This window comes from Klebsiella sp. P1CD1 (genome assembly GCF_003790505.1).
Taxonomy (GTDB): domain Bacteria; phylum Pseudomonadota; class Gammaproteobacteria; order Enterobacterales; family Enterobacteriaceae; genus Klebsiella; species Klebsiella variicola.
In genome coordinates this window covers 2,621,750-2,846,730 of record NZ_CP033631.1, presented here as the reverse complement: position 1 = coordinate 2,846,730, position 224,981 = coordinate 2,621,750, and the positions used below count along the sequence as shown (strand labels likewise).

The following is a 224,981-nucleotide window of genomic DNA, read 5'->3' as shown; positions in this document are numbered from 1 at the left end:
GGCCCGGGAGTACTCCCCTGGACGCATTAATGGGCAGGATGTGATTGTTGCGCAGGCTATCATATGGCCTGAGGTACAGCAGAATCAGGCTTCGTAGCAATGAGTCGGCTCACAGCGTCCGGAATCCACCCGGTGCCGTAAATCACCGTAAGGTCTGTCATAAGGTAATTTCATCACGCATCGCGACACCTTTTTTCTTCATGCAGGCCTTCTCTTTCACGGTTTGTCAGAACTGTGGACCGCAGTAATCTCCACTCCGTGCTTTAATCAATGAGAGTGTGTCGGGTGCAAATTAAACTACCTTTCTCAACAGCAAAGGCGGGATACCCCTACCCTCGCAGGGTTTCTGCGTCTGGTAATATGCCCATGACAGTCTCAAAGACCGCTTTGAGGGTTTCCCGGTTTAAGGCACAAAATCGCGTGGCGTTGCCCCCAGAATGCAGCGAAAAGCAGCGGTAAAGGCCGCCGGGCATGAGAAACCAAGCTGGTAAGCTACCTGTTTGATTGGAACGCCGTTCGCGAGAAGATCCAACGAAGCGCAAATTCTGGCTCTCTGCTTCCATGTTCTAAAACTAAAGCCTGTATCCTTCATAAACAAGCGGGAAAAGGTCCGTTCCGACATGGCCGACATAAAAGCCAGCTCGCTCAGCGATGCCTCCCAGCGCTGATTGACCAGTAGCGATCTGGCCGCGCTAAATAATCGCTCATCATTCGGCATGGGAAGCGCCATCGTTAAAGGTGGAGCCTCGCTGAGAATTTCCAGAAGCAACAAAGCTATCTTCCGTTGACTCGGTCTGGCGTAGTCCTCACTGAACAGCCCAGCGATAAGCTCTTTGACTAATGGCGTAGCCGTGATCACATGCACCTGTTGACTCTTCGTAAAGCTCGTACATTCTGCAATAAGGCTACTGCTGAAATAGATCGCCCTGAGATCGGTTTGTGAAAGCAGATGGTAACTATGGATATGCAAAGGCGGTAGCCATAATGCCCGCTGAGGAGGGATCACCCAACGGTCACTCTCTGTTTGCACCAACATAACCCCTCTGGTGGCGAAGAGTAGCTGCCCCTCAACATGATGATGGGGAGGATCTACCTCGCCGCGTTGATAGCTTATCGCAGTACTGGACCAGCCTGTGGCTTCATCATGTCTTGGCGCTTTATCTATACTACCTGGCATTTCAGATTTAGCCCCTGCCATTATCATATCGAAACTGGAACCACCCGGAGTAGAGCCTTAGGCAATGGGTGCGTGACTTATCATTCTGATCATCAAAGATATTACAGGAGCTTAACCTCATGCGTGTACACTTTATCGTACATGAAAGTTTTGAAGCCCCGGGCGCATATGAAACCTGGGCAATAAACCAGGGTCATGATGTAATTTACTCACGCGTCTATGCAGGCGATCGGCTACCTGCTGACGCCGAAGGCATCGATTTTCTTATCGTTATGGGCGGTCCGCAAGATCCGAACACCACGCTTGAAGCATGCCCGCACTTTAATGCTAAAGCGGAACAGACGCTGATTGCTTCCGCGGTTAAAACCGGTAAGGCGGTGATCGGTATCTGCCTGGGTTCACAGCTAATCGGTGAAGCGCTGGGCGCGCCCTTCTCTCATAGCCCGGAAAAAGAGATTGGTAAATTCCCGATCACATTGACCGAAGACGGCAGGAAGGATGAGATGTTCTCTCACTTTGGGAAAACACTGGCAGTGGGTCACTGGCATAACGACATGCCAGGTTTGACGCCAGAGGCCAAAATTATTGCTTACAGCGAAGGCTGTCCGCGGCAGATCGTTGCCTATTCAGACCGCGTCTTTGGTTTCCAGTGCCACATGGAGCTCACATTGGACGTTGTAGAACGGTTGATCGCTCATTCTGAGAAAGACCTGAGCCGTGCAGCAGAATATCGTTTCGTTGACACGCCTGAAGCGCTCCGGGCGCACGATTACAGTGAAATGAATCAAGTACTTTTTGGCTTTTTGGATAAGCTGGAAGTACGTTACAAAGCAGCGCAAGCATAATGTCATGCTCGGTGAGCTTGCCATCGGTTTTGATTTTAATGTCCGCTCCTGGCACAGAGCGGACAAGCTACCTGAGTTGAAGGTCCGCTATGAGCGAGGAGCGGACATTGCTAACAGCGTTCTAGGTGAACCCGCGAGGCACAGATTACGCAATGCCGGTTGGCCTACCATCAAACCGAAGGTCAGAATTTCGCTCATCACCTTAATCTCGATACAGTTTGGTGGTTATTGAGATACCATTGGGCATTGATGTGATGGACTAGCCTCTTTTCCAGTGCAAATCCATCAAAGCTCAATGAACCTATCTGTCTGAGCATACTGAACTTTTGATCTAGTCATTGACTAATAAAAGATCGAAGAATCGCTTCTTTATACTCAGCTGAGCCATCACCATTTTTTAAAAAATTGTCACTGTTACCCTCTAGGCTGAAATCTTTCGAGAACGAATCAATTCTTCACGTAAGTAATAAGCTCTAGCAGAGCCAGTTTCTACAATTCCTGTTAAGAGAAGCAGGCATATATCGTACATTTTTCTATTGAGAGTTCCGCGATTTTCTATCTGCAAAAATCTTCCAACAACCATTTCTATATAAAATGCTGTATTGACTTGCTTCCCGATAATATGTCGATTGGCACTATAATGCTCAGCTAAAATCAGAATGCCTTCTTCGAAGAATACGTTGTAGAAGTTATAAATCAATGAAGACAAGGCTTCAAACACATGGCTATTATGTGCAGATCGCCTAGCAAAATCGAGCAAATATTTAGCACCTCGCTTCATATCTTTCTCTTCATTCTCATGTCCTTGCCAAGGGCAATCCGCATACATCATTCCACGCAGGAGCTGATTTAGGTCATTCTGTAAACCGATATAACGATCATTAACATCATTCAAAGCTATCTTGTGTGCTTCTGGTGCTAACAGGCACCAAAGTGCCCATATAGCATCATAATCACCTTCTTTTTCTACAGCGACATGATAGGAGAGTGTTAAAGAATAAATGAAGCCGGGAGCTTTAGTACACCCTAACACCAATAGATCTTTAAAGGGCATGAAGTTATTTTTTCTTGAAGAAACAACATGTTCAGAGAGACAGTCTTGAATCTGCTTTTTAATTTCATGATTTATTTTTTCATCATCACTCGAACGATGGTTTTGATACTCCGTATCAAATACAAAACTCATTAACCTATTGACCAACAGAATTTGTATCTCATCCTTAGTACAGTAAGGAACCATTAGCATTGGTAAATGAATAAACCACGAACAGTGGCTTTCCAAAGATATATCGTTAACTGAAAGCTTAAACTTTCCCTCAATCAAGTCGTTACGAAAAGTTGTTAAAAGATCATTCCATTTTTCGAGTGCGGCTTGCAATTCAGCACCTTGTAAATGATAAAACCTACGTACCTCACTATCTTCCCTTCGTAATCTGGCATACTCAACTATTCCACCTATACAACGGGATGCTAATTCAGCGTCTCTAGACCAAAGAAACTCTCTTACTCCCTTAGCAGCACAAGCACTAACGTTCAGGTTCTCATGCGTTAATGCTGTAGCTAACGCAAACTTCAAATATTCTATTTGTTCTGAATCTAGATCTAAATCAAATAACTTAGGTAAGACAAATGCGCATGCTCCAGAGCCATAATAATCAGTCTTATCATGTGCAGCTGTCCCATTCATATTGTCTGCGTGCATGAATATTGATTCTAGGATGATTTCTAAGCACCACTTTTTATCTTCATAGCTCAATTCTAAAAGAACATCACGAACACAAACCGCTGCAACAGTTGTGATTGTGCCAACCGCCATATCAGCAAAGTTGTGTACTTCACCTTTTTGGAGGGCGCTGAGCAATCCCTTAGTAGCTATTAATGCATCCTGATATGAAGAGAAGTATTTTTCTTCTAGTAATTGCTCATCGAATAGTTTTTTACCCCATAAGTTTAAACTAGTTACGGTGTTATCCATTGCGTGCTTTTCATTAAATTCTTGTTGATCCAGCTTTAAATCTTCCGGAAGCTCTGATGAGCTTTGAAACAATACTCTGTCATTTTCTTTGTCTTCAACTACTTTCCAAGTCCTTGTATCGACTCTGTGCACCATATACCGAAGGCTTTTTTCATTACTTGCAGTAGCTTCATTTTTCAGTTCATCAACAATTTTTAAAATATCATCCCTTAACTCATTTACGAACTGAAGCCTTGTTAATAAGGTTTCTAATGACTCTTTTCTCCATGGTCGAAGTGCTGCTTCTCTTCTCTCTTCTAGGTATATTTTCGACAATGCATCCCTATTAAGACCAAAGAAATGCATCTCATTTCCACCCATTTCTTGTGTCATTCGAATCAAATCTAAATGGTATAAATCAGCAGTTTTAAGCAAAGGAAAGGCTGCTTTACCTACTTTATTAGGGAAGCCTGTGGCCACAGAAGATAAAACAGATGTAGGCATTACTGAATTACTAGAGCGAAGAACATAATCAAAAATCCAATCTATTTCATTATTCTTACCACAATTTTCAACGTACTCAACTAACCAGTTCTCCAATGCCATAAGAGCACTCTGTAATAAGTAGGGCAACGTAGACTTTCCTCTATATCCCTTCCAGAGGTGGGGAGATGCATACTGTTTAACTACTGTGCCATCATTCAAGGTTATATCGACTTGTTTAGCTACTGTTTCGAAGGCGTAAATAGTGTCTTCTTCATTGTCTTGAGTTTTAGAAAAATCCGATTCTGAGTATTTTTGTGCTGTCAAATTGCACAATCTAATAATGAAATCCAAGCCTAGCCTTGGCTTGAATTGAAGAAGATATTTGAAAGGGCCTTTGGCACCGCTTGCAGGGAAAAAATCTCGTTCTGTATCTAGCCCAAATGATTCCTCTACGTCTACTCGATATGACCCGTAGCCATAATCGTTCTCTTCGGATTCTTCCAACAGCCACTCATGCATTGAAAGTTTAACTACGAAGTCAGGATAAAACTTACACAACATAGGAACATTGAAGCCTATAAGTGCCAAACTACTCAGTTCATCAACATAACTTAATCGTCTAGGCTTTATCTTTGAGGTGAAAACGTCCTGTTTCATCAATTCATCAAAATCATCTTTAATAGCCGTTGAAACTTTTAATAAAGCATTTAATATTTTTTTTCTTTGCCCCTCACCACGATATGAATCTTTAACCTTTTCAAGGAGCCATAAACTTAAAAAACCAACCTTTTCAGACGCTTTTGGCAACTCATCATGTATATTAATGAGACCAGTCCATTCATCTATTAATTCAATAACTTGAGTGCGCACAGGACTACTCAAATTATCTCTTTCCTCATAAATAAAATGGAATAGTGCTTCCCAACCTTCTCCATATGGTTTCAGGAAAAGGGATTTGAGCAATCCCGATTTTTTATCTTTTATCAATAGTCCGTTGTGTAGAGAGATTGGTCTTTGACACGTTATTCTGAGAATAAAACAAAACCGTGTCAAAAGAGCACAATCATCTTTAAGAAGTTGGCGCTTGAGTGAATTAAGAAATATCCCGGGAGAGTCATGCTGCATGATTGCAGAAATTGCCTCGTCCTTCCAATAACTCTCTATCTCGTCCGAAGATAATAAACCTTCTACGAATTCATTAGTTGTATCATCAAATTTTAGCTTCCTATACAGCCATAACCTGAATGCCCTACTTATCGCAGGTTCATTTCCTATATTTAACAAAAAGCTTGCAACATTATGAGAATTATCAAAATGCTCTCTATCGATGAACTCCTCTAAAGCCCAATCTTCCAAAACATCATGCATAGGACTTACACAAGATGATTTTTGATCTCTGTAGATCAAATTGTCTTCTTCCAACTTTGCGATTACTTCCGGGTCAAAACCGCTTGCTCTGACACCAAAAAGCATCTTTTTAGCTCTCTCTATTGCTATTTTAATAAAGGTTGCTCTTCTTCTATCTGGCATCCCTGACTTTCTATCAGCTTCTTTTGCAACGACAGTCCGCCACACTGTATCCCTAAAGTCTTCTTCAGTATCTCCAATCCCAAATTGAGCGCCATTTTTTATAGCTCTTACAGCAATCTCAATAAAAAATGGTATTCTTAGTAGTTCTACTAATGAGTTATTAGATACTAAAGATTTTAGCTCTGGAATATGCTCGCAAACTTGCTCGACTTGACTATCTTCAAGCCCTTCAATATTCATGCTGCTAAAATTTATAGAGCAAGGCTGTAGGAAATTAAATAACAATTGTTGATAAGCATAGTCCCGGCCAGTTGCAATGATAGTCCAACCAGACTGTTTTCTAATGTATTGCAATAACTCAACAAAAGTATTTGGATAATTTAGCTCTAAAACTTTTTCTAGGGACTCTATTACGAGTACTTTTTCGTGAAGCAATGAGAAATGACTTTCAATTTCTCCCAAAGAAGATGTAATTCCCATGGAAGTGAAAACTTCATTTAAGTTACTTTTATCTAAATCTTCAGCTCTTAAGTAGAAGACTGGAATATCTAAATTTTTTGTTGTGATAAAATCTTTAACAACGCCTGACTTTCCAGCCCCTCTTGCACCGGTAACAAATACAAACTCACTATCTCTATAGCAGTTAGATAGTGCTGCTAGTTGTTCTGTCCTATCAACATGGAGTCCATTTATAGTTGTAGAAATACCTTCAAAAATATGCTGACTGCGCTCATAAAGCTTTATCAAGTCATTCTCGAAATATAAGTGGCTTGATTTATTAAATAATCCTTTAACGTCTTCTGGTATATTATTTTGAGTTAAAACCCCCGCATTCTGGTTGAAACTTTGAACGCAGGAAACAAGTCTAGCTAAGACTAGAGAAGGTAATACGTCTGAGTAACACTGAATCAATGAGCAAAGTAAGTTTGCTACGATTGAATGTTCTGCATCTAAGTCAAAAGGTAAAATCTGAAACGATTTTAAGAAAGACCACAATTCTTCTTCTGAGATAGCTACCCCGTTATTCGCATGAGTAAGCTGATCTCTAAATATCCCTAATCTTTCGAGCTTTGCTTCACTGGTAAATCCTTGGGTTTGAGATTTCTTTATAAAATCTTCTGAGTTCGATGAAAACTTAGCCCATTCAAGTAACGGCAAAGTATTATTTATGTCAGTTTTTGGTAAATTACCTGTTATTAACGCGATAGAATCTCTTTCTGACTTAAAGCCCACACTTTTAAAGTCCGCCCAAGCACTATTTATAACTTCTGCAAATACTGAGTTTGATGAGCCACTAATAGTTATTTCATGTTTAATCTGAGCAAAGATCTTACTTTCATTATTTGAGTTGTCTGTGGCAGTCAATACAAAATCATCAGTATTTACACCATCATATTTGTTCTGGAATTTTAACTCTTTAGCCCTCATGTAGTTACTCAAACAAGGAACACAAGATTTAGTCAATAAGGATAGTGCGAAAGCTGCTTGAACTCTTGTTTCAAAATTAACTCCCCCACCGCCAGTAGAAAACGGGTTACTTTGTTTTTTTATTTCTAGACTCATTTTATATTCTCCCTGAAGGTGGAATTTCTTTATCAAAAGGCCGGTGTGTCTGCGCGGTTTCAGTATTATAAGGCAGCTCAGCCCTTTGAGTAGAGGTTTTATCCACACTAGCCATCTGTATGCCTTTCTGCCGCACATGAAAGGCGATTTGCTGCCAGCGGCGTAGCCATTGTTCTTCCTTTCCCTTGTAGGCCTCTAGCTCGGCCTTGAGGCGATCTACCTCCACCTGAAGCTTTTCGGGCCTCTTTGTTCGTCTGTTCTTTGATTTTCACCAGTCCGCCCGACAGTGCTCGTTTGGTGTTGTCATAAGCGCTTTTGATCTCAGATTGCGGATGATGTGGCTGCAGGAAGGCTTGTTGTTGCGTTTCCACAGTACAAACTTAAGGCTGAGCCAGGATACGATTTAGTCTACCGTTCAGTATTTAAAATAAGCATTCTAAGACAATGGCTCTCTGAAGAATTGAGCTCTCTGAAAGATTGAATGACAGTCTAAAAAGGTCCGCTCCTGGCACAGAGCGGACATTCCCTTTGCCGACGTGAAAACCGCTATTGTCTGACCTCATTCTGGTTAGCCAGATCTTCTATCCCGTCCCTCTATCTCAGTAAAACCTGAATCAACTGCACGACGATATACACTCCCGCTACCACCTGTATGATCCGAAACCCCCATCTCAGATAGCGCCATTGATGGCGTTCGCTGGCATCAGCGGCTTCAATGGCGGGATCATAACGTTTTCTTTTCCTGGTTCTGAATGTATCGAATCCCCACAGGATGAGAAGAAAGATGATGATGATTTTTTCAACGATAAGATGGTTCACAAAGAGAGACTCCGGTCTTCTCACGGTTACAGGCAGAATAGATAAACCGCCTGGATGTAGCCACCACTAAATGTAGGGGTACCTGAAGACGCAAGCCAGGCATTCCCGGATTGTCTGTCTTATGACTACGTTAGCGCATAGCAACGCCATAAAAGCGACATTCATTTCCGACACATGCTGCCGGAGTCCCCTTCCCCGACGCATCAGGCTGGGTGATAAAACGATGGCGGCTGCCCGGTCACGCGGCGGAACATGGTGGCGAAAGAGGACGCATTATCGTATCCAAGAGATAATGCCACTTCGTTCACCGGTTTCCCTGCTATCAACCATGCCAGGGCGCTCACCACGCAGGCTCGCTGACGCCAGGCGGAAAATGACAGGCCCAACTGCTTCAGGAAATGGCGGCGAAAGGTACTAGGACTCATAAACAGCGCCCTGGCCCAGCGCGCCGCAGGATCATGGACAGAGGGGTTAAGCAAAAAAGCCTGACAAAGCGCCAGCAGCGCCGGATGCTGCGGCAACGGAATGTCAAATTCGCGGACCGGCATGGCGGCCAGTTCCAGCAACATCAACTGTATCAGCGTGCGATCGCGTGGGCTGTCGTACAACGGTGGTAAATCCACAGCCTCAAGCAGTAGCTGGCGCAACAGCGGCGAGACGCTGATCACTTCGCAACGACGGTGTTTAATGAAAGCGGCCACATAATCTGGCTCAATATATAAGCTACGTGTGGTCACCCCCACAAATCTGACGGCGTGCACGGTTTCAGGAGGGATCCAGACAGCATGTTGCGGAGGAACCACCCATTCTCCGTCCTGAGTGGTGACATACATCAGTCCGGTCGCGCCATACAGCAGCTGTGCGCGACGATGCTGGTGCGGTGGCAGAATATACCCTTGCGCATAGTCATTGCCTAACGCCACCACTTCGCGATCGAGCCGATCGACCTCGTCAATTTTTACGTTGCGCACACCTGCCCCCCTCTGACCGATTTACAAAGGTAATTGAGCGCTACGCAAATGGGAAGCCGTACGCGACCGGTATAAGCTGCTCGCTCATTTTCAGGGCGGGGATATTCTCTTGAATGATATCGTTATTATTGCGCTGGCAGGCTTTACGACCGGCATTACCACCGTGCTGTTCGGCTTCGGAGGGGGCTTTGTGGTGGTGCCCTTTGTCTATCAACTGATGCTTCGGCAGCCGGAACTCGCGGGAAACGCCATGCATGTCGCGGTGGCTACTTCAACGGCGGTGATGATATTTAACGCCGGCTGGGTCAGCTATCGAAACTGGCGGGCGGGCAGGCTTGCCGCGCAGACGCTGTTTCCGTTGTTATGGTTTATTGCTATTGGGGCGGTGGTCGGCTCCTGTCTGGCGGGGATATTGAGCGAGAAGATCGTTCGCGCGCTGTTTATTCTCTATATGCTGGCAACCATCAGCGATTGTTTGTTGCGCAAAGGTTTCTTCAGGGGCAGCGCTCGGCGTCGGCTGTCCCTGCCAGTGGTCACTGGCGGCGGTATGGTTATCGGTATGATTGCCGCATTGCTGGGCGTGGGTGGCAGCGTCATGACGGTGCCCCTGCTACGGCGACATGGGTATGAGATGCAGGAGTGCGTTAGCGCATCCAACCCGCTTTCTTTGCCCGTGGCGCTATGCGGGGCTGTGACCTATGCCGTCATTGGCTGGCACAGCATTCCGCTGAGCGGATTTGTTGGGTTTATCAGCCTGAAAATTTTAGGCCTGCTCGTCCTGACCGGCTGGGCCGGGATAGTGTTTAGCCGCCGGGCAATCCCTGCGGTATCTGATGTATGGTATGCACGCATCTATGTGCTGCTGCTGTGCCTGGTACTCCTCGCCATGCTCATTCAATAATCAAAATACATCCTGGTGAACCGGTTCAACAGACGCGACCGGGCGGTACCCTCTCCCTGTGGAGAGGGCCAGATGAGTGGCAGCAAGCTACCCGCGATACGGATGGGTTTCGCGCCAGTGGTCGGCAATTTGCTGCCGGGTGCAGACCCACACCTTGTCGTGCTGCTGGATATAGTCAAGGAAACGCTGCAGCGCGCGGAAACGGCCCGGACGCCCAAGCAGTCGGCAGTGCATCCCCACGGACATCATCTTCGGCGCGGTTTCACCCTCGGCGTACAGCACGTCAAAGCTGTCTTTCAGATAGGTATAAAACTGCTCCGCGGTGTTGAACCCCTGGGCGGTGGCGAAGCGCATGTCGTTGGCGTCGAGGGTATAAGGCACGATCAGGTGCGGCCGCTGGCTGCCGTCGCTGCAGGCCACTTCGCTCCAGAAAGGTAAATCATCGCCGTAATAATCGCTGTCGTAGTCAAAGCCGCCGTGCTCCACCACCAGCTGGCGGGTGTTGGGGCTGTCGCGGCCGGTATACCAGCCGGTGGGCGGTTTGCCGAACAGGTCGGTCAGTACCTGCACCGCTTTTTGCAGATGCGCGCGCTCCTCGGCAATATCCATGTGCTGATAGTGGATCCAGCGCCAGCCGTGGCTGACCACATCGTAATCCGCAGCCTTGATCGCCGCCACAATCTCCGGGTGCCGCGCCAGCGCCATCGCCACGCCGAAGACCGTCAACGGCAGCCCGCGCTGGCTGAACTCACGATGGATGCGCCAGAACCCGGCCCGGCTGCCGTACTCATAGAGTGAATCCATCGACATATGGCGTGCCGGGTAGCTGGCGGCGCCAATAATATCGGACAGGAACTGTTCCGACCCCGCATCGCCATGCAGGACGTGATTCTCCGCGCCTTCCTCGTAGTTGAGGACGAACTGCACCGCGATCCGCGCCCCGCCCGGCCAGCGCGCGTGCGGTGGCTGCCCTGCATAACCTCGCAGATCGCGAGGATAGTGCTCCTGGTTCTCTCCCATCTCCTGCCCCTTTTAAAATGGATTTAACGACTGAAACTGTCCGCTTAACGCTTTTTTCTCCGGGAACGCTAAGTCCCCGTGCTTGCTGGTCGCCAGGCCCAGCGCGACCAGTGACTCCACCATCTTCACCGCCGCGCTGACGCCATCGATCACTGGCACCCGCAGCTCGCGGGTCAGCTCCTGCGCCAGGGTCGCCATCCCACCGCAGCCAAGGACAATCGCCCCGCTACCATCCTCTTTCAGCGCGCGAATGCAGCGCTCACGCACTTTCTCCTGCGCCAGGCCGCTGCCGTCTTCCAGCGCCAGCACCGGCAAATCAATGGCGTGCAGCGCCGCGCAGTGTTGATGAAATCCGTACTGGTGCAGTAAATGACGGGCGATGATCAACGTGCGCGGCAGCGTAGTCACAATGGAGAAACGGGTGGCAACCATCGTCGCCATATGCATCGCCGCTTCCGCAATGCCGATCACCGGCCCCTGGGCCAGCTCCCGCGCCGCCAGCAGCCCCGGGTCGCCGAAGCAGGCGATCACATGCCCATCCACGCCCAGCTCGCGTCCGGCCTTGATCTGCTCCAGCACGCCGACCGCCGCGATGGCCTCATCAAAGTGGCCCTCAATTGACGGCACCCCGGCGCGGGGACAGACCGCAAGGATCTCGGTACCCGGCGCAGCGACCGCACGCGCGGCGGCGCCTATCGTTTCAGTCATCGCCAGGCTGGTATTGGGGTTGATCACTTGTATACATATGGCAGACATCACGGCTCCTTGTGGCCGGCGAACAGCCGGGAAAAATCAGGCAGGCTGACGCCATCGCGCTCGAAGCACAGGCTGGCGACAATATGATCAAAATGGTGCATCAGCGCCTCGCTGAGCGGCTGCAGGGCTTTATCCCGTAGCAAACCCACCAGCTGCTGGTGATCGTCGCAACGGCAGCCCTGTCGCCAGGGGGCGCCCCAGGCGGCAATCACTAAAGAGGAGCGCTGGCTGAGGCGGGTCACCATCTCAGTGAGCACCGGGTTGCCGGAGATAGCCTGCAGCTGAATATGAAAGTCAGCGGAGTGGCGGATCGCCGCCGGGCCGTCGTGCGCCTCATGGGCCTGCTGTTCACGCTGAATAATGTTCTCCAGCGCCGCCAGATGCGGCGGCTGGCAGCGCGCGATCACATCCGGCAGATTAGCGACCTCAAGTAGCGCCCGGGTACGAAAGATCGCCTGGGACTCTTCCACGCTCGGGCTGGTGACGTGTGCACCACGTTTGGGCGTTAACGTGACCAGTTGCACAGCGGCGAGTCGTTGCAGCACCTTTCTGATGCCGGTGCGACTCACGGCGAACACCTCCGCCAGCGCCTCTTCCGGTAGTTTGCTGCCCGGCGGCAACTGATGTTCGACGATGGCCGTCATCAGCGCCTGGTAAATGCTTTCGTCCTTGTCCTGCAGCGCTGGCGCGGCCTGGAGACGATGTTCATTATTCATTAACCCACTCCGGTTTCACTTATCGATAGCAGATCGTATACATAAAATTTATTTTTTGTATACAAGATTCATCATTCTGGCCTGGATCCTGCAATAGCCTCAGCAATCCATTTCACAGGGTTTTCATTCAGAGGAGCAGGTTTCATGCCACATTCATCCCACACGCAGCAGACGAAGACTCACGAGGCGGCCGCCAGCTACAGTCCGCGGCTATGTAATGAGGATCTGGCGCCCACCCGCGACCAGAACTGGAGCTGGTACAATATTTTTTCATTCTGGATGTCGGACGTGCACAGCATGGGCGGCTACGTAGTAGCGGCGAGCTTCTTTACGCTTGGACTGGCCAGCTGGCAGGTTCTGCTCTGCCTGCTGGTCGGCATCTGTATTGTGCAGCTGTGCGCTAACCTGGTGGCGAAGCCGAGCCAGATGGCCGGGGTGCCATACGCCGTTATCTGCCGTCAGGCGTTTGGCGTCTTCGGCGCCAATATCCCGGCGGTGATCCGCGGGCTGATCGCGTTCGCCTGGTACGGTATTCAGACCTATCTGGCGGCGAATGCCCTGATGCTGGTTCTGCTCAAGTTCTGGCCCTCCCTTGCCTCGCTGACCAGCAGCAGCTTTCTCGGGCTGTCAACGCTCGGCTGGCTGTGCTTCGCCACCATGTGGCTGCTGCAGGCGATGGTGTTCTGGCATGGCATGAACGCCATCAAACGCTTTATCGATATCGCCGGTCCGGCGGTTTATGTGGTGATGCTGGCGCTGGCCGGCTGGATTGTATACAAGACCGGTCTGGATGGGATCTCCTTTACCCTCGCCAGCAAATCCCTGAGCGCCGGCGAGCAGACCTGGCAGATGATCACCGCCACGGCGCTGGTCGTCTCCTACTTCTCCGGGCCGCTGCTTAACTTCGGTGACTTTTCCCGCTACGGCAAAAGCATGGGCGAGATCCGCCGCGGTAACCGCTGGGGTCTGCCGTTTAACTTCCTGCTGTTCTCGGTGGTCACCGTGGTGATTGTCTCCGGCACCCAGTCGCTGTTCGGCAAAATGATCACTGACCCGATCGAAACCGTCAGCCGCGTGGGTAACGATCTGGCGGTGGCCATTGGCCTGCTGACCATGATTACCGCCACCATCGGCATTAATATCGTGGCTAACTTCGTCTCTCCGGCCTTCGATTTTTCCAACTGCGCGCCACAGAAAATCAGCTTCCGTACCGGCGGGATGATTGCCGCGGTGGGATCGATACTTCTGACGCCGTGGAATCTGTTTAACTCGCCGGAGCTGATCCACTATACCCTCGACGTACTGGGCGCCTTTATTGGCCCGCTGTTTGGCATTCTGATCGCCGACTTCTACCTGATCAAACGCGGCCGGGTGTCGGTGGACGATCTGTTTGACGATACGCCGAAGGGCAAATACTGGTACCGCAACGGCTTTAACCCGAAAGCGATTGCCGCCCTGCTGCCGTCGGTGGGCCTGGGGCTGATCATCAGCTTTATTCCGGCCCTGCATGAAGTGGCGAACTTTAGCTGGTTTATCGGGGTCTTCCTCGGCGCCACCCTCTACCGCTGGTTGGCCCGCGACGAGCGTGAAGCACAGGCGACCGCAGCCTTTCATTCCGGCGCGGTAGCGCAAAAAGAGTAACCCTCCCCACCTGCCGCGGCGTCTGGCCGCGGCAGGCTGAAAACTGGCACCAATCTTGCTGTTTATCACTTTTCCCAGGCGTTAAGAGAAGGCAGGTTCGATGATGGATTACCAGACCGCGGTACGCGGTGCATTTTTTGATATCGCCGGCGTGGCAGAGACCCCGGATGAGGTGGCTGCTCAGGCCCGTTATCTCGATGATGGCCTGTTGTTCTTGCAGGACGGGAAAATTATCGCGCTGCTGCCATGGCAGGAGGGTGAAGCCTTTCTGCATCCGCTGAAGGGCTATGTCGACCAGCGAGGCAAGCTGCTGCTGCCCGGGTTTGTCGATACCCACATTCACTATCCGCAGACTGAAATGATCGGCGCCTTTGGTGAACAGCTGCTGGAGTGGCTCACCACCTACACCTTCCCGGTGGAGAGCCAGTTTGCCGATGCGGATTACGCGCAGGAGATAGCGCAGTTTTTTGTTAACCAGCTGATTAGCCATGGCACCACCACCGCGCTGGTGTTTTGTACCCTGCACCCGGCTTCGGCCGAGGCGCTGTTCAGCGAGGCGCTGCGTCTGAATATGCGGCTGATCGCCGGCAAAGTGATGATGGATCGCCATGTGCCGGATTATCTGTGCGAAACCGCCGGGGAGAGTTACGAGCAGACCCGTGAGTTGATCCTCCGCTGGCATCAGCGCGGGAGGCTGGGCTATGCCATCACCCCGCGCTTTGCCCCTACCTCGACACCGGCATTGCTGGAGGCCGTGCAGCGCCTGCGGACTGAGTTTCCCGACACCTGGCTGCAGACACATCTCAGTGAAAACCGCGAGGAGATCGCCTGGGTTAAACAGCTGTGGCCTGAGCATGCGCGCTATCTGGATGTCTATCATCACTATCAGCTCACCGGCGAACGCAGCGTATTTGCTCACGGGATCCATCTCGATGATGCCGAGTGGCAGTGCCTGCATGACACCGGGTCCGCCGTCGCCTTCTGTCCGACCTCGAATCTGTTTCTCGGCAGCGGGCTGTTCCGCCTGCCCGCCTGCTGGCAGCACCAGGTGCGGATGGGCATCGGCAGCGACGTCGGGGCCGGCACCACCTTCAGCATGTTGCGGACGCTGGGCGAGGCCTATAAGGTAGGACAACTGCAGAGCTATCGCCTGCGCGCCAGCGAGGCCTTCTATCACGCCACCCTCGGCGGGGCGCGCGCCCTGCGGCTGGAGGATAAAATTGGCAATTTTCAGCCGGGCAAAGAGGCAGATTTTGTGGTGATTGACCCGGCGGTCACCCCGCTGCAGCGTCTGCGCACAGGCCGCTGCCATGACATTTATGAGCAGTTGTTCGTGCTGATGACCCTGGGAGATGAACGCAATATCAGCGAGACGTGGGTGAATGGCGAGCGGGTGTGGTGTCAGGATTGACCCTCACCCTGGCCCTCTCCCAAAGGGAGAGGGAACCGTTCGGTCATCGTTGCGACGCTGGCACGCCTCCAGGCCCCCTCCCGGAGGGCCTGTGAATTGCCTGGCACCAGAATTTAGGTCATCAAAAACTCATTGCCAGGCCTACGCCATAGCCCGTGGTGTTATTGCCGAACATATAGCGCGCCACCAGTCGGGTGCGGGTGATAAAGACCGGGTATTTACTGCTGTCCAGCTCGAGGCCAACCCCCAGGGAGGTCAAACCGGTAAAGCCCAGCGCCCCTCGCTGCTCGCCGAGAAATTCAGTATGCGCCCCCTCCAGCACATAACGCAGCGGGTTGCCCAGCAGCGTCCAGTCGGCTATCGGCGCGCGGCGGCGCAGATACAGGCCGAGATTCTCCGCGCTGGCCTCGCCCTGCACCACCTCGGCGCTACTGCCGAAACTTTGCAGATGCATATAGGAGTAACGCAGTTCGGCATCAATATCCTGGGTGGCAGAGAAGCGTTCGTAATCCAGCATCAGTGCCCCGCCCAGCCCCCAGGCGTTGAACCGACCGCCGTCGAGAAATTGCAGATCGGCGTTGGTTTTTCGCTCAATTGCCCAGCTGCCAATACGCGCATCGCTGGCCAGGGTACCGAGCATCACATTGACGATCGGCCGCAGCACCAGGTTGCCTCCGAGGCTGTCCCGGTGCAGCGAAAAATCCCAACCGACGCCGCCGGTGGTGGTCAGACTGTTCCATTTGGTCGGCACATTCCGCGTCTGTTCGCCATTGCTGACCACAAAGCGCGGGTCGTAGCGGCTGTAACCCATCGTACCTTCAAGGTACAGAGGAAACGACTCGCTGAGGGTTGCCCCGCCGCCAAACTGGGTGATGGCCAGATTATGTTTGTCGTTGCTGCCGGAACCAATGTTGAGATCGCTGGCGGTCACGTCAGGGACGACGGTATAGCTCATCAGAGTCAATACGGCATCGGCACGCTGTTTGATGGCGTGGCCGTTCGCCGCCAGCGTCGCTGTCGCGGAAAGCGAAAGTACCGACAGGAGAACGAAAAGACGCACCATATGTCGTTTGCCACCTCAGCGACAGGCTAACAATATTGCCACCTAAATCAGCAGGCTGGCGTTCACTCAGTATAGTCGGTGAGTCAGCCTGCGCATCCGGCGGGGAGAAAAAGCATCGGGCTGGTCAGGCCGCGCCTCCGCGGCTATGCAGCAGTTCCACATTTTCAAACGGCAGGCGCGAAACCCGGTTGCGCCCACCATTTTTGGCCACATACAGCGCTTTATCGACGCGGGAAAAAAGCTGATCAATCGCTTCCCCGTCATGGTGTTCGGCCACGCCGATGCTCACCGTCACCGACAGCGTCTGATACTCGCTGACCGCCTGGCGGATCCCTTCCGCCAGTATCAGGGCGCGCGCTATCGGCGAATGAGGTAAAAAGAGCAGAAACTCTTCTCCCCCCCAGCGATAAATTTTATCTTCGCGATCCACCGACGTTTCCAGAATGCGGGAGATCACCAGCAGGACTTCATCCCCTTTTTGATGACCGTGAATATCATTAATGCTCTTGAAATGATCGATATCGATTAACAGCAGACAAAAGCCTTGCGCGATAAATGACGGCGCCTCGACGAGGCGATAAAATTCACGGCGATTAAGCAATCCGGTGAGCGGATCGTGGGCGGCAGAGAATTCCAGCTCTTTTTTCAGATGCACTTCCTCGGTGATATCGTGAATAATGCATAGCATCAGTCGAATATTATAAAGCACTACGGGCCCGGCATAGGTTTGGACATGGCGCAGCGTACCGTCGGCTAAAATATGCGTAAAATTAAGCGGTTTATGCCCGCCTGGCATATTAGCAATATTATTCATGATGGGGATCACGTCCCGACCAAGGGTATTAATTTGCCAGGTATGTTTATTGCGCATTTCCTCATCGGAATAATGATAAAAACGCAGCGCCGCAATATTGGCATCGACAATTCGACCATCCTTACTGGGATCGATCAATAGCATCGGCGCGGTATTGGTCATAAAAAAACGGGCAAAAAAACCATTGTTGCGTCGCTGATAGCGGCGGGAGCCGGTATGAATGGATTGATTTTGCGCCAGCAGCTTCACGGCTTCAAACAGCAATAAGGTACCGCTGTCGTCGGTGTCGACCAGGGTGGTTTTACAATATACCGACTGCAGGCCCTTGCCCGTCTGTAACGTCCAGACTTCAAATATCTCGGTCATCGTATCGAGATAGCGAAGATAATGTTGTAACTGCGTTTCAGGACAGGTCGAATAGATACCGTTACGCATCTCCTTCAGCGACATATCGCCGCTCAATGTCCGGGAAGCCGGATTGGCATAGACCACACTTTCAGTAAAAGGATGGACTACCCATATCGGGGTGCTTAATACATCAAAAACAGCCAGTTCTTTTAATAACATACAGGCCCCAAACCGACCAATTCCCGGCGCAGAAGCGACACATAACGATATGCGTCCCTGACGCTGGTATAAAGTGATAACAAAGAAACCGAATAGCCTTAATGACGCGCGTGCGCGGCAAGTATAGTCGGTTCTGCACGCAGCGACGCCCACCCGAGGCGACTTTGCGCGTGGTTTAACCGTCTGGATGCGATAATGTCTTTTTTATTAATTCTATTTCAACAGCATAGCAGCAATACCAGAACTGGTAGTCGCTTTTGATCACAGAGTGTGTCTATCGGTCTTTTCGCCCGTTGGCTGCGTATTGGCTTTGTCCAGGATGCCCGCATTGCGGCTTTTATGCCCAGACTAATCGTGATAGTTTCTATCATAACTCTCATCACAAACGGCCATCATAGTGAAAAAATCCGCTACTAAAATCACGCTTACCGATATCGCACGTGAAGCCAACGTCGGTATTGCCACCGTCGACCGGGTGCTCAACAAGCGTGCGGCGGTGAAGGAGTCCACGGCATTGAGCGTACTGGAGGCGGCACGACGACTGGGGTTTACCCTCGAGCAGCCCCACTATCGCCTGGCGGCGGGGAAAGCGCCGGTCGCGGTCAGAATGGGGTTTATTCTGCTGCAGGAGACCCACTCCTTCTACCTGCCGCTGGCCCAGGCGCTGACGCGAGAGGCCGCCCCATGGCTACCGGCGGGCCAGGTGCCGGTGATACTGCATTTTGCCATCGATGCGGTGGAAGCGATGGCTCAGGCCATTCACCGGCTAAGTGACGAAGTGGACGTGTTAGGCCTGGTGGCGCTGGACCACCCGCTGATTCGCCACGCGGTGGCCCGGGCTGCCGCCCGTGGCGTTCGCGTGTTCACCCTGCTTTCGGATCTGTCGGTCCCTCAGCGCAGCGGATATATCGGCCTCGATAATCAAAAAGCCGGGCGCACTGCGGCCTGGTTTATTGAGCGCTTATGTCGGGGTAATGGCGAAATTGGCATTATCATTGGCGACAATCGTTTTACCTGTCAGGAAAGCTGTGAGATCAGCTTCCGCTCCTGCCTGCGTGAACAAGGCATGGGGCAGCAGATCCTGGAGCCGGTTCGCAGCCATGAACGGGCGGATATCGCCAGGAGCGTGACGGAGCAGATGCTGAGTCAGTACCCGGCCCTGCAGGCGATCTATGCCCCCTGCGGCGGTGTCGAAGGCATTGTCGAGGCGCTGCGCGACAGCGGCCGTCAGCAGGCGATCACTCTCGTCTGTCACGGCCCGCTAAACGACAGTGAACTGGCCCTGATCGATGGCACCATCGACATCATGCTTAACCACCGGCTGGAGGCGTTTGCCGCCGCCACGCTACGCACCATAACGGACGCGGTTTCGCGCTCGCCGAGCGAGGTGATTTCTCTCCCTCAGCCTTTCGATATCATCACCAAAGAAAATATGTAAACTCCCGGCCCCGCCGCCGCCGGGGCCAGTTAACGGGCAGACCGCGCCCGCCCTCAATTTGATAAAAAACTATCAAAAACTCCATCAATACAAAGCATGATGGCCATCAAAAAATCATCATTCCATCATTGTTGAGAATGAAATATTTATTCAATACTCAGCGGCATCCCCTGTGTAAAAAGGAAGCCAACATGACACTCTCAATCGCCAATGCCCCCTGCAGCTGGGGCGTGGATGACCCGAAAAACCCTGACCTTCCCGCCTGGGCTACCGTGCTGAAGGAGGCGGCGCAGGCCGGCTATCGCAGCATTGAGCTGGGGCCCTGGGGCTACCTGCCCACCGACCCGGCCAGCCTGCGCGCGGCGCTGGAGCAGCATCAGTTGTCGCTGGTGGCCGGTACGATCTTTGACGATCTGGTCAGCGAGGCCCATTTCCCTACCCTGGTGGCGCTGACCCATCAGATCTGCCGCAATCTGTCGCAGGTTCCGGCCGCCGAACCCACGCCAGGGCATCCTGTTCAGCCGCCTTACCTGGTAATTATTGATTTCGGCAACCCTGAACGGGCGCGCTTTGCCGGGCGCGGCGCGCTCGCTCCACGTCTTGATGACAAAGACTGGCAGCGCATGATGGCGCACATTACCGCCCTCAGCACCCTCGCCTGGCAGGAGTACGGTGTGCGGGCGGTTATCCATCCCCACGCCGGGGGCTGCATCGAATTTGCGGATGAAATCGAGCGGCTGGCGAACGATATTCCACAAGACGTCGCGGGATTGTGTCTGGATACCGGGCATCTCTACTACGCCGGTATGGATCCGCTCGACTGGCTGGATCGCTATTACGCACGACTCGACTACCTGCACTTCAAGGATGTGGATCCGCAGGTTTACCAGCGCGCCATCGCCGAGGGCATCGACTTTTTCACCGCCTGCGCCGAAGGGGTAATGTGCCCGCTCGGCAGCGGCGCCATTGACTATCCGGCCATCAAAGACTTTCTCGCCCGCCGAGGATATCAGGGCTGGATAACCATTGAACAAGAGCGCGACCCGCGCCATGCCGCAGGCAGCCTGCAGGCGGTCACGGAAAGTCTGCGCTATCTGCGCGACGTGGGATTCTGACAGGAGACGCAACATGATTAACGGTTTAAAACCTCTCGATCGCACCCTGCGCTGGGGCATGGTCGGCGGCGGCGGCAGCAGCCAGATCGGCTATATTCACCGCTCAGCGGCGCTGCGTGATAACACCTTTACGCTGCTGGCCGGCGCCTTTGATATTGATGCCGAACGCGGACGCCAGTTCGGCCAACAGCTGGGGGTGGATCCCGACCGCTGTTACGCCGACTACCAGAGCCTGTTCCGCGGTGAAGCGGAGCGTCCGGACGGCATTCAGGCGGTGTCGATTGCTACACCAAATAACACCCATTATGCCATCTGCCGGGCGGCGCTGGAGTCCGGGCTGCACGTGGTGTGCGAAAAGCCGCTGTGCTTCAGCAGCGAGGAAGCTGACGAACTGGTGGCGCTCAGCCAGCGGCAGCAGAAGATCCTCGGGGTGACCTACGGCTATGCCGGCCACCAGCTGATCCTGCAGGCCCGGCAGATGATCGCCGACGGGCTGCTGGGCGACATCCGTATCGTCAATATGCAGTTTGCCCACGGTTTTCACGCCCAGCCCGTGGAGCTGGAAAACGCCAGTACGCGTTGGCGGGTCGATCCTCGCTTTGTCGGCCCCAGCTATGTTCTGGGCGACCTGGCCACTCATCCACTGTTTCTGGTTGAAACCATGGCTCCGCAGCTGAACATCACCCGGCTGATGTGCGCCAGACAAAGCTTCGTCAAAAGCCGCGCGCCGCTGGAAGATAACGCCCATGTGCTGATGGAGTATGACAACGGCGCCGTTGGCTCGCTGTGGAGCTCCGCCGTTAACTGCGGCTCCATGCACGGACAAAAGGTGCGTATCGTCGGTGAAAAAGCCAGTCTCGAATGGTGGGATGAACAGCCCAACCAGCTGCGCTATGAAATCCAGGGCGAGCCGGTGCGTATCCTCGAGCGCGGCATGGACTATCTCGATCCGCTGGCGCGTCAGGATGACCGCATCGGCGGCGGCCATCCGGAGGGACTGTTTGAGGCATGGTCGAATCTCTATCGCCGCTTCGCCATCGCCATGGATGCCGCCGACCGTCGCGACGAAGCGCTGCTGGCCGACTTCTGGTATCCGGACGCTCGCGCCGGCGCGTTCGGCGTGCGCTGGGTGGAAAACTGCGTACGGTCTGCCGACAACGGCGCCTGCTGGGTCGACTTCCGCTAACTCACTGGCTCAGGGCGCTCGCCCTGAGCATTTATGGCTATTTTTCAATTCGTGCCAGCTGGGTCTTATCCGCCTCACGTGCGCTATCCGCCAGCGCCTGGAACGCGCCGGCGCCATAGTATTGCGCGGGAACCGGCAGCGCCTGCATATCATGCCCTGGGTAGATCTGCAGTTCGCCGAGGTCGCGTAAGCGGAACCCCCCAACCTGCTCCGGCATGGTCAGGCGATACGGCGGCAGGGTTTCGAAAGGGACCGGCGTCGGCAGCCGATTTTCCTGCAGATCGTAGTTACGTTTCAGCACCAGAAACTTATCCGGCACCCGCCGGTGACTGTTCCACCAGTCGCCGTCGATCCGCTGAAACATCGCTTCCGTCTCCCCTCTCGTCGCCACCATCAGTCGGGTCAGCGCCTGTTTCAGCGCCGTATCCATGGCCTGGTTATAGTCTTCCAGCGAACCACCGTGGCTGCTGAGGATCACGTTAATCGCCAGCCTGGCGCCGAGTAAATTGGAGTAGAGATCCTCCGGCGAAAAAGCGGAGATCTCCTCAGAAAACCCGGGGACCGACTGGAAGCCATACCACTGGGCAATCTCATGCCATTGGGCAATTTCGAAGGCCAGATGACCCGCCAGCCAGGCGGCCAGCTGATAGCGCTGCCTGACGCCCGCCGGCGGCGTAAAGGCATTCAGCTGAACGCGGCGTACGCCCAGCTCTTCACTGTAGAAGATCCGCCCCGCCTGGCCCAGCGTCGGCGCAATACGATTGAACAGATAGAAGGTGTAGTCCGCCGTATCGCGCACATGGGCGATATCAATAAACCCGCCGCGACGGGTATAGATGAGCCCGTTCTGCTCCTCGCTGAGCCCCAGCAGGTTTTTCACCGCCCCGAACGCGCTATCGTTGTAATGGTGCTTGCCCAGCGTATCCAGGGTCAGCACATTGCCAATCTGGTATACCGGGATCGGGATGCCCACCGCGCGCACGTGCAGGTCGTAACCAAAAGCGCAGCACGGTCGCAGCGACTCCGGCGGCGGCAGCTCACCCAGGGTGGGCACCGGATGGATCGCCGTCACAGCGGGCAGCACCGGATCCTGCGCCAGCGCCGGCAGCGACAGTGCAAACAGCAGCCATAAGGCTTTACGCATCAACAGCCTCTCCACAACAACAAAAGAGCGCGCATCTTACCGGCAGATGGCGCCAGCAGTTTTAGTTAAAAACGGTATTCACCGGAGACAAAGAAGCTATTGCGCTCGTTAAAACCAAATTCAGTCAGCACGTTAAAGTTTTTGGTGACTTCATACTGGGCGCCAATCAGCATATTCCAGGGTGAGGTTAGCTTCTGCTTGACGTCGAATTTCCCCTCGCCGTCTTTATTGACTGCGGCAATCAGGGGCTGAAGCTCTGGCGGCATATGCAGGTCGGCCAGATCGCCTTTAAACTCCTGCTGCACGTCCTGATACATGCTCCCGACCCACAGGCTGAGGTGGGACGGCCCGTCGATCCCCTGAAAACTGAAGCGGTAGCCGACGCGCGGCGAGACGGTGACCGCCGAGATGCTGCCGTCGAGAATATCGAAATCGGTACGGGTGTAGTTAGTGTCTACTAACCCGAACCAGTTGCCGTATCCCCCGGCGAGCGTAAAGCCGGTTCCCCAGGTGGTTCCTTTGAAATCAAGCGTAAAATCAATATCCTGCAGTTTTCCGCTCTGATAAAGCTGGTGAACCGCGCCGGCGATCACCCGATCCAGACCGCGAAACTGCGAAGGATCCGAATCCACGGAGACCTGGGAGACAGACGACCCGCGGGTATGCCCCACCAGCCCGTAAACGTTGAGAAACGGAAAGACCCACATATCGAGGCGCAGGTTTTCGGTTTTGCTCTTCTCGCGGGTGTGCCCGGCATCGATGGCGAACATATCGCTGGGAATGGGATGGTTGCCCAGCTTAAGCCCGGAAAAGGTAATACTGTCGACCATGATATCCTGACGGATATTCATATAGCTCAGGTTGACGCCGTAGGGTAACGGGATCGAATACCCCCGGGCGCGTGCCTCATCTCCCCATATCGGAAAATAGCTGTCGCTCTCGCTCTGCTCCGCGGCCGACGCGCCACAGGCCGCCAACAGCAGCGTTAACCCCGTTCCGGATGCTCTCATTGTTATTCTCATGTGTAGTTATAAACCCGAACCGACATTGCAATAGACCGCCTGCTCATGCTCACTGAACGCCACGTCAATCCCGGTACGCAAACCGTACTGCCGTGCAATCAGGTAACGAAAACCGGCCCCCCATGCCACCTCTGACTGTTCCGCTGGCGTGCGCGCCGCGCACCCCGCGCCAACGAATCTCTGCAGGATCCAGCGCGGGGTGAAGGCCCAGGGAGGTTTGCGCCGTGACCACGTCGTCGCCCTGATAGCGGTAGCGCGAAATAGGGACATCAAAGGGTTATCATGGTGGATGAATGACTGATTAATGGCCCGCGACCGCCAGTGCGGACAACAGGAATTTCATGCTTACTCCGGGGCTTTGGGGACGCACGACACGCCTCACGAACAGTATTAACGCGACGGGGTAATGAAAATATAACGTATGAGGATAATGCTCACCAATGCGCAGCCGCCTGTTTTTCGGGTATTTTTAAACGAAAAAGTGCTGGCTATCACAGAAAAATGCCATCGCGATACAGGGCAGCGCGGTGATTGTATTCAAAAGGTGAATATCGTATAACATAGCGCTACCGAGGGGTGTCCCGTGAGGGCTGAGATGGCGCAAGCCGAACCCTTTGAACCTGATCTGGGTCATGCCAGCGAAGGGACGGGTCGGCAATTTTGCCTGCATTATCGCCATTGCCTGTTCACACCCCTGCACGCCCGGATCTCCCCTGAATAACTGGAGGTCCTGTGATAATTCCCGCGTTTAGCCATGGTCTTTACGGCCGTTTACGCCAGCTGGCCGCTGCTGACTGGCAGCACTATGTGGCGCATCCTTTCGTCCAGCAGCTTGCCGAGGGCACCCTGGCGGAAAGCGCGTTTCGTCGCTACCTGACCCAGGATTATCTGTTTCTGATCCACTTTGCCCGCAGCTACGCGCTGCTGGTGAGTAAACTGCGCACGCTGCCGGAGATGCGGGCTGCGGCCGCCTCAATGAACGCCATCCTCAACGAACTGCCGCTGCACGTCGGTTACTGCGCCCGGTGGGGCATTAGCGAGCAGGAGATGGCTACCCAGCCTGAAGCGCCGGAAACCATTAACTATACTCGCTACGTGCTGGACATTGGCCACTCGGGTGATGCGCTGGATCTGCTGGTCGCGCTGATGCCCTGCGTGGCCGGTTATGCGGAAATCGGTCTCGGCCTGCTGCAGCATCCCGCCACCCGACTGGACGATAACCCCTACGCCTCGTGGATCCGCAACTATGGCGATGAAGGCTATCTGCACGGCGTCAACGCCGCGCTGGCGCTGCTGGAAACGGTATGGCAGCAGCGCGGGAGCGAGGCCCGGATCACTGAGCTGAGCGAGATTTTCACCACCGCCACCCGCCTTGAGGCGCAGTTCTGGCAGATGGGCCTCAACGCGACGGCGGAGACCCGGGCGTGACGGCGCCTGGTATCGAGGTCCGTGGCTTGAGCCTGCATTTCGGCGACCGTCGGCTGTTCGACAACCTGTCGTTTACGGTCCCCGGCGGGCAGTGGGTGTCGCTCCTCGGCGCCAGCGGCGCCGGCAAAACCAGCCTGCTGCGGGTGATGGCCGGTCTGGCGCCCGCCACCCGGGGAGAAGTGGTCGCCAGCGATGGGCAACCGATTCAGGGCCGTCTGGCGTGGATGGGGCAGAAAGATCTGCTCTACCCCTGGCTGAGCGTCCGGGACAACGTCGCCCTCGGCGCGCGGCTGCGCGGTGAAAAAGTCGATCGTGCCCGGGTCGCCGCCCTGCTTGAGCAGGTGGAGCTCTCGTCCTGCGCCGACGCCCGGCCGGCAACCCTCTCCGGCGGCATGCGTCAGCGCGCCGCGCTGGCCCGCACCCTGTATGAGGATCGCCCCATCGTGCTGATGGATGAGCCTTTCTCGGCGCTGGATACCCTCACCCGCACGCGCATTCAAACTCTGGCAGCCACCCTGCTGGCTGGTCGCACGGTGGTGCTGATCACCCACGATCCGCAGGAGGCCTGCCGGCTGAGCCACCGCCTGCTGGTCCTCTCGGCGGCCGACGGCGACATCGATGACAGCCATCACCTCGCCGGCACACCTCCGCGCGCGCCGGACGCGCCCGATCTCTTGAACAGCCAGGCCGCCCTGCTGCAGCAACTGATGAGGGCTCATCCATGACCGGACGTCTCTGGCGGGGCAGCATGGTGTTCTGCGGGTTGATGATCCTCTGGGGTCTGGCCAGCCGCAGCGGCATTCCTCACTTTCTTTTACCCTCCCCGATGGCGGTCGCCGAGGCGCTGTGGGTTAATCGCGCCTATCTCGGCTGGAACACGCTTATCACGCTCAGTGAGATCCTGAGCGGCCTGGCGCTGGGCGTGACGCTCGGCGTCACCCTGGCGCTGGGTATGATCCTCTCTCCGCGTCTGCAGCGCTGGCTGATGCCGCTGGTCCTCACCAGTCAGGCGATCCCGGTCTTTGCCCTCGCCCCGCTGCTGGTGCTGTGGCTGGGCTTTGGCATGAGCGCCAAAGTGGCAATGGCCGTGCTGGTGATTTTCTTTCCGGTGACTTCCGCCTTCTTTGATGGCTTGCGACGGGTCAACCAGGAATATCTCGATCTGGCGCGCAGCATGAACGCCTCCTTCGGCGCTCAGCTGCGGCATGTCCGCCTGATGGCTGCCCTGCCTGCGCTGGGCTCGGGCCTGCGGATGGCGGCGGCGGTGGCGCCCATCGGCGCGATTATCGGCGAATGGGTCGGCTCCGCTGAGGGGCTGGGCTACGTCATGCTCAATGCCAATGCGCGGCTGCAAACCGATATCTGCTTCGCCGCGCTGTTTATTTTAGTGCTACTGACCCTCCTGCTGTGGCTGGCGGTAGATACCCTGCTACACCGGCTGATCGACTGGTCACCGGAATAAAGATGAAGTAATAAAGGAAAACAGATGAAAAAGTCGCTTTTCGCCGGGGCAACCCTGACGGCACTGGTCAGCGGCCACGCGCTGGCCAATGAACCGCTGACGCTGGTGCTGGACTGGTACATTAACCCCGACCATGCGCCGATTATGGTGGCCGAGCAGATCGGCGCCTTTAAGGCTCAGGGGCTGGACGTCAAGATTGTCCCTCCCTCCGATCCCGCGCTGCCTCCCCGCATGGTGGCCGCCCGTCAGGCGGATCTGGCCATCACCTACCAGCCGCAGGTGCACTTCTTCGCTGACGAAGGGTTACCGCTGGTGCGCGTCGGGACCCTGATTAACTCGCCGCTGAACACGGTGATCGCTCTCAATAAGCAGATCAAAACTCCGGCAGATCTGCAAGGTAAGAAGGTGGGCTATTCGGTCAGCGGCATTGAGCAGGCCACCCTGTCGACCATGGCGCAACACGCGGGTATCGATCCGGCCAGTATCAAACTGGTTAACGTCAATTTCCAACTGACCAGCGCCCTGCTGGCGGGCCAGGTGGACGCGGTCATCGGCGGCTACCGTAATATAGAAGCACAGGAGCTGAAGCTGCAGGGCAAAACGCCGGTAGTGATGAACGTCGAAGATTACGGCGTGCCGGCCTATGACGAGCTGGTGATTGTCGCCCATCGCGACGCGATTCATGAGGCCAAGATCCGTAAATTCCTCACCGCCCTGCAGGCCGGGGTGAGCTATCTGCGCGCCCATCCGCAGGAGAGCTGGGAGGCGTTTGCCGCCGCCCACCCGGAGCTGAAAACCGAACTCAACCACCAGGCGTGGCTGCAAACCGTGCCGCTGTTCGCCACCGATCCGGCGGCGCTGGATAAACCGCGCTACGAAGCTTATGAACAGTTTTTATATAACAATAAGTTGGTGAAAAAAGTCACACCTTTAACAAATTATGCGGTGGAACTGCATTGAGACTTGCTATCGCTGACGGAAGGCATTCCGTCAGCGTTTTAACGCAGCGGCAATAAAAATATAGAGACTTTCTCACTAATAATTACACTTTAAAGGGTTATCGTGACACGCAGTTGTTCTATTATAATTCAGCAGGTTACGTTAATTATTGCCCCGGTAAGAATAACGTCAAAATAACGCAATCAATAAAACGTTGAATGCGGATTTAAAAAGCCATATATTGTGCGCGCTTTATGAATGCCAATTCAATTCCTTAGACCAATTATTCAACCAGCGTTCAACCGCAATGCTGGTTGTGGGAGTGATATGATGACGGATAAAGTCCGTATTGATACTTTACGTGCCGATTTATTAGACGCAAACAACGAAACCTTTTTGGCCCGTCAGGCCGAATTCGAATCGAATGTCAGGAGTTACCCGCGTAAGTTACCGCTGGCTATCACTAAAGCTGAAGGCGTGTGGCTGACGGATGCGGATAACAAACAGTACCTGGACTGCCTCGCGGGCGCCGGTACTCTCGCTCTGGGCCACAACCACCCTGATGTATTGCAGAGCATCCAAAGTGTCATTACCAGCGGCTTGCCGTTACATACCCTCGATCTGACTACCCCGTTAAAAGATCGTTTCTCCGAATACCTGCTCTCTTGCCTGCCGGGCGAAGGGAAAGAGTATTGCCTGCAGTTCACCGGTCCTTCCGGCGCTGACGCCGTGGAAGCCGCGCTGAAACTGGCGAAAAAATACACTGGCCGTACGGCGGTGATCAGCTTCTCCGGCGGCTATCACGGGATGACCCATGGCGCGCTGTCCGTCACTGGCAACCTGTCGCCGAAAGCAGCGGTTAACGGCATGATGCCGGAAGTCCAGTTCATGCCTTACCCGCACCTGTATCGTTGCCCGCTGGGCATCGGCGGCGAAGCCGGCGTGAAAGCCCTGACCTACTACTTCGAAAACCTGATCAACGATGTGGAGAGCGGCGTCCGTAAACCGGCGGCGGTGATCCTCGAAGCTGTGCAGGGTGAAGGCGGCGTGAACCCGGCGCCGGTTGAGTGGCTGCAGCGCATCCGCAAAGTGACCGAAGAGCATGGCATTCTGCTGATCGTCGATGAAGTGCAGGCTGGCTTTGCCCGTACCGGTAAATTCTTCGCCTTCGAGCACGCCGGTATCCAGCCGGACATCATCGTGATGTCGAAAGCGGTCGGTGGCGGTCTGCCGCTGGCGGTGCTGGGCATCAAAAAACAGTTCGACGCCTGGGAACCGGGTCACCACACCGGCACCTTCCGCGGCAACCAGCTGGCGATGGCTACCGGCCTGACTACCCTGCGTCACCTGCGCGACAACAAGATTGCCGACAAAGTCGCTGCCCAGGGCGAGTGGCTGAAAGGCAAACTGGCCGAGCTGCAGAAGCGCTACCCGGTCATTGGCCACGTACGCGGTCTTGGTCTGATGATCGGTATCGAAATCGTCAAGCCGAACGAAGCGCAGGATCACATGGGCTGCTACCCGGCTGACGGCGAACTCTCTGCCCTGCTGCAGAAGAAATGCTTCGAAGCGGGCCTGATTCTGGAGCGCGGTGGTCGTCACGGCTGCGTGCTGCGTCTGCTGCCGTCCCTGCTGATCAGCAACGCGGAACTGGATGTGTTCCTCGACAAATTCGAACAGGCCCTGCTGGCCGCCGGCGTAAAGCCGGTCTGAGTGGAGTCAGTGACCACCATGTCCACATTGAATCCGATTCTTGCTGGTTCAGCGCAGAGCGTTGAAGCCTATCAGCAGGTTATCGAGCAGACCAGCCAGGCCGTTGTGCAGTGGCTGAAGCAACCTGAGATGTATCAGGGGAAAAGCGTTGACGAGCTGCGTGAGCGTATCTCCCTTGAATTTAACGAACAGGGTTTGGGTAACCAGGCGGCGATTGATCGTGCGATCGAGTACTTCCTGAAAGACAGCCTGTCGGTGCATCACCCGCAGTGCGTGGCGCACCTGCACTGCCCGAGCCTGGTAATTAGCCAGGCGGCGGAAGTGTTGATCAACGCCACCAACCAGAGCATGGACTCCTGGGACCAGAGCCCGTCAGCAACCATCATTGAGATGAAGCTGATCGAATGGCTGCGCGCCCGGGTCGGTTATCCGGCTGGCGACGCCGGCGTCTTCACCAGCGGCGGTACCCAGAGCAACCTGATGGGCCTGATGCTGGCGCGCGACGCCTTCTTCGCCCGTCAGGGGCACTCCATCCAGCAGGATGGGCTGCCGGGGGATATCCGCAAGTACAAAGTATTGTGCTCGGAAAACGCCCACTTCTCGGTGCAGAAGAACATGGCGCTGATGGGCCTCGGCTACCGCTCGGTCACGCTGGTGAAAACCGACGAATTCGCGCGGATGGACGTGTCCGATCTGAAAGCGAAGATTGCGCAAGCGCAGGCTAACGGCGAGCAGATCATGGCGATCGTCGCCACCGCCGGCACCACCGACGCGGGGGCTATCGACCCGCTGCGCGACATCGCCGGTATCGCCGCGGAACATCAGATCTGGCTGCACGTTGACGCAGCCTGGGGCGGCGCGCTGCTGCTGTCTGAGCAGTATCGTGACTACCTTGACGGTCTGGAGCTGGTGGATTCCGTTACCCTGGACTTCCACAAGCAGTTCTTCCAGACCATCAGCTGCGGCGCCTTCCTGCTGAAGGACGCGCGGCATTACGAGCTGATGCGTTATCAGGCGGCCTATCTGAACTCCGAGTTCGATGAAGAACACGGCGTACCGAACCTGGTGTCTAAGTCGCTGCAGACCACCCGTCGCTTCGATGCGCTGAAGCTGTGGATGGGTCTGGAAGCGCTGGGCCAGAAACAGTATGCGGCGATCATCGATCACGGCGTCACGATGGCGAAAAACGTGGCGGAGTACGTGAAGTCGCAGCCGACGCTGGAGCTGGTGATGCAGCCGCAGCTGGCGAGCGTGCTGTTCCGTTCCCGTCCGGCGCAGATGGCGCAGAGCGATGCGGCGGCTATCGCGCTGCTCAACCAGCGCGTCGGCGATGCCCTGCTGGCTTCCGGCCGCGCTAACGTTGGCGTGACCGAGCATAACGGTGTCACCTGCCTGAAGCTGACCCTGCTGAACCCGGTGGTGACGCTGGATGACGTGAAGGTTCTGCTTAACCTGGTGGAACGCACCGCTCAGGAGCTGCTGGCGCAATAACCTGCCCTAGCGGGCGGCGCCTGCCGCCCCGCTGTCAGCCTTACCTGCAATAAGCCGATAATCTCCTTATCGGCTTTTTTATTTCTTTCCGCGCCACTGACGTTCTCTGCTCCCTGGCTGGTCGCTGGGCCCGTTGACGCCTGCCTTTCGCGATGCCACAGTATTATCCCGAGAATAACGACGTTCAGGATAAACATCCTGAAAATAAGGATGATGATGGAGAAACGCTTACCGGGACTGGATCTCGACGCCCTGCGTAGCTTTGTGACCGGCATGGAGTGCGGCAGCTTCGCCCAGGCAGCGCTGCGCCTGTCGCGTTCCACTTCGGCCGTCAGCGCCCAGCTTAAAAAGCTGGAGAGCCAGTGCGGTACGGCGCTGGTGGCCAAACAGGGGCGGCATCTGGTGCTCACCGCGGAAGGCGAAAAGCTGATGAGCTACGCCAGACGACTGCTGGCGCTCAATGATGAAACCCTGCGCGCGCTGCAGGGCGAGCGGCTCACCGGCGAGATCCACCTTGGTATGCAGGAAGATTTTGGCGAATCGCTGATGCCGGGGATCCTGGGGCAATTTAAACGGCATCATCCGCAGGTGCGGATAGTCGCCAGGGTGGATCGCAATGGTCCGCTGCGCCAGGCGCTGGCGGAAGAGGCGCTGGATCTGGCGCTGTTGTGGCAAACCGAAGATCAGGGCCCCGGGATGGGCCGCTGCCCGCTGGCGTGGATTGCGCATCCTGACCTGGATATTGGTGCACTGCTGGCCTCCGGCGAGCCGCTGCCGCTGGTGATGTTCGACAGCCCGTGCCTGATGCGCTCCCGCGCTATTGCCTGTCTCGATGCCGCAGGGATCCCCTGGCAGGTGGTATTCGTCAGCCACAGCCTGAACGGCATCTGGGCGGCGGTACAGGCTGGCCTGGGGCTGACGATACGCACCCGCATCGGCATGCCCGGCAACCTGCGCACCGTCGCCGGGCTGCTGCCATCGCCAGGTAGCCTGGCCGTTAACCTGCAACAAACCCCGCGCGAGGGACAGCATTCCGCCGCCGTGGCGCTGCTAGGAGACCTGATGACCGAGGCCCTGCAGGGGTGGGTCGAGATGTGACGGTGTCACGCCACTTCCATTCACCCTCACCCTAACCCTCTCCCTGAAGGGAGAGGGAACCGTTCGGCAGTCACCGATAATGGGCATCCAGCGCCTCTCCCGCTTCAATGCCCGGTGGCGGCTGCGCCCTACCGGGCCTACATTCTCCCTGCGCGCTCCTGTAGGCCGGGCAAGCGCAGCGCCGCCCGGCATCAGGTATAAGGGCTGGAGGGATCCGTCCGCCAGACGCCTACGCCGCGGGTCAGGCTTTGCTCTCCTGCAGCAGCTGCTGGATCACCTGCTCCTGGCGGGCATAATCCCCTTCGCCGAAGGCGGTATAACGCAACTGTCCGCGAGCGTCGAAAATGTAATGCGCTGGCCAGTACTGATTGCCGAAGGCATTCCAGATGGCGTACTCATTATCCGCCACCACCGGGTAGGTTATCCGCCCGTCCTTCACCGCCTGGCGCAGCAGCGGCAGCGAACGCTCCCAGGGATATTCCGGGGTATGGACGCCAATCACCACCAGCCCGGCCGCGCGGTATTTGTTCGCCCAGTCGCGCACGTAAGGCAGGGTATGCTGACAGTTGATGCACTCCCGGGTCCAGAAATCCACCAGCACCACTTTGCCCTTCAGACGCTCCGGAGTTAACGCCGGGCTGTTGAGCCACGCGCTGCCTCCCGCCAGGGAGGGCATCGCGCTGCTGGGCTGCGGCGCGGCGATCGGCTGGAGGATGGTCTTTTGCTCCGGCTGCGGCAGACGGGCGGCCAGCCGCTGCTCCAGCGCCTGACTCCAGCCTCCCGCACTTTGCAGATAGCGATCGCCGCCGCTGGCGATCAGCGCCACCGAGGCCAGCATCGCCACCCCCGCCAGCCGGCGCAGCCGTTCGCCGAACGCCAGCCCACGACGCAGACGGGCAATCAACGCCGCGCCGCACCACCCCAGCAGGAATAACATCAGCGCCCCGCCGCTGCCGTAAGCCAGCAGCAACCCGCCAGTGGTCGCCTGGCCCGGATGCACAAAGCCCAGGCTCAGTATCGCCCCCAATACCGGCCCGGCGCACGGGGCCCACAGCAGACCCACCGCCAGCCCGGCCAGCAGCGAACCGATCCAGCCGCGCTGGCGTGAGCTGGCGTTGTTAAGCTGATTTCCCAGCGCCACCAGGGGTGAGGTCAGCCGCTGCGCGACGCGCTGCGAAAGCAGGCTCAGCCCGACCAGGGCGAAGAACGCCAGCGCCAGGCCGCGGCCTGCGAGGGTCAGATTCACCACCCAGCCGCTGGCGACCGTCACCAGCCACGAAACCGCGCCGAACATCAGCGCCATTCCAGCCAGCATAATTGCCAGCTGCCCCCGGCGGCCCCGGACGCTGGCGAACAGCAGCGGGATCACCGGCAGCGTACAGGGGCTCAGCAGGGTTAACATTCCGCCCAAAAATGCAATGAATATCGACATCGCCTTCTCCTCATTATGTCGTCGCTGCCGGGAGTGGCAGCCACGACATTACCGCAAGGCCATGTAAGGCGAATGTGTCGGGAAAGGGGGAGAATTGTCGGCTTAATTATCCGTCTGCGCCGGAGATACAGCAGGATACAATCCCGCCGCGGCAAGGCGAACGCTGGCGTCCAGGCCGCCCTGCGGGCGGTTGGCCAGGCGCAGTGCGCCGTTCATCTGGCTGACCAGCTGCGCAGCGATCGCCAGCCCCAGACCGGTGCCGCCGGTATCGCGATTGCGCGAGTCCTCCAGGCGATAAAACGGCTGCAGCACCGCCTGTAGCGCGGCCTCCGGGATCCCCGGCCCCTCATCCAGCACATGGAGAGTGATATCCCCGGCGGCGTCGCGGGTCAGGGTTACTGTGACCGTGGTGCCGAATTTCAACCCATTATCGATAAGGTTAGTCATCACCCGGCGCAGGGCCTGCGGTGGGATCGACACCACCCCGGCGGTCTCCTCCGGGCAAAAACGCACCGGCCGGCCGACATCGGCATAATCGCAGACGATGGTGTCGAGAAAGGCGTCAAGGTTCAGCCGCTGGCGCGCCTCCGCCAGTGGCTGCGAGGTGCGGGCGAAGGCGATGCCCTCCCGCACCAGGCGGGTCATATTGTCGAGATCCTGCAGCAGCTTATCGCGCAGTTCCGGCTGGTCGGCCATCTCCACCCGCAGCTTCATTCGGGTGATCGGGGTTTGCAGATCGTGGGAGATAGCGGCGAGGATCCGCGCCCGCTCCTGCAGATGGTCGTGGATGCGCGCCTGCATCGCGTTAAACGCGCGAGCGGCACGGCGGACCTCTTCCGGCCCCTGCTCGGCCATGGTTCCCGCCGTGTCGCTGGCCGGTTCAAGGGCGTCCACTGCGCGGGTAAAACGGGTGATGGGCAGCAACACCTGGCGAACGGCATACCAGGCGCAGGCCAGCAGGAGAACAAACTGAGCGATCAGCACCACCGGCAGCCAGCGGGCGATGGCCGGTAGCTTCGGCCACAGATCGAGAGTCAACGGGGCGCCGTCGTGGAGGGTAATATGGGCCTGAATATGCTGCCGCGGGCCGGGGATCGTCACAATACTTACCGGGTACTGCGCGCTCAGCGCCTCCTGCAGGGAGCGGGCTGCGTCCCGGGCGCGCCAGCTGTCCGGGTAGTCGCCGCGCTCGCCGGAGTCCAGCAGATAGCGATAATTGCCGCGCGCCAGCTTCGGCAGCCATTGCGGGCGCTCAGCAGCCGGCAGGCGGTCAAGGATCGCCACGCTGGTGGCGACATCGGAAGCCAGATTGCCCAGCATCACGCTGCGAGCGCTGCTCATACGCTCATAAAACAGCAGCGACAGAGTTAAAGTATTCGCCAGCAGCAGCGCCAGAAACAGCAGCGCTATCAGCCTCGACTGCAGCGAGGCGGGCCAGAACCTCATTCATGCCTCTCGCGGATGGAGACCGGCACCGACAGCACATAGCCTTCGCTGCGCACCGTTTTAATGTAGGCCGGCTCGCGGGCATCCTCCCGTAGCCGCTGGCGCAGTCGGCTCACCAGCAGGTCAATTGACCGCTCAAAAAGTTCCGCGTCGCGTCCCTGGGTCAGATTCAGCAGCTGATCGCGGTTCAGCACCCGCTGGGGGTGGTCGAGAAACACCCGCAGCAGCCGATACTCCGCCCCGCTGAGGGCGACGATGGCGCCGCTGTCATCCAGCAGGTGGCGGGCGGCAGTGTCGAGCAGCCAGTCGCCAAAGGCGATCAGTCTGCCCGCCTCGGTGATCTGCAGATTGGGCGGCAGCGCCCGGGTGCGGCGTAAAATGGCTTTGATGCGCGCCAGCAGTTCGCGGGCCACAAAGGGTTTAATCAGATAATCATCAGCTCCCATTTCCAGGCCGAGGATCCGGTCGCTGTCGTCGGTGCGGGCGGTGAGCATCAGCACCGGAATATCCTGCTGCGGGTTGGCGCGCAGCTGGCGGCAGAGCGTTAAGCCGTCCTCGCCCGGCATCATGATATCCAGCACAATCAGGTCAATTTGATGATTTTTGAGCACCGACCACATGGCTTTGCCGTTCGCCGCGCCGCTGGCGCGATATCCCGATTTTTCCAGATAGTCGACAATCAGTTCCCGAATATCGCGGTCGTCATCGACGACCAGGATGTGGTCAATACGCTCCAAAGGGTGCTCCTGCGGCAAAATAAACTCTTCACAAGCATAAGCCGTGTTGCCGGAAGCGCAACGTCGCGCCGCCGGCAAGGTGCGGGTTACAAACGATCGGCGTCCACCACCGCCTGGACAAAGTCTGCCGGGTCCTCCTGCGGCGGATTATGGCCCACCGCCCCCTGCAGATCCCGGTGTTCATATTTCCCGGTAAATTTAGCCCGGTAGCTGGCGGGAGCCGGATGCGGCGCGCCGTTATTCGCCCCTTCAAGGGTGATGGTGGGCACGGTTATCGGCGGTAGCGCCGCCAGCCGTTGTTCATAGCCGGCATACTTCGCTTCCCCCTTCTCCAGCCCCAGGCGCCAGCGGTAGTTGCTGATGGTGATCGCCACGTGGTCCGGGTTATCAAGCGCCCGGGCGGTTCTGGCAAAAGTCGCGTCGCTGAATTGCCACTGCGGCGACGCCTGATGCCAGATAAATTTCGCAAAGTCGTGGGTGTTCTGCCGGTAACCGGCTTCGCCGCGCGGGGTGGCAAAATAGAACTGATACCACCACGACAGCTCCGCCTGCGGCGGCAGCGGTTTTTCGCCAATCTGCTGACTGCTGATCAGATACCCGCTCACCGAGACCAGGGATTTCACCCGCTGCGGCCACAGCGCGGCGACGATATCCGCCGTGCGCGCGCCCCAGTCAAAGCCGGCCAGATCCGCCTGCCTGATGTTCAGGGCGTCCATCAGATGGACAATATCGGCCGCCATCGCCGACGGCTGACCGTTACGCGGCGTGCTGGCGGAGAGGAAACGGGTCGTGCCGTAGCCGCGCAGATACGGCACAATGACCCGGTAACCCTTCTGCGCTAAAGCCGGCGCCACCTGAGCATAGCTCTGAATATCGTAGGGCCAGCCGTGCAGCAGGATCACCGGCTGGCCGTCGCGCGGGCCGATATCCACGTAGCCTATATTCAGGTCGCCGGCGCGGATCTGGTGGATCTTGTCGAACGCCCCCGCGTCTTCCGCGGCGCAAACGGCAGCGGACCACAGGGTGGATAACCCCAGCGCCGCGGCGCTGGTATAGCGGATCAGGGATAATCTGTTCATCACTTTCTCACCTTTTATCATCATCAAGAGAGTACGTGACCAGTAAAGCGGAAATTTGTATCTGCCATGTGCCCGACCGGGGCCATTTTTATCTCTTAATGTCAGCGCTGCGCCGCGAGATACAGTGTGATACAGAGTCGAGGTTGGCAATTGTTGCGGGCATGTGAATTTATGCTTGCCCCAGGAGATAAATCCGTTACCGTGGCAGGCATTTTTCACCACTTAAGAACGCAGGAACCCGCTATGGCGATTTTTGATGGTCACAATGACCTGCTGCTGAATCTCTGGCTTCACCATCGTGAGGATCCGGTAAGCGCCTTCTTTGCCGGGATAGAAAACGGCCATCTCGACTATCCGCGTATCCGCCAGGGCGGGCTGGCCGGCGGCCTGTTCGCCCTCTTTGTGCCGCCGCAGGAGTATATCACCCGCGTGGCGCCGCAGTACGCCAGCCAGGCGTGGGATCCGCGGGCGATCCTCTGGCAGCAGTTGGCTATCCTCAAGACGATTTGCGCCCATGACGCCAGCCGCGCGCGGCTGTGCCTGAGCGCGGCGGATATCGAACGCTGTCGCCAGGATAACGCGCTGGCGATGGTGGCGCACATCGAAGGTGCTGGCGGGTTCGACGCGCAAGGCGAAGATCTGCAGGCCTTTTATCGCGCCGGGGTGCGCAGCATTGGTCCGTTCTGGAACATCGCCAATCGCTTCGGCTGCGGGGTCACCGGCGCCTTTCCCGGCAGCCCGGACAGCGGGCCGGGTCTCACTCGCGAGGGCATTGCGCTCATCGCTCAGGCCAACGCCCTGAAGATGCAGATCGATGTTTCGCACATGAATGAACAGGCCTTTTGGGATACCGCTCACCATTCCACCGCCCCACTGGTGGCCACCCACTCTAATGCCCACGCCCTGTGCCCACAGCCGCGCAATCTGACCGACCGGCAACTGCGGGCGATCCGCGACAGCGGCGGCGTAGTGGGGGTCAATTTCGGCAATGCTTTCCTGCGCGCCGACGGACGGCGCGACAGCGACACGCCCTTAACCACCATTGTCCGGCATATCGACTATCTTATTAACATAATGGGTGAGGATCATGTGGCTCTCGGCTCGGATTTTGACGGCATCACCCTGCCCGACGAGCTTGGCGATGTGGCCGGCTTACCGCGGCTTATCAATGCCTTGCGGGACAATGGCTATGATCAATTGGTGCTGGATAAGCTGCTGTGGAACAACTGGCTGCGGGTATTAAAAAAGGTTTGGCAACAATAGGTTATATTGTAAACATAAAGTTAATTCCTTACAGATTCCGGGTTGATCTCTCTCCCGGTGAAGCGCAATATGCGGCAGCCGTCACAGATCCAGCATTATCCGTGAGGCCTGTCGTCATTTTTAAGAGGAACACAACATGTGGAAGAAACCTGCTTTTATCGATTTACGTCTCGGTCTGGAAGTGACGCTGTACATTTCTAACCGTTAATCGCCCCGCCCGCCGTTCGCGCGGGCACCTTCATTCATTACCCGGTCCGTCTTCATGTTCATTAAAGTCCTCGGCTCCGCCGCCGGCGGCGGTTTCCCGCAATGGAACTGCAACTGCGCCAACTGTCAGGGTCTGCGCAACGGCACCATTCAGGCCAGTGCCCGCACCCAGTCGTCGATCATCGTCAGCGATAACGGCAAAGAGTGGGTGCTGTGCAATGCCTCGCCGGATATCAGCCAGCAGATTGCCCATACCCCCGAGTTAAATAAACCCGGCGTACTGCGCGGGACGTCTATCGGCGGCATTATTCTCACCGACAGCCAGATAGACCACACCACCGGGTTGCTGAGCCTGCGCGAAGGCTGCCCGCACCAGGTGTGGTGCACGCCGGAGGTTCATGAGGATCTCTCCACCGGCTTCCCGGTGTTTACCATGCTGCGACACTGGAACGGCGGCCTGGTGCATCATCCCATCGCGCCGCAGCAGCCTTTTACCGTTGACGCCTGCCCTGATTTGCAGTTTACCGCCGTGCCTATCGCCAGCAACGCGCCGCCCTATTCGCCGTATCGCGACCGGCCGCTGCCGGGCCATAACGTGGCGCTGTTTATCGAAAACCGCCGCAACGGGCAGACGCTGTTCTATGCCCCGGGGCTGGGTGAGCCGGATGAAGCCCTTCTGCCGTGGCTGCAAAAAGCGGACTGTCTGCTGATCGATGGCACCGTCTGGCAGGATGACGAGCTGCAGGCCGCCGGCGTCGGGCGCAATACCGGTCGCGATATGGGACACCTGGCGCTCAGCGATGAGCACGGGATGATGGCCTTGCTGGCCTCCCTGCCGGCAAAACGCAAAATTCTCATTCATATTAATAACACCAACCCGATCCTTAACGAACAGTCTCCCCAGCGCCAGGCGCTAACGCAACAGGGGATTGAAGTGAGCTGGGACGGGATGGCAATCACCCTTCAGGATACCGCATGCTGATCACCGACACGCTGTCGCCGCAGGCCTTTGAAGAGGCTCTGCGGGCTAAAGGCGCCTTCTACCATATTCACCACCCTTACCACATCGCCATGCATAACGGTGAAGCGACCCGCGAGCAAATTCAGGGTTGGGTGGCGAACCGGTTTTATTACCAGACCACCATTCCGCTGAAAGACGCGGCGATTATGGCCAACTGCCCGGATGCGCAGACCCGGCGCAAATGGGTGCAGCGGATCCTCGACCACGACGGTAGCCACGGCGAAGATGGCGGGATTGAAGCCTGGCTGCGGCTGGGGGAAGCGGTCGGTTTGAGCCGCGACGACCTGCTCAGCGAGCGTCACGTGCTGCCCGGCGTGCGCTTCGCGGTGGATGCCTATCTTAATTTCGCTCGTCGCGCCTGCTGGCAGGAGGCGGCCTGCAGCTCCCTGACCGAGCTGTTCGCCCCACAGATCCATCAGTCGCGCCTCGACAGCTGGCCGCAGCACTATCCGTGGATCAAAGAGGAAGGCTATTTTTACTTCCGCAGTCGTCTGAGCCAGGCTAACCGCGACGTTGAGCATGGTCTGGCGCTGGCGAAGACCTACTGTGACAGCGCTGAAAAACAGAACCGGATGCTGGAGATCCTGCAGTTTAAGCTCGACATCCTGTGGTCGATGCTCGATGCCATGACCATGGCCTACGCTCTGCAGCGCCCGCCCTATCACACGGTCACCGACAAGGCGGCCTGGCACACGACCCGACTGGTGTAATCATGCAAAAAACGTCCATCGTTGCCTTTCGTCGCGGCTACCGACTGCAGTGGGAAGCCGCCCAGGAGAGCCATGTGATCCTCTATCCGGAGGGAATGGCTAAACTCAATGAGACCGCCGCGGCGATCCTCGAGCTGGTCGATGGCCGGCGCGACGTCGCGGCGATTATCGCCATGCTTAACGAACGTTTCCCGGAAGCCGGCGGCGTCGATGACGACGTCGTCGAGTTCCTGCAGATCGCCTGTCAACAGAAGTGGATCACCTGCCGTGAGCCAGAATAAACCCGCCGTCAATCCGCCGCTGTGGCTGCTGGCGGAGCTGACCTACCGCTGCCCGCTGCAGTGTCCCTACTGTTCCAATCCGCTGGACTTCGCCCGGCAGGAAAAGGAGCTGACCACCGAACAATGGATCGAGGTCTTTCGCCAGGCGCGAGCGATGGGCAGCGTACAGCTGGGCTTTTCCGGCGGCGAGCCGCTGACCCGTAAAGATCTGCCGGAGCTGATCCGCGCCGCGCGCGACCTCGGGTTCTATACCAACCTGATCACCTCGGGAATTGGGCTAACCGAGAGCAAACTCGACGCCTTCAGCGAGGCCGGACTGGACCATATCCAGATTAGCTTCCAGGCCAGCGATGAGGTGCTCAACGCCGCTCTCGCCGGCAATAAAAAAGCCTTCCAGCAGAAGCTGGCGATGGCCAGAGCGGTAAAAGCGCGCGACTACCCGATGGTGCTGAACTTCGTCCTCCACCGGCACAACATCGACCAGCTCGATAAAATTATCGAGCTGTGCATTGAGCTGGAGGCCGATGACGTCGAGCTCGCCACCTGCCAGTTTTACGGCTGGGCGTTTCTTAATCGCGAGGGGTTACTGCCGACCCGGGAACAGATCGCCCGCGCCGAGCAGGTGGTCGCCGATTACCGGCAGAAAATGGCCGCCAGCGGCAACCTCACCAACCTGCTGTTCGTCACCCCGGACTATTACGAGGAACGCCCGAAAGGCTGTATGGGCGGCTGGGGATCGATTTTCCTCAGCGTCACTCCGGAAGGCACTGCGTTGCCGTGCCACAGCGCGCGCCAGCTGCCGGTGGCGTTCCCGTCGGTGCTGGAGCAGAGTCTGGAATCGATCTGGTATGACTCGTTCGGCTTCAACCGTTATCGCGGGTATGACTGGATGCCGGAGCCGTGCCGCTCCTGTGATGAAAAAGAGAAAGACTTCGGCGGCTGCCGCTGTCAGGCCTTTATGCTGACCGGCAGCGCCGATAACGCCGACCCGGTGTGCAGCAAATCCCCACATCATCACAAAATCCTTGAGGCCCGGCGCGAAGCGGCCTGCAGCGACATCAAAGTCAGCCAGCTGCAGTTCCGCAACCGTACCCGCTCGCAGCTGATCTACAAAACCCGGGAACTGTAATGACGCTGGCGACCCGCACTGTCACTCTGCCGGGCGGCCTGCAGGCTACCCTGGTTCATCAGCCGCAGGCCGATCGCGCGGCGGCCCTGGTGCGGGTTGCCGCCGGCAGCCACCATGAACCGTCGTGCTTCCCCGGTCTGGCGCACCTGCTGGAACACCTGCTGTTTTACGGCGGTGAGCGCTACCGCAATGATGAACGGCTGATGAGCTGGGTGCAGCGCCAGGCAGGGAATGTGAATGCCACCACCCTGTCCCGCCACAGCGCTTTCTTTTTCGAGGTCGCCGCCGAGGATCTGGCTGACGGCGTCGCGCGCCTGCAGGAGATGCTGCAGGCGCCGCTGCTGCTCAGGGACGATATTCAACGCGAAGTCGCGGTTATCGACGCCGAAAACCGCCTGATCCAACAGCATGAGTTGTCGCGACGGGAAGCCGCCGTGCGTCACGCCGCCATCGCGCCCGCGGCGTTTCGCCGCTTTCAGGTCGGCGACGCCGGGTCGCTGGGGGAGGATTTCCTCGCGCTACAGGCGGCCTTACGTGACTTTCACCGCAGCCACTACGTCGCCCGCCGGATGCAACTGTGGCTGCAGGGGCCGCAGTCGCTGGAGGTGCTCGGCGAACTGGCGACCCGTTTCGCCACCGGGCTTGCCCCGGGCGAGGCACCGCCGCCAGCGCCGCCGCTCACTCTGGGCGAGCCCCCTCAACTGCAGCTGGCCGTCTCCAGCCAGCCCGCACTGTGGCGCTGCCCGCTGATCGCCTTAAGTGACAATGTCACGTTACTGCGCGAGTTTTTGCTGGATGAAGCCCCCGGTAGCCTGATGGCCGGCCTGCGCCAGCGCGGGATGGCCGAGGACGTGGCGCTGAACTGGCTGTATCAGGATCAGCACTTCGGCTGGCTGGCGCTGATTTTCGCCAGCGACCGGCCGGAACAGGTCGACCGGCAGATAACCCACTGGTTGCAGGCGCTACAGCAGACGACGCCTGAGCAGCAGCAACACTACTATCAGCTGTCCCGGCGCCGTTTTCAGGCGCTATCGCCTCTCGATCAGCTGCGCCAGCGGGCATTCGGCTTTGCCCCCGGGGCGCCGCCCACCAGGTTCGCCGATTTTTGCGCCGCCCTGCTGGCCGCCCCCACGGTCAGCCTGGTCTGCCAGACGCAGCCCCCCGGAGCAACGGTAGCCACCCAGGGCTTTAGCCTGCCGCTCAGCCGCTGGTCGCCACGTCCGGTCTCTGACCCGGCGCTGGCATTCGCTTTTTATCCGCAGGCCGCTGGCGAGCTCGTGGCCGAAAGCCCGGCGGAAGCCGCGCCACTGCGTCACCTCCCGTCACCGGAAGAGCCGCCGACGCTCCTGCTGCGACCGCCCTTCTACTGCTCGCCCACGCCGGCCGAAGGGCTGGCGCGCAGGGAACAGCTGCGTCCATTGCTTGCCGCCCTGCGCCATGCCGGGGGACACGGCGAGTGGCATCTGTTCGACGGTAGCTGGCAGCTGATCCTGCAGTTGCCTGCGTCCGGCCAACGGCCGGAGGCGATTCTGCAGGCCATCGTGCGGCATCTCGCGCTCCCGGTCGCCCCGCTGCCCCCACCGCCGGAGAGTATTGCGATCCGTCATCTCATGGCCCAGCTCCCCGAACGGCTGGGTACGTCAGCGCACCAGGAAGGTTGGCTGGCGGCCCTGATTGGCGGCAGCGCGAAAGATGCGCAGTGGGTAGCGCGTCAGCTGAGCCGGCTTACCGTCCCGGTTAATCCGCCGATGCCCGCTCCGGCCCCCTGCCGCGGCGGCGTCGAGCGGCTGCCTTATCCCCGGGGCGACACGGCGCTACTGGTCTTTCTTCCGCTGCCGGAAGGCGCTTCGCTGGCGGCCCTGCGGGTGCTGGCGCAGTTCTGCGAGCCGCCGTTTTTCCAGCGCCTGCGGGTGGAGCAGCAGATAGGCTATGTGGTGAGCTGCCGCTATCAGCGCGTTGCCGATCGCGATGGGCTGCTGATGGCGCTCCAGTCCCCGGAACGCCGTCCCGGAGAACTCCTCCGCTGCTGTAAAACCTTTCTGCGCCAGCTGGACCCCATGGATGAGGCGACCTTCAGGTTGTTACAGCAGCGGCTGGCCGCTCAGGCCCGCTCCCGGGTACCGCCGAAGGTGCGCGCCCTGGACGCGCTGCGCCAGGAGTATAACTTGCCGGGGGTGACGCCGCAGGCGGCTGACGCGCTGCGCGTTGAAGAGGTGGTCGCCCTGTGGCGTGAGATGACCCGCCGGCGTCGTCGCTGGCGAGTGCTGTTCACGACAGGGAGTTAATGGCCGGGGGCATCCGGGGTCAGAAAGTCGCTGACGAAGCGGGTGAGGATCGCCGCGGCCTGCGGGCTCTCCTGGACCTCGTCGTGTAACTGTTGTGGGTCGATGCCTTCCGCCTGCAGCACCGCCTCCCGGTAGCGGATCAGCGAGCGGGCAATCGGCGCGGTGAATTCCGGGTGAAACTGCGTGGAGACCGCCTGCGGCCCGTAGCGCACAATCTGGTGGGGATCGTGGGAGGATGCGGCCAGCACGGTAGCCCCCTCCGGCAAACGGGTCACGGTTTGCAAATGGCTCAAATGCGCGGGGAATGTCGCTGGCAGGCCGCTCAGCAGCGGGTCATCGACACCCCACGGCGAAAGCGCAATCGTTTTGCTGCCGCTTTCCCGCCCGGCAGGATGGTAAGCCACCTCACCGCCCAGCGCATGGGCCATCAGTTGATGACCATAGCAGACGCCGAACAGCGGCATGCCGATAGCCACCGCCTGACGGATCCAGTCGGCGGTCCGTTCGCTCCATGCCAGGCGATCGGACACCATTGCCCACGAACCGGTGAGAACCGCCACGGTCTGGCGATCCGGCGCCGGCAGCGGTTCATCTTCAAACACCCGCACCGCGGTCAGCTGCGCCTGCCACGGCGCCAGCAGCGTACGGAACCAGTGCGGCAGATCGCCATGCTCCTCGCGGATGGCTGCCGGCGGCGTGCCGGTCTGAACCAGCAATAATCGGTTACGTGTCACCCTTCCTCCTCGCTCCGGGTCATGTTCCCTGCCATCACTATGCCGCCCGGAAAGCCGCGGGACAAATAACCAATATCTATGAACGATGCGCGTCCGGAATAAGTCCAGCCGCTTACTGGGCATCGGCGCTGTCACGCTGCGGCACGTCAGCCGCCGCGGATGACGCCTGCTGCGGAACAAAGATGTGGTCCAGAATGGCGCGCGCCGTCGGTCCGGCCACCACCCCATCCCCGCCGCCGTTCTCCAGGATCAGCGCCATCGCCACCTTCGGATGCTGATAAGGGGCAAACAGGGTATAGAAGATATGGTCGCGCAGACGCACCGGGATCATTTTGGCGTTGTAGGTCTGGTTTTGCTTCAGGCTGAACACCTGCGAGGTGCCGGACTTCGCCGCGATCTGGTACGGCGCGGTATGGAACAGCTTGTAGCCGGTGCCGTTGGGCAGATTCGCCATCCCATACATGCCGTTGCGCACAATGCCCCAGTACGGCGATTTCGGATCGCCCACCTGCGGCAGGTTCGCCGGCTGCTGATAACGTTCCACATGGTTGCCCTGCTTCATCGAATAGAGCAGATGCGGATCCTGCACCTTGCCATTGTTCAGCAGGGTGGTGAGCGCCTTCACCATCTGAATGGGCGTGGCGATCCAGTACCCCTGGCCGATGCCGACCGAGATGGTGTCCCCCTGATACCAGGGCTTTTTATGCACCCGCTGTTTCCACTCCCGGCTGGGCAGTACGCCGGCATACTCCTCATTAAGGTCGATGCCGGTGGACTGGCCGTAACCAAACTTGCTCAGCCACTCATGGATCCGGTCAATGCCCATCTCGAAAGCGACCTGATAGAAAAAGGTGTCAGCCGACTCTTCGATGGCTTTGGTCACGTTGAGCATCCCGTGGCCGGTCTTCAGCCAGTCGCGGTAGCGGCGTTGCGTGCCCGGCAGCGTCCACGTCGGCGCGCCGAAGAAGGTGGTGTTCGGGGTGATGACCCCTGCGGAGAGCGCCGACAGCGCCATATAGGGCTTCACCGTCGAGGCCGGGGGATACAGCCCCTGAGTAACACGGTTGATCAGCGGCCGGTCCGGATTATCGAGCAGCGATTTATAGGCCTGATAGCCGATGCCTTTGACGAACGGATTAGGATCGTAGCTGGGGCTGGAGACCATCGCCAGCACGCCGCCATCCCGGGGATCGACCACCACCACCGCCGCGCGCTGCCCCTTCAGCACCGACTCAATATACTGCTGCAGGTGCAGGTCGAGGGTCAGATAGAGGTTTTTCCCGGCCACCGGCGGTACCTCTTTCAGCAGACGCACCACCCGGCCGTGGTTATCGACCTCCACTTCCTGATAGCCAGTGGTGCCGTGGAGTGCTTTTTCGTAATAGCCCTCGATCCCCTGCTTGCCGATATTGTGGTCGGCAGCATAGTTCTCCTCTTCGCCGTCTTTCGCCAGCCGCTGCAGGTCGTTGTCGTTAATTTTCGACACATAGCCCACCACGTGCGCCAGCTCGTCGCCGTACGGGTATTCGCGCTGCTGATAGCTCTCCACCGTCACGCCGGGGAAACGGAATTCGTTAACCGCGAAGCGCGCCACCTCCACGTCGCTGAGGTCGGACTTCAGCGTCACCGCTTTATAGCGGCTGTTGTGGTGCATATCGTCGCGGAAGCTGGCGATGTCATCCGGCGTCAGGTCGACGATCGGCGTCAGGCTTTGCAGCAGCGCGGTCATATCGGGAATTTTGCTCGGGATCACCTGCAGGCGATACAGGGTAATGTTCTGCACCAGCGGAATGCCATTGCGATCGAATATCAGCCCGCGGCTGGGGGCAATGGGCAGCATCTTAATGTCGTTCTGGTTCGATCGGGTCTGGTAGAAATCATGCTGCTCCACCTGCAGATGGTAGAGGTTGGCGATCAGCACGCCAAAGCAGACCACCACCAGCAGAAAAGCAATTGCGGCCCGGCGGATAAACAGCATCTCTTCCGCGGAGTGGTCGCGAATTTCATCTCTCAAAAGGGGCATTAGCGGTACATCACCTGAATCACAAGAAAAGCCAACAGCGTAACGGCCGGGAAGCATAGCCTTATCGCGGCGCCAGCCCTACTGAAAGGTTGCTAATGATCTGGCAGAAATGTTTCAGCATGTTAGAGCGTGGGAAGCCTTTCTGTGCAGGAGAAAGGCATCAGAGTGCGAGGTTAGCCAGCAACGGGGACGGCTGGCATCTGTTTACACGATCAACCCGCTTATTTTCTGGCCTCAAAAGCGATCTTAACCGCCATTCCCGCCAGTACCGTCGCCATCAGCCAGCGTTGAAATTGTTGCCAGCCCGGCCGCCGACCAAGAAATAACGCCACCTGCCCGGCCAGCAAGATAATCATGCCGTTCACCGCCACGCTGATGATCACCTGGGTACAGCCTAATATTAACGACTGACTGAGCACGCTGCCGAGTCCAGGGGTGATAAACTGCGGCAGCAGGGACAGATACAGGATGGCAACTTTGGGGTTCGCCAGGCTGGTGAGGAATCCCATCAGAAACAGCTTACGCCCACTGTCCGCGGGTAAGTCGCGCACCGCAAATATCGGCCGCCCTCCCGGTTTGATCGCCTGCCACGCCAGATAGAGCAAATAAGCGACCCCGCATAAACGCAAGGCATCGTAGGCGTATGGAACCGCGAAAACCAACGCGGTGATGCCGAAAGCGGCACACAACATATAGAAGAAAAATCCCACGGCCACGCCGGCAAGGGAGATAAAGCCAGCGCGTTTTCCCTGGCAAATCGAACGCGAAGTGAGATACATCATGTTGGGGCCTGGGGTTAACACCAACCCCAGCGCCACCGCGGCAAAGGCCATTAATGAAGCGAATTCAGGCATAACTTATCTCCAGATATCGGTAATGCCCAGGCGCGCGGCGACGTCGACCATGCTCCCCGACAGTATTCTGTCTTCAGCGCCAGTCACATGGTGCCTAAGTATTAGCTTATTCTGTGTCCGCCAACAACCCCCGTACCGAACATTCGTTGCGCTCGCGCAACGGACAGCCCTCATCCTTTTCTCGCAGGAAAATTGTCATATCTCAAACAATTAGCATTCCGGCTCCCTGATTGACGCAGATCGTTTCCTTTGCCGTCTCGTTACGTCTATGGTTAATGGTGAGGTTTATACTAACCGCCAGGTCTCCCTGGTCATATAAGGGGATGTTTACCCTTCGTTGAACGGAATTAGCTATTAAATCTGTAGACTCATTCAAATATCGCTTATTGGTAGCAGTGTATATCGTAATGGCATTCACAAAAGCAAACGGAGCCTGATATGAGCACGTCAAACGACCCATCCAACAACGCATCCGCCGGAAAGTGCCCTTTCCACGCCGAGACGCCAAAACAGAGCGCCGGCAGCGGCACCGGCAACCGCGACTGGTGGCCTAACCAGCTGCGTGTCGATCTGCTGAACCAGCACTCCAGTCGTTCCAACCCGTTGGGTGAGGATTTTAACTACAGGGAAGAGTTTAAAAAGCTCGACTACTCCGCGCTGAAAGCTGACCTCAGAGCGTTGCTGACCGACTCGCAAGAGTGGTGGCCGGCAGACTGGGGTAGCTACATTGGCTTGTTTATTCGTATGGCCTGGCACGGCGCCGGCACCTACCGCACCGTTGACGGTCGCGGCGGCGCAGGCCGTGGGCAGCAGCGCTTTGCGCCGCTGAACTCCTGGCCAGACAACGTCAGTCTCGATAAAGCCCGTCGCCTGCTGTGGCCGGTAAAACAGAAATATGGACAGAAAATCTCCTGGGCCGACCTTTACATGCTGGCGGGTAACGTCGCTCTGGAAAACGCCGGCTTCCGCACCTTTGGCTTTGGCGCCGGTCGTGAAGATGTTTGGGAACCGGATCTGGACGTCGACTGGGGCGATGAGAAAGAGTGGCTGGCCCACCGTCACCCGGAAAGCCTGGCCAAACAGGCCATCGGCGCCACCGAAATGGGGCTAATCTACGTCAACCCTGAAGGACCGAACGCCAGCGGCGAGCCGTTGTCCGCCGCAGCGGCCATTCGCGCCACCTTCGGCAATATGGCGATGGACGATGAAGAGATTGTCGCCCTGATCGCCGGCGGCCATACGCTGGGCAAAACCCACGGCGCCGCCGAAACCAGCCACGTCGGCGCCGAGCCGGAAGCCGCCCCACTGGAAGCGCAAGGCCTGGGCTGGCACTCCAGCTACGGCAGCGGCGCAGGTGCGGATGCCATCACCTCCGGTCTGGAAGTGGTCTGGACGCAGACGCCCACCCAGTGGAGCAACTACTTCTTCGAGAACCTGTTTAAATATGAATGGGTGCAGACCCGCAGCCCGGCTGGCGCTATCCAGTTCGAAGCCAAAGATGCGCCGGAAATTATCCCGGATCCGTTTAATCCGGGGAAAAAGCGCAAACCGACCATGCTGGTCACCGACCTGACCCTGCGCTTCGACCCGGAGTTTGAAAAGATCTCCCGCCGCTTCCTCAACGACCCGCAGGCCTTTAACGAGGCGTTTGCCCGGGCGTGGTTCAAGCTGACCCATCGCGATATGGGGCCAAAATCCCGTTACCTCGGTCCGGAAGTGCCGAAAGAAGATCTGATTTGGCAGGATCCGCTGCCGGCAGCGACTCATCAGCCGAGCGCTGAGGATATCGCCAGCCTGAAAACCGCCATCGCCGGTGCCGGCCTGTCGGTGAGTGAGCTGGTCTCGGTCGCCTGGGCTTCCGCCTCCACCTTCCGCGGCGGCGATAAGCGCGGCGGCGCCAACGGCGCACGCCTGGCCCTCGCTCCGCAGAAAGACTGGCCGGTCAATGCTATCGCCAGCCGGGTGCTGCCGACTCTGCAGGCGATCCAGCGCGCCTCCGGCAAAGCGTCGTTAGCCGATATCATCGTGCTGGCTGGCGTGGTCGGCGTTGAGCAGGCGGCCGCTGCCGCCGGCGTCAGCGTTAACGTGCCGTTTACCCCAGGCCGCGTCGACGCCCTGCCTGAGCAGACCGACGTCGAGTCGTTTGACCTGCTGCAGCCGCTGGCGGATGGCTTCCGCAACTATCGCCGTATCGAAGGCGGTGTCTCGACGGAAACGCTGCTGATCGATAAAGCCCAGCAGCTCACGCTAACCGCCCCGGAAATGACAGTGCTGGTCGGTGGCTTGCGCGTACTGGGCGCGAACTACGACGGCAGCAAACACGGGGTGTTCACCGACCGCGTCGGCGTGCTCAGCAATGATTTCTTCGTCAACCTGCTGGATATGGCCACCGTCTGGAAAGCGGCCGATGACCACGCGGAGCTGTTTACCGGCAGCGACCGTAAAACCGGCGAGGCGAAGTACAGCGCCACCCACGTGGATCTGGTGTTTGGCTCCAACTCTGTACTGCGCGCGCTGGCGGAAGTGTATGCCTGCGCCGACGGGCAGCAGAAGCTGGTGCATGACTTCGTCGCCGCCTGGACTAAGGTGATGAATCTCGACCGTTTCGATCTGTAATCTCCCCGCCCCGGCACCCGCCGGGGCGTTTTGCTTATACCGCCCGCGGCAACTGTTGCAGGCGACTCCGCGTACGCTGAATATCCTCCAGTTCCACCCCGGCCACCAGCGTCTCCAGATCGCAGCAGGTTACCAGCAGCAGGCGGATCTGCTTTTCATACAGCACATCGATCACGTTGATAAAGCGCTGCTGGGCCGCCGGCCCCACCGTAGCCAGCGGCGGCACCTCATCCAGTAACCAGACCGTATAGCTTTCGCTGAGCGTCAGATAGTCCATCACCGCCGTGGCGGCCTGACAGAGCTGGGCAAAGGTGAAGTGGAGCAGAGTGGATGACGCCGTGGCAGCCAGCAGGGTGCGATAACCTACCGTCAGCGAAACCGGTTCGGCATGCAGCGACGGCAGATCATACAGCTGAAGCTGTTGTGCATTCGGATTAACCCACATCCGCCCGCTGCAGAAGGCATTATCGACGCTCAGATGACGCTGGCGATAATCCTCCTCACCGTTCAGCGCGACGACCGCCAGGTGGGCGCGGATCAGCGCGATCGACGGTAAAAAGCGATCGTGATACAGCGGATTGGGCAGCAGCATCTCCGGCGGATAGTTTGACGTCGCCAACAGCACAATACCGCGCTGAAAGAGATGCGCCAGTAAGACCTTGATCAGCATCGCGTCGCCAGGGTCGTGAAGATGAAATTCGTCGAAGCACAGCAGGCGACAGCCGGAAGTCATCTGCCTCATCACCGCCTGCAGGTCGGGCGCGCCGGGGGCATTCAGCCTCTGATGTAGCTCGCGGAAGAAGTGATGAAAATGGACCCGCCGCCGGGCGGCGAGCGGCAGGCTGGCAAAAAAGTGGTCGAGGATAAAACTTTTCCCCCGCCCGGTCCGCCCCCAGACGTACACCCCCTGCGGCGTACCCGCCGCGGACAACAGTTGCTGGCCCAAAGCATCCAGGCGAGCGATCAGCGACAGCTGATCGTCATCGAGCGTCAGACGCGCCCGCGCCGCCTGCTCGGCCATCACACGGGTAAAGCGAAACTCAGTCGCCATCTCTGGCTGATCTGAATACGACGCCATACATCCCTCTTTTAACATTCTTATAACCTCCTGCGAGGAGGCCATTCTAGCCGCTTTCCTGCGGGTTGGCGAATCGCACAACGGGAAATACCGTCCGCGGTGATTTACTTCAATTCTTCGCCTGGCATGCGGAGAAAACTAGCATGAATCTCATTTTTCATGGTGTACCGCGATATCTTGCGCTAAAGATTGCAGCTAACGCGTAGGATTAAAAATATAAAACTATTAACAATCAATTAACATTAGCAGGCAAACCATTCATCCTGAGGAATACAACACCATGTCTACCACCCAGGTTCTCGGCGGCGCGCCTTATGCCTCGCCAGGACAACCGCACGCCAGCTTAACCGGACGCATTGATGCGCTGCCCGCCTCCTTCGGTTTATGGTCGTTTATCACCCTGCTCTCCCTCGGTGGCTTCTTCGAGCTCTACGACCTGTTCCAGACCGGGTATATCAGCGCAGGGCTGCTGGCCGACGGGATTTTCCACACCGGGCAGGCGGGGATATTCGGGATTGCCGATCAGGCGGCTTTTGCCTCCGCCACCTTTATGGGGCTGTTTATTGGCGCCAGTCTGTTGGCGCCGCTGGCGGACAGGCTGGGGCGACGTCTGACGTTTATGGTGGCGCTCGCCTGGTACGGCCTCTTTTCGCTGCTGATGGCGACGCAGAGCAGCGCGGAAGGGGTGATCTTTTTCCGCTTTCTGGTGGGGATCGGCCTCGGTATTGAGCTGGTGACCATTGACACCTATCTCAGCGAATGGATGCCAACCCATCTGCGCAATAAAGCGTTTGCTTTCGCTTTCTTCATCCAGTTCCTGTCGGTTCCGGCGGTGGCGCTGATGTCCTGGATGCTGGTGCCAACCACCCTCTTCGGCCTCAGCGGCTGGCGCTGGGTGATCATCTTTGGCGCGCTGTTCTCGCTGGCGATCTGGTTTATCCGCAAAAAGCTGCCGGAGTCAGCGCGCTGGCTGGAAAGCAAAGGGCGGCATGATGACGCGCATGCGGTGATGAGTGAGATGGAAGCCCGCTGTGGCGTGACGCCGTCGCCGAAGCATGCGCATGCGGCACAGAGCGTCGTCAAACGCGGCACCTTCCGCGAAATCTGGGCGCCGCAGTATCGGCAGCGCACCCTGATGCTGATGGTGATGAACTTCTTCCAGTCGATCGGCTTCTTCGGCTTTGGCAACTGGCTGCCGGCGCTGCTCTCCGGTCAGGGGGCCAGCATCACTCACAGTCTGCTGTACGCCTTCTTTATCACCCTCGCCTATCCGCTGGGCTGCCTGTTCTGTACCCGCTTCGTGCATCGCTTTGAGAACAAATGGCAAATTGTCCTCTCCGCGCTGATGACTGTCATCTTCGGGACCCTGTTCGCCCTGCAAAACAGCCCGATTCTGCTGGTGATCTGCGGGTTTATGATCACCTGGTCCAACGCCTGGCTGACCATCAGCTACCACGCCTACCAGGCCGAGGTCTTCCCGACCCATATTCGCGCCCGCGCCGTCGGCTTCTGCTACTCGTTCAGCCGGCTCTCCACCGCGGTGACCAGCATCCTGATCGGCATTATTCTGCAATACGCCGGCACGCCGGGGGTGATTAGCTTTATCGTCGTCAGTATGCTGATGGTGATGCTGTCGGTAGGGATCTTCGGCCCCAGAACGCGGGGCATTCGACTGGAGAATATCTGAGGTTGTCGCAGGGACTGGCCTCAGCCAAAAATCCCCTGCGCCTCGGCGAAGCATTTTTCCGCCAGGGTTGATACCGGCTCCTGCTGGCGCATAATGAGCGCCAGCTGTGAATCGACCTGGGTTTCGGCGATCGGCAGAATTTCAAGATTATCGCTCAGCGCTTCGAGGCCGTTGTTGAGCGGCATAATCGCGCAGCAGATCCCCGCCTGCACCGCCTGGATAATCTGAAACGTCGAATCGCTTTCAAAAACATACTTCGGCGTTAGCCCTTTAGCCTTAAAGCTGATTTCAATGGATTCCCGGTAGTACATTCCCTTGGTCAGAAAACCGAGGGGCAACGTCGCCAGCGCCTCCCACCCCGGCGTCGCACCGCTGAAGTCGAAATGGCGTTTATCATGCAGGAGCCCCATCCGGGTTTGCGGCAACCGGGCGACCTTAAACAGGCGCTGGTCCAGATGCTGCAGATAGCAAATGCCCAGATCCAACTGGTTACGGCTGACGCCATCGATAATCTGCTCCGAGGTCATCGACAGCAGGCTGAACTGCAGCGCCGGGTATTTCTCCGCCAGCGGTTTAATCAGCTGCATCGGGTTCAGGCTCGCCAGCGGCACCATGCCGACCCGCAGCTGACCGACCATCTGCCCGCGACAGATCGCCGCCTCTGCCGCCAGACCATCATGGGCAGCCAGCACCGCCCGCGCCCAGGCCAGGATCCGCTCACCTTCCGGGGTAAACCCCTCAAAGCGCTGGCCGCGCTGAATAAGCGTCAGGTTCAGCTCCTCTTCCAAATTACGAATGCGCATGGAGAGGGTCGGCTGAGTAATATGGCAGGCCGCCGCCGCCTGGCCAAAATGGCGCGTCTGATCGAGCGCGATCAAATACTTGAGTTGCTTAATATCCATTCTCTTTCCCGTTTGAACCCCGCCGTTCACCCCCGGGGCCGCGCACAGGTTACCAGAATGTTAGTTTCAGTAGCGATAAATTCAAGCGAGGATATCACGAGGTGCTGTGGGGCGCAGGACGGCGCGATGCCGCCCTGCGCCCTGCTTTTTAGCGTACGCCGGCCAGCGGACGGATCTCTTTCGAGCGCAGCGTCAGACGAACGGGAACCGACTTATATGAAGGGGTGCCGCTCTCTTCATCCAGATAGTTCAGCGGCACCAGCACGTTGGCTTCCGGATAATAGGCCCCGACGGTACCGGGCGCGATGCCGTAGGCTACCACCGTGATATCTTCCAGCGTCAGCTCGCTGTCTGGCAGCGCGGTATGAATATCTACCCGATCGCCATGTTCCAGCCCCTGGGCAGCCATGTCCTGTTCATTCATAAACAGCACGTCGCGGCGGCCAAAAACGCCGCGGTAGCGGTCATTCATCGCGTAGATGGTGGTGTTGTACTGATCGTGACTGCGCAGCGTCACTAAGCGCATCACATCTTCGCCCTCCACCACCACGTTCTCATGCACCCCTTTGAAGACCGAGAACATCGCTTTACCGGTGGCCGTTGGCCAGATGCGCTCGGTCGGCGGTAGCGGCATGCGGAAGCCCCCGGGATGACGAATACGCTGGTTATACTCCTCGAACCCCGGAATGGTCTGTTCGATCAGATCGCGAATGCGGTCGTAATCTTCCACCAGATACAGCCAGTCCACTTTGCTGGCCGGCAGAGTGGCCTTCGCCAGACCAGCGACAATCGCCGGCTCCGAGCGCAACGTCGGCGAGGCGGGCTTAAGCTTGCCTGACGACGCATGCACCATCGACATCGAATCCTCGACAGTGATCGACTGCCGGCCGCTGGCCTGCAGGTCAAGCTCGGTGCGGCCCAGACACGGCAGAATAAAGGTCTCTTTCGCCGTCAGCAGGTGCGAGCGGTTGAGCTTGGTGCCGACGTGAACGCTGAGCTCAAGGCCGCGCATCGCCGGGAAGGCGCGTTCGTGATCCGGCATCGCCACAGCGAAGTTGCCCCCGAGGCAAATCAGGGCTTTGGCGTCGCCGGCGATCATGGCCTCCAGGGCCTTCACCGCATCGTGACCATGATGCCGCGGCGGCGTAATCCCCATCACCCGCTGCAGGCTGTCGAGGAAGGCCGCGGAGGGTTTTTCACTGATCCCGACGGTGCGGTTTCCCTGCACGTTTGAGTGGCCGCGCAGCGGACAGATGCCAGCGCCCGGCTTGCCGATGTTGCCGCGCATCAGCAGCAGGTCGGCAATCAGACGGACGTTGGAAGTGCCTTTATTATGCTGGGTAATACCCATGCCGTAGGTGACGATGGTGGCCCTGGATTTGGCGTAAGCCACGGCGACCTGGGTCAGGGATTCGCGCGTCAGGCCGGACTCCTGTTCGATATCCTGCCAGCGGGTGGCATGCAGATCCTCGGCGAAGGCGGAGAATCCCTGGGTATGCTGGGTAATAAACCCGTGGTCGAGCACATTGCCCTGCTCCTCCTCCAGCTGCAGCAGCGCTTTGGCGATCCCTTTCAGCGCCGCCGCGTCGCCGCCGGCCCGTACCTGGTAGTAGGTCGAGGCGATCGGCGTCGAGCGCCGGGTCGCCATCTCCATCACGTTCTGCGGATCGGCAAAACGCTCCAGCGCCCGCTCACGCAGCGGGTTAAAAACGATAATCGGCACGCCGCGGCGGGAAAGCTCATGCAGGGTGCCCATCATCCGCGGGTGGTTGGTGCCCGGATTATGGCCGATGGAGATCACCAGTTCGGTCTGGTCAAAATCGTCGAGGGAGACGGTGCCTTTGCCAATCCCGATCGACTGCGGCAGGCCCACGCTGGTGGATTCATGGCACATGTTGGAGCAGTCGGGGAAGTTGTTGGTGCCATATTCGCGGGCATACAGCTGAAACAGCCATGCCGCCTCATTTGACGCCCGGCCAGAGGTATAGAACTCGACCTCATCAGGCTGCAGGCCGCGAAGGATCTCGCCGATGCGGGCGAAGGCCTGCTCCCACGCCACCGGACGCAGGGTATCGCTGGCGCGGTCGTAGACTAAAGGATGGGTTAAGCGGCCGTAGCCTTCCAGTTCAAAATCGCTCTTCGCCAGCAGGGAGGTCACAGTGTTGGCTGCGAGGAACGCGGGCGTCACTCGTTTGGTGGTCGCCTCCCAGGTCACGGCTTTGGCGCCATTTTCGCAAAATTGAAAAGTGGATTTATGCTCTTTATCCGGCCAGGCGCAGCCCGGGCAGTCAAACCCATCCGGCTGGTTAGTGCGCAGCAGCGTGGCGGGCGCCTCGAAGGCATCCATCTGGGTACGCACAGCGATGGCCGTGGCCTTCAGGGCGCCCCACCCGCCTGCCGGGCCATCATAGGGGTGAACACCGGGCACCGCGCGTCTTTTATTGGTCATCTTTTAACTCCTGCTGCTCTGTTCTGGCCGCCGCAGCCTGAAAAAAGGCGTACGACGGCCCCGGGCGACGTGGCGTGGTTAGCACGGCGTCACCTGATTAGGATGCGGTTTCTCAAGGATAGTACGATGGGAAAGCGTAGGTACTGCGTTTGTTAACTGAATAATAACATACACAACAAATCTGTATAATTGATGTTATCTATCAGGTGTTCAATTTAACTTATTTGCAAATTTTCGCAGTTATCGTCGCTGTGCGCTGACGGATAAAAGACCCACGGGAAAGCGATGACCGGGCAGCGGAAACCGCCCGGTGGGTCTGATTCAGGTCAGATTGAAGTAACGGTCCGGACGCAGCGTCTCCGGCAGCGGATGCTGACCGGTCATGTCGAGCAGATTGCGCTCAATGGTATTGCACATGGCGTTCAGCGGCAGATCATTGGCGGCGGTACCGAAAGGATCTTCCAGCTCTTCCGCCAGCGAATCCCACGACAAAAAGGTGTAGGAGATAAACACCGAGACAAACGGCGTCATGTAGTGCAGATCGCCGACCAGCGCGAACGGCAGCAGCGTGCAGAACAGGTACACGGTGCGCTGCAGGATCAGGGTATAGGCGAATGGCACCGGGGTGGTCGCCAGCCTTTCACAACCGCCCAGCACGTGCGCCAGCTCATCGAGTTTGTTGTCCATCAGCCCGTAGGTGATGTCGCTGAGCTTGCCCGCCTCCCGCAGCTGGCCAATTTCGTTGCCGACCAGCAGCAGGATCCGGTTGGTGGGCATTGAGCTGGCGAGGATCTCCGCCACCTTGTCATCCGGCAGCAGCCGCCGCAGGTCAGCCGTCGGATCGGTTTTGCGCAGCTGGTGCTTCAGGCTCCAGCTAAAGGCCACCAGATAGCTGACGATGCGGCGATGGACATCGTGTTCGGCCGGCAGGATATTGCGCAACTGGCGTACCAGCGTACGTTCGGCGATAAGCACCGTCCCCCACAGATTGCGCGCTTCGACGAACCGGCTGTAGCTGGCGCTGTTGCGAAAGCCGAGAAAAATCGCAATCGCAATCCCCAGCAGGCTGAACGGCGCCACCGTTAAGTGGATCCCCAGCTGCTCGTACCATTGATAGCTGATAATGGCGATGATGGACATCAGCACATTAAGCAGCAGACGAAAGATGATTTTCGACAGCACGGAGCCGTGCCAGTCAAATAAGCGAAGAAACCAGTGTTGTTCTGGCCGAATGATCATTGTCTGACTTCCTGAATTACCGCTCTGGTCATTATCTCTGAATAAAGAATAGAGATTATCTATGAACCGATTGGTTTATTTTATCGTTAACTGCGATGGGCAGATCTTCGCCATTATTTAGCGATGGTAATGGCGTTTTTAGTATGTGCTTTTTTTATATTTCAGGCAATCGATGCGCCAGCAATTAAGGCTCAGGGAAAAAATAGCCGCTGAGCCAATAAAATTGTCGTCTTACGGCGCCGGGTGCGCCAGGCCGCTTTCACCGGCCCCGCATAGCGCGCTGGCCGCGTCGCTGGGATCAAGATGCACCATTACGTTAAGCACCGGATGCTGCGCCAGGACCCGCTCCCGCGCCTGACGGGCAATCTGATGTCCCTCGGCTACCGACATCTCTCCCGCCACCTCGAGATGGACATCCACCAGCACCAGATCCCCCGCCTTACGGGTTTTCAAATCGTGCAGACCCGCCACGCCCGGCGTGGCCTGCAGCGTGCCGGCGATCGCCCGCTGCGTCTCTTCATCGACCGCGCGGTCCATTAAATCGTGCAGCGCCGTGGCGGCGAAACGATAGCCCATGCGGGTGATTAGCAGTCCCACCGCCAGCGCGGCAAGCGGATCGAACCAGGCGAACCCGGCCAGGTTACCGATAATCCCCAGCGCCACCACCAGAGATGACGCGGCATCGGAGCGGGCATGCCAGGCGTTGGCGATGAGCAGCGATGAATTCAGCCGCGTGGCGACCGCCAGCATATAGCGAAACAGCCCCTCCTTAACGGCCAGCGCCACCAGCGCCATCCACAGCGCCACGCTGTGCACCGCCGGAATCGTCTGCGGCTGCGCCAGGTGACCTGCCGCGGACCACAGCATGCCGACCCCGACCAGCACCAGGATCGCGCCGAGGATCAGCGAGGCGCCATTCTCGTAGCGCCAGTGTCCATAGTGGTGATCGTGGTCTGAGGGTCGACGGCTCTTTTTATTCGCCACCAGCACCACCCCATCGGCGACCAGATCGGAAAAAGAGTGCATCCCATCAGCAATCAACCCCTGGGAGCCAGAGAATATTCCCACCACAACCTGAAACACGGAAAGGAAAATATTGACCACCACGCTAATAAGGGTACTCTTTCGCGCCTGCATCGAACGCTCATGATATTTATTATCATTTTCAAAATTATATTGTGTCATTATTTCTCTCCCTTTGTGAGCGGGAAGAATAAACTGACAAGCTGAGTTTATGCTTAACAATATAAAAGCCATTGCCTTTCCGTTTAACGATATTGGCGCTGTCGATTATTAATATATTCTGAAAGGGTGGCAGGACAGGTACAACCGCGCGCGGATGGGCTATCTTATGACTGGCCCGGCAGGTCGGGCCACTTTCTCTTCACCACCACAGGAGTCAGCGATGTCAGAGAACACCTCATCCCGGCTGCGTTTTGCCATTAACCTGGGCAACGCGGTCCTGGCCCATCTCGGGGAGACGGGGGAGCCCGCAGGTCTCACCGTCGAGCTTAGCCATCGGCTGGCGACGCGCTGGGGCGTCACCGCCGAGTTCGTCCCCTATCCTGCCGCCGGAAAAGTGGTGGCTGACGCCGGCGGTGATCACTGGGACATTGCGTTTCTGGCCATCGACCCGGCCCGGGAAGCGACCCTGCGTTTTACGCCTCCCTACATCACCATCCAGGGGACCGCGCTGGTGAGAGCCGGTTCGCCCTGCCAGAGCGTGGCCGACATGGATCGCCCGGCAACCACCATTAACGTCGGGCAAAACGCCGCTTACGATCTGTGGTTAACCCGTCATCTGCAGCACGCCAGCCTGAATCGCCTTCCCTCCTCGCAGGAGGCCATCGACGCCTTCCTCGCCGGTGAAGGAGATATGGTCGCCGGTATCCGACAGCCGCTGGAGGCGACAGCCCGTCAGCACGCTGGGGTGCGGGTACTGGCGGATAATTTTACTGAGATCCAGCAGGCCATCTGCGTCGCCCGGGCGGATGTCGCTGGCTTCAACGCGGTGAATGACGCGCTCAGCGAGTGGCGGGCGGATGGCAGCCTGGAGGCACTGATTGCCCGACAGCTGGGCAAGGCGGAGTGACCTTCACTCCACTTGCATCCGGCGCATGGCGCAATGCCAGGCGCCGTTGCGTACCGAAGCACGGAGCACGCGGGCCACGCCATGCACCAGCAGGCGCGTCGTGCGCCGCTGCAGCGGCGTGAGCGACAGCCCCAGCATCTCCTGCGCCCATTCCGGCAGCAGATCGATCCCGGCGCGCATCATGACCTGACCCACCGGCTGGCTCAGCCTACCCGGCAGACGAGTAGAGAGCAGCACCTCGGCTACCTCCCGGGTACGTTCGTCACAGCGCAACTGCGGGCGCATCGCCTCGAGATAGTCCGCCACTTCCTGCGGCGTCTGAGGGATGTCCTGGGCCCCCAGCCGACGGGCGATTTCCGCCGACTCGCGGAAATAGTCCTCCTGGCGCTCGGCGCTGACCACCGTCCGCTTGTAGCGCAGGTGGGAGGCCATAAAGCGGCTGCACTCGGCGACGTGCACCCAGGTCAACAGCGCCGGATCGCTGGCCTGATAAGGAGTGCCGTCCTTATCCACCCCGCCGATCCGCTGATGGATCCCCTGCACTTTGGCGATGAGCCGCTCGGCGTCGGGGGTAGTGGCAAAGGTGGTGGCGGAAATAAACTGGCTGGTGCGGCGCAGGCGGCCAAAGATGTCCTCACGGAAACGGGAGTGATCCCAGACGCCGGCCAGCGCCAGGGGATGCAGCATCTGCAGCAGCAGCGCGCTGATGCCGCCGCAGAGCATCGAGGTAAAATCGCCGTGTACCTGCCAGATGGCCGACTGCGGACCAAACAGCCCCGGCTCCCCTTTAGGCTGTTCAAAATCGATCTCTTTTAGCGCCATGCCGGTCAGGCCGAGCACCTGCGCCTCGATCATCCCGCGAATGCCGATCATGATGATGTCCCTTACGTGCAATTAAAGGACAAAAGATACCACTATTGGGCAGCGCAGGGAGAGATATTGGGAAAGGGTGCCCGCTGCGCGCGGGCACGACAGCTTACGGATTCAGCTGGTAGTCGAGAGTGATATTGGCTTTCAGCACCTGCGATACCGGGCAACCGGCCTTCGCTTTCTGAATGATCTCATCGAACGCCGCCGGCGCAACGTCCGGCAGAACAATCTGACTTTGCAGCGCGATGTCGGTTATCGCAAAGCCGCCGTCGGTTTTATTGAGGGTGACCACCGCCGTCGTGTCGATAGACGTTGCGGTATAGCCCTCTTCGCTGAGCATCAGCGACAGGGCCATTGAGAAACAGGCGGCATGCGCGGCGCCAATCAGCTCCTCAGGGTTAGTGCCTTTCACCCCTTCAAAACGGGTGTTAAAGCCGTAGGGCTGCTGGCTCAGCGCCCCGCTCTCTGTCGACACGGTGCCTTTGCCATGTTTCAGATCGCCTTCCCAGTGCGCCAGCCCTTTCTTATGAATCGCCATGTGACTCCTCCTGTGATGATGTCGAACAAAAAGTATAGTGCGTGATGCCGAACCTGCGCCTTTTCTGCGGCCTGGGCATCACTGTGCCCTTAAGGATCTCGTGGTCAGCCTCGCTAACGACCATCGTGTGGCTGATAAGGATCGGTTTTGTCGTCCTTGCTGTCGTCCCGTTTACGCGGCACTTCGCCATGCTCGGCAGGCGCCTCGCGCGCAGGATGCTTTCCGCCCTGCTCACCTTGCGGCTGAGATGTGTTACTCATATCGGCGTTCTCCGCTTACTTAGGCGACTGCTTGAGCAGACGATCGACACGCACCACCGGCGGCGTCATTTTGCGATCGAGGCTACCGTTGATGCTGACCAGATCGTCAGGCTCTACATGCTGTTCGTTAAACGCGGCGGCCGGAATGATGGCGGTGATGGTGCCGCTTTTATCGCGAAACTGATAACGGTCATTGTCCTGGCGGGTGAGCACATTACCGCGCAGTGAAATAGTCGCGCCATCGTGCATAGTTTTCGCCTGCTCAACGGTCATGATCCGGCCATCCTCGACGCCGCGATAGCCGTCATCCAGTTTGTGCGGCGGCGGCGGTGCGGCATCCTGACTAAAACCGCCCTTATCGTCCGCCTGTGCAATACCCACGGCGAGTACACAGGCCATAGCGAGCGCTAATTTTTTCATCATCCCTCCGTCATTTTACCGATGATTAGAATAAAGCCTGGCTGAGGCGATTCATTTTTACAAAGTCAATTGTTCTGATATCGACTAATATAAGAATGTCCTTATCGTTACGCTGTTGCCGAAACGAAACGCGGGGAAAATAATAATGATTAAGAATCAACAGGATTGTCCCATCGTTGACGAGAATGAACGAGCACTACGCTTCGAATATCGATTCCGGCGCTATGGGATAATTGTTCTGAGTCTCATCATTCTTACCGCGCTAAGCGGTCTGTGGTCCTCCGGTTATTTCAGTGAAGCGCACCGGGAAAGTGCCAAAGGTGAATTAAGCGTCGATTATCAGCGGTATGCCAGACTGATGAGTGAAACCGAAGTGAATATTCAGATTAAACCCGATGGAGGTAGTGAAAAAATTATCAGCTTCACCGCCCCGTTTTTATCGCGCTACCAGGTCGGTGATATCCGCCCGCAGCCGGATAAAATGTACAGTGCCGAGGGGAAATTATACCTCGTGTATCAGCAAGCGGCCAACCGCTCGCCGATGTCCGTGTGGTTATCCATTACCCCAAAAACAGCCGGCAATATTTCCCTGCAGGCGGCAGTGAACGATCGCGCGCCTGTCACCTGGAACCAGTTTGTCTATCCCTAGGAGTGGCTATGGAAATGGTCCTCAGAGCCGCAGCAATCTATTTTATCCTGTTGATTATTTTTAAGATTGCTGGCAGAAGAACGCTGATGCAGTTAACCAACTTTGATCTAATATTGCTGCTGATAATTAGCGAAGCCACCCAACAGGCGATGCTCAGCACAGACTATTCCGTCACCGGTTCGATGCTCACCATCGTCACTCTGGTGGGTGTTGATATTTTATTCGGCTATATTAAGAAACGCTTCTCGCAGGCGGAAAATTTCATTGATGGTAGCCCGGTTATTGTGGTGGAAGATGGTGCTGTCATCGACGAAAAGATAAAGCTCGTCAATATCTCTGTCGATGATATCCTGCTGGCAGCCAGGCAGCACCATGGGATCTATGAGCTCAAAGCGATCAAATTCGCTATCCTCGAGCGTAACGGCCAGATATCCATTATTCCTGAAAAGGAATAGTCTCAATTTTATTTATCGCGCTCCGGTTGTTTATCACCTGATTCGGGGGCGCGGGTGGCATCATCCTCTTCTTTTTCAACGCTAAGCATGTTTAATGTCACCATTTTTCCTCCTCGCGGGTTGACAGGGTTCTAACAGATTATAGAACGTCCTCGCCGATGCAGGCACGATCCAGCCAGCATCATCCGGATATGTCGTCTGATTCACACTGCGTATATTCCAGGATATTTCCCACCTCGTCATTGTCATTTGTGAGGAATAATTAACCGATCTGTGCAGTTAATATTGCGCTAGCCAAAAAAAATGAGGTCTCTATGTCTGTGATGGTAATTACCGGGGGAACCGCGGGGGCGGGCAAAGCCACCGCACTGCGTTTCGCTCGCGCAGGATACCACGTGGCGCTGATCGCCCGAGATGAGACGGGTCTGCAGGAAGCCCAGCAGGCCTGCGAACGGTTTGGCATTAAAACGCTGGCCATTAGCGCCGACGTCGCCGATGCCGGGGCGCTGCAGCGCGCCGCCGCCGAGGTGGAAGCCACACTTGGCGCGATAGACCTTTGGATCAACAACGCCATGACCACCGTGCTGGCCCCCTTTCGTCAGATGAGCGAGGAGGAATTTCGCCGGGTGACGGAGGTGACCTATCTCGGCTATGTCAATGGCACCCGCGCGGCGCTGGAGGTGATGGCGCCCCGGGATCGGGGAGTGATTATTCAGGCCGGCTCGGCGCTGGCCTGGCGGTCGATTCCCCTGCAATCGGCCTACTGTGGAGCCAAGGCGGCGATCCGCGGCTTTACCGATGCCGTGCGTACCGAACTGATGCACGAGAAAAGCCACATCCAGTTGACCATGGTCCAGCTGCCGGGGATGAACACCGCCCAGTTTGGCTGGGCGCGGAATAAAATGGATCAGGCCATGCAGCCGGTGCCGCCGGTCTATCAGCCGGAAGTGGCCGCCGAAGCTATCTACAGCGTCATCCAGCGTCCGGTCAACGAACTGTGGGTCGGGAAAAGCACCATCCAGTCGATCCTCGGTCAGGTCTTCTTTCCTCGCCTGCTCGATCGTCTGATGGTGAAAAAGGCGTGGGAGGGACAGTTTACCGGCCAGCCGAAGCTGGCAGAGCATCAGGACGACCTGTTCACGCCGGTACGCGGCAATCACCCCGGACACGGCCCCTTTAACGATGGCGCACGGCGTAAAGCGGTGACGATCAGCGCCGATCTCCCGGGAAAAGTGGCTGCCGGCGTCGGGGTAGCGGTGGCGACGATGGCTCTGCGGGCGTTGTTCCGTCGTTCCGGGAAACGGCGTTAATCCAGGCTCCGGCTGAACCAGCGGTACCCATACCCGGAAAGCGCCAGCCGCGCATCTTTCCCGCCGTGTAGCCCATCCTGATAGAGCTTATCTTCCAGAATTGGGCTCCAGTAGCCCTCGGCCAGCGGCGGGAGCAGGACCTCTACCGCCTGCTGGCTGCAGTTCGCCAGCATCAGCACTTCCCGCGATTCGCTGCGATAGCACAGGCCCAGCACCGCAGCAGGTTTCACCGCGAGGATGGCGAAAGCAATGGAGCCCGGCTCGGTATATTCCGCCCGCGCCAGCACCATGTTGCGCACCCGGTTCAGCAGCGATCGGGGGTGGCGCAGTGCCGTTTCGACATTGATCCGCTGGTAGCGCCACCGCCCGCTGGCTATCGGTTTTACCGGCAGATCGTCCCGCGCCGCCCGGGAGAAGCCGCCGTTGGGCGCCGCCGACCACTGCATCGGCGTTCTGACCGCGTAGCGCTCCGGTAAGCTCAGATCGTCTCCCATGCCAATCTCGTCGCCATAGCGCATCACCGGCACGCCGGGCAGCGCCAGCAGGATCGCATGGGCCAGCGCCATGCGCCGGGTATCGCCATCCAGCATCGGCGCCAGTCGCCGGCGTACGCCACGCTGGTAGACGGACATGGCTTTATCAGGGGCAAAGGTGCGGATAACCTGGCGTTTATTGCGTTCGCCGATCCCCTCGAGATCCAGTTCATCATGGTTACGCAGCCAGTTGACGAAGCAGCACCCGTCCGGCGGGGTCACCATCGCCTGCAGGGCTTTTACCACTTGGGCGGCGCGCTGCTGCGCCAGACTGAGGTAGAGATATTTGTTAAGCCAGAAATTGAGCACCATCTGCAGCCGATCGCCGTGACCGAAGTAATGGCGGTAATCTTCTACCGCAACGTCTACTTCACCCAGCAGTATCGCCTCGGGATTGAGACGCTGAACGACCTGCCGGAGATGGTTCAGCAGCGGGTAGCCGCGCGCCTCGTCGCCCTTCCCGGCCTGTTTCACCAGATGTGACGCGGCATCGAGGCGAAAACCTGACACGCCCGCCTGCAGCCAGAAGGTGATGATGTTTTCGATTTCAGCGATCACCGGCGGATGAGCAAGATTCAGATCCGGCTCATGACGATAAAACATGTGGCGATAGTATTGCCCGGCCTGTTCGTCCCAGCGCCAGACGCTCTCCTCGACGCCGGGAAACATGGGGGGATCGTCCTTCTCCGGCGGCCTGTCGGCCCAAAGATAGTATGGCCGCCACGGCGACCGGGGATCGCGTCGCGCCGCCTGAAACCACGGGTGCTGGGCGGAAGTGTGCTGGATAACCAGCTCAACAATCACCCGCAGCCCCAGCTCCCGGGCGCGGGCAATCAGCTCAATCACGTCGGCGATGGTGCCAAAGCGCGGATCGGGCTGCAGATGGTCGCTGATATCATAGCCATCATCCTGCAGAGGGGTGAGATAGAAAGGCGTCAGCCAGAGCACCGTCGCCCCGAGGCTGCGAATGTAATGTAGCTTTTGGCGAATACCGGCGAGATCGCCGTAGCCGTCACCGTTAGCGTCATAAAACAGTGAACTATCAACCTGATAAATGACCGCTCTGTGAAACCACTGTTCCCGTTGCATCACTATCACCTTGCTTATTCACCCTGACGGGTAGCCCGTCACTCGCCAGCAGATTCAGCGCGGTTTACGTCCGCCCCTCGCCGTCGGCCGGGGTTTGGCGACAGGCGATACGGTAGCGTGTTCCGCTGAAGGCGCCCGATTCGCCACCGCGTCCACCAGAGCCTGCTGTCTGGCGGTTAATTTCAGAGGAACCTGTTCCTCGACAGCATGGAGCGCGATCGTGTGGCGTTTAACCATAGTTTTTCTCCGGCGGCTTATTTTCCGGCCTCAACGCCAGGCAGATCGGCACGATGCAGAAATTGCCCGACGATCGTCGGCTGATGATGAAGCAGCCAGTCAGCCATGCCTCGCTCCTCCGCCAGCATCGCCTCCAGGGCGTGAATGGCATGGTGGTCGCCCACCCGTTTCGCCGCCGTCAATAAGGCGGTATAGCAGGCGACCTCGAATTGCGCAAAAAAATAGGCCGTGATAATGACCTTAATGACCTCATCGCCGGGCAGCATCATCCCAATGGACTGGCCCAACGCGGCAACCCGGCTCATCGCATCCTGCAGCGCGGAGCGGGAAATATGATTACGGGCAATGATATCCTGCAGAGACGATAATTGCCGGCGGGTTTCATAGAGATGTTGTTCAAGACGCGTGCGCAGTGGCGGATAGTTTTCACTCCTTCTGGTTGCCGTGATTAATATTACTTCGGCCTGTTTCTCCATCGCATGAGCATCGCGCAGCCAGTTATGATAATTTTCAATATCCGTCATAAATACCTCTGATAACCAATCCTTTATTTGGATGTGGGATCTTCATTCTCTTCCGCCGCCTGATCCGCTCGCGCTGCGCTATATCCGGATAAATGCCCAACGATATTCGCATAGATGCTAATGAGAATGACCCACAGGACGCTGTTTTTCCACCAGATTAACGAGGGTATTGCCAGAATGACCCACATCACGGCGGCCACAAGATGGCAACGTTTAATCAATGCCGGTGTCAGTTTCATTTTTATTACCTGCTATCTTATAAATACTTAACCGTTAACCAGCATGTTGCCGATTCATTTACTCTTCGCGTATTGCCGATAAATAAATACGAGTATTCGACCAGATTTATTATTATCAGCCCATATAAACAGAAACCTGCGGACCGGCAGGCCCACAGGTTTTTTTTTCGGCGCCCTTTTTAAAGCGCCTCAGGCTTCAGTCATTAACTGTCACCGGCTTTACGACCACCGCCATGACTGTTCTTACCACCCTTTTTACCGGCTTCGGATGCACGTTCAGGATCATTTTTAAAGTTCCCGCCGCTGTGCTGTCCGCCTTTACGCCCGGCTTCGGATGCTTTTTCACGATCTTCTGCAAAGTTACCTGAACCGCCTCTATGCTCTGCCATAATTTCACCTTTTAGGTTTACTCGATCTCGGTTGGTAAATGGAAAATGACCCTGTTACAAATCATCGCCCTCAATATCTAACACTAGAGGAATGCTCGCAGGAGTCAAATTAACGCCAGGCTTTTATCCACGCCAAATGGCAAATAAAAAATAAATAACGAAGCGGCAGTAAAAATAAATACATTGTAACTCACTTATTCGCCTTAGGTTATCACCATTTTCTATCGTGAAACTTTTCCCCTCGACGCTTTTGTAAAAAAATGAAAATGATAGATGTTATTTATTTTTTTCTTCAGCCAGACATCACCGTCATAAAAATACTCACAATGAAGTAGTTCATCAACCATCCATAGGTGCAAAAAACTATTTTTTTCACAATGCACCCCCCTTCGTCTATAAAAAAGCATACCGTCATTCAGCCCGCCCGGTAAAATAGCCCCGCATCGCAAATTAAGGATGGAATAATCCTAATTTAACACCACCAATAATAACGCAGCGACATACAACGAAATTCGCCAAGGATCAGCCGGTTAAAGTCAAATAAAGCCCCTATTTTGCCTGTTAAACAAGATAGATGATCCTCTCGCGCTGCCTGGCCTGGGGTGAAGCTGACCTATCCTTAGGTCTGGCCCGTTCTGTCTGAAGGAGATGACTATGCAAGATGAAAAACCGCCAATGAAAAAATTACCCACCTCCATGTTGCCAGAAGAGACGGCTCCCCGTCCGGAGTTCCCGGAGCAAGAACAAACCCCGCCGGGTCTGGATGCGGAGATGGAGCCGTCACCGGACCACGGGGAAACCAGCTACACCGGCACCGGGCGGCTGGCGGGTAAGAAAGCGTTAATTACCGGCGGCGACTCCGGCATTGGCCGCGCGGTGGCGATCGCCTTTGCCCGCGAAGGGGCCGATGTCGCCATAAGCTATCTGCCGGAGGAGCAAGAGGATGCCGATGAAGTCATCGCGCTGATCAAAGCCGAAGGTCGCACCGCGGTGGCCCTGCCGGGGGATATTCGCTCCGAGTCCTTCTGTCAGTCGCTGGTGGCCGACGCGGTGGAACAATTGGGAGGCCTGAGCATCCTGGTCAATAACGCCGGACGTCAGCAATACTGCGAGACGCTCGAGGAGCTCACCACCGAAGACTTTGACGCCACCTTTAAAACCAATGTCTACGCGCCGTTCTGGATCACTCGCGCGGCGCTGCCCCATCTCCAGGCCGGGAGCGCAATCATCAATACCACCTCGGTGCAGGCCTATAAACCCAGCCCAATCCTGCTCGATTATGCCCAGACCAAAGCCTGCCTGGCGATCTTCACCAAATCGCTGGCCAAGCAGGTGGCGAAACGAGGCATTCGCGTCAACGCCGTGGCGCCAGGCCCTTACTGGACGGTGCTGCAATCCAGCGGCGGCCAGCCGGACGAGAAAGTGAAACAGTTCGGCAAAGACACACCGATGGGCCGCCCGGGGCAGCCGGTCGAGATCGCCCCGCTGTACGTCACCCTGGCATCAGACGCCTGCTCCTATACCTCCGGTCAGGTGTGGTGTTCTGACGGCGGGGACGGCGTGGTCTAAATCCGTCGCCTCCGGGCCGATAAGCGGGCCGGCGTTATGCCGGTCCCTCCCCAACACGATCGCCGCGCAGCCCTGCGTGGCGATTTTTCCTCTCTCGCAGCGTGTTTAGCCGGCTGCATGCTATGATATCCGCCCGCCGCTGTGCGCTGACCCTGAGGACAACTGATGAGTAATGAGATCCCCCTGAAATTTTATGACATCGTGGACGAGTACGAGACCGAAGCGGCCTCCCCGGTTAAAGAGACGGAACGCGATGCGCTGGCGCGCTATTTTCAACTGCTGATTGAGCGGCTGATGAATAACGAAGAGATCGATGAAGAGGCGCAGCAGGAGATGGCCCGCGAAGCGGCCATTGATGAACGCCGAATTGACGATATCGCCAACTTCCTTAATCAATGGGGCAACGAGTAAGTCTCATCGTCAGCTCACCGGCAGGGCCACCGCCCGCCGGTGTTGCCGCTGAATGCAACGCCATGTTCATGCCCCGGCGGCAATCTCCCCCAGACGTCGCTGCAGCGCATCCAGAAACAGCGGTAGCCCATCGGGCTGATAGTCGCGGGAAAGATAGATGCCATAGACGCTCAGCGCCTTCGGCGTCCAGTCAGGGAGCACCACCTCCAGCGCCCCGCTGGCCAACGCGCTCCGCGCCTCCAGTTCGGGGAGCATCGCAATGCCGCACCCGGCGACCGCCGCCTCCAGCAGCAGAGAAGAGATCCCCGCGCTCAGATTGCCGCTCACCGCCACCGACGCCTCCTGCCCCTGCGCATCGCTGAACTGCCAACGCTGGCCGGCAAAGTGGCTGTATAACAGACAGTTATGCTGTTGCAGATCGTCAAGCGTCGCCAGCGGGCCATGCTGCTGGAGCCAGCGCGGTGCGGCACAGAGGAGCGAACGACACAGCCCGAGGCGGCGAGCGATCGCCCCGGGCTCGGGGTTGTCGGTAATGCGAATGGCCACGTCGATGCGCTCGCCGATCAGGCTGACCGGATGGTTATTGATATCCAGCTCCAGGCGCAACTGCGGATAGCGAGCGAGGAAGTCCGGCAGCAGCGGAGAGATCAGCTGCATTGCCGTGAAGTGCGCGCAGGCGACGCGCAGCGTGCCGCTGGGGTCGGCCCGCTGGCGCTCGCCGGCGATTTCATCGGCGATCCGCGTCAACCCGCGGGTCTTAAGCAACACTTTTTCCCCCGCCGGCGTCAGGGTCAGCCGGCGGGTGGAACGATGGATCAGCCGGGCGCCAGCCCAGTTCTCCATCTGCTCCAGATAGCGACTGACCATCGGACGCGACATCCCCAGCGCCCGCGCCGCGGCGCTGAGACTTCCCAGCTCGCAGATGCGCAGGTATACCTGAGCAGCAATCACCCTGTCCATCATGCCCCCTTCATCTGCACGATTTATGAAACTCAGCATCTCTTATTTCAGGAATTCTATCAAATAGCGAAATCCGTACAATGGAACGCATTCACCTGTTACTGAGAACACATCATGAAATTATCTGCTCTTGCTGTTGCCACCGCCCTGTTCAGCGGTTCGATCTTCGCGGCGCCTTTGACGCTGCAAACCTACAATCCGCAGGAAAAGGGCATCTTTGCCGTTAACTCCACTCTCGTTTCCGGCCCGCACGAAGCAGTGCTGTTTGACGCGCAGTTCAGCGTCAAAGACGGCGAAAAGCTGGTAGACATGATCAAGAAAAACGGCAAGCCGCTCACGCGGATTGTGATCACCTCTGGCGATCCGGATTTCTATTTTGGTCTTGAACCGCTGATGAAAGCCTTCCCGCAGGCGGAAGTGGTCGCCACGCCGGAGGTCGTCAAACATATTGAAGCCACCAAAGCGGCCAAACTGGCGTACTGGGGCCCGCAAATGAAAGATGGCGCGCCGACACAGGTGTACGTTCCGCAGGCGCTGAAGGCCAACAGCTTTACCATCGACGGTGAGAAAATAACGATCATGCAGCCGCATGACTACGCGGCGTTCGTCTGGATCCGGGCGAACAAAACGATCCTCGGCGGCACAGGCGTGGCGTGGGGCATGCATCTCTGGACCGCCGACACCCAGACATCGGCCAGTCGCCTGCAATGGCGCCACACGCTGGACCAGATGATCGCCCTGCACCCGCAGCGGGTGATCCCTGGTCATTACCTCGGCACCCCGCCGGAGGGAGACAGCGCGGTGCGCTTCACAAAAACGTATCTCCAGCAGTTTGAGCAGGCGCTGAAGACGCATCAGGATTCGGCCGGGGTGATCAAGGCCATGGAGACGCAGTGGCCGGGCCTGGCGGAGACCAGCTCGCTGGAGTTAAGCGCCAAAGTTAATACCGGCGAGATGAAGTGGTGATCCCGGCTGTGCGTGAGGGAGACTGTTCTTAATCTGACGCGCGAAGGTTGCTATTGCCCTGAAAATGGACCACCCTAGCTGAGGTCGCACAAAAAACGTGCGGCCGACTTTGGGTTACATTTCATCCGGTCACCACCGGGTTTGCCCTTGAAACCAGAACAGGATAAAGGAGTCAGAATGAAATCGAACCATCAGGCACGTCATCTTCTCGGTCTGAACTATAAGCTTTCCCAGCAGAAAAAAGTGGTGCTGGAAGGCGATGAAGAAACCACCCTCAACCACATCCATGCTACCGGCCGCAAACGCCGCGGTGGTTAATTTTCAGTCTGAGTGATGATAAACAACACCGTCCTGTTGCCAGGATGGTGTTTTTTTATGGCAATTGATTGCTTGTTTACCCGCTTGACGACCATCTGCTCTATACTCTGCCCGCTGCTTTCCACCCGCCCTCGCTTATCGCCGCGCCGGGACTGTGGTCATGATCAAGGAGTTAGTGCGATGCAATTTACTCATAAGAAAAACCGTTCCCTGTACATCCCTTACGCGGGTCCCGTTCTGCTTGAATTCCCCCTCCTCAACAAGGGCAGCGCCTTCAGTCTGGAAGAGCGCAGCAATTTCAACCTTCTTGGCCTGCTGCCGGAAGTGGTTGAAACCATCGAAGAGCAAGCGGAACGCGCCTGGATCCAGTATCAGGGATTCAAAACTGAAATCGACAAACACATCTACCTGCGTAACATCCAGGACACCAACGAAACCCTGTTTTATCGCCTGATCGGCAACCATCTCGAAGAGATGATGCCGGTTATCTATACCCCGACGGTGGGCGCCGCCTGCGAACGTTTCTCCGAGATTTACCGTCGCGCCCGCGGCGTCTTCATCTCTTACCAGAATCGCCATAACCTTGACGACATCCTGCAGAACGTCCCGAACCATAACGTGAAAGTGATTGTGGTCACCGATGGCGAGCGTATTCTCGGCCTCGGCGACCAGGGGATCGGCGGGATGGGGATCCCGATCGGCAAGCTGTCGCTGTACACCACCTGCGGCGGCATCAGCCCGGCTTATACCCTGCCCATCGTGCTGGACGTTGGAACAAACAACCAGCAGCTGCTCGACGATCCGCTGTATATGGGCTGGCGCCATCCGCGCATTACCGACGACGAGTATTATCAGTTCGTTGACGACGTGATCCAGGCAATTAAGGCCCGCTGGCCGGACGTCCTGCTGCAGTTTGAAGACTTTGCGCAGAAGAACGCCATGCCGCTGCTCAACCGCTATCGCAATGAAATCTGCTCGTTTAATGACGATATTCAGGGCACCGCGGCGGTCACCGTCGGGACGCTGATCGCCGCCAGCCGCGGCGCCGGTAGCCAGCTCAGCGAGCAGAAAATCGTCTTCCTCGGTGCGGGTTCCGCCGGCTGCGGTATCGCCGAGCAGATTATCGCCCAGATCGTCCGCGAAGGCGTTAGCGAAGAAGAGGCCCGCCAGCGCGTGTTCATGGTTGACCGCTTCGGCTTGTTAACCGACGGCATGCCTAACCTGCTGCCGTTCCAGAACAAGCTGGTGCAGAAGCGTGAGCATCTGCAGGGCTGGGATACCACTAACGATGTGCTGTCCCTGCTGGACGTGGTGCGTAACGTGAAGCCGAACATTCTGATCGGCGTCTCGGGTCAGCCGGGGCTGTTCACGGAAGAGATTATCCGCGAGATGCACAAGCACTGCCCGCGGCCAATCGTGATGCCGCTCTCAAACCCGACCTCACGGGTGGAAGCGACGCCGCAGAATATCCTGAGCTGGACCGATGGCGAGGCGCTGGTCGCCACTGGCAGCCCGTTTGCCCCGGTCACCCTGAAAGGCAAGCAGTACGCTATCGCGCAATGCAATAACTCCTATATCTTCCCGGGGATTGGTCTGGGGGTGATTGCTTCCGGCGCGTCGCGGGTCACCGACGAGATGCTGATGGCCGCCAGTGAAACCCTGGCGAAACACTCGCCGCTGGTGAACAACGGCGAAGGTCCGGTGCTGCCGGAGCTGAAGGATATCCAGACCGTCTCACGGGCAATTGCCTTCGCGGTCGGCAAGGTGGCGCAGGAGCAAGGCGTGGCGGTGAAAACTTCCGCTGAAGCGCTGCTGCAGGCCATTAGCGATAATTTCTGGCTGCCGGAATATCGCAATTATCGCCGCACCTCGATTTAATCACGCTCACCGGGTCGACATATCGGCCCGGTTTTTAATAACGTCAGAATAATATCTCCCGCCACAGAAACATCTTTTTCGCCCATATTCATTCATCGTAAAAATATAAAACGGATAGCATTTGCCGCACGCCCTCCGCTGTGCAAAATAGTTGTTTCTCACCCCCTCACAACGGAATGTGAAATGCTAAAATTAACCCCTGGCGCGAATAAAGCGAATGCGATTCTGATCCGTATTGTCTTGTTTCTTATCGGCGGTATCGCCATCATCACCGGAATGTGCCTCTTCAGCGGTGATATGTGGATGCTCACCCCGCGGGCTGAACAGTATCAGCCCGCCACCGGCGATCTGGTGGATGTCGTCATCTATGAACCGAGTAAATTTTTCTTCGCCCTGCTCTACGTGTTTATTATTACCCTGGTCTGGCTGCTGGCGGTACGTAAAATCCCCTGGCGGCCGATACAGCATCCTATATTACCGCTGATGGTACTGATTGCCGCCGGGATAGTTATTTTCCTCCATCCGGAGGTTACCCCCGGACGAGATGCCAGTATTCAGTACGGTAAACACAACGTTTATTACACTGCCATTTTCTGGAGCAAAACGAATTCAGATCGACATGTCACTCAACCCTCTAAATATGAAATTTTTGTTGAAGCGAAAGATTCCCGCTGGCTTATCGACAGAAACAATCTTGGCCGCGCCTGGCGCTGTGAAGTCAAGCGGCATACCCAGTTTTACACCCTGTCATTCAATGAGGGCTGGTTTCCGGACGGCGATCCGCAGGTCATGGCCCGCCAGTGTACTCAGGTAAGTGATCTGAATGCGCTCAGTGAAACGGCAATCATGATTGCCCGCCCGATCGCCACCGTCCCTGTGGAGGCACCGTAAATGAGCCAGCAAAAAAATGGTTCTGCAACCATGTTCTGGCAAACACATAAGCCCTCTGCGCCAATCCGGCGTCGTAGACAAAGGCGGCGCAGGTGAAAGCTGGCGGGGGCCCCCTGCCAGTTTTGTCACTGGCGTCGCTAGCCTTTCCCCACTACACTGCCACCACCCATCCACTGACTGAATAAAAAAGGAGGCCCCCCATGCTGTATTGTGAAATGTTTATTGTTTCACATGCATTAGGCAATTGCGCCAGCTCAAGCGTTATCGGTATCGTGCTGCGATAACTATGGCTTGAGCGAAGACACTTCACGCAATCCCTTCTCTCCGGCTTACCGGGTTATCGTCAGCGAGTTTTGACGAGGCATTTGCATGCCTGTAACTCTTGAGTAAGTTGACTATGAGTACATTACTAACTGCCCATGCGCTCCACGTGGAGACTGCCTTTGGGCCGCTGTTTAACACCCTCTCCTTCACCCTGAAGAAAGGCGACCGTATCGGTCTCATCGGCCATAACGGTTGCGGCAAAAGCACCCTGTTGCAGGTGCTGGACGGCACCCTCGCGCCCACCTCGGGCAGCGTCTCACTCGCCGGTCAGTGTCTGATGGCCCGCGTTGAACAGCATCTGCCGGAGGCGCTGCGTTCGCAGTCGCTGTTGCAGGCAGTACTGGCCCCGTTACCCGCTGATGTACGGGAAGCGCAGCGCTGGCTGGCCGAACGCCTGCTGGCGCAGATGGGCTTTACCCCGGCGGTGATGGAGCAGCAAACCACTACCCTGAGCGGCGGCCAGCACACGCGCCTGCTGCTGGCCCGGGCGCTGATCCGCCAACCTGACCTGCTGCTGTTGGATGAGCCCGGCAACCACCTCGATCTGCCGACCCTGCTGTGGCTGGAAAGCTTCCTGCAAACCTGGCAGGGGAGCTTCGTGCTGGTGTCACACGACAACACCTTACTGGATGCTGTAACTAATGCCAGCTGGATCCTCCGCGACCAGACGCTGCACAGCTTCGCCTTACCCTGCAGCGCTGCCCGTCAGGCACTGCAGGAACAGGATGAAAGCGCCGCGCTGCGCCATAAGGCCGAGCAAAAGGAGATCGACCGGGTCAGCGCCAGCGCCCGGCGGTTGGCCACCTGGGGTCGCATCTATGACAACGAAGACCTCGCCCGTAAAGCCAAACAGATGGAGAAGCAGGTCGCCCGCCTGAAAGACGAGCAAACCGAGCTCAGCGTCGGCCCGCCGTGGCGTCTGTCATTGCAGGGGGACGCCCTGCCGGCTGACCGCCTGCTGGAGATGGACACCCTGCCCGTCGCGCCCGCGCCGGGCCTGCCATCCCTCTTCACCACCGGCGTGGCGCGCCTGCGCAGCGGCGATCGCGTGGCCATCATGGGGCGCAACGGCGGCGGTAAATCGTCCCTGCTGCGCCTGCTGTGGCAGCAGATGAACGACGCATCGCCACTCCCGGGGCTGCGCCTGCATCCCCGGCTGCACCCCGGCTACTATGACCAGACGCTGGAGCAGTTACCGGACGATGCCAGCCTGCTCGACGCGCTGACGCCGTTCGCCCCGTCGGCCGACACCCGTAAACGGGCGCTGATCGCCGCCGGGTTTGGCTGGGCGAGACATAGCCAGAAGGTCAGCACCCTCAGCGGCGGCGAGCGGTCGCGACTACTGTTCGTTGGACTCTCGCTGGCGCGTTACAGTCTGCTGCTGCTGGATGAACCCACCAACCATCTTGATATGGAGGGTAAAGCGGCGCTGGCGCAGACGCTGCGCGATTACCCCGGCGGCGTGCTGCTGGTCAGTCATGACCGCCAGCTGATTAGCGAAAGCTGTAACCGCTTCTGGCTGATCGACAACGCCGGGTTAACGGAATGGCACAGCCTGGAGGAGGTCTATGCCCGTCTGCAGGCCGTGGCGCCCGCCCCGGACAGTCGACTCGCTTTGCAGAGTACGCCCGCCGGGGCTGACGATGATGAGGAGGCGCTGCTGGCGCGGCTGATTGACCTGGAGCAATGGCTGGCTGACGATATGGCCCGCAAGCCAAAACATCAAAAGCCGTCACTGCAGGCACAGTGGCAAGAGGAGATTGCCCGCCTGCTTAACCAGCTGGCGTAATCTTCATGTTCCCCCACCGGCTAAGGCGCAACGTGCTTAGCCGGTGTTTCCGGACCGGGTAAATTGCTGCTCGGTCATTACCTTTCCCCACTGCTCCCCCTGCCATTCGCGGGTTAACGTGAAGCCAAAGGATTCATACAGTTTGCGGGCCGCGTCCAGCCCTTTAAAGGTCCACAGCTGCACCGCGCTAAACTGGCGACTATCGCAGAAAGTCATCGCCTCGCTGAGCAGACGCCTGCCGATGCCGGTTCCCCGGCAGCTGTCGTCGAGAATAAACCAGCGCAGATGCGCCTCCTGCTGGCCGAGGTCCTCGCCATCAATAGCCAGCGAACCGACGATTTTCCCTTCGCGGATCGCCAGCCAGATCTGGTTGGCCGGGGAGGAAAGCCGGGTGGCAAATTCCGCTACGCCGCTGGCGACCTTGCCTTCAAAAAAAGCGCCAAAATCATGATGACGGGCGTAATACTCCCCGTGCATCTGGGCTATCCGGCCGATCATCCCCGGCTGGTAGCCGGTCATCAGCGAAATTTGCGGAGCCGTATCCGCGAGCGCGCTATCCCGACACTGCGCCAGCGCCCGGGCATAGGCCGCCAGTCCAGTGGCGACAGTGTGCTGCTGCGTCTCATCCAGATGGTCTAACGCCTCCACCACCTGACGGGTACCCCAGGCGTTAATTTTCGCCACCGTATCGTGCCCCTTTGCCGTCAGGGCGAGTGATTTCGCGCGCGCATCCTCCGCGCAAGGACGCTCCTCCAGCTCACCGGCCGCCAGCAGACGAGAGACCATCCGGCTGACGCTTGATTTTTCCAGTCCCAGCAACGTGACCAGCTGCGCGGCCGTCATCTCCCCCCTCATCGATACCTCAAGCAGGGTGTGCACCGCCGAAGGTGAATAATGGGTGGCGGCCAGCGTGGTGCTCATAAAGCCCAGCTCGCGCACCATTAACCGCGAGGCGGTACGAATCTGTTGGATTAAGGGGGTGTCAGGCATGGCAGCGGGTCCAGAAAATGAAATGGTTGTACAATACAACCATCAACTTCATCCTGCGTCAAGATGCAATATGGTGGGATAAGCGTTGCCGTGTGACCTGTGATTTCGCCGCCACAGGGATCATGAAAGCGAATGCCGCGGGCGCCGGACAGCGCCCGCGATGAATATTATTGCGGGTTCTTCGCTTTCCAGGCTTCCCAGGCCGATTTGATCTCCTGCTTCGCAGCGGCGGCATCGTTAAAACCGGCCAGCTCAACCTTTTTACGCCCCTCTGGCAGTTCTTTATAGACCCGGAAGAAGGCCTCCAGCCGCTGCTGCTCGATTTTTGGCAGATCGGTGATGGTCTTGATGTCGTCATAGGTTGGGTCAATTTTACTGGCCGGCACGGCGATGATTTTGTCGTCTTTCTCACCGCCGTCTATCATCTTAAGGACACCGATCGGCCGCAGCTTAATCAGTGTACCCGGCGCCATCGGCGCGCGAGTGTAAAACACCACGTCCAGCGGGTCGCCATCTCCGGCCAGCGACTGGGTCAGCGAGCCGTAGTTCGCCGGGTAAGCCACCGGCATCGACTGAAAGCGGTCGGCGATGATAAACCCCGTTTTGGCGTCGGTTTCATACTTAATGATGCCCCCTGCCGGGATCTCGGTGACGGCGTAAAATTCTTCCGGGTTGTTTTCCGGCTGGGGGAATTCCAGTACGTTCTGCGCCTGCGCGGCGGCGGACAGAAACAGACCGGCAGTGAGGATGGTTTTTACCAGATGCATTGTTGTATCACTCTGTTGTTATAAGAAATTGATGCGCAAAACGATAGAGTTGGGTGATGAAGAAAACATGACCATTCAGTGACGCTATTATTACCTACCAAAATTAGAGGTATTGCCTGAATTTTGTGCTACCGCTGTAGCAAAAAACCACATCCTGTACTAAAGCGCCTTGTATTTTTCTCCATCGCGTCTAATCCTTATTGGGTACTATTGCATTAATAAAATTAAACAATCCCCTCACAAGGAGACAGGCATGAAGGCTGCTGTTGTTACCCACGACCATCAGGTTAACGTCACGGAAAAAACGCTGCGCCCGCTGGAATACGGTGAAGCGTTGTTGAAAATGGAATGCTGCGGCGTGTGTCATACGGACCTGCACGTGAAAAACGGCGATTTTGGCGATAAAACCGGCGTCATTCTCGGCCATGAAGGGATCGGGGTGGTGCAAAAAGTCGGACCGGGCGTCACCTCCCTGAAGCCAGGCGATCGCGCCAGCGTAGCGTGGTTCTTCGAAGGCTGCGGCCACTGCGATTACTGTAACAGCGGCAATGAGACGCTGTGCCGCTCGGTGAAAAACGCCGGCTATACCGTCGACGGCGGCATGGCGGAAGAGTGCATCGTCACCGCCAACTACGCGGTAAAAGTCCCGGACGGCCTCGACTCCGCCGCCGCCAGCAGTATCACCTGCGCGGGCGTCACTACCTACAAAGCGGTCAAGGTCTCTCACATCAAACCGGGTCAGTGGATCGCTATCTACGGTCTCGGCGGGCTGGGCAACCTGGCGCTGCAGTATGCGAAGAATGTCTTTAACGCCAAAGTGATCGCTATCGACGTCAACGACGGGCAGCTGGAGCTGGCGGCCTCGATGGGCGCCGATCTGACCATCAACTCCCGTAATGAAGATGCGGCGAAAGTGATTCAGGAAAAAACCGGCGGCGCGCATGCTGCCGTAGTGACCGCGGTGGCCAAAGCGGCCTTTAACTCGGCGGTAGATGCCGTTCGTGCCGGTGGCCGCGTGGTCGCGGTGGGCCTGCCGCCGGAGGCGATGAGCCTCGATATTCCACGTCTGGTGCTCGACGGCATCGAGGTGGTCGGTTCGCTGGTCGGTACTCGTCAGGACCTGGTGGAAGCCTTCCAGTTTGCCGCCGAAGGTAAAGTGGTGCCGAAAGTTACCCTGCGCCCGCTGGAAGATATCAACGCCATCTTTAAAGAGATGGAGCAGGGTCAGATCCGCGGCCGTATGGTTATCGATCTGCGCAGCTAATCACCAACGCCTCTCCCGCCCGGGAGAGGCGCTTGCCCCACGCTTCCCACTCGCGAAGTAAATCCAATTTCCGCAAATGCTTAGCGCAATTCCTTGGTTCCTTTGTTTTTAGCCGCGCCCGATGATGGCAACACAATAGATAACAAAGGAATTCACCATGCATCGTCATTTTCGCCTGCCCGCGCTGGCCGCCCTGTTTCTTTCCGGCGCCTTTTCCGTCTGGGCCGCCGACACGCCGGTTAAAGGCGGCACCTTAATTTATCTGGAGCAGCAACCGCACACCAATCTCTATCCGCCCGCCGGCGGCTTTTATCCGAATGGCGGTATTCTCAATCAGATAACCGACAAGCTCACCTGGCAGAACCCGAAAACGCTGGAGATTGAGCCGTGGATTGCCGAGAGCTGGACCAGCAATGCCGATAAAACCGAGTACACTTTCCACCTGCGCAAAGGGGTCACCTTCTCGGACGGCACGCCGCTTGACGCCGCCGCCGTGGCTAAAAACTTCGACACCTATGGTCTGGGAGATAAAGCCCATCGCCTGCCCGTCTCGGAGGTCATCAATAACTACCAGCGCAGCGAAGTGATCGACCCGCTGACGGTGAAATTTTACTTCAACAAACCGTCGCCGGGCTTCCTGCAGGGAACCGCCACCATCGGCTCCGGTCTGGTATCACTCAGCACCCTGCAGCGCAATTTTGAAGAGCTGGGCGATGCCCGGCATATTATCGGCTCCGGGCCCTTTGTGGTGCAGGATGAAAAGCCAGGCCGCGAGCTGACGCTGGTGGCGCGCAAGGACTATCAGTGGGGGCCGAAAAACAGTGCCCAGCAGGGGCCCGCTAACCTCGACGGCATCACCTATATTGTGACCCCGGAAGACAGCGTGCGCATCGGCGCGCTGCTGGCGGGTCAGGCGGGCTTTATTCGCCAGGTGCAGGCCTACGATGAAAAGCAGGCGACCGATCAGGGATTTAAGGTCTACGCCGCCCCTACCCGCGGGGTCAACGACAGCCTGAGCTTCCGCCCGGATAACCCACTGGTCGCCGACCTGCGGGTGCGCCAGGCCCTGCTCCATGCCACCAACGCCAAACAGGTGGTGGAGACGCTATTCTCCGCTAACTACCCGCAAGCGACCTCCGTACTGGCCAGCTCCGCCGCCGGCTATGTCAATCTGAGCGATAAACTGACCTTCGACCAGGCCAAAGCCCGACAGTTGCTGGACGACGCCGGCTGGAAGCCCGACGCCGACGGTATTCGCAGTAAAGACGGCCAGCGGCTGGCGCTGACGGTATATGAATCGCTGCCGCAGCCGCAGAATAAGGAAGTGCTGCAGCTGATCGCCCAGCAGTGGCGCCAGGTAGGTGTGGCGTTGACCGTCAAAGCCGGGGATGCCGGTAGCCGTACGCTGGACAATCTTGACCCGCAGAAAACCCCGCTCACCGTCTCAGAAGTGGGCCGCGCCGACCCGGATGTGGTGAAAAGTATGTTCTTCCCCAACAACCGCGATGCGCTGCTGCAGAAAGGCGGCTCCAGCGATAAAGTGCAGCACTTCCGCGATGATAAGCTGAATGACCTGCTGACCGGCATCTCCGCGGCGGTAGAGCCGCAGCAGCGCTTGCAGTTAACCGGTGACGCCCAGCGCTATCTGATCGATAACGCCTATGTGATCCCCATTTTCGAAGAGCCGCAGGTGTTCGCCGGCGCGCCGTGGGTCAAAGGCGTCAGCTTCGAGGCCGTCGGTCGTCCGTCGTTCTACGGCGCGTGGCTGGACAAGCACTAAGAGGCCGGGTATGAGCGCTTATCTTCTGCGACGGTTCGGCCAGGGGCTGCTGGTCCTGTGGGCGGCATTTACCCTCACTTTTTTCCTGCTGCAGGTGCTGCCGGGAGATGCAGTGCTGATCAAATTTCAGAATCCGGATCTTGGCCTGAGCCCGGCGCAAATCGCCGACATGCGGCTGGCCTACGGCGCTGACAGCCCGCTGTGGCGCCAGTACCTGCACACGCTGCTGGCGATGCTGCACGGCGACTTCGGCTATTCCCTGCAGGCGGGGCTGGCGGTCAGTAGTCTGATTGCCAGCAACCTGCCGGATACCTTAAGCCTCGCGCTGCCGGCCTTTCTGCTGGCCGTGGCGCTGGCGTTCGCCCTCGCCTTCGCCTCGCGTCTGCCGGGGCTGCGCTGGCTGAGTAACCTTCTGCAGTCGCTGCCGGTGCTGTTTATCTCTCTGCCGACTTTTTGGCTGGGTATCGCCCTGATCCAGCTCTTCTCGTTTCAGCTGCGCTGGATCCCGGTGATCAACCCTGGGCCACTGGAAGGGCTGATTTTACCGGTTATCGCCGTCGCGCTGCCCATTTCGGCCCCGCTGGCGCAGATCCTGATGCGCAGCATGGATCAGGTGGCGGTTCAGCCCTTCGTCGCGGTCGCCCGCGCCAAGGGAATGAGCGAGACCGGCGTCCTCTGGCACCATGTGATGGGTAATGCCCTGCTGCCGGCGCTGAATATTGCCGGGCTGCTGCTGGGCGAGCTGATTGCCGGGGCGCTGATCACTGAGACCGTCTTCGGCCGCAGCGGCCTCGGCCAGCTGACCCAGCAGGCGGTCAATAACCAGGATATCGCCGTGCTGCAGGCAGTGGTGATGATCTCCGCCCTCGGTTTCGTCCTGATAAACCTGCTGGTCGACCTGGTCATGCCGCGACTGGATCCCCGACTCCATTTACAGACCGGAGGTGCGAAATGAGCCTGGTCGATTATGCCATCGCGGTTCGCCGCCGCCCGGAATGGCGCAGGGTGCGTCTGCAGCCTGGCCTGTGGCTGGCATGGGCGGTGATGATCACTGCGCTGTTAATGGCCCTCGCCCCGCAGTGGTTTACCGCCGCTAACCCGCTGGAAGGGATCCCCGGCGCTCAGCGCCTGGCGCCGCAAGCGCACTACTGGCTGGGTACCGACCAGCTGGGGCGCGACCTGTGGACGCGGGTGGTTTACGGCGCGGTACATTCCCTGTCGGCGGCGCTGATCGCCGTCGCCATCGGCCTGGTGGTGGGCACCGCCCTTGGTACGCTCGCCGGGGCGCTGACCGGACGCGTTGAATCCACGATCATGCGCCTGGTCGATGTCCTGCTGGCCATCCCCTCCCTGCTGCTGCAGCTCACGGTAATTATTCTGCTCGGTTTCGGCACGGTGAATGCGGCGGTGGCGGTTGGTGTGGCGGCTATCGCCAGCTTCGCGCGCCTGGCGCGGGCGGAGGTCGTGCGCGTGCGCCACAGCGATTACGTCGAGGCGGCCCGGGGCAGCGGCGGCACCTTTTTCGCCGTCTTCTGGCGCCATATTCTGCCCAACTCGCTCACTGCGGTGCTTGCTTTCGCGACGCTGCAGTTCGGACAGGCGATGTTGGCCCTGGCCACCCTCAGCTTCCTCGGCTACGGCACCCCGCCGCCGGTCCCGGAGTGGGGATTATTGATCGCCGAAGGTCGCAACTACCTGTCGACCGCCTGGTGGCTGACCACCTTCCCCGGCCTCGCCGTGGTCGCCGTGGTCCTTGCCGCCAATCGTCTTAGCCGCCAGTGGAGTGGAGTACGCCCATGAACGTTCTGTCCGTTGAAGATCTGCGCATCAGCTACCGCTCGCGGGGCGAATGGCGCGAGGTGGTGCACAACGTGAGTTTTTCCATCCAGCGTGGCGAAATGCTGGCCTTCGTCGGAGAATCCGGCTCGGGGAAAACCACCACCGCGCAGGCCATTATCGGCCTGCTGGCGGATAATGCCCGCCGGGATGCCGGGCGGATTGTCCTCAATGGCGAAGTGATTAGCGACTGGTCGGCAAAACGCCTTAACCGCCTGCGCGGAGTGAGCATCAGCCTGGTCCCGCAGGATCCCGGTAATTCGCTCAATCCGGTAAAAACCATTGGCCAGCAGGTGGAAGAGATCCTGCGCCTGCATCAGTCCCTCTCCGCCGCTGACCGCCGACAGCAGGTCCTTAACCTGCTCACTAAAGTCGGTCTCAGCCACCCGGAACAGCGTTTTGACCAGTATCCGCATCAGCTGTCTGGCGGGATGAAACAGCGGGTGCTGATCGCCATCGCCATTGCCCTGCAGCCGGATCTGATTATTGCCGACGAGCCCACCAGCGCTCTCGACGTCACGGTGCAGAAGCGCATTCTCGACCTGCTCGATATCCTGCGTCGCGAGTCGGGTACCGCCGTGCTGTTTGTCACCCACGATCTGGCGCTGGCCGCAGAACGCGCCGACCGGATCATGGTGTTTCGTCAGGGAGAGATTCAGGAACAGGGCGCCACCGAGACGATTGTCCAGCGTCCGCAACACCCTTACACCCGCCAGCTGCTCCACGACCTGCAGGATGCGCCGTTGGGGCTGACGGCGGCTCGTCACCGACTGCTGGCCACGCCGGCCATTCGCGTGGAGGGGATCAGCAAACGTTTCTCGCTGGGCAAACAGGCGCTGCAGGCGCTCGACAGCGTCAGTTTTGAGGTCAGACGCGGCACCACCCATGCGCTGGTGGGCGAATCCGGCTCCGGGAAAACTACCCTGGCGCGGATCCTGCTGGGCTTTGAGCGCGCCGATGCCGGACAGGTGACCATCGACGGTATCGACGCCGGGCATCTCAGCCGCGAGGCGCAGCGTCAGCTGCGGCGGAAAATCCAGTTTGTCTACCAGAACCCCTTCGCCTCGCTCGACCCGCGCCAGACGCTGTTTGCGATTATCGAAGAGCCGTTAAAGAACTTTGAGCGCCTCAGCGCGTCGGCGCGTCGCCTGCGCGTGGAGACCGTCGCCGCGCGGGTGGCGCTGGCCCCGGAGCTGCTGTCGCGTACGCCGCGGGAGCTCTCCGGCGGCCAGCGGCAGCGGGTGGCGATTGCCCGGGCGCTGATCCTCGAGCCGGCGATACTGGTCCTTGACGAAGCGACCTCGGCGCTCGACGTCACCGTTCAGGCGCAGATCCTCGCCCTGCTGCAGCAGTTACAGCAGCAGTTGGGTCTGAGCTACCTGTTCATTACCCACGATCTGGCGACGGTCAGGCGGATTGCCGATAGCGTCACGGTACTGCGCGCCGGCCAGGTGGTGGAGCATGGCGACGTTGACCGCCTGTTCGCCACTCCGCAGCAGGCCTACACTCGCGAACTGATCGCCGCCATTCCCCAGGTTTCACCCCGCTTAGCACAGGCCCACACGGAGAACGCATAATGCCTAAACGCCTCGGCTTTTTTACCCGTCTGCTCGATCAGGGCTCCGCGCAAACGCGCTACCGGCTGGCGGCCGAACAGATCCGCCACGCGGAGCGTTTGGGCTTCGACAGCGCATGGATTGCCCAGCACCATTTTCATGAACAGGAAGGCGGCCTGCCATCGCCGCTGGTGTTTCTCGCCCACGTGGCGGCACAGACCGACCGGATCCGTCTCGGCACGGCGATTATCACTCTGCCGATGGAAAATCCGCTGCGCGTCGCCGAAGACGCGGCGGTACTGGATTTACTCACCGACGGACGTCTGGAGGTGGGGTTTGGCTCCGGCGGCACGCCAACGTCATTTCTGCCCTTCGGCCTGACCAGCGAGCAGCGCGGGTCGGTGTTTGCCGACCATCTGCACCTGATCCATAGCGCCTGGCGGGGCGATACCCTGAGCCACCCGGACAACCGTCTCTATCCACCCGCACCGCAGTTGGCGGAGCGTATCTGGATCGCCACCTTCTCGGCGGAGGGCGCCATCCGCGCCGGTCAGGCGGGACACGGGCTGATGCTGTCGCGCACCCAGCCAAGGCCCCCCGGTGAGCCACGTCTGCCGCTGGACGCCATTCAGAACCCGATCATCGACGCCTACCTGGAGGCGCTGCCGGACGGCGTTGCACCGCGGATCCTCGCCTCGCGCACCGCCTTCGTCGCCGACAGTCACGCCCACGCCCTGCAGGTCGCCGAGCCCGGTCTGCGCAAGCAGGCGACACAGCACCGGGCGGCGGGTCATACGATAGAAGGTGACAGTGTCACCGACTATCTGCAACAACTGGATGCCCACGTTGGCGATCCTGAGCATGTTATTGCCTCCCTGGCGCAGGACAGCGTGCTGGCCCGCGCCACCGATATTTCGTTTCAGGTGCACTCGGTGGAGCCTTCGCACCGGGATACGCTGCGTTCCATTGAGCTGATCGCTCAGCATATTGCCCCCCACATCAGATAAGGAGTCACCATGACGCTGAGTCAGGATATTCTGGCCGAACTGGCGGAGATTGCCCCCGGTTCCCCGCTCGACCAAGCGCGCGCCGTACGCGACGCCAGCACCCGTCACGCCCAGGGAAGTTATGAAGTGCTGTTCCGCCAGCAGGACGCTGACTTTCCTCTTGATGAACGCTTCGCGGTGGCCGCGAAGGTGGCGAAACTGCACCAGGCGGACGCGCTGGCGGCGCACTATGCCGGTTTCGGGCTCGCCGATCCAACCACCGATCGTCTGGTCCCGGCGCTGGCCTTTGCCCGCCTGCTCACCTTCACCCCCGTCGAAGCCACCCCCGGCGCGCTGCACACCTTAACCGGCGCGGGCTGGAGCCTGCGGGGCATCGTCACTCTGGCGCAACTGGTGGCATTTGTCAGCTTCCAGAGCCGCCTGCTGCTGGGCCTGCGGGCGCTCAACCATAAACCGATCGTCAGCGCCGATACGCCGCAGGTTGCCGGATACTGGCATACCACACCGCATACCCAGAGCGGCAAAGCGGCCCCGGTTCGCTTCACCCGCGATGAGCTGCACTGGGAACCCTGGCTGGCCGATAAACCGCTGGCGGAATTCAACGCTGAAGAACAGGCGATTCTGGCCAAATATGGCCATAGCGACTCCCCCTACTTTCGCCTGCTGGCGCGCAATCAGCCGGTGCTGGAGCAGCGGACCCTGACCGATAAAGGCATTTTCTATACCCCCGGGGGATTGCCGCGCGCCGAACGCGAGCTGGCCGCCACGGTGACCAGCAAAATCAACGGCTGTATCTACTGCGCCTCGGTGCATGCCCGTAAAGCGGCGCAACTGGCGAAGGACGAGACCGCTGTCGACACGCTGCTGGCGGTGACGCCGGGGGAGAATTTGAGTGACGGCCAGTCGCCGCGCTGGCAGGCGGAAATCGACGCCGCCGCTGCGCTGTCGGTGACGCCGCCGGGGCTGAATGCCCGCCATCTGGCGGCGCTTGATGAGCAGGGTTTAGATACCCTGGCCCAGCTGGATCTGCTGCAGTCGGCAGCCTTTTTCGCCTGGGCCAACCGGCTGATGCTGACCCTTGGCGAACCCTGGCGTGAGTAAGCGTCGTTAGCAAGCTTGTCGGCGCTGATGGCAGCCATAGATGAGCAAGGCGCTCATCGCCAGAAACGACAGCGTGGCGGCAGGAAGCGCCACGCTGTTCCAGCCAAAGCCCTGGGCAATCATCATCCCGCCGCAGAAGGCGCCGATGGCGCTGCCGAGGTTGAAGGCAATCTGCCCTCCTGCCGCCCCCAGCATCTCGCCGCCTTTGGCGTTCTGCAGCAGCAGGATCTGCAGCGGCGCCGACAGGGCGAATAGTCCCGCGCAGCAGATAAACGCCAGAGTCAGCGAAGCGACTTTATGCTCACCGAAGGCAAAGATCAGCAGCAGCGTCACGGCAATGACCCCGTCGGTTATGGCCGCAATGCGCAGCGGGCTAAAGCGCCCGGAAATTTTGCCGCTGAACAGATTGCCGACCACCATTCCCAGCCCCGCCAGCATCATAATCAGCATCATCCTGCCTTCGGCAAAGCCGGAGACGTTGATCATAAAGGGCTTAATATAGCTGAACCAGGCAAACACACCCGCATTGCCAAACATGGTGGCGGCAAAAATCAGCCACGGCGCCGGGGAGGCCAGAAAACGGAACTGCTCGCGCAGCCGGGTGCTGGTGCGATCATAGAGGGTGGGCACCCAGCAGAAAATAGTCATCAACACGGCGACGTTAAACACGGCGATAAGGGCAAAGGTATAGCGCCAGCTGAAGTGATGCCCAAGCCAGGTGCCGCCGGGGACCCCCACCAGGTTAGCCACCGTCATCCCGCCGATCATCCCCGCCACCGCGGCGGTCACCTTCCCCGGCGGCGCGATTTTCGACAGGATAATCGCGCCGACGCCAAAGAACGCCCCGTGAGGAAAACCGGAAACCAGGCGGCCAAGCGCCAGCATGGCGTAGCTACTGGAGAGGGTAAACAGGGTATTGCCGAGAATACACAGGGCAGCGAGAAACAGCATCACCGATTTCAACGAAAACCGGCTGGAGAGCAGCGCCATGATCGGCGCGCCGATCACCACACCGAAGGCATACCAGGCAATCATATTGCCGGCGGCGGGGATCGACATCCCGACATCGTGCGCCATATCCGGCAGCACGCCCATAATGCCAAATTCCGCCATGCCGAGTCCGAAGGTGCCCAGCGCCAGTGAAAAAATCGTTTTTTTCATACATCTTATAGGGGTATTGAGAGACGGCCGGCATTATTGACCATCCCGCCCCGACACACCAGCTAAAAACGCCCGACGGCAGTTTCCTCCATACAACGGCCTGATTCGTTCATGCTCGCCGCCGCGCGGCCGGCCATCATCGAGCCGGCGACGGCGTGGCTTAGCAATGACCCTCCCCTATTAAAATCAGTGGGCTCAAAGCGATAAACGCCCAATTGATCTCAACTTAACTTGAGGTTGTAAAGTCTTCCCATCATTCACCTCTGGAGAATCATCGATGCAAACTGTTGATGTCGGTTTTACCCATGTCGCCTTTACCGTCCGCTGTCTGGCCAGCAGCATTGATTTTTATACCCGCTATACCGCGATGACCGTCATTCACCAGCGCGAGCCCGGCTTGCCCTCAGCGCGTAAGGTGGCGTGGCTCAGCGATCGCACCCGGCCCTTCGCTCTGGTGCTGGTGCAGAGTGACGATCCGGCCGACACGCCGCTGGGCCCGTTCGGCCATCTCGGCGTCGCCTGCGCCACCCAGGCGGAGATCGATGAGAAGGTCGCTCAGGCGCGGCGGGAAGGCGTTTTGCGGCGGGAACCGGAACAGCTGGGCGATCCGGTGGGATACTTCGCCTTCTTAGCCGACCCGGACGGTAACACCCTCGAGCTGTCATGGGGGCAGCGGGTGGGGCTGGAAGTCATTGCGGCGGGGAACGCCAGCTAGCCCGTCCCCTGCGCGAATATTTTCCACCGCCTCGCCGGCGAAGGATTACACTTCAAAGGGATACCTCGGCAACACGGAGCATGGCGATGGGTAATAAGAAAAACGGTAATCCGGTCGACGCGGCGGTGAAGACCGCCCCGCTCGACAATAAAGCGTATGAGAAGGCGTTGCGCAAACTCCATGTTGAGCTGGTGAAACTGCAGCGCTGGGTGGTGCATAAAGGGCTGAAGGTGTGCATCGTCTTTGAAGGGCGGGACGGCGCCAGCAAAGGCGGCACCATTAAGGCGATCACCGAGCGCGTCAGCCCGCGTATCTTCCGGGTCGTCGCCTTGCCCTCACCCACCGAGCGTGAGAAAAGCCAGCTCTATTTTCAGCGCTATATCAAGCACCTTCCGGCGGCTGGCGAGATTGTGATTTTCGATCGCAGCTGGTACAACCGCGCCGGCGTCGAACGGGTGATGGGCTTTTGCACCCCGGAGGAGGTGCAGAAGTTTCTCGACGGCGCGCCGATGGTGGAGCGCGGCATGGTCGAATCGGGCATTATTCTGCTCAAGTACTGGCTGGAGGTCTCTCCGCAGGAGCAGGAGCGCCGCCTGCGGGATCGCATCGACGATGGTCGTAAAATCTGGAAGCTCTCGCCGATGGACATAAAGTCTTTCAACCGCTGGGATGAATATACCGCCGCCCGCGACGCCATGTTCGCCGCCACCGATACCGCTTGGGCGCCGTGGTTCGTCGCCCGCTCGGAGGATAAAAAGCGCGTACGCCTGAATATCATCACCCATCTGCTGTCGCAGATCCCCTATGAAGCTTTACCGGTGGAGCATGTGACGCTGCCGAAGCGCAAAATTGGCAAAATGAAACAGACCAATTTCCCCTTCCGCTTTATTCCCGAGAAGTACTGATTATTCTTCGCCGCGCTGGTTAATACCAGCGCCAGGTTTATTACCACAACCATGAATATTTCAGGCTATTACTTTCCTCTGGAAGCGGCCTCGCAAAATAAACATTAAAGTTGCTGCTGGGATTTATTTTTTAGTGAGTAAAGTGAATAATCACAGAACCAACCGCAAGGAGCCGATGATGAAAAGTAATACGCTACGTAAAAGACCCACTGACGTACCCGTCCAGAAGGCGTCAGCACAGCCAGGTAAGGATTTACGAGAAGCAGATAAACAGCGACAGCACAAGGAATTCATTGCCGCAATGAATGAATTTATTGCAAAAGGAGGCACTCTTACTGATGATGAATTTTTCAGGGTACTATGATGCTTGAACAATTCAATGTTTATCGAAATTGTTCTGCTCAGACAAATAAAACCCTGCCGTATTATATGATCGTGCAGAATGATTATTATGCAGACCTGGCCACGAGAGTCATTATTCCTTTAATGCGAACACAACAGTTACCACGCTGGCATCAGCATGTCGTACCAAGGATAAATATAGAATTTGACAGCTTTTTACTTTGTACGCCAATGATCAGTAACTTAAATAATAAACGGATCCAGCCACAGGATTTCGTCTGCAATCTGAGTCATGCGCGCCAGGGCGTTATCGATTCAATCGATACACTTATCACGAACTGCTGACTGCCGGGAACCCGCTCCGACATCTCCGGAGCGGGTTTTGCGCCGTGAAGGCTTACTTCATCCCTTCACGACTCTCTTTCATCGCCTCCAGGCGTTCGACATCGCGATACCAGCGCGGGTGATGTTTCTTCGCCCAGCGGCGGCTCACCTTGCCTTCGATCATGCCTTTAATCGACCCTTTCACCCAGAATGCCATATACATATGGATGAGGATCGCGTGGATCAGGATAATCGCCGACGTCGCATGAATCAGCAGGCTATAGCGAATCACCTGAATCGGGAAATATGCCGCGAAATACGGCCGCCAGATAATCACCCCGGTCACCAACAGCACGAAAATCATGCTCATAATGGTCCAGAACATCATCTTCTGCCCGGCGTTATATTTCCCGACGCGCGCGACCTTATGTTCGTTGCCTTTCAGCACCTCCACGATACCTTTCAGCCAGGGGATATCCTGTTTATCAGGGATATTGTGGTGGACAAAACGCACAAACATAAACATCAGCGCGACAAAAATCAGCACCCCAAAGAACGGGTGCAGGATACGCCCCATCTGCGGCGTGCCGAAGGTTTCCGTTAGCCACTGCAGCGTCGGGAAGAAAAACGATATTCCCGACAGTGCCACGAGGAAGAAACAGATAACCACCGTCCAGTGACAGGCGCGATCGATAAACGTCGTGCGCACAATCATCTTCGATTTACTCATCATGCTCCTCCTCGTCGTCATCAACTTCCTTGTTCGGCCCGATACCGATGTAGTGGTAGATAAGCCCGGCGAAGGTGGCGATAAAGCCCGCCGCCGCCAGCGGTTTCAGCGCCCCCTTCCACAGACTGATACTGGTATCGATCTGCGGTTCCTTCGGCAGCTTGTGATACAGCTCCGGCTGGTCGGCATGATGCAGAACGTACATCACGTGGGTGCCGCCGACGCCCTGCGGGTTGTAAATCCCGGCGTTGGCATAACCGCGTTTTTTCAGCTTATCCACCCGCTCCTCGGCCACCTCCAGCATCTCTTTCTTCGTACCGAAGTGGATCGCGCCGGTAGGACAGGTTTTCACGCAGGCCGGCTCCTGACCGACGCTGACCCGGTCCACGCACAGGGTGCATTTATAGACCCGGTTATCCTCTTTATTGAGGCGCGGAATATTAAACGGACACCCGGCAATGCAGTAGCCGCAACCAATGCAGTTTTCCTGCTGGAAATCGACGATGCCGTTGGCGTACTGAATAATCGCCCCGGCGGAGGGGCAGGCTTTCAGGCAACCCGGCTCCTCGCAGTGCATACAGCCATCCTTGCGGATAAGCCACTCCAGCTTGCCGTTCTGTTCGGTCTCGCTAAAGCGCATTACCGTCCAGGATTTAGCGCTAAGATCCGCCGGGTTGTCATACACGCCGACGCAGTGCCCCACTTCATCGCGAATGTCATTCCACTCGGAACAGGCCACCTGGCAGGCTTTACAGCCTACGCAGGAGGAAACATCGATAAGCTTGGCGACTTCGGCCTTATAGTCCCGCGCGCGTGGCGCGGGAGTTATCGGGTTGGTCGCGGAGCGTTTAATAATGTCTTGTGTTTCCATCGCCATTGAATCGCTCCTTACGCTTTCTCAATGTTGACCAGAAACGCCTTATACTCCGGCGTTTGCGAGTTGGAATCGCCGACGTTAGGCGTCAGGGTGTTGGCGATATAACCCTTGCGGGCCACGCCTTCAAAGCCCCAGTGCAGCGGGATCCCGACGGTTTCGACCTGCTGGCCGTTGACGTTCAGCGTGCGCAGGCGCCGGGTCACCACGGCAACCGCGCGAATAAACCCGCGCTTACTGCTGACTTTCACCCAATCGCCGTTGGCGATACCTTTGCTTTTCGCCAGCCCTTCGCTGATTTCGACAAACTGTTCCGGCTGCGCGATGGAATTGAGCAGCGCATGCTTGGTCCAGGTGTGGAAATGCTCGGTCAGACGATAGGTGGTGCCGACATACGGGAACTTATCCTTCTTACCCAGGCGGATGGCGTCCTCTTCATACAGACGCACCACCGGGCTGGAAACCACCTTCGGGTGCAGTGGGTTGGTGCCCAGCGGGGTTTCCATCGGCTCGTAGTGCTCCGGGAACGGCCCTTCCGCCAGTTTATCGAGCGCAAACAGGCGGCCAAGTCCCTCCTGCTGCATGATAAACGGCCCGGTGTTGCTCCCCGGCGGCGCAGTATTGAAGTCCGGAATATCATTTCCGACCCACTTGCTGCCGTTCCACTGGATCAGCATCCGCTTCGCATCCCACGGCTTGCCGTTAATATCAGCCGAAGCGCGGTTATACAGCACCCGACGATTGAGCGGCCACGCCCAGGCCCATCCCAGCGTATTGCCCAGGCCCGAAGGATCGGCGTTATCACGATTCGCCATCTTGTTACCCTGCTCGGTCCAGCTGCCGGTATAGATCCAGCACGACGACGCGGTGCTGCCGTCATCGCGCAGCAGCGCGAAGCTATTGAGCAGTTGGCCTTTTTTCGCCAGCAGAGCGCCATTTTGATCGTAGAGATCCGCCAGCGCGTAGCCGTTGTTCTCTTTAGCCACTTCTGCCGATTCCGGGTGATCTGGCTGCTTATAGCGCCAGCTCATTTTCAGCAGCGGTTCCGCGCCCTTCCCGCCTTCGCGACGGTACAGCTCGCGCAGACGATGATAGATCCCAGCCAGGATTTCGCCATCGTTGCGCGCTTCCCCCGGTGCGTCCTGGCCTTTCCAGTGCCACTGCAGCCAGCGACCGGAGTTGGCGATCGAACCATCCTCTTCGGCAAAGCAGGTCGACGGCAGGCGGAAGACTTCGGTCTGAATCGCGGCCGGGTCGACATCATTAGACTCGCCGTGGTTCTGCCAGAAGGTCGAGGTTTCGGTCACCAGCGGATCGATAACCACCAGATACTTCAGCTTGCTGAGACTGCGGACCACTTTGTTTTTGTCCGGGAAGGACGCTACCGGGTTGAAGCCCTGACAGATATAGCCAGTGACGTTGCCGTTATCCATCATATTGAAGTACTTGATAACGTCGTAGGCCTGATCCCATTTCGGCAACCAGTTGAAGCCCCAGTCATTCTCTTTCTGCGCCGCCTCGCCATAGAACGATTTCATCAGGCTGACGAAGAATTTCGGGTAGTTGCTCCAGTAGTTCACCTGCCCGGGCAGCGTCGCTTTCGGCGTGTTGGCGCTAAGATAACTTTGCAGATCGCTCTGTTTATCGGATGGCAGCTTCAAATAACCCGGCAGACTGGTCGACAGCAGTCCCAAATCGGTCAGCCCCTGAATATTAGAGTGGCCGCGCAGCGCGTTGACGCCGCCGCCGGCCATGCCCATGTTGCCGAGCAGCAACTGGATCATCGCCATGGTACGGATGTTCTGCGCGCCGACGGTGTGCTGCGTCCAGCCCAGGGCATACAGGAAGGTGGTGGTGCGTTCCGCGGCGCTGGTTGACGCCAGCACCTCACACACTTTAAGGAAGTCCGCTTTCGGCGTACCGCAGATATTCTCCACCACTACCGGCGTGTAGCGGGAAACGTGCTGCTTCAGCAGATTCCACACGCAGCGCGGATGGCTGAGCGTTTCATCGCGTTTGGCGTAGCCGTTTTCATCGAACTGGTAGTTCCAGGACGATTTATCGTACTGACGTTTTTCGGCATCGTAGCCGCTGAACAGGCCCTCTTCGAAGGCAAAATCATCCCGCACCAGCAGACTGGCATTGGTGTAATGCTTCACGTACTCGGCATTGATCTTATTATTTTCGATCAGGTACAGCAGCACGCCCGACAGGAAGGTAATGTCGGTACCGGAACGAATCGGCGCATAGATATCGGCCACCGACGCGGTACGCGTAAAGCGCGGGTCGACGACGATAAGCGTGGCATCGTTATTGTTTTTCGCTTCCATCGCCCAGCGGAATCCCACCGGATGCGCTTCGGCGGCGTTGCCGCCCATCACCACCACGACGTTAGCGTTTTTGATATCAACCCAGTGGTTGGTCATCGCACCGCGACCAAATGTTGGAGCAAGACTTGCTACCGTTGGTCCGTGTCAGACACGTGCCTGGTTGTCTACCGCCAGCATGCCGAGCGAACGCACAAATTTTTGCGTCAGCATGCCAGTCTCATTGCTTGCCGCCGAGGCGCACAGCATGCCGGTGGAAAGCCAGCGGTTAACCGTCACGCCCTGCTCGTTCTTTTCAATAAAGTTGGCGTCGCGGTCGGCTTTCATCAGTCTGGCGATGCGGTTAAAAGCGTCATCCCAGGAGATGCGCTGCCATTTATCCGAGCCCGGGGCGCGGTATTGCGGATAACGCAGGCGGTTTTCACTGTGGACATAGTCCAGCAGGCCTGCGCCTTTCGGGCACAGCGCGCCGCGGCTCACCGGATGGTCCGGGTCCCCTTCAATATGGTAAATCGCTTCTTTGGCGTTTTTCGCGCCGTCGCCGAGGCTATACATTAATAGCCCACAGCCCACGGAGCAGTAAGTGCAGGTGTTGCGGATCTCTTTCGCACGCAGCAATTTGAAATTGCGTGCCTGAGCCAGCGCCATTTTAGGGGCAAAGCCCAGGGCGGCGGCTGTGGTTCCGGCCATACCGCCTGCGCAGATCTTAAAGAACTTTCTGCGGCTGACGTCCATTGCATTCCTCCATGCAGGATGTTGATTCATCGCGCGGAGGAAACTAACAGCAATACCTTTGTTTTATTTGCGTCAAATCAAGGTCGAAAACGCTCGCCCCCTTAATAGTCAGCGGCGACGAGTTTGACTAATACCAAAGAGTTAACGCCGGCGGGAAATATCGACCATCGACCGGCAAAAGATGTTATAAATTCCGGCTGCGTTTGCGTCACTATCAGGTTAAATATGCAAAAAAAGAGAGCGACATCAATCGGCTTCGCCGCCATTATCTTATGGAGCACGATGGTCGGATTGATTCGCGGCGTTAGCGAAGGGCTTGGCCCGGTTGGCGGCGCGGCGATGATTTATAGCCTCAGCGGCCTGCTGCTCATTTTTACCGTTGGCTTTCCCAACCTGCGCCAGATCCCGCGCCGCTATCTGCTGGCTGGCAGCGTGCTGTTTGTCAGCTATGAAATCTGCCTCGCCCTGTCGCTGGGGTTCGCCGCCACTCGCCAGCAGGCCATTGAAGTGGGGATGGTCAATTACCTGTGGCCCAGCCTGACGATTTTGTTCGCCATTCTCTTTAATGGCCAGAAAAGCAGCTGGCTGGTGATCCCCGGCTTATTGCTGGCGCTGTTCGGCGTGAGCTGGGTACTTGGCGGCGAGCACGGGCTCAATCTCGAGGAAATCATCAATAACGTGGTGTCCAGCCCGCTGAGCTACATTCTGGCATTTGTCGGGGCGTTTATCTGGGCGGCGTACTGCACGGTGACCGCGAAGTACGCCAAAGGTAAAAATGGCATTACCCTCTTTGTCCTGTTAACCGCCCTGACGCTATGGCTGAAATTTCTCGCCAGCGACCAGCCGCCGATGCTGTTTAGCTGGCCGGTAGTCATTAAGCTGATCACGGTCTCCGTGGCGCTGGGGCTGGCCTACGCGGCGTGGAACGTCGGGATCCTGCACGGCAACGTCAGCCTGCTGGCGGCGGCCTCGTACTTCACGCCGGTACTCTCTTCCGCGCTGGCGGCTGTCCTGCTTAGCGCCACACTGTCGTGGTCTTTCTGGCAGGGGGCCGGGATGGTGTGTCTCGGCTCCCTGCTCTGTTGGTACGCCACCCGCCGTTAGCCGAGATCGCCGCCCGCTACCGGTAGCGTCACGCCGGTGATATAGCTGGCTTCATCGCTGGCGAGAAAAAGGATCGAGTTCGCCTGTTCCGCCAGCGTGCCGTACCGGCGCATCAGACTGCTCGCCACCGTCTGATCGACCACCTCCTGATACCACGCCTTTTCCTGCTCGCTCGGCTGCTCATCGTTGCGCGGCGTCAGGCGCGGCGGCGCCTCCGTCCCGCCTGGCGCGACGGCGTTAATCCGAATGCCGCTGCCGCTGTACTCCATGGCAATCGACCGGGTCAGCGCATTCACGCCGCCTTTCGCCGCCGAATAAGGCACCCGGTTCACTCCTGCCGTCGCCACCGACGAGATATTGACGATGCTGCCTTTCCCCTGCTTCAGCATCCAGGGGAGCGCCGCGCGGCAGCCCCACAAGGTGGGGAACAGCGAGCGGCGGATCTCTTTCTCAATTTGTTCTGGCTGATATTCAGCGAAAGGTCGCGCCCAGATGGTGCCGCCGACGTTGTTGATGAGCACGTCGAGGCGGCCAAAATGAGCGACCCCGGTGGCAAACGCCTGTTCAGTACTCTGCCACTGCTCAAGGTCAGCCTCCAGCGCCAGTACCTGACTTCCGGCCTGGGCTAAAAAGGCAGCCAGTTCGTGTACGTAAGGCGAGCGGTCAATCAGCAACAGGGCGGCGCCTTCGGCTGCCGCCTGCTCCGCGGTCTGCCTGCCAATCCCCTGCGCCGCGCCGGTGATAGCGACGACTTTATCGGTAAAACGCATCATGCCTCCTTATGCCGCCGCGCTCTGGCTGGCGATAAATTTCTCATACCAGAACCCTGCCGGGGAAATGCCTCTGTCGCGCAGCGTCGTGGCGACTGCGTTGACCATCGGCGGCGGCCCACAAAGATAGATATCGACGTCGCCGTTATTCAGCATGGCGTCATCCAGATGGTCGGTGACAAAACCGCGCTGTGGGCAGGTACTGTTTTCATCCGCCACTACCGGCAGCCAGCGATATCCCGTCAGTTGTTGGTTAAACACATCCAGCGCGTCGGTTTTCACCAGATCGCAGTCACGGGTCACCCCGTACAGTAGCGTTACCGGGCGCTGACTGCCCTGTGTCTGCAGGGTGTGTAACATGGACAGCAGCGGCGCCAGCCCGGTGCCACCGGCCAGCATCAGCAGCGGGCGTTCGCCGCTGCGCAAGTAGAAACTGCCCATGGGGCCGCTGAGGGTCAGGCGATCGCCGGGCCGCGCCTGCTGGGTTAACCACTGGCTCATCATGCCGCCAGGCACGTTACGAATAAGAAAGCGCCCTTCGAGAGAACCCGGCAGCGAGCTAAATGAGTAGGCACGTACATGAGGCGTGCCCGGTACCTGAATGTTAATGTACTGTCCCGGCAGAAAAGCCAGCGGCTCATCCAGCACGACCACCAGTTCGATGGCGGTATCGGACAGACAATTCACCTGTCGTACCTGCGCCCCGGTGTTGGTCAGCGCGGTTTTGCACTGGGCGGCGGCCACCGGCACGTCGATCACACAGTCGCTGGTCGGGACCATCTGGCAGGTCAGCACCTGGCGATTCTGCGCTTCGTCGTCGCTTAACGCCTCGTCGAGATAATCCTCCCCCAGATCGTATTCACCGCTGGCGCAGTGACATTTGCAGGTACCGCAAACGCCGTCCGAACAGTCCATCGGCAGATTCACCTTCTGGCGATAGGCGGCATCCAGCACCTTCTCCCCGGCATGGCATTGAATAAAGCGGGTAATGCCGTCCTCAAAATTAAGAGCAATATTGAAGGTCATAAGCGCCTCTTAAATGTGGTAAACGTCAATCACCTGACGGATATAATCGTTATTCAGGCGCACGGTTTTGCGCACGATCTGCGGTCTGCCGTCCTGCTCAATTAGCGTGCAACAGGTAGAGCCGAAATAGGCATCCGTGTGTTGATAGCGGTGGCTCCAGGTGACCCAGTTGTAGCGCACCTCCAGCCCCTCGTCGCTTTCGCCCATCAGTTCAACATTGCTGATGATGTGGGTGGTGCGCGGCTCCGGCGTACTGGTGCCGGAACGTTCGGTTTTAATGCGATAGACGCGATCTTCCAGGCCTTCACGGTTGGGATAATAGATAAGGGAAATCTCTTTTTGCGGGTCGCGCGTCAGCTGGTCATCGTCGCCCCACGCCGGCATCCAGTAGACCACCTGCGGACTGTAACAGCTCAGCCATTCGTCCCACTGACGATCATCCAACAGGCGGGCTTCGTAATAGAGAAACTGGCGAACGTGTTCGAGATTCAACATCAGGCCACCTCCACGCGCTGGGTAATCGACTGGTCGTAACGCTGCTGTTCCTGTTCCAGCGCCGCCAGCATGACCGTTTGCCAGTGATGGTGATGGGCGATGTACAGCGCTTCATCTTCCGATTTCACCCCGCTGAGTCGTGGCGTGAAACCGGCATGTTTGGCGTGCTCATCCGGGCCGTCGACCCAGCGCAGCGCACCGCGGCTCAGATCGCTCCATGGCAGATTTTCGCCGAGATAGCCGCGCTGACAGGCGCTGAACTCTTCCAGATCGTCCGGCGTTCCCATCCCGCTAACGTTAAAGAAATCTTCATACTGGCGGATGCGTAGCGCCCGCGCCTGGTCTGATTCACCTTTTGGCGCAAAACACCAAATGGTGACTTCGGTTTTATCGACCGCAATCGGGCGGATCACGCGGATCTGGGTAGAAAACTGATCCATCAGATAGACGTTGGGGTACAGGCACAGGTTGCGGGTTTCATTGACCATCTGGTCGGCGCGTCGTTCGCCAAATTCCGCCTGTAGACGCTCGCGGTGGGCATACACCGGGCGCACTTCCGGGTTCAGCGCCCGGGTCCACAGCAGCATGTGGCCATTGTCAAAACCGTAGCCGCCGCCGACGCTCTTTGACCAGCCGTTGGCGTCAACCGCATGCGTCCCTTCCGCTTCATAGTTGCGGCGCGACATGGTTGAGGCGTAGTTCCAGTGGACCACGCTGACGTGATAGCCATCGGCGCCGTTCTCCGCGCCCAGCTTCCAGTTGCCTTCGTATACATAGCTCGACGAGCCCTTCAGCACTTCCAGCCCGTCCGGCGCCTGATCGACGATCAGATCGATGATTTTGCGGGTTTCGCCGAGATAGGCCTCCAGCGACTGCACGTCCGCATTGAGGCTACCGAATAAGAAACCGCGGTAAGACTGAAAGCGCGGCAGTTTTTGCAGATCGTGAGATCCTTCCTGTTTGAAGGTTTCAGGATAACCGCCGGTGCTCTCATCTTTGGCTTTTAATAATTTGCCATTATTGCTGAAGGTCCAGCCATGGAACGGACAGGTAAATGAGTTTTTATTTCCGGTTTTGCGTCGGCATAACATGGCCCCGCGGTGGGCACAGCTATTAATTAATGCATGCAATTCATTCTTTTTATCACGAGTGATAATAACCGGCTGCCGTCCCAGCGTCAGAGTATAATAATCTCCCGGCTCGGCAATCTGGCTTTCATGGGCGAGAAAAACCCAATTTCCTTCGAAGATATGTTTCATTTCAAAATCAAATAACTGCTGATCGGTAAATATAGAGCGGTGGCAACGGTAAATATGATTTTCACGGTCGACAATTAACGCGTTGTTAATTTTGTCTTTAAGCGCTGAGAGCGTTTTTTGCATGAGTTAACTCCTCCTGCAGGATTCAGGATGAAAGAAACAGGGTGAATTTGTCGTTTTCGGGTGCAATGTCTGGCCCGGGCAGCGGCGTGCCCGGGGCCGATAATGCCGGTTACTCTTTGGCGCGCAGGCGGGTGCCGCGGTGCTCTTCGTCGGCGTTCAGGGCTTTACACAGGGTGAAATCAAAACAGACCTCGGTGTGCTCTCCCTCAAGATCGCGCTGCGCGATGGTCTCGCGGTCGGTCACTTTTACCGGGTCGGCAATCAGACCGTCGCGGGTAGCAAAGGCAAAATCATCCCACAGATATTTATCGCCGCTGAGGTTAATCTGGCTGGTCAGATGCTTATGGCCCGGGGCGGAGACGAAGAAGTGAATGTGCGCCGGACGGTTGCCGTGGCGGCCTAACTGATCCAGCAACTTCTGCGTCGGACCATCCGGCGGGCAGCCGTAGCCGGACGGCATGATGCTGCGCACGCTGTAGCGGCCATCGGTGCCAGTGCGGATCCGGCGACGGAGGTTGTAGTCGCTCTGACTTTGATCGAAAAACGAGTAATTACCGAGGGTATTGGCGTGCCAGATATCAACAATGGCGTTAGCGATCGGCTGGCCCTGATTATCTTTAACCTGACCATGCAGCCACATCACTTCCCCGGCATCTGCGCCATCATCCATCCGGGCGTGGCTGTCGGCCAGCGGCGCATTGGCCACATACAGCGGCCCTTCGATGGTGCGCGGGGTGCCGGTTTCCCGGCGCGCCGCCGCATCAATGGCGTCCTGACGCAGGTCGAGGAAGTGCTCAAGACCCAGCCCGGCCGCCAGCAGCGCCGCTTCCTGACGCCCACCCAGCTCGTGCAGATAGTTCACCGCGTGCCAGAACTCTTCTTCTGTGACGTTATAGTCATCGATCAGCGTGCAGATATTCTCCAGCAAACGGTGGACAATGGCTTTAAAACGTTCATTACCGCCAGGGACATTTAACCCCGCGCCTTCACGTAATAATTTCTGCACGGCTTCTTGTTGTACGAAAGCATTACTCATAATTATTCTCTCTTATCGTTGTAGGATATTTGCCGGGTGTTCCCGGCATGAGGTCAGATGTTATTATTATTAGCTATCGTCTTCACGAACAGATGAGGGATGACGGCACAGCGCCTCGACGCGAATATCCATAAAAGGATACAGCGGCAATCCCATTAAAATTTGATGCAACTCTTCGGCATCTTTTACATCGAAAATACTGACATTGGCGTAAAGACCGGCGACGCGCCAGATATGTCGCCACTTGCCTTCACGTTGTAATTGTTGCGAATAGGCTTTTTCGCGTTGTTTAATTTCATCCGCTTCGGCGGCAGGAAAACCGAGCGGAATATTAACGGTCATCTCCACTTTAAATAGCATGATTTTCTCCAGTTATGCCTTACGGGAATAGAAGCGTAGCTTGTCTTCATCCAGCTCCACGCCGAGCCCTGGCGTCTGCGGGAGCGCTACCTGACCATCGGCAAAGGTGAGTGGCACGCTGACAATATCGTCTTTGAGGAGCAGCGGGCCGAACATCTCAGTGCCCCACTGCAGCGGCAGCGTCGACCAGGCGTGCAGCGACGCGACGGTACCGACGGTCCCTTCCAGCATGGTGCCGCCATACAGGCCAACCCCCGCCGCCTGGGCGACGCGGGCCAGCGCCAGCACGCTGTTCGGTCCCCCGGCTTTGGCGATTTTCAGGGCATAAGCGCCGGTAAATCCCTGCTGCGCCAGTTGATAACCCTCGTAGGCGGTCGCGACCGCTTCATCCGCGAGGATCGCGGTTTCAATATGCTGGCTCAGGCGCACCAGTGCAGCATTGTCGTGGGCGCTGACCGGCTGTTCGATAAGATCGACGCCCATCGCCGCCAGCTCGCGGCAGCCTTTCGCGCCGGTGGCGGCGTCCCAGGCCTGGTTAACGTCAACGCGGATGCTGGCGCGATCGCCTAATGCTTCCACAATGGCCCGGGTATGACGCAGGTCGGTGGCTAATTCCCGCGCGCCAATTTTCAACTTGAACGCCTGATGGCGGCGCCCGGCTAACAGTGTTTCCCCTTCGGCGATATCTTTCGCGGTATCGCCGCTGGCTAAGGTCCACAGCACCGGCAACGCCGTTTGCAGCGCCCCGCCGAGCAGCGCCGACACCGGCAGCCCTAAGGCTTTGCCCTGGGCATCCAGCAGCGCGGTTTCAATGGCGGACTTTGCAAAGGTGTTGCCTTTAATGGCGCTGTTCATACGCGCCGTCAGCGCATTCAGGTTATCGGCCGGCTGCCCTTTCAACAGCGGCGTCAGATAATGGGTTATCGCTGACGAGATGGCCTCCGGGCTCTCGACGCCATAGCTCAAACCACCGATGGTGGTGGCTTCGCCGATGCCGCAGATGCCGTCGGAGCGGGTAAGCCGCACGATCACCAGCGTCTGGCAGCCCATGGTGGTCATCGATAACTTGTGTGGCCGGATGGTCGGGACATCCACTATCCAGCTCTCAATACGTTCTACGGTGGCGGTCATTTTCGGTTCCTGATGAGATGTATAACTTTTTGTACCCACATCCATAACGGGGAGGTGTGTGCCATTGACAATAGGGTTCAGCCTGGCGGATGGTCAACGGCGATAATCGAAATGTTGTGCGATTATCGGCACGTTTGTTAAAAGGCAGTTAATAATGTGATCGCGGTGGTAAAACCGGCACAATTCAGGACGGTGCAGTTTGCGCACGGTATAGTGATGCCCCGTGAGCTTTGCATTGCAACGGAGAGGGAATCAATGCGTGACCATACCCCCACCACCTTGAGCGCCAGGCAGGCCGAGCACGACCCCAATTTTATGCTGTCTCTGGCCCGCGGGCTGGAGGTCCTTAACGCTTTTACTCCCCAGCGCCAGCGGCTGACCATTTCTCAGTTGAGCCAGAAAACCCAAATCTCCCGCGCGGCGGTACGCCGTTGCCTGTATACCCTCGCCGCGCTGGGCATGGTGCACAGTCCGGATGGCCGCAGCTATGAACTGCTGCCCCGGGTGCTGGCCGTCGGCCACGCCTATCTGGCCGGTACGCCGCTGGCCAAGGTGGCGCAGACGGCGCTGGATAGCCTCGGCAAAGCGCTCGGCGAATCCTGCTCAGCGGCGACGCTGGATGGCGATAACGTGCTCTATATCGCCCGCGCGGCAGTCAATAATTTACTGAGCGTCGACCTGGGGCGCGGCAGTCGCCTGCCGGCGTGGGCGACCTCTATGGGACGGGTGTTGTTGAGCGCGCTGCCGGAGGAACAGCTTGAGGTGACACTGTCACGAGCAGCGTTAATCCGCTACACCCCGCACACTCTGTGCGATATGGCCGGGCTACGCGCGGAGATTGCCCGGGTGCGCATGCAGGGCTATGCCCTCGCCGACCGGCAGATTGAGGTGGGGTTGTGTTCGCTGGCGGTGCCCGTGCTGTCACGCCATGGCCAGGTGGTGGCCGCCCTGAATGTCGGGGTCCCCGCCGCGACGACCAGCGCCGCGGCGTTAAAAGAGAAGGCCCTCGCCCCGCTTCGACGCGCGGCGATGGACCTGTCGCTACAGCTATAGCGCTGACTGCGGTTTCGCCACGCTCGCCAGGCTGCGCCAGATGCCGGCCGCCAGCAGCAGAAGCAGTACGCCCGCCGTCGCCAGCACCAGGCTGTGAGCCTGGGTAAAGGCCGCCTTCGCCGCCGCCATCAGCGCCTCAGCCATCCCGGCGGGCAGCGCCTGCGTCAGGCTGACCGCCTCGCCGATTGACGACGACGCCTGCTGCGCCATGGACTCACTCAGCCCGGACGGTAGCACAATGGTGGCGCTGTAGCTGCGGGTCAGGATCAGCCCGAACAGCGCAATGCCAAGACCGGCGCCAAGTTCATAGGCCATGGTTTCGATGGCCCCGGCTGCTGCCGCTTTCTCCTTCGGCGCCGCCGCCATAATCGCGGAGCTGGAGGCCAGCAGCGCGCTGGCGACGCTGAAGCCCAGCAGCGTCATCAGCCCCCACGCCTGCCACGGCTGACTGCTGAAATCGGTCAGCGCCAGGCCCAAAAAGCTGAAGGCGCTGAGCAACATTCCGCCCGTCGCGACCTGCCGCAGTCCCAGTTTCGACACCAGTATTCCGGCGATCGGGCCGCTGAAGCCGCTAGCGACCATCACTGGCAGCATAAACATCCCCGCCTCGAACGGCGTTTTCTGATGCACAAACTGCAGCTCCTGCGCCATCAGCAGTTCAAAACCGACCAGAGTAATCAGGGCCGTCATCGCCATCATCACCCCGCTTAAAATAATACGATGGGTGAAGAGCCGCATATCCACCATCGGGCGGGTCGCCGACAGCTGCTTGCGGATAAACCAGGTGAGCATCGCCGCCCCGCCGATCGCCACCAGTGCGGTGAGCCACAGCGCCAGCTGGCCCTTCAGCGCCGATTTCGCGCTAAACACCAGCATCAGGATCGACGCAATCAAAATAAGCGCCTGCAGCAGATTGAGCGGTTGTTCGCGGCGCGCGGGCTGACGCGGCACCACCTTCGCGTTAATCGCGATAACCACCAGCACGATCGGCACGTTGATCAGGAATACCGACCCCCAGTAGAAATGCTCCAGCAGCATGCCGCCCACCAGCGGGCCAAAGGCCGCGCCGCCGGAGCCCACCGCCGCCCACAGACCCAGCGCCATATTGCGCTGGCTGGCCTCGGCAAAGGTGCTGCGGATCCCGGCCAGCGTCGCCGGGACGATCATCGCCGCCCCCACCGCCAGCAAAGCGCGTGAGGCAATCAGCGTCAGGGCCGTCGGCGACAGCGCGGCGCACAGCGAGGCGACGCCAAAAATGGCGCTGCCGAGCAACAGCAGGCGCTTGAAGCCGATTTTATCGCCGAGGGCGCCCATCGGCAGTACCATTCCGGCCATCACTAATGAGTAGATATCAATGATCCACAGCAGCTCATTGCCGCTGCTACCCAGCGCGACGCTGAGCGTCGGCGCGGCCACATGTAACACCGTGGCGTCAATCGCCACCGGAATATAAACCAGCAAAATCGCCATCAGCGTCATCCATTGCCGTGACATAGCTTGTACCTCAATGTTGGAAATTGGACACACGTCCAGGATGGCGATCCTGCCGGATTGTTGAACGCATGTCCAACTTTTTGTTACACTCGGCCAAAGCCAGATGACAGCGGGGTTCTATGCACTATTTACAGCGGGATGCACGACGGGAAGGGATTATGCAGGCCGCCATGCGGCTGGCGCTGCGCGGCGGCTTTGCCGCCATGACCGTGCGGCAGATCGCCCGCGAAGCCGAGGTGGCCGCCGGGCAGTTGCACCACCACTTCTCCTCCATCGGCGAGCTGAAATCGCAGGTTTTCATCCGTCTGATCCGCGAGATGCTCGATATGCCGCTGGTGGCCGAAGACGCCAGCTGGCGCGAGCGGTTATTCTCGATGATCGGCAGCGAAGATGGCCGGCTGGAGCCCTATATCCGCCTGTGGCGCGAAGGCCAGGTGCTGGCCGACAGCGACCCGGACATCAAAGCGGCCTACCTGCTGACCATGAACATGTGGCATGAAGAGACCGTCGCCATCATCGAGCAGGGCCTCGCCTGCGGCGAATTTCGATCGGCTGAGCCTGCGGCGGATATCGCCTGGCGTTTTATCGCCCTGGTGTGCGGCCTCGACGGGATTTATGCCCTTGGTACCCAGGCCCTGGACGATGCAGCGTTTAGCCGTTATTTGAATAAGATGATTACCATGGAATTGTTTTAGCGGACGCTGCCAGAGCGTGGCAGGGATCCATCGCGGGCACTGACTGCTGGCGGAGGCCATTGACCCCGTTGCGCCGTTAGTTTGCCGGATGGCGGCTACGCCTTATCCGGCCTGCAAAACGCTTCTATCTTCATTCGATAGCTTTCCCCCAGGCCCGGTCAGCGCAGCGCCACCGGGCATGAGGAAATTTACTTCCCGGCTTCCGGATGGGTATCGAACGCCGCCATCACCGCCGCCAGCACCGCTTCACTAAAGCCATGTTTAGGATCGTCCACGCCCAGCCCGAAGCGGGTCTGCAGCCCTTCATATAGCGCGGAGACATCGGCAAAATCGACCTTCTCCACCACATGGTTATTCTCCCAGTGGGTAAAGTGGAAGTTGGTGAGGGTCATTTTGCCGCCGTCCGGCAGATGACGACACATCAGCAGATGGTGACGGAAGTGAGACTGCGGCCAGTGCGCCGACCAGAAGTTGCCCATCACATAATCAGACGCATACTGGCGGCCTAAATCGAAATGGTACATCGACTGCCAGTGCTCGTGATGGTTGAACTGCAGCGTCCACTCATCCCCTTCATGCACCAGACGATAGCTGCCATGCGGCGTTTGCTGGGGGATATCGGCCAGCAGTTTGATCGGCGCGGTCAGCGTCTGGCCGCCGAAGCCGACGTCGGCGATCCAGCGCTCGCCCGCCACTTCCACCAGCAATAAACGGTGAGTACGCGGCGGCATCTGCGGCGGATTGGCCAGCACTACGCGGCCAAGCAGGCTGCGGACGTTAAAGCCTATCTCGCGCAGCACGCGCTCAAGGAGACCATTTTGCTCAAAACAATACCCCCCGCGGCGGGCGGCGATCAGCTTCTCTTCCAGCGCCCGATCGTCAAGGTGGATCTCACGCGGCAGCAGGACGTCGAGGTTTTCAAAGGGGATGGCGCTGTTATGCTGCAGATGCAGTTCGCGCAGGGTATCAATGGATACATCAGGCCCACCCGTCCAGCCCAGACGGGAAAAATAGGCGCGTAAAAAGGGACTCATCAAGGCCTCCAGCTGTAGGTGTCCGACATTTATAGCCTATTTTTCCGCGCCGACCGTCTTTTTTGTGCGCTTGTCGTTAACCGCGCGTGCTGCGCTGCATCAGCGCCAGCGCCGTCAGCATCAGGACCAGACCGGTCAACAGCGTCAGGCTGGCCATCGCCATGCCCTGACCGACGGAGCCCTGTTCGAACTGGCGCCAGATAAACACCGCCACGGTTTGCGTACCGGCTGGAGAGAGCAGCAGCGAGGTCACCAGCTCCCGGGAGGCCACCGCGAACACCATCAGCATCGCCGCCAGCAGCGCCGGAAAGACCAGCGGCAGGACAATCAACCGCAGCGCCTGCAGTGGCGACGCCCCGTGCACCCGGGCGGCGGACTCAAGATTGGGGCCCAGCTGGCGCAGCGCGCTGCCGACATAGCGCACCGGCCAGGGCAACAGCAGGCAGCAATAGGAGAGCAGCAACATCCACAGCGTGTTATAGGGCGAGCGCGGCCAGAAAGGCTGATTCCACAGCAGGATCAAACCGACGCCTACCACCACGCCCGGCAGCGCCGCCGGCATCAGCGACAGCGCGTCCACCATCCCGCGCCCTTTAATCTTCTGCACCATCACCAGCCAGGCGGCCAGCAGGCCCAGCACGCCGACGATCAGCGCCGAGCCCAGGGCCAGCGACAGGCTGGTGCCGAGGGCCGACAGGGCATCCCCCTGCTGGTCAAACAGCGCCGCGAAGTGACGTAGCGTGACATTCTCAACACTCACGCCCCCTGAGAGCGTGCCCATCACGCTGGTGAGCATCATCGAGGCGGCAGGGACGCCGACCGCCAGGCCGCCGACGGCCGCCATCACCAGCACGGCGGGCAGCGTCATCCAGCCCAGCGATGCCCCGCGGTTTTCTCCCGGCTTGCCGGTGACGCTGGTGACCTCTTTCTCCCCCACCAGCCGCTTTTGCAGCCACCAGGCGAACAACGCCACCGCCATCAACAGCAGCGACAGCAGCGCGGCGCCGGTAAGGTCCACCGGCCAGTCGGCCAGCTTTTTCTCAATACCGACCGTCAGCATCACCACTCCCGCCCGGCTGCCCAGCGCCGCCGGTACACCAAACTCCTCGATAGCGAGGGTAAACGCCAACAGCGTGCCCGCCGCCAGCGCCGGGGAGAGCATCGGCAGTGTCACGTGCCAGAAGGCGCGCCAGGCGGTGGCGCCATGGACGCGGGCGACCACCGCCAGCCGGGTCCCGCTCGCCAGCAGGCTGCGGGAGACGGCAAAGTACACCACCGGGAAAATATTAAAGGTCATCACCAGCACGATACCGCTGCGGCTGAACAGCAGATCGTTCAATTGCCAGCCGGTCAGCTGCTGCAGATAGCCCTGGCTTTGCAGGGCCAGCATCCAGGAGAGCGCCGAGATATAGGGCGGCGTCAGAAAGGGGATCAAAAACAGGAGATCCCACAGTCGGGGCAGCGGCAGCGAAAACATACCGCGCAGGATGCCGAGCGGCAGGCCAATCATTACGCTGACCAGCGCCACGCCGGCGGCGATCCACAGCGTACCGCCGAGCATCGCCGGTAACTGGGGATCGGCCAGCAGCACTGAGACGCCGCCAAAGGCGTCCCCGAGCGAACCGGCGCTAAAATGGGGAAAAATCGCCTGCAGCAGAATAAATACTAACGGCAACGCGACCAGCATCACCAGGGCGGCGAGGGTCGCGCCGGAAAGGAATGTTTGTTTCACAACCGGTTCCTGAAGCTGAGGGGTCCCCCGGCGGCCAGCGCCGGAGGAACCGAGTCAATTACTGCGCGTACAGCTGACTGAAGCGGGCGAGCACGGCGCCCCGCTCGCTGCTGCCTTCGCTGGTGGTGGGCAGCACCTTCAGCGCGTCCAGTAGCGGACGTTTGGCCGCCACGTCGCGGCGGGCGGGCATCAGCCAGGCATCGGCAACCCTCGCCTGACCTTCCGGCGACAGCACATAATCGATAAAGGCTTTGGCATCGTCGGCATGCTGGCTGGTTTTGAGGATCATCATCGGGCGCGGGGCAATCACTGTTCCGCTGGCCGGGAAGATCACCTTCAGCGACTCGCCCTGCTGAATATTGCCGTAGGAGACATAATCCACCGCGCCAAATACCGCCGCTTTCGCCCCCTGCATCACCGGCGTCACCGCCTGGGCGTTGGGTCCGCTGACCACCATGCCGTTCTTTTTCAGATCGTCAAACAGTTGCCAGGCCTGGTCGCCCATGCTGTTTTGCAGCCCGATCAGCAAATCCAGCGACGCACCGGAGAGCGCCGGGTCGGGGGTTGTCACCTTGTCTTTAAACGCCGGCTGGGTGAGATCCCGCCACTCTTTCGGTTCCGGGGTACCGCTTTTACTGTTCCAGACAATGCCCAGGGCGGAGACGCCCTGGGCGATATAGTCCGCCGATTTCAGGTTCGCCGGTACCTGGTCGGCATTGGCGCTCGCAAAAGGCAGCAACCAGCCCCGCTGGTGCAGATCTTCGGCGGTATCCCACGAGGCGGAGATCAGCACATCCGCCTGCGGGTTGGCCTGCTCGGCCTCCAGTCGGGCCATTACTTTGCCGGTGGTGGCCTGGAAAACCGTCACCTTCACCCCGGTCTGTTGTTCAAAACCGCTGGCCAGGCTTTTCGCCAGCGAGCCGGGTCCGGCGGTGTAAACGGTCAGCGCATGGGCGCTGGAGAGCATCATGGCGGAAAGAGCCATCGCGAGTACCACTCCTTTCTTAACGGTCATAACGGTGTTCATGCAACTTCCCCTGAGGTTGGCGTAACGGCGCGGACAGCGGCCACGCGGCCCGCGGATAAATAGACAATCTGGTCAGCTAACAGCTCGGCTTCACGTCGATCATGGGTGACATACACGGCGGTGATGCCGAGCTGTCGCAACAGGCGGCTCATTTCGCCGCACAGCGATTCGCGCAGTTCGCTATCCAGGTTGGAGAGCGGTTCATCAAACAGCAGCACCCGCGGCGCGGCGACGATCGCCCGCGCCAGCGCCACCCGCTGCTGCTGACCGCCAGAAAGACCAGAGGGTTTACGTTCGGCGAAACCGTTGAGGCCTACCCGCGCCAGCGCCTCGCTAACCCGGCGCTCGCGTTCGCTACGGGAGACGCCGCGCATGCGCAGCGGAAAGGCGACGTTCTGCGCCACGCTCATATGCGGCCAGAGGGCGTAATCCTGAAAAACCATGCCGATATCGCGCTGCTCCGGGGGCAATCCCCATCCTGCGCGGGCGACCAGCCTGTCGCCAAAGCGGATTTCGCCGCTGGCCGGCACGCTCAGCCCGGCCAGCAGACGCAGCAAAGTGCTTTTGCCGCAGCCGGACGGACCCAGTAGCGCCACGATGCGGCCGGGTTCGATATGCAACGAGAAACGGTCAAGAACGGGAGTCTCTGCGAAGGCAAAAGAGACCTCCTGCAGGGTGATAGGGGTCAGCGTGCGCATCATCGCCCTCCCTTTCGGGACAGCGAGACCTGCCCGGCGGCCGACATCCGACGGGGCACGCTCACCTGGGATAACATCAGGGGAGCCAACATATTGTGATCCTCTTTGGGACTTAGTGCTGGCGACTATAGTCAGACGAGATGACGTATTGATTACATTTTCATTGCGGCTTAACGTGTTACCTGCCAACCGACCCATTATTCAAGGAACGCCTATGAGCCGCTTTCGCCACGTTGAACTGCAGTACGCCAGCCGCCTGCTCAACCACGGCCCGACCATTTTGATCACCAGCTACGATGCCCCGTCTGACCGGCGCAACGTCATGGCCGCCGCCTGGTCAATGCCGGTGGAATTCGCCCCGCCGCGGGTAGCTATCGTGGTGGATAAAAGTACCTGGACGCGGGAGATCATCGAGCGCAACGGCACCTTCGGCATTGTGGTCCCCGGCGTCGCCGCCGCCAGCTGGACCTACGCCGTCGGCAGCGTCAGCGGCCGCGATGAGGACAAATTCAATGCCTGGGGGATCCCGGTAGTGACCGGCCCGGAGCTGGGGTTGCCGCTGATCGAGGAGAAGTGTCTGGCATGGATGGAGTGCCGACTGCTGCCGGCGACGGCGGCCCAGACCCAGTACGACACCCTGTTCGGGGAGGTGGTGTCTGCCGCCGCCGATGAACGCGCGTTCGTCACCGGACGCTGGCAGTTCGACGACGATAAGCTCAATACCCTGCATCATCTTGGCACCGGCAATTTTGTCGCCAGCGGTCGTCATGTGCGGGCAAACTCCCTCGACGAGTAAGCGTGACTTGCCGCAGGCGGCAGGTTTTTCCCCTGCCCAGCCTGCGGCCCCCCTTTTAACCCGGTGGGCGGTGGCGATCGGCGCTGGGGGTCAGGCCAAATACTTTTTTATACAGGGTGGTAAAGTGGTTGCTGTTGGCAAAGCCGCACAGATAAGCCACTTCGGTAATGGTCATCTCCGTTTCACGTAATTTGACCCGCGCGGAGACCAGTCGCAGACGTTTCAGATAATTATCCGGCGTTAAGCCCGTGGCCTCTTTAATATGGCGAAACGCCGTGCGGGTGGTGAGATGAAATTGCTCCGCCAGTTGCTGCCAGTTATGTTCTTCGAAACAGTGCTCCTGCAGCCAGGTGAGTAATTTATGCAGTTTATAGCGGGTGCTGCTATATTCGGCTTCCGACTCGGCTGTGAGAATGGTGGTCACCAGCTGGAAAAAGAGAGACTCCCGTTGCGGGGTATTATCCGCCGCCCTCAGCGCCGGGGAAAATATCTTTTCCACCAGTTCCCGACAATAGCTGCGGGTCTCCGGCGCCAGCCAGCCATAGCAGGCGGCGCGCTGCGCCGATAATTGCTGCAGCAATCCCTCCATCTGCTGTAAATAGCGAAAGGACACCGCCGGATTAATTAAGACATTAATCAGCTTCAGCGTCCCCAGTTCATCATAATAGTGGACATCGCCAGGCTGGACGTAAAATACATCGCCCTGCTGGATATACAGCGGGCGGCCATTAATAACGTGTAATCCATGCCCCTCCTCGACGATCACCAGCTCGGCAAACTCGTGGCCATGTTCCTGGCTATTATCTTCCGGGTCGCTGGCGTACATGCCGAGCTTATCCTGGGGATGGGTGAAATAATACTCAACGGTCAGTGTCATCATTACAGCAAATCCTGAACAGCCTGGTGCGCAGGGGCACGATAATCTATTCCGACCTTCGCCACGCGCCCGATGTGCGGATTTGTGATCGCCAGCGCCCCCACCTCATTATTCCTGCCATTTTCACTGACGATTTGGCATTGCCAGAGTGGTGGCGCCGCCAGACGACGGCCTATGCTGCGCCTAACCTAATGGAGAGGACGCAGTATGTCACAGGCAATTCAATACAATTCCAGTGTGGCGATGACCCGCCATCCGCATTTATTACAGCGTGCGGCCGCCCTGACGCCCGCGCTACATCGTCAGCGCCAGGCGCCGCAGGCCATCGTCGAGGCCGTCGCCGATCCGGCGGCGCTGAACGGCTGGCGGGGACACACCGTCTGCACGCCTGAGCAGTTTTATCAGCAGCCGCTTCGCGTCGGCGACAGCATCATCATTGATTTTGGCAGCCATTTTGTTGGCTACCTGCAGTTCAGCTGCCGCAGCGTCGGCAGCCCGCCGGATGCCCCGGCCCATCTGCACTTCACCTTCGGCGAAACGCTGAGCGAAGTCTGCGAGCCGTTCAGCGAGTACCAGGGGTGGCTGAGCAGTAGCTGGTTGCAGCAACAGGATCTGTGGCTCGACGTCCTGCCCGCCCGGGTTGACCTGCCGCGTCGCTACTGCCTGCGCTACCTGAAGGTGGAGGTCAAAGCGCTGTCGCGCAAATTTCGTCTGCAGTTCGATGAGATAGCCCTGGAAACCGTTACCTCAGCCGGCAGCCCGCAGCCGGCGGTCATCGCCGATCCGCAGTTGAAAGCCATTGATAGCGTCGCGGTTCGCACCCTGCAAAACTGCATGCAGGAGGTATTTGAGGATGGGCCGAAACGCGACCGTCGGCTGTGGCTCGGCGACCTGCGCCTGCAGGCGTTGGTCAATGACGTGACCTTCGGCCACCACGATCTGGTCCGCCGCTGCCTGTACTTGTTTGCCGGCCATACCCGGGAAGACGGCATGGTCTCCGCCAATGTCTTTGTCCAGCCTGATGTGCGCGCCGATGACACCTTTCTCTTTGATTATTCATTATTTTTTATCGACGTACTTTATAACTACCTGAGAAGCACCGGCGACACGGAAACCGTCGGTGAGCTGTGGCCCACGGCGCGGCGGCAAATCGAGCTGGCGCTGACCCGCTGCGATCCCCACGGTCTGGTGCGCGACAGCGATGACTGGTGGGCATTTATCGACTGGCAGGCAGAGCTGAATAAACAGTCGTCGGCGCAGGGGGTGCTTATCTACTGCCTGCAGCGCGCCCTCTGGCTGGCGCAGCGTGTTGAACCGCAGCGGGTAGCCGACTACACCGCTACGCTCGCGCAGCTGAAAGAGGCCGCCCTCCGCCACCTGTGGGACAGCGAGCGGCAGGTGTTTATCAGCGGCGCCGCGCGCCAGGTCTCATGGGCGTCGCAGATCTGGCTGGTACTGGCGGAGGTTGGCACCGCCGGGCAGCGGCAAGCGCTGATGCGCCGCCTGCAGCAACAGCCGCCCGCCATTGCCATGAATACCCCGTACTTGCGCCATCATCACATTGTCGCCCTGCTGCAGTGCGGCCTGCGCGAGGAGGCGGTGGCGGAGATCAAAGCCTACTGGGGAGCGATGGTTGACTACGGCGCCGACACCTTCTGGGAAATTTTCGACCCACAGCATCCTGACTTTTCCCCGTATGGCAGTAAGCTCATTAACAGTTACTGCCATGCGTGGAGCTGTACCCCGGCCTGGTTTATTCGCCAGTACGGACTTTAACAACAACGATAAGCGAGTGATTTATGGCAGAAACAACGTTTACCCTGTGGCGGCAGCGCCTTGGCTATGGCATTGCCGATCTCTCCTGCAACCTTGTGTGGCAGATGATCTCTCTGTATCTGATGTTCTTTTACACCGACGTGATGGGCCTCCCGGCCTATTACGTTGGGCTGATGTTCCTGGTTACCCGGCTGGTGGATGGCGTGGCCGACGTGTTGATGGGGCTGGTGATCGACAATACCGCCACCCGCTGGGGGCGCTGCCGTCCCTGGCTGCTGATTGGTGCCCTGCCTTTTGGTCTGCTGTGTATTCTGGCCTTCTATGTGCCGGATTTCGGCACCACCGGCAAACTGCTGTACGCCTTTATCACCTATCTGTGTCTGTCGTTCCTCTACACCCTGGTGAACATTCCGTTCTGCGCCATGCTGCCGTTTTTAACCAGTGATTCCGCAGAGCGCACCACGCTGTCGGCGGTACGTATTCTGCTGGGATCCCTCGGGGCCACCATCGTCGCCGTGGCCACCCTGCCGCTGGTCGGCATGCTGGGCAAAGGCGACCAGCAGCAGGGGTTCCTCTATACCGCGGTGATTTTTGGCGTACTGGCGGCCTTTTTCCTGCTGGTGAGCTTTCGCAACGTCGAAGAAAAGATCATCCTCAGCGGGGAGCGCATGACCCTGAAACGCGCCTGGATTAGCCTGCGCGCCAATCGTCCGTGGTGGATCTTCGCCAGCAATATCTTTCTGATGTGGGGGGCATTCTTCTTTCAGACCGGAGCGCTGGTGTACTTCTTCCACTATTACATCGGGAATACCGAGCTGACGGCGGTTATCGCCGGGATCTCCACCTTCGTTCCCCTGCTCGGCACCCTCACCGTCCCGCTGCTGGCCCGACGCATGAAAAAACGTCATGTCTATCTGGTGGCCAGCGCGGTCAATCTGCTCGGGATGGGGATGATGATGCTGTCTGGCACCTACGCGCTGGGGCTGATCGTCGGGGCGGTGATCCTCTCCCTTGGCGCCGGTCAGCGCACGGCTATCTATTTCTCGATGCAGGCCGACCCGGTGGATTACGGCGTGTGGAAAACCGGCATTAATACCGCGGGTATCCTGACCTCGATAAACGGCTTTCTCGGCAAGGTGGCGATGGCCGGCGCCGGGGCGATCACCGGGGCACTGCTCTCCTCCGGCGGCTATATCGCCAACCAGGCGCAAAGCGACAGCGCCCTGTTGGCCATCAAGGCCTGCTATCTGTACATTCCGGCGCTGTTGATCCTCGCCTCGATGCTGTGGATGGGCCGCTTCTACCGCCTCGACGATCACTATGAGCAGATCCGTGCCGACCTCGATGCCGGACGCGGCGCCTCGCCAGCCCCGACCCCGACCACCGGAGAATCCCCCGCCATGTAAGGCGCCCCGCTGCTTTAACCTCTGGATAAATTAAGGACTTTTATGCGTATCTCTGTGATTAGCGCAGCGGTTTGCTGCGCCCTTTTTCCACTCACCAGCGCCGCCGGGTTGAGCGTCGAACAACGGCTGGCGCAACTTGAAGCGCGCCTCAATCTCGCCGAACAGCAGGCCAGCGAAGCCAGCCGCCGCGCGCAGCGGGCAGAACAGCAAACCGCCGCCGCCGAACAGCGCGCGGCGGCAGCGGAGCAGCAGGTGCAGGCGCTCAGCCAACAGACCACGGCTCGCGAACAAAAACAGCAGGCTACCAATCAGCAACTGAGCGAACAGCTGGCGAAGCGCGCCCCGGACGATGGCTTTACCTTTAACGCCTACGCCCGTTCCGGAATGTTAGTCAACAGCCACGGCAAAGGCGCCCGCGGCGGGCCAGGCATCTCCCCGGCCAGTTCGCTCAACGGCGATGCCCACGTCGGTCGTCTCGGCAACGAAAAAGATAATTATGCTGAGCTGAGCTTTGGCAAAAAGCTCACCTTCAACGATGGCTCATGGGCGCGCTTTAAGACCATGCTCGCCGACGGGGCCACCAACCCGGATCCGTGGGTTCAGGACAACGACAGCCACCATCTGAACATTCGTCAGCTGTACGTCGAGATGGGCGACTTCGCCGAGTTCACCGGGCCGTTAAAACGCGCCTCGATCTGGGCTGGCAAACGCTTCGATCGGGATAACTTCGATATCCACTTTACCGATAGCGACATCATGTTCCTCGGTGGCACCGGCGGCGGGATCAATGATGTCGACTGGGGAAGCGGCCTGCGCGGCGATTATTCGGTGTATGCGCGTAACTTCGGCGACCTTGGCAGTGATAATTACGCGGATAATGACATCCAGAATCTGCTGTTCACCGCCAACCATTTTTACGGCAACTGGCAGCTGATGACCACGGTGATGACCGCCCAGGGTAACGATGACCTGAAAGATAATACCTCGACCACCGGGAGCTATGCCCTGCGCAGCGATAACACCGCCAAAAACGGCTACTACGCGATGCTGGCCCTGCACGACAAACAGCAGTTCTACGGCCTGGCGCCAGGGGTGTCGGAAAGCGCCCTGCAGTACGGCGTCGGGCTGGGCGCCGAAGCGCGTCAGCCGGGGAGCGATGGCGACCTGACCGAGAACGCGGCCTCCCTGCGCTTTGCGTCGTACGGGATCCTGCCGCTGGGGAAAAACTGGCAGCTGGCGCCGTCGGTGATAGCCCAGCACAGCGAAGACCGCTATCGCGACGGCGACCGCTACGACTGGGCGACATTTAACCTGCGGGTATCGCAAGGGATCTCCGCTCACTTCGCCCTGCTGTATGAGGCCTCGTGGCAGTATATGGATCTCAATCCGAACGGGCGCAGCTATCGCTATAATGACAACGTTTATCAGTATCAGGCGGTCCGCGGTGATTTCTACAAGCTGACCTTCGCCCCCACCTTTAAAGTGGGCGATGTGTTTGATATCAAAGCGCGGCCGGAGATACGTTTCTTTGTCACGTGGATGAACTGGGATAAAGACCTGGATCGTTATGCGATCAACGATGATTTCGGCAGCAAAGGCTTTACCGCTGGCGGGACATGGAACTTCGGCGTGCAGACGGAGATTTGGTTCTGACCGGTCGTCACTGGCGGACATCATGCCCGCCAGTGGCAACTACATGCTATAACCCGGCTTCTTAATCAACTGCGCCATCTGCGGGGCGATCTCACTGTCCCACACCGCCTGCCACGCGTCCGGCTCAACCTGAGTCAGCGCGACGCTGACGGCGCTCTCTTTGCTGTTCAGATGGCGGATCAGCACCTCTGTGATGTCGGCGGCCAGCGCGGTTTTTTGTTCGTCAGTCAGTTCACGGGGAAAACATTTAATATCTACATGCGGCATAGCAAAGACTCCTTGTGGTCAGAGCCATAACGCTACCACAGAATGGCCGTTCTGGTTGCCATCGCGTGCGTTAAATCAGCTTGTTACGGCGTAGCGCCGCGGCCAGTTCCGGTCGCTGACAGACCGCCCGGGCGATGGCGGCGAATTTTGGCGCGTGGTCGTCAAACCACGCCTGTCGCGGCCCCCAGCTGTACATCGCCGCGATATAGCAATCCAGCAACGTTACCGACGCGCCCAGCGCCCACGGCCCGGCAGCCAGCTGCTGTTCGAACCAGAGATAGAGATTTTTCCGGTACTGGCGACAATTCTCCACCAGTTGCTCTGCGGCGGCGGGCGCCCAGCGTTCCGGGTAATCGGCATAGGTAAAGGTGGGATAGATGTTGGCCACCAGCCAGACCAGCAGACGCTGGAACTGTTGACGCTGCGGCGTCCCCGGCGCGGGGGCCAGATCGGGACGCTGATCGAGGATCATCAGCGCGATGGCGGCGGTTTCGGTCATGATGCTCCCATCGGCCAGCCTCAGGGTGGGCACCTGGCACAGCGGATTAATCTGCCGCAGACGCTCGCGCGCCGGACCGGGCTGGTCAAAGCCCTCCACGTCAACCACCTCGTAGGGAATATCGGCCAGGGAGAGCATCAGCTCGCTAATCGTCGAGCCCCATCCCGGCACGCCATAAACGGTAATCATGGTCTGCCTCCAGGGTAAAGCCTAAGTGTAGGCAGAAATTCGCCGCTCACCCACCCGGCACACCATGCCCTGAAAAGGCAGGCCTACGCCGATTCTCGTGCCACCAGCTGAAAGCCGATATCTATAATCACCCCGCTGTCTTCTCCTCCTTCGATGCGGTCAGCCAGCAGCGTAGCGGCCCGTTCACCGATGGCATGACGGTCGACGCTGACGGTAGTGATAGCCGGACGATTGCTGGCGGCGAAATCCAGATCGCCAAAACCGATCACCGCCAGATCCTGCGGTACGCGTAGCCCCCGGCTTTCGGCTTCCATAATCGCCCCCTGGGCGAGGGTGTCTGAGCTGCAGATGATCACATCAAACTCGCTGGCGGCGAGCAGCTCCGCCAGACCGCGCCGCCCCAGCGCCAGCGACGCCGGGAGCGGCACTTCAACCTGAGGCGCATCGTCCAGCCCTTTTTTAGCCAGTCGGGCACAGAGCCCCTGCTTACGCAACATCGCGCGCGCATCGCCCGCCCACAGCAGGCCTGGTCGCTGGTAGCCTTTCTCCAGTACATACTCGCCAATGGTTTCGCCAACTTTTTCATGGGAAAAACCGACCAGCATATCCAGCGGCGTCGGGGTGAGATCCCAGATTTCCACCACCGGCGTGGCGGCGTTAAGAATCGTTTTCTTTAACAGCGGCGCATGCTGGATGCCGGTTAACACCACGCCATCAGGGCGCCGCGAAAGCAAGGTAGAGACCAGCTCGGCCTCGGTCTGCCGGTCATAGCCCGCCACGCACAGCAGCATATGGTAGCCGCGCGCCGCCAGGGTATCGCTCAGCGCCTGGATGGTATCGACAAACATATTGTTATTGATTTGCGGTACCACGACCGCCACCAGCTTGCTGCGCCTGGAGGCGAGGCCGCCGGCCAGCGCATTGGGGATATAGCCCGTCGCCTGCACAGCCTGCATCACTTTCTCTACCGTTTTTGGCCTGACCAGCTGGGGCGTATTCAGCGCCCGACTGACCGTCATCGGCGACAACCCGGCGCTGCGAGCCACATCCTCCAGCGTCGGCGCCCGCGTCGGTTTTTTGCTTTTCACGGCTAAGCCCCTGTGTTAAGTCGTTTTCTGTGGGCATTATTGATGATGCCCCACGCAATTGCCAGCGCCCGCCGCGTCTCCCCTAACAGAATCAACGACCTGCAATACAAAATGTTATCGCTATCATTATGACTTGTCACTTTTCACAAACTGTTTTGGATTGTGACCTGCACAGCAAATTTTTCGCCTTTATAACGGCCAATTGTGATCGTTTGTACAAATTAAAACCACTACCGTAGCGTCAAAATCATTTCACCATTACAAATGATAGCGCAATCATTTTATTATCAAAAAGGACACCAGTATGACCTCAAGCGCCAATTCCGAATCCGTAACCTACGCCAAAGCTTTCGGCGTCAAAACCGCCGCTGAAACCGGTGACCGCATTGACCACGTTAAACTGTCGCTGGCTTTTCTGCCGCTGGCCACCCCCGTCAGCGATGCCAAAGTGCTGACCGGTCGCCAAAAACCCCTGACCGAAGTGGCGATTATCATCGCGGAAATTCACTCCCGGGATGGATTCACCGGCGTCGGCTTTAGCTACTCGAAACGTGCGGGCGGCCAGGGCATTTACGCTCACGCCAAAGAGATAGCCGATAATCTGCTTGGCGAAGATCCGAACGACATTGACAAAATCTACACAAAACTGCTGTGGGCCGGGGCTTCCGTCGGCCGGAGCGGAATGGCGGTACAAGCTATCTCCCCTATCGATATTGCCCTGTGGGATATGAAAGCCAAACGCGCCGGTCTACCGCTGGCCAAACTGCTGGGTTCACATCGTGATTCCGTGCAGTGCTACAACACTTCCGGCGGCTTCCTGCATACCCCCCTGGATCAGGTGTTGAAAAACGTGGCTATCTCCCGTGAAAACGGCATCGGCGGGATTAAACTAAAAGTCGGTCAGCCTAATACTGCCGAGGATATCCGTCGTCTGACGGCGGTGCGCGAAGTGCTGGGTGATGACTTCCCGCTGATGGTCGATGCCAACCAGCAGTGGGATCGCGAAACCGCCATTCGCATGGGGCGCAAAATGGAGCCGTTCAATCTGATCTGGATTGAGGAGCCGCTGGATGCCTATGACGTCGAAGGCCACGCGCAGCTGGCCGCCGCGCTGGATACGCCGATTGCCACCGGCGAGATGCTGACCAGCTTCCGCGAACATGAGCAGTTGATCCTCGGCAACGCCAGCGACTTCGTGCAACCGGATGCCCCGCGCGTCGGTGGGATCTCCCCGTTCCTGAAAATAATGGATCTGGCCGCGAAGCACGGTCGCAAGCTGGCTCCGCACTTTGCCATGGAGGTGCACCTGCATCTCGCCGCCGCCTACCCGCTGGAGCCATGGCTGGAGCACTTCGAGTGGCTGAACCCGCTGTTTAACGAGCAGCTAGAACTGCGCGATGGCCGGATGTGGGTTTCCGAACGCCATGGTCTGGGCTTCACCCTCAGCGAGCAGGCCCGCCGCTGGACCCAGCAAAGCTGCGAGTTTGGAACTCGCCCGTAATGACTTTTCCCGGATGACGGCGTCCACGCCTTATCCGGGCTACCGGTCCGCAGACCACTGAGAACCCGTAGCCCCGGTAAGCGCAGCGCCACCGGGGATAAACCTCTGACCCGCTGTACTCGCAATACACGAAATCCGTCAGCAAGCATCAAAGCGGCATGAAAGATGACGTGTCTTCACAACCCTGCAAAGGAGTTGAATAACATGCAACAGCAAATAAAACGCAGCAACGTGCGTTACGGTATATTGGTTTTTTTATTTCTCGCGACCGTATTTAATTATGCTGACCGGGCCACCCTGTCCGTTGTCGCGCCGATGATGAGTAAAGAGTTAGGTTTTGACCCTGAAGCAATGGGCCTGGCCTTTTCGGTGTTTGGTATTTCCTACGTCATTATGCAAATCCCCGGCGGCTGGCTGCTGGATAAATATGGTTCGCGGTTGGTCTACGGCTGCGCGCTGATTGGCTGGTCGGTCGTCACTATGTTTCAGGGCACTGTTTATCTGTTTGCCAGTCCGCTGGTGGTGCTGGTGCTCCTGCGTCTGATGATGGGGGCCATTGAAGCACCCGCTTTTCCGGCCAACAGTCGCCTGAGCGTCCAGTGGTTCCCCAATAAAGAGCGTGGATTTGTCACCTCGGTCTATCAGGCCGCGCAGTATATTTCGCTGGGCATTATTACGCCGCTGATGACCATCATTCTGCATAATTTAAGCTGGCACTATGTTTTTTATTATATTGGCGCTATCGGGGTGGTGCTGGGAATATTCTGGCTGGTAAAAGTGAAGGATCCTTCACATCATCCTAAAATTAACCCGCAGGAGCTCGATTATATTCGTGAAGGCGGCGGCGTACCGGAATTAGGTAGCCAAAAAACGCCGCAAAAATTAACTCTCGCGCAGATTAAAAGCGTCTGCGTCAATCGCATGATGATCGGGGTTTATATCGGCCAGTTCTGCGTCACATCGATTACCTGGTTCTTCCTCACCTGGTTTCCGACTTACCTCTACCAGGCCAAAGGCATGTCAATCCTCAAGGTCGGGTTTGTCGCCAGTATCCCGGCCATAGCTGGATTTATCGGCGGCCTGCTGGGCGGCGTATTTTCGGACTGGCTGCTGAAACGCGGTTACAGTCTGACCACCGCCCGTAAGCTCCCGGTGATCTGCGGCATGCTGCTCTCCTGCGTCATTGTCGTCGCCAACTACACCTCTTCGGAAGTGGTGGTGATCGCCGCCATGAGTCTGGCGTTCTTTGCCAAAGGTTTCGGGAACCTCGGCTGGTGCGTGCTGAGCGACACCTCGCCGAAAGAGATGCTCGGTATTGCCGGTGGCGTGTTCAATATGTGCGGCAACCTGGCGAGCATCATTACCCCGCTGGTCATCGGGGTGATCCTCGCCAACACCCACTCGTTTGATTACGCCATCCTCTACGTCGGTTCCATGGGCGTGCTGGGCCTGTTCTCCTATCTGTTTATCGTTGGGCCGCTGGATCGCTTGACGCTCACTCCGCGCACCGTTTGATTGAAGACCCTGGCGAGCATTCGCCTCCGCTGTTTCGCGTCGTACTCCGGCGAAACAGCGGTTTTTTAGTAGGTTATCCCCGGCGGGTTGACCACCGACTGCGCCACCGCCTCGCCCTGCTCTCCCCAGCGCGCCAGCACCTGCTGATATTCACCGCGGGCAATCGCCCCGTCGAGGGCTGCCTGCAGGGCAAAGACCAGGCCGTTGCCTTTTTTGGTGGTTGTCGCCACCCACGCTTTTTTCGGCCCCAGGCCCACCACCCGGGTCTGGCCGTTAAGGGCGGCCTTATAGGCTGCCACCGACTGCGGGCCGAAAAAGATATCCGCTCGCCCGGACTGGATATAGAGGTTGCCGGAGGCATCATCGGTCAGGTAGACCGGCTGGGCCAGCGGCCGCCCGGCGGCACGGTTGTCGTCGTTCCAGCCCAGCAGGATCCGCTCCTGGTTGGTGCCGGAACCGACGATCACTTTGCGCCCGGCGAGGTCAGCGGGTCCGTTTACCGCGGCGATGTCGCTGGTGGATTTCACCGAGAAGGCCAGGGAATCCACCCGGTAAGTCGCAAAATCGAACTTCTCTTTGCGCTTCTCGGTCACCGCGATATTGATCAGCGCCACGTCGTAGCGGCCGGAGGCGATGCCCAGCGGCCAGTCCTCCCACGCGGTGGGCACCAGCCTGAGCTTCAGGCCAAGGCTTCCGGCCAGCAGGCGGGCCATATCCGGGTCGCTGCCGATCCGCGTGCGGTTGTCGCTGGCCAGCAGCGCCAGCGGCGGCGAATTGAGCGCCGAGATCGCCACCGTCAGCGTCCCCGGCTCGACGAAGCGATAGCCCGGCGGAATTTTCGCTATCGCCTGCGGGTCGCGGGTGACCGGCAATGGCTGCTCATTGGCACGCAGATCCAGCGCCGCGTGAGCGCTCATGGCAAAAGCGCTGAGAACAAGGGTCATTAGCGCTCTGTTCATGACGGCAGCACCCTGGATAAAAACTGTCGGGTACGCGGATGCTGCGGATGGTTGAGCACCTCGTCGCTGCTGCCCTGCTCGACGATCCTGCCGTCGACCATAAACACCACCTGGTCGGCCACCTCGCGGGCAAAGCCTACCTCGTGGGTCACCACCACCAGGGTGGTACCGGAGCGCGCCAGCTTCTTGATGACATCCAGTACCTCGCCCACCAGCTCGGGATCCAGCGCCGAGGTGGGCTCATCAAACAGGATCACCCGCGGGTCCAGCGCCAGCGCCCGGGCAATGGCGATACGCTGCTGCTGCCCGCCTGAGAGATGCCGCGACCAGGCGTCGGCTTTATTGCGCAGTCCTACGACGTCCAGCAGCTCATAGGCGCGGGCAATGGCCTCTTTGCGCGTGACCTGCTTGTGGGCGATCGGCGCCTCAATCAGGTTCTCCAGCACCGTCAGGTGCGGAAACAGGTTAAAGTTCTGGAACACGTAGCCGACGTTGATCCGCTGGCGAAGAATTTCCTTTTCTTTCATCTCATACAGCTTGTCGCCTTTGCGGCGATAACCAATATAGTCGCCGTCAATCTGAATAAATCCCTCATCGACACGTTCGAGGTGATTGATGGTGCGCAGCAGCGTCGACTTGCCCGAGCCGGAAGGGCCGAGGATCACCGTTACCGTGCCCGGGGGGATCTCCAGCGACACATCGTCCAGCGCCTTGTGGCGGCCATAGTATTTGCTGACCCCGGTGATAGAGATATGGCCATTATGAGAGCTGGGCATGAACGGCCTCCTGCGGCTGTGGTTGACGTGCGGGTTGATTCAGACGGCTGCTGCGGGCGCTGTTTACCGCCGAGCGGCGCTCGCTGCGCGCCAGGGCGCGTTCCACCAGATACTGAATGGCGGAGAGGACGCTGGTGATTGCCAGATACCAGGCGGCGCCAACCATCAACAGCGGGATCACCTCCTGGGTACGGTTGTAGATCATCTGGATGGTGTAGAACAGTTCCGGCATCGCCAGGACGTACACCATCGCCGTTCCCTTGGCCAGACTGATGATCTCGTTGAAGCCGGAAGGCAGGATGGTGCGCAGCGCCTGCGGCAGAATAATGCGCAGCGTGCGTCGCCAGGCGGGAAGCCCCAGCGCGGCGGCGGCTTCATACTGCCCATGGTCGACCCCTAAAAAGCCGCCGCGAATAATCTCCGCGGTATAGGCGCTCTGCACCAGCGTCAGGCCCACCACCGCCGTGGAGAATTGCCCCAGCACGTTAATGGTCTGATAGCTGGCCCAGGTGACGCCGGTAAACGGGATCCCCAGCGACAGGGTGTCGTAGAGATAGGAAAAGTTGTACAGAATAATCAGCACCACAATCAGCGGCAGCGAGCGAAACAGCCAGATATAACCCCAGGCGAGGCTGCTGAGCAGCCACGATGAGGATAAGCGGGCCAGCGCCAGCAGGCCGCCGAAGATCACGCTCAGCACCGTGCCGAGCAGGGTCAGGAGCAGGGTTTGTCCCAGCCCCTCGAGGATCACCGGGTCGAAGAACCAGCGGGCGAAGACGCCCCACTCCCAGCGCGGGTTAAAGGCCACCGACTGGATCACCACCGCCAGCACCAGCAGGGCGACCAGGGCCCCGACCACCCGCAGCGGATAGCGCGCCGGCACCACTTTTATTGTTTCAGATGAATGCATCATGCCTCCTCAAGCGCTGTGACTGAAGGCGCTCACCGCCAGCGCTTTAGTGAACCGCAGCCGGCCATCGTACGGCGGCTGACTGTACTCTTCCGGGTCTCGCGTGAGGTCAAACTGCGCCTCATACCCCTGGCTGAGATAGAGCTTTACCGCCTCCGGCTGACGGAAGCCGGTGGTCAGGTAGATATGGCTGTACCCGGCCAGCACCGCCCGCCGTTCCAGCTCCTGGACCACCTTCGCCGCCAGCCCCTGCTGGCGCAGACGGCGGTGCGTCCAGATACGTTTGATCTCCGCGGTGTGGCGATCTTTCGGTTTATAAGCGCCGGTGGCGATAATTTCTCCCTCACGCTCAAGGACGATAAACAGCCCCTGCGGCGGCAAATACCACTCAGTCAACTCCACTTCCGCATCGCGGGAAAAATAGTCGCCGTAGCGGGCGGCATATTCGGCAAACAGCCCGCTAATAATCGGCTGCAGCTCCGGTGCGTCCGGAGAAATATCGCGGAATGCTTCGCTCATCGCGCCTCCTGTCAGTCGCCCAGTCCGGGTGGGTTGATTTCTGATTGCGGAATACTCTCCACCCCTTCGCCCCAGCGGTTAAGCACTTTGGCGTAATCGCCGCTGGCGATAGCGCCGTTCAGCGCCGCCTGGACGGCATTCACCAGCCCGCTGTCTTTTTTCAGCGTCACCGCGATATGCGCCGCTTTCGGCCAGCCGCCATCGACGCTGCCCACCAGTTTGGTTTTGCCGGTCAGCGCCGCCTTCCATGCGCCAATCACGTTGGGGCCGAAAAAGGCGTCGGCGCGCCCGGTCTGCAGGGCCAGCGTCTGGGCGGCGTCATCCTTGGTGTAGACCGGGGTAAACGGCTTCAGCCCCTTCTTGACGTTCTCCGCGTTCCACGCCAGCAGGATCGCCTCCTGGTTAGTACCGGAGCCGACGATAATCTTCAGCCCGGCGATGTCCTCCGCCTTGTCAATTTTGTTCAGCGGACTGGTGCTTTTGACGTAGAAGCCCAGCGAATCTTTACGGTAGGTGGCGAAATCGAACTTCTCTTTGCGCTCTTTGGTGACGGTAATATTGCTGATCGCGGCATCATATTTGCCGGAGGTGACCCCCAGCGGCCAGTCTTCCCATGAAGTGGGAACCACGTTTACTTCCAGCCCGAGGCTCTCCGCCACCAGCCGGGCGATATCCGTCTCGCTACCGAGCAGGGTTTTGTTGTCATCGGCGAAGACCGTCAGCGGTGGTGAGTTCAGGGCTGCCACCGCGACGGTGAATTTCCCCGGCACCGCCAGATGCAGATCTTTCGGCAACAGCGCAATGGCCTGTGGATTTTTCGCTGTGTGAATCGGCGTTTTGTTGGCCTCCAGGCTCACCCCGGTGCCATTGATCTTGACGTCCTGGGCCCACGACGAGGCGCTAAATGCCAACGCGACGGCCAGCAAGAGTGTTGTTTTCTGCATAGCGTGATTCTCTTTTATTATTTTTGGAATTGGTTAGCAGGTAGCGCCAGACCCAGACTTTCCCGCAGGGTGGTGCCCGGATAGTCGCGACGGAACAGGCCGCGCGCCTGTAACAGCGGAACCACCTCATCCACAAAGCGCGGGAAGGTTTCCGGCGTGCCGCCCTGAATAATGAAACCGTCCGCCGCGTGCTGTTCGAACCACAATTGCAGGCCATCGGCGACATCGCTGGCGGTGCCGGTAAAACGCGGACGCGGACTCGCTGCCTCCAGGGCCACCTGGCGCAGGGTTAATCCCCGCTCGCGGGCGTGACGTTTAATCTCGTCGGTGGTGCTGCGGAAGCTGTTTTGTCCGAGGTCGCCAATATCCGGGAACGGTTCATCAAGCGGATACTGCGAAAAATCATGATGTTCGAAATACCGCCCCAGATAATTCAGCGCATCCTCGATGGAAACCAGCGCCGCGGTAGTCTGGTACTGACGTTCCGCATCCTCGGCGTCATCCCCGACGATGACGCTGACGCCCTGGAAGATATGCAGTTGGTCCGGGGTGCGCTGATATGCGCTGAGTTGGCTTTTAACATCCTGATAAAATGCCTGCGCCTCGGCCAGCGATTCCTGATGGGTAAAAATGGCATCGGCGTGGCGTGCGGCTAATTTCTTGCCGTCGTCCGACGCGCCGGCCTGGAAAATAATCGGCCGTCCCTGTGGCGTGCGGGCAATATTTAGCGGCCCGGCCACTTTAAAGAAATCGCCATGGTGATCGAGCGTATGCAGTTTATTTTTATCAAAGAACTGGCCAGTCTCCTTATTGCGCACAAAGGCGTCCTCTTCCCATGAATCCCATAAGCCTTTCACAACCTGCAGATATTCATCGGCAATGCGATAGCGCAGCGCATGATCCGGATGCTGGGCCCGGGAGAAGTTTTTCGCCGACCCTTCCAGCGGCGAAGTGACGACATTCCACCCCGCCCGTCCCTGGCTTAAATGGTCAAGGCTGGCGAACTGGCGGGCGGTAGTAAACGGCTCGCTGTACGAAGTGGATAAGGTCCCCACCAGTCCCAGACGCCGGGTGACCGCGGCCAGCGCGGAAAGTACCGTTAAAGGTTCGAAGCGATTTAAAAAATGGGGAATCGATTTTTCATTGATATATAACCCGTCGGCGACAAAAATAAAATCCAGCTTCCCCTCTTCCGCTTTTATCGCCGTCTGCGTGACAAAGTTAAAATTAATACTGGCGTCCGCCTGCGCCGCCGGATGACGCCAGGCGGACATATTTCCCGATGCGCCATGTAATATCGTTCCCAGACGCAATTGTCGATTTTCAGACATAGTTACCCCTTCCCCTGTCATCCATTAAATATGTTGTAATGCCTGTTCCGCCAGCTGAGCGAAATAGTGTGCTGCGGGCGCAATAAGCCGTTCGTCCGGATTAAATGCCGGATGGTGCAGACCATATTCGCTGGCGCTGCCGATGCTGACGAACGCCCCGGGAATATGCTGAAGATAGACCGCAAAATCTTCGCCACCGAGATGCAGATCGGCGTGATGGGTGCGGTACCCGGCCTGGGCCGCCACGTCGCTGGCGAAGTCGGCCCAGTGGGCGTCATTGACCAGCGCCGTCGGGCCGGCATACCAGAAGACGTCAATCTGTGCGCCAAAGGCGCTGGCGAAACCGGCCGCGATCTCGCTGACCCGGGCCTTGACCCGCTGCTGCACTTCACTGCTGTGAGTGCGCAGTGTTCCTTCCAGCTCGACGCTCTCCGGCAGCACGTTCCAGGTATTGCCTCCCTGGATCCGCGTCACGCTGAGCACCACCGAGTCGAGGGTGTTCACTTCCCGGCTGGCCACGCTCTGCAGCACCGTCACCAGCTGGCTGGCCAGCAGGATCGCATCCTTTCCTTCATGTGGACGGGCGGCATGCGCCCCCTTCCCGGTCACTTTGAAGACGAAGCGGTCGACGTTGGCGTAGAACGCGCCGCCGCGGGTGGCAAATTCGCCCACCGGCAGGCCGGGCTCATTGTGCATGCCAAAGATCGCCGACACGTCCTCCAGCGCCCCGGCGCGGATCAGGGTTTTCGCGCCGCCAAAATTTTCCTCCGCCGGCTGAAACAGGATCCGCACCCGCCCCGGGAGTTCCGCTTCCCGCTCCTTCAGCAGCAGCGCCGCCCCCAGCATCACGCTGGTGTGAATATCATGGCCGCAGGCATGCATCACCCCTTCATTTTGCGAGCGGTAAGGCAGACCGGTCGCCTCCTCGATGGGCAACGCGTCGATGTCCGCCCGCAGGGCAATCACCTTGTCGCCGCTGCCGACTTCGGCGACCAGCCCGGTTTTCAGATCGAAGGGCAGCAGAGTCAGCCCGCCGCTCTGCAGCCAGTCGCGGATCCGCGCGGTGGTGGCTACCTCCTGCAGGGAGAGCTCCGGGTTCTGGTGCAGCTCGCGCCGCCAGCTAATCAGTTGTTGTTCAAAGGACATTCAGCACCTCCTTGCCGTAGTGAGCCTGCGCCAGCAGGCGCAGGGAGTGCAGGCGCGCTGGCCCGTCGCTAATGGGGGTATCAATGATTAATTCATCCAGCTGATCTTCCGCCTGCAGCGCGTCAAGCCGGGCTTTAACCTGTTCGGGAGTACCGGAGATCAGTGAAGATTCGCGGCGGTGGATGCGTGTCGGCCGGCTGCCAGCCTGGCGGGCAAAGGCGACGGCCTGAGCCTCACTGCCGACGGTCACCCGCTGGCCGTTCTCCAGCTCGACGCCCCACACCTCGACCTGCTGCGCCAGCGCGGCGGCGGTGGCCGGATCGTCGGCCACCACCACCTGCACGGCGACAATCGCCTCACGCGGGCTGAGCTCGCGCCAGCGGTTGATCACCGTGCGGCGCAGCGCGCTGTCGCCATTGAGATGGGCCGCAAACACGAAGTTCCAGTCAAGACGGGCGGCCAGTTCAGCACTCTCCAGGCTGGCGCCGAGCAGGAAACCGTCGGCCCGACGCGGCGGGATCGGCGTGGCGCGCAGGCTCTCCTCTCCACCGGGCTCAGTCAGCGACAGCCAGTTATCCAGCTGCGCCAGCTGGTCGGCAAAGGTCCCTTTCTCCTCCTGATGCAGGCCCTGCTGCAGGGCGCGGGTGGAAAGCGGCAGTCCGCCAGGCGCTTTGCCGACGCCGAGATCGATGCGACCCGGCGCGAGGGCGGCCAGCAGGTTAAAGTTTTCCGCGACTTTATAGGGGCTATAGTGCTGGAGCATAACGCCGCCGGACCCGAGGCGAATGCGCCGGGTGTGGCCCAGCAGCCAGGCGATAACCAGCTCCGGCGAGGGGCTCGCCAGCTGATCGGTATTGTGGTGTTCGGCGACCCAGAAGCGGTGATAACCCCAGGCTTCGGCGTGTTGCGCCAGCGTTAATGTACGCGCCAGCGCCTGCGCGGCGGTTTCCCCGGCGGCAAGCGGACTTTTATCCAGGATACTGATTCGATAAGACATTTCGCAGGCTCATATGAAAGTACGTGCCTGCATTATTAAAATCTCAGCTAACTATTGAGAAACAATTAATTCACATGTGTACTGCTGAAAATTAGATATGCCCGCCTGGCCGCTGCGCTTCCAGCTCGCGGAGCAGCGCCTCAGCCTGCCGCGGACTGCGCACCCGGACGAAGCGAATATGACGATATTGCGGATCCTGCATATCGGCCAGATAGCGTCGGCGATTCTGCCGCCAGGTTTTCAGCGTCCAGAGGATAATGGATTCCCGGCTGCAGAACGAACGGCGAAAGCTCTCGCGGTTGCCCGTGCCCGGCCACAGCTCCTGATGCCGCCACGCCCGGCTCGTCGCCCGCCACACCGCCTGGCGCAGCGTGCGCCAGAGGCTATAGTCGACCCAGATCACCAGATCCACCTCGCGCCATTTGACGCTGCGGCTGCGATTGTAATTGCCATCCAGCACCCAGCCCGGCGAGGCCGTAGCGGCGGCAATAGCGGCGAAAAACGCCTCATCCGGCGTGCCCTGCCAGTTCGGCCGCCAGTACAGGCGATCGAGCTCGATCCAGGGTAGTCCCAGCCTGTGCGCCAGGCGCCGGGCCAGAGTGGATTTGCCTGAGCCGCTGGTGCCGACCACGTTGATGTTCATCTCTGTTTCTCCCTGGTAGCCAAACGAATACTTATTTCAATGTTAAATGGCGTATATAGTAGTGATGTTTATCAATGATAAAAGGTGTTTTCAGGATGAACCCCTATGAAGCCCGCTACAGACAACTGTTAGCCAACGGAGCCAGCGCCTGGGCGGGTGATGGTTTTGCCAGGGCAAAGATACAACAGGAAAAAACATTTCATTGGCTGGATGCCCATGGCTATTTACCCGCTCCCGGCGCGCCGGTACTTGAACTGGGATGTGGCAATGGTGCCATGGCAGCCCAGTATCTGGCGGAAAGAGGCTATGCCGTATCGGGTGTTGATGTGTCCGAAACGGCGATCCGCTGGGCAGAAGACCGTTTTCAGCAAGCGGGTCTGGACGCCACATTTTTCGTCGGCAACGTCTGTCATCTTTCTCAATGTGAGGATGCCCAGTTTGCCTTAATCATTGATGGCAGCTGTTTACATTGTCTGCTGGAAGATGAGCGTCGCCGTTTTTTCGCCGAGGCGAGAAGATTGCTGAAACCCGCAGGCCGGCTGGTGATCGGCTCGATGTGCGGGCTTCCTCGTTATGCTGAAGACCTCGCCACTTACGATCCTGTCAAGCATCATCTCCTGAAAGAGGGGCAGCCCTGGCGTACGCTTAAACCCCTCCCGGCTTTACTGAATGAGATACAGCAGGCGCAGTTTAGCGTCCTTGCCACCGATGTTAAGCACAATGCCTGGTGGGACCATGCCACCATCGTTTGTTCGGCAAACGGGCCGTCGGCTGATCCTCAGAAGAGTTAATTTCAGGCTGACCGCGCCACCTGTTATGCAGCGCCAGTGAAGATGGCGCTGCCGCCAACAAAGCAGTCTTTATCCAGCGTCAGGCTGGCGATTTTATGCACCGGGCCACGCATACGGACCTGAAAATCCGCGTCGAAGGTGATGTGCAGCTGACCACCAGGCATGTTGACATCCACCCGATCGTCCACCTTCCCTAACCGGCGCATCGCGCTGGCAGCCGCGCAACTGCTGCTCCCGGAGGCCATCGTGAACCCCGCGCCCCGCTCCCAGATACCAATCTTTAGCGTATGGCGATCGATAACTTCCACGAACTGGACATTGGTGCGTTTGGGGAACAAGGAATGGTTTTCGATTTGCGGCCCTAAACGATGAACCTGCGCCAGGTCGAGCTTATCGACGAGGACAACGCAGTGGGGATTGCCCATGGAGACCAGCACGACGGACAGGGTTTCATCCGCCAGCGGCAAAGGATAATTCACCGCCTCAGGCAAATTCACTAAGGCGGGCAGCGCCGCCGGATTGAAATTCGCCCGCCCCATGTCGACGCTAATCTGATGAACATCGCCATGCACAGTGCAATAAACGTCACCGCCCGCCGTATGTACCAGAAAGGGCTCATGGCCGACGCGACCGATATCAAAAAGATAACGCGCATAGATCCGTAGCCCGTTACCGCTTTTCTCCGCTTCGGAGCCGTCCGGATTGATAATACGCAGTGTGGGATTGATCTGATCGCCGCTGTCGATCAGCAGACCATCCGATCCCACGCCATAGTGGCGATGGCACAGCATTTGAATATGCTCGTTGCTCAACTGTTCGGCAACGTCGCGATGGCATACCAGGTAATCATTACCCAGCCCGTGATATTTATGAAAGTGTAAGGGTGTCATTGTGTGGGTTCGCCTGGCGCTGCAGTTTTTTGGACATCTTACATTACATTCACCGTCTTGATGAATTAAACCCTGCGTTGTTAACCGTGGTGGTCATTCTGCTCCACTGCGTCCGGCTATCAGACTGGCGCCTCCCCTCCGTCGGGCTTACACTCTGCGTACCTGTGAGCGGTATTCATCAATCCGGAAAGATTATGCTAAAAGAGAACGTAAACGATCTGCTCTCCTTTATGGTGGTAGCGCGTGAGCGCAGCTTTACCCGCGCAGCGGCCCAGCTCGGCGTGTCACAGTCGGCGCTCAGCCATGCCATGCGCCATCTCGAAGCGCGTCTCGATGTGCGGCTGCTGACCCGCACCACCCGCAGCGTGGTACCGACCGAGGCGGGTGAGCGACTCATTCAGCGCCTCGGTCCGCATCTGGAGGAGATGGAGCGGGCGCTGACCGCGCTGCGCGATACGCGCGAACGCCCGGCGGGCAACCTGCGCATCACCGCCGGGGAGCATGCCACCAGCACCGTACTCTGGCCGGCGCTAAAGCCATTTATGCTGCAATATCCGGATATTAACATCGAAATCACTGTTGATAATGGCCTCACGGATATCGTGGATGGCCGGTTTGACGCCGGGGTGCGACTCGGCGAACAGGTGGCGAAAGAGATGATTGCCGTGCGCATTGCCCCGGATATGCGGATGGCGGTAGTAGGTTCGCCAGCCTATCTGCAGCAGGCCGGTACGCCGCAGACGCCCTGGGATCTTGCGCAGCATCGCTGCATCAATCTGCGCCTGCCGACACGAGGTGGACTTTACGCCTGGGAGTTTGCCCGCGACGGCCGGGATATCCAGGTGCGGGTGGAGGGGCAAGTGATCCTCAACAGCCTGCCGCAGCGCATCGATGCGGCGGAGGCGGGCCTCGGTCTGGCCTACGTTCCGGATGACTGCGTGGCGGAGGCCTTAGCCAGTGGCCGGCTGGTGCAAGTGCTGGCGGACTGGACCCCCACCTTCCCCGGCTACCATCTCTACTACCCCAGTCGACGCCAGCATACCAGCGCTTTCACTCTGTTGCTGGAAACTCTGCGACGCTGATCTCATTGATAAATCTGTCAAATGCTATCGGTAAATGTTTTAGGTGCGTAACTATTACGTTACGTGTAGGATTCAGCGCCATGTCTGAGCTTATCTCCTACGTCAGAATGATGAGAAAGCCAGCATAATGTGCCAGCCGTCATCCACTCCGGCTGCAAACATGGGCATTGACAGGAAACTGATACATCAATGAATACGAAACACGACACTGCAGCGGAGCACCATGCTGCGAAACGCCACTGGCTCAACTCACATGAAGCGGGTTATCACAAAGCGATGGGCAACCGTCAGGTACAGATGATCGCCATCGGCGGCGCTATCGGTACCGGTTTGTTCCTCGGCGCCGGGGCACGTTTACAAATGGCAGGGCCAGCGCTCGCACTGGTCTATCTGGTCTGCGGCATCTTCTCCTTCTTTATTCTTCGCGCCCTCGGCGAACTGGTTCTCCACCGCCCCTCGAGCGGCAGCTTCGTCTCCTATGCCAGGGAATTCCTCGGTGAAAAGGCCGCTTACGTGGCCGGCTGGATGTACTTCGTTAACTGGGCCATGACCGGGATCGTCGATATCACCGCCGTGGCGCTGTATATGCACTACTGGGGCGCGTTTGGCGATGTGCCACAGTGGGTCTTCGCCCTTGGCGCGCTGGCAATCGTCGGTACCATGAACATGATCGGCGTAAAATGGTTCGCCGAGATGGAATTCTGGTTCGCGCTGGTCAAAGTGCTGGCGATCGTTGCGTTCCTCGTGGTCGGCACCATTTTCCTCGGCTCCGGTAAGCCGCTGGACGGCAATGCCACCGGCTTCCATCTGATCACCGATAACGGCGGCTTCTTCCCTCACGGCCTTCTGCCGGCGCTGGTGCTGGTGCAGGGCGTGGTCTTTGCCTTCGCCTCCATTGAACTGGTGGGCACCGCGGCCGGTGAGTGTAAAGATCCGGAGTCGATGGTACCGAAGGCCATCAACAGCGTGATCTGGCGTATCGGCCTGTTCTACGTCGGTTCGGTGGTGCTGCTGGTGCTGCTCCTGCCGTGGAGCGCCTACCAGGCAGGACAGAGCCCGTTCGTCACCTTCTTCTCCAAACTGGGCGTACCGTATATCGGCAGCGTAATGAACATCGTGGTGTTAACCGCCGCCCTCTCCAGCCTCAACTCCGGCCTCTACAGCACCGGACGTATCCTGCGTTCCATGTCGATGGGGGGCTCCGCGCCGAAGTTTATGTCGAAAATGAGCCGTCACCACGTCCCTTACGCCGGGATCCTGGCGACGCTGGCGGTGTATGTGGTGGGGGTGTTCCTCAACTATCTGGTGCCGTCGCAGGTGTTTGAGATCGTGCTTAACGTCGCGTCGCTGGGGATCATTGCTTCCTGGGGCTTTATCGTGGTGTGTCAAATGCGTCTGCGCAAAGCGATCAAGGAAGGAAAAGCGGCGAAGGTGAGCTTCAGAATGCCGGGGGCGCCATTCACCTCCTGGCTGACGCTGCTGTTCCTGTTCAGCGTGCTGGTGCTGATGGCCTTCGATTATCCGAACGGCACTTACACCATTGGCTCAATTCCACTGCTGGCGGTGCTGCTGGTAGCTGGCTGGTTTGGCGTGCGTAAACGCGTGCATGCGATCCACAGTACGGCGCCGACGCTCAGGAAGTAACTGGCAGGACTCCCGGTTTGCCCGCGACGGACAAACCGGGAGGTCAGGATTTAGTTATCCTCAACCAGCTGCGACACGTCGCTACTGTTAATTTCCCGCTTATTACCAGACTCATCGATATAGCTGGTCATCCCCGTTTCTTTATCCAGCTGCGGCTTGCCGTGGGTGACGATCGTCTGACCGCTTTTGGTGGTCATAACGTAGTTGGACGAACAGCCTGCCAGCAGCGCCAGCATCGCACCGGCGCAAATCACCATAAATGGCTTTTTCATTTTATCTCCACTGATTACCACTGCCCGCGCAAGGCGGGAAAGCGTTAAGTGTATAACCATCTGGTTTATCAGGCCAATACGCGTTTGTAACAGAGGGTGAGGTGCCGGGCGGCATGCGGGGCGCGACCTTGACCGATCGTCGTCGCCCCGGGCATCTTACAGCGCGATGCGGATCACGTCGTCCGGCGCGGTGGCCTCTTTCTCACGGCTGGAAGCCTGTTTCACGCTGACATACAGCGTTTTGCCGTCATCAGAGAGCGCCAGGCTGTTGGGGTGAGTCGGCGTTTTAAAGGTCTTCACGATCTTGTAGCGCTTACCGTCGATAACGCTGACTTCCCCGGCCTTACGGTGCGTCACATAGGCTTCATTACGCGTCGGGTTAAACAGCACCGCCAGCGATTCCGGCGCGGCGATTTTCTCCAGCACCTTACCATCGCGGGTATCGACCACCAGCACTTCCGGCTGCTTGCTGTCGGTAATAAAGGCGCGGTGACCGGCGGTATCAAGGCTCAGGTTTAAGTAGAAGTGCGCTTTGCCATCGTCCTGCAATTTCTTGCGCGACACAATGGTATTGCTCTCGCTGTCGATGGTCAGCAGTTCGCCGTCGGCATTGGTGGTATAGAGGCGTTTCGCCTGCGGATCGATCGCCAGACCCGTCGCCATTGCCCCGGTGCCGGTAATAGTGGTTTTCAGCTTCAGGGTCGCGCCATCTACCACCCAAATCACGCTCTCTTTGCCCAGACCGGTAATGTAGACCGTGTTGGTCTGCTCATTGACCGCCAGCTCGCGCGGTTGCAGTGGGCGTACGGTTTCACTGCGCTGACGCTCGTCCAGCACCAGACGCCCTTTCACGGCGCCGGTTTTGGCGTCAATGGCGGTGACGGTGCTGTCGACGGTATTGCCAAACCACAGCGTGCCGGTGGCATGGTTGATAGCAGCGCCGAACGGCTTCAGATCGTTGTGAATAATCTGCGTCACGTCCAGGGTGGTGGGGTCAAGACGATAAACAATACCGCCCTTGTCCAGTGAGCGACTCTGCGACGTGGCGACCCATAACGCGTTCTCCTGCTGGCTGTAGGCCATTTCGTAGGCCCCTTTTCCGACGGCCTTACGCAGCATCTCATCCGCAGCGTGGGCGCTAAAGCTACCTGCCAGCAGCAGAGAGGTGAATAACAGTGAATGGCGCAGACGCGGCGCGGCAAAATGACGTAGTGACATGACGACTCCCTTTGATAAACCAGTATGTGCTGACCCGACATCGCTTCCGGCGGTAAAGTCCTGGCTTTACCCTTATTTTTGAATGCGAATAGTAATCATTATTTATCTCAAAGTGGAGCGCTAATTGTTGTTGTTCGGTAAATTCATCAGCAAGAAGCACTATCCGTTAACCAACGGCGGTTAATAATTTTCAAATGTTTTACAAACGGGGTAACATATCTACATATGTTCCATTTGGTTCGTCTCCCGAGTACTATCGATGAAAATCCTGTCCGTGCGTCACGCCGCCCTGCCGGCGCTGCTGCTACCGCTGATTGCCGCGGCCCAGACCGCTGATGAACAAACCATGGTGGTGACCGCCGCGCCAACCACTGTTTCTGAACTGGATACCCCCGCCGCCGTCAGCGTGGTCAATGGGGATGAAATGCGCCAGGCCGCACCGCGCGTCAATCTCTCTGAATCACTGGGCGCCGTACCGGGCCTGCAGGTGCAGAACCGGCAAAACTATGCCCAGGATCTGCAACTGTCGATTCGCGGGTTTGGCTCTCGCTCCACCTATGGCGTGCGCGGGCTACGCATCTATGTAGACGGCATTCCGGCGACCATGCCCGACGGCCAGGGGCAGACCTCGAATATCGATATTGGCAGCGTCGACACCATTGAGGTGCTGCGCGGCCCCTTCTCTGCCCTGTACGGTAACTCGTCCGGCGGGGTGATCAACGTCACCAGCCAGACCGGCACCCAGCCGCCCACCGTGGAAGCCAGCAGCTACTATGGCAGCTTCGGTACCTGGCACTACGGGATGAAGGCCACTGGCGCCGTTGGCGACGGCAGCCATGCAGGCGATGTGGATTACACGGTCTCGACCAACCGCTTCACCACTCATGGCTATCGCGATCACAGCGGCGCACGCAAAAATCTGGCGAACGCCCGACTGGGGGTGCGCATCAACGATGTCAGTAAGCTGACGCTGCTGCTGAACAGCGTGGATATCAAAGCCAATGACGCCGGCGGCTTAACCGCCGACGAATGGCGCGATAACCCGCGCCAGTCGCCGCGCGGCGACCAGTATAATACCCGCAAGAATACCCGGCAGACCCAGGCCGGCCTGCGCTATGAGCGCCAGCTGAGCGCCCAGGACGATCTCAGCGTCATGATGTACACCGGTGAACGTGAAACCACGCAGTTCCAGTCGATCCCGCGCACGCCGCAGCTGAAACCGAGCCATGCCGGCGGGGTGATCGATCTCACCCGTCACTACCAGGGAATCGATACCCGCCTGACCCATCGCGGAGAGCTGCTGGTGCCCGTCACCCTGACCGCCGGTCTCGATTACGAGAACATGAGCGAGCGCCGTAAAGGGTATGAAAACTTTGTGATGGTCAACGGCGCGCCGCAGTATGGCGAACAGGGTGCGCTGCGCCGTAACGAACGCAACCTGATGTGGAACATCGACCCCTACCTGCAGACCCAGTGGCAGTTAACGGACAAACTCTCGCTCGATGCCGGGGTTCGCTACAGCTCAGTATGGTTCGACTCGAATGACTACTACATCACCCCAGGCAATGGCGATGACAGCGGTGATGCCAGCTATCACAAGTGGCTGCCCGCAGGCTCGCTGAAGTATGCTCTGACCGACGCGTGGAACGTCTACCTCTCCGCTGGCCGCGGCTTCGAGACGCCGACCATTAACGAACTGTCATACCGCTCCGATAACCAGAGCGGCCTTAATTTCGGCCTGAAGCCCTCCACCAACGACACAGTGGAGATCGGCAGTAAGACGCGGCTCGGCAATGGGCTGCTCACCGCCGCCCTGTTCCAGACCAATACCGATAATGAGATCGTGGTCGACAGCAGCAGCGGCGGGCGCACCAGCTATAAAAACGCCGGCAAGACCCGTCGTCAGGGGATGGAGCTGGGGCTGGATCAGCAGTTTGGCGAGAGCTGGCGTCTGAAGGCGGCCTGGACCTGGCTGGACGCGACCTATCGCACTAACGTCTGCGATGACGCCAGCTGCAACGGCAACCGCATTCCGGGGATCGCGCGCAATATGGGCTACGCCTCCTTTGGCTATCAGCCGGAGCAGGGCTGGTACGCCGGCAGCGATATTCGCTACATGAGCGACATCATGGCCAATGACGAAAACACGGCTAAAGCGCCTTCCTGGACGGTGGTTGGCCTGACGACTGGCTATAAATGGAGCTACGGCAGGATGGACATGGATCTGTTCGGCCGCGTCGACAACCTTTTCGACCGGGAGTACGTCGGGTCCGTTATCGTTAATGAGTCCAACGGGCGCTACTACGAGCCTGCTCCCGGACGCAACTACGGCATCGGCCTGAACCTCGCCTGGCGCTTCGAATAACACGCCCCTTCCCCGCCGGCGGTGATTGGCGGGGAAGGCTTAACGATGTGGCGTTTTCCCCACGGACGCGGGTTAAAGCAGATTTCGCAGGGATAACTCGAAAATGATCTTTTCCGCCTGGCAGGAGAAAGCGATGGCGAGATCGAGTTTAACCTCGTCGCCAGCGGCGGCGATGGTGTAATCGACCTGCGGCGGTTCACTGGCCGGCGCCGCGGCGGCAGCACGTTCGCGCACAGCGGCTACGGTGGATTCCGCTTCTTCGCGGCTCGGGAACATTTTCTCAGCCCGGTAGACGCAGTCCTCGTTATCAATGATCGTCCCGACATCAATGGCGCAGCCTTTGGTGCTGCATTTATCTACTACATCTTTCATCGTAATAACCTCTCGAGTTTTCTTAAGGATAAGAATCCGCTCACCGAAAAGCAAACCATTAATATCCGTAAGGATTAGCAATTTTTCTATTATATCGCGCCGCGGCGGGCGCCAGCTTGCGCCATCGCAAGGTGAGGCAATATGACTGCCGACGATCGCCTGACGATACGCGATGCCATCGCAGCAATCGTGGCCTCCATCACACTATTCTGCACACCATCTCGTCTGCCTCGCCTCGCAGCGTTAGTCTGGTCACAGAACAACGCCAACAAGGAGCTGCTATGGCACTGCCGATGATGATTGATTGCGATCCGGGACATGATGACGCGATCGCCCTGGTCCTCGCCCTCGCCTCGCCGGAGCTGGAGGTGAAAGCCGTCACCGCTTCCGCGGGCAACCAGACCCCGGAGAAGACCCTGCGCAACGTGCTGCGTATGCTGACGCTGCTGAACCGGCCGGATATCCCGGTGGCCGGCGGCGCGTGGAAGCCGTTGATGCGCGATCTGATCATCGCCGATAACGTGCACGGCGAGAGCGGACTGGATGGCCCGAGCCTGCCGGAACCAACCTTTGCCCCGCAGAACTGCACCGCCGTCGAGCTGATGGCCAGGGTGCTGCGGGAAAGCCAGGAGCCGGTGACTCTGGTGGCCACCGGGCCGCAGACTAACGTGGCGTTGCTGCTCGCCAGCCACCCGGAGCTGCACGCGAAAATCGCCCGCATCGTGATCATGGGGGGCGCAATGGGGCTGGGCAACTGGCAGCCGGCGGCGGAGTTTAATATTTTCGTCGATCCGCAGGCGGCGGAAATGGTCTTTCAGTCCGGGATCCCGGTGGTGATGGCGGGGCTGGATGTTACGCATCGGGCGCAAATCCTTCCCGCCGATATCGAGCGATTCCGCCAGATTGGCAATCCGGTGTCGACCATTGTCGCCGAGCTGCTCGACTTCTTTATGGCCTACCACAAGGATGAAAAGTGGGGCTTCGACGGCGCGCCGCTGCACGATCCCTGCACCATCGCCTGGCTCCTCAAGCCGGAGATCTTCACCACTATCGAACGCTGGGTCGGCGTGGAAACGGAAGGAAAATATACCCAGGGGATGACGGTGGTCGATTACTACCATCTGACCGGCAATCGGCCCAATACTACCCTGATGCTGGATGTCGACCGTGAAGCCTTTGTCGATCTGCTCGCCCAGCGGTTAACCTTTTACGCCTGACACGCCTCCCATGCCCCTTTTCCCTCACGGGAAAAGGGGCAGAGTAAGTTGGATCCGCCGGACTAGTCGTCGGCCGCGACGCGGATCACCACTTTACCGAAGTTCTCACCTTTCAACAGGCCGATCAGCGCCTGCGGCGCCTGATCCAGACCGTCGATCAGCTGTTCGCGATATTTAATTTTCCCCTCTTGCACCCAGCGCCCCATCTGCTGCTGGAATTCCGCGATCCGATGCCCGTAATCCTGGCCGATAATAAAGCCCTGCATCCGGATGCGCTTCTTGAGGATGGTCGCCATCAGCAGCGGCAGACGATCCGGTCCGTCTGGCAAACCGGTGGCGTTATAGCCGCTTACAAGCCCGCAGACCGGTACCCGCGCTGCGGTATTCAGCAGCGGCAGCACCGCGTCAAAAACCTTGCCGCCGACGTTTTCGTAGTAAACGTCAATGCCCTGCGGGCAGGCCTGGGCCAGCTGTTCGGCAAAATCATCCGCACGATGGTCAAGGCAGACATCAAAGCCTAACGTCTCAACCGCATACCGACACTTCTCCGCGCCTCCAGCGATGCCGACGGTGCGGCAGCCCTTAATTTTGCCGATCTGTCCGACCGTGGCGCCAACCGGCCCGGTCGCCGCAGCGACCACCAGCGTTTCGCCCGCCTTCGGCTGGCCGATGTCCAGCAATCCCATGTAGGCGGTGAAGCCCGGCATCCCCAGAACTCCCAGCGACCAGGACGGGTGTTGCGGGTCGTCACCCAGCTTCACCAGTCCGTTGCCGTCGGAGAGTTCATAATCCTGCCAGCCGCTGTAGCCCAGCACCCAGTCGCCGGGTTGATAATCGGCATGATTTGAGCTGACCACGCGACTCACGGTCCCTCCCACCATCACCGCGCCAATGGCCACCGGTGGCGAATAAGAAGGCGCGTCGCTCATGCGCCCGCGCATATAGGGATCGAGCGATAAAAAAACGGTACGCAGCAGAACCTGCCCCGGCCCCGGCGTCGGCACCTCGCTCTCTTCCAGGCGGAAATTCTCTGCCGTCGGTTCACCATGGGGGCGGGAAGCCAGTACCCAGCGGCGATGGCGTTGCGGTTGATCTGTCATAGCAAACTCCTCTTGTTAGCAGACAGTACTGAGGCTAGCTGCTTTATGCGCAACGTGCTTTACCATTAAGAGCCGGATGGCGATTGATTAAGGCGAACCACCAGATAGACGCAGGTCTCCGCGGATTCATTGATAAAGCGACAATCGTTGGGCGGGCCAAGCTCCAGACAATCCCCCTTCTGCATCTCATGACGGGTAGTCCCTTCGACGAACACCAGCTCGCCCTGCTGCAGCCAGATCAGCTGGCGGGCGAGCGCATAGGAAGAGGCCGGCATGGGCACATCGCTGCCGGGCGGCAGCTCAATCTGCACCAGATCTATCGGCAGATCGCTGCGCGGCGAGACGTGGCGGCGGAGATAGTGGCTTTGCGGGTCGTGCCACACCGGCTGGCTGGCAAAGCGCAGCAGCTTACCCTCCTGCATTTCCGCCCGGGCGATCAGCGTCGACATACTGATGCCGAAGGCGCCGGAAAGACGGCCCAGCATCGAGGCCGTCGGGCTGCTTTCGCCGCGCTCGATTTTATGGATCATCGCCCGCGAGGCGCCGGCCCGTTCGGCGAGGTCGTTCAGCGACCAACCGCGGGACTCACGCTCGATGCGGATGCGCGCACTGATGCGCTGATTGAGGTTGTCTTCTATAGTATTCATAACGTAATACTATAGTGTGCACCCACCCATTACACAACTGCTCGTCGGGCCGCGTGCTTACCGGGTCATCCGTAAAAATTATGCGGAAAACGGATGACAGCGCGATGTTCATTATTGTAATAATATCGTACTACTATAGTGTACAAAAAACTGAGGTTTGCTATGTCCATCCGCCCTGCCATTAAAGACGACTGTGCAGCGATCGCCGAAATCTATAACCACGCCGTCGTGCATACCGCCGCCATCTGGAATGATAAAACCGTGGATACCGACAACCGTATCGCGTGGTTTGAAGCCCGCCAGCTGGCCGGCTTTCCGGTGCTGGTGAACGAGGAAAACGGCGTCATCACCGGCTATTCCTCGTTTGGCGACTGGCGCGCGTTTGACGGTTTCCGCCACACCGTGGAGCATTCGGTGTACGTTCACCCCGATCATCAGGGGAAAGGGCTGGGTCGCAAACTGCTGGTTGCGCTGATCGCCGAAGCGCGTCGGCTGAATAAACATGTGATGGTCGCCGGTATTGAATCGCAGAACCACGCTTCGCTGCATCTGCATGAAACGCTGGGCTTTATCACCACCGGGCAGATGCCGCAGGTAGGAACCAAATTTGGTCGCTGGCTGGATCTCACCTTTATGCAGCTGCAGCTGGATGAGCGTCAGGACCCGGACGGCAAGGCATGAATGCATCGCTCACCCTCGCCTGTCTGGTCGCCGCCGGCGTTGGTCTCGTGGTGCAGAATACCCTGATGGTGCGCATCACCCAGTCGGCGTCGACGATCCTTATCGCCATGCTGCTCAATTCGCTGGTGGGGATCGTTATTTTCGTGACGATGTTACTGCTGCGCCAGGGCGTCGCCGGCTTTCAGGAGCTGGCCCTGAGCGTGAAGTGGTGGACGCTGATCCCCGGCCTGCTGGGGTCCTTTTTCGTCTTCGCCAGCATCAGCGGCTATCAGACCGTGGGCGCGGCCACCACCATTGCGGTACTGGTCGCCAGCCAGCTGGTTGGCGGGTTGATCATGGATTTAGTTCGCGCCCACGGCGTGCCGGTGCGGGCGCTGATCGGGCCGGTATGCGGCGCGGTGATGCTGGTGGTGGGCGCCTGGCTGGTGGCCAGGCGCCAGTTCTGAGCGCATCTTCAGAGGATCGCGCCGCCTTTCGTCAGCTGCTCGCGGCGTGCGTCCTGCTCTTCCTGATGCTGTCGCCCATGGTGGGCGATGGCAGTGCGCAGGCGCTGCTGCTGGGTATAGCGTTCCTCACGACTGAGTTGTGGATCATCGCTCAGGGCGATCAGCAGCTCATTCATATGAGTGATAACGCCCTCGGCAAGGGTGTCATCGACTTTGACGATAACCTCATCCAGATGTGCCATCCGGTTCTCCTTTCGCTTAATTCAGCTTCGCTTTGGAAAAATCGCTCCCCATCATGCTCACGCGGTAGCCGCTGACGTTGCTACGGGTGGCATAGAAGGTCTTGCCGGTCGCCAGGGTGATCCACGGCGCCTGCTGGTAGAAGATCTCTTGCGCCTGTTCATAGAGTTTGGCACGCGCCTGCGGATCGCTCACCAGCAGCGCTTTCTTCACCAGCGCGTCATAGGACTTATCGCACCAGCGAGCGGCGTTGGAGCCGGTCTGGATATTATCACAGCTGAGCAGCGTGCCGGCAAAGTTGTCCGGGTCGCCGTTGTCCGACATCCAGCCATACAGGGCGCTGTCGTGCTCCCCTTTGCGCATACCGGCAAGGTATTCGCCCCATTCGTAGCTGACAATCTTCGCTTTGACGCCCACTTTAGCCCAGTCGTTTTGGATCATTTCGGCGATCCGCTTCGAGTTCGGGTTGTACGGACGCTGGACCGGCATCGACCACAGGGTTACTTCCGCTCCTTGCTCCAGACCCGCCTGCTTGAGCAGCGCTTTGGCTTTCTGCGGATCGTAATCATAGTCCGGGAGATCTTTCTTATACCCGAGCATCGTCGACGGGATCGGTGATTTCGCCACGCTGCCGGAATCGAGGAATACCGCCTTGACGATCGCCTGCTTGTCGGTGGCATAGTTTAATGCCTGGCGCACCAGCACATTATCAAACGGTTTTTTCTCCGTGTTGAACGCCAGATAGCCGACATTCAGCGCCTCAACCGCATGCAGCGCCAGATCTTTATTGCCCTTAATCACCGGGAACTGAACCGGCGAAGGCGCAGGAATAATCTGGCACTCGTTGGTCTGCAGTTTCGCCAGACGGGTCTCGACGTTCGGCGTAATGGAGAAGATCAGGTGCTTAGTCGGCACCTCGCCTTCCCAGTAGTGGGGATTGGCGATATAGCGGATTTGGGAATCCACTTTATACTGCTGCAGGGCATACGGCCCGGTACCGACAGGCCAGTTATCAACATTCTCCGGCGTCCCTTTCTTCAGCATCGCCTCGCCATACTCCGCCGACAGAATAGAGGCGAAGTCCATGCCCCAGTCGGCAAGAAACGCCGCGTTCGGCTCGTTAAGCACGAACTGGACGTGATAGTCATCGACCTTTTTCACCGACTTAATCAACTTATCGAGGCCCACGTCGTGGAAGTACTCATAGTTCCCCTGCGACACCTTGTGATAGGGATGCTGAGGATCCATCTGGCGCAGCACGGAAAACAGGACGTCGTCGGCGTTAAAATCGCGGGTTGGTTTGAAGAATTTGTTGCTGTTGAACTTCACCCCCTGACGCAGAGTAAAGGTCCAGGTTTTGCCATCCTCAGAGACGTGCCACTCGGTGGCCAGCGACGGGATCGGCGTGTTCTTCACCGGGTCAAAGGTGACCAGGCGGTTATACAGCACCTGCGAGCTGGCGACGAACGACGGGCCGGAGCTGGCGATTTGCGGATTAAAGGACTCCGGAGAGGCTTCTGAGCAGTAGACCAGTGTGTCATTGCCTGCGGCCCAGGCGGCGCCGGCCGGCAGCAGTGCGCTCAGCAGCAGCGCCAGCGTGGTTTTCCCTGTAGACATGGTTATAAGTCCTGATTATTGATTATAAGAACCGTAATATCAGCACAGGCGCCCGCCCCCGGCAAATAATCAATGGCTATCACCTTATGCAAATCACGCTGAAATCGCTGGTTTAATCGGCGTAGCGCTGTTTTTTACGCCAGCAAGTGTCGGGATGTTGTGAGCCACACATAATTCCTGCAAAAAAATGTGCGATAACCGCCCTGCTCACGCTCACTGTCAGTAGTGCCCGGTACACTGGGGGAACCGCAGAACAAGAGGTTTCCACCATGACAATCACCTGCAATCTGTACATTGACGGCCAGTGGCACGATGCCGAAGGCCGCCGCACCTTTACCCGACGCCACCCGGCCCACGACGACGTCGCCTCGGTGGCCGCGGCCGCCAGTCTCGCCGACGGCAAACGCTGCGTCGAAGCCGCGGCCAAAGCCTTCCCGCTGTGGCGTGATACCTCTCCGGCGGAACGACGCCGTTTACTGCTCGACGCGGCGGAACATATGCTGTTGCGGGAGGCTAAATTTATCGCCGCCATGGCGGCGGAGACCGGCGCGACTGCGCACTGGGCCGGCTTTAACGTTCATCTGGCGGCCGATATCCTGCGTGAAGCGGCGGCGCTGACCACCCAAATTGAAGGGCAAATTATTCCTTCCAACGTGCCGGGCAACCTGGCGATGGGCGTCCGCCAGGGGGCGGGGGTGGTGCTGGGCATGGCGCCGTGGAACGCACCGCTGATTCTGGCTACCCGGGCGCTGGCAACGCCGCTGGCCTGCGGCAACGCAGTGATCCTCAAGGGCGCGGAGCTGTCGCCGGCCACTCAGGGACTGATTATCGACGCCCTTGACGCGGCGGGCTTCCCACCGGGGGTGGTGAACTATCTTACCTGTGCGCCTGAAGATGCGCCGGCGCTGGTGGAGTCGCTTATCGCCCACCCGGCGGTGCGGCGCGTTAACTTTACCGGATCCACGCCGGTGGGGCGGATTATCGCCCGCACCTGCGGGCAATATCTTAAACCGGCGGTGCTGGAGCTCGGCGGTAAAGCGCCGCTGCTGGTGCTGGACGATGCTGATATCGAGCAAGCGGCGGCGGGCGCGGTTTTTGGCGCCTTCGCCAACGCCGGCCAGATCTGCATGTCCACCGAGCGCATTATTGTCGACAACGCCGTAGCAGAGGTGTTTATCCCGCTGCTGGCCAGGCGCGCCGCCGCCCTGCCCGCCAGCCTGACGGGGCCGGTGGTTGATATGAACACCATCATCCGCTGCAACGCCTTAATCGACGATGCGTTAGCCAAAGGCGCTCGCCTGCTAACCGGTGGTAAAGCCAGCGATACCCACATGGCGCCGACCTTGCTGGACGGCGTGACCCGCGAGATGCGGCTGTGGAACGAAGAGTCCTTCGGCCCGGTAAAAGCGATTATTCGGGTTAAGAATGAAGAAGAGGCGCTGACGGTGGCCAACGACAGTGAATACGGTCTTTCCGCTGCGGTCTACAGCCGCGACAGCGCCAGAGCGTGGAACGTGGCGCAACGTCTGCAAACGGGCATTTGCCATATCAATGGCCCAACGGTGCATGATGAAGCGCAAATGCCGTTTGGCGGCTGCAAATCCTCGGGCTATGGCCGCTTTGGGGGGCGGGCCGGCATCGCGGAATTCACCGAGCTGCGCTGGATAACACTCCAGACCCAGCCCCGCGAACTCCCTTTCTGAACCGGTATTCTTTTAACCCTGGCTGGCGATGATCTGCGCCAGCCCTTGCGGATTCTCCCACGCCATCGAGTGTCCCCCGCGGGGCACAATCCCGACCGGGATCCCTTGCGCCTCAGCCAGGTCAATATCGGCATAAGGCAGGGAGAGCTCACCGACGATGAGCCTTTTTTGACAGTGCAGCTGGCAGAGCTGACTAAACCAGGGGGTATCGCTGCCACGCATCAGGCTGCTGGCGGCCCGCCAGACGGCCCAGGGCGCGCTGTTTTGCAAACAGCCAGCCCATGGCGAGCGCTCCTCAGCCAGCATTCTGGCATAGCCTTCGGCAATAAAGGCCGCCTCTGTCTGCGCCGCAATGCGCCTGCTGTACTCACCGCCGCCGGCAAACAGATTGGGTTCAGAGACCAGCAGCGTGGTCACGCGCTCGCCCAACAGCCTCGCCGCTTCGATGGCGATGCTTCCTCCCATGCTATGACCGAACAGCGCGAAGCGCTGCAGGCGCAGATGGTTAAGTAGCTGCTCCACGACTTGCGCCTGAATATGTATGTTGTAACTAAAGTCGTGCGGTTTATCGCTGTAGCCGAAGCCTGGCAGATCGATGAGTATTTTACGCCGTCCGTTCAGCGCAGGATCGCTGGCGACGCGGGGATAATCGTAGGATGACGCGCAGCCGAGACCGTGGATAAACACCACCGGGAGGCCATCTCCCGGAAGATCGAGCCAACGCAGCGTGGCGCCTGCGACGGAAGAAAAGAAACCGTTCACCTGTATGCCTCCATGATAAAATTACTGGTTTTTTATACAGTAACCTTACCCTTTCCGCCACCCTTTTCTGCCGTCCGGCATCTGGGGTTAAAACAGCGAGACGAGCAGCGCCATCGGGAAGCTGAACGGCCAGGTGGCGCCGATCAACAGGGCCGCCAGCAGGCGGATCACCCGGCTCTCTTTGGTCAAAAACCAGCTAATCACGGCGCATATCACGCCCATAATGGCGTAAAACACCAGCATTTTTTGATATAACGTCATTCTTACTCTTCCTTCCCTGAGGGGCGTTCCATGGTGGGATGATTATCTGCCATGACGTCGTGATTCAGAGATACCTGTATAACAAATTCTGAAACGGGCTGAATATTGAGAATAAAGCCTGATTCGTCTTAATCCGATAGCGCAACCGCAGGCGCCGTACTATACCTTTATGGACTTACTCATTAAGGTGGCGTTATGGATGTCTCCAGCAAAACCGTCATTCTGATTAATGTCTGCGCCGCGTGCGTACTTATCAGCCTGCTGTCCGTGAGATTTGGCTGGTTTTAATGATTTTACTCAGCAACGAAACCTAAAAAAGCAGCCCCCAGGGGCTGCTTTTTTACGCGCGAACACGGGCGATATTATAAAGGTTATAAGCGACAGGTGTTGCCTGGCCTGCCGCAATAACCTTATTAAGCTCCGGGTTATAGTGCGGCAGAAAATTCATCTGTTCGCTATCCCATTCGGCGGCAGCGCAGACGGCCTGCCCCACTCCCGCGCTCTCACAGCCCTGAATGCGTTTTGCCGGGGCGTTACCATAGCTCAGCGTCACAGCGCCGATAGCCAGCAGAATAAAAGCCAAAATTTTCACAACGACATCAACGTTAAAACCTAATATGCGCTAAATGATCGCATGAGCAGCGACGGAAAGTCAAACCCGGGAGCACCCGCAACCCGCCTGCAGCCCGCATTTTGGCCGGACTCACGGAATATTTAATATTCAGAACAAATATCATGCAATAACAGCAAATATTAAATCCTTATTTATAGCCGTGAAATAATTTCGGTTCAGGGCAATTCCATTGGTCTGATAAAGATAATATGTCCCCGTTCTCAGGGGGAAAAGATTGTCGCCGCATTCACCAAAAATGCGATATTCCGCGCAGGGCCTCCATCTTAATACGATAAAAGGCCGCTACAAGCCGTTGTTACATAACCCCTTCATTGTGGATCTCGCGGTTAATCGCCAAAAATAGCGCTAAATGACAACAAATATCATTTGCCTTCCATTCAGATAATACTTACATTCATAACTATTAGTAATGTTTTGGCGCCAGGGCGCTTTTTATATTTCGAGGTGGATATGTCCGGAATCATCACGCTGGTCATCGCGCTGATCCTGCTGGTCGCGGCGGTGTATAATCTTATTTCCTATATTCGTGACCGTCGTAGCGCCAGTTTACCGAGCAAAAAAACCAAGCGCTGAATGGCGGCCAGACGATGCGTTTCCTGATGGTCATTCGGTCTTCATCCCGCGATGCGGCGGGCATAAAAAAGCCCCTGCCAACAGGCAGAGGCCAGTATACGGTCGCGAACCGCGACGCTGTCGCCTCACCCGCCGGGCGCGACGCGCCCAGGGTGACTGGCGGACCCCATCCGGCGCTTATCTCCGGCACTCACATTGGCTTAGCTCTTGAAGGGGCATCAGAATAATCTCATATCCCCCTCGTAGAGTTTTGACAATTTTTGCCATTGTGACTATTAGCGAACTAACACAACCGTCGCGCAATCATCGCCAGCCACTAAAGGGTCAATGCTTTAGCCATGCTTAACCATGACATGGCGGACCACCGTGTAATCCTCAAGGCCATACATCGACATGTCCTTTCCGTAGCCCGACAGTTTCTGGCCGCCGTGCGGCATTTCGCTCACCAGCATAAAGTGGGTGTTGACCCAGGTGCAGCCATACTGCAGCCTGGCACTAAGCCGGTGGGCACGGCCTACATCTTTCGTCCATACTGAGGACGCCAGACCATACTGGGAATCATTCGCCCAGCTCAGGGCCTGCGCTTCATCGCTGAAAGGCGTCACACTGACCACCGGGCCAAACACTTCGCGCTGCACAATGGCGTCTTCCTGCCGGGCGCCGGCAAGCAGCGTCGGCTGGAAGTAATAGCCCGCGCCGTCAGCCCGGCGACCGCCGGTGACCACCTTAATATGCGGTAGTGCCTTTGCGGCTTCCACTGCGGCACTAACCCTTTCAAGATGCGCCAGCGAGCTCAGCGGTCCCAGCTCGGTAGAGGCATCCTCTGGCGCACCCATTTTCAGGCTGGCCACCGCCGCCCCAAGTTTCTCCACCAGTTGGTCGTAAATACCCTGCTGAGCGTAGATCCGGCAGGCAGCCGTGCAGTCCTGGCCGGCGTTATAAAAGCCGAAGGTTCGTACCCCGTCGACTACCGCATCGATATCCGCGTCGTCAAAAACAATGACCGGCGCCTTGCCGCCCAGCTCCATGTGGGTGCGTTTGATCGACGAGGCGGTATGGCTGATGATATGGGCGCCGGTGGCAATCGACCCGGTCAGCGACACCATTCGCACTTTGGCATGCGAGGTCAGCGGGTCGCCTACCGTTTTGCCGCGGCCAAACAGCACGTTGATCACCCCTTCGGGGAAGATATCTTTTGCCAGCTCCGCCAGCTTCAGCGCCGTCAGGGGGGTGATCTCCGAGGGTTTTATCACCACGCAATTGCCTGCCGCCAGCGCCGGGGCCAGCTTCCAGGCCGCCATCATCAGGGGATAATTCCAGGGGGCGATAGAGGCCACCACGCCCACCGGGTCGCGGCGGATCATTGAGGTATGCCCTTCGAGATACTCTCCGGCGGCCATTCCCGGCAGGCAGCGGGCGGCGCCGGCGAAGAAGCGGAAGACGTCCGCAATGGCCGGCATCTCATCGTTAATCACGCAGTGCAACGGCTTGCCACAGTTCAGCGACTCCAGCTGCGCCAGGGTCTCCGCCTGCGCCGCGATAGCGTCCGCCAGCTTCAGCAAGCATTCCGAGCGCGTTTTCGGCGTTGTCTGGCTCCAGGCATCGAACGCCCGATCCGCCGCCTCAACGGCGGCATCGACCTGGGCCGCTGTCGCTTCGGCAATCTCCAGGATCACATCGCCGGTCGCAGGGTTGTATACCGGCACCTTTTCGCCTTCACCTGCCACTAACTTACCGTTTATCAAAAGGTTGTGTTGCATAGCATTATCCTGTTTCATGGTTTTATTTCCCGTTTCCGGCGTCGTTATCGCCGTCGCGGGTGAGCCACCAGGCCCCTAAGATTGGTATCGTCGTTACCAGCATCACCAACAGCGCGACAACGTTGGTGACGGGCACATCGCGCGGCCGCCCCAGCTGATTCAGTAACCACAGCGGCAATGTTCGCTCATGCCCCGCGGTAAAAGTGGTGACGATAATTTCATCAAACGACAGGGCGAAGGCCAGCATTCCCCCCGCCAGCAGCGCCGATCCCAGATTGGGCAACACCACGTAGCGAAAGGTCTGCCAGCCGGTCGCGCCCAGGTCCATCGAGGCTTCCACCAGGCTCCACGAGGTCCGACGAAAGCGGGCAATGACGTTGTTAAAGACCACCACCACACAAAAGGTCGCGTGCCCCACCACAATGGTCAGTAGCCCCGGCTCGAGACCGACGGCTTTAAACGCCGTCAGCAGCGCCAGGCCGGTAATGATCCCCGGCAGGGCGATCGGTAACAGCAGCAGTAGCGATACCGCATTCTTACCAAAAAAAGTGCTGCGCCACAGGGCACCTGCAGCCAGCGTGCCAAGTACTAAGGCAATGGCCGTCGACAGGGCGGCAATTTTAAGTGACAACGTCACGGATTCGAGAATATCGCTACGCCCTGCTGCCTCGCTAAACCAGCGTAGCGTCAGCCCCTGCGGCGGAAAGCTGAAGGCCGCATCCTCCGTATTAAAAGCATAGATGGCAATGATCAGCAGCGGGAAGTGGAGGAACACCACGCCGCCCCAGGTCGCCAGTTGCAGATACCAGGGTGCGCGTTCAGAGTGCATCGAAGGCTCCCAGACGTTTCACGAACGCCAGATAAAGGGCAATCAGCACGATCGGCACGAGGGTGAACGCCGCCGCCATCGGCATATTGCCTATCGCCCCCTGCTGCGAGTAGACCATGTTGCCGATAAAGTACCCCGGCGGCCCGACCAGCTGCGGCACGATAAAGTCGCCCAGCGTCAGCGAGAAGGTGAAAATCGATCCGGCGGCAATACCAGGGATAGCCAGCGGCAGAACCACATAGCGGAAGGTCTGTCGTGGCCCGGCGCCAAGATCGGCCGACGCCTGCAGCAAGGAGCCCGGAATGCGCTCCAGCGCCGCCTGCACCGGCAGGATCATAAACGGCAGCCAGATGTAGACGAACACCAGAAAGCGTCCCAGCCCGGAGGTGGACAAGGTGTTGCCGCCGATCGCCGGGACGGTCAGAAGCGCATTCAGCGCCCCTTCCAGTCCAAGATGGCCCAGAAACCACTGCGCCACACCATCTTTGGCCAGCAGCAGTACCCACGCGTAGGCTTTGACGATATAGCTGGCCCACATCGGCAGCATCACCGCGATATAAAAGAAAGCCTTCATTTTGCCGCTGGTATAGCGAGCCATGTACCAGGCCATCGGCAGCGCCAGCATGGCGCTGGCGAGCGTCACACTCAGGGCCATTACCAGGGTACGGACAATAATGTCGTAATTGGCGGGATTGAACAGCGCCCGCAGGTTGGCCAGCGTAAAGTCGCTGGTCACCGACATGGTGAAGTCGTCAAAGGTATAAATACTCTGCCACAGCAGGGTCAGGAGCGATCCCAGATAGACGATACCAAACCACATCAGCGGCCCGAGCAGCAGTAAAAACAGGCCCAATGCTGGCCGACGCCAGAAGATCCCGGATACGCGCCCGGCCTGCGCAGGAATCATCGCCATGGTCATCTCAGCCTCCGCTTTCCAGCGGGGTCATCGCCGACCGCGACCATGACGCCAGCACCGTTTGCCCCATTCGCGGGGCGCTGGCTGCCGCCGCGCCATCGATATTCGCCTGGCTGACCAGCAGCTTGTCCCCCTCCGCCAGCCTGAGCTCAATCCGCGTCGCCGCCCCCTGATACTGTACCGCCTGCACTACGCCCTGAACCTGAACCTCGCCGCCGCCCTGCAGGCGAACATGCTCCGGACGCAGCGACCAGCTACCCGGCATGCCGCACAATCGCCGGGCCGCCTCGGCTTCAAAAACGTTGGCGGTGCCGACAAAGCCAGCGACAAACGCGGTCTTCGGATGCAGATAGAGATCCTGCGGCGCATCCACCTGTTCGATGCGCCCATTGTTAAACACCGCCACGCGGTCTGACATCGACAACGCTTCGCTCTGGTCGTGGGTCACGAAGATAAAAGTTATCCCCAGCGACTGCTGCAGCTTTTTCAGCTCCACCTGCATCTGCTCGCGCAGCTTCAAATCCAGCGCACCCAGCGGCTCATCGAGCAGCAGCACCCGCGGCTGGTTCACCAGCGCCCGGGCAATAGCGACCCGCTGCCGCTGGCCGCCGGAGAGCTGAGAAGGCTTACGATGATGAGCAAAGCCAAGGGCCACCTTTTCCAGCGCTTCCTGGGCGCGGGCATGGCGCGCTTTCTTCGCCATGCCTTTGACCATCAGGCCGTAGGCGACGTTGTCGAGGATCGACATATGGGGAAACAGCGCATAGTCCTGGAACACCGTATTCACATCCCGCTGCCAGGGCGGCAGTTCGCTGGCCGGCTGACCGAAAATACGGATGGTGCCGCCGGAGAGCTGCTCGAAACCGGCAATCAGCCGCAGGCAGGTGGTTTTACCCGAACCGGAGGGCCCCAGCATCGAGAAAAATTCCCCATCGCGAATGCCTATGCTAACCCCATCTACGGCCCGCACATCGCCGTACAGGCGCGATACATTCTGAAACTCGACCGCGTACGTCATTGTCTGCCTCCCGTCCTTAGCGGCCGCCCATTATCGCAATATAGTCCTGAGTCCATCTGCTGTAGGGTACGTATTTCCCGCCTTCGGCAACCGGCGTTTTCCAGAAATGGATCCGGGTAAACTGGTCATAGCCGTTGGTTTCACAGCCTTTGTCACCGAGCAGCGCGCTGGCTTTACACCCCTCTGGCACCACTGGGAGCGAGCCGAACCACGCCGCCACATCGCCCTGCACCTTCGGCGTGAGCGACCAGTTCATCCATTTGTAGGCGCAGACCGGATGCTTCGCTTCGCTGTGCAACATGGTGGTATCCGCCCAGCCGGTCACCCCCTCCTTCGGAAACACGGTGGCGATGGGCTGGCCTTCAGCCTTCAGGCCGTTGGCCTGATAGGGCCACGAGCTGGAGGCGGCCACCCCTTCGTTTTTGAAGTCGTTCATCTGTACGGTGGCGTCATGCCAGTAGCGATGGATCAGCGGCTGCTGGTCGCGCAGTACTTTCAGCACCGCGTTATACTGGGTTTCGGTCAGTTGATAGGGATCTTCGATCCCCAGCTGCGGCTGGGTGGCTTTGACAAACAGCGCGGCGTCAGCGATATAGATCGGGCCATCATAGGCCTGCACGCGTCCCTGATTGGTTTTGCCGTCCGGCAGGTTCTGTTTAACGAAGACCACGCTCCAGCTGTCCGGCGGCGTCGGGAATACACGGGTGTTGTACATCAGCAGGTTCGGCCCCCACTGATACGGCGTGCCGTAGGCTTTACCGCCGACGTTAAACCATGCCCCTTGCGCAATGCGTGGATCGAGGGTGCGCCAGCCGGCAATCAGCGCGGTATTAATCGGCTGAACGCGTTTGCCCATGATCAGACGCAGCGAGGCATCGCCCGACGCGGTCACCAGATCGTAGCCCCCCTTGGCCATCAGGCTGACCATCTCGTCAGAGGTAGCGGCGGTTTTGACATTAACCTGACACCCGGTCTCTTTTTCAAACTGAGTGACCCAGTCGTACTGCTTGTCTGTCTGGCCGCGTTCGATATACCCCGGCCAGGCAATAATATCGAGCCGCCCTTCCGGTTTATCCAGCGAGGTGAGTGGCTCTGCCGCCTGCACGGTCAAACAGGCCATGCTCAGCACATAAAGGCTGCAACGGGCAAATTTTTTGCTCATCAGGTGTTACTCCTGTCACAAGGTAATTAGCGGCAGCCGTGCCGTAAAAATATCTCCTGAAATAAGGGTAGTCAGCGGATTAACGCCCCCTGGGGAATTTATTCAGGTTGTGACCCGGGACGCATTACGCAAAAATCGCCAACACAAGCAGGACTTTATGGATTATAGACAACGAGTTAGAGAAAAAGGAGGGGTATGCGTATTTCCTATGATGAGCGCCGGTAAAATAATGACCGGCCTCAATAAAAACTCACCCTCGTTTATTTTTCCCGAGAGTTGATGGCGACGGAAAATAGCCTGAGTCGTCAGGTAAGCTGCTCACGAATAAGTTCACCCAACCGCCTCACCCCCTGCTCTTCGCGTTCCCCCCAGCCCCAGGCGGTATTAAAACGGAAAAATGAGGTCCAGCTGGCGGAGGTGGAGAACATTTTTCCTGGGGCAATGCTGATGTGCGAGGCCAGCGCCCGGGCGCTTAGCTCACTGGCGTCGGCCCCTTCCGGCAGCTCAATCCACAGAAAGTAGCCGCTGTCGCTGTGGTGGACGATAACCTCTGGCGGCAGATGGCGCAGCAGCGCCTGCCAGGCCAGCTGTTTACGCTCCGCCAGCTGGCGGCGCAAACGGCGCAGGTGGGCGTCATAGCGCTTGGTGGACAGATAATCCACCAGGGCTAGCTGCATCGGCGAGCTGGTGGAGAGCGTACTCATCAGCTGCAGTTGCTGGATCCGCCGCGCCTGTTTGCCGGCCGCCACCCAGCCGATACGAAACCCGGGCACCAGACATTTTGAAAATGAGCTGCAGTGCAGCGTCATATCCTGATGGTCCCAGTATTTCGCTGGTAACGGTTTCTCGCGACCAAAGTAAAGCTCGCTGTAGACATCATCTTCTATCAGCATCACGTTATAGCGCGCCAGCAGCGCCACCAGCGCCGCTTTTTTTTCGGCGCTAAGGGTGAAGCCGAGCGGGTTTTGTCCGTTAGTCATTAGCCAGCAGGCCTTGACCGGGTAATTTTGCAGGGCCGCTTCCAGCGCCGTCAGGTCAATGCCCTCTTTGACGTCGGTCGCCACCGACAGCGCCTTCAGGCGCAGCCTCTCCAGCGCCTGCAGGGCGCCGTAGAAACAGGGGTTTTCCACCACCACCCAGTCGCCCGGCTCGGTCACTGCCTGCAGACTGAGGTTAAGCGCCTCCAGCGCCCCGGCGGTAATGACGATCTCATCCGGCGAGATGTTCATCCCCTGCAGGGCATAGCGTCGGGCAATGGCGTGCCGCAACTCCGCATTGCCCGGCGGCAGGTTCTCAATGACGCTCATGGCGGTGGCGGTTTTGCTCACCTGCGCCAGCGAGCGGTTAAGCTGCTGCAGCGGGAAGAGACGCGGGTCCGGAAAGGCCGAGGCAAAGGGCAGCATCGACGCCTGGCGGCTGGCCTGTAGCACCTCAAAGATATAGGTATTGATATCGACAGCTTCATCGCGGGTCACCTGGGCAGGCGGCGCCGGCTGTCTAAGCTTCACCGGCTGAGGGGCGACATAATAACCCGACTGCGGACGGGCGACGATGCGCCCCTGGCTTTCCAGCAGCTGATAGGCATGGCTGACGGTCATAAAGCTCATGCCGCTGCTGATCACCTGCTCGCGCAGCGACGGCAGCCGATCGCCAGGCAACCAGACGCCAAGCGCGATCTGTTCGGTCAGCTGTTGCGCCAGCTGTTGATACTTTTTCATTGCGGCCGTCCCCGTACGATAACCTCCCATTATCATATATCAGTTATAAAAAAATCATAGTTTGCTGTAGCTGTTATATCTGCAGCGGCAGTCGCGTCCCGTCACAGCACGGGATAGGTTTAAAATATCACCACCCAGAATAGTGAGATTAACGCAAACCAGAAGATAATCATCACGCCGAGCGTAATGCACAAACTCTGTAATCCTTTTTCAGACATGGGCATTCCTTTTTATTTATTCCCGAGCGCATACAGTACAAATTACCCACGGAGTCGACAATTTATTATTATTTAATTTACGATTAACCCGCTCAGCGTTTTTACTTATTCTCATACTAATGCGTGAGAATAAATGACGCTAAAACTCGTTGTGCATTATCGCAAGAATTAATACAGTAACGCGTGATATTCGGGATATATTATTCCGGCCAGAAACAGTGCCGTGCCGGCGGCCGAGTCCGCCGATCAACCGCTCCCGGGATAACGGCCAAATCTCCGCTGGTCTGTTGGTTAAGCGACCCACCCCATCGGTATTTATTCGTACCGGCCGATGATTGGGACGCGAGGTGAAAAATCATAACAGAGGCCAACTGTTATGATAAAAAATGGCGCGACTGCCTCTGCCCCCCAGCCACCACCCTGCCTAAAATTGCGCTGAATCAATTTTGTAGTGGAGTCCTGCATGTTCGGTCTTGATGCATTCCATCTTGCGCGAATTCAATTCGCCTTTACGGTCTCATTTCATATTATCTTTCCCGCCATTACTATTGGGCTGGCCAGCTACCTGGCGGTACTCGAAGGTCTGTGGCTAAAAAGCAAAAATCCCACCTGGCGCTCGCTGTACCACTTCTGGTCGAAAATCTTCGCCGTCAACTTCGGCATGGGGGTGGTTTCCGGGCTGGTGATGGCCTATCAGTTCGGCACCAACTGGAGCGGTTTCTCTCAGTTCGCGGGGAGCATTACCGGCCCCCTGCTGACCTATGAAGTCCTGACAGCGTTCTTTCTGGAAGCGGGCTTTCTCGGGGTGATGCTCTTCGGCTGGAACCGGGTAGGGCCGGGGCTGCATTTTTTCGCCACCTGCATGGTGGCGCTGGGCACCATCATCTCGACCTTCTGGATCCTCGCCTCCAACAGCTGGATGCAGACCCCGCAGGGGTTTGAGATCGTTGACGGCCAGGTGGTGCCCGTCGACTGGCTGGCAGTGATCTTTAACCCGTCGTTCCCCTACCGCTTACTGCATATGACAGTGGCGGCGTTTCTCAGTAGCGCGCTGTTTGTCGGCGCCTCGGCGGCCTGGCATCTGCTGCGCGGCAATCAGTCGCCGGCGATCCGTAAGATGTTCTCGATGGCGCTCTGGATGACGCTGCTGGTTGCCCCCGTCCAGGCGCTGATCGGCGATATGCATGGTCTGAATACCCTGAAACACCAGCCGGCGAAAATAGCCGCCATTGAGGGCCACTGGGAAAACCCGCCGGGCGAGGCAACGCCGTTGCTGCTGTTTGGCTGGCCTGATATGGCGCAGGAGCGCACCCGCTACGGGCTTGAGATCCCGGCCCTGGGCAGCCTGATCCTCACCCACAGCCTTGATAAACAGGTGCCGGCCTTGAAGGAGTTCGCTCCTGAGGATCGCCCGAACGCTACCGTGGTGTTCTGGTCGTTTCGCCTGATGGCCGGTCTTGGCATGCTAATGCTCCTGCTCGGCGTACTGGCCCTGTGGCTGCGTCGCGGCGGCCGACTGTACCATTCCCGGCCATTTCTGCGCTTTGCGCTATGGATGGGCCCTTCAGGACTGATTGCTATTCTCGCCGGCTGGGTGACCACCGAAGTGGGCCGTCAGCCATGGGTGGTGTATGGCGTTCAGCGCACTGCTGACGCCGTTTCCGCCCACGGTGACCTGCATATGTCGGTCAGTTTATTGACCTTTATCGTGGTCTACAGCGCCGTCTTCGGCGTCGGCTACAGCTATATGCTGCGCCTGATCCGCAAGGGGCCGCAGGAGGTGCAGCCCGCGACAACCGGTACGCCAGCCCGCCCGCTGTCCGCCGCCACTGAAGGTTATCTGCAGAAGGAGTCCCGCTAATGGGTATCGAATTATCGGTGATTTGGTTCGTGATTATCGTCTTTGCCACGCTGATGTACATTGTCATGGATGGCTTTGATCTGGGCATCGGGATGCTGTTCGGCACAGTACGGGGCAGCACCGAGCGCGACGTAATGGTCAACAGCGTCGCCCCGGTGTGGGATGGCAATGAGACCTGGCTGGTACTGGGCGGCGCTGGTCTGTTTGGCGCTTTTCCCCTCGCCTACGCGGTGATAATCGACGCCCTGTCGATCCCCCTGACCCTGATGCTGATCGGCCTGATTTTTCGCGGCGTCGCCTTTGAGTTTCGCTTCCAGGCCACGCCGTCGCACCGGCCATTCTGGGACCGTGCCTTTTTTGGCGGTTCCCTGCTGGCGACCTTCAGCCAGGGCGTGGTGGTCGGGGCGGTGATCAACGGTTTCCCGGTCAGCGGCCGTAGCTTCAGCGGCGGCATGTTTGACTGGCTGACCCCGTTCAGCCTGTTTTGCGGACTCGGGCTGTGCGTGGCCTATGCGCTGCTCGGCGCCACCTGGCTGGTGATGAAAAGCGAAGGCGCGCTGCAGCAGCGCATGCGAAGCGCATCGCGGCAGCTGCTGGTTGCCCTGCTGGCGGTGTTTGCCGTCATCAGCCTGTGGACTCCGCTGGCGCACCCGGCAATTGCCGCCCGCTGGTTCAGCCTGCCGAATCTCTATTTCCTGCTGCCGGTGCCGCTGCTGGTGATCCTCATCAGCGGCTGGCTGTGGCGCACGCTGCATCAGCGCGACCGCCATGTTTCGCCCTTCACGCTGACGCTGGGCCTGGTCTTTCTCGGCTTTAGCGGACTGGGGATCAGCATCTGGCCGCATATTATCCCGCCGGCCATCACGCTGTGGCAGGCTGCCGCTCCCCCGCAAAGCCAGGGCTTTATGCTGGTGGGCGCACTGCTGATTATTCCGGTCATTCTTGGCTACACCTGCTGGAGCTATTACGTGTTCCGCGGCAAAGTTCAGCCCGGGGAGGGATATCACTGATGCATACTGCCTGGCCTAAACGTCTGCTGTGGCTGATCGCGCTCTGGGGAGGCAGCGTACTGACGCTGGCCGCCATCAGCCTGCTGTTTCGCCTGCTGATGAACGCCGCAGGGCTAAAAGTCTGAGTGGGATGCAGAGAAGTCCGAAAAGGGATTTCTCCATCTTATCTTCACTTTTGCCTGATGAAATACGGCGATACATCAGAAGAAAGGATATTGCTATGAAGAAGTTAGCTTTACTGTCCGCCGTGATGACGCTGGGAATATCGTCATGGGCGTTCGCTGCCGACAACCCGCCACCGCCGCCAGAAAAAGGCGCGCAGCATCAGGGTAAACCGCCGGCGAAAAACGGCCAACACGATGGTAAGCAAGCGCAACACAACGGCAAGCAGCCACAACGAGATGGCAAGCAGCCACAACGAGATGGCAAACAGCCGCAGCATGATGGCAAACAGCCGCAGCGTGACGGCAAGCAGCCACCAAAAGGCGGCGAGCACAGCGGGAAACCGCTGCCGCCAAAAGCATAACCCCTCAGGCCTGGCCTTCTGCGCCAGGCTTTTTTTCACCTTCTTTCAGCTGACATTGACAAACTCTTGCCCTTCTTTGAGAAGCCGAGAAAAAAACCTGCACAACGCCTGGCATAGTAAGCCCACCCCATTGATTCGCAGAGTAAAGGTATGTTGAGGAGAAGCATGAGCGCGCTGCTGTTGCTGTGCGCGCTGTTTTCAGGACATCTGCTGGCCCACCGCCAGGGGCACGATTACTTTCCGGTGCAGAGCCTCGAACAGCAGCTGCTGCACGAGGCGGACAGCGACGAGCTTCGCAGCCAGTGCGAGGAGGCCGCCGCCGATCTGAACGAGCATCACCGCTGGCAGGATGCCCGCAAACCGCGGGCGCCGCATTGCCCGTAGCGTCGCGCTGGATCAGGCTCCTTTGCGCTTCGGCAGGGTCTTCATCAGCTCATCCGGGCTGACGGAGGCGACGATGCTCCCGGGAAGCGGCATTTTGAGGATGTGGTTTTTAATCTTCCCGACGACATGCATTTCGCACGGGCGACAGTCAAACTTCAGGGTCAGCACTTCATCGCCGTGGATCAGCTGCATCGGCGTGGCTTTCCAGCTCTTGATGGAGCCTTTCGCCTGTTTCGGACAAAGATTAAACGCAAACCGCAGGCAGTGTTTGGTGATCATCACCGGCACATCGCCCTTCTCTTCGTGCGCTTCATAGGCGGCGTCAATCAGCTGCACGCCATAGCGCTGGTAAAAGGCCCGCGCCTTATGGTTATAGACGTTGGCGAGGAAGGAGAGATGGGTCTCCGGATAGACCGGCGGCGGTACGGAGACCGGCTTGCGGGTGCCGCGTTGCCAGGCGTTGAGGCGCGCTTCGTCCAGCATTTCAGCCGTTTCACGACGCAGCTGGTTGAGCAGACTGTTGGGGACAAACAGTGGCGGCAGGTTGACCTGCACGTCGCGTGGGTAGTAAATGGTCTGTCCCAGTTTTGTGACGCCGTCACGCAAATTGGCCAGCGCTTTTTCGGCCTGATTGGCTTCGGCGAACGCTCCGTCGAGAGTATGGGTCACGCTGACGCCATCTTCACAGGTCATGGTCAGAACCAGCTGTTCCTGCCAGCCGCTCAGCGTAACGTCCACGGCGATGCGGCGTTCGCTGGAAGTCTTCAGAAGCGCCTGCTGCCAGTTGTGATCGAGGTTACGGTTGAGCGCCTGGTGCGGACGCGCTTTGTGCAGATCCGCCGGCATCTCGTTCGGCCACACCCGATAGCGATTTTCGCCGGTTTTCTCCACCGTATTGGCACGGAAGCCCACCACTTCACGCTTGATCATCACGTTAAGGCCATCGCCGTTGGTTAACGGTTCGCTCACTTCGACATCAAGATGGTCTTTCCCCACCTTCAAGACTTCGCCCACCGGCAGCCCGATAAATTTCGGCGAATCAAACGCGCCGATATCGCCTTTGCGGGCATTGACGAAGTAGTCGGTACTGCCGCGATGGAAGGTTTTATCGGTAGAGGGAATGAAGAAGTGCTCGGTACGCCCTGCCGAGGCGCGCGCCAGATCGCCGCGGTCTTCGATAATGGCATCCAGCATTTGACGGTAGTGCGCAGTGATGTTTTTCACATAACTCATGTCTTTGTAACGGCCTTCAATTTTGAAGGAACGTACCCCGGCGTCGATCAGCGCCGCCAGGTTGGCGGTCTGATCGTTGTCCTTCATCGACAGGAGATGTTTTTCATAGGCCACCACCCGTCCCTGATCGTCTTTCAGGGTATACGGCAGGCGGCAAGCCTGCGAGCAGTCGCCCCGGTTGGCGCTACGTCCGGTCTGGGCGTGCGAAATGTTGCACTGCCCGGAATAGGCCACGCACAGCGCGCCATGAATAAAGAATTCAATGGTGGCGTCGGTATGGTCATAAATAGCTTTGATCTGACTGAGATTCAGTTCACGCGCCAGCACGATCTGGCTGAAGCCGGCGTCGGAGAGAAATTTCGCTTTTTCCACGCTGCGGATATCACACTGGGTGCTGGCGTGCAGCTCAATCGGCGGCAGATCCAGCTCCATGATCCCCATATCCTGCACAATCAGCGCGTCAACGCCCGCCTCATAAAGATCGGTAATCAGCCGCTGCGCCGGCTCCAGCTCATCATCATGCAGAATGGTGTTCAGCGTGACAAAGATTTTGGCGCCATAGCGATGGGCAAAAGGCACCAGACCGGCGATGTCGCTCAGGCTGTTGCTGGCATTGTGACGAGCGCCAAAGTCAGGCCCACCGATATAAACGGCGTCGGCGCCGTGGAGGATCGCTTCGCGAGCGATACCGGCGTCGCGGGCAGGACTAAGAAGTTCAAGACGATGATTGTGCAGGCGCATACGCGTGTTGTTATCCAGTATAAGGGGGTCGAAATGGCGGCTATTGTAGTCAGAACCGGGTACAGACGAAAACCTTTTCCACCGTCGCGCGACGACGAATTTTCATTTTTCAGCAAAGTATTGACGGAAAAGATAGTTCCTTCACATCCTCGCGCAGCGTACTGTCATCTCGTATTCCGGATTTTCCTCGTCACGTTGTGAGTGGTTATCATCAGTCATCTTGTCTGGCCGCGGGTTCGCCCGCGGTTTTTTCTTTTGGATAATGGATAAGAGAATGGAAATGGGCCGCCTGAACGCCGCGGTTACGATACGCATGCGCCTCATCGCCGGCGAAGCGCCGTCCCTCCCCTGGCTGCAGTAAATGCCACTCCCCCTGTAAACAGAGATCCAGGGCGCCGCTAATCACCACCACATGTTCAATCACCCCTTTCTCATGCGGCGTCGATTCGCTCAACGCGCCGGGGGCAAGGGTTATCGAAAAATGGTCAAAGCGCAGCTCCGGGTCCCACGGGAAGACCGGGGTCACCACCATCGCCTGCTGCTGCGGATCAAAAGCGGAAGGCGCTGCGCTGGCGTCCGGAACGATAAACGCCGAAAACGGCACGTTCAGCCCGGTGGCAATCTTCCACAGCGTCGCCACCGTCGGGCTCGATTCATTACGCTCAATCTGCCCCAGCATGGCTTTCGACACCCCCGTCTCTTCTGCCAGACGCGAGAGACTCCAGCCACGCTGCTGGCGCAGGGTTTTGAGCGTTGCCGCCAGATGTTGCGCAATATTCATCCTACCTCCTGACTTGTACAGGCAAGAGTATATCCCCATTTGCCTGATTCTACAGGGCGTTTCTCGGCATATCACTGTGAGAACAGGTGTCTTACGCTCTCCACATCCGCACCTTGTGCGTTATAACGCACAGTGATAGAGTATTTGTATGTTATAACGCACAAGAGAATCCTATGCGCTCGTTTACCCTTCCTCTTCCCACTCTGTTGGCGGGTTTCGTCGCTGTACTGGTGGGCTACGCCAGTTCAGCCGCCATTATCTGGCAGGCTGCTGCGTCTGCTGGCGCTACCCCCGGGCAGATCGCCGGCTGGATGACGGCCCTTGGCCTCGCCATGGGTATCAGCACCCTTGCGCTGAGCGGCTGGCGTAAAGTTCCTGTGCTCACCGCCTGGTCAACGCCGGGCGCCGCGCTGCTGGTCAGCGGTCTACAGGGAGTCACCCTCGCCGAGGCCGTGGGGGTGTTTATCTTCGCCAACGCGCTGATCGTCCTTTGCGGCGTGACGGGCCTGTTTGCCCGGCTGATGAAGATCATTCCCCATTCACTGGCCGCCGCGATGCTGGCCGGGATCCTGCTGCGTTTCGGTTTGCAGGCCTTCGCCGGCTTACAGGACCATCTGCTGCTGTGCGGCGGCATGCTCGCCGCCTGGCTTCTCTGTAAAGCGCTGTGGCCCCGCTTCGCGGTAGTCGCCGCGCTGGTGGTGGGGGCGCTGATCGCGGCGGCCTCCGGGGACGTCGCCAGGACGGCCGTACCGCTGGCCTTCGCGGCACCGGAGTGGATCGCGCCGCAGTTTACCCCGGCGCTGCTGCTCAGTGTCGGCCTGCCGTTTTTCCTCGTCACCATGGCCTCGCAGAACGCCCCCGGGTTCGCCACGCTGCAGGCATCCGGCTACACTGTACCGGTATCGGCACTGCTCGTCGCCTGTGGAGGTCTGGCGTTGTTGCTGGCGCCGTTTGGGGTCTACTCCATCTGCATCGCGGCGATCACCGCTGCGATTTGCCAGAGTCCGGAGGCGCACCCGGATCCGCAACAGCGCTGGCTGGCGGCCATGGCCGCAGGCGGTTTTTATCTGCTGGCGGGTCTGTTCGGCGGGTCGATCACCGCTCTGATGTCGGCTTTACCCGCGGCGTGGATCCAGATGCTGGCCGGCCTGGCGCTGCTCGGCACCATCGGCGGCAGCCTGTTTCAGGCGGTACATCAGGCCAGTGAACGCGATGCGGCAGTACTGACCTTTCTGGTCACCGCCAGCGGCGTGACGCTGGCGGGAATTGGTTCGGCCTTCTGGGGCGTGGTGCTTGGTGGGGTAAGCTATGGCGTGTTATCCGCGCTGCGCCGCCCTTAGCTGGGACGGCGTCAGGCCGGTGGCCGCTTTCACCCGATGGCTGAAATGGCTGGCGGAGCTGAAGCCGCAGGCCAGCGCAATCTCCGTTAACGGCAGCGCGCTGTGGCAGAGCAGATTTTGCGCCCTGGCCATTCGCTGCTGCATCACATATTGATGCGGGGCCATATTCAACGACTGGCGGAACATGCGGGCAAAATGGAACTCACTGAGTCCCGCCTGCTGCGCCAGGTCGGCCAGGGTCAGCGGCTGATCGAGGTGGGCATCGATCCAGGCCAGCACGTGACGCTTCACGCCCGGCGCCAGCCCTCCGGTGACCGTCGGCAAACGCCACTGCACGGTGGAGTAGTGCTGGATCAGATGGGTGAGCAGTAAGCTGCTGGCGGCGCTGAGGGTCAACTGGTTCGCCGGCTGTCGCCAGTCATTGGCCAGTAAAAACTGGCGGTACACCGCGGTAATTTTGTCATCGGTGGCGAAGGTTTTTTCCTGCAGGGTGAAGTTTGCCGGGCTACGATCCCACACCTCTTCGCCGACGCGGCGCAGGTGCTCATCGGTACAGTAGAGATGCACAAAAGACAGATCGCCGCGGATATCCCAGACGCTCTCATCGCCTTTCGGCATCAGACAAAAGCGATCCGGGCCGCCGCCATTTTTCCAGCCGTGCGGCGTCTTTTGATAGCTTTCATAGCCATCGGCGACGTACAGGCTCAACGTATGGTGATCGCTGCGCACCGTCACGGTGTCGCAATTGTTGTACCAGGCGGCCAGTTGAATTCCGGAATTCAGCTCCACCGTGCCCCGCAGCACCGCGTTCTGTCGCCGTAATGTTTCAAACGTCCCGTAACCCATTGCCTTCACGCATCTGCCCGTAAAAGCTCTAGTCTAGGGAGACTCCGGCGCGGTTTCCAGTCCTCACCGCAGGCGAATGACAAATAAGCGCAAGAATTTGCAAGCCGACAACAAGCGGGTGAAAGCTGCCGGTTGCGACAGGCGGCATACTCCTCCCTTCAACAAGCAGAGGAGAGTCAGGGTGAACGCATTACTTTATGCACTCGTTGTCGTGATCTGGGGGACAACGTGGATTGCGATTTTTTTACAACAAGGGCCGGTGGCGGCGCCGGTATCCATTTTTTGGCGCTTTGCCGTGGCCAGCATCACGATGCTGACGATTCTGCTTGTCACGCGACGGCTACGGCCGCTGGGCGCGAAAGATCACTTTTGCTGCCTGCTGCAGGGCTGCTGCGTCTTCTGCTTTAATTTCTGGTGTTTTTATACCGCCGCGGCCTGGATCAACACCGGTCTGGAATCGGTGATCTTTTCCATGGCCGTACTGTTTAACGCCATTAACAGCTTTCTTTTTTTTCGCCAGCAGCCGCCGGGCCGCTTCTGGGCCGCCGCCGCACTGGGCCTCGCCGGTATCGTCACCCTGTTCTGGGATGACCTGCTGGCCAATGGGCTAAACGCCTCGCTGCTGTGGGGGATCGGTCTGAGCGCCCTGGGCACCTACGGCTTTTCACTGGGCAATATGTTCAGCATTCGCCACCAGCGGCGAGGGCTGGAAACCCTCACCACCAACAGTTGGGCGATGCTCTACGGGACGCTGGTGATGGGCGCGATCGCCCTGCTACGTGGCGATAATTTTATGCCGGAGTGGACCGTCAGTTACCTCGGCGCCCTGCTTTACCTGGCGCTGTTCGGCTCGGTCATTGCCTTTGGGGCCTATTTCACTCTGGTGGGGCGCATTGGCGCCAGCAAAGCCGCCTACAGTACGCTGCTGTTTCCGCTGGTGGCGTTATCCATTTCCACCGTCTATGAAGGGTATGTCTGGCACAGCAACGCTGTGATCGGGCTGGCGCTGATCCTGCTGGGTAACCTGGTGATGTTTGCCAAACCGGAACAGCTGCTGCTGCGCCGAAGGCTGGCCTGAGGAGACAGAAGAGAAACAGCGCCGTCGTCAGACGGCGCTGGCACGATTAACGCTGAGAGGGATCGAATTTGACGGCGTCGACCGCCATATCATCGATCACCTGCTTCAGGGTATCGACGGTCAGCGGCGTATTCTCATTCGCCAGGGTTTTGCCTTCCCCTTTACGAACAACCTTGATCACCGGCTTATTGGTGCTGGCGTCAATGACCTCCGCCTCAAAGTACAGATCGGTGTCCATGGTACGATGGCCGGTGGCGGCCTGGGTGCCGGCGACAATCATAGCAACCGGGATCACTTCATAGAACTGCAGCCCCTCTTTGCTGGAGTCCACCCCGGTGATCGCCCCGCGGAAGATGAGGCTGCGCTTGCCGGCGGTAGTGGCCAGCGGTTTACGCTCGGAAATAGCCTGTTTCAGCTCTTTGTTGGTGTAGTTAAGAATATCCTGCAGCGCCTTTTCCCCTACCTGGGTGGTCGGCTTCGGTACCGGATAGTAGGTCACCGGGTGATAAACGATATTGTCATAGTTGGCTGGATTGAAGTTCGGATCGATCCAGCGCAGCTCCGGCTTGCCGGAGGCAGAGGTCGTTTCTTTCAGGTTGGAATAATCTTTTAAGAAGCCCGAATACTGATTCGGTTGCGCCACTTTCGCCGCACAGCCGGTCAACGCCAATATTCCCGCCAGAGCGGCGACTTTCAGTAAAACGCGAGTACGCATAGAGAGATCCCTGTAAATGCAGTTTTTTTCGGCAGACGTTATAGCAAATAGGACCCACTAGTTTTGTGACAAAAAAAGGGCTTCGTCAAGGAAGATTTATAAATATTGATAGGATGAACATTACGTTATTAAATAATCACTTAAAAAGCGTATTGCGCGGTTTTCCAGGCTCATTTTCGCCGCAACGGATCTCTGTCTTGCCCACGCTTTGGCGGGGAATGCGGCGCGGGCCATGCTCAGCTTCCCACGCCGCCGCGTCTCAGGCAGGCTTGCGCGCCAACAGGGTGGCGAAGCGCAATTTGATGCGATTGCCGTTGGCGTCGGTGCGATGCAGTTCGCCGACGTCCTCATTGTATTTCAGCAGCTCCCAGCCCTGGTAATAATCACGAAGCTCATCGGGTTTAAAGGCAAACGGGAAGCCGACGGTGCAGGGATAGTCTTCGGTATCCATTGCCGCCACAATCAGGTTAAAGCCGCCGGCAGCGGTGCAGCGCTGCATATTGGCGATCAGACCCGGGATGGTGTCAGGCTCCAGGAACATCATCACCACGGTGGAGAGGATCAGGTCATATTCCCCATCAAAGGTCAGGCTATTGAGGTCTTTTACCGCGGTGCGGAGATTTTCCAGCGCCTCGGCAGCGCGAATACTTTCCAGATTATTGATGCTCACCGGATTTTTATCCCACGCCGTCACCGTGAATCCGTTCGCCGCCAGATAAAGGCTGTTACGCCCGTTGCCACAGCCCAGATCCAGCGCCCGCCCCGGCGGCACCACTGTCGCAGCATGCAGCACCTCGGAATGGGTGCGTGTCAGGCCATATTTATCACTAAAATAATCCGCGTCACGCGTTGTCATGATCCTTCCTTCTTATTCAGGAGTGTTTCCCGGTCGACCTGTACCAGCAGTTTCCCGCTCACCAACAGCAAAATTGTGCGCAGTAACAGCAGGCCGACAACCAGATTGCTAAAAATAAACAGCGGCATTGCCAGATGGTGAAAAAAGCCGTCCGCCCTGGCCTGGCCGAGATGCAGGCCGGTAGTGGCCAGCGCGGAAATACCGAACGAGAAGCTCCAGAAGGAAGCATTGAACGGCTGGCGAAGATACCAGGGCATCAGGCGCAGCATGAACAGTAGCTGCAGCAGGCCGTAACCAAACAGCAGCTTCGCGAAGGTATCCGCTTCCCCACCGTTGACGCTGAGCCAGGCGCTGCAGGCCACCAGCGCAGGCGCCAGTTGGATCCCCAGCGAGGTGCGCAGCGGCGTCGGCAGCTCGCCCGCGCTGCGCAGACGCTGGAGGATCGCCGGCTCGAGGCTCAACCAGGAGAAGACCCCGGCGCCGAGGAACACCAGCCCGGCGTCGGTAAATCCCAGCGCGCCGCAGGCCATCGCGCTAATGAAATTATTGGCCACCGTGGGCAGATAGAGCCCCGGCGTGGTGGCCTCGTGAGGATGCGTCCCCCGCCACAAGCCGCCACTTTGCCAGGCGGCATAGGCAAGCTGCAGCGCCACCCCCGGCACAAACAATCCCAGCGCCAGCGGTCGCCACCAGGGCACCAGCCCGATCGCCACCAGCAGCGTGGTGGCCGGAAACAGGCTGACAAAGCTGCTGCTGACCGGATGACGCATCTCCCGTAGCACGCTCGCCGGAAAGCGAATTGCCCGGCTGATAAACGCCATGCTGAGCAGAGTCCACATCGCGATCGCCAGCATCACCAGACCATCGCCGATGCTGCGGCTAACCGGCCAGAGCGTGCTGGCGTAGCGCCAGGCGAAGCCCATTCCGATGGTGCCGAGCACCATACCAAAATAGCCTGCCGGCAGGTTCAGCGCCTGCCGCGGCGTTTGCTTGCTCTTCATTTTGTTGATGATATCAATTTAATTTGAAGTTGCATTTTAAAGGAACCTTATCCCGCGCGCTACGGCGATCTTTGCTATGTTTATGTTAACCATAAGTAATGAGGATCGGGAATGCGTAAATACCGTCTCAGCGAACAGACCCGGCAGTATTGTTACCAGGAAGAGGCTGGCAAACAGAGCGTCACCCTGCGCCAGATAGTGGCGCTTATCGATTTCGCTGACGTCAAAGCAGGCAGCGAAGGCGGTTGGGTGGACGCGGAAAGCGCTCTCAGCCAACAGGGAGAGTGCTGGATCTACGATGCCAACAGCGTGGTTTTCGCCGGGGCAAGTATCCGCGACGACGCTCGCTTAACCGGGCCCTGCGTGGTCAGCCACGAGGCCGCCATCGGCGGACGGGCATGCATTCATGCCTCGCACATTAGCCATCACGCGCAGATAAGTGACAACGTCACGGTTAATCATAGTCTGGTGCGCGGTTACTGTCGCCTCGCCGACGAGGCGCGTCTCCTGCCGCACTGCCAGGTGATTGCCGCCCGCGGTCTGACCGCCGATCGCGACAAAGTCCTGCAGATTTATCAGCGAGCCACCGTTAGCGCCTCGCGTATTCTTCATCAGGCGCAAATCTACGGCGATGCCTTTGTCGAGCACGCTTTTGTCGAACATCGGGCAGAAGTGTTCGACCAGGCAAGACTGGAGGGGAACGAAGAAAACGACGTCTGGGTGTGCGATAACGCCCGGGTTTATGGTCATGCGCGACTGATCGCCGGTCGCGGAGAGGATGCCATTCCCACCGTGCGCTACAGTTCGCAGGTAGCGGAGAATGCGGTGATTGAAGGCAACTGCCTGTTAAAGCACCGGGCGATGGTCGGTGGCGAGGCGCAGCTGCGCGGTGGTCCGATTCTGCTCGACGACGATGTGCTGATCCAGGGGCGGACAGTCATCATCGGCGATGTGATCGTTGAGCACCAGGTCTCCATCAATGACGAGGTGCAGATTGCCGCACAGGAGGGAGAGGCCATTCATCTGCGCGGCCCGAAAACGCTTGACGGCCAGCAGCACATCACCCGCACGCCGCTGTTAGGCGCCCTCTAGCGCCTCGTCGCGGTCAATAATGCGCGCGTAAATATTCTGATCGTCATAGCTGCCGTTCAGATACTCGGCCTGCCTGAGGCAACCTTCAAGAACGAACCCATTGCGCAACGCCACCTGGTTACTGCGGGTATTGGCCACCCGGCATTTGATCACAAACCGGCGCACCAGCCCGCTGCGGGCATAATGGTGGATAAAGGCCTGCAGGGAGCGGGAAAGCAGCCCCTGCCCCTGGTGATCTTCATCGATCCAGTAGCCGATATAGGCCGTTTTGTTCTGCGGCTCGATCTGGTTGAACGACAGGACGCCCACGAGTCGATGGTCGAGAAACAGCAAAAACATTTTGGCGTAATCCCGCTGATGCAGAATCACGTTACCCTGCACATGGCGGCGGGTCTCCTCTTTGCTGTTCACTTCGGCGGGCCAGTTGAGCGATTGCTGCAGCCAGTGGCGGTTTTTCACCACCAGCTGGTGCAGATCGCTGACGTAGCGCTCATCAATCGCGATAAGCGTCAGTGCGTCGGTCACCGGGATCGTCTCAGGTACTGCGGGAATGTCTGTAGTCATGGGGCTCTCTACTGGCCCGCAGGCGTTGCCTGCGGGCCGCGGCTGTCACGGGATTATTTCATGATCCGGTCGTCAACGTAGTTACGTTTATCCGGCGCCGGCGGGAAGTACTGATAGAGCCAGGTTTCGCTGATGGCTTCGCCCTGACAGCGCAGGAACAGGCGCATCTCCACCGGGTCGGTCGAGTCGGAGGTCGGATACCAGTCGAAGAGGATCCGGTAGCCATCGAACGGCTCGACGTAGAGGATCTCAATCTGCTTCGCTTCCCCGCTGGAGAGGGTGATCACCGGTTCAATACCGCGCGGCGCGGCGGCCTTCAGATCGCCGCCGACAAAGTCGATGGCAAAACGACGTGCCCACTTATCCGGATAGTGCTCGCCCGGCGCCCAGCCTTCCGGGAAGCCCCCCATCCCGGTGCGGGTGGCGAGCACACGCGCCAGCGGGGTGCTCACCGGCGGCTGCGCGCTCCAGTAGAGACGGTAGCGGAAGTCCAGTTCGTCGCCCGCCTTCACCGCTTTTTCCGGCTGCCAGAAGCAGACGATATTATCCAGCGTTTCGCCGGTGGTGGGGATCTCCATCAGGCTGACCGCCCCTTTCCCCCACTGGTTACGCGGCTCAACCCACAGGCTGGGGCGCTTGTTATACCAGCCCATCACGTCCTGGTAATGGGAGAAATCGCGGTCCAGCTGCAGCAGACCGAAGCCGCGCGGGTTCTTGTCCTGGAAGGCGTTGAACTGCAGCTTCTGCGGGTTATTCAGCGGCCGGCAGACCCATTCGCCGTTCCCCAGCCACATCGACAGCCGATCGGAGTCGTGGATCTGCGGGTGGATGGTATCGCACATCCGGCGCTCGTTGTTGCCGCAGCTGAACATACTGGTCATCGGCGCGATACCCAGCTGTTTGATGTCCTTGCGGGCATAAAGGTGGTTTTCCACATCCATGATGACCTGGGTATCCTGGCAATGGATGGTGAACTTGTAGGCCCCGGTGATGCTCGGGCTATCCAGCAGCGCATAAACGGTAAAGACCGTGGCGTCCCCTTTAACCGTTTCGAACCAGAAGGAGGTGAAATCAGGGAATTCTTCCGGGGTATCGGTAAAGGTGTCTACCGCCAGCCCACGAGCCGACAAGCCGTACTGGTAGGTGCTGTCTACCGCGCGGAAATAACTGGCGCCAAGGAACGCCACGATATCGCGGCGGGCCAGCTCCGGCGCTTTAAACACCCGGAATCCGGCGAAGCCAAGGTCGGACTGCCCTTCCAGCTGGCGGGTGTCGACCCCGGCGTCATTGTACTTAAACAGCTCAGGGCGGAAATGGATCTCGCGCGCCTGCTGAGTGGCGGCGTCAAGAGAGAACATCCGCACGCGGCGACGGAACCCCATCCCGACGTGGAAAAACTGGATGTCCAGTTTGCGTTCTTCGATGTTGTTCCACAGCGAGTGGTTGGCGTCATACTGGATGCTGTTATAAGCCTGCGGAGTCAGATTGGCCAGCGTCGGCGGCAGATCGCGCGGGGCGCCGCCCCATGGCTGGCGCGCCAGATCGTGGGCCATCGCCTGCAGCACGGTGTAATCGAAACGACGCGTTTGCCCGTCGGCAATACCCGCGTCTTCGGCAAAAGCGGCCTGACTGAATAAGGAAGCGACTCCTGACGTCCCGCATACGGCGGCAACAGCCATGGAAGATTTAAGAAAACGTCTGCGGTTCATGCCTGAGAAAGCGTCCTTCTGCACGGGTGAATTGATTCGCAACGCGTCATCACGCTGCGTGATAAATTCCGCCCACTCTAGACAAAAACGATTAATAATCCAATTGTTGCCCGCAGAAAAAAGGTAAAAAAGCCCTGTCTACCGGAACAACCCGTTTTTTTACTTTTCCTTCGACGTGCGGCCGGGGAAAGAACAGACTGCCGGCCGCTTTTTCGCCTGATCATTGAGCGGATAGCTTTTCCTCGCTGCGTTATATTCATCACACCTATGCCCCGCCGCCCTGCGTTTTCTTTAGGCACGATTGGCGCAAATTTCCGCCACATCCGGTGCTAACTTTTCACCGGTAACCGCTATATTTCTTCATGTTAGCGGCCAACACGGGAGAGCCGTTCGGGCTGTCCCGCCACGCTCTCCAGGGAATTCATTCAGGAGTCATGCCATGCAAGTGAAAGCAGCCGTCACGCTGGGCTACCAGCAACCTTTCGTCATCAAGGATGTCGACGTCTCCCCTCCGGGGAAGGATGAGATATTAGTGAAAATTGTCGCCACCGGGGTCTGTCATACCGACGCGGTGATGCGCGATAACCCGGGAGTGGTGCCTATGCCTGCCATCCTCGGCCATGAAGGCGCCGGGATCGTCGCCAGCGTCGGGGAAGCAGTCAGCGGTATCAGAGTCGGAGACCACGTGGTGCTCAGCTATGCCGCCTGCCACCATTGCGAAAATTGTTTAAGCAACCACCCTTCAGCTTGCGAAGATTTTAATACGCTTAATTTTGGCGGCCGACGCGAGGATGGCACCACCCCCTATCGGCTGGGCGATCAGGATCTGTCCCTGTTCTTTGGCCAGTCGTCCTTCAGCCAGTATGTGGTCACCCGCGCCAGCAACGCCGTGGTGGTCGACCCGGAGGTCGATCTCACCCTGCTCGGCCCGCTGGGCTGCGGCATCCAGACCGGCAGCGGGACGGTGCTCAACCGCCTGAAACCGGTGATTGGGGAATCCATTGTGGTGTTTGGCTGCGGCGCCGTGGGGCTCAGCGCCATCATGGCGGCGAAATTAACCGGCTGTTCGCAGATCATCGCTGTCGATATTCATACCAGTCGCCTCGCCCTCGCGGGCGAACTGGGCGCCACCCATCAGATCAATGGCAAGGAACAGGATGCCGTCGCCCTGATCAAACAGATCACCGGCAAAGGCGCTCACTACGCGGTAGAAACCACTGGCGTATCGGCCATCGTGCTGCAGGCCGTGCACGCGGTGAAACCATTAGGTACGGTGGCCATCGTCGGCTTTACCGGGGATATCACTTTTAACGTGCAGAACGATCTGATGGCGGAGGGCAAGTCGCTGGTCGGGGTGATTGAGGGTGATGCCGTCCCGGCGCTGTTTATTCCACTGCTGGTGCAGCAGTATAAGCAGGGGAAATTCCCTATCGATAAGCTTATCGTTCGCTACCCGCTGGCCGATATCAACCAGGCTTTCGCCGATTCGGCGTCTGGCAAGGTGATAAAGCCCGTGGTCGTCATGTGAGTGAACGCCGCCACCAACCGGTGGCGGCAGTTGCTCAGCCGCACCTCAGCGCATTTACTCCAGCGTCACGTGATGCTTCATCACCCGGCGAAACAGCGCCAGCCGGGCGCGCATAAAGCGATTTTCCACTTTAAAGCCGGCACGCTTATGCAGGCCAATGCGCAACAGACGATCCCGTCCGCGCAGGCACGCTGGCCAGCGCACCGCGCCGGCAAGCGCCTGGTCGCCGCTGGCGACGCGGGCAAACTGGGCCCAATAGTCAGCCACCTGAGCGGCGAAGGCCAGATCCGCTTCGCTGGCATACTGACACACCGGGTCGGTCAACCGCAGGTTATCAAACACGTAGGGCACCTCGTTGCCATGCCAGGCGCCGTGCGGATAGGTGTCATGCTCCGCCTCCGCAACATAATCAAACCAGTAGCGCCAGCACGGCTGCCCCACGCGCTGCTGCGCCTGCATCACCACATAGCCGAGGGTGGTGAAGGCCATGTCGCGGCACACTTCCCGCCCCAGCGCCTCATCGCCCTTCACGCCGGGATAAAGGAGTTTGATCAGCCCCAGTCCCAGGCGGCGCTCACGGCGCAGCTTCTGAATCTGCCCGGCGATATCGACGCCAAACACGGCCATCACGCTGGCTTCATCGCTGTTGGAGCCGATCATCACCGGCATTGGATGCTGGCGCCCGGCAAAAAAGGTCTCCAGCATCGGCTGCGGCAGCACCGCGTCGCCAACGATGGGGGCCGGCCCTGTGTTCAGCGGCGCGGTGAGCGACCAGAAGGCCTCCGCCGGGATCGCCCGCAATTCCTCAGCGCTGGCTTGCGGTAAGGCAAAGTGTTCCGCCAGCAGGCGGCCTTTCTCCAGCGCCTTCTCTCGCGGCAGGTCGGGTAACGTATACCCGCTCTGAATAATCGCTTTATGGAACAACCCTTTCGCTTTCGGCGAGGCCATCAGCGACAGCACGCTGCGCGCCCCGGCGGATTCGCCAAACAGCGTGACGTTGGCGGCATCCCCGCCGAAGGCGTGGATATTCTCCTGAACCCACTGCAGGGCGGCAATCTGATCGAGCAGCGCGAAATTATAGAGACGTTCGCCCGCCTCTTCTTCCAGCGCCGGATGGGCGAAAAAGCCGAGATGGCCCAGCCGGTAGTTGACCGTCACCACCACCACATCGCGGCTGGCTAACGCTTTGCCATCGTAAGGCGGCAGGCTGCCGGCGCCGATGGTAAACCCGCCGCCGTGCAGCCAGACCATCACCGGCAGCGGCTGCGCCGCAGCAGCAGGTGCCCAGATATTGAGATATAAGCAGTCTTCGCTGAAAGCGCCGGGATCGCCGCCGCCGAGCTCACGGCAGTAGTCAATGTCCTGCCAGCTGGCGGCGGAAAAGGCGTCGGCCTGGCGGACGCCCTGCCAGCGGGCAGGAGGCTGCGGCGCGCGCCAGCGCAGCGGGCCCACAGGCGGCGCGGCATACGGAATGCCGCGCCAGATATGGATCCCCTGCTCTGCGCTCCCGGATACGGTTCCCTGGCGGGTTTTCGCCAACGGTTTCGACGGATGTTGCATAACCTGCTCCCTGTAAGGCTGATGCCAGCAGGGTACTGATTTTACAGCAGACCGCAACGTCGTTTGCTGCGCTCCTCCGCCTGTCGGTACAGGGCAAACTCATCCTCCACCGGGCAGCCCAGCGCCGTCTCAAAGGCTTCGCGGCTGGCATTCCCGTGGCTGCGCGCCTGCGTTTCGTTGCCCAGATTAGACTGAAAAATGCCCGCCGCGCTGACCGGTAAAAAATCTTCATAAATAATCGGCTGGGCGACCACCCACCCGCGCTCAATCAGCGGCTGCGGATCGTCCCCCGGGCGAAACGCCTGGCGATGCGCCTCGCCGGCGGGCGTCAGGCGGTAGCGAAACCAGGCCAACCCCTGCTGACGGAGCAGAAATTCGCTGTCGGGGAATTCGCGGAATACCTCCTGCAGATGCAGCTGATGGCTGAGATTGTCCTTTCCTGTCCCTGCCGCCTGCAGCAGTCGGTCGTACAGTGCGCGTCCTTTTGGCGTTAGCGCAATGCCGCGTTGCTCAATTTCGCCAAAGCGGGCGCTGTGGGTGCCTTTATGCTCACCGGCGAACATCACCGGCTCCTCAAGCGCCTTAAAGCTGGTCTGCCGCAGGAGGATCGGGACCTCCCGGCGCGGTGGCCCTTCAATCAGCGCTTTGGGTTCAATACCACACTCGGGCATCAGGGCCTGGGCGCGGTCAATATCCAGCGTCCGCGGCGTGAGGTGATTGATATGGCATCCCGGAAAGCAGACCACATCGGCAATCAGGCGGTGCTCGCGATGCAGAGCATGGTAGGTCTCCTCATCGACGGTGGCATGCCGGTGCCAGCGGAAGGTCTCCAGCGCCTCCTGCACAAACTCGCGCGCGTCGGCAGAGGTGAATTCGCCCTCAGCTTCATACTGCGCAATCAGCGCCAGACAGCGGGGGGTAAAGATTTTGCGCCGGGCAAGGATGGCCTCGGCCCGCTCGCGCAGGGCGCGATTTTCAATCAGCTCCAGGCGCAGCAGCGAGGTGAAAACCCGAAACGGATTGCGCGCCAGCGCGGCATCGTCGATGGGACGAAAGGCCGTGGAATGGACCGGCACGCCGGCCTGTGAGAGATCGTAATAGCTGACGGGATACATCCCCATGATGGCAAACATGCGACGCAGCGTCGCCAGTTCCTCCGCTGTGCCCACGCGGATTGCGCCGTGGCGCTCCACATTTAAGCGCGCCAGCTCGTCGGCATTGGCCAGTTGTTCATGCAGCTGCGGATTATTTTCCAGTACCGCGAGATTGACGTCAGCCACCAGCTCCAGCAGCGTCCCGTATTGCGGAACTTCCTGCTGGTACATAGCCGACATGGCCTGCGAAAACTGCTCCCGAATCTCATCAGCCGTGATGGTGTTCGCCATGATGTGTTACCTCCAGTGAATACTTCCTGGAGTGTAGGAAAGCTGCCTCCTGGCGGGGGGAAGAATTTACAAACTGTGATGGCGATAACCTGCTTCCGCTAGCAGTCATTGCACAAAACATAACCCACGGTTATGAAAAACACCCGGTAATTTCACTTTAAATTAACAATACATTTACACACACTGTTTCTGGCGACATTACAACAACATGCCCCTCTACCGTCTACACGGAGTACCCGATGAACGACAAATGGTCCCCGCGCGAGGTTATCCATCGCGATTACAGTAGCCACCCGCCCGCTTACGCGCCGGGCTATAAAACCAGCGTCCTGCGCTCACCGAAGAATGCCCTGATCTCCCTGCAGAACTCATTGTCAGAGATCACCGGGCCGGTCTTTAGCCGTGACGATCTGGGCCCTCTGGATAACGATCTTATCCTTAATTACGCCAAAGAAGGCCTGCCGATTGGCGAGCGGATCATTGTGCACGGTTACGTGCGCGATGGTTTTGGCCGACCGATGAAAAACACCCTGGTGGAAGTCTGGCAGGCCAATGCCGGCGGCCGCTACCGACATAAAAAAGATCAGTATCTGGCCCCGATTGACCCGAACTTCGGCGGCTGCGGCCGGGTGCTGACCGATGAAAACGGCTATTACTGTTTTCGCACTATCAAGCCCGGCCCCTACCCGTGGCGTAACCAGGCCAGCGACTGGCGTCCGGCGCATATTCATTTCTCGCTCTCGGGTGAAGCCTGGGCGCAGCGCCTGATCACTCAGATGTATTTCGAAGGCGATCCGCTGATCAAACAGTGTCCGATCGTCCGAACCATTAATAATGACGACGCCGTGCGCACGCTGATCGCCGAGCTGGACATGCACGCCGCCGTACCGCTGGATTGTCTGGCCTACCGCTTTGACCTTGTTCTGCGCGGCCATCGCGCCACGCTGTTTGAAAATCGCACTCAGGGGGCCGCCCGATGAAAGAGTATCTGCCTGAAACCGCCTCGCAGACCGCGGGACCCTATGTTCATATCGGTCTGGCGCCTGACGCCGCGGGTTTTCATATTTTTGAGAAAAACTTTGGCCCGGTCCTCACCACCGCGGATACCACCGGGGAGCGGATCACCATTGAAGGCCGGGTTATCGACGGCTCCGGAACACCGGTCCGTGATGTGCTGCTGGAGATCTGGCAGGCCAACGCCGCAGGACGCTATAACCATCCTGATGACCGTCAGCAACAGAAAGCCGTCGACCCGGCCTTCCGCGGCTGGGGGCGTACCTGCTCAGATTTCACCTCCGGCGTCTGGCGCTTTGACACCATTAAGCCGGGCCCGGTTGTCGGCCGCGATGGCCGCCTGATGGCGCCGCACGTCAACCTGTGGGTGGTCGCCCGGGGGATCAACATTGGCCTGAACACGCGGATGTATTTCGCCGATGAACATGAGGCCAACGCCAGCGACCCGGTGCTGAATCTGATCGAGTGGGAAGTGAGACGCAAAACCTTAATCGCCGAACGCGAGGTTCGTGGTTCGGAAGTGATCTATCGCTTCGATATTTATCTGCAGGGCGAAAACGAAACCGTCTTTTTCGATATCTAGCGGCCACGCCGATAAACGCCTTCCCCTCGTCCTGCGGGGGGAAGGCGTTTTAAACCGTGGGGAAAGATCTTGTAATGTAATCAGGTCAAATGTTAATAATATTTTGCTATCTGGTTATCAAATTTAAACAAGGCCGCTTGTCTCTTTCACCGCTGTGTTTTTAACATCATCTACTATGGAAAAAAATGGTCTCTTCAGTCAGCGCATTCGCTTGCGCCATCTACACACCTTCGTGGCCGTCGCTCAACAGGGAACGCTGGGGCGCGCGGCTGAAACTTTAAATCTGAGCCAGCCTGCACTCTCGAAAACGCTTAACGAGCTTGAACAGCTAACCGGTACCCGGCTGTTCGAGCGGGGCCGCCTGGGGGCGCAACTCACCCTGGTCGGCGAACAGTTTCTGACTCATGCCGTTAAGGTACTTGATGCCCTTAACTCAGCGGGTCAGGCGCTGAACCGTAAAGAGGGGCTGAATAACGACATTGTGCGTATCGGCGCGCTGCCTACCGCCGCGCTGGGGATCCTGCCAACGGTGATCGGCCAGTTCCATAAGCAGCAAAAAGACATCACGCTGCAGGTCGCCACCATGAACAACACCATGCTGCTGGCGGGGTTAAAATCCGGGGAGATCGATATCGGTATCGGACGCATGTCCGACCCGGATCTGATGAGTGGACTCAACTATGAACTGCTGTTCCTCGAATCCCTGAAACTGGTGGTTCGCCCGGGACACCCCCTGCTTCAGGAGACCGTGACCCTGAGCCGGGTAATGGAGTGGCCCGTCGTCGTTTCGCCGAAGGGCACCGTACCGCGGCAAAACGCCGAAACGTTGCTCCAGAGCCAGGGCTGTAAAATGCCCGCCGGCTGTATCGAGACCCTCTCGGCTTCGCTGTCACGCCAGCTGACGGTCGATTTTGACTATGTGTGGTTCGTACCTTCCGGAGCGGTGAAAGACGATCTTCGCCGGGGTGTGCTGAGCGCCCTGCCGATTGCCACCCAGGGCGCCGGAGAGCCCATCGGCATTCTGACCCGCGTCGATGCGACGCTCACGCCAGGTACGCAAACCTTGCTCAGCGCCATCCGCAAGTCAATGCCTGCCTGACCCCGCTTTCTCCCCGGTAGCCCTGCCGGGGAGCCTACGTACGTCGATGTGGTGCGACGGACGGCGCAACACATTTAGCAAAATAATCATTTAGTGCGAAATCATTCATTAACAATTGCGTAAATTTCTTTAACAGATCTATCATATCGCGATTTCACCAAATGGTTCATTTGAAATCACATCAAGCAATAAACCTGCGTTTATGAAGGTACAAACCTCTTCATTCAAAAATAAAACAGAAAACACCTGTTTCATTTGGTTCACGATGAAGTGGCGGGAGTGGTTAAGGAGATTACATGGCAACTGGCAACGCGCCGCGCGGATTCCCCCGGATCCTGCAGTGGCTTCTCGCCGGACTGATGCTCATCATCGGTCTGGCTGTGGGTATTCTTGGGGCAAAACTGGCCCTCGTCGGCGGTACACTGTACTTCGCGCTGATGGGCGTGGTCATGGTCATCGCGGCGGTGTTGATTTTCCGCAACCGCCGCGGCGGTATTCTGTTATACGCCGTGGCGTTTATCGCCTCGGTGATCTGGGCGATTAGTGACGCTGGCTGGAGCTACTGGCCGCTCTTCTCGCGCCTGTTTGCGCTCGGCGTCCTGGCCTTCCTTGCCGCCCTGGTCTGGCCTTTCCTCGCCAGCCCACCGGCAAAAAAAGGCCCGGCATATGGCGTCGCCGCCGTTCTCGCCGTGGCGCTGGCGGTGAGCTTTGGCTGGATGTTCAAATCCGAACCACTGGTTAGCGCCACTGAAGCGGTGCCAGTGAAGCCCGTCGCGCCGGGCGAACAGCAGAAAAACTGGGCGCACTGGGGTAATACCACCCACGGCGACCGTTTCGCCGCGCTGGACCAAATCAACAAACAGAACGTCAACCAGCTGCAGGTGGCCTGGGTGGCGCATACTGGCGATATCCCGCAGAGCAATGGCTCCGGGGCGGAAGATCAAAACACCCCGCTGCAGATTGGCGATACTCTGTACGTCTGCACCCCTTACAGCAAAGTGCTGGCGCTGGATGTGGACAGCGGAAAAGAGAAATGGCGCTATGACTCCAAATCCTCTTCGCCCAACTGGCAGCGCTGCCGCGGCTTAGGCTATTACGAAGAGAGCCAGGCGCAAACCGCGCCAGCGTCAGGCACGCAGCCTGCCGCCTGTTCCCGTCGTCTGTTCCTGCCGACGATCGACGCCCGCCTGATCGCCATTGATGCCGATACCGGCAAACTGTGCGAAAGCTTCGGCGATGGCGGTATTGTCGACCTCAGCGTCGGCATGGGTGAAGTGAAAGCGGGCTACTATCAGCAGACCTCCACCCCGCTGGTAGCGGGCAATGTGGTAGTGGTGGGCGGCCGCGTCGCGGATAACTACTCCACCGGCGAACCGCCGGGCGTGGTCCGCGCGTTTGACGTCCACACCGGCAAACTGGCGTGGGCGTGGGATCCCGGCAATCCAGCGCTGACCGGTGTTCCGCCGGAAGGCCAGACCTATACGCGCGGTACGCCAAACGTCTGGTCGGCGATGTCCTACGACGCGAAGCTGAATCTGATCTATCTGCCAACCGGCAACGCCACGCCAGATTTCTTTGGCGGCGAACGTACCGCGCTGGACGATAAATACAGCTCCTCTATCGTGGCTGTGGATGCCGCCACCGGCCAGGTGCGCTGGCACTTCCAGACCACGCACCACGATCTGTGGGACTTTGACCTGCCGTCTCAGCCGCTGCTGTACGATCTGCCTGACGGCAAGGGTGGTACCACCCCGGTGCTGGTGCAAACCAGCAAGCAGGGCATGATCTTCATGCTCAACCGCGAGACCGGCGAGCCGGTGGCCAAAGTGGAAGAGCGTCCGGTACCGGCGGGCAACGTCAAAGGGGAACGCTACTCTCCGACGCAACCTTACTCGGTAGGGATGCCGATGATCGGCAACCAGACGTTGACCGAATCCGATATGTGGGGGGCGACACCGATCGACCTGCTGCTGTGCCGTATTCAGTTCAAAGAGATGCGCCATCAGGGCGTCTTTACCCCGCCAGGTGAAGACCGTTCCCTGCAGTTCCCGGGCTCGCTCGGCGGCATGAACTGGGGCAGCGTTTCGGTGGATCCGAACAACAGCCTGATGTTCGTCAACGATATGCGTCTGGGTCTCGCCAACTATATGGTGCCGCGCGCGAAGGTGGCGAAAGACGCCAGCGGGATCGAGATGGGCATCGTGCCGATGGAAGGTACGCCGTTTGGCGCCATGCGCGAACGTTTCCTGTCGCCGCTGGGCATTCCATGCCAGAAACCGCCGTTCGGCACCATGTCCGCGGTGGATCTGAAAACCGGCAAACTGGTGTGGCAGGTACCGGTTGGCACCGTAGAAGATACCGGGCCGCTGGGGATCCGGATGCACATGCCCATTCCGATCGGCATGCCGACCCTTGGCGCGTCGCTGTCCACGCAGTCCGGACTGCTGTTCTTCGCCGGTACCCAGGATTTCTACCTGCGCGCCTTTGATACCGCGAACGGGAAAGAGATCTGGAAATCGCGTCTGCCGGTCGGTAGCCAGTCCGGCCCGATGACCTACGTCTCACCGAAAACCGGTAAGCAGTACATTATTATCAATGCTGGCGGCGCCCGTCAGTCACCGGATCGCGGCGATTACATTATCGCCTACGCGCTCCCGGATCATCACTGATCGACCTAAGCAAAAGGGCCCATCCGGGCCCTTTTTTTATCGGTGACGATACGCCATCAGCGTTAGCGATTACTGGTCGCCAAAGTGGATCACGGTGCGAATCGATTTGCCTTCATGCATCAGATCAAAGGCCTCGTTAATCTGCTCCAGCGGCAGGCGATGGGTAATAAACGGGTCGAGGCGAATTTTACCAGCCATGGCGTCCTCCACCATTCCCGGCAGCTGACTGCGCCCTTTCACGCCGCCGAAGGCGGAACCGCGCCACACGCGGCCGGTCACCAGCTGGAACGGACGGGTCTTGATCTCCTGGCCCGCACCGGCTACACCGATGATCACGCTCTCACCCCAGCCTTTATGGCAGCACTCCAGCGCGGCGCGCATCACATTGACATTGCCGATGCACTCGAAGCTGAAATCCACCCCGCCGTCGGTCAACTCGACAATCACATCCTGAATCGGCTTATCGTAGTCGTTCGGGTTGATAAAGTCGGTTGCGCCCATCTCTTTGGCGAGGGTGAACTTATCCGGGTTGGTATCGACCGCCAGAATACGCCCGGCCTGCGCCTGCACCGCGCCCTGGATCACCGCGAGACCAATGCCGCCTAAACCAAAGACCGCGACGCTATCCCCGGGCTTGACCTTCGCCGTGTTGTGCACCGCGCCGATACCGGTGGTGACACCGCAGCCCAGCAGGCACACTTTATCCAGCGGCGCCTGCGGATTGACTTTCGCCAGCGAGATCTCGGCGCAAACCGTATATTCGCTGAAGGTGCTGGTGCCCATATAGTGATAAATCGGTTCGCCGTTATAGGAGAAACGGGTGGTGCCGTCCGGCATCAACCCTTTGCCCTGGGTGGCGCGCACCGCCTGACAGAGATTGGTTTTACCCGACTTACAGAACTTGCACTCGCCGCATTCGGCGGTATACAGCGGGATCACGTGGTCGCCCGGCTTAAGGCTGGTAACGCCCTCGCCCACTTCCACGACAACCCCGCCGCCTTCATGGCCCAGTACCGCCGGGAAAACACCCTCTGGATCGTCGCCGGAGAGGGTAAAGGCATCGGTGTGACACACGCCGGTGTGGGTGATTTTCACCAGAACTTCGCCTTTCTTCGGCGGCGCGACGTCAATCTCAACGATTTTTAACGGCTGGCCAGGACCAAAGGCAACTGCTGCGCGTGATTTCATAACTGTCTCTTCCTCGTCGTGATGTTATTTTAAATAGGATCGTAGCAGATGACCGACCTCTGCCATTCTCGCGGCCCGCTGGTCCGGGGTGGTCTCGCCGCTAACCAGCTCGTCCTGCAGGTGGATCTCCACCATTTCGCCCATCAGGCCATTTGCCGCACCGCGAATCGAGGCAATCTGCTGCAGGATTGTCATGCAGGGTTCGCCGGACTCCAGCGCGCGCTCGAGGGCCTCGACCTGGCCGCGGATGCGGCGTACGCGACTGAGCGCCCGTTTTTTATCTTCAGGTGAATGTGGCACGATTACGCCTCCGTATCATATAGGGGGGTATACTATATTTTATTGCCCATAAAGGCAAAAAAAACCCCGTCGCGGGACGGGGTCAGGCAAAACGGTAACGACTATTTAGCGCTTACGGGGCATCATCCGCAGCAGGGTATTATCTTTCCACCAGTAATGATGGACCAGCGCGGCAAGGGCATGCAGGCCAATCACGAAGTAGCCCGCGTTGGCTAACCATTCATGGATCGCCTTCAGGGTGTCCACCCGCTCAAAATCGCTCTGCGGGGCATACGGCATGGTCAGGCCAAAGGCGTACCAGGGATTTCCGCGCCAGTACATCATCACCATCCCGATCAGCGGCAAGGCAATAAATAGCAGATAGATAACCAGATGGCCGAGATGAGCAAAACCGGTCATCATCGGCGACGGTTTCGGCACGATCGGCGGCGCTGGCGACTTCAGCCGCACCAGCAAACGCGCCACCATCAGCGCGCAGATGGTGATCCCGCAGGAGACATGAATCATATTAATCAGCGGCCGGTCACTACGGGGAAAAAATCCACGTAGCTCCATTGCCGCATAAGCCACCACCACCAGCAAAAAGACCAACCAGTGAATACCGATCTGCAGGCCCGAATATTTATCGCGCATGGAATTTCCTTAATGGAAAGAGTGATATCGCCAACATAGCGGCCTTCTCTTAAATTTTCATTAACCTTTACGTTGAATTAACAATTGATTACCGCATTGCGCCGACCCGGGAAGGCGCAGCATGCCCCGACGTGCTGAAGCGAACAGGCAACCGGCAGTCGGTACGCTATTACAAAATTAAACAGTTTTGTCACCTTCCACCGCCCTGTCCTTCTCTATAGTAGAGAGCATCTGTCGAGCCACGTTGCGCATGGAGATGAGAATGAAGAAAATCGGCTTACCGCTATTGTTGCTGGCGTCGCTGGCTGTCCCGGCTTTCGCTGCGGACTGCCAGCCTAACGGCATTGGCGGATCATTTTGCATAAACGATAATGGCACCACCACCGACACGGTACCGAATGAAGTGAATGGTATGGATACTTACTCAAACAATGGCGGGTATACCAGCTCCCTGCCCGATCAGTCGGGGGCCGATGAAGCGCTGGAAGGCTCGACGATGTCGACGCAACAGGATACGGTCGCCAGCAGCGGCCAGGGCGATAGCGCGCTGGCTGGCCGCGACTGGCATGCACCGTCCAATCTCAATGATGGCGCCGCCACCTCCAGCATGAGTCTGCTGGATAAACCCTGAGATCGGATGCTAAGCGAGACTCCAGCCTGCGGCGCCGATAGCGACGGCGAACAGCAGGCAGGCCAGCGCCGTTTTGCGTAACAGCATGGTATAGAATGAAATCGCAACGCCAATAAAGACCACAATCAGAATCGGCCACATGCTTAATAGCAGCAGCAGAAAACCCTCAATATTGTTATGGATTACGCTCTCCACATCCGCATCCTTGCCTCATCGTCGATAAAGTAAGCAGAATTTAATATGTAACATGAATACATTCAAATAAAATATAAATGCAAATGATTATGCACAGCATTCTGCGGCGGACGGAGGCTCGCCTGTCGCGGCGTCCTGGGGGTGCCATCAGGAGCCGCCACGAAAAGAGACGTCAGGATGGTTCCAGGACCACTTAGTGGTACGCTCGTACTCTTGCTGGGATCGCGCTCCCCTTCAGACCTTCATTCGCCGCTGATATCCGACACTACGCGCCGGCGATGGCAGTCGCCTGGTTGCAGTTTATCTCCCTGAGCGGAACGCACATCCAGATACTGAAGCGGCTGACCGTGTTCGTTATCCAGCAGGACAGAATAGGTTTCCCCTTTATCAAACATATAACGCTCTCCCCATTGCCGCATCGCCACAACAATGGGAAACACAGATCTCCCCTTTTCAGTCAGGACGTATTCCTTGTAGGCGCTGCCATCCGATGCCGGTAAAATCGCGAAAATACCGATATCGACCAGGTGCTTCAGCCGCGAGGCAAGGATATTTTTGGCCAGCCCTAGATTCTTTTGAAACTCGCTGAATCGCCGCACATCGTCAAATGCCTCGCGAATAATCATCAGGCACCAGCGTTCTCCAATTGATTCCAGCGTTCTTGCCACCGGACATTCACTGGTTCTGAGTGATTCCTGTTTCGCCATCTGCGTGCTCTCCGTCTATCAGTCTGCTGTTGCCAGCTTAATCTCCCCTCGTAGCAGTTGCAAAAGAAAACCACTATGGCTAGTTTTATAAGCATACTAGTTTTAAAAAGCAACCAGAGTGCAGGCCTCTTATGAAATGCAAGGCAAGTTTGTGTACCGAGCACAAGATCCCGACCGCGTCCGCCCCTGTCACGATGCTGACCGCGGGGATAACGGCGCTGTTTTCATTGACCTGCGCGCTGGCGGTAGCCAACGTTTATTCAGCTCAGCCTTTACTCGACTCGATGGCGGTCAGCCTGAAGGTGTCGCCCGGTATGATTGGCAGCGTCGTCACGGCAACGCAGGCGGGCTATGCCATTGGTTTGCTGTTCCTGGTTCCGCTCGGGGACTGGTTGAACCGTAAATACGTGGTGTTGACTCAGCTGTTGCTGTCAGTGGCGGCGTTAGTCGTGGCAGGGTTATCCCCTAATATCGCGATCCTGCTGGGTGCCATGCTGATCGTCGGGCTGATGGCCGTGGTGGTGCAGTTGATGGTGGCGTGGGTGGCGATACTGGCGACGCCGCAGAAACGAGGCCAGGCGGTAGGTACCCTGACCAGCGGCATTGTTTCAGGCATTCTGTTATCTCGTTTTATATCAGGGGCGATCGCTGATATCGCCGGCTGGCGAGCCGTTTATCTCACGGCTGCCTGTCTGATGTTGTTGATTGCCGGCGTCGTCTGGAAAGTCATGCCTTCGCCCCCGCCGCAGCCGCAAAAGCCCACTTATCTATCCTTACTGAAGTCAGTTTTTCAGCTGTATCTCACTGAACCGCAACTGAGAAAGCGCGGGATCCTGGCGCTGCTGATCTTCGCCGCTTTCAGCATGCTGTGGACGACCATGGTCATGCCGCTCACCGCTCTTTCCCTGTCGCACACCCAGACAGGGATGTTTGGCTTAGCCGGCATCGCTGGCGTGCTGGCCGCCTCAAGGGCGGGCAGATGGGCTGACCAGGGATGGGCGCAGCGCACGACCGGCCTGGCGCTGGCGCTGCTGGCGCTCTCCTGGCTGCCTATCGCCTGTGCCGAAACCTCTCTGCTCTGGCTGATAGCGGGCGTTATCGCACTGGACTTTGCGGTGCAGGCCGTTCATGTCACCAACCAGAGTCTGATTATTGCCGCCAGGCCTGCAGCGGCAAGCCGCCTGGTTGGGGCTTACATGTGTTTTTATTCGCTGGGCAGCGCGGCAGGCGCTATCGTCGCCACCCAGCTCTATTCTCACTGGGGATGGCAGGCGGTTTGCCTTGCCGGCGCCGCGGTCAGCGCCTGTGCTTTTCTGGTCTGGTCAGGATCGCGTCAATCATGAACGTCGTGCTCGCTGTAAAATGGCGCAGCGAAAAAGAGCGGAAAAGTGACCAGAGAAGCCCCAGCTGTTTGTATCGAATGGATTTTTTCAATGCTTTTAAACAGTTATGTACATGTTGTATAATGACGTGCACTTTAACTAAAAAAAGAGTGCGACCATGATTGATTCTTCATTGCCATTAACCGACATTCACCGCCACCTTGACGGTAACATCCGGGCCCAAACCATCCTCGATCTTGGCCGCGAGTTTAATATCGCCCTTCCCGCTTCCACCCTCGACACGCTGCGTCCCCACGTCCAGGTCACCAGCCTTGAGCCCGATCTGGTCAGTTTTCTTGCCAAGCTCGACTGGGGGGTAAAAGTCCTTGCCTCACTGGAAGCCTGCCGTCGCGTGGCATACGAGAACGTCGAAGACGCCGCGCGCAATGGCCTGCACTACGTTGAGCTGCGCTTCTCTCCCCGCTATATGGCGATGACCCACCAGCTTCCTGTCGACGGCGTAGTAGAGGCGGTGATCGCGGGCGTACGTGAAGGCAGCCGCGATTTTCAGGTCGACGCCCGCCTGATCGGCATTCTGAGCCGCACCTTCGGTGAAGCGGCCTGTCAGGAAGAGCTGGCGGCGCTGCTCGCCCACCGCGAGGGCATCACCGCGCTGGATCTGGCCGGTGATGAGCTGGGCTTCCCGGGCGCGCTGTTCCTCAACCATTTTAATCAGGCCCGCGACGCTGGCTGGCATATTACCGTCCACGCTGGCGAAGCGGCCGGACCGGAAAGTATCTGGCAGGCCATCCGCGAGCTGGGCGCGGAGCGCATCGGTCATGGGGTCAAAGCGGTAGAGGATCCGGCCCTGATGGACTACCTGGCCGAACATCAGATCGGCATTGAATCGTGCCTGACCTCGAATGTGCAAACCAGCACCGTGGCTTCGCTGGCCCAGCATCCGCTGAAGCAGTTCCTTGAGCACGGCGTGCTGGCGAGCCTCAACACTGACGATCCGGCGGTGCAGGGCGTTGATATCATTCACGAGTACACCGTGGCGGCGCCGGCGGCGGGCCTGAGCAGGGAGCAGATCCGTCAGGCACAGATCAACGGTCTGACCCAGGCGTTTCTGAGCGAACAGGAAAAAGCCGCTCTCATTCAGCGGGTGGCGAAAGGTTGATCACCGGCCCGGCGGCAGCGCTGCCGGGCTCCCCCTCACACCAGGCTGAGCGTGGCGCGATGTCTGGCAGACTCGATACCCAGCTCAATCAACGTCATGATCTGAATCGCCTCGCTGGCCGGGACCGGGTTTTCTCCCTCCCCGTTAAGCGCATCGCGAATGGCGGCATAGTAGGCGGGATAGTTGCCCGGCAGCGTCAGCCATGTCTCCTCGCTTCGTTCGTCGCCTTCGGCGCGGGTCAGAGTACCGTCGCGCATATCATACCCCCAGTCCTCCTGCGGCAGTCGTTCACCGTTTTTTAGCCGTTCCTCCTGAGGATCAAGGCCGAACTTAATATAGCTGGCCCGCGAGCCGTGGACGATAAAGCGCGCGCTCTCCGCCGCAGCGAGCAATGTGCCATGCAGCACCACCCGCCGCTGGGGATAGGCCAGCACGGCATGAAAATAGTCGGTGGATTGCGCGCCGGGGCGAAGTTGAGCGAGATCGACTGTGATACTCACCGGCAGGCCAAAGAGCACCACCGCTTGATCGAGCAGATGTGGCCCCAGATCGTACCAAATGCCACTTCCGGGACCACCCTGCTCACGCCAGCGCTGACGCACCTGGGGGCGGAAGCGATCGAAATGCGACTCAAAGTAACACACTTCCCCCAGCTGACCTTCGTTAATTAACGCCCTGACGGTTAAGAAGTCACTGTCCCAGCGGCGGTTATGAAACACCGACAGCACCCGGCCGCAATGCTTCGCCAGACTCTCCAGCTCGCGTGCTTGTGACAGTGTCACGGTAAAGGGTTTATCCACCACCACATGTTTGCCCGCTTCCAGCGCCGCTTTCGCCAGCGGAAAGTGGGTATCGTTCGGGGTGGCGATGACGACCAGATCAATATCAGGATCGTTGAGCAAGTCTTTTGCCGCACTCACCACCCTGACCCCCGGCCAGTCGGCATGGACTTTGCCGGCCTCGCTGCTGGAGACCCTCGTCAGCGCCATGCCCGGCGTGCCGCCGATCAGCGGCGCGTGAAACGTTTTGCTGGCGTAACCGTAGCCTATCAGCCCTACCCGGATCGCGTCACTCATGTTACCGCCTCACTTATTCAGCTAATGTCAATATCGCGTAGATGAGAATAATCTTACAAACAATGAGCAAAATTTATCATTTGATTCACAGCTGTTTTCCCGCATGCGTGCAAAATCAGACAGATACCCCTTGTGATCTGCTGACCATGGAGTAACATTTCCCACTGTGTTCAAAGGATACTGAAGTGTTATGACGACTGTTTTTACCCGTATTGTAGAACTTATTGGCTGGATTGTTTTTGGGATTTCCGCACTGCTTTTGGTTATCGCCCACCATATTGATAACTACCAGTCGCCACCGCCAGTGGATGTGGTGCAGACAAAGTAGCCCCGCCGTGAAACAGTGACCCGCCTCGCAACTGTGCAACCGGTTTCAGAAACCGGTTGCACAGCTATCCTTGCTTTGATTACACTCCCTCTATCATCAGACTGGGAGCTTTTTCATGGCCGCTTTTCCGCACAATTTTTTATGGGGTGCCGCTACCGCAGCGTATCAGGTTGAAGGTGGGCACGACGCAGACGGTAAAGGACCGTCAATCTGGGACATCTACTCTCACCTGCCGGGTACCACCTTTGAAGGCACCACCGGCGATGTCGCGGTCGACCACTATCACCGTTTTCGCGAAGACGTTGCGTTAATGGCCGAAATGGGCCTGCAAAGTTATCGATTCTCCATCTCCTGGCCCCGGCTGCTGCCCGCTGGGCGCGGCGAAGTGAATGAAGCCGGCGTACAGTTTTACAGCGATCTGATCGACGAACTGCTGGCGCACAATATTGAGCCGATGATCACCCTCTATCACTGGGACCTGCCGCAGGCCCTGCAGGATGAGGGTGGCTGGGAAGCACGCACTACCGCCGAGGCCTTCGCCGAGTACGCCCGCCTGTGCTATGCGCGCTTTGGTTCACGGGTGAAGCTGTGGGCGACCTTTAACGAAACCATCGTGTTCATTGGCCACGGCTACATTAACGGTCTGCATCCCCCGGCGGTGCGCGATCCGGCGCGTGCCATTCAGGCCTGTCATCACGTGTTTATCGCCCATGCGCTGGCGGTCAAGGCATTCCGCGAGATGAACGTGGCGGGCGAGATTGGCTTCGTCAATGTGCTACAGCCGCATACTCCGCTCACCGACAGTGAGGCGGACAAAAAAGCCACCGAACTGGCTGACGCCATCCACACCCACTGGCTTTACGACCCGGTACTGAAAGGCACCTATCCTGCCGCCCTGCTGGCGCAGACCCAGGCTCTGTGGGGGGTACCACGCTTTGCCCCGGACGATGACACACTACTGCGCGAGAATCGCTGTGACTTTATCGGGCTGAATTACTATCGCCGGGAAACGGTGTCCGCCCAGCCGCCCAACATCCCCACCGGTGGCGAACCTGGCGTGGAGGGGTTGTTCTATTTCGTGCGTAATCCGCAGAGCACCTATACCGAATGGGGATGGGAAATCTGGCCGCAGGGGCTGACGGACGGCATTATGATGATCAAGGAACGCTATGGCGATATCCCGATCTATATCACCGAAAATGGCCTGGGAGCGAAAGACCCGATAATTGCCGGAGAAGTGGTCGACGATCCGCGAATCGACTACCTGAGCAGCCATATTGGCGCCCTGGAAAAGGCACTGGCGCTGGGGGCGGATGTGCGCGGCTATTATCCCTGGTCGTTTATCGATCTGCTGAGCTGGCTCAACGGATATCAAAAACAGTACGGCTTTGTCTATGTCGATCACCAGCAAAATCTGGCACGCAAACGAAAGAAGAGTTTTTATTGGTACAAATCTGTTATTGCCAGTCACGGCGAACAGCGTTAATCTTCTCTTGCGGGCGCCATTCGGCGCCCGGTCTGGTTTTAGAATATTCTTAAACTTCTCCCTGCTCTTCAAGGTCGGCTCTCGCCCCTTGTCATGGGTTTATATAACCTGAATCATTCCACCCGGCCCCATTCAGAAGGCGCCGTTGGTTGAGAGTAGGTTTAGTGAATGCTGATAATATTCAACATAATTATTCCGATTATAAAATGGATACGAAAATGACCGTTCTGGACTATTTATTAAAATTCCGCAAAATCAGTTCGCTCGAAAGTCTTGAAAAACTATTTGATCACCTTAACTACTCCCTGACCGACACCGAAGAGATCGTGAATATGTATCGTGCGGCCGACCACCGCCGGGCAGAGCTGGTCTCCGGTGGTAAATTGTTCGATGTGGGCCAGGTGCCTAAATCCGTTTGGCGATTCGTGCAGTAAGGCTGTCATCCTTCACGCCAGTTGCTTATACTTCCCGGCCTGATTTTCATTACTGGCGTTGAATAGGGGAGTAACATGACGTCTCAATCTGCAGAACGCATTGGCGGATGGCTGCTGGCACCGCTGGCCTGGTTGCTGGTGGCGCTGCTGAGCGCCTCCTTATCGCTGCTGTTTTTTGCTAATGCTCTCATGTCGACGCAGACGTATGCCCTGCTCCGCGCCATGAGCACCGGACATCTGGCGCTGTGGCTCGCTTCGCTGCTGTTTGCCGTCGCCATGTGGTATTACACGCTCTGGCTGACCATCGCGTTCTTTAAGCGGCGCTCGCTGGTCCCTAAGCACTATATTATCTGGCTGCTCATCACCCTGCTGCTGGCGATAAAGGCATTTGCCTTCTCTCCCGTCTCGGATGTCCTTGCTTTGCGCCAGCTGCTGTTTCCACTCTTGGCTGCCGCGCTCCTGGCGCCCTATTTTCGCCGTTCCCAGCGGGTAAAACGGACCTTTGTTCATCCGTAATAACCCCACACTTAACCTGTTGTCGCCGGTATCGTTTTATTCGATAATAAGCGGCTTTTTTTCGTTTCAGGTCGCATGATGGCTGATTATTTACTGCTCTTTATTGGTACAGTCCTGGTCAATAACTTCGTTCTGGTGAAGTTTCTTGGTCTGTGCCCGTTTATGGGGGTTTCCAAAAAGCTGGAAACCGCAATGGGGATGGGGCTTGCCACCACCTTCGTGATGACGCTGGCCTCTATTTGCGCCTGGCTGATTGATACCTGGATCCTTATCCCCTTAAATCTGGTCTATTTACGCACGCTGGCCTTTATTCTGGTCATCGCCGTGGTGGTTCAGTTCACTGAAATGGTCGTGCGTAAAACCAGCCCGGCGCTCTATCGCCTGCTGGGTATCTTTCTGCCGCTGATCACCACCAACTGTGCCGTACTCGGGGTGGCGCTGCTGAATATTAATCTGGGGCACAATTTCCTGCAGTCCGCGCTGTACGGCTTTGCCGCCGCCGTCGGTTTCTCGCTGGTGATGGTGCTGTTCGCGGCGATCCGCGAACGCCTGGTGGTGGCCGATGTGCCCGCGCCGTTTCGCGGTAATGCCATCGCATTGATTACCGCCGGTTTAATGTCTCTGGCCTTTATGGGCTTTAGTGGTTTGGTGAAGTTGTAATGAGCGCAGTCTGGATAGCCGTGATCGCCATCAGCCTGTTAGGGCTGATTTTCGGCTTAATACTGGGGTATGCCTCCCGCCGTTTCGCGGTGCAGGACGACCCGGTGGTGGAAAAAATTGATGAACTGTTGCCGCAGAGCCAGTGCGGGCAGTGCGGCTACCCCGGCTGTCGTCCCTATGCGGAAGCTGTTGGTGCCCAGGGTGAAAAAATTAACCGCTGTGCGCCGGGTGGCGAAGCCGTAATGTTAAAAATCGCCGCCTTACTGAACGTCGACCCGCAGCCGGTCGATGGCGATGAACAGGAGGCGGAGCCAGTTCGTATGCTCGCGGTAATCGACGAGCCGAACTGCATTGGCTGCACCAAATGCATCCAGGCGTGTCCGGTGGATGCGATTGTCGGGGCAACCCGCGCCATGCATACCGTGATGAACGACCTGTGCACCGGTTGTAATCTGTGCGTAGCCCCCTGCCCGACCCAGTGCATTTCGCTCGTTCCGGTGGCGACCACCCCGGAAACCTGGAAATGGGATCTCCATGCGATCCCGGTGCGCAATATTCCTGTGGAACAACATGTTTAAGTTATTTTCCGCTTTCCGAAAAGATAAAGTCTGGGATTTTAACGGCGGTATTCATCCGCCCGAAATGAAAACCCAGTCTAACGGTACCCCACTGCGCCAGGTGTCCCTGCCGCAGCGCCTTATCATTCCGCTCAAGCAGCATATTGGCGCCGAAGGCGAACTGTGCGTCAAGGTGGGCGATCGGGTGCTGCGCGGCCAGCCGTTGACCCGCGGATGGGGAAGAATGCTGCCCGTACACGCCCCGACCTCCGGTACCGTTACCGCCATCGCCCCGCACACCACCGCTCATCCGTCGGGGCTGGCGGAGATGAGCGTGATCATTGACGCCGACGGCGAAGACCGCTGGATTGAGCGCGATGGCTGGAGTGATTATCAGGTCCGTACGCGCGAAGCGCTTATCGAACGCATTCATCAGTTTGGCGTCGCGGGCCTCGGCGGCGCCGGTTTCCCCACCGGCAGCAAACTGCGCGGCGGCGGCGATAAAATTAAGACGCTGATTATTAACGCCGCCGAATGCGAACCCTATATCACGGCGGACGACCGCCTGATGCAGGACTGCGCCGCGCAGATTGTCGACGGGATCCGCATCCTCGCGCATATTCTGCAGCCTGACGAAGTGCTGATCGGCATTGAAGACAATAAACCGCAGGCCATTTCGATGCTGCGGGCGGTGCTCTGCGACGCCCATGGCATCTCGCTGCGCGTGATCCCCACTAAATACCCCTCCGGTGGGGCCAAGCAGCTTACCCAAATTCTCACCGGCAAGCAGGTGCCTCATGGCGGTCGTTCGTCGGATATTGGCGTGCTGATGCAGAACGTGGGGACGGCCTATGCGATAAAACGCGCGGTGATTGACGGCGAGCCGTTAACGGAGCGCGTGGTCACCCTGACCGGCGAGGCGGTCTCGCGGCCGGGCAACGTCTGGGCGCGCCTTGGTACCCCGGTACGCCATCTGCTTAACGACGCCGGCTTCTGCGCCAGCGCCGAGCCAATGGTGATCATGGGCGGCCCGCTGATGGGCTTTACCCTGCCGGGGCTGGATGTCCCGGTGGTGAAGATCACCAACTGTCTGCTGGCGCCTTCCGCCAGCGAGATGGGCGAGCCGCAGGAAGAGAAAGGCTGCATTCGCTGCAGCGCCTGCGCCGACGCCTGTCCGGCCGATCTGCTGCCGCAGCAGCTGTACTGGTTCAGCAAAGGCCAGCAGCACGATAAAGCTATCGCGCACAATCTGGCGGACTGCATAGAATGCGGCGCCTGCGCGTGGGTTTGCCCTAGCAATATTCCGCTGGTGCAGTACTTCCGTCAGGAGAAAGCGGAGATCAGCGCGATTCGCCAGGAAGAGCAGCGCGCCGCAGAAGCTAAAGCGCGATTCGAAGCCCGACAGGCGCGCCTGGAGCGTGAAAAAGCCGCCCGCGCCGAACGGCATAAAAAAGCTGCCGTTCAGCCTGCCGCCAAAGATCAGGATGCGATTAACGCCGCCCTCGCCCGGGTACGCGACAAACAGCGTGATGCCGCGCAACCGATCGTGATTCAGTCCGGCGCCAAACCGGATAACAGCGAGGCGATTGCCGCCCGCGAAGCGCGGAAGGCCGAAGCCCGGGCACGCAAGGCACAGCTGCAAGCCGCGTCGGTGGAAACCCCGTCGACCGACGCAGCTGATCCACGCAAGGCGGCGGTGGAAGCCGCTATCGCCCGCGCCAAAGCGCGCAAAGCCGAACAGCAGGCCGCGCCGGTGGAAGCCCCGGTAGCAGAGCCGGTCGACCCGCGTAAAGCCGCGGTGGAAGCCGCTATCGCCCGTGCCAAAGCGCGCAAAGCCGAACAGCAGGCCGCGCCGGTGGAAGCCCCGGTAGCCGAGCCGGTCGACCCGCGTAAAGCCGCGGTGGAAGCCGCTATCGCCCGCGCCAAAGCGCGTAAAGCCGAACAGCAGGCCGCGCCGGTGGAAGCCCCGGTAGCCGAGCCGGTCGACCCGCGTAAAGCCGCGGTGGAAGCCGCTATCGCCCGTGCCAAAGCGCGCAAAGCCGAACAGCAGGCCGCGCCAGTGGAAGCCCCGGTAGCCGAGCCGGTCGACCCGCGTAAAGCCGCGGTGGAAGCCGCTATCGCCCGAGCCAAAGCGCGTAAAGCCGAACAGCAGGCTGCGCCGGTGGAAGCCCCGGTAGCCGAGCCGGTCGACCCGCGTAAAGCCGCGGTGGAAGCCGCCATCGCCCGCGCCAAAGCGCGCAAAGCCGAACAACAGGCCGCACAACCGGATCTCGCGTCAGCCGCAGCCAATGACGACCCACGCAAAGCGGCCGTCGCCGCGGCTATCGCCCGCGTTCAGGCGCGTAAAGCAACACAGCAGGCAGTTAACGAGGAATAAATGGTTTTCAGAATCGCAAGCTCCCCCTATACCCATAACCAGCGGCAGACCTCGCGTATTATGCTGCTGGTGCTGCTCGCCGCCGTGCCTGGCATTGTGGTCCAGACCTGGTTTTTCGGCTGGGGTACCGTACTGCAGATTGTCCTCGCCGCATTGACGGCCTGGGCAACGGAAGCCGCTATTCTCAAACTGCGCAAACAGCATATTGTGGCGACCCTGAAGGACAACTCCGCCCTGCTCACTGGCCTGTTGCTGGCGGTGAGTATTCCGCCGCTGGCCCCCTGGTGGATGGTGGTGCTCGGCACTGCCTTTGCCGTGGTGATCGCCAAGCAGCTGTACGGTGGATTAGGCCATAACCCCTTCAACCCGGCGATGATCGGCTACGTCGTGCTGTTGATTTCATTCCCGGTACAGATGACCTCCTGGCTGCCTTCATATGAAATTGCCGCCCAGGTTCCGGCGTTCAGCGATGTGCTGCAGATGATCTTTACCGGGCATACCGCCGCCGGGGGCGACATGGCCAGCCTGCGACTGGGTATCGACGGCGTCAGCCAGGCCACCCCGCTGGATACCTTTAAAACCTCTCTGCATGCCGGGCATAGCGTCCAGCAGGTGCTGCAATTGCCGGTTTACGGTGGCGTACTGGCGGGCCTCGGCTGGCAGTGGGTGAATATCGCCTGGCTGGCGGGCGGTCTGTTCCTGCTGTGGCAGAAAGCGATCCGCTGGCATATTCCGGTCAGCTTTCTCATTAGCCTTGGTCTGTGTGCCACCCTCGGCTGGTTATTCTCGCCGCAAAGCCTGGCGTCGCCGCAGATGCATTTGTTCTCTGGCGCCACCATGCTCGGTGCTTTCTTTATTCTGACCGACCCGGTGACGGCTTCAACAACCAACCGCGGCCGCCTGATCTTCGGCGCCCTCGCCGGCCTGCTGGTGTGGCTTATTCGCAGCTTCGGCGGTTACCCGGATGGCGTGGCATTTGCCGTTCTGCTGGCGAATATTACCGTGCCGCTGATCGATTATTACACGCGCCCGCGCGTGTACGGCCACCGTTGAGAGAGCGATGATGTTAAAAACGATGCGAAAACACGGCGTCACGCTGGCGCTGTTTGCCGCCGGTTCCACCGGGCTGACGGCGGCGATCAATGAACTGACGAAAAGCACTATCGATCAGCAGGCGGCCCTGCAGCAGAAAGCGTTATTTGATCAGGTCTTACCCGCCGACCGCTATAATAACGATCTGCTCAAGAGCTGCTATCTGGTCAGCGCCCCGGCGCTGGGCAAAGGCCAGCATAAAGTGTGGATAGCCAAAAATAACGACCAGCCGATCGGCGCGGTGATGGAAGCCACCGCGCCAGATGGCTATTCCGGGGCAATACAGCTGTTGGTTGCTGCCGATTTTAGCGGCACGGTCCTCGGCACCCGCGTGACCGAGCATCATGAAACGCCGGGTCTGGGCGATAAAATCGAGCTTCGTCTGTCGGACTGGATCACCCATTTTGCCGGGAAAGTCATCCACGGTCAGGGCGACAGCCATTGGGCGGTCAAAAAAGATGGCGGCGATTTTGACCAGTTCACGGGCGCCACCATCACTCCCCGGGCGGTGGTCAATGCCGTTAAGCGCGCAGGCCTGTATGCACAAACGCTGCCTGCGCAACTTCCTGAATTCACCGCCTGTGGAGAATGACCATGAGCGAAGTTAAAGACGTCATCGTCCAGGGCCTGTGGAAAAATAACTCCGCCCTGGTTCAGCTGTTAGGGATGTGCCCTCTGCTGGCGGTCACCTCGACCGCCACCAACGCCCTCGGGCTGGGTCTGGCGACCACCCTGGTGCTAACCTTAACCAACCTGACCATCTCCAGCCTGCGCCGCTGGACGCCGGCGGAGATCCGGATCCCCATCTACGTGATGATCATCGCCTCGGTGGTGAGCGTCGTGCAGATGCTGATCAACGCCTATGCCTTCGGCCTCTATCAGTCGCTGGGGATTTTCATCCCGCTTATTGTGACCAACTGCATCGTGGTCGGCCGCGCCGAAGCCTTTGCCGCCAAAAAAGGGCCGGCGCTGTCGGCACTGGATGGCTTTTCTATCGGCATGGGCGCCACCTGCGCGATGTTTGTGTTGGGCTCCCTGCGCGAGATCCTTGGCAATGGCACCCTGTTTGACGGCGCCGACAGCCTGCTTGGTAGTTGGGCAAAGGTGCTGCGCATCGAGGTTTTCCATACGGATACCCCCTTCCTGCTGGCTATGCTGCCGCCAGGCGCCTTTATTGGCCTCGGCATGATGCTGGCGGTAAAATACCTCATCGATGAACGTAGCAAGCAGCGGAAGGCGCAAGCGGCCCGGGCCGTTTCTGTCGCCCCGTCTGACGTGACAGGGAAAGCGTAACATGAACAAAGCCAAACGCCTGGCGATCCTCACCAGGCTGCGGGAAAACGATCCCCACCCCACTACCGAACTGCATTTCAGTTCGCCGTTCGAGTTGCTGATTGCCGTTCTGCTTTCTGCGCAGGCCACCGATGTCAGCGTCAACAAAGCGACAGCCAAACTCTATCCGGTGGCCAATACGCCCGCAGCGATGCTGGCGCTGGGGGTGGATGGGGTGAAATCGTATATCAAGACTATCGGCCTGTTTAACAGCAAAGCGGAAAACGTCATCAAAACCTGCCGCATCCTGCTCGAGCAGCACAACGGCGAGGTGCCGGAAGACAGAGCGGCGCTGGAGGCGCTGCCCGGCGTGGGCCGTAAAACCGCCAACGTGGTACTCAATACCGCCTTTGGCTGGCCGACCATCGCTGTGGACACGCACATCTTCCGCGTCTGCAATCGGACGCAATTCGCCCCTGGCAAGAACGTTGAGCAGGTGGAAGAGAAGCTTCTGAAGGTGGTCCCCGCCGAGTTTAAGGTCGACTGTCATCACTGGTTGATCCTGCATGGACGTTATACCTGCATTGCCCGCAAGCCGCGCTGCGGCTCCTGCCTGATTGAAGACCTCTGCGAATTTAAAGAGAAAGTCTACGCCTGATCCCTTCTTCTGAGCCATAACTTAACCCTGAGTTATGGCTCGAATTTGTGCATTTAACCCGCCGTTAACACCAGAAAATGTCTCTTATGATGGGTAATAATCCGGCTACATAACGAACAATCAGTGCTTTCATTTTTTCTCGATGCAAAATTTCTATACATTTGTGATCGAGATCATGCTCGCAACTTTATGTTGATTACATGTTGTGAAAATGAAAACAAATGTCAGGCAATACAACGATTGAGCAAAGATTACCAGGATAATAGACCATTAATTTTTAGGATAATGGACCATATCACTACTCATGAGGTAAATTAGTAGAATATATCGCCTTTTTAACGAAATCAGACTGATGAAAAAGATAAAAATAGCAATCATAACGAAACGGTGAAATTTAACTCTGGATAACATTCATATGTCCGGAGCATTATGCCACCCATATTATGTGTAACAGTTTATTACAAAGGCCTTGCCTGATGCGCCAGGATAGTGAACATTACCTGCCGTTTTCCCTCCCAAAATAACTATAAAGGCGGCGGTCCAACGAGATTGCGCCCCGAACACCCCCCAGTAAATATGGGATGTAAAAAAAGAGGTATATGTGTCTACTGCAAACAATAAACCAGCAGAAAGCGTGAGTCTGAACGCTTTCAAACAACCACGCGCGTTCTATCTCATTTTCTCGATCGAGTTATGGGAGCGTTTTGGTTATTACGGCCTGCAAGGGATCATGGCCGTTTACCTGGTAAAACAGCTGGGTATGTCGGAAGCGGATTCCATTACTCTGTTCTCCTCCTTTAGCGCGCTGGTCTATGGTCTGGTTGCTATTGGCGGCTGGCTGGGCGATAAAGTGCTGGGCACCAAACGTGTCATCATGCTGGGCGCTATCGTGCTGGCCATCGGCTATGCGCTGGTGGCCTGGTCCGGCCATGATGCTGCCATCGTCTATATGGGTATGGCGACCATCGCCGTCGGTAACGGCCTGTTCAAAGCCAACCCGTCCTCCCTGCTTTCTACCTGCTATGACAAAAACGATCCCCGTCTGGACGGTGCATTCACCATGTACTACATGTCCATCAACATCGGTTCGTTCTTCTCGATGCTGGCAACCCCATGGCTGGCCGCTCGCTTCGGCTGGAGCGTGGCGTTTGCCCTCAGCGTGGTGGGGATGGTGATCACGATTATTAACTTTGCCTTCTGCCAGAAATGGGTAAAACAGTACGGTTCGAAACCGGACTTTGCCCCGGTACACATGGGCAAACTGCTGGCGACCATCGCTGGCGTGGTGGTGCTGGTCGCCATTGCCACCTGGCTGCTGCACAATCAGGGCATCGCACGTATGGTGCTGGGCGTCGTCGCACTGGGTATCGTCGTGATTTTCGCCAAAGAAACCATCGGTCTGAAAGGTGCCGCGCGTCGTAAAATGATCGTCGCCTTCCTGCTGATGGTAGAAGCGATTGTCTTCTTCGTGCTGTACAGCCAGATGCCAACCTCTCTGAACTTCTTCGCGATTCGTAACGTTGAGCACTCGATCCTCGGTCTCGCCTTCGAGCCGGAACAGTATCAGGCGCTGAACCCGTTCTGGATCATGATTGGTAGCCCTATTCTGGCAGCCATTTATAACAAGATGGGCGACCGCCTGCCGATGCCGCACAAGTTCGCTATCGGCATGGTACTGTGCTCCGGCGCGTTCCTCGTCCTGCCTTTAGGGGCGAAGTTCGCCAGCGACGCCGGCATCGTCTCGGTTAACTGGCTCATTCTGAGCTACGCGCTGCAGTCTATTGGTGAGCTGATGATTTCCGGCCTCGGCCTGGCGATGGTCGCTCAGCTGGTTCCGCAGCGTCTGATGGGCTTCATTATGGGCAGCTGGTTCCTCACTACCGCCGGCGCGGCGATCATCGCCGGGAAAATCGCCAACCTGATGGCGGTGCCGGAAAACGTCACCGATCCGCTGGTGTCGCTGGAAGTGTACGGCCACGTGTTCCTGCAGATTGGTATCGTCACCGCGGTTATCGCCGCCCTGATGCTGCTCACGGCGCCGAAGCTGAACCGTATGACTCAGGACGACAGCGCGGACCTGAAAGCACGCGAAACCGCGGCAGCCTGACGCCGCAGGGAAAACCAATTATTTTTAAGCCGCTAACGTTAGGTTAGCGGCTTTTTTTTTACCCCTGGCGGGACTAACATACAGAAAACTGCAGCCACGAGGAGTTACGCATGAAACTGTTCTACAAACCCGGCGCCTGTTCCCTGGCCTCGCATATCGCCCTGCGCGAAAGCGGCCTGGATTTCACGTTGCAGAGCGTGGACCTGGCCAAAAAACGGCTGGAAAACGGGGATGATTATCTGCTGATCAACCCGAAAGGTCAGGTGCCGGCGTTGCTGCTGGATGATGATATCCTGCTCACTGAGGGCGTGGCTATTATGCAGTACATCGCCGATCAGGTGCCGGACCGCCATCTGCTGGCGCCAGTGGGCTCCATTGCCCGCTACCAGACCCTGGAGTGGCTGAATTACGTGGCCACCGAGCTGCATAAAGGCTTTACCCCGCTGTTCCGCCCGGATACCCCGGAAGACTATAAGCCTGTCGCGCGGGCGTTGCTCGAGAAGAAACTGCAGTATGTTGATGCGTCGCTGGAAGATAAACAGTGGCTGACCGGCCATCGCTTTACTATCGCCGATGGCTATCTGTTCACCGTGCTGCGCTGGGGCTATGGCATAAAACTGGATATGGCTGCCTATGGTCATATCGGCAGCTGGATGGCGCAGGTGGCAGCGCGTCCGGCGGTGGCGGCCGCACTGGCGGCTGAAGGCTTAAAATAAGGCCTGAACCTGCCCGGCGGACCGTCGGGCAGGCCCGGGGAGTTACAGCCGGGTGGCGCTGAAGCAGTGCTCCGGTACGGCAATGCGATCCTGCGCCGCCACCACCTGCAGTTCATACTCTTGCATGTTTTTGGTGGTGAGCATGATCTCGTACACCGCGGCGGTAACGTGCTCAAGCGCATCGCGCAGGCTGGCACCCTGCAGCAGTTTCACCAGCAGCAGTCCACTGGTCACATCGCCGACGCCAACCGGCTGACGCAGGCCAAAATCCACCAGCGGCCGACTGATATGCCAGGCTTCTTCGGCCGTCACCAGCAGCATCTCAAAACGATCCATGCTCAGACCGGCGCGGGAAAGATGTTTAACCAACACCACCTCCGGTCCCTGGGCAATCAGCTCCCGCGCAGCAGCTACCGCTTCGCTGACGCTGGCGACCGGATGACCGCACAGGATCTCCAGCTCAACCAGATTCGGCGCAATAATATCGCTGGCCGGCAGCGCATAACGCACGTGGAATTCCGCCACGCCGGGCGCGACGATGCACCCTTTCTCCGGATGGCCCATCACCGGGTCACAAAAGTACTTCGCCGCCGGATTGGCCGCTTTCACCTGACGCACGATACCGAGGATATGCTCGCCCTGTTCAGCGGAACCGAGGTAGCCGCTCAGAACCGCATCGCAGGTCTGCAGCTTGTCGATGTCGGCAATGCCCTGGACGATCTCCGTCAGGTGTGAAGGCGGCATCACGCAACCGGTCCATTTACCGTATTGCGTATGGTTGGAGAACTGAACGGTATTCAGGGGCCAGACATTGGCGCCCAGACGGCGCATCGGAAACTCGGCGGCACTGTTGCCGGCGTGGCCAAACACAACGTGAGACTGAATGGCGAGGATGTTCTTCATTTTCTTACCACAACCCTAAAAAGAAAAAGGGCGTGGTTTCCCACGCCCTGGTTTTATTTTTTATTTCCAGCAGACCAGGCAGTAATTCTTTTTACCGCGACGCAGTAAGGTGTAGCGGCCGAACAGACGGTCGCTGTCGCTGAATACATATTCCGGGTCGGCCTGTTTTTCACCGTTGATGGCCACCGCGTTCGAGGCAACGGTTTTACGCGCCTGACCGCGGGACGGCTGCAGCTCGGAATCCACCAGCGCCTGCAGGAGATCGGCGCCTTTTTCCATTTCGATCATCGGCACGCCATCCTGCGCCAGCTGTTCGAAATCTGCTTCGCTCAGGTCGCTCAGATTACCGTTGAACAGGCTTTCGGTAATGCGCTTCGCCGCTTCCAGGCCTTCTTCGCCGTGGACCAGGCGCGTCACCTGCTCTGCCAGCACGTACTGGGCGCGCGGCGCTTTACCGCTGTTTTTGTCTTCTTCTTCCAGAGCATTGATCTCCGCCATGTCCATAAAGGTGAAGAACTTGAGGAAGCGATAGACATCAGCATCCGCGGTGTTGATCCAGAACTGGTAGAATTTGTACGGACTGGTTTTCTTCGGATCCAGCCACACGGCGCCGCCTTCGGTTTTACCGAATTTGGTGCCGTCTGCTTTGGTGATCAGCGGAACCGTCAGGCCAAACACCTGGTTCTGGTGCAGGCGACGGGTCAGATCGATACCGGAGGTGATGTTGCCCCACTGGTCGGAGCCGCCGATCTGCAGCGCTACGCCGTGCAGCTTGTTCAGGCAGGCAAAGTCGTACCCTTGCAGCAGGTTGTAGGAGAACTCGGTAAAGGAGATACCCTGATCGTCACGATTCAGACGCTGCTTCACCGCTTCTTTGTTAATCATCTGGTTAACAGAGAAGTGTTTGCCGATATCGCGCAGGAAGGTCAGCACGTTCATGCTGCCAAACCAGTCATAGTTGTTCGCCGCAATCGCCGAATTGTCGCCGCAGTCAAAATCAAGGAACGGGGCCACCTGTTTGCGGATTTTATCCACCCACTCCTGCACGGTATCCTCGGTATTTAGCTTACGCTCAGCGGCTTTAAAGCTTGGGTCGCCAATCAGACCGGTTGCGCCGCCCACCAGCGCTACAGGTTTATGACCTGCCTGCTGGAAGCGTTTCAGGCATAACAATGGAACAAGATGCCCCAAATGCAAGCTGTCAGCGGTAGGATCGAAGCCGCAATAGAGCGCGATCGGGCCTTGCGCCAGTCGCTCTGCTAACGCTTCCTCGTCCGTCACCTGGGCTACCAGCCCCCGCTCTTGCAATTGTTTAATCAAGTTACTGCTTGCCATCAAATTCTCCATGTATAAACGACTGCACCTCTGCCGGTACACGACTTTTCGCCAGATGCGAAAAGTACATAGAATAAAGCGCCGGCCCTTTCAGCGCCAGCGCTTCGATAACTAATTTCGGCGTTTACGGTGCCAGGCGGTCTATTTTCCAGGCGCCATTATCACGCTGGTATAAAAAGCGGTCATGCAGCCGATGTTCGCCCCCCTGCCAGAACTCCATCTGCTCGACGCTGACGCGGAATCCGCCCCAGAAACTCGGCAGCGGCACTTCCCCCTGCTGGAATTTCTGCTTCAGCTCGAGGAATTTGCTCTCCAGGATCCCGCGGGCGGAAATGCGACTGGACTGCTGGGAGACCCAGGCGCCGATTTGGCTATCGCGCGGGCGGCTGTGGAAATATTTGACCACTTCCAGCGTCGACAAGCGCTCCGCTTTGCCGATCACCATCACCTGGCGCTCCAGCATATGCCACGGAAACAGCAGGCTCACCTGGGGATTTTTTTCAATCTGATGGGCTTTGCGGCTGCCAAGGTTGGTATAAAACACCAGCCCTTTTTCATCGTAATGCTTCAGCAGCACAATACGCTGGTAGGGTTGGCCGCGCTCATCAACGGTAGCAACCACCATCGCGGTCGGGTCTGCGAGTTTCGCGTCACAGGCCTGACGCAGCCAGCGTTCAAACAGCGGCAGGGGTTCAGCAGGAAGATCGTGGCGACGCAAACCGCCACGGGTATATTCACGGCGCAAGTGCGCGATTTGCTGGAGTTCGTCGTTATCAGACATGGCCATTGAGGATGTAGTCATAAGGTGGCGTTATTGTGCGCCCCCCCGACAGAAATCTCAACGTTTGGCCGTCTGCAGCTGACAGTTATCGAGGATGATGCGATCGCGTTTATAGACGGTAGCGGTATCGCCCTTCGACCAGAAGACGTAGACGCCGTCGGTGTAGCGCGCCCCCGAAGCCGACAGCCCCTCAGCCAGGTTCAGTTGCTGATTATCATAGATAAAACTCACCTGTTGGCGGGTATTATTGCGATGGACCGTTAACGGTTTCTGGTCGCATTGATACTCCAGCGTGTCCGTCTGCATCCGCTCGACAAACTGGTTGTAGTAGCTACAGCCCGCCAGCATAAAAGGTATAACTGCGATAAGAATTTTTTTCATTCGTTTGCCTTCGACTTTCCCGGTCACGGAGGGCACTCCGCCCTCCGCTTAACTTGTCCAGTTTACCGGTCGCGCCGTGTTTAAGATTTCAGTTAACTCCGATTCTGCGGCGGGTTAGCCGGGAAAATGGCGCCCAGCACCGTGGCTTCGCTGGCGCCGGTCACTGAGGGAAGATTACCCGGCAGCCCGGCCAGCGTGCGCCAGGCCAGCCAGGCAAAGGCCAGCGCCTCCATATCATCGCCGCTGATCCCCGCCTCATCGGTGGTGGAGACTTCGGTTCCCGGCAGCAGTGCCGCCAGGCGCGCCATTAACAAGGGGTTACGCGCGCCGCCGCCGCACACTAACAAACGCTCGCAGCCGCCGCTTAACAATACCTGCTCACTGATGGTCACAGCGGTTAATTCCGCCAGCGTGGCCTGCACATCCTGCCCACGCAGTCCCGAATAACGGGCCAGATGTTTTTCCAGCCAACCGTAATTGAAATATTCACGACCGGTGCTTTTCGGCGCCGGTAAAGCAAACCACGGATCGCTCAGCATGTCCTGCAGCAGCGGCAGCAGCACTTTACCTTCGCTGGCCCACTGGGCATCCTTATCATACGGTTTACCCTGCTGACGCCAGATCCAGGCGTCCAGCAACATATTTCCCGGCCCGGTATCATAGCCGCGCACCGGCTGCCCCGGCACCAGCAGCGACACGTTGGCGATGCCACCGATATTCAGCACCATCCGCCGTTCAATGGGATGCGCCAGCAGCGCATGATGAAATGCCGGGACCAACGGCGCCCCCTGCCCGCCAAGCGCCATATCACGTCGGCGAAAATCCCCCACCACCGTGACTCCGGTATGCGCGGCGATCTGGTTGTTGTCGCCGATTTGCAGCGTGTGCGGCGCATCGCCTTGCGGTTCATGCCATACGGTCTGTCCATGGCAGCCGATAGCGATAACGTCGGTGGGCTTGAGATTTTCCTGGCGCATCAGCGCCAGTACGGCATCGGCAAACAGCCGCCCCAGACGAGTGTCCAGACGCCCCAGTTGTGAGAGGGTCAACGACTGGCCCTGGCAAATCGCGAGGATCTCTTCTTTTATTGGGTGTGGTATGGGCCAGGTGAGACTGGCCTGCTGCGCCACGATGTTTTCGTTGATGGCGGCCAATACGACATCGATACCATCAAGGCTGGTACCGGACATAACGCCAATAAAGCGACCCGATCTCATACGTTTTTCCTTCATTCCATGACCCTCGTATACGCCTCACTCCACCATAAAGCGCCCGCTAATGCTATGTTGTTATAATACTTTTTAACAATAGAGCGACATTTCAGAGAACACCGTAAAGAACCGGCGTTTAGTTTAGGTTGAAGCATCATTAATTATTATTTTTTGTATAGTCAGGGCGGAAGCTATGCCCGCCGGCGACTAAATGCCATATAATTAACCGTATGGACGTTCAATTGAACACCTTCGGTGAACAGGAGATTCATAAATGATTTTACGTGTTTTGGCTGTATCGATGATTGGTTTTACGCTCGCAGGCTGCGTGAGCAGCAGCGGCCTGTCCGGCGACGTTTATTCCGCATCTGAAGCCAAACAGGTGCAGAGCGTAACTTACGGTACGATTGTGCATACGCGCGCCGTGCAGATCCAGAGCGGCGACGACAGCAATGCCATCGGCGCCATTGGCGGTGCAGTGCTCGGCGGGTTCCTCGGCAACACCATCGGCGGCGGTACCGGACGCTCTCTTGCCACCGCGGCTGGCGCAGTCGCGGGCGGCGTCGCAGGCCAGGGCGTTCAGGGTGCAATGAACAAAACCCAGGGCGTAGAACTGGAAATCCGTAAGGATGATGGCAACACCATTCTGGTGGTGCAGAAACAGGGCAGCACGCCGTTCTCTGTGGGTCAGCGCGTCGCCATTGCCGGCAGCGGCAGCCAGGTCACCGTTTCTCCTCGATAACCCCCCTTGCGATGCGGCCCGTTGCGCCGCATCGTATTTTTCAGCCGCGGTTATTCCACCGTAATAGATTCGTATTAGCAATCAGATATATTATATTCAAGTAGTTCATCAATCATTGCGCCTGCGCAATATCTTATCTCACCGCCCCCACTACTCTCAGATTGTCATAATACTTTGTCGACTGAACGTCGCTGTTGGTTTTCTCTCTGGGATCTTGCCTATGCTCAAACATGTCAATCATGTTGCTAAACGTTTTATTATATATGTTTTTATTTGCTTACTGGCCGGGTTCGGCATTGCCGGAGTGACCGCTTTTTTTCATACCAGTTTCAGCACTACCTCATCAATATTATTTCCTCTACTGACCAGCTTTCTGATGGTCTTTCATATTACTATTGCCTGTTTTATGGGCATGAAATACTGGAGCAACAAGCGCCGCCTGTACCTTACACCTGTTGCTTTCGGCTTTGCCTGTTCAGCGCTGCTGATGCTGGGAACCCTCAGCAGCTATCCGGACTGGCTTACCTGCAGCACGACCCCGGTCATTAATCAAAATGACGCCGTTATCTATTATTTCTTTCGCAATATAATGATGGCTGTATTATTCATGTCATCTATTGTTTTGTATTACTTCCGCCAGCGCATCATGCACTCGCTGAAAGCACACATAATTACATTCGCGGCATGTATCGTTTTTACATTAACAATTATTTTTTTATCGTGGGTGTACTCCAGCCACTCGCCGTGGCTGAGCGTCAATTTTATCGACGATCTTAGCCATACCTTCACGCCACTGTGGCAAAGTATTATCGGCTGGCTGCTGATGGCTATCTGGTTTATCACGCTTATTTTATTAATTAGCCTGAGTAAATTACGCAATATTTTCTGGTTTAGCGGCGCTTTTTTTTGCAGCGCATATCTTTACACCCTCTTCCAGCTAGTCTCCACCGCCGGGGACCTCGATCAGACCTGGTACCAGGCGCGTTTTTTCGAAACGCTTTGTACCCTGTTCCTGATTCTGGTGCTGCTGGTCGACGTCTTTATGCTCTACCGTGAGTCTAACCATAAGTATGTCAACTCGTACCAGAACTCGATTCGCGACCCGTTGACCCGGCTTTATAACCGCAGCTTCTTCTACGACACCCTGAACCAGCAGCTGGCGAAGGTAAACCCCCAGCATCCGCTGTCAGTGATTATCAGTGACCTCGATCATTTCAAACGCATCAATGATAACTATGGCCACGTCGCCGGCGACAAGGTGATCCAGTTTGCCGCCTCGGTACTGGAGAACCATTCGCGCGCGGATGACGCAGCTGCCCGCATTGGCGGTGAGGAGTTTGCCCTGCTGCTGGTCAACACCGCCGAGAAAGACGCCCTGGCGATCGCCGAGCGTATCCGCCTGGCCGTCAACGCTGAGCAACACCCTCTGCCGGAGCGAATGACCATCAGTATGGGGTTGTATACGACGCGCGATAGAAGCGTGAGCGCAGAAACGTGCGTCGAGCGCGCAGATGCGGCCATGTATGAAGCGAAAAACAGCGGGCGTAATCGGGTGGTGGTCTGGCGTCACCCTGGCGACTAAAAAAAACGGCCCGGGGCAACCCGGGCCGCTAAAAAATTAATCTTTTGCCTGGAGATCGAGGATATTTTGTTCAAGTTTACGAATTAAGTGGAGCAACGTTTCCACTTCCTGCTTTGAGACCCCCGACAGGATTTCATCGCGGGTCTTGCCTATCACCTCTTCCATCTCATTGATCAACGGTTCAGCTTTTTCAGTGAGCTTGATGCGTTTGGCCCGCCGGTCGCTTGAACAGGTCTGGCGAGAAATAAGCCCTTTCTCCTCCAGCTGATCGAGCGTGCGCACCAGCGACGGCTGTTCAATGCCGATGGCTTTCGCCAGCTGGATCTGCGACTGCTCAGGCGGCAGCTGGTGGATGTTATGCAGCGTGACCCAGTGAGTCTGCGTTAACTCCAGAGGTTTCAGGCGATGGTCGATTAGCGCGCGCCAAACGCGGACTAAACGTGCCAGATCAGAACCAAGTGGCGATTCCAATTTCATCTCCTTATAATTAGCTTGCTAAGTTATTATACTGATTTTAGAATAGTGTGCAGCATTTGAATTATCAAAACAAATGAATTACTTGATTCAACAAAAACCAAAACAATGATTTACACTGTTATAGCGTAGCACGCTCTGAGGTTACCCCTGTAATGGCAAAGGATTTTTGCTTGTGAAACTGAGTCTTAACACATCCGGATTGCCGCTGCAGGACCTGGTGTTCGGCGCGTCCGTCTATTTCCCTCCGCTGTTCAAAGCCGTCTTATTAGGTTTTTTTATCTGGTTGTTTTTACATCGTCAGCTGCGTGACTGGATGTATGCCGGCGACATCTGGCATCCCCTGCTGATGGATCTCTCCCTGTTCGCGCTCTCGGTCTGTCTGGCCCTGGTGTTACTGATTGCCTGGTGATCTCCTTGCTATGAAAAAACTAAAATATCTGTCAACGCTGTTGGTTGCGGCCATCGCCCTGATCGCCGCATGGCTGTTATGGAATTTCTACACCCAGTCCCCCTGGACCCGCGACGGCAAAGTGCGTGCAGAGCAGGTCGGGATCACCCCTCAGGTCTCCGGTAGCATTCTGCAGTTGAACGTGACGGACAACCAACGGGTCAACGCCGGGGATGTTCTGTTCACTATCGACGACACCCCCTACCGTATCGCCGTGCTGAACGCCCAGGCGCAGCAGGCGAAAGCGCAAGCCGAGGTAGCGAAAGCGCAGGCTGAGCAAACGAAGGCCGCCAGCGAGGCACGTCGTCGTCGCAACCTGTCGCAGAATGCGATCTCGGCTGAAGATCTTGAGAATGTCAACACCGCGCTGAATACGGCCACCACCAACCTGGCGGCCGCCAGAGCGGGACTGGGCGTCAGCGAAGCGATGCTGAAACATGCGCAATGGCAGCTAAGCCAAACAACGGTCAAAGCGCCAGTGGACGGCTGGGTGACCAACCTCTCCACCCGCGTCGGCGATTACGCCACTACCGGCCACCCGGTCTTTGCTCTGGTAGACAGCCACTCGTTTTACGTGCTGGGCTACTTTGAAGAGACCAAACTGCGTCATATCCGCATCGGCGATCCGGCGCAGATTATTCTCTACAGTAATCAGCAGACGCTGCACGGGCATGTCGCCAGCATCGGCCGGGCAATTGTCGATCAGAGCGTGGAACAGGGAACCGGGCTGGTGGCCAACATCAAACCGAATATCCCCTGGGTACGCCTCGCGCAGCGCGTTCCGGTGCGGATTGCCTTTAATGAGCTACCGGCGGACGTCACTCTGGTCTCCGGCACCACCTGCACTGTCTCGATCGGCGGGCAGTAATGAATCTGCAGGCCCTGTCGTGGCGCACACTGCCCTGGGTTAAAGCCACCCGTCCACAGTGGCGATACGCGTTGCGTAACGGCATCGCTATGTGTCTCGCGTTAAGCATCGCCTACGCGCTGGATCTCGATGAGCCGTACTGGGCGATGACCTCCGCGGCAGTGGTCAGCTTTCCCACCGTCGGCGGCGTGATCAGTAAAAGCTTTGGCCGCATCGCCGGCAGCCTGCTCGGCGCCTGCGCCGCCCTGCTGCTGGCGGGCCATACGCTGAACGATCCCTGGCTGTTTCTGTTCAGTATTTCCGGCTGGCTGGCGCTGTGCACCTGGGCCTGCGCGCTGTTCACCAACAACGTGGCCTACGCCTTTCAGCTTGCCGGCTATACCTGCGCCATCATCGCGTTTCCGGTGATTAACATCAGCGACAGCTACGAACTTTGGGTGATCGCTCAGTCGCGCGTCTGCGAAGTCATCGTTGGGATCCTCTGCGGCGGACTCATGATGATGATCCTGCCCAGCACCTCCGACGGCAGCAACCTGCTGACGGCCCTGAAAACCATGCACGCCCGGCTGCTGGAGCACGCCAGCCTGCTGTGGGTGCCGGAGACGACGGATGCCATCCGCACCGCTCACGAAAGCGTGATTGGTCAGATCCTCACCATGAACCTGCTGCGCATCCAGGCCTTCTGGAGTCACTACCGCTTCCGTCGGCAGAATCCCCTGCTGAACTACCTGCTGCATCAGCAGCTCCGAATGACCAGCGTCATTTCCAGTCTGCGACGTATGTTGCTGAACTGGCCGGACGCGCCGGCGAACACTCGTCAGGTGCTGGAGTCGCTGCTTGCTGAACTCGCTGCTCCCCATGCTGACAGCTATCATGTCGCCCGCATTCTGGCGCCTCTGGCGCCGCCGCCGGATGCCGATTACCGTCATATCGCCTTTTGGGCGCGACTGCGCTATTTCTGTCGCATTTATCTGGAAAGCAGTCGCTGGATCCGCCGGGTAGAGAATGCGTCGGCGATCGCCGAGTTCAACGTACCTTCGGCGCCAGCCCTGGCCCGCCACACCGACCAGGCAGAGGCCTTGCTCAATGGCATCCGTACTTTTTGCGCGCTGGTGGCGATTGGCGCATGGGGGATCAGCACCCAGTGGACCAGCTGCGCGGCTGCCCTGACCCTGGCCTCCATCTGCTGCGTGCTCTATTCGGTCTCGGCTTCGCCGTTTCGATCGCTGACGCTGCTAATGCAGACCCTGGTGCTGCTGTCGCTGTTCAGTTTTGTGGTGAAGTTCGGCCTGATGATGCAGATAACCGACCTGTGGCAGTTTCTGCTATTTCTGTTCCCGCTGCTGACCACCATGCAGTTGCTCAAGCTACAGTGGCCCAAATATGCCGGCCTGTGGGGACAGCTTATCGTGTTTATGGGCTCGTTTATCTCCGTCACCAATCCGCCGGTGTACGACTATGCGGCTTTTTTCAATGATAACTTAAGCAAGATTGTCGGCGTGGGCTTTGCCTGGCTGGCTTTTGCGGTGCTCAGTCCGGGATCGGATGCCCGTAAAGGACGGCGTCATATCAGAGCGTTACGGCGTCACTTTGTCGATCAGCTCAGCCGTCATCCCCAGCACAGCGAACATGAATTTGAATCGCTGGTGTACCACCATGTCAGCCAGCTCAGTCAGAGTAAAGATGCCCTGGCACGGCGCTGGCTACTACGTTGGGGGGTGGTGTTGCTCAACTGCTCGCACGTCGTCTGGCAGCTTCGGGAATGGGAAACCCGCTCCGATCCCCTCGCCCAGGTGCGCGACCTGTGCATCAATTTGCTGCGCGATGTGATGAGCGAGCGCGGCGTGCAGCAGCGCCCGCTGGCCTCCACCCTGCAGGAGCTGCTGCGGATCTGCGACGTCCTGAACCACCATCATCAGCCAGCGGCCCAGGAGCTGGCCGCCGCAATCTGGCGACTGTATTGCGCCCTGTCACAGCTGGAACAGGCCCCGATCGCCGGCACGATTGGCGAAAAGACTACTTAATCACCCCGCAGGCAAACCGCTCGCCGCCGCCGCCCAGCGGCTGCGGGTTGTCGGCCATATTATCGCCGCCCACGTGGACCATCAGCGCTTTCCCCTTCACCTCATCCAGCGTTTTCAGACGTGGGGCAATAATTGGCTGGTCGGCCACGCCCGCGTCGTTGACCACCAGCAGAGGCAAATCGCCAAGATGCCCGGTGCCCAGCGGCCCTTCGTGTTTCCCGGTATGTTGCGGGTCATAATGTCCGCCCGCCGCCCCGGCGGCCACCGCTTTGCCCTCTCTCATCGCCGGCTGGCAGCTGCCTTCGGCATGAATATGAAAGCCGTGCTTGCCCGGCGGCAATGCCCGCAGTTCGGGGGCGAACTCGAGGCCGCGGTCGGTTTCGGTGATTTTTACACTGCCGATGGACTGCCCGACGCCCTGGGGGGTCACGAGATTAAGTTGAACATCTTCACTGACGGCCTGTGCGCCAGCGCAAAATGCGAGGGATAAGATCGCGAGAATACATCGTTGCATAACACCTCCGGATGGCTGTCTCCCTGTTAAGTGTAAACCAGGAACGCCTTTCCGGAGGCGAAATGCCCGTTACGGTACGTCGTAACCGAGCGCGGCTTTGCGGATACGGAACCACTGCTGACGGGTCATGCTAAGTTTTTCGGCCACGATCGCGGAACGCACGCGTTCGATTTTGCCCGAGCCGATAATCGGCAGCGGCTGCGAGGGCAGACGCAATATCCAGGCGTAGACCACCTGCTCGATGCTGTCGGCATTGAGCTCATGCGCTACCTGCGCCAGCTCATCGCGCAGCGGCTGGAAGCCCTCTTCATTGAACAGGCGTCCGCCGCCAAGGCAGGACCACGCCATCGGACGAATACGCAGCTGCTGCAGCTGATCGAGCGTGCCGTCGAGCAACAGCGGCTGATGCACCGGCGAGATTTCGACCTGATTGGTGGCCAGGGTAAACGGCAGGCGCGACTGCAGAAGAGTGAACTGGGCTGGGGTAAAGTTAGATACGCCAAAGTGGCGCACTTTTCCGCTGTGATGCAGCGCGAGGAACGCCTCAGCCACTTCATCGGCATTCATTAGCGGATCCGGCCGATGGATCAGCAGCAGATCGAGATGGTCCGTCGCCAGATTACGCAGCGATTGCTCAGTGCTCAGCACGATGTGGTCGCGGTCGGTGATATAGTGGCCGATGGTGTTTTCAGCCCGCGCCCGGGTGGCGATGCCGCATTTGCTGACAATTTCCATGCGATTACGCAGATGCGGCGCCAGCTTCAGCGCTTCGCCAAAGGCAGCCTCACACTGATAATCGCCATAGATATCGGCGTGATCGACAGTGGTTACGCCTAAATCGAGATGCTGTTCAATAAAGCTGACCAGCTCGCCTGGCGACATTTTCCAGTCCATCAGACGCCAGTAGCCCATCACAAAACGCGAAAATTCCGGCCCCTGGGGAGCCATAGCAATACGCTGAACCATAACCGCTTCCTCAATAAAAAAGTGTACTGAGTATACGTACTTTTTGGTTTAAAACAGTGAGGGTTGCTGCGGTTCTTCCGCCGGTTCCGGCTTGTTCGCGCGTATTTTGCGCAGCAGCCGTTGGCGGCAGAGACGCAACACCTCCTGTTTCTGCGCATCGCTCATCGTTTGCCAGTTAAAACGTTCCTCACGGCTGCGGAAACAGCCGCGACAGTAGCCGCGCTCGTCGGTCTGACATATTCCCCGGCACGGGCTCTGCACCGGAAAAAACTCTAACTGCTCTGCCACCACACGTCTCCTGTCCCCTCGTCTCCTTTCATTGAAGACGTTTCCCCGCGCCGACGCAAATTTTGTTCACTACGTGCTGCGCCAGCTAACATTTTTCCGCCGACGCTTGCATTAGACCAATCGGTCTACTACAGTGTGCTCCATGAACAGACACAGCGAATGCGATACCCGAGAACATATCCTGGTCACCGGCGAGCAGCTCTGCATGCATCGCGGTTTTACCGGAATGGGCTTGAGCGAACTTCTGAAGACGGCGGAAGTGCCTAAGGGCTCTTTCTACCATTACTTCCGCTCTAAAGAAGCCTTCGGCGTCGCGCTGCTCGAACATCACTACACCGGATATCTGCAGCGCCTGGTCGACCACTTCGATCATGGCGACGGCAACTATCGTGACCGCCTGCTGGCTTATTATCAGCACACGCTGAATCAGTTCTGCCAGCAGGGGATTATTAGCGGCTGTCTTACCGTCAAGTTGTCGGCAGAGGTTTGCGACCTGTCGGATGATATGCGTACCGCCATGGACCATGGTGCCAGTCAGATTATCGCCCTGCTGGGCGACGCGCTGGAGAAAGGACGTCAGGAAGGCAGTCTGGCGTTTGACGGCGAGGCCATGACCCTGTCGCAGGTGCTGTATTCCCTGTGGCTCGGGGCCAACCTGCAGGCCAAAATTACGCGTAGCGCAAGTCCGCTGGAAAGCGCCCTTGCCCACGCCAAACAGATTATTGCGGCGCCTGCGGTATAACAGGCGTTTTTATTTCATCAGTTACTAGACGACCGGTCTACTCAGGAGTCACTATGTCGGAAGCAAAATTATTCAGCCCGTTGAAAGTCGGTGCGGTCACCGTCCCTAATCGCGTATTTATGGCGCCGTTGACGCGTCTGCGCAGCATCGAGCCGGGCGATATCCCTACCCCGCTGATGGGCGAATACTACCGCCAGCGCGCCAGCTCCGGCCTGATCATCACCGAAGCGACGCAGATTTCTGCCCAGGCCAAAGGCTATGCCGGCGCGCCGGGCCTGCACAGCCCGGAGCAGATTGCCGCCTGGCAGAAAATCACCGCCGGTGTTCATGCGGAAAATGGCCGTATCGCCGTCCAGCTGTGGCACACCGGGCGTATTTCCCATAGCAGCCTGCAACCTGGCGGCGGCGCGCCGGTAGCGCCTTCCGCGCTGAGCGCCGGTACTCGCACCTCTCTGCGCGATGAAAACGGCCATGCTATTCGCGCCGACACCTCGATGCCGCGTGCCCTGGAAACCGAAGAGATCCCGGGGATCGTTGACGATTTCCGTCAGGCGGTCGGCAATGCCCGTGACGCTGGCTTCGATCTGGTTGAGTTGCACTCGGCCCACGGCTATCTGCTGCACCAGTTCCTCTCGCCGTCGGCGAACCAGCGTACCGATCAGTACGGCGGCAGCGTGGAGAACCGTGCCCGTCTGGTACTGGAAGTGGTCGACGCAGTGAGCAAAGAGTGGAGCGCTGACCGGATCGGCATCCGCGTGTCGCCGATTGGCAGCTTCCAGAATGTGGATAATGGCCCGAACGAAGAAGAAGACGCGCTGTATCTGATTAGCGAACTGGCGAAACGCGGTATCGCCTATCTGCACATGTCCGAGCCGGACTGGGCGGGCGGCAAGCCGTACAGCGAAGCCTTCCGTCAGAAAGTTCGCGACCGCTTCCCGGGCGTGATCATTGGCGCTGGCGCCTACACGGTAGAAAAAGCTAACGATCTTATCAATAAAGGGCTCATTGATGCTGTGGCCTTTGGCCGCGATTACATCGCCAACCCGGATCTGGTGGCCCGTCTGCAGAAAAAAGCGGCGCTCAACCCCCAGCGCCCGGAAACTTTCTATGGCGGCGGCGCGGAAGGCTACACCGACTACCCTACGCTGTAATCCCTCCATTGATAGCGGCGACGTATCGCCGCTATACTCAATGTTCTGATCTATCAAATAAACTGCATAGGGGACATTATGCGCTTACTCCACACCATGCTGCGCGTTGGCGACCTGCAACGTTCTATCGACTTCTATACCAACGTGTTGGGCATGAAGCTGCTGCGCACCAGCGAAAACCCGGAGTACAAGTACTCCCTCGCCTTTGTCGGCTACGGCGAAGAGAGCGAAACCGCGGTGATCGAACTGACCTACAACTGGGGCGTGGACAGCTATGAGCTGGGCACCGCCTACGGCCATATCGCGCTGAGCGTCGACAACGCCGCCGAAGCCTGCGAACGGATCCGCCAGAACGGGGGCAACGTCACCCGTGAAGCCGGCCCGGTAAAAGGCGGCACCACCGTCATCGCCTTCGTGGAAGATCCGGACGGTTACAAAATCGAGCTCATTGAAGAGAAAGATGCCGGCAAAGGTCTGGGCAACTAACGCTTCCCGAGCCAGGCCTCTTTAATGCCATGGCTCGCCCGGGCGCTGCGGCGCCCGTTGTTTTCACCCCTGCCTGCTGCAAGCCGCGGCAAAATTTGCCATAATGCGCGCTACTTTTTTCCAGCTAAGAGAATCTGATGTCCGAGAATGCTCAACTGAATGGTCTGTGCGACCGTTTCCGCGGTTTTTATCCGGTGGTGATTGATGTTGAAACCGCAGGATTTAATGCCAAAACCGACGCCCTGCTGGAGATCGCCGCCATTACGTTGAAGATGGATGAGCAAGGCTGGCTGATGCCCGATGAAACGCTGCATTTCCATGTTGAACCTTTCGAGGGCGCCAATCTGCAGCCCGAAGCGCTGGCCTTTAACGGAATTAACCCGCACGACCCGGAGCGCGGCGCCGTCAGCGAATACGATGCCCTGCATGCCATCTTCAAAATGGTACGCAAAGGGATGAAAGAGAGCGACTGCAGCCGGGCGATCATGGTGGCGCACAATGCGACCTTTGACCACAGCTTCACCATGACCGCCGCCGAACGCGCGGGGCTTAAACGCAATCCGTTCCATCCGTTTGTTACCTTCGACACCGCCGCGCTGAGCGGGCTGGCGCTGGGCCAGACGGTGCTGTCCAAAGCCTGTATCGCCGCGGGTATGGCCTTCGATGGCGCGCAGGCCCACTCCGCCCTGTACGATACCGAGCAGACGGCGCAGCTGTTTTGTGAGATTGTGAACCGCTGGAAGCGTCTGGGTGGCTGGCCGCTGCCAGTGGCCACCCCGGAGTGATAAAAAAAGCGACTTCCAGGAAGTCGCTTTTTTACGGATGGCGGGAATTACTCCGCTTTCGGCTCGTCGGTGTGGTACTTCGCCGCCGTCTCTTTGATCAGCTGCTGCAGTTCACCGCGCTGGTACATTTCGATGACGATATCGCAGCCGCCCACCAGTTCACCGTCTACCCACAGTTGCGGGAAAGTCGGCCAGTTGGCGTATTTAGGCAGCTCGGCGCGGATATCCGGGTTCTGCAGAATATCAACGTAAGCAAAACGTTCGCCACAGGCGGACAGCGCCTGAACGGCCTGGGCAGAGAAACCGCAGCTTGGCAGCTTCGGCGACCCTTTCATGTACAACAGGATCGGGTTTTCAGCGATTTGGCGTTGGATCTTTTCTAAAGTCGAGCTCATTGTCGTGCTTCCTTAAACTTCTTTCTACGGCAGTAACTTGTCATTGTAGCGTCCTGTAGGCAGGACGGATAATAACATTTTTTTCACTATTCATATTTTATCTTCTGTTGCGCGAAGTTGCCTTAAAAATATCATTTTGCCGTCGCAGGCGGGCGCTCATTGCGCATTTTCTGTGCGAGGCGGTCAATGTCTGACGCGTTTTCTTGCAATCGTTAACCAATCGACATTTTTGATACAAAAGAATATTAACTTTCCGGGTTTTTATGCTTTAGAATCATTCCGGTTTGTCATTCATCGTCAGGCATTTGTACATGTCTGTAATTAATCAGGGGATTGCTCAGTGGCGCGGCTAAACAAAATCGCGATATCGCTCTGTGCATTACTGTTCACATCTATCTCATTCACGCCACTGGCTCAGGCGTCAGGGCATACGCACGCCTCCGCTTCGCCAAAAGCGTTGCCCGCGAAAAGTGGCTCAGAGCGCAAGAAAAAAGCTACCAGTCAAAAAAGTAAAACCACCGCTAAAACCACCAGTAAAAAGTCCTCGAGCACCCGGCTCCCTTCCCGCACTACCGCAGCAAGCCAAACCGCACTTCATCGTCAGGCCGCCGGCGCGACGAAAAAATGCGTGCTGCGTAAAGGTTATAAAAAGCAGTGCGCGAAAACGGTCGCCGCCAGCGCCGAGCCGACCCTGGCGCTGAACAGCGTCAAAAGCAAATGCGTGGTGCGTAAGGGCTATAAAAAACGCTGTAAACCTGAGGCCAGCGATGCGAATTTAACGATCGCTGACGCCCATAAAGTCCGGGTGCAGAAAGCGCAAAGTACCGCCATGAACAAATTGATGGGCCAGTTGGGTAAACCCTATCGCTGGGGCGGCACCTCGCCACGTACCGGCTTTGACTGCAGCGGACTGGTTTATTACGCCTATAAGGACCTGGTCAAAATTCACATCCCGCGTACGGCTAATGAAATGTACCACCTGCGCGATGCGCGTCCGGTGGATCGTGATGAACTGCAGAGCGGCGATTTGGTCTTCTTCCGCACCCGCGGACGCGGTACTGCCGATCACGTTGGCGTCTACGTCGGCAACGGGAAATTTATTCAGTCACCACGCACAGGTCGTGATATACAAATCACCTCCCTGAGCGAGGATTACTGGGTTCGCCATTATGTTGGCGCTCGTCGCGTCATGACGCCGAAAACCATTCGCTGATCCTGGTCTGCCGCTACGGCGGCAGACCGCCTCACCTGCGCGTCTTTCCCTTCTACCGTCAAAGGATACTGCATATTCATCTCCTTGCCCGGCGCTTCCCGACGATAGCGGGTGGGCGACATACCAAAGTGACGGTGAAAGGTCCGGCAGAAAGCGGCCTGTCCGTCGTATCCCAGGCACTGAGAAATACTCTGTATCGACGCTTGCGTCTGCGTTAAATAGATTGTCGCAATGGTCATTTTTCGCCGACTGACGTAGTTCGCCAGCGTGCAGCCGGTCACCATGGCGAACTGCCGCTGGAAATACCAGTGCGAATAACCGGACTTTTTCGCAATCGTGCTGACCGGCAGGGTGTCTAAAATATGGGCTTCGATCCAGTCAACGATCCCCTGTACAACCGGGATCATCTTCGGGCTCACCACCTCACCTGTTTTTGCCATCGTAGCCATCCTGTGGGAAATTCATGTCGGCGGTCATATTTGTCATACAAATAGCAAAATAGACAATGAATTATTGGCATAGCGGCGATTGCCTGGGCGCATATTTTAATTAAACCATTAATTTTAAATACATATCACCCTCAACCATGATGCGCGGCTGCGATCGTCAGAGAAAAACAGAAGACGTTAAACCTTCCCTGCGAGAGTCGGAAAAGCGCAGACGGCGTCTCCTTATACATTTTTGCAACATCTGCGAGCGGTTTGACGCCTCGCCCCGTAGAAAACGGTTAAGCCTTCATCAGTTGCGCCTGCGGCAATAGCCTTTATCGTTGTAAGGCTTTTCACTGCTTGCGGCAAATGTTAACATTCTCAATACAATAACAGCCCGTGACGCGACAGCGTCGGGTGGCCAGAACACGATTCAGGCGAAAGCCTCATCTTGTCAATGTGAGCTAAAACAAAAAGTTATAAGGAGAGTAGCAATGTCGTTTGAATTACCTGCATTACCATATGCAAAAGACGCCCTGGCGCCGCACATTTCCGCAGAAACCCTGGAATATCACTACGGTAAACACCACCAGGCGTATGTCACTAACCTCAACAACCTGATCAAAGGCACTGCGTTCGAAGGCAAATCTCTCGAAGAGATCGTCCGCACTTCTGAAGGCGGCGTATTCAACAACGCAGCCCAGGTCTGGAACCACACCTTCTACTGGAACTGCCTGGCGCCGAACGCCGGCGGCGAACCGGAAGGCGAGTTAGCGGCCGCGATTGCCAAATCCTTCGGCAGCTTTGCGGATTTTAAAGCCAAATTTACCGATGCCGCAGCGAAAAACTTCGGCGCGGGCTGGACCTGGCTGGTCAAAAATGCCGACGGCAGCCTGGCTATCGTCTCCACCAGCAACGCCGGTACCCCGCTGACCACCGACGCGAAGCCGCTGCTGACCGTTGACGTCTGGGAACACGCCTACTACATCGACTACCGCAATGCCCGTCCAAGCTACCTGGACCATTTCTGGGCGCTGGTTAACTGGAAGTTTGTTGCGGCCAACCTGGCGGCATAAACGACAAACCGCAGCAGGGTCTCCCCGGCTGCGGTTTTTTTTAGCCCTTCCCTACACTCGCGTTACTGGCGGGCAAAGGCCTCTTCCGGCTGCGCTCGTCCGCTGAACCAGACCAGCAGCAGCGCCAGACCGGCGATAATCGCCCCCATCACCGGCACAAACGCATAGCCCAGTCCGCCAGAGATCACCGCCCCACCGGCGGCGGCGCCCAGCGCGTTGCCGAGGTTGAACGCGCCGATATTCACCGAAGAAGAGAGCCCCGGCGCTTCATGCGCCACGCGCATGACCCGCATCTGCAGCGGCGGAACCACCGCAAAGGTTGCTGCGCCCCAGACAATCATGCTGATGGCCGCTCCGGCCTGGGATTGCGCCAGCAGCGGGATCGCCAGCATGATCGCCATCAGCAGCAGCAGAAAGCCTTTCAGCGTGCCAGAGACCGACCGGTCGGCGAATTTGCCGCCCAGATAGTTGCCCAGCGAAAAACCAACGCCAATCAGCACCAGCATCGCGGTAATAAACAGCGATGAAGCGTGGGTCAGCGTATTGAGCACTGGCGAGATATAGGTATACAGCGTAAACATTGCCCCGGCACCGAGCACGGTAGTCAGCAAGGCGGAGAGTACCTGCGGGCGTAGCAGGACTGAAAGCTCTTTTTTGACATCCGGGCGCTCACCGGCGCTGCCCTTCGGCAGAGAGAACCACAGACTGACCATCGCCAGCAGGCCTAACCCTGCGGTGGCCAGGAAGGACATCCGCCAGCCGATGGTTTCGCCAAGCCAGGTCGCCGCCGGTACACCGCCGATGTTGGCGATGGTGAGCCCCATAAACATCGTGGCTACCGCGCTGGCCTGCTTATGCTTTGGCACGACGCTGGCTGCGACCACTGATCCCAGGCCAAAGAAAGCACCGTGGTTGAGGCTGGTAATAATGCGCGACAGCAGCAAGGTGGTGTAATCCGGCGCAATGGATGACAACAGGTTGCCGACGGTGAAGATCCCCATCAGAAAAATCAGCGCATTGCGCCGCGCGCGATGTGACAACAGCAGGGTCATCAACGGCGCGCCGACCATGACGCCGATGGCATACGCACTGATCAGCATTCCCGCCACTGGGATTGAGACGTCCACACCTTTCGCAATCACCGGCAGCAATCCCATTGGGGAGAACTCGGTGGTACCGATGCCAAAGGCGCCGATCGCCAGCGCAAGTAAAGGAAAGTTGATTTTCATTCAATGACTCCATCAGACCGTCAGAGAGGACGGCGTAACATCAGAAGTCAAAAGCATGACATCAATCACAAAAAAACAAAAGTGAACGAAATGACAAAAGATTTTTGCAGAATTGATAATAATGGCGGGATACGGGGAGGAGGCCGCGCTCCTCCCTCACTGGAACATTAGTGCAGTATGGCGGTCAGGCTGAAAGCGACGATCACGCCGAGGGCAATAACCGTGGTGATCAGCGAAAACTTTAAATTGGTATCCATCATTTTTCCCTCTTGTTATCCCCACACCAAAAGTGAGCTTGCTCATTTTTGCACAAAAAATCGCAAAAATCTTCCGGGATTTAGGGCGATGCACATTTTTGCTCTTCCACTTTGCCCCAAGATCGGACAAAATCCCACGCTAATTTAAAAGCGTATCGGCCATTGACCCCTTCCTGTCGTTCTGTGTCGTTTTCCCGACGTGATGCAATGTTGAAAATTGTATTCAGGGTGTGTGTAGGCAAACGTTTACGTATCGATGATCAGGCGATCAGGTCAAGGCATGGAGTGAGATGTAATGGCAACTATTAAAGATGTAGCGAAGCGCGCAAACGTTTCCACTACAACTGTATCACATGTAATTAACAAAACCCGTTTCGTTGCCGAAGAGACGCGCAATGCGGTGTGGGCGGCGATTAAAGAGCTGCACTACTCGCCGAGCGCCGTGGCCCGCAGCCTGAAAGTCAATCATACAAAATCGATTGGTCTGCTGGCGACCAGTAGCGAAGCCGCCTATTTTGCTGAAATTATTGAGTCTGTTGAAAAGAGCTGCTTCCAGAAGGGCTACACCCTGATCCTCGGCAACGCATGGAACGATCCGGAAAAACAGCGCGCCTATTTGTCGATGATGGCACAGAAGCGTGTCGACGGCCTGCTGGTGATGTGTTCCGAATATCCGGATTCGGTATTGAGCATGCTGGAAGAGTATCGCCATATCCCGATGGTGGTGATGGACTGGGGCGAAGCAAAAGCCGACTTCACCGATGCGGTGATCGATAACGCCTTCCAGGGCGGCTATATCGCCGGACGCTACCTGATTGAACGTGGCCATCGTGAAATCGGCGTGATCCCGGGTCCGCTGGAGCGCAACACCGGCGCAGGCCGCCTGGCCGGCTTTATGCAGGCGATGAAAGAGGCGCATATCAGCGTGCCGGAAAACTGGATTGTGCAGGGCGACTTCGAGCCGGAGTCCGGCTACCGTGCTATGCAGCAGATCTTAAGCCAGCAGCACCGTCCGACGGCGGTGTTCTGCGGCGGCGATATCATGGCGATGGGCGCTATCTGCGCGGCGGATGAAATGGGGCTGCGGGTGCCGCAGGACATTTCGCTGATCGGTTATGATAATGTGCGTAACGCCCGCTATTTCAGCCCGGCGTTAACCACTATTCATCAGCCGAAAGATTCCCTGGGCGAAGCCGCATTTAACATGCTGTTGGATCGTATCGTTAATAAGCGTGAAGAGTCGCAGTCTATCGAAGTTCATCCTCGTCTGGTCGAACGCCGCTCCGTGGCGGATGGCCCGTTTGTCGATTATCGTCGGTAAGGCATCTGGCGGGCGCGGATCACTCCGGCGCCCGCAGCCATTCCCGATTCAGCGTGTCGCTGTCCCCCAGATAGTCGAGCATCCAGTTCAGCGCCGGTGAGGCATCACTCTGCTGCCAGGTCAGACAGCAGGCGGCATCCGGGAACGGATTCTCCAGCGCCAGCGCGGTCCACACGCCGCGATCTACCCATGGTCGGGCGAAATGGCTCGGCACCATGCCGACGCAGAGGCCCGCCGACAGACAGGTGGCCGACGATTCCCAGTCGGGGACCACCACCCTCTTCTGGTTATCCAGCAGCCAGGTTGTTCGTTTGGGCAGTGAACGTGACGTATCCTCCCGCACCAGCGACGGCCAGTTACGCAGGACATCATCGCTCAGGGGTCCCTCAATCTTCGCCAGCGGGTGATCGCTCGCCACCACGCAGTCCCAGCTCAGCATCCCCATATCGCGAAACGCATAGCGGCCCCCGACCGGAATAGATCGCGTTGCGCCAATCGCCAGTTCTACACGGCCGTCGGCCAGCGCATCCCATACGCCGTTGAACACTTCCTGAAAGACGATCAGCTCGACGTCGGGAAAGTGGCGATAGAAATCGACGATCATCTGGCGCATCCGCGCCGGTTTCACAATATCATCCACCGCGATCGACAGCTGCCCGCGCCAGCCGTTGGCGATTTGCTGGCACTGCTGGCGGGTGATCTGCATTTTTTTGATAACAGAGCGCCCTTCCTGTAAGAACCAGACCCCTGCGGGCGTCAGCTCCACATCACGATGGCGGCGCTCAAACAAGGGAACGGCCAGCCACTCTTCAAGCTGACGCACGGTATAGCTGATGGCGGAGGGCACCCGGTGCAGCTCCTGCGCGGCCGCGCTGAAGCTGCCGTTGCGGGCCACGGCATCAACCACTTCCAGAGAGTATTCAGACCACATTTTCTGCCTGCAAAATTTTTGAATGCATGTGACAAATATTAGCGTTTCACAAGCCACAATGCACTCCCTACACTCTGCGGCATCGTACCTGTACTCCAAAAATGAGAACGTTATGTCACAACCTGGGAAAGGATTTTTAGTCTGGCTGGCCGGCCTGAGCGTGCTGGGCTTTCTGGCCACCGATATGTACCTGCCGGCGTTTGCCGCCATGCAGCAGGATCTCAATACCTCCGCTGCCTCCATCAGCGCCAGCCTGAGCCTGTTCCTCGCCGGCTTCGCGCTGGGGCAGCTGTTCTGGGGGCCGCTGTCGGACCGCTATGGGCGCAAACCGGTGCTGTTGAGCGGCCTGGCAATTTTCGCGGCCGGCTGTCTGGGGATGCTGTGGGTGCACAACGCTACCCTGATGCTGGCGCTGCGCTTTTTGCAGGCGATTGGCGTCTGTGCCGCGGCCGTTACCTGGCAGGCGATGGTCACCGATTACTATCCTGCCCAGCGTACGAACCGCATCTTCGCCACCATTATGCCGCTGGTAGGACTGTCGCCAGCGCTGGCCCCGCTGCTGGGTAGCTGGCTACTGGTGCACTTCGAGTGGCAAGCCATCTTCGCCACCCTGTTTGCCATCACTCTGCTGCTGATGCTGCCTGCCCTGCGCCTGAAGGCAGCCGCAAAGTCGGTAGCAGTGACGCAGCAGAAGATCACCTTTCTCGCGCTGCTGCGCTCCCGGGAATACAGCGGCAACGTCCTGATCTACGCCGCCTGCTCAGCCAGCTTCTTCGCCTGGCTTACCGGTTCACCTTTTATCCTGCACGAAATGGGCTATGGCCCAACCGCTATCGGCCTGAGCTATATCCCACAGACCATCGCCTTTCTGGTGGGCGGCTATGGTTGTCGCGCGCTGCTGCAAAAATGGTCAGGACAACAGATGCTGCCGTGGCTGCTGGTGGTCTTCGCCGTCAGCGTTGCCGCCACCTGGCTGGTCGGCCTGCAAACGCATGCCTCGCTGGTGGCGTTAATGATCCCGTTCTGCATGATGGCGGTGGTCAACGGCGGGATCTATCCCATTGTGGTCGCCCAGGCGCTGAAGCCCTTCCCGCAGGCAACGGGCCGCGCGGCGGCGCTGCAGAATACGCTGCAGCTGGGATTGTGCTTCCTGAACAGTTTGCTGGTATCGGCGCTGATCGCCACGCCGCTGCTGACCACCACCAGCGTGATGCTGGTCTCGATTGGCTTAGCCGGAATCGGCTATCGCCTGCAGCAAACGCCGGAGCTGACCCCCCACTCTTCCCACGCGTAACGCCCATCGCCGTTGCCCGGACCAGTCGTTAGCATGCTAAGAAAATTTTATTGAAAGCCAGTACTTAGCGTCCTATACTGGATCCGGGTTCACATAAATAGAAAATAGTTAAATATTAACGGATGCAGGATGCCTCCGTTTCACCATGGAAGGCCTTTCGGCAAGGGTTATCTCCCTTCCTCTGTTCTACGTCGGATAGCGACTTCACGGATTATCCGTGAGATTTCTCACAAAGCCAAAAAAGCGTCTACGCTGTTTTAAGGTTCTGATCACTTGGGCGTGATGGAGAAGCTATGAGTTCATCGTGTATAGAAGAAGTAAGTGTACCAAATGATGACTGGTACCGGATTGCAGCTGAATTATTGGGCCGTGCGGGAATAGAAATCAATGGCTCCGCGCCGTCAGACCTGCGAATTAAAAACCCTCTTTTCTTTAAACGTGTCCTGCAGGAGGGGTCGCTGGGGTTAGGCGAAAGCTATATGGACGGCTGGTGGGACTGCGAGCGTCTGGATATATTCTTCCACAAAGTGCTTCGCGCCGGACTGGAAAAACAGCTCCCTCACCATTTCAAAGATACACTCCGCATCGCAGGCGCTCGCCTGTTCAATCTG

At 58.3% G+C, this 224,981-nt stretch carries 218 protein-coding genes, 4 pseudogenes and 2 riboswitches (1 of these 224 cut by a window edge); of the genes and pseudogenes, 108 read left to right on the top strand and 114 right to left on the bottom strand.

The genetic code is table 11. The features are described 5' to 3' along the window. Positions 1-403: 403 nt before the first annotated feature. The gene (locus DTA24_RS14205; RefSeq protein WP_171991887.1) at positions 404-1,204 is read right to left on the bottom strand and encodes an AraC family transcriptional regulator; all 801 of its coding nucleotides are present in this window, start codon (positions 1,202-1,204) and stop codon (positions 404-406) included. Between the two features lie 92 nt (positions 1,205-1,296). Here DTA24_RS14205 and DTA24_RS14200 point away from each other — a divergent pair, with 92 nt between their 5' ends. After that, entirely contained in the window at positions 1,297-2,022 is a 726-nt protein-coding gene (locus DTA24_RS14200) for a type 1 glutamine amidotransferase (RefSeq protein WP_123836900.1), read from the top strand. A gap of 421 nt (positions 2,023-2,443) precedes the next feature. On the opposite strand, the gene DTA24_RS14195 is transcribed toward DTA24_RS14200, so the two are convergent. The 4 genes and pseudogenes from DTA24_RS14195 to DTA24_RS14175 all read right to left on the bottom strand — a co-directional run bounded on the left by DTA24_RS14195 (position 2,444) and on the right by DTA24_RS14175 (position 9,345). Further along, positions 2,444-7,555 carry a hypothetical protein gene (locus tag DTA24_RS14195; protein WP_123836899.1) on the bottom strand — a complete coding sequence of 1,704 codons (5,112 nt, stop codon included), beginning with the start codon at positions 7,553-7,555 and terminating at the stop codon, positions 2,444-2,446. 1 nt (position 7,556) lies between these two features. After that, positions 7,557-7,884, bottom strand: a pseudogene (locus tag DTA24_RS14190) (protein kinase); the annotation flags it as partial. Between the two features lie 265 nt (positions 7,885-8,149). Beyond that, complete coding sequence (locus DTA24_RS14180; protein ID WP_004199962.1) at positions 8,150-8,374, bottom strand: hypothetical protein; 225 nt, start codon at positions 8,372-8,374, stop codon at positions 8,150-8,152. A gap of 203 nt (positions 8,375-8,577) precedes the next feature. Further along, positions 8,578-9,345, bottom strand: coding sequence for an AraC family transcriptional regulator (locus DTA24_RS14175; RefSeq protein ID WP_012541657.1), 768 nt, complete (start codon positions 9,343-9,345; stop codon positions 8,578-8,580). Between the two features lie 109 nt (positions 9,346-9,454). Between DTA24_RS14175 and DTA24_RS14170 the strand changes: the two genes are divergently transcribed. Beyond that, a complete protein-coding gene (locus DTA24_RS14170) occupies positions 9,455-10,246 on the top strand; it encodes a sulfite exporter TauE/SafE family protein (protein WP_086070277.1) in 792 nt (263 codons plus the stop codon). Between the two features lie 87 nt (positions 10,247-10,333). Here DTA24_RS14170 and puuE read toward each other — a convergent pair whose 3' ends face one another. From puuE to DTA24_RS14155, 3 genes and pseudogenes are all read right to left on the bottom strand, one after another. Next, entirely contained in the window at positions 10,334-11,266 is a 933-nt protein-coding gene (gene puuE / locus DTA24_RS14165; protein ID WP_032730424.1) for an allantoinase PuuE, read from the bottom strand. After that, positions 11,154-12,022 (bottom strand): annotated as a pseudogene (locus DTA24_RS14160) (aspartate/glutamate racemase family protein); the annotation flags it as partial. The pseudogene DTA24_RS14160 and the gene puuE, both read right to left, overlap by 113 nt. After that, positions 12,022-12,738, bottom strand: a complete 717-nt coding sequence (locus DTA24_RS14155) for a GntR family transcriptional regulator (protein ID WP_008804802.1) — start codon at positions 12,736-12,738, stop codon at positions 12,022-12,024. The pseudogene DTA24_RS14160 and the gene DTA24_RS14155, both read right to left, overlap by 1 nt. A gap of 144 nt (positions 12,739-12,882) precedes the next feature. Here DTA24_RS14155 and DTA24_RS14150 point away from each other — a divergent pair, with 144 nt between their 5' ends. Together DTA24_RS14150 and guaD are read left to right on the top strand one after the other, a co-directional pair. Further along, on the top strand, positions 12,883-14,379 hold the full coding sequence (locus tag DTA24_RS14150) for an NCS1 family nucleobase:cation symporter-1 (protein ID WP_048330231.1): 1,497 nt from the start codon (positions 12,883-12,885) through the stop codon (positions 14,377-14,379). Positions 14,380-14,479: 100 nt separating this feature from the next. Continuing rightward, positions 14,480-15,790, top strand: a complete 1,311-nt coding sequence (gene guaD, locus DTA24_RS14145) for a guanine deaminase (protein WP_040968538.1) — start codon at positions 14,480-14,482, stop codon at positions 15,788-15,790. A gap of 121 nt (positions 15,791-15,911) precedes the next feature. On the opposite strand, the gene DTA24_RS14140 is transcribed toward guaD, so the two are convergent. Together DTA24_RS14140 and DTA24_RS14135 are read right to left on the bottom strand one after the other, a co-directional pair. Next, positions 15,912-16,853, bottom strand: a complete 942-nt coding sequence (locus DTA24_RS14140) for a hypothetical protein (RefSeq protein WP_086070275.1) — start codon at positions 16,851-16,853, stop codon at positions 15,912-15,914. A 124-nt stretch (positions 16,854-16,977) separates the two neighbouring features. Next, positions 16,978-18,234, bottom strand: coding sequence for a sensor domain-containing diguanylate cyclase (locus DTA24_RS14135; protein WP_012541652.1), 1,257 nt, complete (start codon positions 18,232-18,234; stop codon positions 16,978-16,980). 397 nt (positions 18,235-18,631) lie between these two features. Between DTA24_RS14135 and DTA24_RS14130 the strand changes: the two genes are divergently transcribed. The 3 genes from DTA24_RS14130 (at position 18,632) to DTA24_RS14120 (ending at position 21,973) form a co-directional block, all read left to right on the top strand. Further along, entirely contained in the window at positions 18,632-19,672 is a 1,041-nt protein-coding gene (locus DTA24_RS14130; protein ID WP_123836898.1) for a LacI family DNA-binding transcriptional regulator, read from the top strand. A 191-nt stretch (positions 19,673-19,863) separates the two neighbouring features. Next, positions 19,864-20,787: a TIM barrel protein gene (locus DTA24_RS14125; protein ID WP_123836897.1), complete on the top strand. Its 924-nt coding sequence runs from the start codon at positions 19,864-19,866 to the stop codon at positions 20,785-20,787. 13 nt (positions 20,788-20,800) lie between these two features. Then, a complete protein-coding gene (locus DTA24_RS14120) occupies positions 20,801-21,973 on the top strand; it encodes a Gfo/Idh/MocA family protein (RefSeq protein WP_123836896.1) in 1,173 nt (390 codons plus the stop codon). Between the two features lie 37 nt (positions 21,974-22,010). Here the strand turns inward: DTA24_RS14120 and DTA24_RS14115 are convergent, their stop codons facing one another. The 3 genes and pseudogenes from DTA24_RS14115 to DTA24_RS14105 form a co-directional block, all read right to left on the bottom strand. Then, complete coding sequence (locus DTA24_RS14115) at positions 22,011-23,117, bottom strand: DUF4056 domain-containing protein (protein ID WP_109956624.1); 1,107 nt, start codon at positions 23,115-23,117, stop codon at positions 22,011-22,013. Positions 23,118-23,182: 65 nt separating this feature from the next. Next, positions 23,183-24,127, bottom strand: coding sequence for a hypothetical protein (locus DTA24_RS14110; RefSeq protein ID WP_123836895.1), 945 nt, complete (start codon positions 24,125-24,127; stop codon positions 23,183-23,185). 18 nt (positions 24,128-24,145) lie between these two features. After that, positions 24,146-24,401, bottom strand: a pseudogene (locus DTA24_RS14105) (glyceraldehyde-3-phosphate dehydrogenase); the annotation flags it as partial. Positions 24,402-24,701: 300 nt separating this feature from the next. Next, positions 24,702-24,803: riboswitch (TPP riboswitch) on the top strand. Between the two features lie 68 nt (positions 24,804-24,871). On the opposite strand from DTA24_RS14105, the gene tenA reads away from it, so the two are divergent. From tenA to DTA24_RS14065, 7 genes are all read left to right on the top strand, one after another. Then, positions 24,872-25,567, top strand: a complete 696-nt coding sequence (tenA, locus tag DTA24_RS14100) for a thiaminase II (RefSeq protein WP_047666601.1) — start codon at positions 24,872-24,874, stop codon at positions 25,565-25,567. Beyond that, the gene (locus DTA24_RS14095) at positions 25,564-26,292 is read left to right on the top strand and encodes an ABC transporter ATP-binding protein (protein ID WP_109956623.1); all 729 of its coding nucleotides are present in this window, start codon (positions 25,564-25,566) and stop codon (positions 26,290-26,292) included. The genes tenA and DTA24_RS14095 overlap by 4 nt, the downstream gene beginning before the upstream one ends. Further along, positions 26,289-27,029 (top strand): ABC transporter permease, encoded by a 741-nt coding sequence (locus DTA24_RS14090; RefSeq protein ID WP_032735683.1) that lies wholly within the window; start codon positions 26,289-26,291, stop codon positions 27,027-27,029. Before DTA24_RS14095 ends, DTA24_RS14090 begins: the two co-directional genes overlap by 4 nt. A 24-nt stretch (positions 27,030-27,053) precedes the next feature. Beyond that, complete coding sequence (locus DTA24_RS14085; RefSeq protein ID WP_008804789.1) at positions 27,054-27,989, top strand: ABC transporter substrate-binding protein; 936 nt, start codon at positions 27,054-27,056, stop codon at positions 27,987-27,989. Between the two features lie 306 nt (positions 27,990-28,295). Continuing rightward, positions 28,296-29,681, top strand: coding sequence for a diaminobutyrate--2-oxoglutarate transaminase (locus DTA24_RS14080; protein ID WP_008804788.1), 1,386 nt, complete (start codon positions 28,296-28,298; stop codon positions 29,679-29,681). Between the two features lie 9 nt (positions 29,682-29,690). Beyond that, the gene (locus tag DTA24_RS14075) at positions 29,691-31,172 is read left to right on the top strand and encodes a pyridoxal phosphate-dependent decarboxylase family protein (RefSeq protein ID WP_162493254.1); all 1,482 of its coding nucleotides are present in this window, start codon (positions 29,691-29,693) and stop codon (positions 31,170-31,172) included. 204 nt (positions 31,173-31,376) lie between these two features. After that, complete coding sequence (locus DTA24_RS14065) at positions 31,377-32,270, top strand: LysR substrate-binding domain-containing protein (protein ID WP_064735472.1); 894 nt, start codon at positions 31,377-31,379, stop codon at positions 32,268-32,270. Between the two features lie 241 nt (positions 32,271-32,511). Here DTA24_RS14065 and DTA24_RS14060 read toward each other — a convergent pair whose 3' ends face one another. The 4 genes from DTA24_RS14060 to DTA24_RS14045 form a co-directional block, all read right to left on the bottom strand. Next, complete coding sequence (locus tag DTA24_RS14060) at positions 32,512-33,702, bottom strand: cytochrome c biogenesis protein/redoxin (RefSeq protein WP_008804785.1); 1,191 nt, start codon at positions 33,700-33,702, stop codon at positions 32,512-32,514. Between the two features lie 102 nt (positions 33,703-33,804). After that, positions 33,805-35,148: a sensor histidine kinase gene (locus DTA24_RS14055; RefSeq protein WP_123836894.1), complete on the bottom strand. Its 1,344-nt coding sequence runs from the start codon at positions 35,146-35,148 to the stop codon at positions 33,805-33,807. Beyond that, positions 35,145-35,885 (bottom strand): response regulator, encoded by a 741-nt coding sequence (locus tag DTA24_RS14050; protein WP_004180014.1) that lies wholly within the window; start codon positions 35,883-35,885, stop codon positions 35,145-35,147. Before DTA24_RS14050 ends, DTA24_RS14055 begins: the two co-directional genes overlap by 4 nt. A gap of 86 nt (positions 35,886-35,971) precedes the next feature. Next, complete coding sequence (locus DTA24_RS14045) at positions 35,972-36,964, bottom strand: alpha/beta fold hydrolase (protein ID WP_064160409.1); 993 nt, start codon at positions 36,962-36,964, stop codon at positions 35,972-35,974. Between the two features lie 243 nt (positions 36,965-37,207). Here DTA24_RS14045 and DTA24_RS14040 point away from each other — a divergent pair, with 243 nt between their 5' ends. The 7 genes from DTA24_RS14040 (at position 37,208) to pqqF (ending at position 43,860) form a co-directional block, all read left to right on the top strand. Next, a complete protein-coding gene (locus tag DTA24_RS14040) occupies positions 37,208-38,227 on the top strand; it encodes a dipeptidase (protein ID WP_110196397.1) in 1,020 nt (339 codons plus the stop codon). 136 nt (positions 38,228-38,363) lie between these two features. Next, complete coding sequence (gene pqqA, locus DTA24_RS14035) at positions 38,364-38,435, top strand: pyrroloquinoline quinone precursor peptide PqqA (protein ID WP_002905689.1); 72 nt, start codon at positions 38,364-38,366, stop codon at positions 38,433-38,435. 54 nt (positions 38,436-38,489) lie between these two features. Continuing rightward, a complete protein-coding gene (gene pqqB / locus DTA24_RS14030) occupies positions 38,490-39,416 on the top strand; it encodes a pyrroloquinoline quinone biosynthesis protein PqqB (protein ID WP_008804781.1) in 927 nt (308 codons plus the stop codon). Continuing rightward, entirely contained in the window at positions 39,410-40,165 is a 756-nt protein-coding gene (gene pqqC, locus DTA24_RS14025; RefSeq protein ID WP_008804780.1) for a pyrroloquinoline-quinone synthase PqqC, read from the top strand. Before pqqB ends, pqqC begins: the two co-directional genes overlap by 7 nt. A gap of 2 nt (positions 40,166-40,167) precedes the next feature. Continuing rightward, a complete protein-coding gene (pqqD, locus tag DTA24_RS14020; protein ID WP_008804779.1) occupies positions 40,168-40,446 on the top strand; it encodes a pyrroloquinoline quinone biosynthesis peptide chaperone PqqD in 279 nt (92 codons plus the stop codon). Then, the gene (pqqE, locus tag DTA24_RS14015) at positions 40,433-41,575 is read left to right on the top strand and encodes a pyrroloquinoline quinone biosynthesis protein PqqE (protein ID WP_008804778.1); all 1,143 of its coding nucleotides are present in this window, start codon (positions 40,433-40,435) and stop codon (positions 41,573-41,575) included. Before pqqD ends, pqqE begins: the two co-directional genes overlap by 14 nt. Then, complete coding sequence (gene pqqF, locus DTA24_RS28625; protein ID WP_123836893.1) at positions 41,575-43,860, top strand: pyrroloquinoline quinone biosynthesis protein PqqF; 2,286 nt, start codon at positions 41,575-41,577, stop codon at positions 43,858-43,860. Before pqqE ends, pqqF begins: the two co-directional genes overlap by 1 nt. On the opposite strand, the gene DTA24_RS14005 is transcribed toward pqqF, so the two are convergent. The 3 genes from DTA24_RS14005 to DTA24_RS13995 form a co-directional block, all read right to left on the bottom strand. Then, positions 43,857-44,594, bottom strand: a complete 738-nt coding sequence (locus DTA24_RS14005) for a glutamine amidotransferase (RefSeq protein WP_008804776.1) — start codon at positions 44,592-44,594, stop codon at positions 43,857-43,859. The two genes, pqqF and DTA24_RS14005, sit on opposite strands and share 4 nt — an antisense overlap. Before the next feature lie 112 nt (positions 44,595-44,706). Further along, complete coding sequence (mrdA, locus tag DTA24_RS14000) at positions 44,707-46,617, bottom strand: penicillin-binding protein 2 (RefSeq protein WP_164481335.1); 1,911 nt, start codon at positions 46,615-46,617, stop codon at positions 44,707-44,709. A 221-nt stretch (positions 46,618-46,838) separates the two neighbouring features. Next, positions 46,839-47,471: a LysE family translocator gene (locus tag DTA24_RS13995; RefSeq protein ID WP_004898401.1), complete on the bottom strand. Its 633-nt coding sequence runs from the start codon at positions 47,469-47,471 to the stop codon at positions 46,839-46,841. 17 nt (positions 47,472-47,488) lie between these two features. After that, positions 47,489-47,568, bottom strand: a riboswitch (ZMP/ZTP riboswitch). A 341-nt stretch (positions 47,569-47,909) separates the two neighbouring features. Between DTA24_RS13995 and katG the strand changes: the two genes are divergently transcribed. Then, the gene (katG, locus tag DTA24_RS13990) at positions 47,910-50,087 is read left to right on the top strand and encodes a catalase/peroxidase HPI (RefSeq protein WP_123836892.1); all 2,178 of its coding nucleotides are present in this window, start codon (positions 47,910-47,912) and stop codon (positions 50,085-50,087) included. A 34-nt stretch (positions 50,088-50,121) separates the two neighbouring features. On the opposite strand, the gene zapE is transcribed toward katG, so the two are convergent. After that, positions 50,122-51,183 (bottom strand): cell division protein ZapE, encoded by a 1,062-nt coding sequence (zapE, locus tag DTA24_RS13985; protein WP_413773789.1) that lies wholly within the window; start codon positions 51,181-51,183, stop codon positions 50,122-50,124. A gap of 262 nt (positions 51,184-51,445) precedes the next feature. On the opposite strand from zapE, the gene DTA24_RS13980 reads away from it, so the two are divergent. After that, a complete protein-coding gene (locus DTA24_RS13980) occupies positions 51,446-52,852 on the top strand; it encodes an MFS transporter (RefSeq protein WP_044650028.1) in 1,407 nt (468 codons plus the stop codon). A 20-nt stretch (positions 52,853-52,872) separates the two neighbouring features. On the opposite strand, the gene DTA24_RS13975 is transcribed toward DTA24_RS13980, so the two are convergent. The 4 genes from DTA24_RS13975 to DTA24_RS13960 all read right to left on the bottom strand — a co-directional run bounded on the left by DTA24_RS13975 (position 52,873) and on the right by DTA24_RS13960 (position 58,627). Further along, the gene (locus tag DTA24_RS13975) at positions 52,873-53,754 is read right to left on the bottom strand and encodes a LysR family transcriptional regulator (protein ID WP_012541629.1); all 882 of its coding nucleotides are present in this window, start codon (positions 53,752-53,754) and stop codon (positions 52,873-52,875) included. A gap of 148 nt (positions 53,755-53,902) precedes the next feature. After that, a complete protein-coding gene (locus DTA24_RS13970; protein ID WP_123836891.1) occupies positions 53,903-56,203 on the bottom strand; it encodes an FdhF/YdeP family oxidoreductase in 2,301 nt (766 codons plus the stop codon). A 321-nt stretch (positions 56,204-56,524) separates the two neighbouring features. Beyond that, complete coding sequence (locus DTA24_RS13965; protein ID WP_012968132.1) at positions 56,525-57,442, bottom strand: bestrophin family protein; 918 nt, start codon at positions 57,440-57,442, stop codon at positions 56,525-56,527. A 231-nt stretch (positions 57,443-57,673) separates the two neighbouring features. After that, entirely contained in the window at positions 57,674-58,627 is a 954-nt protein-coding gene (locus DTA24_RS13960) for a cation diffusion facilitator family transporter (RefSeq protein ID WP_080930314.1), read from the bottom strand. Between the two features lie 220 nt (positions 58,628-58,847). Here DTA24_RS13960 and DTA24_RS13950 point away from each other — a divergent pair, with 220 nt between their 5' ends. Then, complete coding sequence (locus DTA24_RS13950; RefSeq protein ID WP_008804767.1) at positions 58,848-59,534, top strand: ABC transporter substrate-binding protein; 687 nt, start codon at positions 58,848-58,850, stop codon at positions 59,532-59,534. A gap of 3 nt (positions 59,535-59,537) precedes the next feature. Here DTA24_RS13950 and DTA24_RS13945 read toward each other — a convergent pair whose 3' ends face one another. From DTA24_RS13945 to DTA24_RS13935, 4 genes are all read right to left on the bottom strand, one after another. Continuing rightward, positions 59,538-60,407: an oxygenase MpaB family protein gene (locus tag DTA24_RS13945; RefSeq protein WP_012541625.1), complete on the bottom strand. Its 870-nt coding sequence runs from the start codon at positions 60,405-60,407 to the stop codon at positions 59,538-59,540. A gap of 103 nt (positions 60,408-60,510) precedes the next feature. Then, positions 60,511-60,942 (bottom strand): OsmC family protein, encoded by a 432-nt coding sequence (locus DTA24_RS13940; protein ID WP_008804765.1) that lies wholly within the window; start codon positions 60,940-60,942, stop codon positions 60,511-60,513. Positions 60,943-61,055: 113 nt separating this feature from the next. Further along, positions 61,056-61,202: a hypothetical protein gene (locus DTA24_RS28180; RefSeq protein ID WP_012541624.1), complete on the bottom strand. Its 147-nt coding sequence runs from the start codon at positions 61,200-61,202 to the stop codon at positions 61,056-61,058. Between the two features lie 15 nt (positions 61,203-61,217). Continuing rightward, positions 61,218-61,622, bottom strand: a complete 405-nt coding sequence (locus tag DTA24_RS13935) for a YdeI family stress tolerance OB fold protein (RefSeq protein WP_008804764.1) — start codon at positions 61,620-61,622, stop codon at positions 61,218-61,220. Between the two features lie 145 nt (positions 61,623-61,767). On the opposite strand from DTA24_RS13935, the gene DTA24_RS13930 reads away from it, so the two are divergent. The 3 genes from DTA24_RS13930 to DTA24_RS13920 all read left to right on the top strand — a co-directional run bounded on the left by DTA24_RS13930 (position 61,768) and on the right by DTA24_RS13920 (position 64,036). Beyond that, positions 61,768-62,271: a hypothetical protein gene (locus DTA24_RS13930; RefSeq protein ID WP_023297676.1), complete on the top strand. Its 504-nt coding sequence runs from the start codon at positions 61,768-61,770 to the stop codon at positions 62,269-62,271. Between the two features lie 8 nt (positions 62,272-62,279). Continuing rightward, on the top strand, positions 62,280-62,726 hold the full coding sequence (locus DTA24_RS13925; RefSeq protein WP_032740542.1) for a DUF421 domain-containing protein: 447 nt from the start codon (positions 62,280-62,282) through the stop codon (positions 62,724-62,726). A gap of 314 nt (positions 62,727-63,040) precedes the next feature. Continuing rightward, complete coding sequence (locus DTA24_RS13920) at positions 63,041-64,036, top strand: SDR family oxidoreductase (RefSeq protein WP_123836890.1); 996 nt, start codon at positions 63,041-63,043, stop codon at positions 64,034-64,036. On the opposite strand, the gene DTA24_RS13915 is transcribed toward DTA24_RS13920, so the two are convergent. From DTA24_RS13915 to DTA24_RS13895, 5 genes are all read right to left on the bottom strand, one after another. Further along, positions 64,033-65,658, bottom strand: a complete 1,626-nt coding sequence (locus DTA24_RS13915; RefSeq protein WP_123836889.1) for an alpha-amylase family protein — start codon at positions 65,656-65,658, stop codon at positions 64,033-64,035. The genes DTA24_RS13920 and DTA24_RS13915 overlap by 4 nt on opposite strands. A gap of 54 nt (positions 65,659-65,712) precedes the next feature. Next, on the bottom strand, positions 65,713-65,895 hold the full coding sequence (locus DTA24_RS13910) for a hypothetical protein (protein ID WP_012968126.1): 183 nt from the start codon (positions 65,893-65,895) through the stop codon (positions 65,713-65,715). 17 nt (positions 65,896-65,912) lie between these two features. Next, positions 65,913-66,419, bottom strand: a complete 507-nt coding sequence (locus tag DTA24_RS13905; RefSeq protein WP_123836888.1) for a ferritin-like domain-containing protein — start codon at positions 66,417-66,419, stop codon at positions 65,913-65,915. 23 nt (positions 66,420-66,442) lie between these two features. Further along, positions 66,443-66,658 carry a hypothetical protein gene (locus DTA24_RS13900; RefSeq protein ID WP_008804758.1) on the bottom strand — a complete coding sequence of 72 codons (216 nt, stop codon included), beginning with the start codon at positions 66,656-66,658 and terminating at the stop codon, positions 66,443-66,445. 203 nt (positions 66,659-66,861) lie between these two features. Next, on the bottom strand, positions 66,862-67,047 hold the full coding sequence (locus DTA24_RS13895) for a general stress protein (RefSeq protein WP_008804757.1): 186 nt from the start codon (positions 67,045-67,047) through the stop codon (positions 66,862-66,864). Positions 67,048-67,701: 654 nt separating this feature from the next. Here DTA24_RS13895 and DTA24_RS13890 point away from each other — a divergent pair. Beyond that, on the top strand, positions 67,702-68,616 hold the full coding sequence (locus DTA24_RS13890; RefSeq protein ID WP_008804756.1) for an SDR family oxidoreductase: 915 nt from the start codon (positions 67,702-67,704) through the stop codon (positions 68,614-68,616). A 165-nt stretch (positions 68,617-68,781) separates the two neighbouring features. Further along, positions 68,782-69,027, top strand: coding sequence for a DUF2543 family protein (locus DTA24_RS13885; protein ID WP_008804755.1), 246 nt, complete (start codon positions 68,782-68,784; stop codon positions 69,025-69,027). A 66-nt stretch (positions 69,028-69,093) separates the two neighbouring features. Here the strand turns inward: DTA24_RS13885 and DTA24_RS13880 are convergent, their stop codons facing one another. Then, positions 69,094-69,987 carry a LysR family transcriptional regulator gene (locus tag DTA24_RS13880; protein ID WP_012968123.1) on the bottom strand — a complete coding sequence of 298 codons (894 nt, stop codon included), beginning with the start codon at positions 69,985-69,987 and terminating at the stop codon, positions 69,094-69,096. 114 nt (positions 69,988-70,101) lie between these two features. Here DTA24_RS13880 and DTA24_RS13875 point away from each other — a divergent pair, with 114 nt between their 5' ends. Further along, positions 70,102-70,953, top strand: a complete 852-nt coding sequence (locus DTA24_RS13875) for a Vmh family MBL fold metallo-hydrolase (protein ID WP_117116992.1) — start codon at positions 70,102-70,104, stop codon at positions 70,951-70,953. A gap of 177 nt (positions 70,954-71,130) precedes the next feature. Beyond that, positions 71,131-71,271, top strand: a complete 141-nt coding sequence (gene sra, locus DTA24_RS13870) for a stationary-phase-induced ribosome-associated protein (protein WP_012541615.1) — start codon at positions 71,131-71,133, stop codon at positions 71,269-71,271. On the opposite strand, the gene DTA24_RS28175 is transcribed toward sra, so the two are convergent. Further along, positions 71,268-71,396 carry a hypothetical protein gene (locus tag DTA24_RS28175; RefSeq protein ID WP_046619973.1) on the bottom strand — a complete coding sequence of 43 codons (129 nt, stop codon included), beginning with the start codon at positions 71,394-71,396 and terminating at the stop codon, positions 71,268-71,270. The genes sra and DTA24_RS28175 overlap by 4 nt on opposite strands. A 55-nt stretch (positions 71,397-71,451) precedes the next feature. Between DTA24_RS28175 and DTA24_RS13865 the strand changes: the two genes are divergently transcribed. From DTA24_RS13865 to DTA24_RS13855, 3 genes are all read left to right on the top strand, one after another. Beyond that, positions 71,452-73,149, top strand: coding sequence for an NAD-dependent malic enzyme (locus DTA24_RS13865; protein ID WP_008804752.1), 1,698 nt, complete (start codon positions 71,452-71,454; stop codon positions 73,147-73,149). Positions 73,150-73,332: 183 nt separating this feature from the next. Further along, a complete protein-coding gene (locus DTA24_RS13860; RefSeq protein WP_109910172.1) occupies positions 73,333-74,040 on the top strand; it encodes a glycosyl transferase in 708 nt (235 codons plus the stop codon). A gap of 397 nt (positions 74,041-74,437) precedes the next feature. Then, positions 74,438-76,153: an ABC-F family ATP-binding cassette domain-containing protein gene (locus DTA24_RS13855; RefSeq protein WP_064160417.1), complete on the top strand. Its 1,716-nt coding sequence runs from the start codon at positions 74,438-74,440 to the stop codon at positions 76,151-76,153. Positions 76,154-76,189: 36 nt separating this feature from the next. Here DTA24_RS13855 and DTA24_RS29095 read toward each other — a convergent pair whose 3' ends face one another. Both DTA24_RS29095 and DTA24_RS13845 read right to left on the bottom strand, forming a co-directional pair. Continuing rightward, complete coding sequence (locus DTA24_RS29095) at positions 76,190-77,143, bottom strand: helix-turn-helix domain-containing GNAT family N-acetyltransferase (protein WP_023322689.1); 954 nt, start codon at positions 77,141-77,143, stop codon at positions 76,190-76,192. Positions 77,144-77,310: 167 nt separating this feature from the next. Continuing rightward, entirely contained in the window at positions 77,311-77,910 is a 600-nt protein-coding gene (locus tag DTA24_RS13845) for an inorganic diphosphatase (RefSeq protein ID WP_012968118.1), read from the bottom strand. 253 nt (positions 77,911-78,163) lie between these two features. On the opposite strand from DTA24_RS13845, the gene adhP reads away from it, so the two are divergent. The 7 genes from adhP (at position 78,164) to DTA24_RS13810 (ending at position 86,454) form a co-directional block, all read left to right on the top strand. Beyond that, the gene (adhP, locus tag DTA24_RS13840; protein WP_002906221.1) at positions 78,164-79,174 is read left to right on the top strand and encodes an alcohol dehydrogenase AdhP; all 1,011 of its coding nucleotides are present in this window, start codon (positions 78,164-78,166) and stop codon (positions 79,172-79,174) included. Positions 79,175-79,331: 157 nt separating this feature from the next. Continuing rightward, positions 79,332-80,954 (top strand): TIGR04028 family ABC transporter substrate-binding protein, encoded by a 1,623-nt coding sequence (locus DTA24_RS13835; protein WP_016161128.1) that lies wholly within the window; start codon positions 79,332-79,334, stop codon positions 80,952-80,954. Positions 80,955-80,964: 10 nt separating this feature from the next. After that, positions 80,965-81,909 (top strand): ABC transporter permease, encoded by a 945-nt coding sequence (locus DTA24_RS13830; protein WP_008804745.1) that lies wholly within the window; start codon positions 80,965-80,967, stop codon positions 81,907-81,909. Beyond that, positions 81,906-82,754 (top strand): ABC transporter permease, encoded by an 849-nt coding sequence (locus DTA24_RS13825; protein ID WP_008804744.1) that lies wholly within the window; start codon positions 81,906-81,908, stop codon positions 82,752-82,754. Before DTA24_RS13830 ends, DTA24_RS13825 begins: the two co-directional genes overlap by 4 nt. Then, positions 82,751-84,367: a dipeptide ABC transporter ATP-binding protein gene (locus DTA24_RS13820; protein ID WP_012968115.1), complete on the top strand. Its 1,617-nt coding sequence runs from the start codon at positions 82,751-82,753 to the stop codon at positions 84,365-84,367. Before DTA24_RS13825 ends, DTA24_RS13820 begins: the two co-directional genes overlap by 4 nt. Then, a complete protein-coding gene (locus DTA24_RS13815) occupies positions 84,367-85,353 on the top strand; it encodes a putative FMN-dependent luciferase-like monooxygenase (protein WP_044613735.1) in 987 nt (328 codons plus the stop codon). The genes DTA24_RS13820 and DTA24_RS13815 overlap by 1 nt, the downstream gene beginning before the upstream one ends. 9 nt (positions 85,354-85,362) lie before the next feature. Then, a complete protein-coding gene (locus DTA24_RS13810; RefSeq protein ID WP_016161131.1) occupies positions 85,363-86,454 on the top strand; it encodes an alkylhydroperoxidase domain protein in 1,092 nt (363 codons plus the stop codon). Between the two features lie 6 nt (positions 86,455-86,460). Here the strand turns inward: DTA24_RS13810 and araJ are convergent, their stop codons facing one another. Further along, positions 86,461-87,615 carry an MFS transporter AraJ gene (araJ, locus tag DTA24_RS13805; protein WP_016161132.1) on the bottom strand — a complete coding sequence of 385 codons (1,155 nt, stop codon included), beginning with the start codon at positions 87,613-87,615 and terminating at the stop codon, positions 86,461-86,463. A 277-nt stretch (positions 87,616-87,892) separates the two neighbouring features. On the opposite strand from araJ, the gene DTA24_RS13800 reads away from it, so the two are divergent. The 4 genes from DTA24_RS13800 (at position 87,893) to DTA24_RS13785 (ending at position 89,922) form a co-directional block, all read left to right on the top strand. Further along, the gene (locus tag DTA24_RS13800) at positions 87,893-88,330 is read left to right on the top strand and encodes a VOC family protein (protein ID WP_016161133.1); all 438 of its coding nucleotides are present in this window, start codon (positions 87,893-87,895) and stop codon (positions 88,328-88,330) included. Between the two features lie 86 nt (positions 88,331-88,416). Next, complete coding sequence (ppk2, locus tag DTA24_RS13795) at positions 88,417-89,235, top strand: polyphosphate kinase 2 (protein ID WP_123836887.1); 819 nt, start codon at positions 88,417-88,419, stop codon at positions 89,233-89,235. Between the two features lie 178 nt (positions 89,236-89,413). Then, positions 89,414-89,599 carry a hypothetical protein gene (locus tag DTA24_RS13790; protein WP_025711567.1) on the top strand — a complete coding sequence of 62 codons (186 nt, stop codon included), beginning with the start codon at positions 89,414-89,416 and terminating at the stop codon, positions 89,597-89,599. Further along, a complete protein-coding gene (locus DTA24_RS13785; protein ID WP_023322693.1) occupies positions 89,596-89,922 on the top strand; it encodes a CcdB family protein in 327 nt (108 codons plus the stop codon). The genes DTA24_RS13790 and DTA24_RS13785 overlap by 4 nt, the downstream gene beginning before the upstream one ends. Positions 89,923-89,974: 52 nt before the next feature. Here the strand turns inward: DTA24_RS13785 and fdnI are convergent, their stop codons facing one another. Genes fdnI through fdnG form a run of 3 tightly spaced genes read right to left on the bottom strand, consistent with a single transcriptional unit; the run spans position 89,975 to position 94,567 of the window. Then, positions 89,975-90,631, bottom strand: coding sequence for a formate dehydrogenase-N subunit gamma (gene fdnI, locus DTA24_RS13780; RefSeq protein ID WP_032740518.1), 657 nt, complete (start codon positions 90,629-90,631; stop codon positions 89,975-89,977). Continuing rightward, positions 90,624-91,508 (bottom strand): formate dehydrogenase subunit beta, encoded by an 885-nt coding sequence (gene fdxH, locus DTA24_RS13775; protein WP_032740517.1) that lies wholly within the window; start codon positions 91,506-91,508, stop codon positions 90,624-90,626. Before fdxH ends, fdnI begins: the two co-directional genes overlap by 8 nt. 11 nt (positions 91,509-91,519) lie before the next feature. Continuing rightward, positions 91,520-94,567: a formate dehydrogenase-N subunit alpha gene (gene fdnG / locus DTA24_RS13770; protein WP_164481334.1), complete on the bottom strand. Its 3,048-nt coding sequence runs from the start codon at positions 94,565-94,567 to the stop codon at positions 91,520-91,522. Between the two features lie 225 nt (positions 94,568-94,792). On the opposite strand from fdnG, the gene yddG reads away from it, so the two are divergent. After that, positions 94,793-95,671 (top strand): aromatic amino acid DMT transporter YddG, encoded by an 879-nt coding sequence (gene yddG / locus DTA24_RS13760; protein ID WP_050887112.1) that lies wholly within the window; start codon positions 94,793-94,795, stop codon positions 95,669-95,671. Here yddG and DTA24_RS13755 read toward each other — a convergent pair. From DTA24_RS13755 to DTA24_RS13725, 7 genes are all read right to left on the bottom strand, one after another. Then, complete coding sequence (locus DTA24_RS13755; RefSeq protein WP_123837181.1) at positions 95,668-96,441, bottom strand: 1,6-dihydroxycyclohexa-2,4-diene-1-carboxylate dehydrogenase; 774 nt, start codon at positions 96,439-96,441, stop codon at positions 95,668-95,670. The two genes, yddG and DTA24_RS13755, sit on opposite strands and share 4 nt — an antisense overlap. Positions 96,442-96,450: 9 nt before the next feature. Continuing rightward, the gene (gene benC / locus DTA24_RS13750) at positions 96,451-97,467 is read right to left on the bottom strand and encodes a benzoate 1,2-dioxygenase electron transfer component BenC (RefSeq protein ID WP_123836885.1); all 1,017 of its coding nucleotides are present in this window, start codon (positions 97,465-97,467) and stop codon (positions 96,451-96,453) included. A 9-nt stretch (positions 97,468-97,476) separates the two neighbouring features. Continuing rightward, complete coding sequence (gene benB / locus DTA24_RS13745) at positions 97,477-97,962, bottom strand: benzoate 1,2-dioxygenase small subunit (protein ID WP_123836884.1); 486 nt, start codon at positions 97,960-97,962, stop codon at positions 97,477-97,479. Next, the gene (locus tag DTA24_RS13740) at positions 97,962-99,344 is read right to left on the bottom strand and encodes a Rieske 2Fe-2S domain-containing protein (RefSeq protein WP_123836883.1); all 1,383 of its coding nucleotides are present in this window, start codon (positions 99,342-99,344) and stop codon (positions 97,962-97,964) included. The genes benB and DTA24_RS13740 overlap by 1 nt, the downstream gene beginning before the upstream one ends. A gap of 109 nt (positions 99,345-99,453) precedes the next feature. Next, positions 99,454-100,380, bottom strand: a complete 927-nt coding sequence (catA, locus tag DTA24_RS13735) for a catechol 1,2-dioxygenase (protein ID WP_008804729.1) — start codon at positions 100,378-100,380, stop codon at positions 99,454-99,456. A gap of 69 nt (positions 100,381-100,449) precedes the next feature. After that, positions 100,450-100,740: a muconolactone Delta-isomerase gene (catC, locus tag DTA24_RS13730; RefSeq protein WP_008804728.1), complete on the bottom strand. Its 291-nt coding sequence runs from the start codon at positions 100,738-100,740 to the stop codon at positions 100,450-100,452. Between the two features lie 12 nt (positions 100,741-100,752). Next, positions 100,753-101,916: a muconate cycloisomerase family protein gene (locus tag DTA24_RS13725; protein WP_164481333.1), complete on the bottom strand. Its 1,164-nt coding sequence runs from the start codon at positions 101,914-101,916 to the stop codon at positions 100,753-100,755. A gap of 171 nt (positions 101,917-102,087) precedes the next feature. Between DTA24_RS13725 and DTA24_RS13720 the strand changes: the two genes are divergently transcribed. After that, positions 102,088-102,924 carry an IclR family transcriptional regulator C-terminal domain-containing protein gene (locus tag DTA24_RS13720; protein ID WP_162493252.1) on the top strand — a complete coding sequence of 279 codons (837 nt, stop codon included), beginning with the start codon at positions 102,088-102,090 and terminating at the stop codon, positions 102,922-102,924. On the opposite strand, the gene kmrA is transcribed toward DTA24_RS13720, so the two are convergent. Next, positions 102,919-104,418 carry an efflux MFS transporter KmrA gene (gene kmrA / locus DTA24_RS13715; protein ID WP_123836882.1) on the bottom strand — a complete coding sequence of 500 codons (1,500 nt, stop codon included), beginning with the start codon at positions 104,416-104,418 and terminating at the stop codon, positions 102,919-102,921. The two genes, DTA24_RS13720 and kmrA, sit on opposite strands and share 6 nt — an antisense overlap. A gap of 119 nt (positions 104,419-104,537) precedes the next feature. Here kmrA and DTA24_RS13710 point away from each other — a divergent pair, with 119 nt between their 5' ends. Further along, on the top strand, positions 104,538-105,113 hold the full coding sequence (locus DTA24_RS13710) for a TetR family transcriptional regulator (RefSeq protein WP_032746750.1): 576 nt from the start codon (positions 104,538-104,540) through the stop codon (positions 105,111-105,113). A gap of 188 nt (positions 105,114-105,301) precedes the next feature. Here DTA24_RS13710 and nhoA read toward each other — a convergent pair whose 3' ends face one another. The 4 genes from nhoA to DTA24_RS13690 all read right to left on the bottom strand — a co-directional run bounded on the left by nhoA (position 105,302) and on the right by DTA24_RS13690 (position 109,607). Continuing rightward, on the bottom strand, positions 105,302-106,147 hold the full coding sequence (gene nhoA, locus DTA24_RS13705; protein ID WP_123836881.1) for an N-hydroxyarylamine O-acetyltransferase: 846 nt from the start codon (positions 106,145-106,147) through the stop codon (positions 105,302-105,304). Positions 106,148-106,223: 76 nt separating this feature from the next. Further along, positions 106,224-107,879: an ABC transporter permease gene (locus tag DTA24_RS13700; protein WP_023322705.1), complete on the bottom strand. Its 1,656-nt coding sequence runs from the start codon at positions 107,877-107,879 to the stop codon at positions 106,224-106,226. Between the two features lie 58 nt (positions 107,880-107,937). Next, on the bottom strand, positions 107,938-108,906 hold the full coding sequence (locus DTA24_RS13695; RefSeq protein WP_008804721.1) for an ABC transporter substrate-binding protein: 969 nt from the start codon (positions 108,904-108,906) through the stop codon (positions 107,938-107,940). Next, positions 108,903-109,607: an ABC transporter ATP-binding protein gene (locus DTA24_RS13690; RefSeq protein ID WP_012541582.1), complete on the bottom strand. Its 705-nt coding sequence runs from the start codon at positions 109,605-109,607 to the stop codon at positions 108,903-108,905. Before DTA24_RS13690 ends, DTA24_RS13695 begins: the two co-directional genes overlap by 4 nt. 211 nt (positions 109,608-109,818) lie before the next feature. Here DTA24_RS13690 and DTA24_RS13685 point away from each other — a divergent pair, with 211 nt between their 5' ends. Continuing rightward, positions 109,819-110,400, top strand: coding sequence for a flavin reductase family protein (locus DTA24_RS13685; RefSeq protein ID WP_004151228.1), 582 nt, complete (start codon positions 109,819-109,821; stop codon positions 110,398-110,400). 55 nt (positions 110,401-110,455) lie between these two features. On the opposite strand, the gene DTA24_RS13680 is transcribed toward DTA24_RS13685, so the two are convergent. Continuing rightward, the gene (locus DTA24_RS13680; RefSeq protein ID WP_117112178.1) at positions 110,456-111,280 is read right to left on the bottom strand and encodes a helix-turn-helix domain-containing protein; all 825 of its coding nucleotides are present in this window, start codon (positions 111,278-111,280) and stop codon (positions 110,456-110,458) included. Positions 111,281-111,484: 204 nt separating this feature from the next. Here DTA24_RS13680 and DTA24_RS13675 point away from each other — a divergent pair, with 204 nt between their 5' ends. From DTA24_RS13675 to DTA24_RS13665, 3 genes are read left to right on the top strand one after another with little or no spacing between them, the layout of a single operon-like run. Continuing rightward, positions 111,485-113,053 carry a family 78 glycoside hydrolase catalytic domain gene (locus DTA24_RS13675; RefSeq protein ID WP_038422627.1) on the top strand — a complete coding sequence of 523 codons (1,569 nt, stop codon included), beginning with the start codon at positions 111,485-111,487 and terminating at the stop codon, positions 113,051-113,053. 23 nt (positions 113,054-113,076) lie between these two features. Further along, complete coding sequence (locus tag DTA24_RS13670; RefSeq protein ID WP_123836880.1) at positions 113,077-114,459, top strand: MFS transporter; 1,383 nt, start codon at positions 113,077-113,079, stop codon at positions 114,457-114,459. Between the two features lie 42 nt (positions 114,460-114,501). Then, the gene (locus tag DTA24_RS13665) at positions 114,502-116,112 is read left to right on the top strand and encodes a carbohydrate porin (protein WP_012968090.1); all 1,611 of its coding nucleotides are present in this window, start codon (positions 114,502-114,504) and stop codon (positions 116,110-116,112) included. Between the two features lie 39 nt (positions 116,113-116,151). Here the strand turns inward: DTA24_RS13665 and pptA are convergent, their stop codons facing one another. The 3 genes from pptA to DTA24_RS13650 form a co-directional block, all read right to left on the bottom strand. Next, entirely contained in the window at positions 116,152-116,379 is a 228-nt protein-coding gene (gene pptA / locus DTA24_RS13660; RefSeq protein WP_002906690.1) for a tautomerase PptA, read from the bottom strand. A gap of 70 nt (positions 116,380-116,449) precedes the next feature. Further along, the gene (locus DTA24_RS13655) at positions 116,450-117,067 is read right to left on the bottom strand and encodes a glutathione S-transferase family protein (protein ID WP_064169266.1); all 618 of its coding nucleotides are present in this window, start codon (positions 117,065-117,067) and stop codon (positions 116,450-116,452) included. Between the two features lie 83 nt (positions 117,068-117,150). Next, entirely contained in the window at positions 117,151-118,155 is a 1,005-nt protein-coding gene (locus DTA24_RS13650; RefSeq protein ID WP_016161162.1) for a LacI family DNA-binding transcriptional regulator, read from the bottom strand. Positions 118,156-118,459: 304 nt separating this feature from the next. On the opposite strand from DTA24_RS13650, the gene DTA24_RS13645 reads away from it, so the two are divergent. Continuing rightward, entirely contained in the window at positions 118,460-119,656 is a 1,197-nt protein-coding gene (locus DTA24_RS13645) for an L-talarate/galactarate dehydratase (RefSeq protein WP_012541576.1), read from the top strand. A gap of 204 nt (positions 119,657-119,860) precedes the next feature. Beyond that, complete coding sequence (locus tag DTA24_RS13640) at positions 119,861-121,171, top strand: MFS transporter (protein ID WP_012968087.1); 1,311 nt, start codon at positions 119,861-119,863, stop codon at positions 121,169-121,171. Positions 121,172-121,236: 65 nt separating this feature from the next. On the opposite strand, the gene DTA24_RS13635 is transcribed toward DTA24_RS13640, so the two are convergent. From DTA24_RS13635 to DTA24_RS13595, 8 genes and pseudogenes are all read right to left on the bottom strand, one after another. Then, positions 121,237-122,088: a transporter substrate-binding domain-containing protein gene (locus DTA24_RS13635; protein ID WP_164481366.1), complete on the bottom strand. Its 852-nt coding sequence runs from the start codon at positions 122,086-122,088 to the stop codon at positions 121,237-121,239. A 38-nt stretch (positions 122,089-122,126) separates the two neighbouring features. Then, on the bottom strand, positions 122,127-122,906 hold the full coding sequence (locus DTA24_RS13630) for an amino acid ABC transporter ATP-binding protein (RefSeq protein WP_008804710.1): 780 nt from the start codon (positions 122,904-122,906) through the stop codon (positions 122,127-122,129). Beyond that, entirely contained in the window at positions 122,890-123,816 is a 927-nt protein-coding gene (locus DTA24_RS13625; RefSeq protein WP_008804709.1) for an amino acid ABC transporter permease, read from the bottom strand. Before DTA24_RS13625 ends, DTA24_RS13630 begins: the two co-directional genes overlap by 17 nt. Positions 123,817-123,825: 9 nt before the next feature. Then, positions 123,826-124,335, bottom strand: coding sequence for a GNAT family N-acetyltransferase (locus DTA24_RS13620; protein ID WP_008804708.1), 510 nt, complete (start codon positions 124,333-124,335; stop codon positions 123,826-123,828). 11 nt (positions 124,336-124,346) lie between these two features. Further along, positions 124,347-126,610: pseudogene (locus DTA24_RS28860) on the bottom strand (NtaA/DmoA family FMN-dependent monooxygenase). A 24-nt stretch (positions 126,611-126,634) separates the two neighbouring features. Beyond that, a complete protein-coding gene (locus tag DTA24_RS13605) occupies positions 126,635-127,756 on the bottom strand; it encodes a M20 peptidase aminoacylase family protein (protein WP_123836879.1) in 1,122 nt (373 codons plus the stop codon). Further along, a complete protein-coding gene (locus tag DTA24_RS13600; RefSeq protein WP_012541571.1) occupies positions 127,746-128,753 on the bottom strand; it encodes an MsnO8 family LLM class oxidoreductase in 1,008 nt (335 codons plus the stop codon). The genes DTA24_RS13605 and DTA24_RS13600 overlap by 11 nt, the downstream gene beginning before the upstream one ends. Before the next feature lie 91 nt (positions 128,754-128,844). After that, on the bottom strand, positions 128,845-129,396 hold the full coding sequence (locus DTA24_RS13595) for a shikimate kinase (protein WP_022065415.1): 552 nt from the start codon (positions 129,394-129,396) through the stop codon (positions 128,845-128,847). Positions 129,397-129,491: 95 nt separating this feature from the next. On the opposite strand from DTA24_RS13595, the gene DTA24_RS13590 reads away from it, so the two are divergent. Beyond that, positions 129,492-130,187 carry a class I SAM-dependent methyltransferase gene (locus tag DTA24_RS13590; protein ID WP_032730502.1) on the top strand — a complete coding sequence of 232 codons (696 nt, stop codon included), beginning with the start codon at positions 129,492-129,494 and terminating at the stop codon, positions 130,185-130,187. 23 nt (positions 130,188-130,210) lie between these two features. Here the strand turns inward: DTA24_RS13590 and dapF are convergent, their stop codons facing one another. After that, positions 130,211-131,077, bottom strand: a complete 867-nt coding sequence (gene dapF / locus DTA24_RS13585; protein WP_008804701.1) for a diaminopimelate epimerase — start codon at positions 131,075-131,077, stop codon at positions 130,211-130,213. Between the two features lie 194 nt (positions 131,078-131,271). On the opposite strand from dapF, the gene DTA24_RS13580 reads away from it, so the two are divergent. Together DTA24_RS13580 and ansP are read left to right on the top strand one after the other, a co-directional pair. Next, positions 131,272-132,159, top strand: coding sequence for a LysR family transcriptional regulator (locus DTA24_RS13580; protein WP_008804700.1), 888 nt, complete (start codon positions 131,272-131,274; stop codon positions 132,157-132,159). Positions 132,160-132,348: 189 nt separating this feature from the next. Then, positions 132,349-133,803: an L-asparagine permease gene (gene ansP, locus DTA24_RS13575; protein ID WP_123836878.1), complete on the top strand. Its 1,455-nt coding sequence runs from the start codon at positions 132,349-132,351 to the stop codon at positions 133,801-133,803. Between the two features lie 50 nt (positions 133,804-133,853). Here ansP and DTA24_RS13570 read toward each other — a convergent pair whose 3' ends face one another. Together DTA24_RS13570 and DTA24_RS13565 are read right to left on the bottom strand one after the other, a co-directional pair. Further along, positions 133,854-134,075 carry a YgdI/YgdR family lipoprotein gene (locus tag DTA24_RS13570; protein ID WP_002906779.1) on the bottom strand — a complete coding sequence of 74 codons (222 nt, stop codon included), beginning with the start codon at positions 134,073-134,075 and terminating at the stop codon, positions 133,854-133,856. 156 nt (positions 134,076-134,231) lie between these two features. Next, positions 134,232-135,293 (bottom strand): YncE family protein, encoded by a 1,062-nt coding sequence (locus DTA24_RS13565; RefSeq protein WP_008804698.1) that lies wholly within the window; start codon positions 135,291-135,293, stop codon positions 134,232-134,234. A gap of 259 nt (positions 135,294-135,552) precedes the next feature. On the opposite strand from DTA24_RS13565, the gene pqqU reads away from it, so the two are divergent. Next, on the top strand, positions 135,553-137,658 hold the full coding sequence (gene pqqU / locus DTA24_RS13560) for a TonB-dependent receptor PqqU (RefSeq protein ID WP_164481332.1): 2,106 nt from the start codon (positions 135,553-135,555) through the stop codon (positions 137,656-137,658). Between the two features lie 72 nt (positions 137,659-137,730). Here the strand turns inward: pqqU and DTA24_RS13555 are convergent, their stop codons facing one another. Further along, positions 137,731-138,030, bottom strand: a complete 300-nt coding sequence (locus DTA24_RS13555) for a DUF406 domain-containing protein (protein WP_008804696.1) — start codon at positions 138,028-138,030, stop codon at positions 137,731-137,733. 89 nt (positions 138,031-138,119) lie between these two features. Continuing rightward, complete coding sequence (locus DTA24_RS13550) at positions 138,120-138,350, bottom strand: hypothetical protein (protein WP_046881534.1); 231 nt, start codon at positions 138,348-138,350, stop codon at positions 138,120-138,122. On the opposite strand from DTA24_RS13550, the gene rihA reads away from it, so the two are divergent. Then, positions 138,312-139,247 carry a pyrimidine-specific ribonucleoside hydrolase RihA gene (rihA, locus tag DTA24_RS13545; RefSeq protein WP_016161173.1) on the top strand — a complete coding sequence of 312 codons (936 nt, stop codon included), beginning with the start codon at positions 138,312-138,314 and terminating at the stop codon, positions 139,245-139,247. The two genes, DTA24_RS13550 and rihA, sit on opposite strands and share 39 nt — an antisense overlap. Before the next feature lie 62 nt (positions 139,248-139,309). Here rihA and DTA24_RS13540 read toward each other — a convergent pair whose 3' ends face one another. Both DTA24_RS13540 and DTA24_RS13535 read right to left on the bottom strand, forming a co-directional pair. Beyond that, positions 139,310-140,347: an NADP-dependent oxidoreductase gene (locus tag DTA24_RS13540; RefSeq protein ID WP_023340241.1), complete on the bottom strand. Its 1,038-nt coding sequence runs from the start codon at positions 140,345-140,347 to the stop codon at positions 139,310-139,312. A gap of 65 nt (positions 140,348-140,412) precedes the next feature. Next, complete coding sequence (locus tag DTA24_RS13535) at positions 140,413-140,994, bottom strand: helix-turn-helix domain-containing protein (protein ID WP_008804693.1); 582 nt, start codon at positions 140,992-140,994, stop codon at positions 140,413-140,415. A 162-nt stretch (positions 140,995-141,156) separates the two neighbouring features. Here DTA24_RS13535 and DTA24_RS13530 point away from each other — a divergent pair, with 162 nt between their 5' ends. Beyond that, positions 141,157-141,675, top strand: coding sequence for a GNAT family N-acetyltransferase (locus tag DTA24_RS13530; RefSeq protein WP_012541564.1), 519 nt, complete (start codon positions 141,157-141,159; stop codon positions 141,673-141,675). Continuing rightward, complete coding sequence (locus DTA24_RS13525; RefSeq protein ID WP_008804691.1) at positions 141,672-142,121, top strand: DMT family transporter; 450 nt, start codon at positions 141,672-141,674, stop codon at positions 142,119-142,121. Before DTA24_RS13530 ends, DTA24_RS13525 begins: the two co-directional genes overlap by 4 nt. An 8-nt stretch (positions 142,122-142,129) precedes the next feature. Here DTA24_RS13525 and DTA24_RS13520 read toward each other — a convergent pair whose 3' ends face one another. Further along, positions 142,130-142,363, bottom strand: coding sequence for a YdcY family protein (locus DTA24_RS13520; RefSeq protein ID WP_008804690.1), 234 nt, complete (start codon positions 142,361-142,363; stop codon positions 142,130-142,132). 16 nt (positions 142,364-142,379) lie between these two features. Next, complete coding sequence (locus DTA24_RS13515; protein WP_022064846.1) at positions 142,380-143,978, bottom strand: ABC transporter substrate-binding protein; 1,599 nt, start codon at positions 143,976-143,978, stop codon at positions 142,380-142,382. A 269-nt stretch (positions 143,979-144,247) separates the two neighbouring features. On the opposite strand from DTA24_RS13515, the gene DTA24_RS13510 reads away from it, so the two are divergent. Then, positions 144,248-145,681: an aldehyde dehydrogenase gene (locus tag DTA24_RS13510; RefSeq protein WP_012968075.1), complete on the top strand. Its 1,434-nt coding sequence runs from the start codon at positions 144,248-144,250 to the stop codon at positions 145,679-145,681. A gap of 12 nt (positions 145,682-145,693) precedes the next feature. Here DTA24_RS13510 and DTA24_RS13505 read toward each other — a convergent pair whose 3' ends face one another. Both DTA24_RS13505 and DTA24_RS13500 read right to left on the bottom strand, forming a co-directional pair. Next, positions 145,694-146,443, bottom strand: coding sequence for an alpha/beta fold hydrolase (locus DTA24_RS13505; RefSeq protein WP_012968074.1), 750 nt, complete (start codon positions 146,441-146,443; stop codon positions 145,694-145,696). An 87-nt stretch (positions 146,444-146,530) separates the two neighbouring features. Beyond that, complete coding sequence (locus DTA24_RS13500; protein WP_008804686.1) at positions 146,531-146,704, bottom strand: GhoT/OrtT family toxin; 174 nt, start codon at positions 146,702-146,704, stop codon at positions 146,531-146,533. A gap of 195 nt (positions 146,705-146,899) precedes the next feature. Between DTA24_RS13500 and yncL the strand changes: the two genes are divergently transcribed. After that, a complete protein-coding gene (gene yncL, locus DTA24_RS13495; RefSeq protein ID WP_012968073.1) occupies positions 146,900-146,992 on the top strand; it encodes a stress response membrane protein YncL in 93 nt (30 codons plus the stop codon). A gap of 52 nt (positions 146,993-147,044) precedes the next feature. Here the strand turns inward: yncL and DTA24_RS13490 are convergent, their stop codons facing one another. Beyond that, the gene (locus DTA24_RS13490) at positions 147,045-147,296 is read right to left on the bottom strand and encodes a hypothetical protein (protein ID WP_012968072.1); all 252 of its coding nucleotides are present in this window, start codon (positions 147,294-147,296) and stop codon (positions 147,045-147,047) included. Between the two features lie 492 nt (positions 147,297-147,788). Between DTA24_RS13490 and DTA24_RS28165 the strand changes: the two genes are divergently transcribed. Next, positions 147,789-147,911 carry a small membrane protein gene (locus tag DTA24_RS28165; RefSeq protein WP_004175940.1) on the top strand — a complete coding sequence of 41 codons (123 nt, stop codon included), beginning with the start codon at positions 147,789-147,791 and terminating at the stop codon, positions 147,909-147,911. 332 nt (positions 147,912-148,243) lie between these two features. Here the strand turns inward: DTA24_RS28165 and patD are convergent, their stop codons facing one another. The 6 genes from patD to DTA24_RS13460 form a co-directional block, all read right to left on the bottom strand. Continuing rightward, positions 148,244-149,671: an aminobutyraldehyde dehydrogenase gene (patD, locus tag DTA24_RS13485; protein ID WP_012541560.1), complete on the bottom strand. Its 1,428-nt coding sequence runs from the start codon at positions 149,669-149,671 to the stop codon at positions 148,244-148,246. Positions 149,672-149,693: 22 nt separating this feature from the next. Continuing rightward, positions 149,694-150,500 (bottom strand): ABC transporter permease, encoded by an 807-nt coding sequence (locus DTA24_RS13480; RefSeq protein WP_008804683.1) that lies wholly within the window; start codon positions 150,498-150,500, stop codon positions 149,694-149,696. Next, positions 150,490-151,419: an ABC transporter permease gene (locus DTA24_RS13475; protein ID WP_012541559.1), complete on the bottom strand. Its 930-nt coding sequence runs from the start codon at positions 151,417-151,419 to the stop codon at positions 150,490-150,492. Before DTA24_RS13475 ends, DTA24_RS13480 begins: the two co-directional genes overlap by 11 nt. 1 nt (position 151,420) lies before the next feature. Then, positions 151,421-152,434 (bottom strand): ABC transporter ATP-binding protein, encoded by a 1,014-nt coding sequence (locus DTA24_RS13470; protein ID WP_008804681.1) that lies wholly within the window; start codon positions 152,432-152,434, stop codon positions 151,421-151,423. A 16-nt stretch (positions 152,435-152,450) separates the two neighbouring features. After that, entirely contained in the window at positions 152,451-153,596 is a 1,146-nt protein-coding gene (gene ydcS, locus DTA24_RS13465; RefSeq protein WP_008804680.1) for a putative ABC transporter substrate-binding protein YdcS, read from the bottom strand. 305 nt (positions 153,597-153,901) lie between these two features. Then, positions 153,902-155,314, bottom strand: a complete 1,413-nt coding sequence (locus DTA24_RS13460; RefSeq protein WP_008804679.1) for a PLP-dependent aminotransferase family protein — start codon at positions 155,312-155,314, stop codon at positions 153,902-153,904. A gap of 681 nt (positions 155,315-155,995) precedes the next feature. Between DTA24_RS13460 and DTA24_RS13455 the strand changes: the two genes are divergently transcribed. The 5 genes from DTA24_RS13455 (at position 155,996) to DTA24_RS13435 (ending at position 159,313) form a co-directional block, all read left to right on the top strand. Beyond that, positions 155,996-157,393: a cytochrome ubiquinol oxidase subunit I gene (locus tag DTA24_RS13455; protein ID WP_008804678.1), complete on the top strand. Its 1,398-nt coding sequence runs from the start codon at positions 155,996-155,998 to the stop codon at positions 157,391-157,393. Beyond that, complete coding sequence (gene cydB / locus DTA24_RS13450; protein WP_012968067.1) at positions 157,393-158,403, top strand: cytochrome d ubiquinol oxidase subunit II; 1,011 nt, start codon at positions 157,393-157,395, stop codon at positions 158,401-158,403. The genes DTA24_RS13455 and cydB overlap by 1 nt, the downstream gene beginning before the upstream one ends. Then, on the top strand, positions 158,403-158,528 hold the full coding sequence (locus DTA24_RS13445) for a DUF2474 domain-containing protein (RefSeq protein ID WP_012541556.1): 126 nt from the start codon (positions 158,403-158,405) through the stop codon (positions 158,526-158,528). Before cydB ends, DTA24_RS13445 begins: the two co-directional genes overlap by 1 nt. Positions 158,529-158,623: 95 nt before the next feature. Continuing rightward, positions 158,624-158,929: a hypothetical protein gene (locus tag DTA24_RS13440; RefSeq protein WP_012541555.1), complete on the top strand. Its 306-nt coding sequence runs from the start codon at positions 158,624-158,626 to the stop codon at positions 158,927-158,929. A 150-nt stretch (positions 158,930-159,079) separates the two neighbouring features. Next, positions 159,080-159,313: a DUF2554 family protein gene (locus DTA24_RS13435; RefSeq protein ID WP_012541554.1), complete on the top strand. Its 234-nt coding sequence runs from the start codon at positions 159,080-159,082 to the stop codon at positions 159,311-159,313. Between the two features lie 12 nt (positions 159,314-159,325). Here DTA24_RS13435 and DTA24_RS13430 read toward each other — a convergent pair whose 3' ends face one another. Continuing rightward, on the bottom strand, positions 159,326-161,287 hold the full coding sequence (locus DTA24_RS13430; protein ID WP_012541553.1) for a peptidase U32 family protein: 1,962 nt from the start codon (positions 161,285-161,287) through the stop codon (positions 159,326-159,328). A gap of 33 nt (positions 161,288-161,320) precedes the next feature. Between DTA24_RS13430 and DTA24_RS13425 the strand changes: the two genes are divergently transcribed. Continuing rightward, positions 161,321-161,488, top strand: a complete 168-nt coding sequence (locus DTA24_RS13425) for a hypothetical protein (RefSeq protein ID WP_162493250.1) — start codon at positions 161,321-161,323, stop codon at positions 161,486-161,488. 10 nt (positions 161,489-161,498) lie between these two features. Here the strand turns inward: DTA24_RS13425 and DTA24_RS13420 are convergent, their stop codons facing one another. Beyond that, a complete protein-coding gene (locus tag DTA24_RS13420; RefSeq protein WP_008804673.1) occupies positions 161,499-162,068 on the bottom strand; it encodes a helix-turn-helix domain-containing protein in 570 nt (189 codons plus the stop codon). A 173-nt stretch (positions 162,069-162,241) separates the two neighbouring features. Here DTA24_RS13420 and DTA24_RS13415 point away from each other — a divergent pair, with 173 nt between their 5' ends. Beyond that, positions 162,242-163,408, top strand: coding sequence for a benzoate/H(+) symporter BenE family transporter (locus tag DTA24_RS13415; RefSeq protein ID WP_016161181.1), 1,167 nt, complete (start codon positions 162,242-162,244; stop codon positions 163,406-163,408). On the opposite strand, the gene DTA24_RS13410 is transcribed toward DTA24_RS13415, so the two are convergent. After that, entirely contained in the window at positions 163,385-164,254 is an 870-nt protein-coding gene (locus DTA24_RS13410; protein WP_123837179.1) for a helix-turn-helix domain-containing protein, read from the bottom strand. The genes DTA24_RS13415 and DTA24_RS13410 overlap by 24 nt on opposite strands. A gap of 181 nt (positions 164,255-164,435) precedes the next feature. Between DTA24_RS13410 and DTA24_RS13405 the strand changes: the two genes are divergently transcribed. Further along, on the top strand, positions 164,436-165,332 hold the full coding sequence (locus tag DTA24_RS13405) for a DMT family transporter (protein ID WP_016161183.1): 897 nt from the start codon (positions 164,436-164,438) through the stop codon (positions 165,330-165,332). Positions 165,333-165,378: 46 nt separating this feature from the next. Here the strand turns inward: DTA24_RS13405 and DTA24_RS13400 are convergent, their stop codons facing one another. The 3 genes from DTA24_RS13400 to tehA form a co-directional block, all read right to left on the bottom strand. Next, the gene (locus DTA24_RS13400; protein WP_008804669.1) at positions 165,379-166,047 is read right to left on the bottom strand and encodes a DUF3313 domain-containing protein; all 669 of its coding nucleotides are present in this window, start codon (positions 166,045-166,047) and stop codon (positions 165,379-165,381) included. A 259-nt stretch (positions 166,048-166,306) separates the two neighbouring features. Next, the gene (gene tehB, locus DTA24_RS13395; protein ID WP_016161185.1) at positions 166,307-166,903 is read right to left on the bottom strand and encodes a tellurite resistance methyltransferase TehB; all 597 of its coding nucleotides are present in this window, start codon (positions 166,901-166,903) and stop codon (positions 166,307-166,309) included. Then, complete coding sequence (tehA, locus tag DTA24_RS13390) at positions 166,900-167,904, bottom strand: dicarboxylate transporter/tellurite-resistance protein TehA (RefSeq protein WP_039103663.1); 1,005 nt, start codon at positions 167,902-167,904, stop codon at positions 166,900-166,902. The genes tehB and tehA overlap by 4 nt, the downstream gene beginning before the upstream one ends. Before the next feature lie 111 nt (positions 167,905-168,015). Between tehA and ydcK the strand changes: the two genes are divergently transcribed. Continuing rightward, complete coding sequence (ydcK, locus tag DTA24_RS13385; protein WP_039103664.1) at positions 168,016-168,996, top strand: YdcK family protein; 981 nt, start codon at positions 168,016-168,018, stop codon at positions 168,994-168,996. On the opposite strand, the gene rimL is transcribed toward ydcK, so the two are convergent. Then, entirely contained in the window at positions 168,982-169,560 is a 579-nt protein-coding gene (rimL, locus tag DTA24_RS13380; protein ID WP_110234022.1) for a 50S ribosomal protein L7/L12-serine acetyltransferase, read from the bottom strand. The genes ydcK and rimL overlap by 15 nt on opposite strands. 53 nt (positions 169,561-169,613) lie before the next feature. Continuing rightward, entirely contained in the window at positions 169,614-171,269 is a 1,656-nt protein-coding gene (locus DTA24_RS13375) for a glucan biosynthesis protein D (protein ID WP_012541545.1), read from the bottom strand. 439 nt (positions 171,270-171,708) lie between these two features. Between DTA24_RS13375 and DTA24_RS13370 the strand changes: the two genes are divergently transcribed. Further along, entirely contained in the window at positions 171,709-172,797 is a 1,089-nt protein-coding gene (locus DTA24_RS13370) for an NAD(P)-dependent alcohol dehydrogenase (RefSeq protein ID WP_044613563.1), read from the top strand. Between the two features lie 54 nt (positions 172,798-172,851). Here the strand turns inward: DTA24_RS13370 and DTA24_RS13365 are convergent, their stop codons facing one another. Together DTA24_RS13365 and DTA24_RS13360 are read right to left on the bottom strand one after the other, a co-directional pair. Further along, on the bottom strand, positions 172,852-174,357 hold the full coding sequence (locus DTA24_RS13365; RefSeq protein ID WP_032730519.1) for a carboxylesterase/lipase family protein: 1,506 nt from the start codon (positions 174,355-174,357) through the stop codon (positions 172,852-172,854). A gap of 41 nt (positions 174,358-174,398) precedes the next feature. Further along, positions 174,399-175,742 carry a VOC family protein gene (locus DTA24_RS13360; RefSeq protein ID WP_008804661.1) on the bottom strand — a complete coding sequence of 448 codons (1,344 nt, stop codon included), beginning with the start codon at positions 175,740-175,742 and terminating at the stop codon, positions 174,399-174,401. A gap of 239 nt (positions 175,743-175,981) precedes the next feature. Between DTA24_RS13360 and pcaH the strand changes: the two genes are divergently transcribed. The 4 genes from pcaH (at position 175,982) to DTA24_RS13340 (ending at position 181,107) form a co-directional block, all read left to right on the top strand. Continuing rightward, entirely contained in the window at positions 175,982-176,722 is a 741-nt protein-coding gene (gene pcaH, locus DTA24_RS13355; protein ID WP_008804660.1) for a protocatechuate 3,4-dioxygenase subunit beta, read from the top strand. Further along, positions 176,719-177,339, top strand: coding sequence for a protocatechuate 3,4-dioxygenase subunit alpha (pcaG, locus tag DTA24_RS13350; RefSeq protein WP_072045454.1), 621 nt, complete (start codon positions 176,719-176,721; stop codon positions 177,337-177,339). The genes pcaH and pcaG overlap by 4 nt, the downstream gene beginning before the upstream one ends. 175 nt (positions 177,340-177,514) lie before the next feature. Next, positions 177,515-178,438, top strand: a complete 924-nt coding sequence (locus DTA24_RS13345; RefSeq protein WP_012541541.1) for a LysR substrate-binding domain-containing protein — start codon at positions 177,515-177,517, stop codon at positions 178,436-178,438. Between the two features lie 296 nt (positions 178,439-178,734). Then, entirely contained in the window at positions 178,735-181,107 is a 2,373-nt protein-coding gene (locus tag DTA24_RS13340; protein ID WP_100750974.1) for a glucose/quinate/shikimate family membrane-bound PQQ-dependent dehydrogenase, read from the top strand. 69 nt (positions 181,108-181,176) lie between these two features. Here the strand turns inward: DTA24_RS13340 and DTA24_RS13335 are convergent, their stop codons facing one another. The 3 genes from DTA24_RS13335 to cybB all read right to left on the bottom strand — a co-directional run bounded on the left by DTA24_RS13335 (position 181,177) and on the right by cybB (position 183,228). Further along, a complete protein-coding gene (locus tag DTA24_RS13335; protein WP_012968056.1) occupies positions 181,177-182,295 on the bottom strand; it encodes an S-(hydroxymethyl)glutathione dehydrogenase/class III alcohol dehydrogenase in 1,119 nt (372 codons plus the stop codon). Between the two features lie 24 nt (positions 182,296-182,319). Continuing rightward, positions 182,320-182,595, bottom strand: coding sequence for a metal/formaldehyde-sensitive transcriptional repressor (locus tag DTA24_RS13330; RefSeq protein ID WP_004101746.1), 276 nt, complete (start codon positions 182,593-182,595; stop codon positions 182,320-182,322). A 105-nt stretch (positions 182,596-182,700) separates the two neighbouring features. Next, positions 182,701-183,228 (bottom strand): cytochrome b561, encoded by a 528-nt coding sequence (gene cybB, locus DTA24_RS13325; protein ID WP_008804655.1) that lies wholly within the window; start codon positions 183,226-183,228, stop codon positions 182,701-182,703. Between the two features lie 262 nt (positions 183,229-183,490). On the opposite strand from cybB, the gene DTA24_RS13320 reads away from it, so the two are divergent. Next, positions 183,491-183,859, top strand: a complete 369-nt coding sequence (locus DTA24_RS13320; protein WP_088717262.1) for an RND transporter — start codon at positions 183,491-183,493, stop codon at positions 183,857-183,859. A 9-nt stretch (positions 183,860-183,868) separates the two neighbouring features. Here DTA24_RS13320 and DTA24_RS13315 read toward each other — a convergent pair whose 3' ends face one another. Beyond that, entirely contained in the window at positions 183,869-184,054 is a 186-nt protein-coding gene (locus DTA24_RS13315; RefSeq protein WP_008804653.1) for a hypothetical protein, read from the bottom strand. A gap of 242 nt (positions 184,055-184,296) precedes the next feature. Next, on the bottom strand, positions 184,297-184,761 hold the full coding sequence (locus DTA24_RS13310; protein ID WP_008804652.1) for a winged helix-turn-helix transcriptional regulator: 465 nt from the start codon (positions 184,759-184,761) through the stop codon (positions 184,297-184,299). Positions 184,762-184,955: 194 nt separating this feature from the next. On the opposite strand from DTA24_RS13310, the gene DTA24_RS13305 reads away from it, so the two are divergent. Further along, positions 184,956-186,104 (top strand): MFS transporter, encoded by a 1,149-nt coding sequence (locus DTA24_RS13305; protein ID WP_032746760.1) that lies wholly within the window; start codon positions 184,956-184,958, stop codon positions 186,102-186,104. A gap of 157 nt (positions 186,105-186,261) precedes the next feature. Continuing rightward, positions 186,262-187,263 carry an adenosine deaminase gene (add, locus tag DTA24_RS13300; RefSeq protein ID WP_012541536.1) on the top strand — a complete coding sequence of 334 codons (1,002 nt, stop codon included), beginning with the start codon at positions 186,262-186,264 and terminating at the stop codon, positions 187,261-187,263. A gap of 35 nt (positions 187,264-187,298) precedes the next feature. On the opposite strand, the gene DTA24_RS13295 is transcribed toward add, so the two are convergent. After that, positions 187,299-188,339: an oxidoreductase gene (locus DTA24_RS13295; RefSeq protein ID WP_008804649.1), complete on the bottom strand. Its 1,041-nt coding sequence runs from the start codon at positions 188,337-188,339 to the stop codon at positions 187,299-187,301. A 190-nt stretch (positions 188,340-188,529) separates the two neighbouring features. On the opposite strand from DTA24_RS13295, the gene blr reads away from it, so the two are divergent. The 13 genes from blr to gstA all read left to right on the top strand — a co-directional run bounded on the left by blr (position 188,530) and on the right by gstA (position 200,542). Next, positions 188,530-188,667, top strand: coding sequence for a division septum protein Blr (gene blr, locus DTA24_RS13290; RefSeq protein WP_043875189.1), 138 nt, complete (start codon positions 188,530-188,532; stop codon positions 188,665-188,667). Between the two features lie 115 nt (positions 188,668-188,782). Continuing rightward, the gene (locus DTA24_RS13285) at positions 188,783-190,153 is read left to right on the top strand and encodes a GH1 family beta-glucosidase (RefSeq protein WP_008804648.1); all 1,371 of its coding nucleotides are present in this window, start codon (positions 188,783-188,785) and stop codon (positions 190,151-190,153) included. Positions 190,154-190,371: 218 nt separating this feature from the next. Next, positions 190,372-190,587: a transcription modulator YdgT gene (gene ydgT / locus DTA24_RS13280; RefSeq protein WP_004202843.1), complete on the top strand. Its 216-nt coding sequence runs from the start codon at positions 190,372-190,374 to the stop codon at positions 190,585-190,587. Positions 190,588-190,662: 75 nt separating this feature from the next. Further along, positions 190,663-191,103 (top strand): DUF2569 domain-containing protein, encoded by a 441-nt coding sequence (locus tag DTA24_RS13275; RefSeq protein ID WP_008804647.1) that lies wholly within the window; start codon positions 190,663-190,665, stop codon positions 191,101-191,103. Positions 191,104-191,181: 78 nt separating this feature from the next. Further along, positions 191,182-191,763 (top strand): electron transport complex subunit RsxA, encoded by a 582-nt coding sequence (gene rsxA, locus DTA24_RS13270; RefSeq protein ID WP_002907658.1) that lies wholly within the window; start codon positions 191,182-191,184, stop codon positions 191,761-191,763. Beyond that, on the top strand, positions 191,763-192,341 hold the full coding sequence (gene rsxB, locus DTA24_RS13265; RefSeq protein WP_008804646.1) for an electron transport complex subunit RsxB: 579 nt from the start codon (positions 191,763-191,765) through the stop codon (positions 192,339-192,341). Before rsxA ends, rsxB begins: the two co-directional genes overlap by 1 nt. Further along, the gene (rsxC, locus tag DTA24_RS13260; protein WP_094954831.1) at positions 192,334-194,697 is read left to right on the top strand and encodes an electron transport complex subunit RsxC; all 2,364 of its coding nucleotides are present in this window, start codon (positions 192,334-192,336) and stop codon (positions 194,695-194,697) included. The genes rsxB and rsxC overlap by 8 nt, the downstream gene beginning before the upstream one ends. Continuing rightward, complete coding sequence (gene rsxD, locus DTA24_RS13255) at positions 194,698-195,750, top strand: electron transport complex subunit RsxD (protein ID WP_023297737.1); 1,053 nt, start codon at positions 194,698-194,700, stop codon at positions 195,748-195,750. A gap of 10 nt (positions 195,751-195,760) precedes the next feature. Next, positions 195,761-196,381: an electron transport complex subunit RsxG gene (gene rsxG, locus DTA24_RS13250; RefSeq protein ID WP_032691405.1), complete on the top strand. Its 621-nt coding sequence runs from the start codon at positions 195,761-195,763 to the stop codon at positions 196,379-196,381. A 2-nt stretch (positions 196,382-196,383) separates the two neighbouring features. Then, positions 196,384-197,082 carry an electron transport complex subunit E gene (locus DTA24_RS13245; protein ID WP_008804642.1) on the top strand — a complete coding sequence of 233 codons (699 nt, stop codon included), beginning with the start codon at positions 196,384-196,386 and terminating at the stop codon, positions 197,080-197,082. 1 nt (position 197,083) lies between these two features. Beyond that, on the top strand, positions 197,084-197,719 hold the full coding sequence (nth, locus tag DTA24_RS13240) for an endonuclease III (RefSeq protein ID WP_008804641.1): 636 nt from the start codon (positions 197,084-197,086) through the stop codon (positions 197,717-197,719). 601 nt (positions 197,720-198,320) lie between these two features. Continuing rightward, entirely contained in the window at positions 198,321-199,826 is a 1,506-nt protein-coding gene (dtpA, locus tag DTA24_RS13230; protein WP_012968048.1) for a dipeptide/tripeptide permease DtpA, read from the top strand. A gap of 110 nt (positions 199,827-199,936) precedes the next feature. Continuing rightward, positions 199,937-200,542: a glutathione transferase GstA gene (gene gstA / locus DTA24_RS13225; protein ID WP_012968047.1), complete on the top strand. Its 606-nt coding sequence runs from the start codon at positions 199,937-199,939 to the stop codon at positions 200,540-200,542. Between the two features lie 42 nt (positions 200,543-200,584). Here gstA and pdxY read toward each other — a convergent pair whose 3' ends face one another. The 5 genes from pdxY to anmK form a co-directional block, all read right to left on the bottom strand. After that, positions 200,585-201,445: a pyridoxal kinase PdxY gene (gene pdxY, locus DTA24_RS13220; RefSeq protein WP_008804638.1), complete on the bottom strand. Its 861-nt coding sequence runs from the start codon at positions 201,443-201,445 to the stop codon at positions 200,585-200,587. 60 nt (positions 201,446-201,505) lie between these two features. Further along, positions 201,506-202,780 (bottom strand): tyrosine--tRNA ligase, encoded by a 1,275-nt coding sequence (tyrS, locus tag DTA24_RS13215; RefSeq protein WP_123836877.1) that lies wholly within the window; start codon positions 202,778-202,780, stop codon positions 201,506-201,508. Between the two features lie 124 nt (positions 202,781-202,904). Then, entirely contained in the window at positions 202,905-203,561 is a 657-nt protein-coding gene (pdxH, locus tag DTA24_RS13210; protein WP_032731006.1) for a pyridoxamine 5'-phosphate oxidase, read from the bottom strand. A gap of 57 nt (positions 203,562-203,618) precedes the next feature. Further along, positions 203,619-203,942, bottom strand: coding sequence for a C-type lysozyme inhibitor (gene mliC, locus DTA24_RS13205; protein WP_032737110.1), 324 nt, complete (start codon positions 203,940-203,942; stop codon positions 203,619-203,621). A 92-nt stretch (positions 203,943-204,034) separates the two neighbouring features. Then, positions 204,035-205,159, bottom strand: coding sequence for an anhydro-N-acetylmuramic acid kinase (gene anmK / locus DTA24_RS13200; protein WP_008804634.1), 1,125 nt, complete (start codon positions 205,157-205,159; stop codon positions 204,035-204,037). 268 nt (positions 205,160-205,427) lie between these two features. Here anmK and slyB point away from each other — a divergent pair, with 268 nt between their 5' ends. Both slyB and DTA24_RS13190 read left to right on the top strand, forming a co-directional pair. After that, a complete protein-coding gene (gene slyB, locus DTA24_RS13195; protein ID WP_008804633.1) occupies positions 205,428-205,895 on the top strand; it encodes an outer membrane lipoprotein SlyB in 468 nt (155 codons plus the stop codon). A gap of 220 nt (positions 205,896-206,115) precedes the next feature. Beyond that, on the top strand, positions 206,116-207,477 hold the full coding sequence (locus DTA24_RS13190; protein WP_023297739.1) for a GGDEF domain-containing protein: 1,362 nt from the start codon (positions 206,116-206,118) through the stop codon (positions 207,475-207,477). 36 nt (positions 207,478-207,513) lie between these two features. Here DTA24_RS13190 and slyA read toward each other — a convergent pair whose 3' ends face one another. After that, positions 207,514-207,954, bottom strand: a complete 441-nt coding sequence (gene slyA, locus DTA24_RS13185) for a transcriptional regulator SlyA (protein ID WP_008804631.1) — start codon at positions 207,952-207,954, stop codon at positions 207,514-207,516. A gap of 172 nt (positions 207,955-208,126) precedes the next feature. Between slyA and DTA24_RS13180 the strand changes: the two genes are divergently transcribed. The 3 genes from DTA24_RS13180 to DTA24_RS13170 are packed head-to-tail and all read left to right on the top strand — an operon-like array spanning position 208,127 to position 211,294. Further along, positions 208,127-208,363 (top strand): DUF1656 domain-containing protein, encoded by a 237-nt coding sequence (locus tag DTA24_RS13180; protein WP_004143834.1) that lies wholly within the window; start codon positions 208,127-208,129, stop codon positions 208,361-208,363. A gap of 10 nt (positions 208,364-208,373) precedes the next feature. After that, the gene (locus DTA24_RS13175; RefSeq protein WP_012968041.1) at positions 208,374-209,270 is read left to right on the top strand and encodes an HlyD family secretion protein; all 897 of its coding nucleotides are present in this window, start codon (positions 208,374-208,376) and stop codon (positions 209,268-209,270) included. Continuing rightward, positions 209,270-211,294 (top strand): FUSC family protein, encoded by a 2,025-nt coding sequence (locus DTA24_RS13170; protein ID WP_123836876.1) that lies wholly within the window; start codon positions 209,270-209,272, stop codon positions 211,292-211,294. Before DTA24_RS13175 ends, DTA24_RS13170 begins: the two co-directional genes overlap by 1 nt. Here the strand turns inward: DTA24_RS13170 and sodC are convergent. The 3 genes from sodC to DTA24_RS13155 all read right to left on the bottom strand — a co-directional run bounded on the left by sodC (position 211,287) and on the right by DTA24_RS13155 (position 213,065). Then, positions 211,287-211,808 carry a superoxide dismutase [Cu-Zn] SodC gene (gene sodC, locus DTA24_RS13165; protein WP_123836875.1) on the bottom strand — a complete coding sequence of 174 codons (522 nt, stop codon included), beginning with the start codon at positions 211,806-211,808 and terminating at the stop codon, positions 211,287-211,289. The genes DTA24_RS13170 and sodC overlap by 8 nt on opposite strands. Positions 211,809-211,877: 69 nt before the next feature. Continuing rightward, a complete protein-coding gene (locus tag DTA24_RS13160; protein WP_123836874.1) occupies positions 211,878-212,774 on the bottom strand; it encodes an aldo/keto reductase in 897 nt (298 codons plus the stop codon). 48 nt (positions 212,775-212,822) lie between these two features. Beyond that, a complete protein-coding gene (locus DTA24_RS13155) occupies positions 212,823-213,065 on the bottom strand; it encodes a DUF1289 domain-containing protein (protein WP_008804626.1) in 243 nt (80 codons plus the stop codon). A gap of 139 nt (positions 213,066-213,204) precedes the next feature. Between DTA24_RS13155 and DTA24_RS13150 the strand changes: the two genes are divergently transcribed. The 4 genes from DTA24_RS13150 to rnt all read left to right on the top strand — a co-directional run bounded on the left by DTA24_RS13150 (position 213,205) and on the right by rnt (position 216,226). Continuing rightward, complete coding sequence (locus DTA24_RS13150; RefSeq protein ID WP_123836873.1) at positions 213,205-213,804, top strand: TetR/AcrR family transcriptional regulator; 600 nt, start codon at positions 213,205-213,207, stop codon at positions 213,802-213,804. Positions 213,805-213,857: 53 nt separating this feature from the next. Then, complete coding sequence (locus DTA24_RS13145; RefSeq protein ID WP_012968038.1) at positions 213,858-214,955, top strand: alkene reductase; 1,098 nt, start codon at positions 213,858-213,860, stop codon at positions 214,953-214,955. 78 nt (positions 214,956-215,033) lie between these two features. After that, positions 215,034-215,441 carry a lactoylglutathione lyase gene (gene gloA, locus DTA24_RS13140; protein ID WP_002907764.1) on the top strand — a complete coding sequence of 136 codons (408 nt, stop codon included), beginning with the start codon at positions 215,034-215,036 and terminating at the stop codon, positions 215,439-215,441. A gap of 137 nt (positions 215,442-215,578) precedes the next feature. Continuing rightward, positions 215,579-216,226, top strand: a complete 648-nt coding sequence (rnt, locus tag DTA24_RS13135) for a ribonuclease T (RefSeq protein ID WP_008804623.1) — start codon at positions 215,579-215,581, stop codon at positions 216,224-216,226. A 47-nt stretch (positions 216,227-216,273) separates the two neighbouring features. On the opposite strand, the gene DTA24_RS13130 is transcribed toward rnt, so the two are convergent. Beyond that, entirely contained in the window at positions 216,274-216,621 is a 348-nt protein-coding gene (locus DTA24_RS13130) for a Grx4 family monothiol glutaredoxin (RefSeq protein WP_002907768.1), read from the bottom strand. A 340-nt stretch (positions 216,622-216,961) separates the two neighbouring features. Here DTA24_RS13130 and DTA24_RS13125 point away from each other — a divergent pair, with 340 nt between their 5' ends. Next, positions 216,962-217,834 carry a C40 family peptidase gene (locus DTA24_RS13125; RefSeq protein ID WP_012968037.1) on the top strand — a complete coding sequence of 291 codons (873 nt, stop codon included), beginning with the start codon at positions 216,962-216,964 and terminating at the stop codon, positions 217,832-217,834. Here the strand turns inward: DTA24_RS13125 and DTA24_RS13120 are convergent. Beyond that, on the bottom strand, positions 217,789-218,274 hold the full coding sequence (locus DTA24_RS13120; protein WP_008804621.1) for a helix-turn-helix domain-containing protein: 486 nt from the start codon (positions 218,272-218,274) through the stop codon (positions 217,789-217,791). The two genes, DTA24_RS13125 and DTA24_RS13120, sit on opposite strands and share 46 nt — an antisense overlap. 482 nt (positions 218,275-218,756) lie before the next feature. Here DTA24_RS13120 and sodB point away from each other — a divergent pair, with 482 nt between their 5' ends. Beyond that, positions 218,757-219,338: a superoxide dismutase [Fe] gene (gene sodB, locus DTA24_RS13115; protein WP_002907771.1), complete on the top strand. Its 582-nt coding sequence runs from the start codon at positions 218,757-218,759 to the stop codon at positions 219,336-219,338. Between the two features lie 62 nt (positions 219,339-219,400). Here sodB and DTA24_RS13110 read toward each other — a convergent pair whose 3' ends face one another. Together DTA24_RS13110 and DTA24_RS13105 are read right to left on the bottom strand one after the other, a co-directional pair. Continuing rightward, positions 219,401-220,567: an MFS transporter gene (locus DTA24_RS13110; RefSeq protein ID WP_016161205.1), complete on the bottom strand. Its 1,167-nt coding sequence runs from the start codon at positions 220,565-220,567 to the stop codon at positions 219,401-219,403. A 167-nt stretch (positions 220,568-220,734) separates the two neighbouring features. Continuing rightward, positions 220,735-220,827, bottom strand: a complete 93-nt coding sequence (locus DTA24_RS13105) for a YnhF family membrane protein (RefSeq protein WP_012968036.1) — start codon at positions 220,825-220,827, stop codon at positions 220,735-220,737. Between the two features lie 292 nt (positions 220,828-221,119). On the opposite strand from DTA24_RS13105, the gene purR reads away from it, so the two are divergent. Then, a complete protein-coding gene (purR, locus tag DTA24_RS13100; protein ID WP_004202888.1) occupies positions 221,120-222,145 on the top strand; it encodes an HTH-type transcriptional repressor PurR in 1,026 nt (341 codons plus the stop codon). 19 nt (positions 222,146-222,164) lie between these two features. Here purR and punR read toward each other — a convergent pair whose 3' ends face one another. Continuing rightward, positions 222,165-223,076 (bottom strand): DNA-binding transcriptional activator PunR, encoded by a 912-nt coding sequence (punR, locus tag DTA24_RS13095; protein WP_123836872.1) that lies wholly within the window; start codon positions 223,074-223,076, stop codon positions 222,165-222,167. Positions 223,077-223,188: 112 nt separating this feature from the next. Between punR and punC the strand changes: the two genes are divergently transcribed. Both punC and cfa read left to right on the top strand, forming a co-directional pair. After that, a complete protein-coding gene (gene punC, locus DTA24_RS13090) occupies positions 223,189-224,370 on the top strand; it encodes a purine nucleoside transporter PunC (protein WP_123836871.1) in 1,182 nt (393 codons plus the stop codon). A 293-nt stretch (positions 224,371-224,663) separates the two neighbouring features. After that, positions 224,664-224,981 carry the start of a cyclopropane fatty acyl phospholipid synthase gene (gene cfa / locus DTA24_RS13085; RefSeq protein ID WP_008804616.1) on the top strand. Its footprint extends 831 nt past the window's final position, so only the first 318 of its 1,149 coding nucleotides appear in the window; it begins with the start codon at positions 224,664-224,666; its stop codon lies beyond the right edge, outside the window.

Excerpts from the sequence above, each read along its gene's own strand:
- ppk2 (WP_123836887.1), top strand. The coding sequence starts at position 88,417 with ATGGGTAATAAGAAAAACGGTAATCCGGTCGACGCGGCGGTGAAGACC.
- DTA24_RS14085 (WP_008804789.1), top strand. The coding sequence starts at position 27,054 with ATGAAAAAGTCGCTTTTCGCCGGGGCAACCCTGACGGCACTGGTCAGC.
- DTA24_RS13980 (WP_044650028.1), top strand. The coding sequence starts at position 51,446 with ATGTCTACCACCCAGGTTCTCGGCGGCGCGCCTTATGCCTCGCCAGGA.
- pqqU (WP_164481332.1), top strand. The coding sequence starts at position 135,553 with ATGAAAATCCTGTCCGTGCGTCACGCCGCCCTGCCGGCGCTGCTGCTA.
- DTA24_RS13580 (WP_008804700.1), top strand. The coding sequence starts at position 131,272 with ATGCTAAAAGAGAACGTAAACGATCTGCTCTCCTTTATGGTGGTAGCG.
- DTA24_RS13305 (WP_032746760.1), top strand. The coding sequence starts at position 184,956 with ATGCTGACCGCGGGGATAACGGCGCTGTTTTCATTGACCTGCGCGCTG.
- DTA24_RS13725 (WP_164481333.1), bottom strand. The coding sequence starts at position 101,916 with ATGGATGTGGGTACAAAAAGTTATACATCTCATCAGGAACCGAAAATG.
- DTA24_RS13940 (WP_008804765.1), bottom strand. The coding sequence starts at position 60,942 with ATGGCGATTCATAAGAAAGGGCTGGCGCACTGGGAAGGCGATCTGAAA.
- DTA24_RS13935 (WP_008804764.1), bottom strand. The coding sequence starts at position 61,622 with ATGAAAAAATTAGCGCTCGCTATGGCCTGTGTACTCGCCGTGGGTATT.
- DTA24_RS13995 (WP_004898401.1), bottom strand. The coding sequence starts at position 47,471 with ATGCCTGAATTCGCTTCATTAATGGCCTTTGCCGCGGTGGCGCTGGGG.
- DTA24_RS13675 (WP_038422627.1), top strand. The coding sequence starts at position 111,485 with ATGTCACAGGCAATTCAATACAATTCCAGTGTGGCGATGACCCGCCAT.
- blr (WP_043875189.1), top strand. The coding sequence starts at position 188,530 with ATGACGACTGTTTTTACCCGTATTGTAGAACTTATTGGCTGGATTGTT.
- ydcK (WP_039103664.1), top strand. The coding sequence starts at position 168,016 with ATGCGTAAATACCGTCTCAGCGAACAGACCCGGCAGTATTGTTACCAG.
- gstA (WP_012968047.1), top strand. The coding sequence starts at position 199,937 with ATGAAACTGTTCTACAAACCCGGCGCCTGTTCCCTGGCCTCGCATATC.
- adhP (WP_002906221.1), top strand. The coding sequence starts at position 78,164 with ATGAAGGCTGCTGTTGTTACCCACGACCATCAGGTTAACGTCACGGAA.
- DTA24_RS13695 (WP_008804721.1), bottom strand. The coding sequence starts at position 108,906 with ATGAACACCGTTATGACCGTTAAGAAAGGAGTGGTACTCGCGATGGCT.
- DTA24_RS13790 (WP_025711567.1), top strand. The coding sequence starts at position 89,414 with ATGAAAAGTAATACGCTACGTAAAAGACCCACTGACGTACCCGTCCAG.
- DTA24_RS13500 (WP_008804686.1), bottom strand. The coding sequence starts at position 146,704 with ATGACGTTATATCAAAAAATGCTGGTGTTTTACGCCATTATGGGCGTG.
- DTA24_RS13630 (WP_008804710.1), bottom strand. The coding sequence starts at position 122,906 with ATGCCCAGCTCTCATAATGGCCATATCTCTATCACCGGGGTCAGCAAA.
- DTA24_RS13460 (WP_008804679.1), bottom strand. The coding sequence starts at position 155,314 with ATGAAAAAGTATCAACAGCTGGCGCAACAGCTGACCGAACAGATCGCG.
- DTA24_RS13800 (WP_016161133.1), top strand. The coding sequence starts at position 87,893 with ATGCAAACTGTTGATGTCGGTTTTACCCATGTCGCCTTTACCGTCCGC.
- DTA24_RS13925 (WP_032740542.1), top strand. The coding sequence starts at position 62,280 with ATGGAAATGGTCCTCAGAGCCGCAGCAATCTATTTTATCCTGTTGATT.
- DTA24_RS13640 (WP_012968087.1), top strand. The coding sequence starts at position 119,861 with ATGCAACAGCAAATAAAACGCAGCAACGTGCGTTACGGTATATTGGTT.
- DTA24_RS14135 (WP_012541652.1), bottom strand. The coding sequence starts at position 18,234 with ATGTTATTAAAAGAACTGGCTGTTTTTGATGTATTAAGCACCCCGATA.
- guaD (WP_040968538.1), top strand. The coding sequence starts at position 14,480 with ATGATGGATTACCAGACCGCGGTACGCGGTGCATTTTTTGATATCGCC.
- DTA24_RS13885 (WP_008804755.1), top strand. The coding sequence starts at position 68,782 with ATGAGTAATGAGATCCCCCTGAAATTTTATGACATCGTGGACGAGTAC.
- nhoA (WP_123836881.1), bottom strand. The coding sequence starts at position 106,147 with ATGAGTCCCTTTTTACGCGCCTATTTTTCCCGTCTGGGCTGGACGGGT.
- DTA24_RS14090 (WP_032735683.1), top strand. The coding sequence starts at position 26,289 with ATGACCGGACGTCTCTGGCGGGGCAGCATGGTGTTCTGCGGGTTGATG.
- DTA24_RS13285 (WP_008804648.1), top strand. The coding sequence starts at position 188,783 with ATGGCCGCTTTTCCGCACAATTTTTTATGGGGTGCCGCTACCGCAGCG.
- DTA24_RS13345 (WP_012541541.1), top strand. The coding sequence starts at position 177,515 with ATGGAAAAAAATGGTCTCTTCAGTCAGCGCATTCGCTTGCGCCATCTA.
- DTA24_RS13520 (WP_008804690.1), bottom strand. The coding sequence starts at position 142,363 with ATGGCACATCTGGATGAGGTTATCGTCAAAGTCGATGACACCCTTGCC.
- mrdA (WP_164481335.1), bottom strand. The coding sequence starts at position 46,617 with ATGCCCCTTTTGAGAGATGAAATTCGCGACCACTCCGCGGAAGAGATG.
- gloA (WP_002907764.1), top strand. The coding sequence starts at position 215,034 with ATGCGCTTACTCCACACCATGCTGCGCGTTGGCGACCTGCAACGTTCT.
- DTA24_RS13665 (WP_012968090.1), top strand. The coding sequence starts at position 114,502 with ATGCGTATCTCTGTGATTAGCGCAGCGGTTTGCTGCGCCCTTTTTCCA.
- nth (WP_008804641.1), top strand. The coding sequence starts at position 197,084 with ATGAACAAAGCCAAACGCCTGGCGATCCTCACCAGGCTGCGGGAAAAC.
- DTA24_RS13865 (WP_008804752.1), top strand. The coding sequence starts at position 71,452 with ATGCAATTTACTCATAAGAAAAACCGTTCCCTGTACATCCCTTACGCG.
- rsxA (WP_002907658.1), top strand. The coding sequence starts at position 191,182 with ATGGCTGATTATTTACTGCTCTTTATTGGTACAGTCCTGGTCAATAAC.
- DTA24_RS13540 (WP_023340241.1), bottom strand. The coding sequence starts at position 140,347 with ATGACAGATCAACCGCAACGCCATCGCCGCTGGGTACTGGCTTCCCGC.
- DTA24_RS13815 (WP_044613735.1), top strand. The coding sequence starts at position 84,367 with ATGCCTAAACGCCTCGGCTTTTTTACCCGTCTGCTCGATCAGGGCTCC.
- DTA24_RS14155 (WP_008804802.1), bottom strand. The coding sequence starts at position 12,738 with ATGAATAATGAACATCGTCTCCAGGCCGCGCCAGCGCTGCAGGACAAG.
- DTA24_RS13680 (WP_117112178.1), bottom strand. The coding sequence starts at position 111,280 with ATGATGACACTGACCGTTGAGTATTATTTCACCCATCCCCAGGATAAG.
- DTA24_RS13975 (WP_012541629.1), bottom strand. The coding sequence starts at position 53,754 with ATGGATATTAAGCAACTCAAGTATTTGATCGCGCTCGATCAGACGCGC.
- puuE (WP_032730424.1), bottom strand. The coding sequence starts at position 11,266 with ATGGGAGAGAACCAGGAGCACTATCCTCGCGATCTGCGAGGTTATGCA.
- DTA24_RS14060 (WP_008804785.1), bottom strand. The coding sequence starts at position 33,702 with ATGTCGATATTCATTGCATTTTTGGGCGGAATGTTAACCCTGCTGAGC.
- DTA24_RS13375 (WP_012541545.1), bottom strand. The coding sequence starts at position 171,269 with ATGAACCGCAGACGTTTTCTTAAATCTTCCATGGCTGTTGCCGCCGTA.
- DTA24_RS13275 (WP_008804647.1), top strand. The coding sequence starts at position 190,663 with ATGACGTCTCAATCTGCAGAACGCATTGGCGGATGGCTGCTGGCACCG.
- rimL (WP_110234022.1), bottom strand. The coding sequence starts at position 169,560 with ATGACTACAGACATTCCCGCAGTACCTGAGACGATCCCGGTGACCGAC.
- DTA24_RS13625 (WP_008804709.1), bottom strand. The coding sequence starts at position 123,816 with ATGCATTCATCTGAAACAATAAAAGTGGTGCCGGCGCGCTATCCGCTG.
- slyA (WP_008804631.1), bottom strand. The coding sequence starts at position 207,954 with ATGAAATTGGAATCGCCACTTGGTTCTGATCTGGCACGTTTAGTCCGC.
- DTA24_RS13430 (WP_012541553.1), bottom strand. The coding sequence starts at position 161,287 with ATGCGCCTGCACAATCATCGTCTTGAACTTCTTAGTCCTGCCCGCGAC.
- DTA24_RS28165 (WP_004175940.1), top strand. The coding sequence starts at position 147,789 with ATGTCCGGAATCATCACGCTGGTCATCGCGCTGATCCTGCTGGTCGCG.
- pcaH (WP_008804660.1), top strand. The coding sequence starts at position 175,982 with ATGAACGACAAATGGTCCCCGCGCGAGGTTATCCATCGCGATTACAGT.
- DTA24_RS13110 (WP_016161205.1), bottom strand. The coding sequence starts at position 220,567 with ATGAAAATCAACTTTCCTTTACTTGCGCTGGCGATCGGCGCCTTTGGC.
- DTA24_RS13845 (WP_012968118.1), bottom strand. The coding sequence starts at position 77,910 with ATGCATCTGGTAAAAACCATCCTCACTGCCGGTCTGTTTCTGTCCGCC.
- mliC (WP_032737110.1), bottom strand. The coding sequence starts at position 203,942 with ATGAAAAAAATTCTTATCGCAGTTATACCTTTTATGCTGGCGGGCTGT.
- DTA24_RS13920 (WP_123836890.1), top strand. The coding sequence starts at position 63,041 with ATGTCTGTGATGGTAATTACCGGGGGAACCGCGGGGGCGGGCAAAGCC.
- DTA24_RS13570 (WP_002906779.1), bottom strand. The coding sequence starts at position 134,075 with ATGAAAAAGCCATTTATGGTGATTTGCGCCGGTGCGATGCTGGCGCTG.
- DTA24_RS14120 (WP_123836896.1), top strand. The coding sequence starts at position 20,801 with ATGATTAACGGTTTAAAACCTCTCGATCGCACCCTGCGCTGGGGCATG.
- catA (WP_008804729.1), bottom strand. The coding sequence starts at position 100,380 with ATGAGTAATGCTTTCGTACAACAAGAAGCCGTGCAGAAATTATTACGT.
- DTA24_RS29095 (WP_023322689.1), bottom strand. The coding sequence starts at position 77,143 with ATGCCTGACACCCCCTTAATCCAACAGATTCGTACCGCCTCGCGGTTA.
- benC (WP_123836885.1), bottom strand. The coding sequence starts at position 97,467 with ATGACCTTCAATATTGCTCTTAATTTTGAGGACGGCATTACCCGCTTT.
- DTA24_RS13645 (WP_012541576.1), top strand. The coding sequence starts at position 118,460 with ATGACCTCAAGCGCCAATTCCGAATCCGTAACCTACGCCAAAGCTTTC.
- DTA24_RS13515 (WP_022064846.1), bottom strand. The coding sequence starts at position 143,978 with ATGTCTACAGGGAAAACCACGCTGGCGCTGCTGCTGAGCGCACTGCTG.
- DTA24_RS14115 (WP_109956624.1), bottom strand. The coding sequence starts at position 23,117 with ATGCGTAAAGCCTTATGGCTGCTGTTTGCACTGTCGCTGCCGGCGCTG.
- DTA24_RS13120 (WP_008804621.1), bottom strand. The coding sequence starts at position 218,274 with ATGGCAAAAACAGGTGAGGTGGTGAGCCCGAAGATGATCCCGGTTGTA.
- DTA24_RS13415 (WP_016161181.1), top strand. The coding sequence starts at position 162,242 with ATGCGCTCGTTTACCCTTCCTCTTCCCACTCTGTTGGCGGGTTTCGTC.
- DTA24_RS13740 (WP_123836883.1), bottom strand. The coding sequence starts at position 99,344 with ATGCAAAAAACGCTCTCAGCGCTTAAAGACAAAATTAACAACGCGTTA.
- DTA24_RS13105 (WP_012968036.1), bottom strand. The coding sequence starts at position 220,827 with ATGATGGATACCAATTTAAAGTTTTCGCTGATCACCACGGTTATTGCC.
- rsxB (WP_008804646.1), top strand. The coding sequence starts at position 191,763 with ATGAGCGCAGTCTGGATAGCCGTGATCGCCATCAGCCTGTTAGGGCTG.
- DTA24_RS13310 (WP_008804652.1), bottom strand. The coding sequence starts at position 184,761 with ATGGCGAAACAGGAATCACTCAGAACCAGTGAATGTCCGGTGGCAAGA.
- DTA24_RS14080 (WP_008804788.1), top strand. The coding sequence starts at position 28,296 with ATGATGACGGATAAAGTCCGTATTGATACTTTACGTGCCGATTTATTA.
- DTA24_RS13555 (WP_008804696.1), bottom strand. The coding sequence starts at position 138,030 with ATGAAAGATGTAGTAGATAAATGCAGCACCAAAGGCTGCGCCATTGAT.
- DTA24_RS13710 (WP_032746750.1), top strand. The coding sequence starts at position 104,538 with ATGCACTATTTACAGCGGGATGCACGACGGGAAGGGATTATGCAGGCC.
- cybB (WP_008804655.1), bottom strand. The coding sequence starts at position 183,228 with ATGCGCGATAAATATTCGGGCCTGCAGATCGGTATTCACTGGTTGGTC.
- DTA24_RS13890 (WP_008804756.1), top strand. The coding sequence starts at position 67,702 with ATGCAAGATGAAAAACCGCCAATGAAAAAATTACCCACCTCCATGTTG.
- DTA24_RS13755 (WP_123837181.1), bottom strand. The coding sequence starts at position 96,441 with ATGCGTTTTACCGATAAAGTCGTCGCTATCACCGGCGCGGCGCAGGGG.
- ydgT (WP_004202843.1), top strand. The coding sequence starts at position 190,372 with ATGACCGTTCTGGACTATTTATTAAAATTCCGCAAAATCAGTTCGCTC.
- pqqB (WP_008804781.1), top strand. The coding sequence starts at position 38,490 with ATGTTCATTAAAGTCCTCGGCTCCGCCGCCGGCGGCGGTTTCCCGCAA.
- DTA24_RS14110 (WP_123836895.1), bottom strand. The coding sequence starts at position 24,127 with ATGAGAGCATCCGGAACGGGGTTAACGCTGCTGTTGGCGGCCTGTGGC.
- DTA24_RS13565 (WP_008804698.1), bottom strand. The coding sequence starts at position 135,293 with ATGTCACTACGTCATTTTGCCGCGCCGCGTCTGCGCCATTCACTGTTA.
- DTA24_RS13400 (WP_008804669.1), bottom strand. The coding sequence starts at position 166,047 with ATGCGTACTCGCGTTTTACTGAAAGTCGCCGCTCTGGCGGGAATATTG.
- DTA24_RS13190 (WP_023297739.1), top strand. The coding sequence starts at position 206,116 with ATGCTCAAACATGTCAATCATGTTGCTAAACGTTTTATTATATATGTT.
- DTA24_RS13880 (WP_012968123.1), bottom strand. The coding sequence starts at position 69,987 with ATGGACAGGGTGATTGCTGCTCAGGTATACCTGCGCATCTGCGAGCTG.
- sodB (WP_002907771.1), top strand. The coding sequence starts at position 218,757 with ATGTCGTTTGAATTACCTGCATTACCATATGCAAAAGACGCCCTGGCG.
- pdxY (WP_008804638.1), bottom strand. The coding sequence starts at position 201,445 with ATGAAGAACATCCTCGCCATTCAGTCTCACGTTGTGTTTGGCCACGCC.
- fdnI (WP_032740518.1), bottom strand. The coding sequence starts at position 90,631 with ATGAGTAAATCGAAGATGATTGTGCGCACGACGTTTATCGATCGCGCC.
- DTA24_RS13170 (WP_123836876.1), top strand. The coding sequence starts at position 209,270 with ATGAATCTGCAGGCCCTGTCGTGGCGCACACTGCCCTGGGTTAAAGCC.
- ydcS (WP_008804680.1), bottom strand. The coding sequence starts at position 153,596 with ATGAGCAAAAAATTTGCCCGTTGCAGCCTTTATGTGCTGAGCATGGCC.
- slyB (WP_008804633.1), top strand. The coding sequence starts at position 205,428 with ATGATTTTACGTGTTTTGGCTGTATCGATGATTGGTTTTACGCTCGCA.
- DTA24_RS13320 (WP_088717262.1), top strand. The coding sequence starts at position 183,491 with ATGAAGAAAATCGGCTTACCGCTATTGTTGCTGGCGTCGCTGGCTGTC.
- DTA24_RS13960 (WP_080930314.1), bottom strand. The coding sequence starts at position 58,627 with ATGACACAATATAATTTTGAAAATGATAATAAATATCATGAGCGTTCG.
- DTA24_RS13480 (WP_008804683.1), bottom strand. The coding sequence starts at position 150,500 with ATGCACTCTGAACGCGCACCCTGGTATCTGCAACTGGCGACCTGGGGC.
- DTA24_RS14195 (WP_123836899.1), bottom strand. The coding sequence starts at position 7,555 with ATGAGTCTAGAAATAAAAAAACAAAGTAACCCGTTTTCTACTGGCGGT.
- DTA24_RS14055 (WP_123836894.1), bottom strand. The coding sequence starts at position 35,148 with ATGAGGTTCTGGCCCGCCTCGCTGCAGTCGAGGCTGATAGCGCTGCTG.
- DTA24_RS14140 (WP_086070275.1), bottom strand. The coding sequence starts at position 16,853 with ATGGTGCGTCTTTTCGTTCTCCTGTCGGTACTTTCGCTTTCCGCGACA.
- rnt (WP_008804623.1), top strand. The coding sequence starts at position 215,579 with ATGTCCGAGAATGCTCAACTGAATGGTCTGTGCGACCGTTTCCGCGGT.
- tehB (WP_016161185.1), bottom strand. The coding sequence starts at position 166,903 with ATGACAACGCGTGACGCGGATTATTTTAGTGATAAATATGGCCTGACA.
- DTA24_RS13855 (WP_064160417.1), top strand. The coding sequence starts at position 74,438 with ATGAGTACATTACTAACTGCCCATGCGCTCCACGTGGAGACTGCCTTT.
- DTA24_RS13950 (WP_008804767.1), top strand. The coding sequence starts at position 58,848 with ATGTCAGAGAACACCTCATCCCGGCTGCGTTTTGCCATTAACCTGGGC.
- DTA24_RS13145 (WP_012968038.1), top strand. The coding sequence starts at position 213,858 with ATGTCGGAAGCAAAATTATTCAGCCCGTTGAAAGTCGGTGCGGTCACC.
- cydB (WP_012968067.1), top strand. The coding sequence starts at position 157,393 with ATGGGTATCGAATTATCGGTGATTTGGTTCGTGATTATCGTCTTTGCC.
- yncL (WP_012968073.1), top strand. The coding sequence starts at position 146,900 with ATGGATGTCTCCAGCAAAACCGTCATTCTGATTAATGTCTGCGCCGCG.
- DTA24_RS14200 (WP_123836900.1), top strand. The coding sequence starts at position 1,297 with ATGCGTGTACACTTTATCGTACATGAAAGTTTTGAAGCCCCGGGCGCA.
- yddG (WP_050887112.1), top strand. The coding sequence starts at position 94,793 with ATGCAAAAAAAGAGAGCGACATCAATCGGCTTCGCCGCCATTATCTTA.
- DTA24_RS13535 (WP_008804693.1), bottom strand. The coding sequence starts at position 140,994 with ATGAATACTATAGAAGACAACCTCAATCAGCGCATCAGTGCGCGCATC.
- DTA24_RS13810 (WP_016161131.1), top strand. The coding sequence starts at position 85,363 with ATGACGCTGAGTCAGGATATTCTGGCCGAACTGGCGGAGATTGCCCCC.
- rsxC (WP_094954831.1), top strand. The coding sequence starts at position 192,334 with ATGTTTAAGTTATTTTCCGCTTTCCGAAAAGATAAAGTCTGGGATTTT.
- DTA24_RS13525 (WP_008804691.1), top strand. The coding sequence starts at position 141,672 with ATGAATGCATCGCTCACCCTCGCCTGTCTGGTCGCCGCCGGCGTTGGT.
- add (WP_012541536.1), top strand. The coding sequence starts at position 186,262 with ATGATTGATTCTTCATTGCCATTAACCGACATTCACCGCCACCTTGAC.
- DTA24_RS13365 (WP_032730519.1), bottom strand. The coding sequence starts at position 174,357 with ATGCAACATCCGTCGAAACCGTTGGCGAAAACCCGCCAGGGAACCGTA.
- DTA24_RS13970 (WP_123836891.1), bottom strand. The coding sequence starts at position 56,203 with ATGACCAATAAAAGACGCGCGGTGCCCGGTGTTCACCCCTATGATGGC.
- fdxH (WP_032740517.1), bottom strand. The coding sequence starts at position 91,508 with ATGGCGATGGAAACACAAGACATTATTAAACGCTCCGCGACCAACCCG.
- DTA24_RS13600 (WP_012541571.1), bottom strand. The coding sequence starts at position 128,753 with ATGTCTTATCGAATCAGTATCCTGGATAAAAGTCCGCTTGCCGCCGGG.
- tyrS (WP_123836877.1), bottom strand. The coding sequence starts at position 202,780 with ATGGCAAGCAGTAACTTGATTAAACAATTGCAAGAGCGGGGGCTGGTA.
- DTA24_RS14125 (WP_123836897.1), top strand. The coding sequence starts at position 19,864 with ATGACACTCTCAATCGCCAATGCCCCCTGCAGCTGGGGCGTGGATGAC.
- DTA24_RS14150 (WP_048330231.1), top strand. The coding sequence starts at position 12,883 with ATGCCACATTCATCCCACACGCAGCAGACGAAGACTCACGAGGCGGCC.
- DTA24_RS14205 (WP_171991887.1), bottom strand. The coding sequence starts at position 1,204 with ATGATAATGGCAGGGGCTAAATCTGAAATGCCAGGTAGTATAGATAAA.
- katG (WP_123836892.1), top strand. The coding sequence starts at position 47,910 with ATGAGCACGTCAAACGACCCATCCAACAACGCATCCGCCGGAAAGTGC.
- DTA24_RS13440 (WP_012541555.1), top strand. The coding sequence starts at position 158,624 with ATGAAGAAGTTAGCTTTACTGTCCGCCGTGATGACGCTGGGAATATCG.
- DTA24_RS13620 (WP_008804708.1), bottom strand. The coding sequence starts at position 124,335 with ATGAGCGAAGCATTCCGCGATATTTCTCCGGACGCACCGGAGCTGCAG.
- DTA24_RS13335 (WP_012968056.1), bottom strand. The coding sequence starts at position 182,295 with ATGAAATCACGCGCAGCAGTTGCCTTTGGTCCTGGCCAGCCGTTAAAA.
- DTA24_RS13595 (WP_022065415.1), bottom strand. The coding sequence starts at position 129,396 with ATGAACATCAACGTGGTCGGCACCAGCGGCTCAGGCAAATCCACTCTG.
- DTA24_RS13875 (WP_117116992.1), top strand. The coding sequence starts at position 70,102 with ATGAAATTATCTGCTCTTGCTGTTGCCACCGCCCTGTTCAGCGGTTCG.
- pqqD (WP_008804779.1), top strand. The coding sequence starts at position 40,168 with ATGCAAAAAACGTCCATCGTTGCCTTTCGTCGCGGCTACCGACTGCAG.
- DTA24_RS13295 (WP_008804649.1), bottom strand. The coding sequence starts at position 188,339 with ATGAGTGACGCGATCCGGGTAGGGCTGATAGGCTACGGTTACGCCAGC.
- DTA24_RS13130 (WP_002907768.1), bottom strand. The coding sequence starts at position 216,621 with ATGAGCTCGACTTTAGAAAAGATCCAACGCCAAATCGCTGAAAACCCG.
- ansP (WP_123836878.1), top strand. The coding sequence starts at position 132,349 with ATGAATACGAAACACGACACTGCAGCGGAGCACCATGCTGCGAAACGC.
- DTA24_RS13965 (WP_012968132.1), bottom strand. The coding sequence starts at position 57,442 with ATGATCATTCGGCCAGAACAACACTGGTTTCTTCGCTTATTTGACTGG.
- DTA24_RS13175 (WP_012968041.1), top strand. The coding sequence starts at position 208,374 with ATGAAAAAACTAAAATATCTGTCAACGCTGTTGGTTGCGGCCATCGCC.
- DTA24_RS13420 (WP_008804673.1), bottom strand. The coding sequence starts at position 162,068 with ATGAATATTGCGCAACATCTGGCGGCAACGCTCAAAACCCTGCGCCAG.
- DTA24_RS13605 (WP_123836879.1), bottom strand. The coding sequence starts at position 127,756 with ATGTCCTTTGAACAACAACTGATTAGCTGGCGGCGCGAGCTGCACCAG.
- DTA24_RS13530 (WP_012541564.1), top strand. The coding sequence starts at position 141,157 with ATGTCCATCCGCCCTGCCATTAAAGACGACTGTGCAGCGATCGCCGAA.
- DTA24_RS13590 (WP_032730502.1), top strand. The coding sequence starts at position 129,492 with ATGAACCCCTATGAAGCCCGCTACAGACAACTGTTAGCCAACGGAGCC.
- rsxG (WP_032691405.1), top strand. The coding sequence starts at position 195,761 with ATGTTAAAAACGATGCGAAAACACGGCGTCACGCTGGCGCTGTTTGCC.
- DTA24_RS13720 (WP_162493252.1), top strand. The coding sequence starts at position 102,088 with ATGCCCCGTGAGCTTTGCATTGCAACGGAGAGGGAATCAATGCGTGAC.
- pptA (WP_002906690.1), bottom strand. The coding sequence starts at position 116,379 with ATGCCGCATGTAGATATTAAATGTTTTCCCCGTGAACTGACTGACGAA.
- DTA24_RS13150 (WP_123836873.1), top strand. The coding sequence starts at position 213,205 with ATGAACAGACACAGCGAATGCGATACCCGAGAACATATCCTGGTCACC.
- DTA24_RS13860 (WP_109910172.1), top strand. The coding sequence starts at position 73,333 with ATGCTAAAATTAACCCCTGGCGCGAATAAAGCGAATGCGATTCTGATC.
- DTA24_RS14045 (WP_064160409.1), bottom strand. The coding sequence starts at position 36,964 with ATGAACAGATTATCCCTGATCCGCTATACCAGCGCCGCGGCGCTGGGG.
- punC (WP_123836871.1), top strand. The coding sequence starts at position 223,189 with ATGTCACAACCTGGGAAAGGATTTTTAGTCTGGCTGGCCGGCCTGAGC.
- DTA24_RS13895 (WP_008804757.1), bottom strand. The coding sequence starts at position 67,047 with ATGGCAGAGCATAGAGGCGGTTCAGGTAACTTTGCAGAAGATCGTGAA.
- pqqF (WP_123836893.1), top strand. The coding sequence starts at position 41,575 with ATGACGCTGGCGACCCGCACTGTCACTCTGCCGGGCGGCCTGCAGGCT.
- sra (WP_012541615.1), top strand. The coding sequence starts at position 71,131 with ATGAAATCGAACCATCAGGCACGTCATCTTCTCGGTCTGAACTATAAG.
- DTA24_RS13475 (WP_012541559.1), bottom strand. The coding sequence starts at position 151,419 with ATGACCATGGCGATGATTCCTGCGCAGGCCGGGCGCGTATCCGGGATC.
- pcaG (WP_072045454.1), top strand. The coding sequence starts at position 176,719 with ATGAAAGAGTATCTGCCTGAAACCGCCTCGCAGACCGCGGGACCCTAT.
- DTA24_RS13410 (WP_123837179.1), bottom strand. The coding sequence starts at position 164,254 with ATGGGTTACGGGACGTTTGAAACATTACGGCGACAGAACGCGGTGCTG.
- rihA (WP_016161173.1), top strand. The coding sequence starts at position 138,312 with ATGGCACTGCCGATGATGATTGATTGCGATCCGGGACATGATGACGCG.
- DTA24_RS13340 (WP_100750974.1), top strand. The coding sequence starts at position 178,735 with ATGGCAACTGGCAACGCGCCGCGCGGATTCCCCCGGATCCTGCAGTGG.
- catC (WP_008804728.1), bottom strand. The coding sequence starts at position 100,740 with ATGCTATTTAAAGTGGAGATGACCGTTAATATTCCGCTCGGTTTTCCT.
- DTA24_RS14040 (WP_110196397.1), top strand. The coding sequence starts at position 37,208 with ATGGCGATTTTTGATGGTCACAATGACCTGCTGCTGAATCTCTGGCTT.
- rsxD (WP_023297737.1), top strand. The coding sequence starts at position 194,698 with ATGGTTTTCAGAATCGCAAGCTCCCCCTATACCCATAACCAGCGGCAG.
- DTA24_RS28180 (WP_012541624.1), bottom strand. The coding sequence starts at position 61,202 with ATGAGTAACACATCTCAGCCGCAAGGTGAGCAGGGCGGAAAGCATCCT.
- DTA24_RS13820 (WP_012968115.1), top strand. The coding sequence starts at position 82,751 with ATGAACGTTCTGTCCGTTGAAGATCTGCGCATCAGCTACCGCTCGCGG.
- tehA (WP_039103663.1), bottom strand. The coding sequence starts at position 167,904 with ATGAAGAGCAAGCAAACGCCGCGGCAGGCGCTGAACCTGCCGGCAGGC.
- DTA24_RS13370 (WP_044613563.1), top strand. The coding sequence starts at position 171,709 with ATGCAAGTGAAAGCAGCCGTCACGCTGGGCTACCAGCAACCTTTCGTC.
- DTA24_RS13655 (WP_064169266.1), bottom strand. The coding sequence starts at position 117,067 with ATGATTACCGTTTATGGCGTGCCGGGATGGGGCTCGACGATTAGCGAG.
- DTA24_RS13685 (WP_004151228.1), top strand. The coding sequence starts at position 109,819 with ATGAGCCGCTTTCGCCACGTTGAACTGCAGTACGCCAGCCGCCTGCTC.
- DTA24_RS13360 (WP_008804661.1), bottom strand. The coding sequence starts at position 175,742 with ATGGCGAACACCATCACGGCTGATGAGATTCGGGAGCAGTTTTCGCAG.
- DTA24_RS13445 (WP_012541556.1), top strand. The coding sequence starts at position 158,403 with ATGCATACTGCCTGGCCTAAACGTCTGCTGTGGCTGATCGCGCTCTGG.
- DTA24_RS13160 (WP_123836874.1), bottom strand. The coding sequence starts at position 212,774 with ATGGTTCAGCGTATTGCTATGGCTCCCCAGGGGCCGGAATTTTCGCGT.
- DTA24_RS13670 (WP_123836880.1), top strand. The coding sequence starts at position 113,077 with ATGGCAGAAACAACGTTTACCCTGTGGCGGCAGCGCCTTGGCTATGGC.
- kmrA (WP_123836882.1), bottom strand. The coding sequence starts at position 104,418 with ATGTCACGGCAATGGATGACGCTGATGGCGATTTTGCTGGTTTATATT.
- anmK (WP_008804634.1), bottom strand. The coding sequence starts at position 205,159 with ATGAGATCGGGTCGCTTTATTGGCGTTATGTCCGGTACCAGCCTTGAT.
- DTA24_RS13835 (WP_016161128.1), top strand. The coding sequence starts at position 79,332 with ATGCATCGTCATTTTCGCCTGCCCGCGCTGGCCGCCCTGTTTCTTTCC.
- DTA24_RS13455 (WP_008804678.1), top strand. The coding sequence starts at position 155,996 with ATGTTCGGTCTTGATGCATTCCATCTTGCGCGAATTCAATTCGCCTTT.
- DTA24_RS13470 (WP_008804681.1), bottom strand. The coding sequence starts at position 152,434 with ATGACGTACGCGGTCGAGTTTCAGAATGTATCGCGCCTGTACGGCGAT.
- DTA24_RS13905 (WP_123836888.1), bottom strand. The coding sequence starts at position 66,419 with ATGACGGATATTGAAAATTATCATAACTGGCTGCGCGATGCTCATGCG.
- DTA24_RS13900 (WP_008804758.1), bottom strand. The coding sequence starts at position 66,658 with ATGAAACTGACACCGGCATTGATTAAACGTTGCCATCTTGTGGCCGCC.
- araJ (WP_016161132.1), bottom strand. The coding sequence starts at position 87,615 with ATGAAAAAAACGATTTTTTCACTGGCGCTGGGCACCTTCGGACTCGGC.
- DTA24_RS13830 (WP_008804745.1), top strand. The coding sequence starts at position 80,965 with ATGAGCGCTTATCTTCTGCGACGGTTCGGCCAGGGGCTGCTGGTCCTG.
- purR (WP_004202888.1), top strand. The coding sequence starts at position 221,120 with ATGGCAACTATTAAAGATGTAGCGAAGCGCGCAAACGTTTCCACTACA.
- DTA24_RS13915 (WP_123836889.1), bottom strand. The coding sequence starts at position 65,658 with ATGCAACGGGAACAGTGGTTTCACAGAGCGGTCATTTATCAGGTTGAT.
- DTA24_RS13245 (WP_008804642.1), top strand. The coding sequence starts at position 196,384 with ATGAGCGAAGTTAAAGACGTCATCGTCCAGGGCCTGTGGAAAAATAAC.
- pdxH (WP_032731006.1), bottom strand. The coding sequence starts at position 203,561 with ATGTCTGATAACGACGAACTCCAGCAAATCGCGCACTTGCGCCGTGAA.
- DTA24_RS13930 (WP_023297676.1), top strand. The coding sequence starts at position 61,768 with ATGATTAAGAATCAACAGGATTGTCCCATCGTTGACGAGAATGAACGA.
- DTA24_RS13635 (WP_164481366.1), bottom strand. The coding sequence starts at position 122,088 with ATGAGCGCTCACGCGGCGCTGGATCTGCGTGCCAATGAGCAGCCATTG.
- DTA24_RS13435 (WP_012541554.1), top strand. The coding sequence starts at position 159,080 with ATGTTGAGGAGAAGCATGAGCGCGCTGCTGTTGCTGTGCGCGCTGTTT.
- DTA24_RS13945 (WP_012541625.1), bottom strand. The coding sequence starts at position 60,407 with ATGATCGGCATTCGCGGGATGATCGAGGCGCAGGTGCTCGGCCTGACC.
- DTA24_RS13510 (WP_012968075.1), top strand. The coding sequence starts at position 144,248 with ATGACAATCACCTGCAATCTGTACATTGACGGCCAGTGGCACGATGCC.
- DTA24_RS13785 (WP_023322693.1), top strand. The coding sequence starts at position 89,596 with ATGATGCTTGAACAATTCAATGTTTATCGAAATTGTTCTGCTCAGACA.
- sodC (WP_123836875.1), bottom strand. The coding sequence starts at position 211,808 with ATGCAACGATGTATTCTCGCGATCTTATCCCTCGCATTTTGCGCTGGC.
- DTA24_RS13550 (WP_046881534.1), bottom strand. The coding sequence starts at position 138,350 with ATGTCCCGGATCGCAATCAATCATCATCGGCAGTGCCATAGCAGCTCC.
- DTA24_RS13910 (WP_012968126.1), bottom strand. The coding sequence starts at position 65,895 with ATGGTTAAACGCCACACGATCGCGCTCCATGCTGTCGAGGAACAGGTT.
- pqqC (WP_008804780.1), top strand. The coding sequence starts at position 39,410 with ATGCTGATCACCGACACGCTGTCGCCGCAGGCCTTTGAAGAGGCTCTG.
- zapE (WP_413773789.1), bottom strand. The coding sequence starts at position 51,183 with ATGTTAAAAGAGGGATGTATGGCGTCGTATTCAGATCAGCCAGAGATG.
- benB (WP_123836884.1), bottom strand. The coding sequence starts at position 97,962 with ATGTTGAATCTCGAACACGTTCGCCAGTTTCTCTATTACGAAGCCCGC.
- dapF (WP_008804701.1), bottom strand. The coding sequence starts at position 131,077 with ATGACACCCTTACACTTTCATAAATATCACGGGCTGGGTAATGATTAC.
- punR (WP_123836872.1), bottom strand. The coding sequence starts at position 223,076 with ATGTGGTCTGAATACTCTCTGGAAGTGGTTGATGCCGTGGCCCGCAAC.
- patD (WP_012541560.1), bottom strand. The coding sequence starts at position 149,671 with ATGCAACACAACCTTTTGATAAACGGTAAGTTAGTGGCAGGTGAAGGC.
- DTA24_RS13690 (WP_012541582.1), bottom strand. The coding sequence starts at position 109,607 with ATGATGCGCACGCTGACCCCTATCACCCTGCAGGAGGTCTCTTTTGCC.
- DTA24_RS13825 (WP_008804744.1), top strand. The coding sequence starts at position 81,906 with ATGAGCCTGGTCGATTATGCCATCGCGGTTCGCCGCCGCCCGGAATGG.
- DTA24_RS13425 (WP_162493250.1), top strand. The coding sequence starts at position 161,321 with ATGGCGGCTATTGTAGTCAGAACCGGGTACAGACGAAAACCTTTTCCA.